Source organism: Planococcus rifietoensis (assembly GCF_001465795.2).
Taxonomy (GTDB): Bacteria; Bacillota; Bacilli; order Bacillales_A; family Planococcaceae; genus Planococcus; species Planococcus rifietoensis.
On sequence record NZ_CP013659.2, the window covers coordinates 1,049,990 to 1,280,675 of the forward strand.

The 230,686-nt window shown below is 49.5% G+C and carries 226 protein-coding genes, 1 tRNA gene, 1 other RNA gene, 2 riboswitches and 4 other annotated features (2 of these 234 cut by a window edge); of the genes, 209 read left to right on the forward strand and 19 right to left on the reverse strand.

Annotation, left to right across the window (positions count from 1 at the left end; genetic code table 11):
* From dnaE to AUC31_RS05235, 29 genes are all read left to right on the forward strand, one after another.
* Window positions 1–399 carry the final stretch of a DNA polymerase III subunit alpha gene (gene dnaE, locus AUC31_RS05095; protein WP_058381089.1) on the forward strand. The gene continues 2,655 nt to the left of window position 1, outside the view, so only the last 399 of its 3,054 coding nucleotides appear in the window; its start codon lies beyond the left edge, outside the window; it ends in the stop codon at window positions 397–399.
* 161 nt (window positions 400–560) lie between these two features.
* Entirely contained in the window at window positions 561–1,202 is a 642-nt protein-coding gene (locus AUC31_RS05100) for a FadR/GntR family transcriptional regulator (protein ID WP_157073462.1), read from the forward strand.
* Window positions 1,193–2,065 (forward strand): acetyl-CoA carboxylase, carboxyltransferase subunit beta, encoded by an 873-nt coding sequence (accD, locus tag AUC31_RS05105; RefSeq protein ID WP_058381088.1) that lies wholly within the window; start codon window positions 1,193–1,195, stop codon window positions 2,063–2,065. Before AUC31_RS05100 ends, accD begins: the two co-directional genes overlap by 10 nt.
* Complete coding sequence (accA, locus tag AUC31_RS05110; RefSeq protein ID WP_058381087.1) at window positions 2,058–3,023, forward strand: acetyl-CoA carboxylase carboxyl transferase subunit alpha; 966 nt, start codon at window positions 2,058–2,060, stop codon at window positions 3,021–3,023. The genes accD and accA overlap by 8 nt, the downstream gene beginning before the upstream one ends.
* A gap of 140 nt (window positions 3,024–3,163) precedes the next feature.
* Complete coding sequence (gene pfkA, locus AUC31_RS05115) at window positions 3,164–4,123, forward strand: 6-phosphofructokinase (RefSeq protein ID WP_058381086.1); 960 nt, start codon at window positions 3,164–3,166, stop codon at window positions 4,121–4,123.
* 22 nt (window positions 4,124–4,145) lie between these two features.
* Window positions 4,146–5,903 (forward strand): pyruvate kinase, encoded by a 1,758-nt coding sequence (gene pyk / locus AUC31_RS05120; RefSeq protein WP_058381085.1) that lies wholly within the window; start codon window positions 4,146–4,148, stop codon window positions 5,901–5,903.
* Between the two features lie 28 nt (window positions 5,904–5,931).
* A complete protein-coding gene (locus tag AUC31_RS05125) occupies window positions 5,932–6,318 on the forward strand; it encodes an FxsA family protein (protein WP_058381084.1) in 387 nt (128 codons plus the stop codon).
* 187 nt (window positions 6,319–6,505) lie between these two features.
* Window positions 6,506–7,621, forward strand: a complete 1,116-nt coding sequence (gene citZ, locus AUC31_RS05130) for a citrate synthase (RefSeq protein WP_058381083.1) — start codon at window positions 6,506–6,508, stop codon at window positions 7,619–7,621.
* 78 nt (window positions 7,622–7,699) lie between these two features.
* Window positions 7,700–8,968, forward strand: coding sequence for an NADP-dependent isocitrate dehydrogenase (gene icd, locus AUC31_RS05135; RefSeq protein ID WP_058381082.1), 1,269 nt, complete (start codon window positions 7,700–7,702; stop codon window positions 8,966–8,968).
* 62 nt (window positions 8,969–9,030) lie between these two features.
* A complete protein-coding gene (mdh, locus tag AUC31_RS05140) occupies window positions 9,031–9,969 on the forward strand; it encodes a malate dehydrogenase (RefSeq protein WP_058381081.1) in 939 nt (312 codons plus the stop codon).
* A gap of 161 nt (window positions 9,970–10,130) precedes the next feature.
* The gene (locus AUC31_RS05145; RefSeq protein WP_058381080.1) at window positions 10,131–10,607 is read left to right on the forward strand and encodes a MaoC family dehydratase; all 477 of its coding nucleotides are present in this window, start codon (window positions 10,131–10,133) and stop codon (window positions 10,605–10,607) included.
* A gap of 45 nt (window positions 10,608–10,652) precedes the next feature.
* A complete protein-coding gene (locus AUC31_RS05150) occupies window positions 10,653–11,360 on the forward strand; it encodes a response regulator transcription factor (protein ID WP_058381079.1) in 708 nt (235 codons plus the stop codon).
* Entirely contained in the window at window positions 11,357–12,757 is a 1,401-nt protein-coding gene (pnpS, locus tag AUC31_RS05155; protein ID WP_058381078.1) for a two-component system histidine kinase PnpS, read from the forward strand. Before AUC31_RS05150 ends, pnpS begins: the two co-directional genes overlap by 4 nt.
* Before the next feature lie 9 nt (window positions 12,758–12,766).
* A complete protein-coding gene (locus AUC31_RS05160) occupies window positions 12,767–13,987 on the forward strand; it encodes a carboxylate--amine ligase (protein ID WP_058381077.1) in 1,221 nt (406 codons plus the stop codon).
* Window positions 13,988–14,158: 171 nt separating this feature from the next.
* A complete protein-coding gene (hflK, locus tag AUC31_RS05165) occupies window positions 14,159–15,130 on the forward strand; it encodes an FtsH protease activity modulator HflK (protein ID WP_058381076.1) in 972 nt (323 codons plus the stop codon).
* Window positions 15,130–16,110, forward strand: coding sequence for a protease modulator HflC (gene hflC / locus AUC31_RS05170; protein ID WP_058381075.1), 981 nt, complete (start codon window positions 15,130–15,132; stop codon window positions 16,108–16,110). Before hflK ends, hflC begins: the two co-directional genes overlap by 1 nt.
* 66 nt (window positions 16,111–16,176) lie before the next feature.
* Window positions 16,177–18,813, forward strand: a complete 2,637-nt coding sequence (gene polA / locus AUC31_RS05175) for a DNA polymerase I (RefSeq protein ID WP_174519994.1) — start codon at window positions 16,177–16,179, stop codon at window positions 18,811–18,813.
* A 13-nt stretch (window positions 18,814–18,826) separates the two neighbouring features.
* Window positions 18,827–19,696: a bifunctional DNA-formamidopyrimidine glycosylase/DNA-(apurinic or apyrimidinic site) lyase gene (gene mutM, locus AUC31_RS05180; protein ID WP_058381073.1), complete on the forward strand. Its 870-nt coding sequence runs from the start codon at window positions 18,827–18,829 to the stop codon at window positions 19,694–19,696.
* Window positions 19,697–19,705: 9 nt separating this feature from the next.
* Window positions 19,706–20,302: a dephospho-CoA kinase gene (gene coaE / locus AUC31_RS05185; protein ID WP_058381072.1), complete on the forward strand. Its 597-nt coding sequence runs from the start codon at window positions 19,706–19,708 to the stop codon at window positions 20,300–20,302.
* A 109-nt stretch (window positions 20,303–20,411) separates the two neighbouring features.
* On the forward strand, window positions 20,412–21,431 hold the full coding sequence (locus tag AUC31_RS05190; protein WP_058381071.1) for a glyceraldehyde-3-phosphate dehydrogenase: 1,020 nt from the start codon (window positions 20,412–20,414) through the stop codon (window positions 21,429–21,431).
* A gap of 311 nt (window positions 21,432–21,742) precedes the next feature.
* Window positions 21,743–22,126, forward strand: coding sequence for an adenosylmethionine decarboxylase (gene speD / locus AUC31_RS05195; RefSeq protein ID WP_058381070.1), 384 nt, complete (start codon window positions 21,743–21,745; stop codon window positions 22,124–22,126).
* A gap of 121 nt (window positions 22,127–22,247) precedes the next feature.
* Window positions 22,248–22,724, forward strand: a complete 477-nt coding sequence (gene nrdR, locus AUC31_RS05200) for a transcriptional regulator NrdR (protein WP_058381069.1) — start codon at window positions 22,248–22,250, stop codon at window positions 22,722–22,724.
* A gap of 12 nt (window positions 22,725–22,736) precedes the next feature.
* Window positions 22,737–24,107: a replication initiation and membrane attachment family protein gene (locus AUC31_RS05205; RefSeq protein ID WP_058381068.1), complete on the forward strand. Its 1,371-nt coding sequence runs from the start codon at window positions 22,737–22,739 to the stop codon at window positions 24,105–24,107.
* Window positions 24,108–25,046, forward strand: coding sequence for a primosomal protein DnaI (gene dnaI, locus AUC31_RS05210; protein ID WP_058381067.1), 939 nt, complete (start codon window positions 24,108–24,110; stop codon window positions 25,044–25,046). It abuts the gene before it with no gap.
* Window positions 25,047–25,691: 645 nt separating this feature from the next.
* The gene (gene thrS, locus AUC31_RS05215) at window positions 25,692–27,620 is read left to right on the forward strand and encodes a threonine--tRNA ligase (protein ID WP_058381066.1); all 1,929 of its coding nucleotides are present in this window, start codon (window positions 25,692–25,694) and stop codon (window positions 27,618–27,620) included.
* A gap of 262 nt (window positions 27,621–27,882) precedes the next feature.
* Window positions 27,883–28,401: a translation initiation factor IF-3 gene (gene infC / locus AUC31_RS05220; RefSeq protein WP_083509123.1), complete on the forward strand. Its 519-nt coding sequence runs from the start codon at window positions 27,883–27,885 to the stop codon at window positions 28,399–28,401.
* A 28-nt stretch (window positions 28,402–28,429) separates the two neighbouring features.
* Window positions 28,430–28,630, forward strand: a complete 201-nt coding sequence (gene rpmI, locus AUC31_RS05225; RefSeq protein ID WP_058381064.1) for a 50S ribosomal protein L35 — start codon at window positions 28,430–28,432, stop codon at window positions 28,628–28,630.
* Between the two features lie 177 nt (window positions 28,631–28,807).
* Entirely contained in the window at window positions 28,808–29,167 is a 360-nt protein-coding gene (gene rplT / locus AUC31_RS05230; protein ID WP_058381063.1) for a 50S ribosomal protein L20, read from the forward strand.
* Window positions 29,168–29,256: 89 nt separating this feature from the next.
* Entirely contained in the window at window positions 29,257–29,520 is a 264-nt protein-coding gene (locus AUC31_RS05235; protein ID WP_058381062.1) for a DUF1294 domain-containing protein, read from the forward strand.
* A 16-nt stretch (window positions 29,521–29,536) separates the two neighbouring features.
* Here the strand turns inward: AUC31_RS05235 and AUC31_RS05240 are convergent, their stop codons facing one another.
* Window positions 29,537–29,929: a hypothetical protein gene (locus AUC31_RS05240; protein WP_058381061.1), complete on the reverse strand. Its 393-nt coding sequence runs from the start codon at window positions 29,927–29,929 to the stop codon at window positions 29,537–29,539.
* 90 nt (window positions 29,930–30,019) lie between these two features.
* Between AUC31_RS05240 and AUC31_RS05245 the strand changes: the two genes are divergently transcribed.
* The 8 genes from AUC31_RS05245 (at window position 30,020) to pheT (ending at window position 38,529) form a co-directional block, all read left to right on the forward strand.
* Entirely contained in the window at window positions 30,020–30,505 is a 486-nt protein-coding gene (locus AUC31_RS05245) for a dUTP diphosphatase (protein ID WP_058381060.1), read from the forward strand.
* Window positions 30,506–30,576: 71 nt separating this feature from the next.
* On the forward strand, window positions 30,577–31,665 hold the full coding sequence (locus AUC31_RS05250; RefSeq protein WP_058381059.1) for a M42 family metallopeptidase: 1,089 nt from the start codon (window positions 30,577–30,579) through the stop codon (window positions 31,663–31,665).
* Between the two features lie 1,149 nt (window positions 31,666–32,814).
* Window positions 32,815–33,015 carry a helix-turn-helix transcriptional regulator gene (locus AUC31_RS05255; protein WP_058383657.1) on the forward strand — a complete coding sequence of 67 codons (201 nt, stop codon included), beginning with the start codon at window positions 32,815–32,817 and terminating at the stop codon, window positions 33,013–33,015.
* Window positions 33,016–33,017: 2 nt separating this feature from the next.
* On the forward strand, window positions 33,018–33,512 hold the full coding sequence (locus AUC31_RS05260) for a hypothetical protein (protein WP_058381058.1): 495 nt from the start codon (window positions 33,018–33,020) through the stop codon (window positions 33,510–33,512).
* Window positions 33,509–33,952, forward strand: a complete 444-nt coding sequence (locus AUC31_RS05265) for a small multi-drug export protein (RefSeq protein ID WP_058381057.1) — start codon at window positions 33,509–33,511, stop codon at window positions 33,950–33,952. Before AUC31_RS05260 ends, AUC31_RS05265 begins: the two co-directional genes overlap by 4 nt.
* Window positions 33,953–34,004: 52 nt before the next feature.
* Window positions 34,005–34,778 carry a TrmH family RNA methyltransferase gene (locus AUC31_RS05270; RefSeq protein WP_058381056.1) on the forward strand — a complete coding sequence of 258 codons (774 nt, stop codon included), beginning with the start codon at window positions 34,005–34,007 and terminating at the stop codon, window positions 34,776–34,778.
* A 36-nt stretch (window positions 34,779–34,814) separates the two neighbouring features.
* Window positions 34,815–35,041, forward strand: a binding site (T-box leader).
* A 38-nt stretch (window positions 35,042–35,079) separates the two neighbouring features.
* Window positions 35,080–36,117: a phenylalanine--tRNA ligase subunit alpha gene (pheS, locus tag AUC31_RS05275; RefSeq protein ID WP_058381055.1), complete on the forward strand. Its 1,038-nt coding sequence runs from the start codon at window positions 35,080–35,082 to the stop codon at window positions 36,115–36,117.
* 12 nt (window positions 36,118–36,129) lie between these two features.
* Window positions 36,130–38,529 (forward strand): phenylalanine--tRNA ligase subunit beta, encoded by a 2,400-nt coding sequence (gene pheT / locus AUC31_RS05280; RefSeq protein ID WP_058381054.1) that lies wholly within the window; start codon window positions 36,130–36,132, stop codon window positions 38,527–38,529.
* 45 nt (window positions 38,530–38,574) lie between these two features.
* On the opposite strand, the gene rnhC is transcribed toward pheT, so the two are convergent.
* The gene (rnhC, locus tag AUC31_RS05285) at window positions 38,575–39,510 is read right to left on the reverse strand and encodes a ribonuclease HIII (RefSeq protein ID WP_058381053.1); all 936 of its coding nucleotides are present in this window, start codon (window positions 39,508–39,510) and stop codon (window positions 38,575–38,577) included.
* A gap of 82 nt (window positions 39,511–39,592) precedes the next feature.
* On the opposite strand from rnhC, the gene zapA reads away from it, so the two are divergent.
* The 37 genes from zapA (at window position 39,593) to AUC31_RS05470 (ending at window position 81,143) form a co-directional block, all read left to right on the forward strand.
* A complete protein-coding gene (gene zapA, locus AUC31_RS05290) occupies window positions 39,593–39,853 on the forward strand; it encodes a cell division protein ZapA (protein WP_058381052.1) in 261 nt (86 codons plus the stop codon).
* Window positions 39,854–39,858: 5 nt separating this feature from the next.
* Window positions 39,859–40,395 carry a CvpA family protein gene (locus AUC31_RS05295; RefSeq protein ID WP_058381051.1) on the forward strand — a complete coding sequence of 179 codons (537 nt, stop codon included), beginning with the start codon at window positions 39,859–39,861 and terminating at the stop codon, window positions 40,393–40,395.
* A 61-nt stretch (window positions 40,396–40,456) separates the two neighbouring features.
* Window positions 40,457–42,160 (forward strand): DNA polymerase/3'-5' exonuclease PolX, encoded by a 1,704-nt coding sequence (polX, locus tag AUC31_RS05300; RefSeq protein WP_058381050.1) that lies wholly within the window; start codon window positions 40,457–40,459, stop codon window positions 42,158–42,160.
* Between the two features lie 13 nt (window positions 42,161–42,173).
* On the forward strand, window positions 42,174–44,534 hold the full coding sequence (locus AUC31_RS05305) for an endonuclease MutS2 (protein WP_058381049.1): 2,361 nt from the start codon (window positions 42,174–42,176) through the stop codon (window positions 44,532–44,534).
* 21 nt (window positions 44,535–44,555) lie between these two features.
* A complete protein-coding gene (locus tag AUC31_RS05310; protein WP_058381048.1) occupies window positions 44,556–44,969 on the forward strand; it encodes a DUF350 domain-containing protein in 414 nt (137 codons plus the stop codon).
* Window positions 44,970–45,195: 226 nt separating this feature from the next.
* Window positions 45,196–46,887: an AMP-binding protein gene (locus AUC31_RS05315; protein ID WP_058381047.1), complete on the forward strand. Its 1,692-nt coding sequence runs from the start codon at window positions 45,196–45,198 to the stop codon at window positions 46,885–46,887.
* Window positions 46,888–46,984: 97 nt separating this feature from the next.
* Window positions 46,985–47,569 (forward strand): fatty acid metabolism transcriptional regulator FadR, encoded by a 585-nt coding sequence (locus AUC31_RS05320; RefSeq protein WP_058381046.1) that lies wholly within the window; start codon window positions 46,985–46,987, stop codon window positions 47,567–47,569.
* A 17-nt stretch (window positions 47,570–47,586) separates the two neighbouring features.
* Complete coding sequence (locus tag AUC31_RS05325) at window positions 47,587–48,360, forward strand: enoyl-CoA hydratase (RefSeq protein WP_058381045.1); 774 nt, start codon at window positions 47,587–47,589, stop codon at window positions 48,358–48,360.
* A 20-nt stretch (window positions 48,361–48,380) separates the two neighbouring features.
* On the forward strand, window positions 48,381–49,154 hold the full coding sequence (locus AUC31_RS05330; protein ID WP_058381044.1) for an electron transfer flavoprotein subunit beta/FixA family protein: 774 nt from the start codon (window positions 48,381–48,383) through the stop codon (window positions 49,152–49,154).
* Window positions 49,155–49,203: 49 nt separating this feature from the next.
* Entirely contained in the window at window positions 49,204–50,172 is a 969-nt protein-coding gene (locus tag AUC31_RS05335; RefSeq protein ID WP_058381043.1) for an electron transfer flavoprotein subunit alpha/FixB family protein, read from the forward strand.
* 257 nt (window positions 50,173–50,429) lie between these two features.
* Window positions 50,430–50,744 (forward strand): thioredoxin, encoded by a 315-nt coding sequence (trxA, locus tag AUC31_RS05340; RefSeq protein WP_058381042.1) that lies wholly within the window; start codon window positions 50,430–50,432, stop codon window positions 50,742–50,744.
* A gap of 53 nt (window positions 50,745–50,797) precedes the next feature.
* The gene (uvrC, locus tag AUC31_RS05345) at window positions 50,798–52,591 is read left to right on the forward strand and encodes an excinuclease ABC subunit UvrC (protein WP_058381041.1); all 1,794 of its coding nucleotides are present in this window, start codon (window positions 50,798–50,800) and stop codon (window positions 52,589–52,591) included.
* 41 nt (window positions 52,592–52,632) lie between these two features.
* A riboswitch (Lysine riboswitch) is annotated at window positions 52,633–52,806 on the forward strand.
* A 103-nt stretch (window positions 52,807–52,909) separates the two neighbouring features.
* Complete coding sequence (locus AUC31_RS05350; RefSeq protein ID WP_058381040.1) at window positions 52,910–54,136, forward strand: aspartate kinase; 1,227 nt, start codon at window positions 52,910–52,912, stop codon at window positions 54,134–54,136.
* A 381-nt stretch (window positions 54,137–54,517) separates the two neighbouring features.
* The gene (locus AUC31_RS05355; RefSeq protein WP_058381039.1) at window positions 54,518–55,129 is read left to right on the forward strand and encodes a succinate dehydrogenase cytochrome b558 subunit; all 612 of its coding nucleotides are present in this window, start codon (window positions 54,518–54,520) and stop codon (window positions 55,127–55,129) included.
* Window positions 55,130–55,174: 45 nt separating this feature from the next.
* Window positions 55,175–56,923 carry a succinate dehydrogenase flavoprotein subunit gene (gene sdhA, locus AUC31_RS05360; protein ID WP_058381038.1) on the forward strand — a complete coding sequence of 583 codons (1,749 nt, stop codon included), beginning with the start codon at window positions 55,175–55,177 and terminating at the stop codon, window positions 56,921–56,923.
* A 24-nt stretch (window positions 56,924–56,947) separates the two neighbouring features.
* The gene (gene sdhB, locus AUC31_RS05365) at window positions 56,948–57,718 is read left to right on the forward strand and encodes a succinate dehydrogenase iron-sulfur subunit (RefSeq protein ID WP_058381037.1); all 771 of its coding nucleotides are present in this window, start codon (window positions 56,948–56,950) and stop codon (window positions 57,716–57,718) included.
* Window positions 57,719–57,852: 134 nt separating this feature from the next.
* Window positions 57,853–58,320, forward strand: a complete 468-nt coding sequence (locus AUC31_RS05370) for an acyl-CoA thioesterase (protein ID WP_058381036.1) — start codon at window positions 57,853–57,855, stop codon at window positions 58,318–58,320.
* Between the two features lie 74 nt (window positions 58,321–58,394).
* On the forward strand, window positions 58,395–58,847 hold the full coding sequence (locus tag AUC31_RS05375) for a MarR family winged helix-turn-helix transcriptional regulator (protein WP_058381035.1): 453 nt from the start codon (window positions 58,395–58,397) through the stop codon (window positions 58,845–58,847).
* A 16-nt stretch (window positions 58,848–58,863) separates the two neighbouring features.
* On the forward strand, window positions 58,864–59,667 hold the full coding sequence (gene racE, locus AUC31_RS05380; RefSeq protein WP_058383656.1) for a glutamate racemase: 804 nt from the start codon (window positions 58,864–58,866) through the stop codon (window positions 59,665–59,667).
* 76 nt (window positions 59,668–59,743) lie between these two features.
* Window positions 59,744–60,493, forward strand: coding sequence for a ribonuclease PH (rph, locus tag AUC31_RS05385; RefSeq protein WP_058381034.1), 750 nt, complete (start codon window positions 59,744–59,746; stop codon window positions 60,491–60,493).
* A complete protein-coding gene (locus AUC31_RS05390) occupies window positions 60,490–61,086 on the forward strand; it encodes an XTP/dITP diphosphatase (RefSeq protein WP_058381033.1) in 597 nt (198 codons plus the stop codon). The genes rph and AUC31_RS05390 overlap by 4 nt, the downstream gene beginning before the upstream one ends.
* 84 nt (window positions 61,087–61,170) lie before the next feature.
* Window positions 61,171–61,244: transfer RNA gene (locus AUC31_RS05395), tRNA-Arg, on the forward strand.
* 165 nt (window positions 61,245–61,409) lie between these two features.
* A complete protein-coding gene (locus tag AUC31_RS05400; RefSeq protein WP_058381032.1) occupies window positions 61,410–62,006 on the forward strand; it encodes a YdcF family protein in 597 nt (198 codons plus the stop codon).
* A 102-nt stretch (window positions 62,007–62,108) separates the two neighbouring features.
* Window positions 62,109–62,543: an OsmC family protein gene (locus AUC31_RS05405; RefSeq protein WP_058381031.1), complete on the forward strand. Its 435-nt coding sequence runs from the start codon at window positions 62,109–62,111 to the stop codon at window positions 62,541–62,543.
* Window positions 62,544–62,607: 64 nt separating this feature from the next.
* A complete protein-coding gene (locus AUC31_RS05410; RefSeq protein WP_058381030.1) occupies window positions 62,608–63,588 on the forward strand; it encodes a tetratricopeptide repeat protein in 981 nt (326 codons plus the stop codon).
* Between the two features lie 103 nt (window positions 63,589–63,691).
* Window positions 63,692–64,993 (forward strand): trigger factor, encoded by a 1,302-nt coding sequence (tig, locus tag AUC31_RS05415; RefSeq protein WP_058381029.1) that lies wholly within the window; start codon window positions 63,692–63,694, stop codon window positions 64,991–64,993.
* Window positions 64,994–65,165: 172 nt separating this feature from the next.
* A complete protein-coding gene (clpX, locus tag AUC31_RS05420) occupies window positions 65,166–66,437 on the forward strand; it encodes an ATP-dependent protease ATP-binding subunit ClpX (protein WP_058381028.1) in 1,272 nt (423 codons plus the stop codon).
* A 162-nt stretch (window positions 66,438–66,599) separates the two neighbouring features.
* Window positions 66,600–68,927, forward strand: coding sequence for an endopeptidase La (lon, locus tag AUC31_RS05425; protein ID WP_058381027.1), 2,328 nt, complete (start codon window positions 66,600–66,602; stop codon window positions 68,925–68,927).
* On the forward strand, window positions 68,924–69,505 hold the full coding sequence (gene yihA / locus AUC31_RS05430) for a ribosome biogenesis GTP-binding protein YihA/YsxC (protein WP_058381026.1): 582 nt from the start codon (window positions 68,924–68,926) through the stop codon (window positions 69,503–69,505). The genes lon and yihA overlap by 4 nt, the downstream gene beginning before the upstream one ends.
* Before the next feature lie 1,125 nt (window positions 69,506–70,630).
* The gene (gene hemA / locus AUC31_RS05435; RefSeq protein WP_058381025.1) at window positions 70,631–72,013 is read left to right on the forward strand and encodes a glutamyl-tRNA reductase; all 1,383 of its coding nucleotides are present in this window, start codon (window positions 70,631–70,633) and stop codon (window positions 72,011–72,013) included.
* Window positions 72,014–72,174: 161 nt separating this feature from the next.
* Window positions 72,175–73,005 carry a cytochrome c biogenesis protein CcsA gene (ccsA, locus tag AUC31_RS05440; RefSeq protein ID WP_058381024.1) on the forward strand — a complete coding sequence of 277 codons (831 nt, stop codon included), beginning with the start codon at window positions 72,175–72,177 and terminating at the stop codon, window positions 73,003–73,005.
* 18 nt (window positions 73,006–73,023) lie between these two features.
* Window positions 73,024–73,953: a hydroxymethylbilane synthase gene (gene hemC, locus AUC31_RS05445; protein ID WP_058381023.1), complete on the forward strand. Its 930-nt coding sequence runs from the start codon at window positions 73,024–73,026 to the stop codon at window positions 73,951–73,953.
* Window positions 73,928–74,632, forward strand: coding sequence for a uroporphyrinogen-III synthase (locus AUC31_RS05450; RefSeq protein ID WP_058381022.1), 705 nt, complete (start codon window positions 73,928–73,930; stop codon window positions 74,630–74,632). The genes hemC and AUC31_RS05450 overlap by 26 nt, the downstream gene beginning before the upstream one ends.
* Window positions 74,629–75,609 (forward strand): porphobilinogen synthase, encoded by a 981-nt coding sequence (gene hemB, locus AUC31_RS05455; protein ID WP_058381021.1) that lies wholly within the window; start codon window positions 74,629–74,631, stop codon window positions 75,607–75,609. Before AUC31_RS05450 ends, hemB begins: the two co-directional genes overlap by 4 nt.
* A 1-nt stretch (window position 75,610) precedes the next feature.
* The gene (gene hemL / locus AUC31_RS05460; RefSeq protein ID WP_058381020.1) at window positions 75,611–76,897 is read left to right on the forward strand and encodes a glutamate-1-semialdehyde 2,1-aminomutase; all 1,287 of its coding nucleotides are present in this window, start codon (window positions 75,611–75,613) and stop codon (window positions 76,895–76,897) included.
* A gap of 241 nt (window positions 76,898–77,138) precedes the next feature.
* Entirely contained in the window at window positions 77,139–78,188 is a 1,050-nt protein-coding gene (locus tag AUC31_RS05465) for an AbrB family transcriptional regulator (protein WP_058383655.1), read from the forward strand.
* A gap of 21 nt (window positions 78,189–78,209) precedes the next feature.
* Window positions 78,210–78,428, forward strand: a binding site (T-box leader).
* 81 nt (window positions 78,429–78,509) lie between these two features.
* Complete coding sequence (locus AUC31_RS05470; protein ID WP_058381019.1) at window positions 78,510–81,143, forward strand: valine--tRNA ligase; 2,634 nt, start codon at window positions 78,510–78,512, stop codon at window positions 81,141–81,143.
* Window positions 81,144–81,481: 338 nt separating this feature from the next.
* Here AUC31_RS05470 and AUC31_RS05475 read toward each other — a convergent pair whose 3' ends face one another.
* Together AUC31_RS05475 and AUC31_RS05480 are read right to left on the reverse strand one after the other, a co-directional pair.
* Window positions 81,482–82,276, reverse strand: a complete 795-nt coding sequence (locus AUC31_RS05475) for an ATP-grasp domain-containing protein (protein WP_058381018.1) — start codon at window positions 82,274–82,276, stop codon at window positions 81,482–81,484.
* The gene (locus AUC31_RS05480; protein ID WP_058381017.1) at window positions 82,273–83,136 is read right to left on the reverse strand and encodes an ATP-grasp domain-containing protein; all 864 of its coding nucleotides are present in this window, start codon (window positions 83,134–83,136) and stop codon (window positions 82,273–82,275) included. The genes AUC31_RS05475 and AUC31_RS05480 overlap by 4 nt, the downstream gene beginning before the upstream one ends.
* On the opposite strand from AUC31_RS05480, the gene AUC31_RS05485 reads away from it, so the two are divergent.
* From AUC31_RS05485 to AUC31_RS05555, 15 genes are all read left to right on the forward strand, one after another.
* On the forward strand, window positions 83,083–84,399 hold the full coding sequence (locus tag AUC31_RS05485) for a bifunctional folylpolyglutamate synthase/dihydrofolate synthase (protein WP_237150709.1): 1,317 nt from the start codon (window positions 83,083–83,085) through the stop codon (window positions 84,397–84,399). The two genes, AUC31_RS05480 and AUC31_RS05485, sit on opposite strands and share 54 nt — an antisense overlap.
* 46 nt (window positions 84,400–84,445) lie before the next feature.
* Window positions 84,446–86,149: a sensor domain-containing diguanylate cyclase gene (locus AUC31_RS05490; protein WP_058381015.1), complete on the forward strand. Its 1,704-nt coding sequence runs from the start codon at window positions 84,446–84,448 to the stop codon at window positions 86,147–86,149.
* A 222-nt stretch (window positions 86,150–86,371) separates the two neighbouring features.
* Entirely contained in the window at window positions 86,372–86,890 is a 519-nt protein-coding gene (locus AUC31_RS05495) for a type IV pilus modification PilV family protein (protein WP_058381014.1), read from the forward strand.
* Window positions 86,890–87,348 (forward strand): prepilin-type N-terminal cleavage/methylation domain-containing protein, encoded by a 459-nt coding sequence (locus AUC31_RS05500; protein WP_058381013.1) that lies wholly within the window; start codon window positions 86,890–86,892, stop codon window positions 87,346–87,348. Before AUC31_RS05495 ends, AUC31_RS05500 begins: the two co-directional genes overlap by 1 nt.
* A 10-nt stretch (window positions 87,349–87,358) precedes the next feature.
* The gene (locus tag AUC31_RS05505) at window positions 87,359–88,867 is read left to right on the forward strand and encodes a hypothetical protein (protein ID WP_058381012.1); all 1,509 of its coding nucleotides are present in this window, start codon (window positions 87,359–87,361) and stop codon (window positions 88,865–88,867) included.
* A gap of 33 nt (window positions 88,868–88,900) precedes the next feature.
* Entirely contained in the window at window positions 88,901–89,314 is a 414-nt protein-coding gene (locus AUC31_RS05510) for a hypothetical protein (RefSeq protein ID WP_058381011.1), read from the forward strand.
* A gap of 1 nt (window position 89,315) precedes the next feature.
* Window positions 89,316–90,785 (forward strand): VanW family protein, encoded by a 1,470-nt coding sequence (locus tag AUC31_RS05515; protein WP_058381010.1) that lies wholly within the window; start codon window positions 89,316–89,318, stop codon window positions 90,783–90,785.
* 22 nt (window positions 90,786–90,807) lie between these two features.
* Entirely contained in the window at window positions 90,808–92,466 is a 1,659-nt protein-coding gene (locus AUC31_RS05520; RefSeq protein WP_174519997.1) for a GspE/PulE family protein, read from the forward strand.
* A gap of 1 nt (window position 92,467) precedes the next feature.
* Window positions 92,468–93,520 (forward strand): type IV pilus twitching motility protein PilT, encoded by a 1,053-nt coding sequence (locus AUC31_RS05525; RefSeq protein WP_058381009.1) that lies wholly within the window; start codon window positions 92,468–92,470, stop codon window positions 93,518–93,520.
* A complete protein-coding gene (locus AUC31_RS05530) occupies window positions 93,521–94,732 on the forward strand; it encodes a type II secretion system F family protein (RefSeq protein WP_058381008.1) in 1,212 nt (403 codons plus the stop codon). It begins immediately after the preceding gene.
* A gap of 135 nt (window positions 94,733–94,867) precedes the next feature.
* Window positions 94,868–95,323, forward strand: a complete 456-nt coding sequence (locus AUC31_RS05535) for a prepilin-type N-terminal cleavage/methylation domain-containing protein (RefSeq protein WP_058381007.1) — start codon at window positions 94,868–94,870, stop codon at window positions 95,321–95,323.
* 40 nt (window positions 95,324–95,363) lie between these two features.
* A complete protein-coding gene (gene pilM / locus AUC31_RS05540; protein WP_058381006.1) occupies window positions 95,364–96,299 on the forward strand; it encodes a type IV pilus biogenesis protein PilM in 936 nt (311 codons plus the stop codon).
* A gap of 2 nt (window positions 96,300–96,301) precedes the next feature.
* A complete protein-coding gene (locus tag AUC31_RS05545) occupies window positions 96,302–97,051 on the forward strand; it encodes a PilN domain-containing protein (RefSeq protein WP_058381005.1) in 750 nt (249 codons plus the stop codon).
* Window positions 97,048–97,803 (forward strand): pilus assembly protein PilO, encoded by a 756-nt coding sequence (locus AUC31_RS05550; protein WP_058381004.1) that lies wholly within the window; start codon window positions 97,048–97,050, stop codon window positions 97,801–97,803. The genes AUC31_RS05545 and AUC31_RS05550 overlap by 4 nt, the downstream gene beginning before the upstream one ends.
* A 222-nt stretch (window positions 97,804–98,025) precedes the next feature.
* The gene (locus tag AUC31_RS05555) at window positions 98,026–98,781 is read left to right on the forward strand and encodes a prepilin peptidase (protein ID WP_058381003.1); all 756 of its coding nucleotides are present in this window, start codon (window positions 98,026–98,028) and stop codon (window positions 98,779–98,781) included.
* A 143-nt stretch (window positions 98,782–98,924) separates the two neighbouring features.
* On the opposite strand, the gene AUC31_RS05560 is transcribed toward AUC31_RS05555, so the two are convergent.
* Window positions 98,925–100,451 carry an AbgT family transporter gene (locus tag AUC31_RS05560; RefSeq protein WP_058381002.1) on the reverse strand — a complete coding sequence of 509 codons (1,527 nt, stop codon included), beginning with the start codon at window positions 100,449–100,451 and terminating at the stop codon, window positions 98,925–98,927.
* Between the two features lie 377 nt (window positions 100,452–100,828).
* Here AUC31_RS05560 and AUC31_RS05565 point away from each other — a divergent pair, with 377 nt between their 5' ends.
* The 14 genes from AUC31_RS05565 (at window position 100,829) to pheA (ending at window position 111,488) form a co-directional block, all read left to right on the forward strand.
* Complete coding sequence (locus AUC31_RS05565) at window positions 100,829–101,440, forward strand: Maf family protein (protein WP_058381001.1); 612 nt, start codon at window positions 100,829–100,831, stop codon at window positions 101,438–101,440.
* The gene (gene radC, locus AUC31_RS05570) at window positions 101,430–102,122 is read left to right on the forward strand and encodes a RadC family protein (RefSeq protein WP_101190166.1); all 693 of its coding nucleotides are present in this window, start codon (window positions 101,430–101,432) and stop codon (window positions 102,120–102,122) included. Before AUC31_RS05565 ends, radC begins: the two co-directional genes overlap by 11 nt.
* Before the next feature lie 94 nt (window positions 102,123–102,216).
* A complete protein-coding gene (locus AUC31_RS05575) occupies window positions 102,217–103,245 on the forward strand; it encodes a rod shape-determining protein (protein ID WP_058383653.1) in 1,029 nt (342 codons plus the stop codon).
* Between the two features lie 46 nt (window positions 103,246–103,291).
* Window positions 103,292–104,179, forward strand: a complete 888-nt coding sequence (gene mreC / locus AUC31_RS05580; protein WP_058380999.1) for a rod shape-determining protein MreC — start codon at window positions 103,292–103,294, stop codon at window positions 104,177–104,179.
* Window positions 104,176–104,706, forward strand: coding sequence for a rod shape-determining protein MreD (gene mreD, locus AUC31_RS05585; protein WP_058380998.1), 531 nt, complete (start codon window positions 104,176–104,178; stop codon window positions 104,704–104,706). The genes mreC and mreD overlap by 4 nt, the downstream gene beginning before the upstream one ends.
* On the forward strand, window positions 104,706–105,395 hold the full coding sequence (gene minC / locus AUC31_RS05590) for a septum site-determining protein MinC (protein WP_058380997.1): 690 nt from the start codon (window positions 104,706–104,708) through the stop codon (window positions 105,393–105,395). The genes mreD and minC overlap by 1 nt, the downstream gene beginning before the upstream one ends.
* A 1-nt stretch (window position 105,396) precedes the next feature.
* Window positions 105,397–106,200 (forward strand): septum site-determining protein MinD, encoded by an 804-nt coding sequence (gene minD, locus AUC31_RS05595; protein WP_058380996.1) that lies wholly within the window; start codon window positions 105,397–105,399, stop codon window positions 106,198–106,200.
* 974 nt (window positions 106,201–107,174) lie between these two features.
* Window positions 107,175–107,248 (forward strand) — a sequence feature (ribosomal protein L21 leader region).
* Between the two features lie 14 nt (window positions 107,249–107,262).
* Window positions 107,263–107,571 carry a 50S ribosomal protein L21 gene (rplU, locus tag AUC31_RS05600; RefSeq protein WP_058380995.1) on the forward strand — a complete coding sequence of 103 codons (309 nt, stop codon included), beginning with the start codon at window positions 107,263–107,265 and terminating at the stop codon, window positions 107,569–107,571.
* Window positions 107,572–107,573: 2 nt separating this feature from the next.
* Window positions 107,574–107,903 carry a ribosomal-processing cysteine protease Prp gene (locus AUC31_RS05605; protein ID WP_058380994.1) on the forward strand — a complete coding sequence of 110 codons (330 nt, stop codon included), beginning with the start codon at window positions 107,574–107,576 and terminating at the stop codon, window positions 107,901–107,903.
* Between the two features lie 12 nt (window positions 107,904–107,915).
* Entirely contained in the window at window positions 107,916–108,206 is a 291-nt protein-coding gene (gene rpmA, locus AUC31_RS05610) for a 50S ribosomal protein L27 (RefSeq protein WP_058380993.1), read from the forward strand.
* Window positions 108,207–108,335: 129 nt separating this feature from the next.
* Entirely contained in the window at window positions 108,336–108,848 is a 513-nt protein-coding gene (locus AUC31_RS05615; protein ID WP_058380992.1) for a Spo0B domain-containing protein, read from the forward strand.
* Window position 108,849: 1 nt separating this feature from the next.
* On the forward strand, window positions 108,850–110,139 hold the full coding sequence (gene obgE, locus AUC31_RS05620) for a GTPase ObgE (RefSeq protein WP_058380991.1): 1,290 nt from the start codon (window positions 108,850–108,852) through the stop codon (window positions 110,137–110,139).
* A gap of 16 nt (window positions 110,140–110,155) precedes the next feature.
* The gene (locus tag AUC31_RS05625) at window positions 110,156–110,608 is read left to right on the forward strand and encodes an ACT domain-containing protein (RefSeq protein ID WP_058380990.1); all 453 of its coding nucleotides are present in this window, start codon (window positions 110,156–110,158) and stop codon (window positions 110,606–110,608) included.
* 19 nt (window positions 110,609–110,627) lie between these two features.
* Window positions 110,628–111,488 (forward strand): prephenate dehydratase, encoded by an 861-nt coding sequence (gene pheA / locus AUC31_RS05630; RefSeq protein ID WP_058380989.1) that lies wholly within the window; start codon window positions 110,628–110,630, stop codon window positions 111,486–111,488.
* A gap of 49 nt (window positions 111,489–111,537) precedes the next feature.
* Here pheA and AUC31_RS05635 read toward each other — a convergent pair whose 3' ends face one another.
* Entirely contained in the window at window positions 111,538–112,071 is a 534-nt protein-coding gene (locus tag AUC31_RS05635) for a transcription repressor NadR (protein WP_083509124.1), read from the reverse strand.
* Window positions 112,072–112,373: 302 nt separating this feature from the next.
* On the opposite strand from AUC31_RS05635, the gene ruvA reads away from it, so the two are divergent.
* From ruvA to dtd, 13 genes are all read left to right on the forward strand, one after another.
* On the forward strand, window positions 112,374–112,970 hold the full coding sequence (gene ruvA / locus AUC31_RS05640; RefSeq protein ID WP_058380987.1) for a Holliday junction branch migration protein RuvA: 597 nt from the start codon (window positions 112,374–112,376) through the stop codon (window positions 112,968–112,970).
* Between the two features lie 16 nt (window positions 112,971–112,986).
* The gene (gene ruvB, locus AUC31_RS05645; RefSeq protein ID WP_058380986.1) at window positions 112,987–113,985 is read left to right on the forward strand and encodes a Holliday junction branch migration DNA helicase RuvB; all 999 of its coding nucleotides are present in this window, start codon (window positions 112,987–112,989) and stop codon (window positions 113,983–113,985) included.
* 23 nt (window positions 113,986–114,008) lie between these two features.
* Window positions 114,009–115,061 (forward strand): tRNA preQ1(34) S-adenosylmethionine ribosyltransferase-isomerase QueA, encoded by a 1,053-nt coding sequence (gene queA, locus AUC31_RS05650; protein ID WP_058383652.1) that lies wholly within the window; start codon window positions 114,009–114,011, stop codon window positions 115,059–115,061.
* The gene (tgt, locus tag AUC31_RS05655) at window positions 115,058–116,200 is read left to right on the forward strand and encodes a tRNA guanosine(34) transglycosylase Tgt (RefSeq protein WP_058380985.1); all 1,143 of its coding nucleotides are present in this window, start codon (window positions 115,058–115,060) and stop codon (window positions 116,198–116,200) included. Before queA ends, tgt begins: the two co-directional genes overlap by 4 nt.
* 40 nt (window positions 116,201–116,240) lie before the next feature.
* On the forward strand, window positions 116,241–116,498 hold the full coding sequence (yajC, locus tag AUC31_RS05660) for a preprotein translocase subunit YajC (RefSeq protein ID WP_058380984.1): 258 nt from the start codon (window positions 116,241–116,243) through the stop codon (window positions 116,496–116,498).
* A gap of 526 nt (window positions 116,499–117,024) precedes the next feature.
* Complete coding sequence (locus AUC31_RS05665; RefSeq protein ID WP_058380983.1) at window positions 117,025–117,345, forward strand: post-transcriptional regulator; 321 nt, start codon at window positions 117,025–117,027, stop codon at window positions 117,343–117,345.
* A 63-nt stretch (window positions 117,346–117,408) separates the two neighbouring features.
* The gene (gene secDF, locus AUC31_RS05670) at window positions 117,409–119,685 is read left to right on the forward strand and encodes a protein translocase subunit SecDF (protein WP_058380982.1); all 2,277 of its coding nucleotides are present in this window, start codon (window positions 117,409–117,411) and stop codon (window positions 119,683–119,685) included.
* Between the two features lie 107 nt (window positions 119,686–119,792).
* Entirely contained in the window at window positions 119,793–120,233 is a 441-nt protein-coding gene (locus tag AUC31_RS05675; RefSeq protein WP_083509230.1) for a LapA family protein, read from the forward strand.
* 85 nt (window positions 120,234–120,318) lie between these two features.
* On the forward strand, window positions 120,319–122,661 hold the full coding sequence (recJ, locus tag AUC31_RS05680; protein ID WP_058380981.1) for a single-stranded-DNA-specific exonuclease RecJ: 2,343 nt from the start codon (window positions 120,319–120,321) through the stop codon (window positions 122,659–122,661).
* Window positions 122,652–123,164: an adenine phosphoribosyltransferase gene (locus AUC31_RS05685; protein WP_058380980.1), complete on the forward strand. Its 513-nt coding sequence runs from the start codon at window positions 122,652–122,654 to the stop codon at window positions 123,162–123,164. Before recJ ends, AUC31_RS05685 begins: the two co-directional genes overlap by 10 nt.
* Window positions 123,165–123,253: 89 nt before the next feature.
* A complete protein-coding gene (locus tag AUC31_RS05690; protein ID WP_058380979.1) occupies window positions 123,254–124,807 on the forward strand; it encodes a glycosyl hydrolase family 28-related protein in 1,554 nt (517 codons plus the stop codon).
* A gap of 117 nt (window positions 124,808–124,924) precedes the next feature.
* Window positions 124,925–127,117, forward strand: coding sequence for a RelA/SpoT family protein (locus tag AUC31_RS05695; RefSeq protein WP_058380978.1), 2,193 nt, complete (start codon window positions 124,925–124,927; stop codon window positions 127,115–127,117).
* 9 nt (window positions 127,118–127,126) lie between these two features.
* A complete protein-coding gene (gene dtd / locus AUC31_RS05700) occupies window positions 127,127–127,579 on the forward strand; it encodes a D-aminoacyl-tRNA deacylase (protein WP_058380977.1) in 453 nt (150 codons plus the stop codon).
* Window positions 127,580–127,725: 146 nt separating this feature from the next.
* Here dtd and AUC31_RS05705 read toward each other — a convergent pair whose 3' ends face one another.
* A complete protein-coding gene (locus tag AUC31_RS05705; RefSeq protein ID WP_058380976.1) occupies window positions 127,726–129,294 on the reverse strand; it encodes an N-acetylmuramoyl-L-alanine amidase family protein in 1,569 nt (522 codons plus the stop codon).
* Window positions 129,295–129,411: 117 nt separating this feature from the next.
* Window positions 129,412–129,652 (forward strand) — a binding site (T-box leader).
* A 47-nt stretch (window positions 129,653–129,699) separates the two neighbouring features.
* On the opposite strand from AUC31_RS05705, the gene hisS reads away from it, so the two are divergent.
* From hisS to AUC31_RS05725, 4 genes are all read left to right on the forward strand, one after another.
* Entirely contained in the window at window positions 129,700–130,983 is a 1,284-nt protein-coding gene (gene hisS / locus AUC31_RS05710) for a histidine--tRNA ligase (RefSeq protein ID WP_058380975.1), read from the forward strand.
* A 2-nt stretch (window positions 130,984–130,985) separates the two neighbouring features.
* Window positions 130,986–132,770, forward strand: coding sequence for an aspartate--tRNA ligase (gene aspS, locus AUC31_RS05715; protein ID WP_058380974.1), 1,785 nt, complete (start codon window positions 130,986–130,988; stop codon window positions 132,768–132,770).
* Between the two features lie 44 nt (window positions 132,771–132,814).
* Window positions 132,815–132,998: non-coding RNA, 6S RNA (gene ssrS, locus AUC31_RS05720), on the forward strand.
* 105 nt (window positions 132,999–133,103) lie between these two features.
* Window positions 133,104–133,865, forward strand: coding sequence for a tRNA threonylcarbamoyladenosine dehydratase (locus AUC31_RS05725; RefSeq protein WP_058380973.1), 762 nt, complete (start codon window positions 133,104–133,106; stop codon window positions 133,863–133,865).
* A gap of 52 nt (window positions 133,866–133,917) precedes the next feature.
* On the opposite strand, the gene AUC31_RS05730 is transcribed toward AUC31_RS05725, so the two are convergent.
* Window positions 133,918–135,201: a replication-associated recombination protein A gene (locus tag AUC31_RS05730; protein WP_058380972.1), complete on the reverse strand. Its 1,284-nt coding sequence runs from the start codon at window positions 135,199–135,201 to the stop codon at window positions 133,918–133,920.
* Between the two features lie 137 nt (window positions 135,202–135,338).
* Here AUC31_RS05730 and cymR point away from each other — a divergent pair, with 137 nt between their 5' ends.
* The 15 genes from cymR to mtnN all read left to right on the forward strand — a co-directional run bounded on the left by cymR (window position 135,339) and on the right by mtnN (window position 149,905).
* Window positions 135,339–135,755, forward strand: coding sequence for a cysteine metabolism transcriptional regulator CymR (cymR, locus tag AUC31_RS05735; protein WP_058380971.1), 417 nt, complete (start codon window positions 135,339–135,341; stop codon window positions 135,753–135,755).
* 14 nt (window positions 135,756–135,769) lie between these two features.
* Entirely contained in the window at window positions 135,770–136,903 is a 1,134-nt protein-coding gene (locus AUC31_RS05740; protein WP_058380970.1) for a cysteine desulfurase family protein, read from the forward strand.
* Between the two features lie 15 nt (window positions 136,904–136,918).
* Entirely contained in the window at window positions 136,919–138,037 is a 1,119-nt protein-coding gene (gene mnmA, locus AUC31_RS05745) for a tRNA 2-thiouridine(34) synthase MnmA (protein WP_058380969.1), read from the forward strand.
* A 14-nt stretch (window positions 138,038–138,051) separates the two neighbouring features.
* Window positions 138,052–138,711 carry a tetratricopeptide repeat protein gene (locus AUC31_RS05750; RefSeq protein ID WP_058380968.1) on the forward strand — a complete coding sequence of 220 codons (660 nt, stop codon included), beginning with the start codon at window positions 138,052–138,054 and terminating at the stop codon, window positions 138,709–138,711.
* A gap of 26 nt (window positions 138,712–138,737) precedes the next feature.
* On the forward strand, window positions 138,738–141,176 hold the full coding sequence (gene recD2, locus AUC31_RS05755; protein ID WP_058380967.1) for an SF1B family DNA helicase RecD2: 2,439 nt from the start codon (window positions 138,738–138,740) through the stop codon (window positions 141,174–141,176).
* Between the two features lie 306 nt (window positions 141,177–141,482).
* Window positions 141,483–144,107: an alanine--tRNA ligase gene (gene alaS, locus AUC31_RS05760; protein WP_058380966.1), complete on the forward strand. Its 2,625-nt coding sequence runs from the start codon at window positions 141,483–141,485 to the stop codon at window positions 144,105–144,107.
* An 87-nt stretch (window positions 144,108–144,194) separates the two neighbouring features.
* Complete coding sequence (locus AUC31_RS05765) at window positions 144,195–144,461, forward strand: IreB family regulatory phosphoprotein (RefSeq protein WP_058383651.1); 267 nt, start codon at window positions 144,195–144,197, stop codon at window positions 144,459–144,461.
* 2 nt (window positions 144,462–144,463) lie between these two features.
* Complete coding sequence (gene ruvX, locus AUC31_RS05770; RefSeq protein ID WP_058380965.1) at window positions 144,464–144,880, forward strand: Holliday junction resolvase RuvX; 417 nt, start codon at window positions 144,464–144,466, stop codon at window positions 144,878–144,880.
* A gap of 13 nt (window positions 144,881–144,893) precedes the next feature.
* On the forward strand, window positions 144,894–145,202 hold the full coding sequence (locus tag AUC31_RS05775) for a DUF1292 domain-containing protein (RefSeq protein ID WP_058380964.1): 309 nt from the start codon (window positions 144,894–144,896) through the stop codon (window positions 145,200–145,202).
* A 92-nt stretch (window positions 145,203–145,294) separates the two neighbouring features.
* Window positions 145,295–146,419 (forward strand): endolytic transglycosylase MltG, encoded by a 1,125-nt coding sequence (gene mltG, locus AUC31_RS05780; RefSeq protein WP_157073464.1) that lies wholly within the window; start codon window positions 145,295–145,297, stop codon window positions 146,417–146,419.
* A gap of 84 nt (window positions 146,420–146,503) precedes the next feature.
* The gene (locus tag AUC31_RS05785; protein ID WP_058380963.1) at window positions 146,504–147,109 is read left to right on the forward strand and encodes an O-methyltransferase; all 606 of its coding nucleotides are present in this window, start codon (window positions 146,504–146,506) and stop codon (window positions 147,107–147,109) included.
* A gap of 27 nt (window positions 147,110–147,136) precedes the next feature.
* Window positions 147,137–147,760, forward strand: a complete 624-nt coding sequence (udk, locus tag AUC31_RS05790) for a uridine kinase (protein WP_058380962.1) — start codon at window positions 147,137–147,139, stop codon at window positions 147,758–147,760.
* Window positions 147,761–147,841: 81 nt separating this feature from the next.
* On the forward strand, window positions 147,842–148,318 hold the full coding sequence (gene greA / locus AUC31_RS05795; RefSeq protein WP_058380961.1) for a transcription elongation factor GreA: 477 nt from the start codon (window positions 147,842–147,844) through the stop codon (window positions 148,316–148,318).
* Window positions 148,319–148,438: 120 nt separating this feature from the next.
* Window positions 148,439–149,152 (forward strand): YrrS family protein, encoded by a 714-nt coding sequence (locus tag AUC31_RS05800; protein ID WP_058380960.1) that lies wholly within the window; start codon window positions 148,439–148,441, stop codon window positions 149,150–149,152.
* A gap of 48 nt (window positions 149,153–149,200) precedes the next feature.
* Window positions 149,201–149,905 carry a 5'-methylthioadenosine/S-adenosylhomocysteine nucleosidase gene (gene mtnN / locus AUC31_RS05805; RefSeq protein ID WP_058380959.1) on the forward strand — a complete coding sequence of 235 codons (705 nt, stop codon included), beginning with the start codon at window positions 149,201–149,203 and terminating at the stop codon, window positions 149,903–149,905.
* Between the two features lie 55 nt (window positions 149,906–149,960).
* On the opposite strand, the gene pssA is transcribed toward mtnN, so the two are convergent.
* Window positions 149,961–150,482, reverse strand: coding sequence for a CDP-diacylglycerol--serine O-phosphatidyltransferase (gene pssA / locus AUC31_RS05810; protein ID WP_418054983.1), 522 nt, complete (start codon window positions 150,480–150,482; stop codon window positions 149,961–149,963).
* Between the two features lie 109 nt (window positions 150,483–150,591).
* On the opposite strand from pssA, the gene AUC31_RS05815 reads away from it, so the two are divergent.
* The 12 genes from AUC31_RS05815 to AUC31_RS05870 all read left to right on the forward strand — a co-directional run bounded on the left by AUC31_RS05815 (window position 150,592) and on the right by AUC31_RS05870 (window position 160,245).
* The gene (locus AUC31_RS05815; RefSeq protein ID WP_058380957.1) at window positions 150,592–151,365 is read left to right on the forward strand and encodes a phosphatidylserine decarboxylase; all 774 of its coding nucleotides are present in this window, start codon (window positions 150,592–150,594) and stop codon (window positions 151,363–151,365) included.
* Window positions 151,366–151,395: 30 nt separating this feature from the next.
* Complete coding sequence (locus AUC31_RS05820; RefSeq protein ID WP_418054976.1) at window positions 151,396–151,926, forward strand: YqeG family HAD IIIA-type phosphatase; 531 nt, start codon at window positions 151,396–151,398, stop codon at window positions 151,924–151,926.
* On the forward strand, window positions 151,923–153,026 hold the full coding sequence (gene yqeH / locus AUC31_RS05825) for a ribosome biogenesis GTPase YqeH (protein WP_058380955.1): 1,104 nt from the start codon (window positions 151,923–151,925) through the stop codon (window positions 153,024–153,026). Before AUC31_RS05820 ends, yqeH begins: the two co-directional genes overlap by 4 nt.
* A gap of 12 nt (window positions 153,027–153,038) precedes the next feature.
* Window positions 153,039–153,863: a shikimate dehydrogenase gene (gene aroE / locus AUC31_RS05830; protein WP_058380954.1), complete on the forward strand. Its 825-nt coding sequence runs from the start codon at window positions 153,039–153,041 to the stop codon at window positions 153,861–153,863.
* Window positions 153,850–154,140, forward strand: coding sequence for a ribosome assembly RNA-binding protein YhbY (gene yhbY, locus AUC31_RS05835; RefSeq protein ID WP_058380953.1), 291 nt, complete (start codon window positions 153,850–153,852; stop codon window positions 154,138–154,140). The genes aroE and yhbY overlap by 14 nt, the downstream gene beginning before the upstream one ends.
* The gene (locus tag AUC31_RS05840; protein ID WP_083509127.1) at window positions 154,137–154,745 is read left to right on the forward strand and encodes a nicotinate-nucleotide adenylyltransferase; all 609 of its coding nucleotides are present in this window, start codon (window positions 154,137–154,139) and stop codon (window positions 154,743–154,745) included. The genes yhbY and AUC31_RS05840 overlap by 4 nt, the downstream gene beginning before the upstream one ends.
* Window positions 154,699–155,277, forward strand: coding sequence for a bis(5'-nucleosyl)-tetraphosphatase (symmetrical) YqeK (gene yqeK / locus AUC31_RS05845; protein WP_058380952.1), 579 nt, complete (start codon window positions 154,699–154,701; stop codon window positions 155,275–155,277). Before AUC31_RS05840 ends, yqeK begins: the two co-directional genes overlap by 47 nt.
* Entirely contained in the window at window positions 155,270–155,608 is a 339-nt protein-coding gene (gene rsfS, locus AUC31_RS05850; protein WP_058380951.1) for a ribosome silencing factor, read from the forward strand. The genes yqeK and rsfS overlap by 8 nt, the downstream gene beginning before the upstream one ends.
* Window positions 155,605–156,327 (forward strand): class I SAM-dependent DNA methyltransferase, encoded by a 723-nt coding sequence (locus AUC31_RS05855; RefSeq protein ID WP_058380950.1) that lies wholly within the window; start codon window positions 155,605–155,607, stop codon window positions 156,325–156,327. Before rsfS ends, AUC31_RS05855 begins: the two co-directional genes overlap by 4 nt.
* Before the next feature lie 455 nt (window positions 156,328–156,782).
* Complete coding sequence (locus AUC31_RS05860; RefSeq protein WP_237150711.1) at window positions 156,783–157,331, forward strand: helix-hairpin-helix domain-containing protein; 549 nt, start codon at window positions 156,783–156,785, stop codon at window positions 157,329–157,331.
* Between the two features lie 71 nt (window positions 157,332–157,402).
* Window positions 157,403–157,975, forward strand: coding sequence for a ComE operon protein 2 (locus AUC31_RS05865; protein ID WP_058380948.1), 573 nt, complete (start codon window positions 157,403–157,405; stop codon window positions 157,973–157,975).
* A gap of 149 nt (window positions 157,976–158,124) precedes the next feature.
* On the forward strand, window positions 158,125–160,245 hold the full coding sequence (locus tag AUC31_RS05870) for a DNA internalization-related competence protein ComEC/Rec2 (RefSeq protein WP_237150713.1): 2,121 nt from the start codon (window positions 158,125–158,127) through the stop codon (window positions 160,243–160,245).
* A 36-nt stretch (window positions 160,246–160,281) separates the two neighbouring features.
* On the opposite strand, the gene AUC31_RS17555 is transcribed toward AUC31_RS05870, so the two are convergent.
* A complete protein-coding gene (locus AUC31_RS17555; RefSeq protein ID WP_082799234.1) occupies window positions 160,282–160,416 on the reverse strand; it encodes a YqzM family protein in 135 nt (44 codons plus the stop codon).
* Between the two features lie 178 nt (window positions 160,417–160,594).
* Between AUC31_RS17555 and holA the strand changes: the two genes are divergently transcribed.
* Window positions 160,595–161,629 (forward strand): DNA polymerase III subunit delta, encoded by a 1,035-nt coding sequence (holA, locus tag AUC31_RS05875; protein WP_058380946.1) that lies wholly within the window; start codon window positions 160,595–160,597, stop codon window positions 161,627–161,629.
* A gap of 111 nt (window positions 161,630–161,740) precedes the next feature.
* Here holA and rpsT read toward each other — a convergent pair whose 3' ends face one another.
* Window positions 161,741–161,989 carry a 30S ribosomal protein S20 gene (gene rpsT, locus AUC31_RS05880; protein WP_058380945.1) on the reverse strand — a complete coding sequence of 83 codons (249 nt, stop codon included), beginning with the start codon at window positions 161,987–161,989 and terminating at the stop codon, window positions 161,741–161,743.
* 215 nt (window positions 161,990–162,204) lie between these two features.
* Between rpsT and lepA the strand changes: the two genes are divergently transcribed.
* The 21 genes from lepA to recO all read left to right on the forward strand — a co-directional run bounded on the left by lepA (window position 162,205) and on the right by recO (window position 183,748).
* A complete protein-coding gene (gene lepA / locus AUC31_RS05885; protein WP_058380944.1) occupies window positions 162,205–164,034 on the forward strand; it encodes a translation elongation factor 4 in 1,830 nt (609 codons plus the stop codon).
* A 58-nt stretch (window positions 164,035–164,092) separates the two neighbouring features.
* The gene (gene hemW / locus AUC31_RS05890) at window positions 164,093–165,232 is read left to right on the forward strand and encodes a radical SAM family heme chaperone HemW (RefSeq protein WP_058380943.1); all 1,140 of its coding nucleotides are present in this window, start codon (window positions 164,093–164,095) and stop codon (window positions 165,230–165,232) included.
* A 91-nt stretch (window positions 165,233–165,323) separates the two neighbouring features.
* Window positions 165,324–166,355: a heat-inducible transcriptional repressor HrcA gene (gene hrcA / locus AUC31_RS05895; protein WP_058380942.1), complete on the forward strand. Its 1,032-nt coding sequence runs from the start codon at window positions 165,324–165,326 to the stop codon at window positions 166,353–166,355.
* Window positions 166,356–166,374: 19 nt separating this feature from the next.
* A complete protein-coding gene (grpE, locus tag AUC31_RS05900) occupies window positions 166,375–166,980 on the forward strand; it encodes a nucleotide exchange factor GrpE (RefSeq protein ID WP_058380941.1) in 606 nt (201 codons plus the stop codon).
* Window positions 166,981–167,019: 39 nt separating this feature from the next.
* Window positions 167,020–168,849, forward strand: a complete 1,830-nt coding sequence (gene dnaK / locus AUC31_RS05905) for a molecular chaperone DnaK (protein ID WP_058380940.1) — start codon at window positions 167,020–167,022, stop codon at window positions 168,847–168,849.
* A 116-nt stretch (window positions 168,850–168,965) separates the two neighbouring features.
* Entirely contained in the window at window positions 168,966–170,087 is a 1,122-nt protein-coding gene (gene dnaJ / locus AUC31_RS05910; RefSeq protein ID WP_058380939.1) for a molecular chaperone DnaJ, read from the forward strand.
* A 93-nt stretch (window positions 170,088–170,180) separates the two neighbouring features.
* The gene (gene prmA / locus AUC31_RS05915) at window positions 170,181–171,122 is read left to right on the forward strand and encodes a 50S ribosomal protein L11 methyltransferase (protein ID WP_058380938.1); all 942 of its coding nucleotides are present in this window, start codon (window positions 170,181–170,183) and stop codon (window positions 171,120–171,122) included.
* 12 nt (window positions 171,123–171,134) lie between these two features.
* Window positions 171,135–171,872 (forward strand): 16S rRNA (uracil(1498)-N(3))-methyltransferase, encoded by a 738-nt coding sequence (locus AUC31_RS05920; protein ID WP_058380937.1) that lies wholly within the window; start codon window positions 171,135–171,137, stop codon window positions 171,870–171,872.
* 15 nt (window positions 171,873–171,887) lie between these two features.
* Window positions 171,888–173,222, forward strand: coding sequence for a tRNA (N(6)-L-threonylcarbamoyladenosine(37)-C(2))-methylthiotransferase MtaB (mtaB, locus tag AUC31_RS05925; RefSeq protein ID WP_058380936.1), 1,335 nt, complete (start codon window positions 171,888–171,890; stop codon window positions 173,220–173,222).
* Window positions 173,223–173,256: 34 nt separating this feature from the next.
* Complete coding sequence (gene deoC, locus AUC31_RS05930) at window positions 173,257–173,925, forward strand: deoxyribose-phosphate aldolase (protein ID WP_058380935.1); 669 nt, start codon at window positions 173,257–173,259, stop codon at window positions 173,923–173,925.
* A gap of 95 nt (window positions 173,926–174,020) precedes the next feature.
* Window positions 174,021–174,194: a 30S ribosomal protein S21 gene (gene rpsU / locus AUC31_RS05935; RefSeq protein WP_006828698.1), complete on the forward strand. Its 174-nt coding sequence runs from the start codon at window positions 174,021–174,023 to the stop codon at window positions 174,192–174,194.
* Window positions 174,195–174,482: 288 nt separating this feature from the next.
* Entirely contained in the window at window positions 174,483–175,769 is a 1,287-nt protein-coding gene (locus tag AUC31_RS05940; protein WP_058383648.1) for an NfeD family protein, read from the forward strand.
* On the forward strand, window positions 175,770–176,759 hold the full coding sequence (floA, locus tag AUC31_RS05945; protein WP_058380934.1) for a flotillin-like protein FloA: 990 nt from the start codon (window positions 175,770–175,772) through the stop codon (window positions 176,757–176,759).
* 33 nt (window positions 176,760–176,792) lie between these two features.
* Window positions 176,793–177,344, forward strand: a complete 552-nt coding sequence (locus AUC31_RS05950) for a hypothetical protein (protein ID WP_058380933.1) — start codon at window positions 176,793–176,795, stop codon at window positions 177,342–177,344.
* A gap of 137 nt (window positions 177,345–177,481) precedes the next feature.
* Window positions 177,482–178,441, forward strand: coding sequence for a PhoH family protein (locus tag AUC31_RS05955; protein ID WP_058380932.1), 960 nt, complete (start codon window positions 177,482–177,484; stop codon window positions 178,439–178,441).
* A 170-nt stretch (window positions 178,442–178,611) separates the two neighbouring features.
* Window positions 178,612–180,741, forward strand: a complete 2,130-nt coding sequence (locus AUC31_RS05960; protein ID WP_058380931.1) for an HD family phosphohydrolase — start codon at window positions 178,612–178,614, stop codon at window positions 180,739–180,741.
* A 21-nt stretch (window positions 180,742–180,762) separates the two neighbouring features.
* The gene (gene ybeY / locus AUC31_RS05965) at window positions 180,763–181,245 is read left to right on the forward strand and encodes an rRNA maturation RNase YbeY (RefSeq protein WP_058380930.1); all 483 of its coding nucleotides are present in this window, start codon (window positions 180,763–180,765) and stop codon (window positions 181,243–181,245) included.
* On the forward strand, window positions 181,232–181,585 hold the full coding sequence (locus tag AUC31_RS05970) for a diacylglycerol kinase family protein (protein WP_058383647.1): 354 nt from the start codon (window positions 181,232–181,234) through the stop codon (window positions 181,583–181,585). Before ybeY ends, AUC31_RS05970 begins: the two co-directional genes overlap by 14 nt.
* A gap of 53 nt (window positions 181,586–181,638) precedes the next feature.
* On the forward strand, window positions 181,639–182,049 hold the full coding sequence (locus AUC31_RS05975; RefSeq protein ID WP_058383646.1) for a cytidine deaminase: 411 nt from the start codon (window positions 181,639–181,641) through the stop codon (window positions 182,047–182,049).
* A complete protein-coding gene (gene era / locus AUC31_RS05980; protein WP_058380929.1) occupies window positions 182,033–182,950 on the forward strand; it encodes a GTPase Era in 918 nt (305 codons plus the stop codon). The genes AUC31_RS05975 and era overlap by 17 nt, the downstream gene beginning before the upstream one ends.
* Before the next feature lie 12 nt (window positions 182,951–182,962).
* A complete protein-coding gene (gene recO, locus AUC31_RS05985) occupies window positions 182,963–183,748 on the forward strand; it encodes a DNA repair protein RecO (protein ID WP_058380928.1) in 786 nt (261 codons plus the stop codon).
* Between the two features lie 18 nt (window positions 183,749–183,766).
* On the opposite strand, the gene AUC31_RS05990 is transcribed toward recO, so the two are convergent.
* Window positions 183,767–185,143: a glycine--tRNA ligase gene (locus AUC31_RS05990; protein ID WP_174519998.1), complete on the reverse strand. Its 1,377-nt coding sequence runs from the start codon at window positions 185,141–185,143 to the stop codon at window positions 183,767–183,769.
* Window positions 185,144–185,454: 311 nt separating this feature from the next.
* Between AUC31_RS05990 and AUC31_RS05995 the strand changes: the two genes are divergently transcribed.
* The 8 genes from AUC31_RS05995 (at window position 185,455) to AUC31_RS06030 (ending at window position 193,934) form a co-directional block, all read left to right on the forward strand.
* Complete coding sequence (locus AUC31_RS05995) at window positions 185,455–186,093, forward strand: transcriptional regulator CcpN (protein ID WP_058380926.1); 639 nt, start codon at window positions 185,455–185,457, stop codon at window positions 186,091–186,093.
* 10 nt (window positions 186,094–186,103) lie between these two features.
* Complete coding sequence (locus AUC31_RS06000) at window positions 186,104–186,913, forward strand: pyruvate, water dikinase regulatory protein (protein ID WP_058380925.1); 810 nt, start codon at window positions 186,104–186,106, stop codon at window positions 186,911–186,913.
* 224 nt (window positions 186,914–187,137) lie between these two features.
* The gene (gene dnaG / locus AUC31_RS06005; RefSeq protein WP_058380924.1) at window positions 187,138–188,943 is read left to right on the forward strand and encodes a DNA primase; all 1,806 of its coding nucleotides are present in this window, start codon (window positions 187,138–187,140) and stop codon (window positions 188,941–188,943) included.
* Between the two features lie 33 nt (window positions 188,944–188,976).
* Window positions 188,977–190,131 (forward strand): RNA polymerase sigma factor RpoD, encoded by a 1,155-nt coding sequence (gene rpoD / locus AUC31_RS06010; RefSeq protein WP_058380923.1) that lies wholly within the window; start codon window positions 188,977–188,979, stop codon window positions 190,129–190,131.
* Window positions 190,132–190,341: 210 nt separating this feature from the next.
* Window positions 190,342–191,481 carry an acyl-CoA dehydrogenase gene (locus tag AUC31_RS06015; protein ID WP_058380922.1) on the forward strand — a complete coding sequence of 380 codons (1,140 nt, stop codon included), beginning with the start codon at window positions 190,342–190,344 and terminating at the stop codon, window positions 191,479–191,481.
* 191 nt (window positions 191,482–191,672) lie between these two features.
* Window positions 191,673–192,062 (forward strand): cytochrome c550, encoded by a 390-nt coding sequence (cccA, locus tag AUC31_RS06020; protein WP_058380921.1) that lies wholly within the window; start codon window positions 191,673–191,675, stop codon window positions 192,060–192,062.
* A 59-nt stretch (window positions 192,063–192,121) separates the two neighbouring features.
* A complete protein-coding gene (locus tag AUC31_RS06025) occupies window positions 192,122–192,835 on the forward strand; it encodes a tRNA (adenine(22)-N(1))-methyltransferase (protein ID WP_058380920.1) in 714 nt (237 codons plus the stop codon).
* Entirely contained in the window at window positions 192,822–193,934 is a 1,113-nt protein-coding gene (locus AUC31_RS06030) for a Nif3-like dinuclear metal center hexameric protein (protein WP_058380919.1), read from the forward strand. Before AUC31_RS06025 ends, AUC31_RS06030 begins: the two co-directional genes overlap by 14 nt.
* 46 nt (window positions 193,935–193,980) lie before the next feature.
* Here the strand turns inward: AUC31_RS06030 and AUC31_RS06035 are convergent, their stop codons facing one another.
* Window positions 193,981–194,961 carry a 4-hydroxy-3-methylbut-2-enyl diphosphate reductase gene (locus tag AUC31_RS06035; protein WP_058380918.1) on the reverse strand — a complete coding sequence of 327 codons (981 nt, stop codon included), beginning with the start codon at window positions 194,959–194,961 and terminating at the stop codon, window positions 193,981–193,983.
* A gap of 131 nt (window positions 194,962–195,092) precedes the next feature.
* Here AUC31_RS06035 and AUC31_RS06040 point away from each other — a divergent pair, with 131 nt between their 5' ends.
* The 5 genes from AUC31_RS06040 (at window position 195,093) to AUC31_RS06060 (ending at window position 199,585) form a co-directional block, all read left to right on the forward strand.
* Entirely contained in the window at window positions 195,093–196,388 is a 1,296-nt protein-coding gene (locus AUC31_RS06040) for a DEAD/DEAH box helicase (RefSeq protein ID WP_058380917.1), read from the forward strand.
* Between the two features lie 12 nt (window positions 196,389–196,400).
* The gene (locus AUC31_RS06045; RefSeq protein WP_058380916.1) at window positions 196,401–197,303 is read left to right on the forward strand and encodes a deoxyribonuclease IV; all 903 of its coding nucleotides are present in this window, start codon (window positions 196,401–196,403) and stop codon (window positions 197,301–197,303) included.
* 254 nt (window positions 197,304–197,557) lie between these two features.
* Window positions 197,558–198,331 carry a metal ABC transporter ATP-binding protein gene (locus AUC31_RS06050; protein ID WP_058380915.1) on the forward strand — a complete coding sequence of 258 codons (774 nt, stop codon included), beginning with the start codon at window positions 197,558–197,560 and terminating at the stop codon, window positions 198,329–198,331.
* Window positions 198,324–199,178, forward strand: coding sequence for a metal ABC transporter permease (locus tag AUC31_RS06055; protein ID WP_058380914.1), 855 nt, complete (start codon window positions 198,324–198,326; stop codon window positions 199,176–199,178). The genes AUC31_RS06050 and AUC31_RS06055 overlap by 8 nt, the downstream gene beginning before the upstream one ends.
* Window positions 199,175–199,585, forward strand: a complete 411-nt coding sequence (locus AUC31_RS06060) for a Fur family transcriptional regulator (RefSeq protein WP_058380913.1) — start codon at window positions 199,175–199,177, stop codon at window positions 199,583–199,585. Before AUC31_RS06055 ends, AUC31_RS06060 begins: the two co-directional genes overlap by 4 nt.
* A gap of 109 nt (window positions 199,586–199,694) precedes the next feature.
* Here AUC31_RS06060 and AUC31_RS06065 read toward each other — a convergent pair whose 3' ends face one another.
* The 3 genes from AUC31_RS06065 to AUC31_RS06075 all read right to left on the reverse strand — a co-directional run bounded on the left by AUC31_RS06065 (window position 199,695) and on the right by AUC31_RS06075 (window position 202,114).
* Window positions 199,695–200,282, reverse strand: coding sequence for a hypothetical protein (locus tag AUC31_RS06065; protein ID WP_058380912.1), 588 nt, complete (start codon window positions 200,280–200,282; stop codon window positions 199,695–199,697).
* Between the two features lie 12 nt (window positions 200,283–200,294).
* Window positions 200,295–201,422: a flavodoxin-dependent (E)-4-hydroxy-3-methylbut-2-enyl-diphosphate synthase gene (gene ispG, locus AUC31_RS06070; RefSeq protein ID WP_058380911.1), complete on the reverse strand. Its 1,128-nt coding sequence runs from the start codon at window positions 201,420–201,422 to the stop codon at window positions 200,295–200,297.
* Window positions 201,423–201,598: 176 nt separating this feature from the next.
* Entirely contained in the window at window positions 201,599–202,114 is a 516-nt protein-coding gene (locus AUC31_RS06075; RefSeq protein ID WP_058380910.1) for a DUF1189 family protein, read from the reverse strand.
* A gap of 170 nt (window positions 202,115–202,284) precedes the next feature.
* Here AUC31_RS06075 and AUC31_RS06080 point away from each other — a divergent pair, with 170 nt between their 5' ends.
* The 13 genes from AUC31_RS06080 to AUC31_RS06135 all read left to right on the forward strand — a co-directional run bounded on the left by AUC31_RS06080 (window position 202,285) and on the right by AUC31_RS06135 (window position 215,356).
* Window positions 202,285–203,916 (forward strand): Na/Pi cotransporter family protein, encoded by a 1,632-nt coding sequence (locus tag AUC31_RS06080; RefSeq protein ID WP_058380909.1) that lies wholly within the window; start codon window positions 202,285–202,287, stop codon window positions 203,914–203,916.
* Window positions 203,917–204,001: 85 nt separating this feature from the next.
* Window positions 204,002–204,484: a DUF456 domain-containing protein gene (locus AUC31_RS06085; RefSeq protein WP_058380908.1), complete on the forward strand. Its 483-nt coding sequence runs from the start codon at window positions 204,002–204,004 to the stop codon at window positions 204,482–204,484.
* Between the two features lie 117 nt (window positions 204,485–204,601).
* Window positions 204,602–205,210: a superoxide dismutase SodA gene (sodA, locus tag AUC31_RS06090; protein WP_058380907.1), complete on the forward strand. Its 609-nt coding sequence runs from the start codon at window positions 204,602–204,604 to the stop codon at window positions 205,208–205,210.
* A 112-nt stretch (window positions 205,211–205,322) separates the two neighbouring features.
* Complete coding sequence (locus tag AUC31_RS06095; protein WP_058380906.1) at window positions 205,323–207,491, forward strand: peptidoglycan D,D-transpeptidase FtsI family protein; 2,169 nt, start codon at window positions 205,323–205,325, stop codon at window positions 207,489–207,491.
* Between the two features lie 194 nt (window positions 207,492–207,685).
* A complete protein-coding gene (locus tag AUC31_RS06100) occupies window positions 207,686–208,642 on the forward strand; it encodes a PstS family phosphate ABC transporter substrate-binding protein (protein ID WP_058380905.1) in 957 nt (318 codons plus the stop codon).
* A 70-nt stretch (window positions 208,643–208,712) separates the two neighbouring features.
* Window positions 208,713–209,639, forward strand: a complete 927-nt coding sequence (gene pstC / locus AUC31_RS06105; protein ID WP_058380904.1) for a phosphate ABC transporter permease subunit PstC — start codon at window positions 208,713–208,715, stop codon at window positions 209,637–209,639.
* Between the two features lies 1 nt (window position 209,640).
* Window positions 209,641–210,519: a phosphate ABC transporter permease PstA gene (gene pstA / locus AUC31_RS06110; RefSeq protein WP_058380903.1), complete on the forward strand. Its 879-nt coding sequence runs from the start codon at window positions 209,641–209,643 to the stop codon at window positions 210,517–210,519.
* Window positions 210,520–210,545: 26 nt separating this feature from the next.
* Complete coding sequence (gene pstB, locus AUC31_RS06115; protein ID WP_058380902.1) at window positions 210,546–211,367, forward strand: phosphate ABC transporter ATP-binding protein PstB; 822 nt, start codon at window positions 210,546–210,548, stop codon at window positions 211,365–211,367.
* Window positions 211,368–211,435: 68 nt separating this feature from the next.
* A complete protein-coding gene (gene phoU / locus AUC31_RS06120; RefSeq protein WP_058380901.1) occupies window positions 211,436–212,095 on the forward strand; it encodes a phosphate signaling complex protein PhoU in 660 nt (219 codons plus the stop codon).
* Window positions 212,096–212,255: 160 nt separating this feature from the next.
* Entirely contained in the window at window positions 212,256–212,405 is a 150-nt protein-coding gene (gene rpmG / locus AUC31_RS17560) for a 50S ribosomal protein L33 (RefSeq protein ID WP_082799233.1), read from the forward strand.
* 115 nt (window positions 212,406–212,520) lie between these two features.
* A complete protein-coding gene (locus AUC31_RS06125; RefSeq protein ID WP_058380900.1) occupies window positions 212,521–213,096 on the forward strand; it encodes a 5-formyltetrahydrofolate cyclo-ligase in 576 nt (191 codons plus the stop codon).
* Window positions 213,093–213,299 carry a YqgQ family protein gene (locus AUC31_RS06130; RefSeq protein ID WP_058380899.1) on the forward strand — a complete coding sequence of 69 codons (207 nt, stop codon included), beginning with the start codon at window positions 213,093–213,095 and terminating at the stop codon, window positions 213,297–213,299. Before AUC31_RS06125 ends, AUC31_RS06130 begins: the two co-directional genes overlap by 4 nt.
* 155 nt (window positions 213,300–213,454) lie before the next feature.
* Window positions 213,455–215,356: an LTA synthase family protein gene (locus tag AUC31_RS06135; RefSeq protein ID WP_058380898.1), complete on the forward strand. Its 1,902-nt coding sequence runs from the start codon at window positions 213,455–213,457 to the stop codon at window positions 215,354–215,356.
* A gap of 94 nt (window positions 215,357–215,450) precedes the next feature.
* Here the strand turns inward: AUC31_RS06135 and AUC31_RS06140 are convergent, their stop codons facing one another.
* The gene (locus tag AUC31_RS06140) at window positions 215,451–215,633 is read right to left on the reverse strand and encodes a DUF2759 domain-containing protein (protein ID WP_058380897.1); all 183 of its coding nucleotides are present in this window, start codon (window positions 215,631–215,633) and stop codon (window positions 215,451–215,453) included.
* A gap of 153 nt (window positions 215,634–215,786) precedes the next feature.
* Here AUC31_RS06140 and AUC31_RS06145 point away from each other — a divergent pair, with 153 nt between their 5' ends.
* The gene (locus tag AUC31_RS06145; protein WP_058380896.1) at window positions 215,787–216,422 is read left to right on the forward strand and encodes an MBL fold metallo-hydrolase; all 636 of its coding nucleotides are present in this window, start codon (window positions 215,787–215,789) and stop codon (window positions 216,420–216,422) included.
* A 56-nt stretch (window positions 216,423–216,478) separates the two neighbouring features.
* Here AUC31_RS06145 and AUC31_RS06150 read toward each other — a convergent pair whose 3' ends face one another.
* Window positions 216,479–216,721, reverse strand: a complete 243-nt coding sequence (locus AUC31_RS06150) for a DUF2626 domain-containing protein (protein ID WP_058380895.1) — start codon at window positions 216,719–216,721, stop codon at window positions 216,479–216,481.
* 286 nt (window positions 216,722–217,007) lie between these two features.
* Here AUC31_RS06150 and comGA point away from each other — a divergent pair, with 286 nt between their 5' ends.
* The 10 genes from comGA (at window position 217,008) to gcvPB (ending at window position 225,574) form a co-directional block, all read left to right on the forward strand.
* On the forward strand, window positions 217,008–218,033 hold the full coding sequence (comGA, locus tag AUC31_RS06155; protein ID WP_058380894.1) for a competence type IV pilus ATPase ComGA: 1,026 nt from the start codon (window positions 217,008–217,010) through the stop codon (window positions 218,031–218,033).
* Window positions 218,005–219,048 carry a competence type IV pilus assembly protein ComGB gene (comGB, locus tag AUC31_RS06160; RefSeq protein ID WP_058380893.1) on the forward strand — a complete coding sequence of 348 codons (1,044 nt, stop codon included), beginning with the start codon at window positions 218,005–218,007 and terminating at the stop codon, window positions 219,046–219,048. Before comGA ends, comGB begins: the two co-directional genes overlap by 29 nt.
* A gap of 11 nt (window positions 219,049–219,059) precedes the next feature.
* Window positions 219,060–219,377, forward strand: a complete 318-nt coding sequence (comGC, locus tag AUC31_RS06165; RefSeq protein WP_058380892.1) for a competence type IV pilus major pilin ComGC — start codon at window positions 219,060–219,062, stop codon at window positions 219,375–219,377.
* Window positions 219,378–219,421: 44 nt separating this feature from the next.
* The gene (locus AUC31_RS06170) at window positions 219,422–219,805 is read left to right on the forward strand and encodes a GspH/FimT family protein (protein WP_237150715.1); all 384 of its coding nucleotides are present in this window, start codon (window positions 219,422–219,424) and stop codon (window positions 219,803–219,805) included.
* A 13-nt stretch (window positions 219,806–219,818) separates the two neighbouring features.
* Window positions 219,819–220,091 (forward strand): hypothetical protein, encoded by a 273-nt coding sequence (locus AUC31_RS06175; protein WP_237150717.1) that lies wholly within the window; start codon window positions 219,819–219,821, stop codon window positions 220,089–220,091.
* Window positions 220,079–220,519: a ComGF family competence protein gene (locus AUC31_RS06180; protein WP_058380890.1), complete on the forward strand. Its 441-nt coding sequence runs from the start codon at window positions 220,079–220,081 to the stop codon at window positions 220,517–220,519. Before AUC31_RS06175 ends, AUC31_RS06180 begins: the two co-directional genes overlap by 13 nt.
* A 200-nt stretch (window positions 220,520–220,719) precedes the next feature.
* A complete protein-coding gene (locus tag AUC31_RS06190; protein WP_058380888.1) occupies window positions 220,720–221,244 on the forward strand; it encodes a shikimate kinase in 525 nt (174 codons plus the stop codon).
* Between the two features lie 130 nt (window positions 221,245–221,374).
* A riboswitch (glycine riboswitch) is annotated at window positions 221,375–221,465 on the forward strand.
* A 148-nt stretch (window positions 221,466–221,613) separates the two neighbouring features.
* Complete coding sequence (gene gcvT, locus AUC31_RS06195; protein WP_058380887.1) at window positions 221,614–222,714, forward strand: glycine cleavage system aminomethyltransferase GcvT; 1,101 nt, start codon at window positions 221,614–221,616, stop codon at window positions 222,712–222,714.
* A 27-nt stretch (window positions 222,715–222,741) separates the two neighbouring features.
* The gene (gene gcvPA / locus AUC31_RS06200) at window positions 222,742–224,109 is read left to right on the forward strand and encodes an aminomethyl-transferring glycine dehydrogenase subunit GcvPA (protein WP_058380886.1); all 1,368 of its coding nucleotides are present in this window, start codon (window positions 222,742–222,744) and stop codon (window positions 224,107–224,109) included.
* Window positions 224,102–225,574, forward strand: a complete 1,473-nt coding sequence (gene gcvPB / locus AUC31_RS06205; protein ID WP_058380885.1) for an aminomethyl-transferring glycine dehydrogenase subunit GcvPB — start codon at window positions 224,102–224,104, stop codon at window positions 225,572–225,574. The genes gcvPA and gcvPB overlap by 8 nt, the downstream gene beginning before the upstream one ends.
* A gap of 40 nt (window positions 225,575–225,614) precedes the next feature.
* On the opposite strand, the gene AUC31_RS06210 is transcribed toward gcvPB, so the two are convergent.
* Window positions 225,615–225,995 carry a rhodanese-like domain-containing protein gene (locus tag AUC31_RS06210; RefSeq protein WP_058380884.1) on the reverse strand — a complete coding sequence of 127 codons (381 nt, stop codon included), beginning with the start codon at window positions 225,993–225,995 and terminating at the stop codon, window positions 225,615–225,617.
* 388 nt (window positions 225,996–226,383) lie between these two features.
* On the opposite strand from AUC31_RS06210, the gene AUC31_RS06215 reads away from it, so the two are divergent.
* The 3 genes from AUC31_RS06215 to AUC31_RS06225 form a co-directional block, all read left to right on the forward strand.
* Window positions 226,384–228,942 (forward strand): vitamin B12-dependent ribonucleotide reductase, encoded by a 2,559-nt coding sequence (locus AUC31_RS06215; RefSeq protein WP_058380883.1) that lies wholly within the window; start codon window positions 226,384–226,386, stop codon window positions 228,940–228,942.
* Between the two features lie 437 nt (window positions 228,943–229,379).
* A complete protein-coding gene (aroQ, locus tag AUC31_RS06220) occupies window positions 229,380–229,820 on the forward strand; it encodes a type II 3-dehydroquinate dehydratase (RefSeq protein WP_058380882.1) in 441 nt (146 codons plus the stop codon).
* A 5-nt stretch (window positions 229,821–229,825) separates the two neighbouring features.
* A protein-coding gene (locus tag AUC31_RS06225) for a M24 family metallopeptidase (protein ID WP_058380881.1) crosses the window boundary here: on the forward strand, window positions 229,826–230,686 show its 5' portion. 198 nt of this gene lie beyond the right edge of the window; 861 of the gene's 1,059 nt are visible here — the first part of the coding sequence; it begins with the start codon at window positions 229,826–229,828; its stop codon lies off the right edge, out of view.

A 230,686-nucleotide genomic window follows, 5' to 3' on the forward strand; every position in this document is an offset into this window, starting at 1 on the left:
CCGAAATACACCAAAGCCGAACCGATGCCGGATGGGCTCAAGCTCGACTTCGAAAAAGAAGCACTCGGCTTTTATTTGAGTACGCATCCCGTGGAACGGGAAAAAGAGCAGCGCAACAAAGCCTACACTGCGCTCAATGACCTGCCGAAGAAAAAAGACCGCGAGCGTGTTGAAGTGCTCGGGATGGTGGAAGACGTACGGCGCATCCGCACGAAAAAAGGCGATGCGATGGCGTTTGTCACCTTGCAGGATGAAACCGGCGTGGCAGCGGTTACGCTGTTCCCGAAAGAGTATGCGCAATACAACGAAATGCTCGATAAAGATGCCTTGCTCGAAATCCAGGGAACAGCTGAAACCCGCCAAGGCAAGACGACCATCATCTGCAAAACCATCTTGTAAAGCAACGGAACGAGCCACATTCATATAAATGAATCGACAAGGAACTGCATTTCTTAAAAAGAAATGCAGTTTTTTCTTTACGGCAGCCGAAATTTTTTGTAAGGTATAGAAAGATTAGTGGTCAGACCACTTTCAAAAAAATGGAAACAAAAGGAGTTTTCATGAATCAGCCTAAACGCTATTTAAATATTGTAAGTGAAATGCGGGACATGATTCGGGAACAGAACATTCGGCCGGGCGACCGGATCCCTTCCGAACGGGAATTGGCTGAAAAGTTGGCGGTTGGCCGGTCGACGATCCGCGAGGCGCTTCGGAGCCTGGAGTTATTAGGGCTTATCGAAACCCGACGAGGGGAAGGGACATTTTTAGCAGACCCAAGAAAACACCGGCTCGTCGAATTGCTGGCGACCTTCATATTGCAGGACACAAAAACCCTGGAAGATGTGCGGGAGACAATGTGTATACACGAAACGGCAGCTATCCAGGCAATCTGCGCAAGCGACGCCTCCAAACTTCCGGTATGGGAAAGTTTACGCGAGCGGCTGGATGGGCATGAATTCATAAGGGAAGACTTTGTCCGCGAATTGATGGTGCTGTCAGGCAACCGCCTTTCGCTGAAAATTTGGTTCTTATTAAAGCAATACGGGGGCAACCCTTATGACGGCGAAGTAATGCCGGAAGAGAGACCCTTGCTGAAAAACATCCTGCAGGCGATTGAGCAGCAGGATGCCGAAACGGCTATCCGGGATTTTAAAGCCTGGAGCAGCGTCTTAATCAAAGGAGAGAATGCACAATGGCAATGATACGCGATATATTCAAGCGAAAACGAGATGAAAAAGAAGCGACCATCCCTTCAAAAGCGGCGAAAGATGTGCCGGAAGGCTTGATGACGAAATGCCCGAACTGCAAGCACATCACCTTAACGAAGGAATTGGAGAATTTGGGCAAAGTATGCCCGAAATGCGACCATCATTTCAAGATGACGGCCCACGAGCGAATCGTCCATCTATTGGACGATTCAAGCTTCGATTCGGTAGACGATCATTTGAAATCTGAAAACCCGCTGAATTTCCCAGGTTACAGCGAGAAAGTCCAAGCTGATAGCGAAAAAACCGGTTTGAATGAAGCGGTGCTTACAGGGACCGGTTCGATCAAAGGCCAGCAAGTGGTCGTGGCCGTAATGGATTCGCATTTCCGCATGGGCTCGATGGGCTCGGTGGTCGGCGAGAAAATCACGCGCGCTGTTGAGTTGGCAACTAAATTGAAAGTGCCGTTTTTGATCTTCACAGCAAGCGGTGGAGCGCGCATGCAAGAAGGCGTATTGTCGCTCATGCAAATGGCAAAAACAAGTGTCGCGTTAAAACGCCATTCGAATGAAGGCTTGTTGTTTGTATCGATCTTGACACATCCGACGACTGGCGGCGTATCTGCCAGCTTTGCTTCTGTCGGTGACATCAATCTGGCGGAACCGAAAGCTTTGATCGGCTTTGCGGGGCGTCGTGTCATCGAGCAGACCGTGCGTGAGAAATTGCCGGAAGACTTCCAGACGGCAGAGTTTTTGCTTGACCATGGCCAGCTCGATGCGGTCGTGCATCGCTCTAAAATGCGCGAGACGCTGTCGACCATTGTGCAATTGCACGTGAAAGGAGCTGGATCCGATGCCTAAAAAGAAAATGAAAACAATGGCGTTTGAAGAACCTTTGATTGAGTTGAGAAAAAAGATTTCCGAGTTGAAGGAATACACAAAAACGGCGGATGTCGATCTTAGTTCCGAAATTACTTCTTTGGAAGATCGTTTTGCCAAACTCGAGGAAGAAATCTATGAGAACATGAAACCTTGGGACCGTGTTCAAGTGGCGCGCCATCCGGAACGCCCGACGACTTTGGATTATTTGCCGCTTGTCTTCAAGGATTTCATCGAACTGCACGGAGACCGTGTCTACGGCGATGATGAGGCGATCATCGGCGGAATCGGTAGTTTCGAAGGGCAACCGGTGACGATCATCGGCCATCAGCGGGGCAAGGACACAAAAGAAAACGTGCGCCGCAACTTCGGCATGCCGCATCCTGAAGGTTACCGGAAAGCGTTGCGTTTGATGAAACAGGCGGAAAAATTCGGCCGCCCGGTCATTTGCCTGATCGATACGAAAGGCGCTTATCCGGGAAGAGCTGCAGAAGAACGCGGGCAAAGCGAAGCGATCGCCCGCAACCTCGTAGAGATGGCCGGTCTTGAAGTGCCGGTGCTGTCGATCGTGATCGGCGAAGGCGGAAGCGGCGGGGCGCTCGCGCTTGGCGTCGGCAACCAGATCCTGATGCTTGAAAACTCGACGTTCTCGGTCATTTCGCCTGAAGGGGCGGCATCGATCCTGTGGAAAGATGCGGCACTTGCGAAAACTGCAGCGGAAGCCATGAAAATCACGGCACCTGACCTGTTGGAGATGGGCATCATCGAGCATATGATTCCCGAAGTACGTGGCGGCGCGCATCACGACACCGCTCGCCAGGCACAATTGATCAGCGGCGCCATCCGCTATTCCTTGAAGGAATTGGAAGGCTTGAGCCCAGATCAATTGATTTCGCAGCGCTATGAGAAATTCAGGGCAATCGGTGTTTTCACGGAATAAAAATCAGGCCGCGTAAAGCGGTCTTTTTATTTTTTGGAATTCAATAAAAAACGCATGCTAAACAGGAGTTATGGACTGACAGCACAGGCCCTGCGTGGTAAGGTGAATAAAGTAAAAAGGAAGTGCAGGAGGCGGTTTTGGTGAAGAAAATTGGAGTGTTGACAAGTGGCGGCGATTCGCCGGGGATGAATGCAGCGGTACGCGCAGTCGTCCGGAAAGGCATTTACCATGGCATCGAAGTGGCTGGCGTCTATTATGGCTACCAAGGATTGATTGAAGGCAACATCAAAGACCTGCAAGCAGGTGATGTCGGGGATATTATCCAGCGTGGCGGCACGAAGCTCTATTCTGCCCGCTGTGACGAATTCCGGACAGAAGAAGGTCAATGGAAAGCCATCGAGCAGATGAAGAAAAATGACCTTGAAGGCTTGGTTGTCATCGGCGGAGATGGTTCGTACCGTGGGGCGATGGCTTTGACGAAAAAAGGATTCCCGAGCATCGGAGTGCCTGGAACAATCGATAACGATATTCCCGGGACGGATTACACGATCGGTTTTGATACGGCATTGAATACCGTCATCGAAGCAATCGATAAAATCCGCGATACGGCGACAAGCCACGAACGGACATTCATCATTGAGGTGATGGGCAGAGACGCAGGCGATCTTGCTTTATGGGCCGGTCTTGCCGGCGGTGCCGAAACAATCCTCATCCCTGAAGACCCGTTTGATATCGATGATATGCTTGAACGTCTCGAAAGCGGGCGCAAGCGCGGCAAGAAACACAGCATCATCATCGTCGCAGAAGGCGTCATGAGCGGCGGGGAGCTGGCTGAGATGATTTCAGGCAAGACGAATGTAGAAACGCGCGTGTCGGTTCTTGGGCATATCCAGCGCGGTGGCACGCCGACTGCACGCGATCGTGTGCTCGGCAGCTTGTTTGGCGCACGTGCAGTAGAAGTACTGCTCGAAGGAAAAGGCGGCCTGGCAATTGGCATGAAAAATCATCAGGTGGTAGACTATGATATGACAACGGCGTTCGAAAAAGAGCACGATGCCGATATGAGTTTGTACAAGCTTTCTAAAGAATTATCAATTTAAACAGTTAATTGGAGTGAGTCTATTGAGAAAAACGAAAATCGTCTGCACAATCGGGCCGGCAAGTGAATCACCGGAAGTACTAGAACAATTGATGAAAGCGGGCATGAACGTTGCCCGGCTGAACTTCTCGCACGGCGATCACGATGAGCATGCCTTGCGCATCAAGCGCATCCGTGAAGCTTCAGAGAAGACCGGCATCACAGTTGGGATTCTATTGGATACAAAAGGCCCTGAAATCAGAACCCATAAAATGGAAAATGATTCCATTGAACTTGAAACCAACCAGGAAATCACGATTTCGATGACAGAGGTACTGGGTACGAAAGAAATGTTTTCAATCACATATGACAAGTTGATTGAAGATGTACACGAAGGCTCTACGATTTTGCTGGATGATGGCTTGATCGAATTGCGCGTTACAAGCATTGACAAAGAACGCGGCCAGATCCATACAATCGTTGAAAATGCCGGTACATTGAAAACCAAAAAAGGCGTTAACGTTCCAGGCGTATCCGTACAATTGCCAGGAATCACTGAAAAAGACGCGGCCGATCTTCTATTCGGCATTGAACAGGATGTCGACTTTGTCGCTGCATCATTTGTCCGCAGACGTTCGGATGTTATGGAAATTCGTAGCTTGCTGGAGAAAAATGGCGGATCGCATATCCAGATCATTCCGAAGATTGAAAACCAGGAAGGCGTCGATAACTTGGATGAAATCATCATGGTTTCAGACGGCCTGATGGTTGCACGTGGAGATCTTGGTGTAGAAATTCCTGCAGAAGAAGTGCCGATTGTTCAAAAATCGATGATAAACAAATGCAATAGTGCAGGGAAGCCGGTAATTACGGCGACTCAAATGCTGGATTCCATGCAGCGCAACCCGCGACCGACTCGCGCAGAAGCGAGCGATGTCGCGAATGCTATCTTTGATGGCACGGACGCCATCATGCTATCAGGCGAAACGGCAGCAGGGCTTTATCCGGTAGAATCAGTCGAAACGATGCACCGCATTGCAGAGACAACGGAAGCTGCACTTGACCATAAACAAATCGTTTCCAACCGCCGCAAAGAAAAAGAATCGAATATGACCGAAGCGATCGGCCAAGCGGTTGCATACACAGCGCTTAACTTGCGCGTGCAGGCAATTTTGGCGCCGACCGAGAGCGGCCATACGGCTAAAATGATTTCCAAATACCGTCCAGGTTCGCCGGTCATTGCAGTGACATCAACTGCACGGACTGCGCGCAAACTGACTTTGATCTGGGGCGTCCAGCCGATTGTCGGAACACGCGTTGAATCGACAGATGAAATGCTCGATGTCGCAGTGGTAGAAGCGCTTAAGCACGGCTTGATTAAGCACGGCGACCTTGTCATCATTACAGCGGGCGTTCCTGTGGGTGAAGCAGGAACAACGAACTTGATGAAACTGCGCGTCATCGGCGACATCTTGGCGAAAGGGCAAGGTATCGGCAAGAGCGTCGGCTTCGGCGAAGCAGTTGTTGTGCGCAATGCTGAAGAAGCATTGGCAATGGACACCGAAGGCAAAATCATCGTCACTTACGGTACTGACCGCGACATGATGGACGCCATCAATAATTGTGCAGGCATCGTGACCGAAGAAGGCGGTTTGACAAGCCACGCAGCAGTAGTGGGGTTAAGCCTTGGGATTCCGGTAATCGTCGGCGTTAAAGATGCAGTGACGAAAGTCGAATCAGGCCAGGATATCACGATCGATGCAGATGCAGGCGTCATTTATCACGGTCATGCAAGCGTATAAGTAAAGAAAGTTTGGAGGTCGATTGACTATGATGAAGTGGATTTTTCTGGCATTGGTGATCGTACCGACTCTTGAGCTTGCGATTTTAATCTGGGCAGGCGGGCAGATTGGATTTTTCTGGACACTCGCTTTGATTGTGGCAACCGGATTGCTTGGGGCTTTCTTGGCAAAACGCCAAGGGCTAAAAGCGATCCGCGATATCCAATCGAGCATGAACCAGATGCAGCCGCCGGGCGACCGCCTGATTGGCGCAGCCTTTATCCTAGTCGGCGGCACATTGCTGCTGACGCCTGGATTTATTTCAGATGCAGTCGGGTTCAGCTTATTGTTCACGCCGACGCAGAAGCTATACAAGCCTCTTGTTTATCGGATGCTTCAGAAGAAGATGAAAAATACCCGGATTATCGTTGGATAATTCCGGGTTCATTCATCATTAGGCAATCGTTTTTAAATTTTACCAAGCGTTTTCATTCACAAATTATACAAAGTTGATTATAATGACTAGGTAAGTCCATTTACGGAAAAGTGCATGAAAGCAGATGGCTCATTATTCTGTCTTTTTTTTTGGAATGATGAAGTAGAATGTAGAAGGAGAGATTTACATGACATCATCAAAAGGTTTAGAAGGTGTAGTCGCAACACAATCGGCGATCAGTTCGATCATCGATGATACCCTTACATACGTCGGCTACAATATCGACGATCTGGCGGACAACGCCAGCTTCGAAGAAGTAATCTACCTCTTGTGGCACCAGCGTTTGCCGAAGGCAGACGAACTCGCGGAGCTGAAACAGCAGCTCGCGGACAACATGGCGGTACCGCAAGCGGTGCTCGACCACTTCAAGACATACGACATCAAGCACGTCCATCCAATGGCGGCACTGCGCACAGCGGTCTCCATGCTCGGCCTCTTCGACGAAGAAGCGGAAGTGATGGAAGATGCGGCGAACTACCGCAAAGCGATCAAAATCCAGGCGAAGATCTCGACGCTCGTGACGGCCTTCGGCCGCATCCGCGCCGGCAAAGAACCGATCCAGCCGAAAACGGATTACAGCTTCGCAGCGAACTTCCTGTACATGCTGTCTGGCGAAGAGCCAAAAGACATCGAAGTCGAAGCGTTCAATAAAGCGCTTGTGCTTCACGCAGACCACGAACTGAACGCTTCGACGTTCACGGCGCGTGTCGCAGTGGCTACTTTGTCGGATGTCTATTCCGGCGTGACAGCAGCGATCGGCGCTTTGAAAGGCCCACTTCATGGCGGCGCCAACGAGCAAGTGATGAAGATGCTCACAGAAATCGGATCGGTCGACAACGTCGAGCCGGTCATCAAAGAAAAACTGGCGAACAAAGAGAAAATCATGGGCTTCGGCCACCGTGTCTACCAAAAAGGCGACCCGCGTGCGAAGCATTTGCGCGAAATGTCGCAAAAGCTCACTGAGCTTCGCGGCGAATCGAAATGGTATGACATGTCCGTGAAAATCGAAGAATTGGTAACGAGCGAAAAACCGCTTCCGCCAAACGTCGATTTCTACTCGGCTTCGGTCTATCACTCGTTGAACATCGAGCATGATTTGTTCACGCCGATCTTCGCGGTCTCCCGTGCGTCGGGCTGGCTCGCGCACATCCTGGAGCAATACTCGAACAACCGCCTGATCCGCCCGCGTGCGGAATACATCGGGCCTGGCATGCAAACTTACGTGCCGGTTGAAGAACGTTAATTCAGGCAATACAATAAAATTTGATGGGGCTGACACAATGTGCAGCCCTATGACTTTGAACTCAGGAGGAACTTACACATGACGAACGGCGAAAAAATCTCAGTAGAAAACGGCGTCTTGAACGTCCCTAATAACGCAGTCATCCCATTCATTATCGGTGACGGAACTGGACCAGATATCTGGAATGCAGCTTCTCGCGTACTTGAAGAAGCGGTAAACAAAGCTTATAACGGCGAAAAATCAATCGTCTGGAAAGAAGTTTTGGCTGGTCAAAAAGCGTTCGACGAAACTGGCGAATGGCTTCCAGCTGAAACTCTTGACGTAATCCGTGAATACTTGATCGCAATCAAAGGCCCGCTTACTACGCCAATCGGCGGCGGTATCCGTTCATTGAACGTGGCACTTCGCCAAGAGCTTGACCTTTACACTTGCTTGCGCCCTGTCCGTTATTTCGAAGGCGTGCCTTCACCGGTTAAACGCCCTGAAGATACAGATATGGTCATCTTCCGTGAAAACACTGAAGATATCTACGCTGGTATCGAATACGCTAACGGCAGCGACGAAGTGAAAAAATTGATCTCATTCCTTACTGATGAAATGGGCGTCAAAAACATCCGCTTCCCAGAATCATCAGGTATCGGCATCAAACCGATCTCTGAAGAAGGAACAAAACGCCTTGTGCGTTCTGCGATCAACTATGCGTTGACTGAAGGCCGCGACTCCGTAACGCTTGTCCATAAAGGGAACATCATGAAGTTCACTGAAGGAGCTTTCAAAAACTGGGGCTATGAAGTGGCTGAGCAAGAGTTTGGCGACAAAGTCTTCACATGGAACGAATACGATGCAATCAAAGACGAAAAAGGAACAGATGCTGCGAACAAAGCACAAGAAGACGCTTTGGCTTCAGGCAAGATCCTTGTTAAAGATTCCATCGCTGATATCTTCCTTCAGCAAATCCTTACACGCCCAAGCGAGTTCGACGTTGTTGCAACAATGAACTTGAACGGCGACTATATTTCCGATGCACTTGCTGCGCAAGTCGGCGGTATCGGTATCGCACCAGGCGCAAACATCAACTACGATACAGGACATGCAATTTTCGAAGCGACTCACGGTACTGCTCCGAAATACGCTGGCCTTGATAAAGTCAACCCATCTTCTGTTATCTTGTCAGGCGTCTTGATGCTTGAGCACCTTGGCTGGTCAGAAGCTGCGAAATTGATCACATCATCTATGGAAAAAACCATTGCGTCTAAAGTTGTCACTTATGACTTCGCTCGTCTAATGGACGGCGCGACAGAAGTGAAAACATCTGCATTCGCTGATGAACTAATTAAAAACATGTAAAATGAAAGAGGAGGCTTTTGCCTCCTCTTTGTTGTATCATCTGACGGAAAGGGGAGTTTCATATGACATTCAAACGAAAAAAGATTTCGGTAATCGGTTCTGGTTTCACTGGTGCGACGACAGCATTTTTGTTGGCGCAGAAAGAATTGGGGGATGTCGTCATCGTTGATATTCCGGCAATGGAAGATCCGGCGAAAGGCAAAGCGCTGGATATGGCGGAAGCGGCACCTGTACTGAATTTTGATGCGCATATTACAGGAACTTCGGATTACGGAGATACGAAAGATTCCGATCTCGTCATCATTACGGCCGGCGTCGCCAGAAAACCGGGCATGAGCCGCGATGATCTGGTGCAGACCAACCAGAAAGTCATGAAATCCGTTACAAAAGAAATCGTTGCCCACTCGCCAAATGCAACAATATTGGTGTTGACCAATCCAGTGGATGCGATGACGTACACTGTCTTCAAAGAATCCGGCTTGCCGAAAGAGCGTGTCATCGGCCAGTCCGGCGTGCTTGATTCGGCTCGCTTCCGCAGCTTTGTGGCTGAAGAGCTCAATCTGTCGGTCAAAGATATTACCGGATTTGTGCTCGGCGGCCACGGAGATGATATGGTGCCGCTCGTCCGCTACTCGTTCGCTGGCGGCATCCCGCTCGAAACCCTTATCCCGAAAGACCGGCTCGAGCAAATCGTCGAGCGGACGCGAAAAGGCGGCGCGGAAATCGTCAATCTTCTCGGCAATGGTTCAGCGTATTATGCGCCTGCCGCCTCGTTGGTGGAAATGGCTGAAGCAATTTTACTGGACCAAAAACGTGTCTTGCCGTCAATCGCTTATCTTCAAGGAGAATACGGCATGGACGGTATTTATCTTGGAGTACCGGCAGTGCTCGGTGCATCCGGAATCGAAAAAATCATCGAAATCGAGTTGAACGAAGAAGAAAAACAAGCGCTCGACAAGTCCGCTGCATCGGTTAAAGCAGTGATGGATGTATTAGCGTAAAGCACAGAGCCGGGCAGTGAGTTACTGCCCGGCTTTTTATATACATATATATAAGCGGCATTCGGGCAGTTATTGACAGTGTGTCAAAGCGAGCGAGCTTGCACTTGTACTCATGAAATTGATACTATAAGGATATGAACCACTTAGGGGAGGGAACGCCCGTGTTGCTCGGGAAAAAACGCAAGCTAGGCAGAAAGATTGAAGACATTACAGTCGGAGAGAAGTTGAAGCTGACCGAAAAGGTCGAAGACAAGGATTTGCTCTTGTATCTTGGCTTGACAAATGATGGAAATCCTTTGTATATCCAGCATGATTTTGCATCAACGACCAGTTTTGAAAAACCGGTCGTGCCGAACATCATGTTGACGGGAATCGTCACATCAGCGGTCTCCAAGTATATGCCAGGCCCGGGTTCGTATATTTGCGAACAGCATTTGGTTTTCAAAAAACCGGTCTATCATTATGCGACAGTCGATTTCCTATTGGAAGTGGCCGATGTAGACCTGAGAGGCAATTTGGTGACCATCCGTGTCGAAGGTACAGATGAAGAAGGCGCCATTTGCATAGAAGGAAAAATCGTGGCACAACCACCAAAGACTTCAAACAAATTGACAACGCAGGCGATGGAAAATTTCTAAAGCGGTTTGGGATGGGGGTTCCAAATTGAGTGTGGAGGATGCAAAATGCCGAAGAAACTTTTGATCATTGAAGACGAACATTCGATTGCAACGTTGTTATCGTATAATTTGGTGCAGGCGGGGTATGAAACGATTATCGCGAATGACGGGAAACAAGGGTACGATCTTGCGCTAAGCGAAAAGCCGGATTTGATCGTGCTGGATTTGATGTTGCCGTCTATGGATGGCGTGGAAGTGTGCAAATCACTGCGCCAGCAGAAAGTGAACACACCAATCATCATGTTGACGGCAAAAGGCGACGAATTCGACAAAGTACTCGGCCTCGAACTAGGTGCAGATGATTATATGACCAAGCCGTTCAGCCCGCGTGAAGTGGTTGCCCGTATCAAGGCAGTATTGCGCCGGGCAGAAACAAGCCCTGTCATCCAGCAGGATGGGTCTACGCCTTATGTGTTCGGCAAGTTGCAAATTTTCCCAGATAGATTCGAAGTGTTTTTGGATGAAAAGCAATTGGAATTCACGCCAAAAGAGTTCGAACTGCTCGTCTATTTGGCTGAAAACAAAAATAGAGTGTTGACACGCGATCAATTATTGAGCGCCGTGTGGAAATACGATTTTGCGGGCGATACACGGATTGTCGATGTTCACGTCAGCCATTTGCGTGAAAAGATCGAAGTGAATACGCGCAAGCCGACTTACATTAAAACAATTCGGGGCTTGGGCTATAAATTCGAGGAGCCGAAAAGTTCATGACTTTCCGGCGCCGCTTGCTGATCTCCTTATTGCTATGGATCGGCACGCTGCTCATAGGGCTTTATTTGATCGTGCTCCAGTTTCTTCCTTTATATGAGGAGGCGGCCAATAAATCCGCCGTGTGGTTGGCGCTCGGGCTTATTTTCCTTGTAGGGCTCGGGGCCTCCGCCGTCATTGGAAACCGCATCATCCGTTTGCAAGTGGAGCCGGTGGAAAATGCTACAGCGACCGCAGTGGAACTGGTGAAAGGGAATTACCGTGCACGTGCTTATGAATCCGATGCCCAGGGCAGCTTGGAGTTGAATAAGACAATCAATGTACTGGCACGCAATCTGCAGGAAGTCGCGACTGTCCGCTTGATGGAGCAGGAACGGCTGAAAACCTTGATTGAGAATATGGGCAGTGCACTGATCATGATTGACCGGCAGGGGACGATTTCCCTGGTCAACAGGGCTTTTCTCGAAGAAACGGGTTTGAGCAGTGACGCGGTTCTTGGTAGTTTGTACCGTGAAATCAGTATTGCGCCCGAGCTGAAATCCTTCATTGAAACAGTATTCATGACTGAGACGCGCTCGCGCGATCAAATCGAGTTCGCCGAAGGGCTGAAAATGAAGAACTTGGATGTCTACGGCGCACCGGTCATCGGCGAACACGAGCGCTGGCTGGGTGTGGTCATCGTTTTCCATGATATTACCGAGTTGAAAAAATTGGAGCAAGTGCGCAAGGATTTCGTGGCGAATGTTTCTCATGAATTGCGTACGCCTGTCACTTCTATTAAAGGGTTCTCGGAAACTTTGCTGGATGGGGCCTATCAGGATACAGATACGTTATTGTCCTTTTTGGAAATTATCCAGACGGAAAGCAATCGCTTGGAAATGCTTATCAATGATTTGCTCAACTTGTCCAATATGGAGCGTTCCGCTTTCCACATTGAGCTGGAGCCGACAGATATGAAAGCCGTCATTGAACGGGCCGTCGAGACGGTGCACCCAAAACTGGCAGAAAAGAATATTAGCCTTGAATTGGATTTGGCACCGGTTATTGTGAACGGCGACGGGAACCGGCTCATCCAAGTCATCGTCAATTTATTGATCAATGCTTGCACTTATTCACAGGAAAACACCAAAGTGTCGCTGAAGCTTTACGCTGAAGGGGATCAGGCCATTGTAGAAGTGGAAGATCAAGGCATCGGCATCGAAGCATCCGAAATCGGCCGCTTGTTTGAGCGTTTTTACCGAGTCGACCGGGCCCGCAGCCGGAATTCTGGAGGTACCGGGCTTGGGCTTTCGATCGTCAAACACATCATCGAAGCGCATCATGGCAATGTCGAAGTGGAAAGCGAAGTCGGCGTCGGGACAACCTTTACCGTTCATTTGCCGCTTGCGGAAGAAATTTAGGAGGAACATATGGAAACCAAACACCCATTTTTGCCGATTATCGTCGGCACCGATATGAATGCTTATAATATGGCGATTTCATTTCACGAAGCATACGGCATCAAGCCGATCTTGATTGGCAAAGAGCCATTGTCCTTTACGGAAATGAGCTCGATCACTGAAACCATCGAATTCGATAAGAAATTGTCCGAACCGGAACATTTCGCGGATATTTTAATCGGCATGGCAGACAAATACAGAGCTCCTGGCAAAACCTTATTGCTAGTTGGCACGAACGATTTATACGTGCGCTTGATCATTGAGAATGCTAAAGTACTGCGCGAGCATTATGTATTCAATTATCCGAACGAAGCATTGATGAACCAGCTGCAAATGAAAGCGAATTTCTACGAATTGTGCAAAGAGCACGGCATCGATACACCGACGACTTATTTTTACGACTGCAGCCAGGATATGCCGTTTGATGATAGCGATATGATGTATCCGGTTGTCGTCAAGCCAAGCAATGGCATCGAATACAGCCGCAATAATTTCGAAGGCCAGGAAAAAGTCTATAAAGTGGACAGTCCGAAAGAATTGTTTGAAGTTGTCCAGAAAATCAAGGCAAGCGGCTACCGTGATGAATTAATCATTCAGGATTTCATTCCAGGCGATGATACATATATGTGGGATTCCGTCATCTATGCCAATTCCAAAGGGCAGACACAATTGGTGACGTTCGCGCAAGTTGTCTTGCAGGAGCACACAGTGACAGCCATCGGCAATTACACGGCGCTCATCACGCGCTTCGATAAGGAAATGATGCAAAAGCTCCAGCACTTCCTCGAAGCGGTCGGCTATACCGGCTTCGCCAATTTCGATTTGAAGTACGATTCGCGCGACAAGAAGTTCAAGGTCTTCGAAGTGAATATTCGCCAAGGGCGCTCAAGCTATTACGTGACGGCGCTTGGCCATAACATGGCGGAGTACTTGGTCGATGATTTGATCTATAAAACAGACAAGCCGATCACGTATTTGAATGAAGATTTCCTGTTCACGGTCGTCCCCAAAGCGGTATTGCGCAACTTCGTCCAAAACCAGGCGGTCCAAAAAGACATCAAACGCTTGATCAAGGAAAAGAAATGGGGCAATCCGCTATTCTATAAAAAAGATACCCACATGAAGCGCAAACTGTATCTTTTTGCGCGCCAAGTGAATTATTATAAAAAATACAAAAACAATCAATGGTAAGTTTACAAAGGCTTAACACCAGCTTCACAATCAGGTGCTATTCTTTAATAGAACCCCCTTCAACCGCATGACTTGAAAAAGAGCCCTTCCCCGGGCTCTTTTTCTATTTTCCTGAAACTATTTCACAATCATTCCGTATACATAGTTATAAAGATAAAAGGGGGAAACACCATGACTACGAAACGAGTGCTGTCGATTATCGGCTTATCGATTGCGGGCATACTGTTATTGGTCGCTGTTTTTACTTCCTGGTATACGGTTGATGAATCGGAGCAGGCAGTCATTATCACATTCGGTGAAGCAGGAGAGCCGGTTACGGAATCGGGGCTTCATTTCAAGATGCCTTGGCCAATCCAAAAAGCGGAAGTGATGTCAAAAGAAACGTACAGCCTTCAATTCGGCTATGACCAAAACGAGGATGGCGAAGTCACTGCATACGACAAAGAAACCAAGATGATCACAGGAGATGAAAACATCGTCCTGACAGATCTTGTCGTCCAGTGGAAAATTACCGACCCTAAAAAATTCCTCTTCAATGCGGAAAATCCGCGGGAAATGCTTCACGATGCCACTTCAGCTTCCATCCGCTCGATCATCGGAAGTTCCTTGATCGATGACGCCTTGACTTCAGGGAAAGCGGAAATCGAAGCAGAGACACGCGACTTGCTATCATCACTAATCGAAGAATACGATATCGGCATTTCTGTCTTGGCGGTCAAGCTTCAGGATGTGGAGCTGCCGAACGAAGAAGTCCGCGCAGCGTTCACGAACGTGACGGACGCCAGGGAAACGATGAACACAAAGATCAATGAAGCGAATAAATACGAAAATCAAAAACGCAACGAAGCCTTGGGTGAGAAATCAGCCATTAATTCACGGGCAGAAGCTCAGAAAGTCGAACGAGTGGAGCAGGCGACAGGAGACGTTGCGGTATTCGATAAACTGTATGCCGAATACGAAGGCAATCCGGAAGTGACCAGGCAGCGCTTGATCATGGAAACTTTGGAGTCGGTGCTACCGGACGCCAAATTGTATATCATGAACGACGATGAAGGAACGATGAAGTATTTGCCGCTCGGCGAAATGCAAACTGCGGTACCGCCGGCAGCAGAAGAACAAACCGAAGAAGGGGGCGGCAACTGATGGATCCGAAACAGCCATTCGGCAATTCCAACACAACGGATATCTTCGGCAATAAAAATCGGGCCAAAAAACCGAGAGAACCGAGAGAACCGATCAATTACCGGAAATACTGGAAACCGATCCTCATCTCGACGCTTGTCTTTTTCGCATTGTTGATCGTGCTGACCAATACCTATGTCGTGAAGGAAAACGAATACCGCGTTGTCCGGCAGTTCGGCGAAGTCGTCAAAGTCCAGGAAGACCCGGGCATCAAGATGAAGATCCCGTTCATCCAAAGCATCACGACGATCCCGAAATACCAGATGACTTATGATGTATCGGAAGCGGAAATCAACACGAAAGACAAAAAGCGCATCTTGATCGATAATTACGCCGTCTGGCGAGTGACCGACCCGTTAAGCATGATTTCGAACGCCGGCACGATCGTCAATGCCGAATCGCGCATGGAGGAGTTTATTTATTCCGTCGTGCGCACCGAGCTTGGCCAGCTGGATTATGATGAAATCATCAACGACGAAAATTCCTCACGCGGCAGTTTGAATGACACGGTGACGGAAAGAGTCAATGAATTGCTCAACACAGATCAATACGGCATTGAAGTCGTCGATGTCCGCATGAAACGCACCGATTTACCGGCAGAAAACGAACAAGCCGTCTTTACACGGATGATCTCTGAGCGGGATTCGACTGCGCAGGATTACTTGTCGCAAGGCGATGCACGCAAGCGTGAAATCGAAGCGCAAGCGGACCGCGAAGCACAGGAAGTCATTGCGACCGCCAAAAAAGAAGCGGCTTTGATCGAAGCAGACGGGGAAGCGGAAGCTGCTCAGATCTACAACGAATCATTCTCGAAAGACCCTGAGTTTTATGAACTATACCGTTCACTCGAATCATATTCGAAAACGGTCGGTGAAGACACGGTCATCATCATGCCGTCGGATTCACCTTATGCAAGATTGTTATCCGGAAATCTGGAATAATGTCTGGAGCCGTCATTTCTCTTCTATTTGCCTGCGTGGTAAAATAAAGGGAATGACGGCTTTTTTATGGAAAGGGGTAATTTTGTGTCAAAGAAAATCTTATTGCTCGATGGCAACAGCCTGGCATACCGCGCATTTTTCGCGCTGCCATTATTGACGAACGACAACGGAGTGCACACGAATGCAGTGTACGGCTTCACGACGATGCTGCAAAAGCTATTGGAGGAAGAAAAGCCGACCCATATGATGGTGGCATTCGATGCCGGGAAAACAACTTTCCGCAACGAAGCCTATAAAGAATATAAAGGCGGACGGCAAAAGACTCCGCCGGAACTGTCCGAACAATTCCCGTATTTACGCAAGCTGCTTACGGCATACCAAATCAAACAATACGAACTCGATAATTACGAGGCGGACGATATTATCGGAACGTTGAGCCTTCAAGCCGAACAGGCGGGCGACCAGGTCGTCGTCGTTTCCGGTGATAAGGACTTGACGCAGCTTGCATCAGATTCGACGGTCGTCTACATCACACGAAAAGGCATCACCGATATCGAGAAATACACAGTGGACCATATCCAAGAAAAATACGGCCTGACGCCGCTGCAGATTATCGACATGAAAGGCTTGATGGGCGATTCTTCCGATAACATTCCGGGCGTTCCAGGCGTCGGGGAAAAGACAGCCTTGAAGCTGCTCGCCAAACACGGGTCAGTGGAAGGCGTCTATGAAACGATCGAGGAACAAAAAGGCAAAATGAAGGAAAAGCTTGTGGAAAATGAAGAGCTTGCTTATTTGTCCAAAAAACTCGCGACGATTGAACGCCAAGCGCCCGTAGAAGTGTCGATCGATGAACTCGATTATGCAGGACCCGACCAGGATGAATTGGTGCGCATCTGGAATGAGCTCGCATTTAAATCATTATTGGAAAAGCTGGACTATACGGCAGAGGAAACCGACAAGGAAGAATTGCATTTCGAAGTGCTCGAAACGGTCGATCAGAGCCTGCTCGAAGACGGCATGGCAGTCCACCTGGAACTATACGACGAACATTACCATAGCTGCGATTTGCTGGGAGTTTCCTTGGCATCCGAAAAAGCCACCTACGTCATCCCGATGGAAGTAGCGGAACAATCGGAAGCGCTGAAGGAGTGGCTTGAAGATGAGGCGGCCAACAAATACATGTCCGATTCAAAAGCGGCGACTGCGGCATTTCTCAGAAAAGGTATTAAAATCGACGGGGTCGACTTTGATTTGATGCTCGGGGCCTATATTGTCAATCCTTCGCTCAAGTATACGGACCTGGCTGATATTGTTCGTGAATACGGCTATTCGGATGTCTCGACCAACGAACAGGTGTATGGCAAAGGGGCAAAGAAAAAAGTTCCTGAAGCGGCTGACTTGAATGAGCATATGGCGAGAAAAGCGAGAGCAATCTATAACGTGCGCCCCGTGGTGGTCAAAAAACTGGAAGAAAATGAACAATTTGACTTATACGATAAATTGGAACTGCCGCTTGCAAAAGTGCTCGGCCAAATGGAGTCGCTCGGCGTCAAAGTGGACCGCGGCCAATTGGCTGACATGGGCGTGGAATTGAAACGCAAGCTTGGCATGATCGAACAGGAAATCTATGCGCTTGCCGGACAGGAATTCAATATTAACTCGCCGAAGCAGCTTGGGGTTATCTTATTCGAGCAATTGGGCTTGCCGGCAATCAAAAAGACTAAAACCGGTTACTCGACTGCAGCGGATGTGCTTGAGAAATTGGAAGGCAAACACGAAATCATCCATCATATCCTGATGTACCGCCAGCTCGGTAAATTGCTGTCGACGTATATTGAAGGATTATTGAAAGAGATTCACGAGGACGGCAAAGTCCATACGCGTTTCCAGCAAGCCCTGACGACAACCGGCAGGCTTAGTTCCACGAACCCGAACTTGCAGAACATCCCAGTGCGCCTGGAAGAAGGGCGCAAGATCCGCAAAGCGTTCGTTCCGTCACAACCTGGGTGGGTAATGGTCGCAGCGGATTATTCACAGATCGAATTGCGCGTACTTGCCCATATGTCGAAAGACGAGAGCTTGATCGAAGCGTTCCAGTCGGATCTGGATATCCACACGAAAACAGCCAGTGACGTCTTTAGTGTATCGCTCGAAGAAGTGACTTCCGACATGCGCCGCGCGGCCAAAGCGGTCAATTTCGGCATCGTCTATGGCATCAGCGACTACGGCTTGTCGCAAAACTTGAACATCACCCGTAAAGATGCGGCTGACTTTATCGAACGCTATTTGGCGAGTTTCCCGGGCGTACAAGGCTATATGACATCCATTGTGGAACAGGCGAAAAAAGACGGCTTTGTCACGACCTTGATGAACCGCCGCCGCTATTTGCCGGACATCAATAGCTCGAACTTCAATTTGCGCAGTTTTGCGGAACGTACCGCGATGAATACGCCGATTCAGGGAAGTGCGGCCGATGTCATCAAGCAGGCGATGATCGAAATGGATATCGCGCTTGAACGCGAAGGGCTGCAGTCGAAGATGATCTTGCAAGTGCATGATGAACTGATCTTTGAAGCGCCTGCCGAAGAACTAGAAAAACTCATGGAATTGGTTCCTGAAGTGATGGAGTCGGCCGTGAAACTCAATGTGCCATTGAAAGTCGATATCGCATCAGGCGATACTTGGTACGATACAAAGTAAGGAGGAATGTGCGATGCCGGAACTTCCGGAAGTAGAAGGGGTGGTCCGGCAAATCCGCCCCGTGTCGATCGGCAAACGCATCGTCTCGGTCGATGTGTCCGATACGATCCGAAAATCAAAACAATCGGGCAAAGAAGCGATCTTGAAGCGCATCGAAGCGGATGACTTTCAAGAGCGCCTCACTGGTGCCCAAATTCTCGCTGTCGAACGGCGCAGCAAATATATTTACATGACCATGAAAAACGAGCAGGAATTTCTGCTCGTCAACCATCTGGGCATGTCGGGTGCATGGTTTTTTGTCGATAGCCTGCTGGCGATCCCAGAAGACAAGTTCAGGCGCCACGTCCATGTGGTGCTGACGCTCGATGATGGCAACTTATTGGCGTTCTCAGATATCCGCCGTTTCGGGGAAATGCGAGTGCTTGGGACTGAAGCGGATTTTCCGCCGCTTTTATTGATGGCGCCGGAGCCTTTTGCCGACGAAGCCCTGGAATGGTTTTTGCAGCAATCGGAAAGCCCGAAATTCCGCAACAAACCGATCAAGGAAGTCATTATGGACGGCACCGTCATTTCGGGATGCGGCAATATATATGCCACTGAAGCGCTGTTCCGCATGAAGATCCATCCCAAACGCGCAGCAAGCCGCATCAGCCGCAAACGCAAAATTGAATTGTTCCAGGCTATTGCCGCTATTTTGCTCGAGAGCATCGAAGCAGGCGGCAGCACGATTTCCGATTACCGCAATATCAACGGGGAATCAGGTAGCATGCAGAATCGTTTTGGCATGTACGGCAAGAAGACGTGCACGGTTTGTGGAACGGAAACTAAAACAGTGAAAATCGCGAGCCGGGCGTCTGTTTACTGCCCGTCTTGCCAGAAATGAGGAAACTACATGATCATCGGATTGACCGGCAGCATCGCGAGCGGCAAAAGCACCGTCTCGCAAATGCTCAAGGAACTGGGTTATCCGGTCGTTGACGCAGATCTGGTCGCCAGACAAGTTGTCGAGCCGGGAACGGAAACATTGAATAGCATCAAGCAAGCTTTTGGCGCGGAAGTGATACGCGCTGACGGGTCGATGGACCGCGAAAAAGTCGGATCAATCATCTTCAACGACCCGGCGAGCAGAAAAAAATTGAATGACATCATCCACCCGGCAATACGCCGGGAAATGCTTAGGCAGCGCCAAGCATTTTTGGATGATGGATATGAAACCGTTATCATGGACATTCCACTGTTATTCGAAAGCAAACTCCAACACATGGTCGACAAGATCCTAGTCGTTAGCGTGTCGGAGCAGGAGCAATTAAAACGGCTCATGGAGCGCAATGGATTGGCCGAACAACAGGCAAAAGCGCGTATTGCGTCACAGCTGCCGATCAGCGTCAAAGAACAAGGAGCCGACGAAGTGCTCGATAACAACGGTTCTCTTGAACACACCAAGCACCAATTAATGCGCATATTAGCCAATTGGCAGACACATCCGTAAAAAAGTATGCGCTTTCTTTCGTTTTCAGGTTCTCTAAACCGAATAATGTGTTATACTATATATCGAATTGAAAATATGAGTATGACTTATTTAATTGGGGGACAAATACATGACAGTTTCGATTGCAATTAACGGGTTTGGCCGCATCGGCCGTATGGTTTTCAGACAAGCAGTTTTGATGGATGACGTGACAATTTCGGCGGTCAACGCCGGTTATCCGGCAGAAACACTTGCTCACTTGATTAAGTATGACACAAATCACGGTACCTTCTCCGGTGAAGTGAAAGCGGAAGAAAATGCGTTGGTTGTAAACGGAAAGCGTATTCAATTGGTTAACGAGCGCGACCCATTGGAACTCCCATGGGGCGAATTGGGCGTCGATATCGTCATCGAAGCGACGGGCAAGTTCAACTCGCGTGAAAAAGCTGCGCTTCATTTGGATGCGGGAGCAAAGAAAGTCATCTTGACTGCTCCTGGAAAAAACGAAGACATCACCATTGTGATGGGCGTCAATGATGACAAATTGGATGTCGAAAAACACCACATCATCTCAAATGCCAGCTGCACGACGAATTGCCTGGCGCCTGTCGCTAAAGTGCTGAATGATGCATTCGGCATCGAAAACGGATTGATGACAACTGTCCATGCGTACACCAATGACCAAAAGAACTTGGACAACCCGCATAAGGATCTTCGCCGCGCACGCGCTTGTGGACAGTCGATTATCCCGACTTCGACAGGAGCTGCAAAAGCTTTGTCCTTGGTTCTTCCTGAACTGGAAGGGAAAGTGCATGGTTTGGCGCTTCGTGTCCCGACGCCGAATGTGTCGCTTGTCGACCTTGTCGTCGATGTCCAACAGGACGTGACGGTAGAAGACGTCAACCGTGCCTTCACGGAAGCATCAGAAGGGGCGCTAGCGGGCATCCTCGATTTGACGATGGAGCCACTTGTGTCGATCGACTTCAATACGAACCCGAGTTCTGCAATCGTTGACGGCTTGACTACCATTGTCATGGGCGACCGCAAAGTGAAAGTGCTCGCTTGGTACGATAACGAATGGGGCTACTCGGCCCGCGTTGTCGACTTAATGAAAAAGGTAGCCAATTCTATGGCTGTCGCTTCAAAATAATGCAAAAAGATTCCGCTTTTCTTCTTATTAGAATAGCGGAATCTTTTTTGTTGTTGTATTAAAAAAAATGTCCGTTGGAGCATTTATTTATTGCATTTCGAAAACATTCATCATATACTATGAATCGTAGCCAAAAACGGCTGCCACTTCTCAATTCTATTTATTATGTAGAGCAAGGAATTAGGAGCGTATATTATTATTCTTATGACTGCTTAAAGGGTTAGGACCTCTCTGGACTAACTTTCCCCCGTGGTAGTCAACTTTGAATATTTTGCGCAAAACCAAAATGTTATCAAAGGGGGAAACGAACCATGGAAACTATGGGACGTCACGTAATCGCAGAACTTTGGCAGTGTGATTTTGACAAATTAAACGATATGGACTATATCGAAAAGACTTTTGTTGATGCAGCACTCAAATCAGGTGCGGAAATCCGCGAAGTCGCTTTTCATAAATTTGCACCACAGGGTGTTAGCGGCGTAGTCATCATTTCGGAATCACACCTGACTATCCACAGCTTCCCGGAACACGGGTACGCGAGTGTCGATGTGTACACTTGCGGAGATCTTGATCCAACAATTGCAGCAGATTACATTGCACAAGCTTTGGATTCAAAGCAAAGCGAAGTAACTGAATTGCCACGCGGCATGGGACCAGTCGGCGCCGGAGCGACAAAAGTATCACTAACGGTGTAACTGACCGCTAATAACGCAAAACACAAGCAGAGGAGAAAATCCTCTGCTTTTTCTAATGTATGGGGAATTTTTTTGTTATACTGTTACTACCAGATAGAGAATTTTCGGGGAGATGTCTACCATGAAATGTCCAGCTTGCCAGCATAACGGCACCCGCGTTGTAGATTCGCGGCCAATAGATGAAATGAAATCAATCCGCAGGCGTCGTGAATGTGAAGCATGCGGTTACCGGTTCACCACATTCGAAAAAGTAGAAGAGATGCCGCTGATCGTCGTGAAAAAAGATGGTTCCCGTGAAGAATTCAGCCGCGAGAAAGTGTTGCGCGGCTTGATCCGCGCGTGTGAAAAACGGCCAGTGTCACTTGATATGCTTGAAGCAGTTGTTTTCGATATCGAAAAAGAATTGCGCCGGAGCGGCAATCCTGAAGTGAAATCGGAAGAAGTCGGTGAATTGGTCATGAACCGGTTGGCGGATATCGATGAAGTGGCCTATGTCCGCTTTGCTTCGGTCTATCGCCAGTTCAAAGACATTACGGTCTTTATCGATGAACTGAAAGATCTGCTTGACCGCAATCCCGGTGACAAGGACAGCAAATAAGGCGGTGACCACATGACAATGTACAAAGAACTTCAGCCCGCCGACTTGTACCGGATCCGCATGCCATATCCATTTTCCAATTACGACCGCCAGTTGCTGACGCTCCTTTATCAGCCGATGGTCGGGTCAGATGCCATTTCCCTCTACTTGACACTTTGGGCAGATGGCGAAATGCGGTCTGAGGATTCGACGCATTATACATTGATGAACACGCTCGGAAAACCGGTCAAAGCGATTTTCGAATCCCGCATTCAACTCGAAGCAATCGGTTTATTGAAGACTTTTCGAAAAGACGGGGAAAACCGTTCGTTCGTATACGAACTGTGCCCGCCGCTCGATCCGAAAACCTTTTTTGCCGACCCGCTATTGTCGATGTTCCTGTTCAGTAAAATTGGTGAATCGTCGTATCGCCGTGTCCGCGATCGTTTTGTCATCCAGGCGCCGCTTGCTGAAGGATATGCAGAAGTCTCCAGGACTTTCACAGATATCTTCCAGCCGGTACACGCGAAGTCGGGTTATCCGGCAGACGAAAAAGAGCTTGAATCACGGACGGACGGGGAATATGAAATAGATCAAGACTTTGATTTTGCGTTGCTGCGCCAAGGCCTGTCTGAACAACTCGTGCCAAAGCGCGTATTGACCCCGTCCATCCGCAACTTTATCGTAAAGCTGTCGTTCCTCTACGGTTTCGGCCCGCTTGAAATGCAAAAAGTCGTATTGCTGGCGATCGAAGATGATTACCGGATAGATGAAGAAGGATTGCGCAAAGCAGCTTCCGATTATTATAAAATGACCGTCACGACGACTGCGCCTAAACTCGAGCCTGTCAAAACGGCAGAACCGAAAACGCCGCAACCAGATGCACAACAAGCGCCTGCAAATAAAGAAGACGAATTGATCGCATATTTGGAGTCGGCATCGCCGCTTCAAGTGCTGCGCGATATCGCAGACGGCAAAGAACCACTGCCGGCTGACGTACAGTTGGCGAATCAATTGGTGACGCAGCATGGCATGGAACCGGCTGTCGTCAACGTATTGCTTCAATATGTTTTATTGCGCACCGATATGAAACTAACAAAAGCGTATGTAGAAAAAATAGCATCGCATTGGCTGAGAAAAAATGTCACGACAGCCAAGCAGGCAATGGAATTTGCACGCATCGAACATACGCAGTATATGAAATGGAAAAATGAATCAAGCGCCGCACCGAAACGCGCAGCATCTTCCGGACGCAAGCCGATCCGCGAAGAAAAGTTGCCTGAATGGTTCAATAAGAAAGACGAAGTGGAAACACCTGGACAAGGAGCTTCAAGTGAACAGCTCGAACAGGAAAAACAGAAATTGCTTGCGAAGCTTGCGTTGAAGAAAAGAAAGGGTGATTAGATGGAACCGATTCGTGAAACGATGAAGCGAGTGGTCAATGCGCCCTCATTTTCCGAGCGCTATGATGCAATGAAGAAAGAAGTAATGGAACATCCCGGCGTCCTAAAATTCCTTAAAGAACACGAAGAGGAAATCGACGGGCCGACAGTGGATAAAGGCATGGGCAAGCTATACGAATATATCGACCAATCGCATGACTGCAATAAATGCCCGAACCTCGGTGGCTGCATCAATCATCTGAAAGGATTCGAACCGAATCTTGTATTGGAGCGGGGCAATATCGGCATCTCGTACACTAAATGCCGGTTGAAAACCGCTGAAGATAATAAACGCCATGCTTCTTCCTTGATCCACAGCATGTATATGCCAAAAGAAGTGATGGCGGCGAGAATCGAAAACTTCGAGCTCGATGACCGGAGGCTGCCAGCTTTCCGCGCAGTTGATGATTTTCTAGAGAAAGCGACAGGCCCGGATTCGCTTCCGGAAAAAGGCTTGTATTTATACGGCAAGTTCGGAACTGGCAAATCCTATTTGTTGAGCGCGGTCGCGAATGAACTCGCGGAGATCAATGTGAAAACGGTTCTTGTGTTCGTACCGGAATTCATGCGCGAAATGAAACAAGCGATTGGTGACCATACGCTGCAGGAAAAAATAGAATACGTCAAAAAAGCCGATGTGCTCATGCTCGATGATATCGGAGCTGAAGCGATGTCGAGCTGGACACGCGATGAAGTGCTCGGTACGATCCTTCATTACCGGATGGCGGAGAAATTGCCGACCTTCATGAGTTCGAACTTTAGCTACTCCGAACTTGCGCACCATTTGACTTATTCACAGCGCGGCGAAAAAGAAGACTTAAAAGCAGCGCGCATCATGGAACGGATTCAGGCATTGACCGTCCCAGTCAAACTTGAAGGCGAAAACCGCCGCAACAAGTAAGAGAAACTATTGCCTTTTGATTTTTTTCATCGTATAGTAAGAATCATCAATAATGATTTACATGCAATGACAAGGACATGAGCGATCACGCATGGCACACAGAGAGGGAAGACACGGCTGAAAGCTTCCCGGCACAGCGTTTTTGTTTACCCCCTTTGAGCAGCGCCTGCGAACTCCAGTAGCAGGCGACGGTACCGGCCCGTTAGCCGATGCAGAGCTTCGTTCCGTGCGTAAAGATTGTGCGGAAGAGAAGAAGGGTGGAACCACGAACAGAGCTTCGTCCCTTTTGGGATGGGGCTTTTTGTGTGGAAAAAAAGAAAAGCTGAATCGCCTGTTCAGCTCCGACAGGCTTAAGGCACACTGGCGAAGCGGCGCTTTCTGCCGCACAGCCAGGGTGACTTAAGACCCCGAGGAGCTAGGCGCTGAAGCTAGACATCAAGAAAAGCTGAAGCTGCCTAGCGGAGGAAGCTAAGCTAAGAACGCGACGTCCTGTCGCAACGCTTAGCTGACCCACATCCTGTGGCCCTCTGACTGGCTTACGACCCGAGAGGCAGTCAGCTGAAGCTAGACACAAAAAACCCTGAAGAGCTGAACCAGACCCTGTGGTTCGCGATTCACCCGATATCATTCAAAGGAGAGATTCATATGGCAGACATGATTCAATTAACATTCCCGGACGGCGCAGTAAAAGAGTTCGCCAAAGGAACATCTACAGAGGAAATCGCTCAGTCCATCAGCCCGGGCCTTCGCAAAAAAGCGGTGGCAGGCAAGCTTTCCGGCAACTTGGTCGATTTGAAAGCACCTCTTGAAGCGGATGGCGAGATCGCGATCATCACGCCGGAATCCGAAGAAGCATTGGAAGTACTACGCCACAGCTCAGCGCATTTGATGGCTCAAGCAGTCAAGCGCCTGTATCCGGATGCCAAGCTTGGGGTGGGGCCGGTCATCGAAAACGGCTTCTACTATGATATCGATACAGAGTCGGCGATTACAGCTGAAGATCTGCCGGTCATCGAAAAAGAAATGAAGAAAATCATCAATGAAAACTTAGACATCGTCCGCGTGGAAGTATCGAGAAACGAAGCGCAGCAACGCTTTGAAGCGATCAACGATCCATACAAGCTGGAGCTTCTAGAAGCGATCCCAGAAGATGAGCAAGTGTCGATCTACGAACAAGGCGAATTTTTCGATTTGTGCCGCGGCATCCACGTGCCATCAACTGGAAAATTGAAAGAATTTAAATTATTGAGCGTCGCTGGAGCTTACTGGCGTGGCGATAGCGACAATAAAATGCTTCAGCGTATCTACGGAACTGCCTTTTTCAAAAAAGAAGAATTGAAAGCTCATCTTGAAATGCTCGAAGAAGCAAAAGAGCGCGACCACCGCAAAATCGGCAAAGAGCTCAATTTGTTCATGAACTCCCAAAAAGTCGGCCAAGGCCTGCCGATGTGGCTGCCGAAGGGTGCAACAATTCGTCGCATCATCGAACGCTATATCGTCGACAAAGAAGAGCGCATGGGCTATGACCACGTCTACACGCCGGTTATGGGCAGTGTCGAATTGTATAAAACAAGCGGCCACTGGGACCATTATCAGGAAAACATGTTCCCGGTCATGCAAATGGACAACGAAGATTTGGTGCTGCGCCCGATGAACTGCCCGCATCACATGATGATCTACAAGCAAGGCATTCATTCCTACCGCCAATTGCCGATCCGCATCGCAGAACTTGGCTTGATGCACCGCTATGAAATGTCAGGTGCCTTGTCTGGCCTGCAGCGCGTGCGCGGAATGACATTGAACGATGCCCACCTATTCGTGCGTCCGGATCAAATCAAAGAAGAATTCAAACGCGTCGTCAATCTCGTCATTGAAGTGTATAAAGACTTCGATTTAAAAGATTATTCGTTCCGCGTATCTTACCGCGACCCGGCTGATAAAGAAAAATACTATGACGATGACGCCATGTGGGACCGTGCGCAATCGATGCTGAAAGAGGCAATGGATGAACTTGGCCTCGATTATTTTGAAGCAGAAGGTGAAGCAGCATTCTACGGGCCAAAACTCGACGTTCAAGTGAAAACAGCACTTGGCAAAGAAGAAACTTTGTCGACTGTCCAGCTCGACTTCCTGTTGCCGGAAAAATTCGATTTGACGTATATCGGCGAAGACGGCAAACAGCACCGTCCGGTCGTCATTCACCGCGGCGTCGTTTCGACAATGGAGCGTTTTGTTGCCTTCCTAATCGAAGAATACAAAGGTGCATTTCCGACATGGCTCGCGCCGGTGCAAGTGGAAATCATCCCGGTATCGCTCGATGTGCACAGTGAATACGCAAAAGAGCTTCAGGAGAAAATGCAGCAGCATAAATTGCGCGTCGACATCGATGAGCGTGACGAAAAACTGGGCTATAAAATCCGCGAAGCACAAATGCAGAAAGTTCCATACATGCTCGTTATCGGCGATAAGGAGCTCGAAAGCGGCTCGGTCAACGTACGCAAATACGGCGAGCAGAACTCTGAGAGCATGCCGTTCGAAGACTTCCTTAAACTCGTCCAATCCGAACTTCGCTAAAGTGCTTGACAGTAAAAGCGCTGCGTGATATTCTTATTTAGGTTATTGAATACTTATATGTGCAAGCAGGAGCGCCCGCTTCTCACCTGATCGACCGATTGTTGGCAGGTAGACACGATTGACTTTTACATGCATCTAGCATGTGTCATATTATGGCGGGCGAACTCCTCGGGGTTCGCCCGCTTTTTGTTTGCGCCTGTGAACCGGATCGTCCGGTTTACACATTTAAGCTATTCGCGACACTACCCGGAGGTGGATCATTATTAGCAGAGACAACAATGTAAACGAAGGCATTCGTGCACGTGAATTACGGGTTATTGACCAAAATGGTGAACAGCTCGGAATCAAATCACGCAACGAGGCGCTCGAGATTGCAGCTCGTGTCAACTTGGATCTAGTACTAGTGGCTCCTCAAGCTAAGCCGCCGGTCGCACGGATCATGGACCACGGCAAGTTCAAATTTGAACAGCAAAAGAAAGAGCGCGAAATTCGTAAAAACCAAAAGATCATCAACGTCAAAGAGGTTCGTTTGAGCCCTGGCATCGATGACCACGATTTTAACACGAAGCTCCGCAATGCCATCAAGTTCCTTGAAAAAGGCGACAAAGTGAAAGCTTCAATCCGTTTCAAAGGCCGTGCAATCACGCACAAAGAAATCGGACAACGCGTCCTTGAGCGCTTCGCAGAAGAGTGCAAGGAAGTCGCGACGGTTGAACAGCGCCCGAAAATGGAAGGCCGCAGCATGTTCTTGATGCTGAACCCGGTCAACGAGAAGGAATAATAGCATAATTGTTTAGGAGGAACCCGAAATGCCGAAAATGAAAAGCCACAGTGGAGCGTCTAAACGCTTCAAGAAAACTGGAACTGGTAAAGTAAAACGCAACCGTTCCCACACAAGCCACTTGTTCGCAAACAAGTCAACTAAGCAAAAACGTAAGCTCCGTAAGGGCTCATTGGTTTCTGCAGGCGACTTGAAACGCATCAAATCATTGATCTACAACATGAAGTAAAACTAGAAAAGCGTAAGTGCCCGGTTAGATTCGACGGGCATAAGACGAAGGGGCGAAGCGGCGCTTTTTGCCGCACAGCCACTTTGACTTATGACCCTGAGAATCTGGGCGCTGCAGTCTAGACACCAACAACTACAAAAATCGAATTTTTCATATTCAAGCAGGAGGTAATTCAATATGCCACGCGTAAAAGGCGGAACAGTGACGCGCAAGCGTCGTAAAAGAGTATTAAAATTAGCTAAAGGTTATTACGGTTCGAAACACTTACTATTTAAAGTAGCGAACCAACAAGTCATGAAGTCAGGTAACTATGCTTACCGTGACCGTCGCAACAAAAAACGTGATTTCCGCAAATTGTGGATCACACGCATCAACGCAGCAGCTCGTTTGAACGATATTTCTTACAGCCGCTTGATGCACGGATTGAAACTTGCTGGCATCGACATCAACCGCAAAATGCTAGCTGAAATCGCTGTATCTGATGCAGCTGCTTTCACAGCTTTGGTTGACCAAGCGAAAAAAGCATCTAACAACTAATTCATACTAGGCCTAGCGCCTGGTTCGATAGAAAGGAGGCCGGCTAATTGCCGGCCTTTTTTTGTTGAAGCCGTTCGGGAGGGAAGACAATGATCATTTTGGCAGCTTATTTAGCCGTCATGTCGAGTTTTGCTTTTATCATGATGTGGGCAGACAAAAGGCAGGCGCAAGCACGAGGGCCGCGCATCCCGGAAAAACGCCTGTGGCTTGTCGCAGTCATTGGCGGGGGAATCGGCGCATACCTGGGAATGATGCTGTTCAGGCATAAAACGAAGCATACGAATTTCCGCATCGGATTCTTTGCCCTAGCCTTGATTCAAGCCAGCTTGCTAGTTTGGATAGCGTCTCAATAACAAAAGAGGAAGAAGCTCAGGCTTCTTCCTCTTTTTTCATCAATTGTTCGATTGGGCTTTTCCAGGAAATGTCCGCATCCGGATAATTCATGCGGATCTCCTTCTCCAGGAAATGAAAATCCTCTTTCGAGAAGCCGATCAATTTGTCAGGCGTTTCGGTCCAGATGAAAATGGAGACGACATCAAATGCCTCTTTCGTGGTCCCTAAATATTTCTCGCCTTCAAACAGAACACCGCGCATGGCAATGAAAAAATTCTTGCGGACGTTCCCCACATCGTCGTGAAAATAATAAGTGCCGGATTCCAGCGCGGCATCGAGCTTGCGCTTGGGGTCAAAAATGAATTTGAGGAGACGGTAAAACAAGTAAATAATCAAGGCGATGATGATCAAGCGGATCAAAAATGCCATCGGATTGCCCCCCTTATCAGGATAGTCTTGTGTATAATACGTAACAGAAGCTTGGAAGTTTCACAATTTTGATCAAAAAGGAGAAAGTCTATGAACCTTCAGGAATTATTTCACATGCAACGGGAGCTCGACCGCTATATCCAATCGAATAGAAACGTCGAGGAATCGGTGTTCCGCAAGAAAGTGCTAGCCCTTCAAGTGGAATTGTCGGAGCTTGCGAATGAAACGAGATGTTTCAAGTTCTGGAGCACGAAAGGCCCTTCGGATAAAAGCGTTTTGCTGGAGGAGTATGTTGACTGCATTCATTTCATCCTGTCGCTTGGCATTGAAAAGGGCTTTGATTCACTGGAACAATGGCCAGCAGCGACCAATGAACAAGACCTGACGGAACTGTTCCTCTCTGCCCATCAAGGCGTCGGCCGGTTTGCAGAACAAGCAACGCACGAAGAGTATTTAAGCTTATGGCAGACCTTCGGGGCACTAGCAAAAGCACTCGGTTTCAGCTATGAAGAAGTACTGACAGCTTATGTAGAAAAGAATGAAACCAATTACAAGCGTCAGCAGCAAGGGTATTGAATGAATCTTTTGATAACGTAACCGCTTTCCTATATACTGAAAAAGCAATGACTATTTAGGAGGTCGAAATAATGTCGAAATTAGATGAAACACAACAAATGTTAAAAGATTTGACAGACGCGAATGGCATTCCCGGCAACGAACGCCAATCCCGAGAGGTTATGAAGAAATACATAGAGCCGTTTGCCGATACGATCGAGACGGATAATCTAGGCAGCTTGATCGCCAAAAAAGAAGGGCTTGCAGATGGGCCGAAAATTATGGTCGCCGGACATTTGGATGAAGTCGGCTTCATGATTTCACAGATTGACGACAAAGGATTCTTGAAATTCCAAACGGTCGGCGGCTGGTGGAACCAGGTCATGCTTGCTCAGCGCGTGACAATTACAACGCGCAGCGGAAAAGAAATCACAGGGGTTATCGGATCCAAACCGCCGCATATCCTGTCTCCGGAAGCACGCAAAAAACCGGTGGAAATCAAGGATATGTTTATCGACATCGGCGCATCTTCACGTGAAGAAGCAAAAGAATGGGGCGTAACACCAGGCGATATGGTCACTCCTTATTTCGAGTTCACGGTCATGAACAACGATAAACTGTTGATGGCAAAAGCTTGGGACAACCGCATTGGCTGCGCCATCGCCATCGATGTCTTGAAAGGCTTGAAAGGCGTCGACCACCCGAACGTCGTGTATGGCGTCGGAACGGTCCAGGAAGAAGTCGGCCTGCGCGGCGCGAAAACGGCGACTTCATTCATCCAGCCGGACATCGGTTTTGCAGTGGATGTCGGCATCGCAGGAGACACGCCAGGCGTCACATCAAAAGAATCCAACAGCAAAATGGGCGATGGCCCGCAAATTCTTTTGTTCGACGCCTCGATGGTGTCACACCGCGGCTTACGTGAGTTGGTCGTCGATACTGCGGAAGAATCAGGAATCCCGTTCCAGTTCGAAACGATTGCAGGCGGCGGAACAGACGCCGGCTCTATCCATTTGACGGCAAACGGCGTACCGGCCTTGTCGATCGGTGTAGCGACGCGCTACATCCACTCACACGCAGGCATCTTGCACCGCGACGATTACGAAAATGCTGTAAAATTAATCATTGAAGTGATCAAGAAGCTCGACCGCGACACAGTAACGAAAATTACATTCGATTGATTTTGAAGCCCGGCAGATGCCGGGCTTTTTTTATTGACTCCAGCAGCTTTCAGGACAGTAGCTTCTCATTGTGGCTGCAGGAAATTGGTTGGGGAATTACTGCGAAAATGACCTGCGAATCTTATGTAAAAAGATTGGAATAGCTAACGCCACTCGACTGCGCGGAAGATGCTGCTTGCCGTGGGGCGGGTGTTGAGCCAAGGCGGAAGGGCACCGCCTTTGTCTCGCCAGCCCGCGCGGTCCCGCAGGCGTCAGCCCCTTCCGCTCCGTCTTTAAGTTGAGAGGGCAATGGTACATTTCACCACTTTCTCATTAGGAAGTATGAGAAAAGTATCTGCCTTGCCTAAGCAGGTCGGCTGATGGAATTAATTTTTGTAAAGTAAGTAGAATTGCTTTTTCGATTCTGCTTATCTTCTCAAAAAAGTCGCGTATTAACCAGTTAATGCCATCTTCAAAATTGTCATAAATACATTTGCTTCTGTCAATCTAATAAAAAAGCAGCCACGCGGTGCAGTACTAGATGAAAAATCAACAGTGGGATTGAAAAGATTCCACAAGACAACTCCAGCTATTTTGGTCTATGCAAGAAGCGAGAAGCGATTCCCCCACTAGCCGGCAACTGACTATAGAAGCAGAACGATTTGATCAAGCTATATACAAAGAAATCTCTCAGCCGCCCAGCGTCAAGGGTAAGCCGAAGCAATGAGACAGATGTTCTTTCTGGCTCATTGTGAAAGGCCAACCCAAAGCCGGGCGGCGACTAGCCAAATGAAAAATCCTCTGAGACACAAAAACTATTCTACAAATAAACTCTAGCTAATTTTGTCTAAGCGAAAAGTGGGAAGCGATTCCTCCACTAGCCGGTAACTAACTATAGAAGCAGAACCGTTTGAACAAGTTATAAACAAAGAAATCTCTCAGCCGCCGAAGCGTCAAGGGTAAGGCAAAGCAATGAGACAGATGTTCTTTCTTGCTCATTGTGAAAGGCCAACCCAAAGCCGCCCAGCGACTTCTAATTAGACGTTCGAAGAAAGTTGATACACTTTCACACTTAACCATCAGGAAAAATATATGTTAGGTAAACTTGACTTAATGTTAATTATACATTACATTATGTTATATAAACTATACATGAAACGAGGGCTGCGGATGCTGAAAAACCGTGTGAAAGAGCTGAGGGCGCGCTATGGGTTTACACAAAGCGAGCTGGGTAAGCAAGTGGATGTGACGCGACAGACGATCGCGTTTATCGAGAAAGGCGAATTTTCACCGTCAATTACATTGTCTTTGAAGCTCGCTAAGGTCTTGCAAGTGGAAGTAGGCGACTTATTTTGGTTGGAGGAGGAGTAAAAATGAAACAGGATTTTCGCATGACATACCCGCTTTGGAATATGGCATTTATCTTGATTTTGGCAGTGATGGCGGTTGGGTTCACTTCAAGCTTCGTCAATGTCACGAAGACTGATTCGAGCTTGAGCATCGAAACGCAAGCGGTGGAAGGGTTCTTACTGTTCGCGGCATTGATCGCGTATTTAGTATTAATCACCATCTATTTGATTGCTTTGCAAGCGTACAACCGAAAAAATCCAGGCAAGAAAATTTCTCCATTTTCAATGCGCCCTCCTGAATACATGGAACAAGACGAGGGGATGACATTCATCACAAGAAAAGCGGTGCAGAAAGTGTATACATTCATCACCTGGATATTGCCGTTCTTTGCATTGATCGTGATGCTTTTCCCGATCCCGAGACTTTTCATTGTCTGGGGAATCCTCGCGGTCGCATTCGGGCAGAACCTGATTTATTATATGGAAATGCGCAGGCATCTGAAGGAGGCGGCTGAATGATTTATGAATACGCATTAATATTTATCGGGGCAGCGATTCCGTGGTTTGAAATCGCGCTCGTCATCCCGCTCGGCATTGTCTGGGGCTTGTCGCCGGTATGGGTCATGATCACGGCGTTTGTTGGGAATATGCTGACAGTGATGCTGCTTATTATCGGCTTCGACAAATTCCGCATCTGGTATGATAAGCGCCAGGCAGCAAAAGGCAAGGAGCCATCGAAGAAAAATGAACGCGCTGTGCGTATTTGGAATAAATACGGGCTGCCGGGGCTGTCGCTTTTAGGGCCAATCTTGATCGGCACGCATATCGCGGCATTCATCGGCATGACGCTAGGTGCGACGAAGCGCAATACGACCGTCTGGATGATTATCAGCATCGGGGTCTGGACGCTCGCGTTCGGGATTTTGACAGCACTTGGCTTTGATTTCTTTACTGCGTAAAACGGCCCTATGCTATACTGGAGCTATTCTTTGAAAAAGTGGTGAACGTATTATGAAACGAATTGAATCATTGCAGAACTCGCTCGTCAAACATTGGAAGAAACTGAGCACCACCCGTAAAGAGCGCGACAAATTCGGGGAATTTCTCATCGAAGGCTTTCATTTGACCGAAGAGGCGTTGAATAAGAAAGACGGAATCAAAGGCTTGATCGTCCGCGAAGGCACGGAGATTCCAGATGCTTGGGATATCGAGGGCCTCACGCTTTACGTGGTAACGGCACAGATTGCGAAAGAGATTGCGGAAACTGAGCATACGCAAGGCATTTTCGCCCATTGCGCACAGCCGGAGTATAGCGACTCTGTGCAAGAGCAGTGGCAGACGCTGCTATTGATCGACGCCGTGCAAGACCCAGGCAATGTCGGGACGATGATTCGCACCGCGGCAGCTGCCGGAATTGATGCTGTCGTTCTCGGAAAAGGTTCGGCGGATGCGTACAATCCGAAAACGGTGCGTTCTGCGCAAGGTGCGCATTTCCAAGTGCCAATCGTCAAAGGCGATTTGTTCGACTGGGTTGAACGCTTGAAAGGGCGAGACATTCCGGTTTACGGGACGGCGCTTTATCAATCGGTGCCAATGTACGAGGCGGAATCGAAAGAGCGGTTTGCGCTGATTGTTGGAAATGAAGGAAGCGGCGTGGAGCCGCAGCTGCTCGAGCAGACCGACCAGAATCTCATGGTGCCGCTTTACGGCCCGGCAGAATCATTGAACGTAGCCGTAGCCACTGGAATTCTATTGTATAGCCTCGTTCCCAAAACTGGTGTTTGATTAACCGGCGAAAGTTCATTATAATAGAAGAGAAATAAACAAGCGTTGACCGGGAAAAGTACGCAGTCCCCTGCATCCAAGGAAGTCCGCCCTCGACTGAAAGCGCGGATATGCAGGAACTCCGGAAGTTCACCCCGCGAGCTGCTAGACGGGGACCGGCCGAGTGCCGTAAAGTCTAGCCGGTGATGAGCCGTTATTCAATGGAGTGATCGCCTACGCGCGATAACTAGGGTGGTACCGCGAATCAATGCCTCGTCCCTTTTTGGGGGCGGGGCTTTTTTATGTTCAAGGAGGAGAGAAAATGGAAGCAAGATTGCAGGAATTGAAAAATGAAGCATTGGAGAAAATCCAGGCAGCGCAAACAGTCAAGGAATTGACGGACGTGCGCGTAGCGTATTTAGGGAAAAAGGGGCCGATCACCGATGTCCTGAAAGGCATGGGCAAATTGCCGGCGGAAGAGCGTCCAAAGATGGGCGCGCTTGTAAACGAAGTGCGTGCAGAAGTAACTGAGTCGCTCGAAGCGCGCATGGTCCTGTTGGAAGAACAGGCGATCAATGAAAAGCTGCAAAGCGAAACGATCGATATTTCTTTGCCAGGGCGTCCGGCAAAAACGGGCAATCCCCATCCATTGACGCGTGTAGTCGAGGAAATCGAAGATCTTTTCTTGTCGATGGGATACGAAATCGCTGAAGGCCCGGAAGTCGAGAAGGATTATTATAATTTCGAAGCGCTCAACTTGCCAAAAGGGCATCCAGCGCGCGATATGCAGGATTCCTTCTATATAACAGAAGACATTTTGCTGCGCACGCATACCTCACCGGTGCAGGCGCGCACGATGGAAGCAAAAGGCGGAGAACCGATCAAGATCATTTGTCCGGGCAAAGTCTATCGCCGCGACAATGACGATGCGACGCATTCGCATCAATTCACCCAAATCGAAGGGCTTGTTGTTGGTGAAGACATCCGCATGAGCGATTTGAAAGGGACTTTGTCCATCTTTGCCAAGAAGATGTTCGGCGAAGACCGTGAAATCCGCCTGCGCCCGAGCTTCTTCCCGTTCACGGAGCCTTCCGTTGAAATGGACATTTCCTGTTTCAAATGCGGCGGGTCTGGCTGCAATGTCTGCAAAAAGACCGGCTGGATCGAAATTCTCGGTGCCGGCATGGTGCATCCGAACGTTCTGGAAATGGCCGGCTATGATTCGAAGCGCCTGACAGGATTTGCATTCGGCATGGGGCCAGAGCGCATCGCGATGCTGAAATACGGCATCGAGGATATCCGCCATTTCTACACGAACGATGTGCGTTTCTTGACGCAATTTCAACGGACGGAACTTTAAGGAGGAACTTTCATGTTAGTATCGACAAAATGGTTGAAAGAATATGTAAATACACAAGACTTGCCCCCAGCAGAACTCGGGGAAAAAATTACGCGCGCAGGAATCGAAGTTGACGCCGTAATCGACCGTTCAGAAGGACTGGCGAATTTGGTCGTCGGTTATGTGACGGAGTGCGTGAAACATCCGGAAGCCGATAAACTGTCAATCTGCCAAGTGGATGTCGGCGGCGGGGAAATCGACCAGATCATCTGTGGCGCACCAAATATCGCTCAGGGCCAGTCGGTCATCGTGGCACGTCCGGGCGCGAAGCTTCCAGGCGGCATGAAAATCAAAAAAGCGAAGCTGCGCGGGGAAGTATCGAACGGCATGATTTGCTCGCTTCAAGAGCTGGGCATTGAAACGAAACTTGTGCCAAAAAGCTATGCAGAAGGCATTTATGTCCTACCTGAAAAAGCAGAGCCTGGCACAGATGTGTTGTCTTACCTGGACTTGGACGATACGGTCCTTGAACTTGGCCTCACGCCGAACCGAGCGGATGCGATGAGCATGCTTGGTGTCGCTTATGAAGTCGGCGCCATTTTGGGAGAAGAGGTTAGCTTGCCGGAAATTGAGTACACAGAAGCTGCGGACAGTGCAAAAAGCATGCTGTCGCTCGAAGTGGATGCACCAGAAGCGAATCCTCTTTATGTAGCGAAAGTCGTGCGCAACGTTAAAGTGAAGGAATCTCCACTTTGGCTGCAACAGCGTTTGATGGCAGCTGGCGTGCGCCCGCATAATAATGTCGTGGACGTGACCAACTATATTTTGATGGAATACGGCCAGCCGCTTCATGCGTTTGACTATGATTCTCTTGGTTCCGGTAATATCACCGTGCGCCAGGCAAAAGAAGGCGAAAAAATTACAACGCTTGATGACACAGAACGCATCTTATCTGCGCATCAATTAGTCATCACCAACGGCACGGACCCTGTCGCACTTGCCGGCGTCATGGGCGGTGCAAATTCGGAAGTGAGCGATGAGACGACAACGGTCGTCATCGAGTCCGCTTATTTTGCTTCCGATTCGATTCGCCGTACGTCGAAAGACCATAATTTGAGAAGCGACGCGAGCTCACGCTATGAAAAAGGCGTCGACCCGAACCGCGTCATCCCGGCTGCCGAACGTGCTGCCCAATTATTGGCTGAACTGGCGGAAGGCGAAGTGCTTGCCGGATCGCTCATCTTCGACCAGCTCGATAAACAAGAGCGCGTTGTCAAAGTTTCTCCGGACTTCATCAATAGCCGCCTCGGCATGAAGATCCGCCTTGAGGACATGCTTGATATCCTCAGCCGTTTGAAGTTCAACACAGAAGCGGTGAACAACCAATTGATTATTGAAGTGCCGACGCGCCGACAAGATATCCAGATCGAAGAAGATGTCGTGGAGGAAATCGCACGTCTTTACGGCTACGACGAGATTCCGGCAACGTTGCCGCGTACCGATGCCACACCTGGCGGATTGAGCCCTTACCAGGCGAAACGCCGCATTGCACGCCATTTCCTTGAAGGCGCTGGCCTGCTTCAAGCTACGACCTATTCCTTGACCTCGGAAGCGGCTGCGACGCAATTTGCGCTGGAGCCGACGGAAACGACCCGTCTATTGATGCCGATGAGCGAAGAGCGCAGCATTTTGCGCCAAAGTTTATTGCCTCATTTGCTTGAGTCACTTTCATACAATACGGCGCGCCGCATTGATTCGGCAGCTTTGTATGAAACGGGTTCGGTGTTCTTGAAAGGCCAGGATGAATTGCTCGATGAACAAGAACATTTGGCGATTGTCATGACAGGACTGTGGATCGACCATAGCTGGCAGGGCGAAAAGAAAGCTGTCGACTTTTTCGTGGCAAAAGGCATCGTGGAAGGGCTTGCTGAAAAGTTGGGCCTAGAATTGTCATTCGAACGCGGCGAAATGGACGGCTTGCATCCAGGCAGAACCGCATTCATCCTGCTCGATGGCAAGCGCATCGGCGTTATTGGCGCCTTGCACCCGTCCGAGCAGAAAACGCGCGATTTGAAAGAAACGATCGTGGTGGAGTTGAACTTGGCGACGTTGCTGACACGCGAAACGGAAGCACTTGTCTATACCCAAGTATCCCGCTACCCGACGATTTCACGCGACGTGGCGTTGGTCTTGTCGAATATCGTGGAAGCGCAGACGATTGAAGGAGTCATCCGCAAAGCGGGCGGCAAGTTGTTGAAAGATGTCCGCGTCTTCGATCTGTACGAAGGCGACCGCATGGATGAAGGCAAGAAATCCTTGGCGTTCTCGTTAAGATATTTCGACCCGGAGAAAACACTGACCGATGAAGAAGTGAACGCAGTGCATGAGAAAATCATCAAAGCGCTCACGGAATCAGGAGCGGAACTCCGCTAAAATCAAAAACAGTCTTGGGCTCATGGTGAGTCCAAGACTGTTTTTTTATGTGCGTTTTTTCTTCGCTGCCAAGGCTTGCGCTTTTTTCGTATTGGCAAAATGGGCTTTCGTAATGCTTTTCAGGAAGGCTTCTCCGCGCGACAACAAGATCTTGGCCGCGGCTTCATCGACAATCGCGCCAGCCCCTTTTGGCAAAGAGACGCCTGCAACTGTGCTGAGACGGTCCATTTCCTCTAAGAAAGCGACACGCGCAATGATCGATGCGCAGGCGACCGATACATGGAGATTTTCCGCTTTCGTGGAAAACAAAACATTCTCGCGGATGATGTCCGATTCTTGTGCGATGTGCCGATAATAGATGCCGCGCTCTGCGAATTGGTCGATCAAAATCGCTTCGGGTTTTTCCGGCGCCATTTTTCGCAAGACATGCTTCAGCGCTTGGTTATGGAGCAATGCTTTGATCTTGCCTTGCGACCAGCCTTGCGCCTGTACTTGATTGTATTTCTCGTTGTCTAAGGTTAGCACGCTATAGGTGAATGCTGCTTTTAAGTCAGGCGCGATTTTCCGCATATAATCATCCGTCAATTGCTTGGAATCCTTAACACCGAGTTCTTTTGCGAGCTCGACTTGGTGTGCGGGCACAAAGCAGGCGGCGACGGTGATTGGGCCGAAGAAATCGCCCGTGCCGGTTTCATCGGAGCCGAGCACAGAGCGGTTGGCGAAATCGGGCGGCAATTGATCGCCTTTGGCTGACGCTGTTTTCTCTTTGATGCTGTCGGCAGCGCCCCATTTAGCCGTTTCACGCTCGGCACCTGCGCCCTGGAACATGACTTTGCCGGATGTGTAGACGGTAATCATCGCATCCGGCAGTTTAGCGGCAAAGCGGGCATGGGGATTCTTGGTTTTTATTTCCTTATTTTGGTAGTGTGAGATTAGCCGTTTCAAGGCTTCTTCCGGCAGTTTCAAGACGCTATTGGTCATTGGGAGTCCCCTTTCTTATGATTCACAATCCGCTTGTGTTCGTGTTATGATGGTCTATAGAATTCCAAAGGGGGAACGCGCATTGCAAGAGCAGCATAAAATTCGCACTGTCGTTGATATATATGGCCATACATATAAGATGCTCGGTACTGAGACATCCGGCCATATGAGGCTTGTCGCTTCCATGGTCGACAGCAAGATGCGGGAGATCAACGCCGCCAATCCATCGCTTGACCAAGCGAAACTAGCCGTATTGACCGCGGTAAATGCGACACATGAATATCTTAAACTGAAAGAGCAGCTAGAACAAATGGAAATTGAATTGAATAACTTGAAGGGCTGACGGATATGCTTGATTTAATCTTATTAGTATTGCTTCTGGCGGGGATTTTGGTCGGCTTCAAGCGAGGGCTGGTGCTGCAGTTTCTGCACATGGTCGGCTTTGTCGTCGCGCTCATTGTCGCCTATACGTATTATAAACCGCTATCGGAAAACTTTGTGTTATGGGTTCCATACCCGACGGTCGACGAAACCTCGCGCTTTGCGATGGCTTTCGAACAATTGAATCTGGACCAAACTTTTTATCAGCTCTTGGCATTCGCACTCATTTTCTTTGTCGTGAAATTTTTGCTGACGCTGATTGCATCGATGTTCGATTTCATCAAATACATACCTGTGCTTGGCTTCTTGAGCCGTATTTTCGGTGCAGTCCTTGGGCTCATCGAAGCGCACATCCTGTTGTTCATCGGTTTGTATGTATTTGCGCTATTGCCAGTCGATGTCATTCAAAACCAAATCGACAACTCCGGAATTGCACGCGCGATCCTGGAGCATACGCCTTATTTCTCTGAGAAAGTGAAGGAATGGTGGTATATTTATATGTAGTAGGAACTTCTCTCTTACGAGGGAAGTTTTTTTATGAACCGATTAGGGAGGTTTGTTTGGCATGAATAAAAAAATCATTATCCGTACATTGGAAAATATTGCGTTATATATGGAATTAAAAGGGGACAACCCGTTTAAAGTATCGGCTTTTCGTAAAGCTGCCCAAGCACTTGAACTCGACCAGCGCAGCTTGGATGAGATTGAAGATGTTACGAAGCTAAAAGGCATCGGTAAAGGCACGGGCGATGTTATTACGGAATTGCTGACCGATGGCAAATCGTCTGTTCTCGAAGAACTGCAGGAAGAAGTGCCGAAAGGGCTTGTGCCAATGCTGAAACTGCAAGGGCTTGGCGGCAAGAAAATTGCCAAACTCTACAAAGAACTCGGCGTGGATTCAATGGAATCTTTGAAGCAGGCGTGCATCGATGGGCGTGTCCAAGCGCTTCCGGGATTTGGCGCAAAATCCGAAGAGAAAATCCTGCTTGAGCTGGAAAACTTCGAAACCGACCCGGGACGCCACCCAATCTGGAAAACGGAAGAAACGGTGGCATTCATCGAAAACTTGTTGACGACGATTTCCGATGTTGCGGAATTTTCAGTTGCCGGAAGCTTCCGCCGCACGAAAGAGACGAGCAAAGACCTCGACTTTATCGTAGCGACCGCTAAACCGGCAAAAGTGAAAGAACAGCTGCTCGCCGGCTTGCCAGTGAAAGAAACCATTGCTTCAGGTGACACGAAAGTCTCTGTTGCGGTGGAAGTGGTCGAGCCGATCGATGTCGATTTCCGCCTCGTTGCACCAGAAGAATTTGCGACAGCGCTGCACCATTTTACCGGATCCAAAGACCATAATGTCCGCATGCGCCAATTGGCTAAAGCGAAAAAAGAGAAAATCAGCGAATATGGCGTGGAACAGGAAGACGGTTCCGTGTTGACATTCGAATCAGAAGAGGCATTTTTCGCCCATTTCGATTTGCCGTTCATCCCGCCGACCGTGCGCGAAGATGGCCGTGAAATCGACCGCATTGCGGAATTGCCGGCACTTGTCGCGGTTGATGATATCCGCGGCGATTTGCATATGCACACAACCTGGTCGGACGGAGCGCATTCCATCGATGAAATGATCAATGCCTGCCACGAGCGAGGGTACGAATACATGGTCATCACCGACCATTCCCAATACCTGAAAGTCGCGAATGGATTGACGCCTGAGCGCTTGATAGAGCAGAACGGGAAATTGCGTGAGGCCAATAAACGCCATGACGGGATCGAAGTATTGTCCGGAACGGAAATGGACATCTTGCCGGATGGCAGTTTGGATTTTGACGACGAAGTGCTCGCGCAATTGGATTTTGTCATTGCGAGCATCCACTCGAGTTTCCAGCAGCCGCAAGAACAGATCATGGCACGTATTTTGACAGCGATGAAAAACCCATATGTCCATATGATCGCGCATCCGACCGGCCGTATCGTCGGAAAACGCGACGGCTATAATCCGGACGTTGAACAAATTCTCGATTGGGCCAAAGAATATGGCAAAATCGTCGAGTTGAACGCGAGCCCGTATCGACTTGACCTGGCTGTCGAATGGCTTGTCATGGCACAGGACAAAGGCGTGCCGGTCGCTATCAATACCGATGCCCATGCAATCGAAGGGCTAGAGGTCATGGCAACAGGCGTCCGCCACGCACAGAAAGCATGGCTCAAAAAAGACAATGTGGTCAATACATGGCCGCTTGAGAAGTTAAGAGATTTCTTGAAACGATAAAGGAGGAGTTTATATGATCGCAGAGCGCGCATTACGAACTCTCGAATTTTATAAAATCCGTGAAGAAGTGGCTGCATTTTGTACTTCATCACTTGGAAAAGGGTTAGTGAAAGAATTGCTGCCGTCTACTGACATCGCGGAAGTAAACCGTTTGCTCGAAGAAATGGACGAAGCGGCGCAATTATTGCGCATCAAGAATAATGTGCCGATGGGCGGGATTTCCGATATCCGTCCCCATGCGAAACGCGCACAGATCGGCGGCAGTTTAAGCCCGGTGGAGTTGATGGAAGTTTCCTCAACGATCCGCGCAAGCCGGATCTTACGCCATTTCCTTGAAGCCATCGACGCGGAAGAAGATATCGACATTCCCCATTTCATGGAGAAAAAAGAAAGTATGCCAATTTTGACGCAGCTCGAGCACGATATTAACGCTTGCATCGATGATAACGGCACTGTGGTCGACAGCGCGAGCTCGGAACTTCGCAGCATCCGCCAGTCACTGCGTGCGCAGGAAAGCCGCGTGCGTGAAAAACTCGAGAGCCTGATACGCGGACGCAATGCGTCGAAAATGCTGTCAGACTCCATTGTCACCATTCGCAACGACCGCTTCGTTATCCCGGTCAAACAGGAATACAGAAGCCATTACGGCGGCATTGTTCATGACCAATCATCGTCAGGTCAGACGCTGTTCATCGAACCGGATGCCGTCGTGCAGGCGAACAATGAAGTGCGTAGGCTGAAGTTGAAAGAACGAGAAGAAATCGACCGCATCCTGCTGATGTTGTCTATGAAAGTGCAGGAAGTCGCTCATGAATTGTTCACTTTGGTCGGTGTATTGGCGGAAGTCGATCTGATCTTGGCCAAAGCGAAATACGGGCAAGCGCATAAATGCTCAAAACCCGACATGAACACAGAAGGCTATATCAATTTAAAAAAAGCCCGCCACCCGCTCATTCCTCAAGATGAAGTGGTGCCGAACGATATCGAGTTTGGCCGGGACATTACGGCGATCGTCATCACCGGACCGAACACAGGAGGCAAGACGGTCACCTTGAAAACGGTTGGCTTGTCGACTTTGATGGCACAGGCAGGACTTCCAGTGCCGGCACTTGAAGGATCGGAACTGGCTGTATTCGACCAGATCTTTGCCGATATCGGCGATGAGCAGTCGATTGAGCAAAGCTTAAGTACGTTTTCTTCCCATATGGTTAATATTGTCGACATCTTGGAGAAGTTCGATGAAAACTCATTGGTCATTTTCGATGAGCTTGGTGCCGGCACCGACCCGCAAGAAGGGGCGGCACTTGCCATTTCCTTGCTCGATGAAGTTCACGGCAGAGGCGCGCGCGTTATCGCGACGACCCATTACCCGGAACTAAAAGCTTATGGCTATAACCGGGAAGGCGTTGCCAATGCAAGTGTCGAGTTCGATGTCGAAACATTGAGCCCGACCTACCGTTTGCTGATCGGCGTGCCGGGACGCAGCAACGCGTTTGAAATCTCCAAGCGGCTCGGTTTGCCGGAGCATATCATTTCCCATGCGAAGAGCTTTACAGGAACCGATCGCAAGGAAGTCGACTCGATGATTGCTTCGCTGGAGAAAAGCCGTCGCGAAGCGGAACGGGATGCAGAAGAAACCCGTTCTGTGCTTGAAGAATCCGAGACGCTAAAAGAAGACTTGGCGAAACGACTCGCGGAATACGACAGCCGCAAAGAGCTGCTTGAAGACAAAGCAAAAGAAAAAGCGCGCAAAATCGTCGATCAGGCGCGCGCGGAAGCGGAAACGGTCATCAAGGAACTGCGCCAAATGCAGCTGACCCAGCAGACCGGCGTCAAAGAACACCAGCTGATCGATGCCAAAAAACGGCTGGAAAATGCCATGCCGGAAAACCGCGTCCTGAAAAAAGCGAAAAAGAAAAACGAACCGGTCGCCCTGAAACCGAACGACGAAGTAAAAGTGCTATCCTACGGGCAAAAGGGGACATTGGTCGAAAAAGTTTCCGACACGGAATGGGTCGTACAGGTCGGCATCTTGAAAATGAAGCTGCCTGAATCCGACCTCAGCTACACAAAACCGGAAAAGCAAAAAGAAACACGTACAATGACCAGCTTGAAAGGCCGGGAAGGCTACACGAAAATGGAGTTGGACCTTCGCGGTGAGCGCTACGAGGATGCCCTTTCGCGCGTGGAGAAATATTTGGACGATGCCTTATTGGCGAATTATCACCAAGTTTCCATTATTCACGGCAAGGGGACCGGCGCGCTACGACAAGGCGTGCAGCAATACTTGAAGAAACATCCGCGCGTCAAAAGCTATCGCTTTGGCGAACCGGGTGAAGGCGGCTCGGGCGTAACGGTCGCTGAATTGAAGTAAGGGCGGAGGGGGAGTTTGCAAATGTTCGAAGAAGGATTTTGGACCCATCCGCTCGTCGAGACAGCTGGCTATTTCAGTGTAGTAGTCTTATGCTTGATCGTAGCGATGGTTATTTTTGAAGTCGTAACAAAATACAAGAACTGGGAAGAAATCAAAAGCGGCAATTTGGCCGTGGCGATGGCGACTGGCGGAAAGATTTTTGGCGTCACAAATATTTTCCGCTTTTCGATTGAACAGCACACAACACTGTTTGAGATGATCGGCTGGGGGCTGTTTGGATTCGTGTTGTTGATTTTTGCTTACATCCTTTTTGAGTTTCTGACGCCGAAATTCAAAGTGGACGAAGAAATCGCCCGCGATAACCGTTCGGTCGGCTTGATTTCGATGACCATCTCAGTCGGCTTGTCGTATGTTATCGGAGCCAGTATTTCATAGGAGTTGGAACGAATGGAGAACCTAATCAAAATCTTAATCGTTTTTTGCATCTTGTTTGTGCTTGTAGGAATCGTCTTCCTATTCGTGTTTTAAAAACGGCCTATGCGCCGTTTTTTTTATGGATTCATTTCGAAGGAAAATAATGTTTGAAAGCGTTATCATAATTCTTTATACTTAAAGTAGGAATATTCTCACGATTCCGATAAAAGAGGGGGAGGTAGAAAGTATGTCCGAAAAACCGTGGTTAGCTCATTATCCGGCGGAAGTACCGCACACGCTAACGTATCCGAGCATGCCGGTCCAGGAATATTTGACGAAAGCCTATGAAGACTTTCCGCAAAAGACCGCAATTCATTTCCTGGGCAAGGACCTTAGCTACGAAGAGTTGTACCAATCTGCCATGAAGATGGCCAATTACCTTCAAAAGCTAGGCATCCAAAAAGGCGACCGGGTATCCATCATGCTGCCGAACTGTCCACAAGCGGTCATCAGCTTTTATGGAATTCTTTACGCTGGGGGCGTCGTCGTCATGACAAATCCGCTTTATACGGAGCGGGAAATTTCCTACCAGATGAAAGATTCCGGTGCCAAGGCAATCATCGCACTTGATATTTTGTTCCCGCGGATCAATAAAGTGATCAAAGAAACGGATCTTGAGAACGTCGTCGTCACGGGTATCAAGGATTACCTGACATTCCCAAAAAACCTGGTGTACCCGTTCATCCAGAAAAAGCAATACGGCATGACGGTGAAAGTCGAGCACCGGGGAATCAATCACCTCTTCACGGAAATCATGAAAACAGCTTCGCCGCAAATTACCAAGCCGCCATTTGATTTCGAGGAAGATTTGGCGCTGCTGCAATACACTGGCGGAACGACCGGATCGCCAAAAGGCGTTATGCTGACGCACCGTAACTTAATCTCGAATGCGACGATGTGTGACGCTTGGCTCTATAAATCAAAGCGTGGCGAAGAGACGATCATGGGCATCATTCCCTTGTTCCACGTGTACGGTTTGACGACTGTCTTGATCTTGTCTGTCATGCAGGGCAATAAGATGGTACTATTGCCGAAATTCGACCCAGAGCAGGCCTTAAAGACCATCAACAAGCAAAAGCCAACTTTGTTCCCTGGCGCACCGACGCTTTATATCGGTTTATTAAACCATCCGGACATCAAGAAATACGATCTGTCTTCCATTGAAGCATGCTTGAGCGGATCCGCGCCGCTGCCGATAGAAGTGCAGGAGAAATTCGAACGCATCACGGGAGGCAAACTGGTCGAAGGCTATGGCCTAACTGAAACCTCGCCGGTTACCCACTCGAATCTCGTGTGGGGAGAACGGACGAAAGGCTCGATCGGCATGCCGTATCCGGACACGGATTGTGAAATCTTCCTTCCGGGAACGACTGACCCTGTACCGAACGGGCAGATCGGTGAAATCGCCATTCAAGGGCCGCAGGTGATGAAAGGCTATTGGAACCGTCCGGATGCTACGGCAGCAACGATTGTCGATGGCTGGCTATTGACTGGGGATCTTGGCTATATGGACGACGAAGGACAATTCTTTATCGTCGACCGCAAAAAAGACATGATTATCGCCGGAGGCTTCAATATCTATCCGAGGGAAATCGAAGAAGTTCTGTATGAACATGAAGCGATCCAGGAATGTGTCGTTGCCGGAATCCCGGACCCATACCGTGGCGAAACAGTAAAGGCATACATCGTGCTGAAAGAAGGGTATACTGTTACAGAAGAACAATTGGATAAACATTGCCGCGAACATCTCGCTGCGTTTAAAGTGCCGCGCATCTATGAGTTCCGTAAAGAACTTCCGAAGACGGCAGTCGGTAAAATATTGCGCAGATCGCTGGTGGATGAAGAAATCGCCAAACGCAATGAAGCAGTTCCTTCTTAACTAAGGCAAAAGCTTGACACAATTTAAACAAAACGATAATATGAAAATATGAATGAATCGCCATTCATATTTTCATATTTTTTTGGGTGGTGACAGGATGGTAAAGAAGGATAAACCGAAATACAAGCAAATCATCGACGCTGCGGTCATCGTTATCGCAGAAAATGGTTACCACCAAGCGCAAGTTTCAAAAATTGCCAAGCAAGCCGGTGTAGCGGACGGTACGATTTATTTGTATTTCAAGAATAAAGAAGACATTCTCATTTCCGTCTTCCAGGAGAAGATGGGCGTGTTCGTCAGTGAATTGGAAAAGATCATCGCGAAAGACGCAAGCGCTGCCGACCAGCTCGGCATGATGATTAACAGCCATTTCAGCTTGCTAGCGAGCGATCTGCACTTGGCGATCGTGACACAGCTAGAACTCCGGCAGTCCAATCATGACATCCGCATGAAAATCAATAATGTCCTGCGGGGGTATTTGAAATTGATGGACCGGATTCTGATCAGCGGCATCGAGTCAGGAGAATTTGATCAAAATATGGATATTCGTTTAGCCCGCCAGATGGTTTTTGGTACAATGGATGAGACCATTACTACCTGGGTGATGAACGATCACAAGTATGATTTGGTCGAACTCGCACCGAAAGTGCAACGCTTATTGCTGAAAGGCATGCAAGCGTAAAGGGAGGGGATGAGCAGGTGGAATTTATCAGCTGGAAAAAAGAAGATGGGGTAGCGATCGCGACAATCAACCGGCCGCCGGCAAATGCATTGTCTCGCGCGCTGATCTTGGAAGTCGATGCACTTCTGGATGAAGTAAAAAACGACTCGGATGTCCGTGCGATTGTCTTGCACGGCGAAGGACGTTTCTTCTCGGCAGGTGCTGACATCAAGGAGTTCACAGAAGTGACTTCAGGGGAAGAATTCTCGAAACTGTCAGCGAGCGGCCAAGCGGTATTCGAACGCGTGGAAACCTTCCACAAGCCGGTCATTGCCGCGATTCACGGCGCAGCGCTAGGCGGAGGTTTGGAGCTTGCCATGAGCTGCCATATGCGTTTTGTCACGGAAAATGCTAAACTGGGATTGCCGGAACTTCAGTTGGGCTTGATTCCTGGATTTGCAGGAACACAGCGTTTGCCTCGTTATGTCGGAGTGGCCAAGGCCGCTGAAATGCTTTTGACGAGCGATCCGATTACGGGCGAAGAAGCAGTGCAGCTCGGTCTTGCCAACCGTTCTTTCGGCGAAGAAGACCTTCTTCCGCAAACGCTTTCAATTGCGAAGAAAATTGCGAAAAAGAGCCCGGTGTCCGTCAAGGCAGCCATCGATATGCTTCAATATTCGAAGCGCGGGGCATTTGAAGAAGGGGTCAAAGCAGAAGCGGATTCGTTCGGTACGGTTTTTGTATCGGAAGACGCGAAGGAAGGCATTGGCGCTTTCCTGGAAAAACGCGAAGCACAATTTAAAGGGAAATAATACTTGGGAGGTTTACGTTCATGAACATTTATGTATTGGTAAAACGTACGTTTGACACAGAAGAAAAGCTGGTTGTCTCCGGTGGCCAAATTCAAGAAGATGGCGCTGAATTCATCATCAACCCATATGACGAGTATGCGATCGAAGAGGCCATCACGGTCCGCGACGCTCACGGCGGCGAAGTGACAGTGGTCACAATCGGCGACGAGGAAGCTGAAAAGCAATTGCGTACAGCACTTGCCATGGGCGCTGACAAAGCGGTCTTGATCAATACAGAAGACGATGTGGAGGAAATGGACCAGTTTACGGCAGCTTACATACTGGCAGAGTACTTGAAAGATAAAGAAGCGGACTTGATCCTTGCAGGTAATGTAGCGATCGACGGCGGATCCGGCCAAGTTGGACCGCGCGTAGCCGATTTGCTTGATATCAACTACGTAACGACGATCACAAGCCTTGAAATCGAAGGCGAAACAGTGAAAATTGTTCGTGATATCGAAGGGGATGCAGAAGAGCTTGAAACTTCATTGCCTTTATTGGTCACAGCCCAGCAAGGCTTAAACGAGCCGCGCTATCCATCTCTTCCAGGAATCATGAAAGCGAAGAAAAAGCCGCTTGAAGAGCTCGAGCTCGATGATTTGGATATTGACGAGGAAGATGTAGAAGCGAAAACAGAAACAATCGAAGTTTACTTGCCGCCGAAAAAACAAGCCGGCCGCATTTTGGAAGGCGAAATTCCAAGCCAAGTTTCTGAACTGGTCAGCTTGCTTCGCTCTGAAGCGAAAGTTATATAAACGTACGCCAATCATTTATTTTCACATCTACTTAGGGGGTTAACGGACTATGTCGAAAAAAGTATTAGTATTGGGCGAAACGCGTGAAGGCGCTTTGCGCAACGTATCATTTGAAGCAATTGCCGCAGCCAAGAAAATTTCAGGCGACGGGGAAGTCGTTGCTGTCTTGCTCGGGGAAGCGGTGAGCGAGTTCGGAAACGAATTGGTCGCTTACGGCGCTGACCGTGTCATCACAGTTGAGCACCCACACTTGAAATCTTATACATCTGACGGCTACGGCCAAGCATTCATGGCAGTTGTTGACCAGGAACAGCCTGAAGCAATTGTCTTCGGCCACACTGCGGTTGGCAAGGACTTGTCGCCAAAAATCGCATCGAAATTGCAGACCGGCTTGATTTCCGATGTGACGGATATCGAAGGGGAAGGCGCAGACGCAGTCTTCATCCGCCCAATCTATTCCGGTAAAGCATTTGAAAAAGTGAAATTGAAAGAAGACGGAGTTGTCTTCATTACAGTACGCCCGAACAACATCACGCCGCTTGAGCGTGAAGAACGTTCTGGCGATGTATCGAGCTTGTCAGTCGATATTACAAACTTGCGCACGATCATCAAAAACGTCGTCCGCAAATCTGCAGAAGGCGTCGACCTTTCGGAAGCGAAAGTCATCATCGCCGGCGGACGCGGCGTCAAGAGCAAGGAAGGTTTTGAACCATTGCAGGAACTGGCTGACCTTCTCGGCGGCGCTGTCGGAGCATCACGCGGCGCATGCGATGCGGATTACTGCGATTATTCCTTGCAAATCGGACAGACAGGGAAAGTTGTTACACCTGATCTTTACATCGCAGCAGGAATTTCCGGCGCGATCCAGCACATGGCAGGAATGTCCAACTCCAAAGTCATCGTTGCGATCAATAAAGACCCGGAAGCGAATATCTTCAAAGTGGCAGACTACGGAATCGTCGGAGATCTATTCGACGTCATCCCGTTGCTCACGGAAGAATTCAAGAAAGTCATGTAATCACCACAGCCTGCATTTATGCGGGCTGTTTTTTTCTGCAACTAGAGATGAAGCGAAAGAGGCCGACTCCTACGAGCCTGAAGCGTGCCCCTGTAGCGGAATCTCCTGAACTTTAAATACATTGACGACATCAAATCCAGGCAGTTTAACGCCAACAACAGCCGGGTATGGAAGGACTAGGCAAATAAATAGCTAGCGTAAATCACGTCTGCTATAATCGAAATATAGTTTGGTTATCACTTAAGGAGGAATTATACATGGCAATCGTTAAAGGAACAGATCAGAATTTCAAACAGGAAGTTTCAGAAGGACTCGTATTGGTCGACTTTTGGGCAGCATGGTGTGGGCCTTGTAAAATGATCGCGCCAGTTCTTGAAGAACTTGATGCAGATATGGACGACAAAGTGAAAATCGTGAAATTGGATGTTGATGAAAACCAACAGACAGCTAGCGAATACGGCATCATGTCCATCCCGACACTTCTTTTGATGAAAAACGGCGAAACAGTCGATAAAGTCGTCGGCTTCCGTCCAAAAGAAGCTTTGGCTGAATTGGTTGAAAAACACGCATAATTCCAAAACCGGGTCCCATTCGTGGAACCCGGTTTTTTAAATAGGGTGATAAAATGAAAAGTCAAATGATGCAACACAAACTCGCGGTTTTACCTGACCAACCGGGCTGCTATTTGATGAAAGACCGGCAAGGGACGATTATCTATGTCGGCAAAGCGAAAGTGTTGAAAAATCGTGTGCGTTCATATTTTACAGGCAGCCACGATACGAAAACACAAAGGCTTGTCAACGAGATCGAAGACTTTGAATACATCGTCACCTCCTCGGACAAGGAAGCGCTTATCCTTGAGTTGACGCTCATCAAGAAACATGATCCAAAATACAATATCCGCCTGAAAGACAATAAGACCTATCCGTATTTGAAAATTACAGGGGAACGCCACCCGAAATTGGTCATCACGAGACAGGTCAAAAAAGATAAAGGGAAATACTTCGGCCCTTATCCGAATGCCTATGCAGCGAGCGAGACGAAAAAACTGCTGGATCGTTTATATCCGCTCCGCAAATGCCATACGATGCCGGACCGCGTTTGCCTGTATTACCATCTTGGGCAATGCCTCGCGCCTTGCGTCAAGCCGGTAGAGAAGGATACGTACCGTGAAATGATCGACGGCATCAGCCGCTTCTTAAATGGCGGCTTCCGCGAAGTGAAGCAGGAGCTGACCGAGAAGATGAGTGAAGCGGCGGAGAATCTGGAGTTCGAACGGGCGAAAGAATACCGCGACCAAATCAGCCACATCGAATCGGTAATGGAAAAACAGAAAATGGCCATGAACGATTTCACCAACCGTGACGTCTTTGCTTACGCTGTCGACAAGGGCTGGATGTGCGTGCAAGTATTTTTCGTGCGCCAAGGAAAGCTGATCGAGCGCGAAGTGTCGATGTTCCCGTTATATCGCGACCCGGAAGAAGAGTTTTTAACTTTCCTTGGCCAGTTCTATGAAAAGCCGGACCATATCAAACCGAATGAGATCCTGCTGCAAGAAGCGGAAGACGAGGAATTTCTGAAAGAATGGCTCGGCGCGAAAGTGCTTGTCCCTCAGCGCGGCAAGAAGAAAGATTTGGTGCTGCTTGCGCGCAAGAATGCGGAAATTGCCATCAAGGAGAAATTCCAATTGCTCGAGCGCCAGGAAGAACGGACGGTTGGCGCTTGCAACGAATTGGGTGAAGCGATGAACATTCACACGCCGCTACGCATTGAAGCATTCGATAACTCCCATATCCAAGGGGCGGATGCCGTGTCTGCGATGGTCGTCTTTATTGACGGCAAACCATCGAAGAAAGATTACCGGAAATACAAAACCCGCTCTGCGCAAAAGCCCGATGATTATGCGGCAATGCGTGAAGTGGTCCGCAGACGCTACAGCCGCGTGCTGAAGGATGGCTTGCCGCTGCCCGACTTGATCATCATCGATGGGGGCAAAGGCCAAATCGAATCGGCGCGCGAAATCGTTGAAGACGAACTCGGCCTCGATATCCCGATTGCTGGCCTTGCAAAAGATGCCAAGCACCAAACGTCCCAGTTGTTGTATGGCAATCCGGTTGAAATGGTGGAACTGAAGCGCACAAGTGAAGCGTTTTATTTATTGCAGCGCATTCAAGACGAAGTCCATCGCTTCGTCATCACGTTCCACCGCCAATTGCGCGGCAAGAATTCGATTCAATCTGCGCTCGACGGTTTGCAAGGCGTCGGCCCGAAACGCAAGCAGCAATTGCTCAAGCATTTCGGCTCCGTCCGGAAAATCAAGGAAGCGAACGCCGGCGAGATCCAGCAGGCCGGCATTCCTGAGAAGCTGGCCATGGAAATCGAACGGCATTTCAAAGAACAGCCGTTGCAACAAGAATAACTTCGTGGTATTGTAATAACACAATTGAATCACTTGTAAAAAGTGATGATAGAGGAGCGGACGTCAATAGTATGCATTCCGAGATTTGCAGAATCTGTGAAGGATGCCGAAAGGGACGCCCGCCGAAGTTTATGCGCACTGCTTGCGTGTATGCTGGTCCTGCATTTAAGAAATGCAGGGCTGTCAGAGTTTGACTCTGGAGGGCTATCTCACATGGACGTTTGAAATCGTACATGAGAAGAGAGGTAGCTTGCCGGGCAATCGGCGAGTTGCCTCTTTTTTGTTGAGGGCCACTTATCTTAAGTGGGAGTGGAGAGAATGACAACAATCGTAATGAAATTCGGCGGGACGTCCGTGGCGTCCCCGGAGAAAATCGTAGGCGTGGCAAGACGCGCTATCCGGGAAAAACAACAAGGCAAACGCGTCGTCATCGTCGTCTCGGCGATGGGCAAAACGACAGACACGCTGCTTGGCCTTGCGGGAGAGATTTCCGCAGAGCCGCCAAAGCGTGAAATGGACATGCTGCTCGCGACTGGTGAACAAGTGACCATTTCGCTGTTGGCGATGGCATTCAAAAAACTCGGCCATGATGCTTTGAGCTTCACAGGCTGGCAGGCAGGAATCGAAACGGAATCCGTTCCGCGGAATGCACGCATCGAAACGATCCATACGCAGCGTTTAGAGGAAGCGCTTGAACTCGGCTTGTTCTGCGTGGTCGCAGGATTCCAAGGCGTCGACAAGAACGGCAACATCACGACGCTTGGCCGCGGTGGATCCGATACGACTGCTGTGGCGCTGGCGGCTGCTTTAGGCGCTGAAAAATGCGAAATCTATACGGATGTTGACGGTGTCTACACTTCCGATCCGCGTTATGTCACAGGCGCCCGCAAACTTGAACAGATTTCATACGACGAAATGCTCGAATTAGCCAATCTCGGGGCGGGGGTTCTTCATCCGCGCGCCGTGGAATTCGCCAAGAACAACCAAGTGCCCCTTTCTGTACGGGCCAGCTACTCGGATGAACCGGGGACTATCATTCAAGAGGTGATCACTGTGGAAAAAAATCTAATTGTGCGCGGTGTGGCATTTGAAAAAGACATCGCCCGCATCACGGTCAGCTATACAAAGCCGTTCAACGGCTCGCTTGCCAATATCTTCACGACTCTGGCGGATCACTTGATCGATGTCGATATCATCGTGCAAAGCATCAGTGAGGAGTTTCCGCCGTCTGTCTCCTTCTCGATCAAAGAAGACAGCCTGGTAGAAGCCCAGCGCGTATTGTCGGAAGCACAGGAAAAAATCGGCTACAACACTATCGATATCGAAACCGGCTTGGCGAAAGTGTCGATCGTCGGATCCGGCATGGTGTCGAATCCCGGCGTCGCAGCAAAAATGTTCGATATTCTTCGCACGCAGGATGTGCCTGTGAAAATGGTCAGCACTTCCGAAATTAAAGTCTCTGTCGTCGTGCCGGCGAGTGAAATGGAACGCTCAGCAAATGCGCTTCACGATGCATATGGACTGACGCCAGCGTCTGTCAGATAAGCAAAAAGCCCAGCCAAGCTGGGCTTTTTTGCGTTCCCAAGATTTTGTGTAAAAATTCACATTTTGTTCAAATTTGAAATCATGCCATTGCAGTCCTATATAAGCTTATAAAACAGTGAAACGGATGCCTATATCTCGCCTGTTTCGAAATAAAAATATAGCTTTTCATGAATTCTTTCCTATTTAATATCCGTAAAAACCTTTACAAACCCTAGACTGGATGCGCCTAAAAAGGGTTCCTTGCCTTGACGCTCCTAGAGGGGGGGAGTACAATAAATATGTCATATTCTTGTACATGATGCTTATAGCAACGCAGAGATATTTTCCTGATATAGGAAAAATTTGCGCTGCCAACTAATGTTTTTGAGGGGGGTAAAATTTTTGGATAACAATCGTGAATTTTTAATGCGCAGGCTGCATTCTTTACTCGGGGTCATTCCAATCGGATTGTTCTTGACGCAGCATTTGATCGTCAACCATTTCGCTACGCAAGGCGTGGAAGCGTTTAACCAAGCTGCCCACTTCATGGCAAATCTTCCATTCGTCATCTTCCTGGAGATTTTCGTCATCTACTTGCCGCTCATGTATCATGCTTTCTACGGATTATACATAGCGTTCACAGCGAAAAACAACCCGGGGCATTACAGCTACATGCGCAACATCTTATTTGTTGCACAGCGTTACACCGGGATTTTCCTTGTGGTCTTTATCGCATGGCACGTGTTTGAGACAAGATTCCAAGTTGCGATTGGTGCAGCAGAGGCAGATTTCAACATGATGGAAAACATCCTGTCGAATCCGTTTATGTTCGCCTTTTACGTATTGGGTGTCCTGTCCGCAACGTTCCACTTAGCGAACGGATTGTGGTCTTTCTTTGTAACGTGGGGAATCACGGTTTCAGAGAAAGCACAGCGCTACTCAACTTACTTCACACTTCTAGTCTTTATTGTATTATCGATCATTGGTATCAGAGCATTGTTTGCATTCGTTTAAGGATGTCCCAAACATTGGTGAATTAAAAGAGGAGTGAACACTACAATGGCGAAAGGCAAAATTTCTATCGTCGGTGGGGGCCTAGCTGGCCTAATGGCAGCGATCAAAGTTGCCGAAGCAGGAGCACCTGCCGATCTATTTTCCATCGTTCCAGTTAAACGGTCTCACTCTGTGTGCGCACAGGGCGGCATTAACGGAGCGGTGAATACAAAAGGTGAAGGGGATTCCCCAGCAATTCACCTAGATGACACCGTTTACGGCGGTGACTTCCTAGCTAACCAAAAGCCGGTTAAAGCAATGGCTGATGCAGCACCTGGCATCATCCGCCTGCTTGACCGCATGGGCGTCATGTTCAACCGTACGCCTGAAGGGCTTCTTGACTTCCGCCGTTTCGGCGGCACGATGCACCACAGAACGGCATTTGCCGGCGCGACAACGGGCCAACAATTGCTATATGCATTAGATGAGCAAGTCCGCCGCTACGAAGTCGCAGGCTTGATCACAAAATATGAAGGCTGGGAATTCCTGGGCCTCGTCATCGACGACGAAGGCGTTTCGCGAGGAATCACTGCACAGAACTTGACGACAATGGAGATTAAATCGTTCCGTTCGGATGCTGTCATCATGGCAACCGGCGGACCGGGGATTATCTTCGGAAAATCCACAAACTCTGTCATCAACACAGGTTCTGCTGCATCGATCGTGTACCAGCAAGGCGCTTACTATGCGAACGGCGAATTCATCCAAATCCACCCGACAGCAATTCCTGGCGACGACAAGCTCCGCTTGATGTCAGAATCTGCGCGCGGTGAAGGCGGACGGATCTGGACGTATAAAGACGGCAAGCCTTGGTACTTCCTGGAAGAAAAATACCCAGCATACGGAAACCTGGTCCCACGTGATATCGCGACACGCGAAATCTTCGATGTGTGCGTTAACCAAAAACTCGGCATCAACGGCGAGAACATGGTGTACTTGGACCTTTCCCATAAAGATTCGAAAGAACTCGACATCAAACTGGGCGGCATCATCGAAATCTATGAGAAATTCACAGGCGACGATCCGCGTAAAGTTCCGATGAAGATTTTCCCAGCAGTCCATTATTCCATGGGCGGGTTATGGGTCGACGATCATCAGATGACGAACATCCCTGGCGTTTTGGCAGCCGGCGAATGCGATTATTCCCAGCACGGTGCGAACCGTCTCGGCGCTAACTCGCTCTTGTCAGCCATCTATGGCGGCATGGTCGCTGGACCGAATGCCCTTGAGTATGTCAAGGGCTTGGAAGTATTGGCCGAAGACTTGCCAAACGATATTTACGCGAAGCATGAAGCTGAAGAGCAGCGTAAATGGGATGAAATCTTAGCGCTTGACGGAACTGAAAATGCTTACGTCTTGCACAAAGAACTGGGCGAATGGATGACGGACAATGTGACGGTCGTTCGCTATAATGACCGCCTTGAAGAAACAGACCGTAAAATCCAGGAGCTTCTTGAACGCTTTAACCACATCAGCATGACGGATACGCAACTTTGGAGCAACCAAGGCGCAATGTTTACTCGCCAGCTGAAAAATATGCTACATTTAGCACGTGTCATCACTATCGGTGCGTTGAAACGCAACGAAAGCCGCGGCGCTCATTACAAGCCGGAATTCCCGGAACGTAATGACGAGGAGTTCTTGAAGACGACTATGGCGAAATTCAACGGTTACGATGCGCCGATCTTCCATTATGAAGAAGTCGACACTGGCTTGATCCCGCCACGCAAACGCGATTATTCCGCGAAAGCATAGCAATAAGAAGGGAGCTAATTTACCATGGGTGAAGCAGCAAAAACGGTTATTTTCGAAATCGAACGCCAGAACTCTACTGACGAAAGTTCGTACTGGGAAAAGTTCGAATTACCATATCGCGCCAACATGAACGTCATTTCCGCATTGATGGAAATTCGGCGCAACCCGGTCAACATGGACGGGAAGAAAACAACTCCAGTCAACTGGGACATGAACTGCCTTGAGGAAGTTTGTGGCGCATGTTCAATGGTCATCAACGGCAAAGCACGCCAGTCGTGTACAGCTCTTGTCGATCAGCTGGAACAGCCGATCCGCCTTCAGCCGATGAGAACATTCCCGGTCGTCCGCGACTTGATCGTAGACCGCAGCCGCATGTTCGACTCACTGAAGAAAGTCAAAGCGTGGGTGCCGATCGACGGTACGCATGATCTTGGCGAAGGTCCGCGTATGCCTGAGCGCAAACGCCAATGGGCTTATGAATTATCTAAATGTATGACGTGCGGCGTATGCCTCGAGGCTTGCCCGAACGTTAACGATAAATCCGACTTTATCGGTGCGGCTCCGCTTTCTCAAGTTCGCTTGATGAACGCGCATCCAACAGGCTCCATGAACCGTGATGAGCGTTTGAACGCAATCATGGGCGAAGGCGGCCTTGCGGATTGCGGTAACTCCCAAAACTGCGTGGAATCTTGCCCGAAAGGCATTCCATTAACAACGTCAATCGCAGCTTTGAACCGCGACGTGAGCATCCAAATGTTCCGTAACTTCTTCGGAAGCGATCACATGGTCGACTAATCTACACTCCGCCTTTATGGCGGAGTTTTTTTGTTTCATCTGAAAATGCGCCTGTGCTTGGTTGAAACAGATGTCCTTTGCGCCAGTTTTTGCTATACTAACAAAATGAGAACTGATTTACAGGGGGAACTGGAATGAGAGCGGCATACATAGAGGATTTCACTAAATGGCAGCAAGGCTTTACTTTTTACGCGCCGGTGCACGTGCGCTTTTCGGAAACGGACATGTTCGGGCATGTCAACAACACGGTGCCGATCGCTTATTTTGAATACGCCAGAATCGAATTCATGAAAGAAATCGGCTTGATGCAGGCTTGGCTTTCAAATGACAGCGACTTGATCCCAGTGGTAGCGGACATGCAGGTCGATTTCGTCCGCCAAGTATTTTTCGATGAACAATTGAAGATTTACGTGAAAGTGGAATCGATCGGAAACTCTTCGGCAGACATCCATTATTGGGCAGTGAACGACAAGCAGGAAACCTGTTTTACGGGCAGGGGCGCCGTAGTCCAAATCTCCAAAACGAGTGGCAAAGGCCATCCGTGGAGCGACGCGGACAAGGCGATGCTGCGCAGTGGAAGTCTGACTTCTTCCGGCAAATAATGCGGCTCTTGCCTTATGGGAGCGAAAGCGTCACTATGGAACAAATACCAGTAGCTAGGGAGTGAACCAAGTCCATGACTGAAGACAACTTAAACCGCCGCCACGACTTGGAGCGTGTGGCATTTATGGAAAAGGAATTGCGTTATATATCCGGGATCATCAAACAAAAAGGCCGTGAAATCCTGAATTCGTATACCATCACGCCGCCGCAGTTCGTGGCGCTTCAATGGCTGTTCGAACATGGCGACATGACCATCGGCGATTTGTCGAATAAAATGTTTTTGGCCTTCAGCACGACGACCGATCTGGTCGACCGGATGGAGAAAAACGATCTGGTCGTCCGCATCCGCGAAGAGCAGGACCGCCGGGTGGTGCGCATTAAATTATTGAAAGAAGGCGAACGGATCATTGAAGAAGTGATCAAGAAGCGCCAGGATTATTTGGAAGCAGTACTCGAGGACTTCAGTGAAGAGGAAGTCGAGCAATTTTCAAGCTTGTTGGAGAAAATGCATATCAACATGAAATAGGAGCGGGGCTATGACATTGAATGCGCCAATCGGAGTCATTGATTCAGGCGTCGGCGGATTGACCGTCGCCAAAGAAATCATGAAACTTTTGCCTAATGAAAAAATCTGTTATATCGGCGACAATGCCCGCTGCCCGTACGGCCCCCGTCCGCTTGCGGAAGTTCGGCGCTATACGTGGCAGATGGCAGAAGCGCTCATGAAAATGAATATCAAAATGCTGGTCATTGCCTGCAATACGGCAACGGCGGCAGCGCTCAATTCCTTACAGAAGAAATTGCCGATCCCAGTCATCGGCGTTATTTTCCCTGGAGCCCGCGCTGCCATCAAGTCCTCTTCGACGAAGAAGATTGCCGTCCTTGGCACGTCCGGAACCGTCAAGAGCGGTGCTTATGAAAAAGCCATCAAATCACTTGTTTCGGCTTCAGACGTCATTCAATTGGCGTGTCCGCGCTTTGTCCCGCTCGTGGAAAGTGATGAGTATGAAGGGGAGTTCGCGCGCCGCATGGTAGCGGAGACCTTATCGGCGATCAAATCGAAAGAATTCGACACCGCCATCCTCGGATGCACCCATTATCCATTATTGCAGGGCTTTATCGAGCAAGAGCTCGGCGACACCGTGACGGTTCTATCGTCAGCTCAGGAGACGGCCAAAGATGTTTCGCGCCACTTGAGCTATCAGGACAAATTTGCGGACCGCCGCAAACCGCCCGTCCATCAATTCTATACATCCGGTTCGACGGAGATATTCCGCACGATCATCAAAAAATGGCTCGCCATCGACGATCCGTGCATCCGTTCGATTCAGTTCCCGAAAACCTGACGGCATAGCCGCCGGGTTTTTGTCGTCCAGGCAGAATTATGGTAAGATTTTTTGAGTACATGAGGAGGATTCAATGATGACAAGAATTGATAATAGACAAGCAAATGAACTGCGCCCGGTGGAAGTAGAAACGGATTATTTGATCCATCCAGAAGGATCGGTCCTGATTACGGTCGGCCAGACGAAAGTGATTTGCACAGCGACAATCGAGTCGCGTGTTCCGGGTTTCTTGAGAGGCCAAGGCAAAGGCTGGGTAACGGCTGAATATTCCATGCTGCCACGCGCAACAGGAAGCCGCAACCAGCGCGAAGCGACGCGCGGCAAGCTCGGCGGGCGTACAATGGAAATTCAGCGCCTGATCGGCCGCTCCTTGCGCGCTGTCGTCGATCTCGAGAAGATCGGCGAACGCACACTGTGGATTGATTGCGACGTCATCCAGGCGGACGGGGGAACGCGTACAGCGTCTATCACGGGTGCTTTCATCGCCATGACCATCGCACTCGGCAAATTAGACGTGCCGGTATTTCCAGTGACGGATTATTTGGCCGCTACAAGCGTCGGCATCAACAGCAGTAAGCAAGCCATCCTGGACTTGAACTATGAAGAGGATTCCACAGCAGCGGTCGATATGAACCTGGTCATGACAGGATCCGGTGAGTTTGTGGAAATGCAAGGCACGGGCGAAGAAGCGACATTCAGCCGCAAGGAATTGAACGAAATGCTCGACCTCGGTGAAGCAGGGATCCAGCAATTGATCAAAATCCAACAACAAGCGATCGGCGAATTGTCGTCGCGGATCGGCGAAAAGGTGGAATCCGCCCTATGAAAAAAATCGTCATTGCCACACAGAACAAAGGAAAAGCCAAAGACTTTGAAACCTTGCTGTCCCCTCTAGGCTATGAAGTATTAACTTTAAGAGATGTCGCACAAGACCTCGACATCGAAGAAACTGGCACAACGTTCGAAGCCAATGCGATCCTGAAAGCGGAAGGCGTCGCGAAAGAACTCGGCATTCCGGTGATCGCCGACGACAGCGGCCTCGAAATCGATGCATTGGACGGAGAACCGGGCGTCTATTCTGCCCGCTATGCGGGAGGCGAAAAGAGCGACGACGCCAATATCGAAAAAGTGCTGGAGAAGTTGTCTGGCGTACCGGACGGAGAACGCACCGCGCGGTTCCGCTGCGTCTTGGCAGTTGCCGCACCGGGTGAACAAACGCAAACCTTCTCGGGGTCATGCGAAGGTGAAATTTTGCGCTTGCGCAGAGGCGACCACGGCTTCGGCTACGACCCAATCTTTTACGTGCCTGCCCAGGAGCGTGCCATGGCGGAACTTGAACCCGAAGAAAAAGCCGCCATCTCTCACCGCGGCCAAGCATTGCGCGAGCTCAGTGAAGCGATGCCAGAGTGGCTGAAATAAGAAAAAAGATATTTTTTTGAAATAGCATTGACTTTTCCTCGGATGATTTCTATAATTAAAATTGTCTTTCGTGAGGAAAGTCATGTCTCAGTAGCTCAGCTGGATAGAGCAACGCCCTTCTAAGGCGTCGGTCGGGGGTTCGAATCCCTCCTGGGACGTCTCAAAACCTTGTTTTCCCTTATCGGGAAAGCAAGGTTTTTTCATTTTGTGAAAAACGCTTGTGAAGAAATGATGGACATTTGATTTTTAGCTGTTTATTTGTGAGGTATATCGTATAATGGAAAAAGATAGAGAATAAACAGACCAAAAGGTGGAAACGAGACGTGTTCAGAAACAAATGGAAACGGATTTTGATTGTGCTTTCCCTTGTACAAACGATTTTAATTGCAGCGACAGCGACGAGCATTTGGACTTTTGCCGGTGAATCCGAGTTGATGGAAGTTGATGCAGCGATCGTGCTCGGCACGAAAGTTATCGGCGGGGAACCTTCGCCGGTGCTCGAGCAGCGCATTCGCCACGCCATCGATCTTTACGAAGCGGGCTATGTCGAGAAAATCATCTTCACAGGCGGCACTACGGACGGAGCGGACCTCGCCGAGTCGGTCGTAAGCCGGGATTTCGCGATCCGCAACCATGTGCCTGAAGAAGACATTCTGATCGAGACCCAATCGCTCATCACGGAAGAGAATTTCCGTTTCGCCGGTGAACTGGCGGATGAAAACGGCTTGTCGAGCTTTCTCGTCGTCAGCGATCCCTTACATATGAAACGTGCGCTGCTTATGGCAGAACACGCTGGAATTGACGCCCATTCTTCTCCGACGCCTTCGACCGAATTCAAGGGCTTTGCGAACATCGCACCGTTTTTTGCGCGTGAAGTCGTTTGCTATATGGCTTATGTCGCGATGCATGCCGTCATTTGATGAAACTGTCCCGCTCATGCGTGGACAGTTTTTTAATTTAACAGATGAACACAGCGGCCTTGAGTGATACACTATTTAAAAGCTGTGAGGAGTGTGTTGTCTATGGAAACTGATGGACTGAAACTCAGCACGAAATGGCAAGGGGATTTTGTATTCGAAGCTATAGGGCAAGGCGGCCACAGGCTCCGGATGGATGCCCATCCAGGAGTCGGGAACGACCAAGGCTTGCTTCCGATGCAAGCGCTGCTCGGTTCGCTTGCTGGATGTGTCGGCATGGACGTCGTGATGATTCTGCGTGCCAGAATGAAAGATGTTCGCTCTATTGAAATCGTCACGGAAGGAGACAAGCGCCGCAACCCGCCGAAGGAATTTCTGGCGATTACGGTGACCTTTATCGTAGAAGGCGATATCGATAAAGAGAAGGTCTGGCATGCCATCGAAGTAAGCGAGGAGAAATATTGCCCGGTCGCCCATTCCTTAAAAGCGGACGTCACGTACAAACTGGTTTTGAATGGCGAAGAGGCTGGCGCAAAATAGCGCCGGCTTTCGTTTTCACAGTGTATTTTCCTATGGTATGATGAATGGATAAAGAGGTGGTAGGATGCGGAAGAAATTTGGGGATTTGAAGCGCAAGGGCAACGTCATCGTCTTTCCGACAACGGTCACTCGGCTGCTCTCGGAAGGGATGACCAGTTTAAAAAATGAACAATACGCCGATGCTCGCGATAAACTGTACCAAGTGCTCGTCTACGAGCCGGACCATGCGGCGGCGCTCGGCGGATATGCCTACAGCTTGTACGAGCTGGGGGAATTCGAGGAAGCGCTCGAAGTCGTTCAGGAATTGCTGCGTGTCGGACCGATCCATTATTTGGAGACAATGGAGCTATACATAAGCATTTTAATGCAAGTAAAGGAATTCGAAGAAGCCGAGAAGATGATCGAAGTGCTCATCGAGGAAAACGTCCTGCCAAAAGAGCGTTTGGAGCAATTCCATCAATTGCGCGATCTTAATGAACGCATCGCCGAAAGCGCAGCCTCTGCCAAACGGGAAACGGGCCAATTCAGCCTCGAGCAATTTTTGCCGCTTAGCGCAGCCGAACAGGAGCAGCGGGTGACCGAATTGCCTAAAGAGGCGTATGGTGCCATGAAAAAGCAGCTGATCGACTTGATCAAGCATCCGGAAGTGGATTGGGTGGCGAAATCCTATCTGCTGCTCATGCTCCGTGAACAGCAGATTAGCGGAACGGTGAATGTTGAGAAGTTCCATTACACAAATGAGCTGGCGATCGACGAACTGCCGGATCCATTGAAAGATGCACGTCTGCTCGGAATCCGCAAGCGCTTGGAAGAGGCTTTGGAAAAAGAGCCAGCCAAGCTGCAGATGGCGATGGAACTGGTTGACCGGCATATCTACCTGCTGTATCCGTTTTTCTGGGAAGAGTTTGAGGAAGCGGAGATCGCTGAAGCCTACCACGCATATCTCGATAGTTTGTTCAGCGGGGAAGCGGAAGTGAAAGCTGATCCGAAACTGCTGGAAATGCTCATGCAAGCCGAGGCATACATAGAATTGCGCAATGGTTAGAAATAGTTGAACCTGCTCGTATGTGTGATATAATGTGGAGGTTGTCAAAAATCGTACAAAAATCGTACATGACTTTGTAAAAAATTGTTTGGAGGGCTTATACATGTCAGCAAAATGGGAAAAGCAAGAAGGTAATGTCGGAGTTCTTACAGTAGAAGTGCCGGCTGAAGAAGTAAACGGCGCGCTAGATAAAGCGTTTAAAAAAGTCGTTAAAGAAATTAACGTACCAGGATTCCGCAAAGGGAAAATGCCACGCCAAATGTTCGAAAAACGTTTCGGTGTAGAATCTCTTTACCAGGATGCACTTGATTTCATCCTGCCTGACGCTTACGCGAATGCAGTCGAAGAAGCAGGCATCAACCCGGTTGACCGCCCTGAAATCGACATCGAAAAATTGGAAAAGAACGAGCCATTGGTATTCACTGCTAAAGTAACAGTGAAGCCTGAAGTGGAACTCGGCGAATACAAAGGCCTTGAAGTTTCCAAAGAAGACACGAACGTGACGGATGAGGAAATTGAAGAGCAATTGAAAGAAAGCCAAGAACGCATGGCTGAATTGACTGTCAAAGAAGACGGGCAAGTTGAAAACGGCGACACAGCTGTGATCGATTTCGAAGGATTCGTAGACGGAGAAGCGTTTGAAGGCGGAGCAGGCAACGACTACTCCCTAGAAATCGGTTCTAACTCATTCATCCCAGGCTTCGAAGAGCAATTGGTCGGCGCTAAAACAGGCGAACAAAAAGACGTTGAAGTCACTTTCCCTGAAGAATACCACGCTGAAGAGCTTGCTGGAAAATCGGCAACGTTCAAAGTGACGGTAAACGAAGTGAAAGCGAAAGAACTTCCTGAACTTAACGACGAGTTCGCTAAAGAACTTGACGAAGAAGTAGAAGGTCTTGACGCACTTCGCACGAAAATGAAAGAAAACTTGAAAGCGGAGAAAGACAACGCTTCTGAAACACAAATGCGCGATCAACTTGTACAAAAAGCGGCAGAAAACGCTACAGTTGAAATCCCGCAAGCGATGATCGATTCTGAAATCGACCGCATGATGCAAGACTTCGAACAACGCCTAAGCCAGCAAGGCATGAACAAGGAATTGTACTTCCAGTTCTCAGGCCAAGACGAAGACGCTCTTCGCGAGCAAATGAAAGCCGACGCTGAAACACGCGTACGCGTATCATTGACGCTTGAAGCAATCGCGAAAGCGGAAAACATGGAAGTTACTTCTGAAGACATCGACAAAGAGCTTGAGAAAATGGCTGGCCAATTCAACATGGACGCTGAACAAATCAAAACAGCTCTAGGCGGCACTGAAATGCTAGAAAACGACATCCGTATGCAGAACACGGTTGAGTTCCTAGTGGAGAACGCTAAAATCTCTGACGCAAAAGCTGCTGAATAACACATAAGATTCTCAATAGGACAAGGTGCGGCAACCGCACCTTGTTTTCTATACATAATGGCAAACAAATTCAAGTTCCTACATATAAAGGCAGTTTCTTTGGAATAGTTCTAATTAGTTGATACAATCATATTAATCTTGTAAGATAATGGCTTGAATAGGGGTGACTACATTGTTCAAATTCAATGATGAAAAAGAACATTTGAAATGTTCGTTTTGCGGTAAACCGCAAGAACAAGTTCGTAAACTGGTCGCAGGGCCAGGTGTATATATTTGCGACGAGTGCATCGAGCTTTGCACGGAAATCGTAGAAGAGGAACTCGGAACAGAAGAAGAAACTGAGTTCAAAGAAGTACCAAAACCGAAAGAAATCATGGATATTCTAGGTGGCTATGTAATCGGTCAAGACAAGGCGAAAAAATCCTTGGCAGTAGCGGTTTACAACCATTACAAACGCGTCAATTCCCAAAGCAAGATCGACGATGTCGAACTTTCGAAATCGAATATCGTCTTGATTGGGCCAACAGGAAGCGGGAAAACTTTGCTCGCGCAAACACTCGCGCGCATCCTGAACGTGCCGTTTGCAATTGCGGATGCCACATCGCTTACTGAAGCTGGTTATGTCGGGGAAGATGTCGAAAACATCTTGCTCAAATTGATTCAAGCGGCAGACTACGATGTTGACCGTGCAGAAAAAGGCATTATCTACATCGATGAAATCGATAAAGTGGCGCGTAAATCCGAGAACCCGTCGATTACACGCGACGTTTCCGGCGAAGGCGTACAACAAGCTTTGCTAAAAATCCTGGAAGGCACAACAGCAAGCGTTCCCCCACAAGGCGGACGCAAGCATCCTCATCAGGAATTCATCCAAATCGATACGACGAACGTCCTGTTCATCGTAGGCGGTGCGTTTGACGGCGTTGACCAAATCATCAAACGCCGCCTCGGCAATAAAATCATTGGCTTCGGTGCAGATCCAAACAAAGAAGAAATGGACGAAAAATCCCTTCTTAGCCAATTAATTCCAGAGGACTTGTTGAAATTCGGCTTGATCCCTGAATTTATCGGCCGCCTGCCAGTGCTCGCAAGCCTTGAGCAATTGGACGAAAATGCACTTGTGCAGATTCTGACAGAGCCGAAAAACGCACTTATCAAGCAATATCAGAAGATGATGGAGCTTGATGGCGTTACCCTGACATTTGAACACGACGCACTGATTGAAATTTCCCGCCTCGCAATCGAGCGGAAAACAGGCGCACGTGGATTGCGCTCAATCATCGAGAACATCATGCTTGATGTGATGTATGATTTGCCATCCCGTGAAGATATCGTCGAATGCATCATCACGAAAGAAACAGTGACCGAGAATTCGCAGCCGAAATTGATGCTGGAAGACGGCACTGAGTTCGATAACGGCAATAACGAAAAAACATCCGCTTAAAATTTGGCTGATGCACAAGAATAGGATGATACGGGCTGACTCTGAATCGTGCACATCCGCGCGTATGGGGGTCAGCCCTTTTTCCACGAAAAAACAACAGTCTTCGAGATAATTGGCGCAGACTGACAGAGAGAAAGAGAAATGACGGAGGTGCACTTAGTTATGGCGAAGAAAAAAGTGACAAAACAAGTCCCGCTCTTGCCGCTTCGCGGACTGCTCGTCTTCCCGTCGATGGTCTTGCATATTGATGTCGGCCGGGAGCGTTCAGTAGCAGCGCTCGAGCAAGCAATGATGGATGACCAGATCGTCTTTTTGGCGACTCAGAAAGATATGGCAGTGGAGCAACCGGACAAAGATGATTTGCATAAAATCGGTACCTTGGCTTACGTAAAGCAAATGCTGAAATTGCCGAACGGCACAATCCGTGTGTTGGTGGAAGGCCTTGAACGCGGCCAGTGGAACCAATACGAGGATGGCGAAAAATTCACGCAAGTGGAAGTGACGTCGTTCCCGGATGAACCGGAGCGCGATGCAGAGCAAGATGCGTTGATGCGTATTTTGCTGGAACAATTTGAAATCTTCGGCAAAGGCTCGAAAAAAGTGACGACCGAAACTTTCAATACTGTGGCAGATATCGAAGAGCCTGGCCGTTTGGCGGACATGATTGCTTCCCATCTATCGCTGAAATTGCAAGGGAAGCAGGAAGTGCTTGAAACTTTCGATATCACGAAACGCCTTGAACTATTGATTAGCCGCCTGCATAACGAGCAGGAAGTGGCAGATATCGAGAAACGCATCAACGACCGCGTGAAAAAAGCAATGGAACAAACGCAAAAAGAGTTTTATCTTCGCGAACAGATGAAAGCAATCCAAACCGAACTTGGTGACAAGGACGGCAAAGGCGCAGAAGTGGCTGACCTGAAAAAACGCATCGAAGAAGCCGGGATGCCGGAATCGACCGCAAAGACGGCATTCAAAGAATTGGACCGCTACGAAAAATTGCCATCCGCTGCGGCGGAAAGCGGCATTATCCGCAATTACATCGAATGGCTCGTAACGATTCCTTGGTCTGAAACGACTGAAGACCGACTGGATATCAATTACGCGGAAGAAGTGTTAAACCGCGACCATGACGGCCTTGAAACGGTAAAAGAACGCGTACTTGAGTATTTGGCTGTCCAGCAGATGACCAAATCGCTGCGTGGGCCGATTCTTTGCCTTGTCGGACCACCAGGTGTCGGGAAGACGTCTCTTGCCCGTTCGATCGCCGATTCACTTGATCGCAATTTCGTCCGCATCTCGCTCGGCGGCGTACGCGATGAATCCGAGATCCGCGGCCACCGCCGCACCTATGTTGGCGCAATGCCGGGACGCATCATTCAAGGTATGAAAAAAGCAGGTACCGTCAATCCGGTATTTTTGCTTGATGAAATCGATAAAATGTCCAATGACTTCCGTGGCGACCCGTCGTCAGCGATGCTTGAAGTATTGGACCCTGAACAAAACAATTCCTTTAGCGACCATTACATCGAAGAAAGCTATGACCTATCGAATGTGCTATTTATCGCGACTGCCAATGACCTAGGATCGATTCCTGGGCCGCTGCGCGACCGCATGGAAGTCATTTCGATTGCAGGCTATACAGAACTTGAGAAGAAATTGATCGCCAAAAACCATTTGGCACCGAAACAATTGAAAGAGCACGGTTTGACGCCAGAGCAGTTGGACTTCCAAGAAGACGCATTCGTTTCCATGATCCGCTATTATACGCGGGAAGCCGGCGTGCGCGGTCTGGAACGCCAAATCGCTTCCGTCTGCCGGAAAGTAACGAAGCAAATTGTTTCGAGAGAAAAAGAACAGGTGACAGTCGGCGCGGAAGAAGTCGAGAGCTATCTTGGCAAGAAGAAATTCCGCTACGGCGTGGCTGAAAGTGAAAACCAAGTGGGCGTTGCGACTGGTCTCGCCTATACTGCAGTTGGGGGAGACACTTTGCAGATCGAAGTGTCGCTATCTGCAGGCAAAGGCAAGCTGCAATTGACCGGTAAATTAGGCGATGTCATGAAAGAGTCGGCACAGACGGCGCTATCGTTTGTTCGTGCACAGGCAGAATCGCTTGGCATCGACCCGAATTTCCAGGAAGCACACGATATCCATATCCACGTGCCGGAAGGAGCCGTTCCAAAAGACGGCCCATCCGCCGGTGTGACAATTGCGACAGCGCTCGTTTCAGCACTCACGAAGCGGCCAGTGCGCCGCGACGTCGGCATGACAGGGGAAATTACGCTTCGCGGACGCGTCTTGCCGATTGGCGGACTGAAGGAAAAAACTTTGAGCGCCCATCGTGCAGGATTGAAGACGATCATCGTCCCTGCAGAAAATGAACGCGACCTCGACGATATTCCGGAAACCATCCGTGAAGAATTGGAATTCCATCTCGTCAGCCAAGCGGAACAAGCGCTTGAAATTGCGCTGGAAGGAGTAAAAGAATGAAGGTCCATAACGTAGAACTGGTGATTAGCGCGGTTCGTCCAGCGCAATACCCCGAAACCGAGCTTCCCGAGTTTGCACTCGCCGGACGCTCGAACGTCGGAAAATCGTCTTTTATCAATAAACTGATTGGCCGCAAAAGCATGGCTCGTATTTCGTCCAAACCTGGCAAAACGCAAACTTTGAACTTTTACAAGATCGAAGAAGACTTATTTTTCGTCGACGTTCCAGGTTACGGGTACGCAAAAGTATCCAAAAGCGAACGTGAAGCATGGGGCAAGATGATCGAGACCTATATTACAAGCCGCGAGCAATTGCGTGCAGTGGTTCAAATCGTCGATCTGCGCCATCCGCCGAGCAAAGATGACCAAATGATGTATGATTTCATGAAACATTACAACATCCCGTGCATCATCATCGCGACAAAAGCCGACAAGATCCCGAAAGGCAAATGGGACAAGCATAAGAAAATCGTCCGTGAAGGGCTTGACATGGAGAAAGGCGATCCATTAATCGTCTTTTCTTCCGAAACTGGGCTCGGGCAAGAAGCCGCCTGGCAGGAAATCGAAAAACGCATGTAAGCAAGCAGGCAGTTCACCTGACTGGCTTGAAATAAAACAGGACCCGGAAAATCATTGATTTTCCGGGTCCTGTTTTTTGTTTTGTATAGTAATCAGCTGAAATAGATGAACGAGATAATTAAACGAGTGAGCGAGATGAATGGCTCATCGGTTATTTCTTCATAAAGTAGTCGCCTCCCGCTTGGGGCATGCCTCCCACAATAAGCCAAGAAGAACACTTGTCTTATTGCTCCGGCTTGCCCATGTGCGCGGTTCGGCTTTTAGATTTCATTGGATATTGCGTGCGAAAACGTGTCATTATTAGTTGGTTTCATCCGCTGGTAGGGACACCTAGCTGGACTTGATAGTGAGATAAATCGGCCGATGATTATTTCATCGTAAAGCTAGCCGCCTCCCGCTTGGGGCATGCCTCCCGCAATAAGCCAAGAAGAACACTTGTCTTATCGCTTCGGCTCGCCCGTATGCGCGGTTCGGCTTTTAGATTTCATTGGATGTTGGATGCGAAGAAGTGTCACTGTTAATTGTTTTTATCCGCTCTTGGCGACGCTTAGCTGGACTTGATAATTATAGAGAAGTTCTGTGATCAGTTCAATTTGAATTTACGAAGATGATTAAAGTGTTTCACACTTGCTTAAGTGTATGATGAATTATATTTCCCCTCTAAAATTAGAGATGAAGCGGAAGGGAGGCGACGCCGGAGGGACCGCGCGGGCTGGCGAGACAAATGTGCCGCGTACTTTGGCACATTGGCTCAACACCCGCCCCTCGGCAAGCGTCCTCCCTGAAGCGCAATCTCCACCCAATACACCTCCTACTTAATTTTGATAATATACATATCTTTTTCCTAATTCAACACCATGAAAATTGCCATCTATTGTGCACAAGTTCACAGTCAATTCCGACTACAAGCGTTATACTTGTGACACCATAATCGCTTTGCTAGAATTGTAATTAGGTTAAGTTTAGAATGATTATAAAGTGGAGTTTCCGTAGCGGAAACCCTTGTACGATAAAGCAAAGTTCAAGCAGGTTCATGCCTTGTTCACAAAATTGCAGGCATAACCTGATGAAAAAGTGGTATACTTAGGGAAATGAAATATTGAACGCGAAAGGTGTTTTAAGCCCATGCATACACTCGTAGTCGGGGTCAACTACCGTTCAGCGCCTGTATCGATCCGTGAGAAGCTGTCGTTCATCGAAAGCGAGCTTCCACAAGCGATGCAAGCCCTGCAACAACAAAAAAGCATATTGGAGAACGTCATCGTATCGACATGCAACCGGACGGAGATCTATGCCGTCGTGGACCAGCTGCATACCGGCCGTTTTTACGTGAAGCAATTTTTGGCTTCCTATTTCGACATTCCGATGGAGCAGTTCTCCCAGTATTTATTCCTTCATGAACAGGACGAAGCGATTGATCATTTGTTCCGTGTCACTGCCGGAATCGATTCGATGGTGCTTGGCGAGACGCAGATCCTCGGGCAAGTGAAATCGAGTTTCCTCGCAGGCCAAGAAATCGGCACGACGGGAACCGTGTTCAATCAATTGTTCAAGCAAGCGGTGACGCTGGCGAAACGTGCGCATAGCGAAACAGCGATTGGCGAGAACGCCGTATCGGTTTCCTACGCAGCGGTCGAGCTTGGCAAGAAGATCTTCGGTTCATTGAAGAACAAGCATGTCGTCATTCTCGGAGCAGGGAAGATGGGCGAACTCGCCATCAAGAACCTGCAAGGCAGCGGAGCAGACCGCATTACGGTCATCAACCGCACATTCGAGAAAGCGGAAGTGCTCGCTGATAAATTCGGCGGAATGGCAAAACCATTGAATCAATTACAATGTGCCTTATTGGAAGCGGACATCCTGATTTCGTCCACCGGGTCGACGGATTTCGTCATCGATCTTGAGTTGATGCAGTTTGTCGAAAAGCTGAGAAAAGGCAAGCCGTTGTTCATGGTCGATATCGCGGTACCGCGTGATATGGATCCGCGCATCGGCGATCTTCAAAACGTTTTCTTATATGACATTGATGATATGCAAGGCATCGTTGAAGCGAACCTCGCTGAACGTGAACGCGCGGCGAAACAAATCGCCGGCATGATCGAACAAGAAGCAGAGCAGTTCAACGACTGGCTTGGTACGCTCGGCGTCGTTCCGGTCATTTCTGCACTGCGTGAAAAAGCGCTTGGCATCCAAGCGGAAACGATGGAAAGCATCGAGAACAAAATGCCGGATTTGACGGATCGCGAGAAGAAGATCCTCAACAAGCACACGAAATCGATCATCAACCAGTTATTGAAAGAGCCGATTTTGCAGGCGAAGGAAATGGGCACGGCGAAGAAATCACGCGAACAGCTAGAGTTGTTCATGCAGATTTTCGGCATTGAAGAAGAAGTCGAAGAGCAGCGTGAAAAACAAGCGCTTGCGACGCGCCAAAAAGCGGAGCGTGCACGCCTTGAAAAACAGCAAGAAGCACTGCAAGGGCAAGAAAATCCAGGCTATACTGTATAAAAGCATTTCCGATTGGCGTGGGTTTTCATCTCCATCGCCGTAAATGACCCAACCGGGCCGCGATTGCGGGATAGAGCTATCTTATAATGAGGCGTTTTCGAATCTATATGTTAAAATGTAGAGGCGAAACGCCTTTAATTATGGAAACGAAGGGGAATAGGATGGCTGATATAACAATGGCAAGGCTGCATGAAGCTATGGTTATACTATATGCTATCAGCCTTGTCTTTTATTTTGTCGATTATTTATATACTACGAAAAAAGCCATCCGGATCGCCATGTCACTTCTTGGGGCCGTGTGGTTATTGCAGACCGTGTTCCTGGTGCTCTATATCGTAGAGACGCAGCGATTCCCGGTACTGACTTTGTTTGAAGGCATTTATTTTTATGCGTGGCTACTCGTTACGCTATCGCTCGTCTTGCGGATTTTTTACCGCTTCGACTTTGCGGTATTTTTGATCAATATCATCGGATTCATCTTTATGGTTATCCATACATTTGCGCCGGTCCAGATCGAACGGTCGCCGGTTGGGGAAGCTTTGGTGTCGGAGTTGTTGTTCATCCACATCACGTTCGCGATTCTGTCCTATGCGGCATTTTCACTGTCGTTTGTCTTTTCCGCGCTTCACTTACTGCTATACAGGCTGTTGAAGCAGAAGAAATGGACGAAGCAATGGAGCAGCTTGCCGTCACTCGGGCAGACCGAACAAGGCATGACCATTTCCATCCTGGTCGGGATTCCGATGCTGTTCGTCTCGCTCGTTCTCGGCTTCCAATGGGCAGTCGTATCGTTGGAGGAATTTTCCATTTTAGATGTAAAAATTGTGGGTTCGTTCATCCTGCTGATTGTCTATAGCTTTATTCTATGGCGTCACCGGCGAGGCAACTTGAATGGCATGAACTATGCCTGGGCTCATTTGTATGCGTTTTTGTTATTGCTGATTAATTTCTTTTTCGGCAGTCGTTTATCGGAATTTCATTTTTGGTATTAATAGAAAGGTAGGATTCAGTTGAGAAAAATCATTGTAGGGTCAAGAAGAAGCAAGCTTGCGTTGACGCAAACCAACCAATTCATCGAGAAAATGAAAGCGGCAGGTGCGCCGTTTGAATTCGAGATTAAGGAGATTGTCACTAAAGGCGACCGCATCCTGGATGTTCAATTGTCAAAAGTGGGGGGCAAAGGGCTTTTCGTTAAGGAAATCGAAGAGGCGCTATATGCCAAGGAAATCGATTTCGCCGTCCACAGCATGAAAGACATGCCAGCTGTACTTCCTGAAGGTTTTGTCATCGGTTGTATCCCGGACCGGGAAGACCCGCGTGACGCCTTTATTGCGAATGACCATGTGAAATTGATGGATTTGCCAGTCGGCGCTGTCGTCGGCACTAGCAGCTTGCGCCGGAGCTCGCAGTTACTTTTGCTGCGCCCGGACCTCGATGTCCAGTGGATCCGCGGGAATATCGATACACGCCTCGCGAAGCTCCATGCAGGGGATTTCGATGCCATCATCCTGGCAGCTGCTGGTTTGAAACGCATGGGCTGGAGCGATGACATCGTCACTGAATTCATGAATACAGAAGACTGCCTGCCAGCGATCGGCCAAGGCGCACTCGCCATTGAATGCCGTGAAGACGACGAAGAGCTTCTTGTGGAACTGGCGAAAGTGAACGATAAAGAAACTGAACTGGCCGTTACGGCGGAGCGTAAATTCCTGAAAGACATGAACGGCAGCTGCCAAGTGCCGATTGCAGGATACGCGACGGTTTCAGGTGATGAAATTTCCTTCACAGGATTGATTTCAGCTCCAGAAGGCGACCAAGTGTATAAAGAATCAGCGGCCGGCAAAGACCCGATTGAAGCAGGCCGTATCGTAGCTGAAAAAATCAGTGCACAAGGCGGATATGATTTGATCCAGCGTGTCATCGCCGAAAGCAATGTGTAAGAAAAAACCGGTCATTATTTTCACCGGCAGCCGGCTGCCGAAAGAAGCGGCAGAGCTGGCACTGCAGAACGGGGCACAGGTGGAATATTTTCCGTTGATTGAAACGGTGCTTAGAAACACCGATGTGCCTGATTTCGGGCGCTATGGCTGGCTGATTTTCACGAGCCGCAATAGCGCCGAAGCTTTTTGCAAACTGCATCCCGAAACGAATGCGAAAATAGCGGCTGTCGGCGACAAGACCGCTGAAATGCTGGAAGAACACGGCTATACGGTCGACTTCATCCCATCAACGTTCAGTGCCGATGTCTTTGTCCAGGAATTTCCGGACATCGCCGGCAAGGAACGCTGTTTGTTTGTCCGGGGGGCGCTCGCCAAAGACACGATTTTGTCGATGCCTCTTGCGATCGATGAATGGACCGTCTACGACACCGTCAAAAAGCGCAGCAACGCGCAAGCGCTCGCAGAAATGTCCAATGTCACGATTATTTTCGCCAGCCCTTCAGCAGTTTCCGCTTACACGGATGCGGGCGGAAATTTCAAAAACATTCAGACTGCCGCGATTGGGCACATCACCGAACGAGCGATTAAAGAAGCGGGGGGCGAAGTTCATTTCCGCCCTGAAACTTATACGTATCTTGAAATCATCCAGACAATAGCGAAAGGAAGTTGCAACTTATGAAAGATTTGAAATTCGATCGCCACCGCCGCCTGCGCGGTTCAGCGAATCTTCGTGCAATGGTCCGTGAAACCTCCATCCAGAAAGAGGATTTCATTTATCCGATTTTCGTTGTGGAAGGCGAAGACTATAAAAAAGAAATCTCCTCAATGCCAGGCGTTTATCATTTTTCAATCGACCGCCTTGGCGAAGAATTGGATGAAGTGGTCGAACTCGGCATTCCGTCCGTCATTCTTTTCGGTGTTCCGAAAGATAAAGACCCGGTCGGCTCGCAAGCTTATCACGACCACGCGATCACACAAGAAGCGATTCGTTTTGCCAAACAGCGCCATCCAGAACTCGTTGTCATCGCCGATACGTGCTTATGCCAATACACTGACCATGGCCATTGCGGCGTTATCGAAGACGGCGTCATCTTGAATGACGAGTCGCTCGACTTGTTGGCGCGTACAGCGGTATCTCAAGCGAAAGCCGGAGCAGACATCATCGCGCCATCGAACATGATGGACGGATTTGTCGCGGCGATTCGCTACGGTCTCGACGAAGCCGGATTCTCAAATATTCCAATCATGTCATACGGCGTGAAATATGCTTCCGCTTATTACGGGCCATTCCGCGAAGCGGCGCATTCAACGCCTCAATTCGGCGACCGCAAAACCTACCAAATGGATCCGGCAAACCGCATGGAAGCACTTCGCGAAGCGTCATCCGATGTCAATGAAGGTGCCGATTTCATGATCGTCAAACCGGCATTGTCTTATCTTGATATCATCCGCGAAGTCCGCGATAACTTCGACATTCCGATTGTGGCTTATAATGTGTCCGGCGAATACGCAATGGTTAAAGCAGCCGCACAAAACGGCTGGGTCGATGAAGAGAAAATCGTCCTTGAAACTTTGCTCAGCATGAAACGTGCGGGCGCAGATATTCTGATGTCGTACCACGCAAAAGACGCGGTACGCTGGCTGGAGGGGAAATAACATGGGATACGAAAACTCTAAACAAGCATTCGAAGAAGCGAAACCATTGATGCCAGGCGGCGTTAACAGCCCGGTGCGAGCCTTTAAATCGGTCAATATGGACCCGATTTTCATGCAATCCGGCAGCGGCGCGACCATTACGGACATCGACGGCAATACGTATATCGATTACGTCTTGTCTTGGGGCCCGCTGATTCTGGGCCATGCCCATCCTGAAGTGGTGAAAGCCATCCAGGAACAGGCAACACTTGGCACTTCATTTGGCACACCAACGACCCTTGAAAACGATATGGCAAAACTCGTCCAAGAGCGCGTGCCGTCAATTGAAATGGTCCGTATGGTATCATCCGGTACAGAAGCGACGATGAGCGCATTGCGCGTGGCACGTGGCTATACCGGACGCAACAAAATCTTGAAATTCGAAGGCTGCTACCACGGCCATGGCGATAGCTTGTTGATTAAAGCAGGATCTGGCGTTGCGACACTCGGCTTGCCGGATTCACCAGGCGTTCCTGAATCTGTGGCAAAAAACACGATCACGGTTCCTTATAACGATTTGGAAAGCGTGCGTTTAGCATTCCAGGAATTCGGCGATGACTTGGCGGCTGTGATCGTCGAGCCGGTTGCCGGCAATATGGGTGTCGTCCCGCCAGCTGAAGGATTCCTTCAAGAGCTGCGCAACTTGACGCATGAAAACGGCACCGTTTTGATCTTTGATGAAGTCATGACCGGCTTCCGCGTCGGCTATAATTGTGCCCAAGGCCATTACAGCGTCACGCCGGACATGACATGCCTTGGCAAAGTCATCGGCGGCGGGTTGCCTGTCGGCGCATTCGGCGGCAAACGCGAAATCATGGAACAAGTCGCACCAAGCGGCTCGATCTACCAGGCAGGCACACTGTCCGGAAACCCGCTCGCGATGCGTGCAGGCTTTGAGACATTGTCGCGTTTGAATGAAGCAAGCTACGAAACATTCGTCGAACGTGGTGACCAGCTCGAAAAAGGTTTCCGCGAAGCGGCTGAAAAATACAATATCCCGCATACGGTCAACCGTGCAGGCTCGATGATCGGCTTCTTCTTCACGAATGAGGAAGTGACGAACTTTGAAACAGCTTCGAGTTCCGATCTGGAGTTGTTTGCGGAGTACTATCGTTTGATGGCGGAAGAAGGCATTTATTTGCCACCATCCCAGTTTGAAGGCATGTTCCTTTCGACTGCCCATACACCTGAACATATCGAACGCACAGTGCAAGCATTCCATAATGTGTTTGCGAAACTAGCGAAATAATTTAGATAAACCGTCCTTGAAGGCCAGAACCGCTGGCTTTTGGGGGCGGTTTTTTTCACAAATTAATTGTGCTCGTTTCTTTTATTATCAGGATAGGTGAAGGGAGAGGATTATATTTGCCATAAGAGTGACGAAACTTATTAGTTGAGAAATCGATTTGTAGAGGGAAGTGCATTTTCTGTCTAATAGTCTGGTAATATAAAACTAATGGTAATTTTAATTAGTGAAAGTTGGTAACGCATTGAAACGTTTTCTTGTAACTTTAGCCATTGCGCTTGGCGCTGGCTTTTTGTTTAGCTTGACCGGCTTGTTCCTGCCTTGGCTGCTGGGTCCGATGGCGGCTTTTCTTATTTTGCGTCAAGTGACCGATATGAAGTTCCACTGGCCGAAAGTGTTCCGGACGCTCGGGCTATTGCTGCTCGGTGTTCAGATCGGCGCAGCTTTTACGCAGGAGTCGGTATTGTTGATGGCGACAGATCTGCCGTATATGTTCATCATGACGATCGCGGTCGTCGCGTTTTCCTTAGTGCTCGGATGGTTGTTCCAGCGTATGACGCGCGTCACGATGTCGACGGCGTTGCTCGGTTCAATGCCGGGCGGCTTGTCGCAGATGGTGCTAATTTCAGAAGAAGTGAAATCCGCTAATGTGACGATCGTGTCGGTCATGCAGACCTTCCGCATCCTGCTCATCGTCTTCACCGTGCCGCTCGCTGCAGGACTCTTGTCGGGACGAGCGCCGGGTGACATCACAGAGACGGCCTTCCGGTTCTCGCCGTATGCATTCGGCATCGCACTCGTCTTCGGTTACGTCTTGTACTGGATCATGAAGCGCATTTCTTTTCCAGCGCGCGAATTGATGGCGCCGGTTCTTGCGATGGCTGTCGTCCAGACCTTGACCGGCAGCGATTTAATCGATTTACCGGGACTCGTCATCATCATCGCGCAAGTGTTGATCGGAACGCATCTCGGCTTGTCGATGGAGAAGCTTGGCGATTCCTTGGATGGGCGGATTGCAGGGGCAGTATTGCTCAATACCGTATTGCTCATTGTGTTTTCAGCAGGTCTTGCCTACGGATTGGAACTGCTATTGCCGGAGTATCTATTCCTCGACTTTTTCTTGAGTGCAGCCCCGGGCGGCATGGCGGAGATGACGATTACCGCGCTCGAGGCGGGAGCCGATGTGCCGCTGGTGACGAGCTTCCATCTGTTCCGGCTGTTCTTTATCCTGCTCGTTGCGGCGCCGCTCGTGTCTCACTACGTGAAAAAGCTTGACGCTAAATCAGGCTATTGAGTACAATAAGCTTAACAGGATATTGATGCGTTGATGAGGATAGTAAAGTGTCCGGGACATTTCAGAGAGGGAGCCGAGTGGTGAGAGGCTTTCATGTTCCGCATTTGAATGTCACCTCGGAGCAGTTGCCGTGAAATGAGTAGCGGGAACCGGATGCGAATCCGTTATCGAACTTGAGAGCCAGGCGCAATTCTGCCTGTGTATAAAGGTGGTACCGCGAAAAACTCCTTCGTCCTTTACGAGACGACAGGAGTTTTTTTGTATTCATTTTTAAGTTCGACAGTAAACAGAGCCGAATATTGGCCAAGAGGAGGAATTTGGATGAGCAAGCAATTATCAACGAAATACGAACCGCAAGCAATCGAACAAGGGCGTTACGACTGGTGGGTGGACAATAAATTCTTCGAAGCGAAACCGGAAAGCGGCAAAACGCCGTATACGATCGTTATCCCGCCGCCAAACGTCACGGGCAAACTTCACTTAGGGCATGCGTGGGATACGACTTTACAAGACATCATGACGCGCATGAAGCGCATGCAGGGCTATGACGCCTTGTGGCTTCCTGGTATGGACCATGCCGGCATCGCGACACAGGCGAAAGTCGAAGGCAAGCTGAAAGAAGAAGGCCGTTCACGCCACGATATGGGCCGCGAAGCGTTTCTTGAAGAGTCATGGAAATGGAAAGAAGAATACGCAGGCCATATCCGCCAGCAATGGTCGAAGCTTGGGCTTGGACTCGACTATTCACGCGAGCGTTTCACCTTGGACGAAGGCTTGTCAAAAGCGGTGCGCGAAGTATTCGTGAAATTGTACGAGAAAAAATTGATTTACCGCGGCAAATACATCATCAACTGGGACCCGGCGACCAAAACGGCGATCTCGGATATCGAAGTTATCTATAAAGACGTACAAGGTGCGTTCTATCATATGCGCTATCCGCTGGCTGATGGTTCTGGCCATATCGAAATCGCGACGACTCGCCCTGAGACGATGCTCGGCGATACGGCAGTAGCGGTTCACCCGAGAGACGAACGCTATCAGCATTTGATCGGCAAAAAGGTCATCTTGCCAATCATCGGACGTGAAATTGAAATTGTTGCTGACGATTACGTAGATCGCGAATTTGGAAGCGGCGCTGTGAAAATCACGCCTGCGCATGACCCGAACGACTTTGAGATCGGCAATCGCCATAATTTAGAGCGCGTCCTTATCATGCATGAAGACGGCTCGATGAATGAAAATGCCGGCAAATATGAAGGCATGGACCGCTTCGAATGCCGCAAAGCGATCATTAAAGATTTGCAGGACATGGACGTGCTGTTTAAAATTGAAGATCACCTTCACTCGGTCGGGCATTCCGAGCGCAGCGGTGCGGTCGTCGAACCGTATCTGTCGACGCAATGGTTCGTCGACATGCAGCCACTTGCCAAAAAAGCGGTCGATAGCCAAAAGAGCGACGACGGCGTCAATTTTGTGCCGGACCGTTTCGAAAAAACCTATTTGCACTGGATGGAAAACATCCGCGATTGGTGCATCTCGCGTCAATTATGGTGGGGACATCAGATCCCGGCTTGGTATCATAACGAAACCGGTGAAATCTATGTCGGCCACGAGGCACCGGCTGATGCGGAAAACTGGACGCAAGATGAAGATGTTCTCGATACGTGGTTCTCATCCGCCCTATGGCCATTTTCGACACTCGGCTGGCCGGAAGAAAACGATGAATTGAGCCGTTATTACCCGACCGATGCACTCGTGACGGGCTATGACATCATCAATTTCTGGGTATCGCGCATGATTTTCCAGGCGCTCGAATTCACTGGCGAAAAACCGTTCAAAGACGTGCTCATCCACGGCCTTGTTCGGGATGCGGAAGGCCGCAAAATGTCGAAATCACTCGGCAACGGCGTCGACCCGATGGACGTTATTGCGGAATACGGCGCGGATTCCTTGCGCTACTTCCTGGCAACGGCATCATCTCCAGGACAGGACTTGCGCTATTCGAATGACAAAGTCGAGTCGGTATGGAACTTTGCCAATAAAATCTGGAACGCATCGCGTTTTGCAATGATGAACATGGAAGGCATGGAGCACACAGACATCGATCTGTCCGGCGAGAAATCCGTGGCTGATACATGGATCTTGACGCGCCTCAACGAAACGATCGAGCAAGTGACAGACCTTGCGGAACGCTACGAGTTCGGGGAAGTCGGGCGCCTGCTTTACAACTTCATCTGGGATGATTTCTGTGACTGGTATATTGAGATGGCGAAATTGCCATTATACGGAGAAGACGAACAGGCAAAAGCGATGACGCGTTCCGTACTCGCATACGTGCTCGATAACACAATGCGCTTGCTTCACCCATTCATGCCGTTCATCACAGAAGAAATCTGGCAGAACTTGCCGACTGAAGGCGAATCGATCACGATTGCCGCTTGGCCGACAGCCGACCCGGCACTGAGCGATGCGAAAAAAGCCGACAGCATGAAGCTATTGATGGACGTTATCCGTTCGGTCCGCACGATCCGTGCCGAAGTCCAGACGCCGATGAGCAAGAAAGTGCCGATGACGATCAGTGCGAAAGACGAGACGACGTTGTCGGTGCTCGAAGAAAACGCAGCGTACATCGAACGTTTCTGCAACCCGGAGACTTTGACGATTGGCCACAACATCGAAGCACCTGAGAAATCGATGTCAGCGGTCGTGTCCGGAGCGGAATTGTTCATGCCGCTTGAAGGCTTGATCGACATCGAAGAAGAATTGAAACGCCTGCAAAAAGAACTCGACAAATGGGCGAAAGAAGTCAAGCTCGTCCAAGGCAAATTGTCGAACGAACGCTTCGTGTCGAAAGCACCGGAAGCGGTAGTGGCAGAGGAACGCAAGAAAGAAGCGGATTACCTTGAGAAGCACGCAACTGTTGAAAAACGCATGGAAGAATTGAAGAACCTGTAATAGGAAAAAGCGATTCCCTTTAAATGGGAATCGCTTTTTTCAGCTTGTCAAGAAAGCTAGGAAGCCGTGTTTTCCGAAGCTTATCGCTCGCTGTACGTGGACTCGCGCCCAAGCCTCCTCAGACGCCACTGCGGCCTGCGGGGTCTCGGTCGTCTCGCTGATCCACAGGAAAGATAAGGTCGACCAACGGGAGACATTATCTTTGCGAAAGTAATGCGCAGCATTATTGAGCAGAAGGGTTTACGAGCGAACGCTTCTTCAAATCCTTAGACAGGTCATTGATTTTGAATGTCGGAAAAATGATTCTATTTCAATTCGTAACTGAGTAATAACCTCATTTAGTTCCGGTCGCTGTCACGGAACGGATAGTTTTGTTCCAAGTTTGTAAAATGCTGTGCCAAGAGCTCGGCGATATTATCATCGTGTGTTTGGTAAAAAGAGCGTGCGCCGACTGGGTCTTCAAGTTCATTGAACACATGGCGGCCGTCTTCCAATAGCAAAAAGTCGATGCCGATGTAATCGCTGTTCAAGGCTGTGGCGATTTTTTCGACGTCGTTTCGCTGTGCAGCCGTCAGCTCGAATCGTTCAACGGAAGCACCGAGCGAATAATTCGCTTTGAATGAACTAGTGGCGCTGCGTTTGACCGCACCGACGATATTCTTGCCGATAACGTACGCCCGGACATCGGCAATATGCGGAACCACGGGCTGATAGAGGAGCAGGGATTCAACAGCAGGCACATCCTCCGGCGATTCGACAGGCCACACTTCCGCGCCGCCGTGGCCATCCGCGCTTTTGGCGATATACGGATACGGCAGAGCCGACCGATACGTCGGGATCGCGGGGAGGCCAAGAACTTGGAAAAATTGATAGCTTTGCCATTTATCGTTGGCGATGCGGTTCACTTCCGCACGGTTGATGAGCCGTACTCCGCGATCTTCCAAAAAACGGGCAGCATGCGGCTGCCGTACGCGGTAAAACACCGATTGGCCATGGACGCGCTGGATTAATTGTTCCACCCCATCCTCGCTCCAGTCATCCCAGGTGAGCAACTCAATTGAACAATAGCGCTTCAATTCATCGATAAATCCCTGGTTATGCTGTGCAGCCGCGGATTCATACAAAACGATCATGCCAAATCCTCCTGAATATAGCGGATCATCGCATCTGCGACGTTGACGCCTGTGACATTGAGGATATTGCGGATGTGTGCAGCGGCGTTGACTTCACAGACGAGCGTCTGGCCGTCGGGTCCGTATAGCAAGTCGACGCCGGCAAATACGGCACCGACCGCTTGCGCTGCATCCAGTGCGAGTTGCTGTTGCTGTTCGCTCAGTTCAACTGGGAAGGCACGCCCGCCATTTGTGATGTTCGCTCGGAAATCGGTGTCGGACTGCCGTTTCATCGCCGCGACGATTTTTTCGCCGACGATATTGACGCGGATGTCGCGCCCGCGGCTTTCTGCGATGAATTCCTGGAATACGTAATCGATGCCGGACAGGCTTTCGACTTTTTCGTAAAACTGCTCTTCGGTTTCGATCAGGTACACTTTCATGCCGAACGATCCGTGGCCTTCTTTGATAATCATCGGCAAGCCGAGTTGATCCAAGATGCCTTCGTAATAACCGGAACCTTGGATTGTGAAGTTCGGATAGACTTTCGGTGCAACGATCGTCTTCGGCATCGGGATCTTTCGTTCGGCTAGCCGGATGTACTGCGTGGCTTTGTTATCGCATAAATCGATGATCGCCGGATCGTTGTAAACGGGAACGCCGCGGCTTTTCAGGAAATATCCGAGCAGGATGTCTTTATCGAGCAGCACTGCAAAATCGGGAAACGGCTGCTGTTCAGACAGCGACATTTGGATTTCATAGTTTTTCTTAATGGATACTTGGATCCCTTGGCGCTCGGCGGCTTCTGCCATCAATTGCGCTTGGTCTTGAAATTTATCGGAAACGAGGCTTCCGTTATAGATCACCCAACAACTCAGCATTTCCATTCCACCTTCATGATATACTCATACGTAAAAAGTGTATCATGTTTACTTACGGAAAGAGGTTTTTTTATGATTACAGGACTCGATCACTATAAAGATAAATGGGGTGTCCAGTCGGACGCTTCGATTCAACCTGGACTAGAAGCAATGGAATCCGCGTTAGCTGAATTGAGAAATCCCCACCACGGGCTGCCATTTATCTACATTGCGGGAACCAATGGCAAAGGCTCCACGGCGGCTTTCGTTTCATCCATTCTTATGGCACACGGAAAACGTGTCGGGAATTTCTTTTCGCCTGCGATCGAAGATATCCATGACCAAATCCAGATTGATCGTTTGCCGGTCGCAGCCGCAGACTTCGACCAGGCAATGGAGCAGCTGGCGACAGTGAAAACGCCATTGACGGATTTTGAATTGCTGACGGTGCTTGCATTTCTCATTTTTAAAGACAAAAAGCCCGATTTTATCATCATCGAAGCGGGCATGGGCGGCAGGTTCGACAGCACCAATGTGATTGATCCGCTCATTGCGATCATCACGAGCATTTCAAAAGAACATACGGTCTTTCTTGGCGACACTATCAAAGAAATCGCTTGGCACAAAGCGGGAATCATTAAACAGGATAAGCCCGTCGTTATTGGCCCTCTGCCTGAGCTAGCTTTCGAGCAAGTCGACGCAATCGCAAAAGAAAAAAATGCTCCTGTGTCCAAGGTGCTAGAAGCGTACAAAGGTCCATTGAAGTTGAAAGGGAAACATCAAAAAATCAACGCGTCATTGGCATGGACGGCCACTGAACAAGTGCTGGGACGATTTTTTGAAGAGCAAAAAGCCGTTTCGGGCTTGGCTCAAGCAGCCATTTCCTTTCGCTTTGAAGAAGTGTTCCCGCAAGTCATTTTTGACGGGGCGCATAACGAAGCAAGCATTGATGCACTGGTGAAAACCGTACAGGAAAATTACCCAAATCAAAAAATCCATATTGTAATGGGGTTAATTCAAGGAAAGGACTATTTATCCATTTTAAAGTCGCTGGAAAATATTGCTGCACGTTTTACATTCATTAATTTTGAAGACGAGCGCGCAATGTCGGCGCAGATTTTATTTTCAGAAAATATAAGTAAAATAAAGACAATTCAAAATGATTATGATATATTACCTGTATACGAAGATATAGAAGTGACAATAGTCACAGGTTCTCTTTACCTACTTAGTATCTTAAAACAACAAAATTATGAAATGTTCCGGCTATACAAAAACCGCTGATCAGCAAAACGGGGGCGCTGTGTGAACATAGTAAGGGAGAAGTGCGATGGATCCATTAACAAAAAGAAGGCGAATCCTGTGGACAGCATGGTTATTGATTGTGCCGCCAGGGCTTTACCTCATCTATCAATATTACCCTCCGCCTTCCATGGAACTGGCCGATGTTCTAGCCTATCTGGCCTTTTTCGTGCTGGCTTGCTTGTTCCCGATGAACATCAGCGGCGTGCCCACCTATCTCGTACAATGGCTAACGGTAGCTGTATTTTTGAAATACGGATTGTTTGTCGAAGTCATCCTGTCCCAGATTACGATGATCATCGTCATTTTAAGGCTTCGAACTTCTGAAGGCATATCGGTGCGCATCCCGTTCAACTCAATGATGTTCTTTGCCGTTTCAGCGATTGCGGGTTTGACATTCCTGTTTGCAGGCGGTGAGATTGGTTCTTTAAATCTCGGAGATGTGATCGTGTTCGGTTTATTGTTCCAGACCGTCTCTTTTGTCGCCAATCAATTGATTCTCTACGGATATGCAAGAATCCTTGGCGAGCATAAAGACTTTTTCTCGCTCGATACCATCTGGGATTTCACCATTACGTTTTTGGTGTTTCCGTTCTCGATTGCCCTTTATATGTCAGAAGCCTATTTTGGCTTGGCGGCTCTATTATTGCTCGGCATCCCGTTCTTTACGATGACTGCGATTATTCACATGTACACCAATTCTGAAAAGGTGAACAACGATTTGAAAAAAGCGGGCGTGATCGGCCACCAACTAGCGGCCCGTTTATCAACAGACGAAGTGCTCGATCAATTTGTCATTCAAGTTGCCAATTTATTTAAAGTGGATTTTGCGTATGTCATTGATTTCCGCGATGGGCAGCTGCTGATGTTGAGGAAGTTCGAAGAAAGCCAATTGCAGCCGCTTGACAAGAAGCCGATTGAATACGACGAAGGAATTGCAGGACAAGCGATTGTAAAAGACAGTTCATACATGTTCAGCAGCAAAGCACAGTGGAAAAACATGCCCACGGAATACATTCATGCGGATTCAGAGAGCCTCATGGCCATGCCCATTTCACGAAACAATAAAATCGAAGGTGTTTTAGTTCTCACTGCCCGCAGGAAGCATGCATTTCTTCCCCATCAGCTGCAAATTCTCGATATTTTAAGCACGTATTTTGCCGTATCCTTGGAAAAAGCGGTCCTCGTCCAAAAAGCGATTGCCAAGAGCGAACGCTGCGGGCTGACGAAATTGTATAATTACCGCTACTTGGACGAAGCGATCGGCAAATGCATGGAACAAGTGAATAGCAAAGAGCTTGATCATCTGTCCGTAGTGATGATGGACATCGATTACTTCAAAGCGATCAACGACAAATACGGCCACCAAAGTGGCAACGAAATCCTTATTGCGCTGGCCAATCTATTGACGAAAATGGTCGGCAATGAAGGAACCGTCGCCCGCTACGGAGGCGAAGAGTTTGTCATCTTGCTGCCGGGCTACAGCAAGGAAGTGTCCATGCTGTTCGCTGAGAATATCCGCAAAGAAATAGAAAAGCACGAATTTACCATCCACAGTGACCTAGACGACAAACGCGGTACGGTGGGCATCAAAATCACCATGAGCATCGGCGTCTCTTCAGCACCAGAAGACAGCGATGACGCCATGGCCATGATCCGCAACGCAGACCGGGCGTTGTATATTGGGGCGAAGCAAGCAGGGCGCAATAAAGTCGCTGCCTACACAAAATAAGACTACAGAACGGCTTTTGCCGATTCTGTAGTCTTTTTCTCTCAGGAAAGATGGGAATAAAAGCTAAAGTTTTATTAAAAAGTATAGATTATCCTGTAAAAATACCGTGTCAAATACAAGTAAACATGCAATAATATAGGCGTAGCTTGATTTAGATAGAAAGGCTTCACTAAAAGGAAATTACTTACATTAATTAATGATAAATTAGGGGGAATACTGGAAATGAATCAGCTGAAATCGCAACTAGGCTTAACCCTTGTCGAAGTGTTGGCGGCACTTGTCATCCTCGGCATCGTCTTCGTCGGCATCATGACAGTATTTCCCCAAATGACCCTCTTCAACAATAAGACCGAAGCGAAACTCGACACGATGAACTTGGCCAGGCAGGAGATGGCTGAAATCACCAATGCGGACTGGCTGGGGGATCGCAGCGAAATAGATCCTGTCATTTACGAGAAGTTCATCGATAAATATGAAGATACGATGACAAGCTTAAGCTATACAAAAATTTCTGAGCAAAACGGCTATGCACGATTTGAAAAGCAGGATGGCTATCGGTATGAGGTCGAGCTTGCACTCGACTGTACACCGTTTTTGACGGAAACAGAAACTAGTCTCCTTAAATGCGATGATCCAACACTTGCCCAGTTGCATAAAATGCATTTAAAGATTTACGAAGACGGGCAAGTCAGTAGTGAAACGTATGGTTATCTCCAGTACCGCGTGGAGGAGCAAAATTGATGAAGGGCCTCGATGAAAAAGGCATAAGCCTCGTTGAAGTGCTCGCGGCACTGCTCCTTGTATCCATCATTGCGACTGCGGCATGGACGGCTCTGTCAATTGGCATGAAGCACACCACTGCAGAAACGAGCAAAACCGAAATCCAACAAGACGCTAATATCATTATCACGAAACTATCGGCTGCACATCGTCAAAATGAAGCGTATTCGCTTAAGTTTGAAGGTGGCCAATTAATGTTGAAAATTCCTGATGCTACTGGAGCGGGTGTTTTTGAGCGAGTGCTCGACAAAGAATATGACTATACAGGCACCATCATAGCCGGGAATGCAGATTTAACTGCCGAAACCTTAATCGAACCAAAGAAAAATCATGCAAATATCCAATTGAATTTAACAAAAAACGGCCGAAACTTAAGCATCCAGACGACCTTGACACGCATCCGCACGGACCGGCCATAGGAGGCGCAATATGAAAAAGCTGAATAACGAAAAAGGCTATGCGCTTGTCATCGTCCTGCTCATTATCGTCTTGTTTATGGGGCTGGCAGCAACCTTCATGGCGGGGTCATTGAATCACGCCAAACAAGAGAAAGTTGTGGATACAGGAAATCAAGCGGTAGCGGCTGCGGAAATGGGCACCATCTATTACAGTTCAGATTTCGAGCGTGAATTGAAATTGTTAAAAGAAGAAATGCAGCAGGAAACTCAACTCAAATTAAATGAGCTCATTGCCTGCATCGAATTGCCATTGGGTGCAACTTGCGATAGCGAATTGGAACGCACTGCATGGGAAGAAAAAATTGATAGAGAAATGAAAGAGTTATACGTCCAAAAAATTCTCGAAAAAAGCAATGAGTTGGATGCGTTGAAATTAGCTGGCGAAGAAAATCCATTTGATGGTGAACAAGTAAAATATCACGTCAAATCAGCAACCGCCAAGAAAATGAATGCGGCACAAAATGATGTGGAAGATTTGCTTGTCATCGACAAAGAAGTGAAATGGGTAGAGATTGTCTTAAATGTTGAAGGAAAAGCAATCGACAACCAAAAAGAACTAAACGCGATTTTTCAAGTAGAAATTCCAGATAGTTTTCTAGACAGTACAGAAACACGAAAGATCAACACCATAGTCATCACTGAAGATGAAGATTTGACTTACGATAAAGTCTTTTCACTGACACCGCCTACAATCTCTTGTGCAGACTTAGTGACTGCCGTTAAAAACAAGACAGCGGAAGCGCCTTATGAATGTAAAGCAAAGGCCGATGAAACATTAAAAGAGTTTCTAGCATCACTTGATGATGATATGGATCCGAAAGATTTCCGTGTTTTTACAGATGATTATGCGGATTTCGTTTGCGAGAACAGCTGCAACAACACTGACTTTCAAGGTATCAATATTGTCGTGAACGAAAATGATGCAGGGGCACCTAATAATATGAATAATCTAGTCAATGCCAATTTATTCATTTCGGGCAAGCTCTCAATCGGAAATAACATTATAAACCTTGGCAAGAACGGAGAAAAACAGACAATTGTTGTAAAAGAGCTGGATGTCGACGTAAACCTGAAAAATATGTACAACACAAATTTCCTCGTACTGGGTTATCAAGACAAAACGAGAAAAGCGCAAATAGATTGGAAAAACCATATTGAAGTCTCGAATCACTCCAACTTTTGCATAGATATTGACCGAATTGATCCGGATGATTTGTCGCGTTTGGAGAGGGAGATCGCGTTCTCGGACAGCGGCCATTTGATCTACTATACGGAAGTGGCAGAGAAGAATTTTGTTTTAAGGGATAAACACGGAACGATCAACCAAGAGCTGACCAGTATCTATGTAACGAGAGCCAGCGATTATTCAACGTTTTTGGAAAACTGCGGCATCTCAATGAAAGAAAGCAAGATTGTCCCGATCGATGTCTCGGTTCCAGAACCGATCGGATCTGGTTTCGGTTTAGAAGTTGAATATTAATAAAGAAATGCGCAAGGGGTAGGGGGAATAAGGGTGGTTAAATTATTGATATGGGTCATAATTGCTGCGGCAGTTATGGCAGGAGTGGTCTTTTTAAAAAAAATAGAGAATAAGAAAAAGACCTATATTATTGCAGTCGGCAGCCTTTTAGCGGCAGCTGTGGCGCTATGGATGCAAGGAAGTTTCGCTTGGCACATGAGCCTGCTCGCGATTCTCGGGCTGTCGCTCGTCACAGCATTGCTCTTCATGAAAATAGAAGAACGCGAACAACAGGAGAAAGTGAAGCTGAAAGAGGAGCGATTGAAACGCAAAAAACAGTCCGTTGCAATCCCACAAGAACCGAAAGCAATCAGAGAAGAGCCTGTAAAGAAACAGGAAGCCACCATAGAGAAATCCGAGAAGGTATTTGGCATGGAGTCCATCGGCCCGGTCGGAAAGGGGAATTAAGATGGACAATAAGCAATTCGGAAAAGTGTTCGGCGGCGTATTCGGAGCCGCCCTTCTGGTGTTTGGCACAGCCAATGCCGGTGCGTATGCGGTCGATGAATGGGTGTTCCCATCGGCTGAATACGGTGATTATACATATATCGGCACGACCGATGTCTCGAATATGGCGGTCACGGATGCCAAAAATTTGTTCTTGAGCCAGGCTTCCGCAGTTCGTGAATCATCGGAACTGCACGTCACGTATTTGGATGCGACAGCGAAATATCCATTGAAAGATGTTGAGATTTCATTGGATGAAACTTTGGAAAGAGCACAGAGCGGCGCACAGAACGACTTTGTGTTCGATTTATCTGAATCAACGACGCGTTCGTTCTTGAAAAAGCAATTTACCGATGTCCCATTTACAGAAGCGGATATCGCGAATATCCATCAGCAACTTGAGACTGCGCTTGAAGGCGGCCAGTCCGTGACACGTGTCGACATCAGCAGCGACTCGCTCGAAATGCAGCCGGAAGAAGTAGCACAATCGAGTTTCTCCCATAGTATCAGCAGCATCGGCGCAGACGAATTGATCGAAGCGCTCGATGGTACAGTGATCGGCCCGAATGAGTCGTTCGCATTTTTGCCGATGCTGGAAGAATTGACTTTGCTGGAAGCGACAGATGGCGAACTGACAGAAATCACTTCGGCCATTTACGGGGCCGTGTTGCGGACGAATTTCTTCATTGAACAGCGCAGCATCGGTGAACAAGTGCCCGAAAACGTGCCGGCTGGTGAAGAAGCAGCGATCAACCGTACATTGGGCGTTGATTTTGCATTTTCCAATCCAAATGCAAGTTCATTCACTTTGAACGTCTATTTGGAAAGCGATGTACTGACGGCATCCATCCACGGACAGCCGTTCGTCCACACGTATTACATTTCCGCTGCAAATGATAAAGAAGTCGAGCCGCGGCTCATCAAGCAATACAGCGCGTTCGTTTCAAGCGGTAAAAAAGTGCGCGAAGAAGGCCGGGATGGTAAACGCATTGAAGTGGTGAGAAGCATCTTAGAAGGGGATAAAGAAGTGCGCGTCGAACCCGTGTCGAGCGATTTCTATCCGCCGGTCCACCGCGTCGAAGTGTATCCGCTCACTGTACCTGAAGCGCCAGCGACCGATGCGGACGGGGAACCGGTTCCACAGCCTGGAGATGAAGGCTTTGTCGATGAAAATGATAATGGCATCCACGACCCAGCAGAACAAAGTGCTGAAGACGGCACAGTTGCCGGTGATGAGGGCGGAACAGGCACTGGACCTGATGAATCGATAGAAGGATCCAGTGAAGCAGGTAGCGATTCAACTGAGGATTCCGGAACCGATAAAGATAGTGAAAATGAAGATGAAAACGAAAACGATGAAAACGATGAAAACGATCCACCGGCAGATGAAGATCCGGTTTATGACAAAGCAGGAAAACCAGTCGACGAGTAACGACAGGGCAAGGGGGATTTGAATGGTAATTAAACGGAAACGCATTGGCGACATTCTTGTCGAGCAAGGCTTATTGACACAGGAAGAACTGCAAGGAGCGCTCGATTCGAAACAGAACGACCAGAAACTCGGAGACGCGTTATTGTCACGCGGGCTCATCACTGAGCAGCAATTGATCGAAACGCTCGAAGTGCAACTCGGCATCCCGCATGTCTCGCTGTTCCGCTATCCTTTCGACCCGCTGTTGTTCAATGTCGTGCCGAAAGATTTCGCAAAGCGCAAATTGCTTGTGCCATTGAAGACAGAAGGCGACCGCTTGTTCATCGCGATGACCGACCCGACGGATTTCATCGCGATTGATGATTTGCGATTGTCGACAGGCTTTCAAATCGAACCGACGATCGCCTCAAAAGAAGACATCATGAAAACGATCGCCAAGTATTACGAAGAAGAATCGTACGATGAATTGCTTGAAGAAATGCCGGATGTCAAAGAAGACAAGACCGACGAGTTGACTGATTTGGATGCGCCGATCGTACGCCTCGTCAATCAATTGCTGTCGAATGCGGTGGCAATGAAAGCGTCTGATGTTCATTTGGATCCGCATGAAGCCAAACTATTGGTGCGTTACCGGATTGACGGCACGCTTCGGACCGAGCGGATTTTGCCAAAATCGATGCAGCAGATGGTGACGGCACGCATTAAAATTCTTGCCAATCTCGACATTACCGAAAACCGCATTCCGCAAGATGGGCGTATCAAGACGACCGTCGACTTCCGGGCAATCGATTTGCGCGTATCGTCTTTGCCGACGGTATTCGGCGAGAAAATCGTTATGCGGATTTTGGATTTGAGCCAGAACTTGACCGATATTTCGAAGCTTGGCTTCAACGAAACGAATATGGCACGCTTTATGCGCGAAATCGACAAGCCGAACGGCATCGTTTTGATTTCCGGCCCGACCGGCTCCGGGAAATCATCTACTTTATACGCAGCGCTCAATAAATTGAATTCTGAAGAAGTGAATATCATTACCGTCGAAGATCCGGTGGAATATCAATTGGAAGGCATCAACCAGATCCAAGTGAACGCCAATGTCGGCTTGAGTTTTGCAGCGGGGTTGCGGTCGATTTTGCGCCAGGATCCCGACATCGTGATGGTCGGGGAAATCCGCGACAAAGAAACAGCGGACATTTCCATCCGCGCTTCGCTCACAGGGCATTTAGTGTTAAGCACGATCCACACGAACGACTCGATCGCATCGATCACACGTCTCATGGACATGGGGATTGAACCGTTTCTTGTCACCGCTTCACTGAATGCGGTCATCGCGCAGCGTTTGATCCGCCGCGTGTGCAGAGATTGCCGTGACATTCAGCCGGCCACCGTGCGCGAGAAAGAGATTTTCGCGAGAAGGGGCTTGTCGATCGACACCATTTCCCGTGGTGCCGGATGCCCGCAATGCAATATGAGCGGCTATAAAGGGCGCATGGCGATCCACGAGGTGCTCGTTGTCGACGATGCCATTAAAGATGTCATTAACAGAGGTGGCACAGCTGCTGAGATCCGCAAAATCGCTGTCGCCAATGAAACGATTTTTTTGATTGATGACGGCTTATTAAAAGTAAAGGAGGGCATGACGACGACGGAAGAAGTGCTCCGCGTTGCCATGAGTGACTAATATGAATGAAACCGCTATTGATTTTATCGATAAAGTATTGACCGCAGCGCGGGAACTTGATGTTTCCGATATCCATATGACGACCGGCATCCCGCCCGTCTTTCGCATGCACGGCTCACTCAAGCGCTACGGGGAAGAGCGGCTGTTACCGGACGATACCGAAGCGATCGCGAAAGCATTGATGCCGGAAAGTTTATGGGAGACGTTCCTGCAAAAAGGCGAGATGGACTATTCCTACGCGATTCCCGGAGTGTCCCGCTTCCGTGTCAATTCGTTCCACCAGCGCGGCTCCATTTCACACGCGTTCCGGACAATCCCGACAGTTATACCGTCAATCGACGATTTGAAAATGCCGGATACTTTGAAAAAATTAGCCGATACGCATCAAGGCTTGATCCTCGTCACCGGCCCGACCGGTTCCGGGAAATCGACAACTTTGGCTGCGATGATTCGCCATATGAATGAAAATATGTCGAAACATATCATCACGCTCGAAGACCCAATCGAGTATATGCATAAGCACGGCTCATCGGTCATCGACCAACGTGAAGTCGGCTTTGATACGAAATCATTCGCCAACGGTTTGCGCGCCGCACTCCGTCAAGACCCGGACGTCATCTTGGTCGGCGAGATGCGTGACCTTGAGACGATCACGACCGCGATCACTGCGGCTGAAACTGGCCACTTGGTCATGGGCACGCTTCATACATCAAGCGCCGCGTCTACCGTCGAACGGATTATCGATGTGTTCCCGCCCGAGCAGCATGCACAAATCCGCACGCAGCTTGGCGGCATCTTGAAAGCGGTTATCTCACAGCGCCTGCTTCCAACAGCGGACGGCAAAGGGCGCGTCGCTGCGACTGAGATCATGATCCACAACACGGCGATCGCCAACTTGATCCGTACCGAAAAAGTCCACCAAATCCCGAACGTCATCTTGACGAACCGCGCGGCAGGCATGCATCTCATGCAGACATCCGTCCAGGAGCTATTGAATAAAGGCCGCATCACGAAACAGATCGCGGCGCCTTATTTGATCGGAGGCGAAGAGTAAGTGGCGCGCTTTAAATACGAAGGCCGTGACCGGAAGAAAATCCGCGCCGGCTACGTCACATCCGGAAATCGCCATGAAGCGGTTCAAAAATTGCGCGAAGAAGGAATCCGTGTTATTGATATTCGCGAAGTGCCGGTCGGCGCCTTGCAAAAAGACATTTCGTTCGGCAGTCCGGTCAAACGCGACCAGTTCATCATGTTTTTGCGTCAGTTCTCGACGTTGATGCGCGCCGGTGTCACCATCGTCGATTCGGTGAAAATTTTGTCCCAGCAAGTCGAATCCAAGCAGCTGCGCAAGACGCTCGCTGAAATCGATGAAGAACTGAGAAAGGGAAATTCCTTATCCGATTCGCTCGCCAAGTACCCGAAAATCTTCGAACCGCTCACTGTTAACTTGGTGCGCGCTGGGGAACTGTCCGGGAATATCGACGACTCGCTCGACCGTCTCGCGACGCATTACGACAAAGCGTACCAGACGAGGCAAAAAGTCATCTCGGCTATGAGCTATCCGGTCGTCGTCGGCATTCTTGCGATCGGCGTCGTCATATTCTTGTTATCGACGATTGTCCCGATGTTCGTCGATATGTTCCAAGGCTTTGGCGGCGATTTGCCGATTGTGACGCAAATCGTCATGGGGGCGAGTCGATTCACGGTTCAGTATTGGTATTTGCTTGTGCTGTTCGCGTTGATTTTTGCCGGGACAATCTGGCTTATGAAACGCAGTGAGCAAGGGCGCATGATACTCGATACGCTCGTGTTGAAAATCCCAATCTTCGGGAAGCTTCTGCAAAAATCTGCACTCGCCAGGCTTACCCGCACGCTCAGTTCGCTGTTCACCAGTTCGGTGCCGATCTTGCAGGCCATGACAATGACCGAAAAGGTCGTCGGCAATGCGGTCATGTCGAAAGTGCTGTTAGCGTCGCGTGATTCACTCGAACGCGGTGGATCTCTGACTGCGCCGATGAAACAGCACTGGGCATTTCCACCGCTCATTCCGCATATGATCGCAATCGGTGAACAGACCGGATCGCTCGATCATATGCTTGCTAAAGTAGCGGAATTTTACGAGAAAGAGGTGGAAGCCGAAACCGACAGACTTAAAGCCTTAATTGAACCTTTAATGATTGTCGTGCTTGCAGCTCTCGTCGGGACTATCGTCTTAGCTATTATGATGCCGATGTTTGAGATGTTTAATAATGTGGATAATTTGTAGGTAATTTAGCAATATTAACAAGAAAAAATTTCTAAAAAAATATTAAAAAGATATTGTTTAATCTGCGACCATTGATATAATTAAGCTGTACTGAAAGTGGTACTTACTTAACAAAATAATAAGGGGGAAAAGAGAATGAAAAAATTCTTGCAAAAGAAATTAAAAGATCAAAAAGGGATGACGCTGATCGAGCTTTTGGCGGTTATTGTTATCATCGCGATCATCGCGGCAATTGCTATTCCGGCGATTAGTAACCTGATTCAGAACTCACGTGAGGATGCACTTGTAGCTGATGCACAAAATGTATTGTCTGCTGCAAATTTGTATTTCGCTGAAAACAGTGATGAACCAACGGCAGAACTTGCAGCCGCAAGTGAGGATGGGACTGTAGCTGCTAGTGATGATCTCGACGGTTATTTGGAAAGTTACGGGAATATAACCTCGTTTACGGTAACAAAAGAAAATACTGATGGTAACACTGTAATTGAGTTTGAAGGTACAGCTGGCAGTGAAACATACACAGTCGATGCTAAAACTAAAGCTCAATTAGATGCGGGTAGAGAAGCATTAGGAACTCCAAATTCGAATTAATTATATTAGAAAAAGTTAAGATTTAAAGGAGCTGATCAAAATGGCTTTACCGTTTTTCCAGAAAAAAGCGCGCGTAGCGACGATTACGATAGAAGAAGATGCAATCCGCTATGTTGAGCTGAAGTCTGCGGAACCGGTTTCCTTGATCCAGGCGGAAGAATTATTTCTTCCAAAAGGCATCATGGACAGCGGCAAAATCGTAGATCCAGAAGCGCTCGCTGTGGAACTCGGTAAGGCGGTCGATCAGTGGGGTCTCTCCAAAAAGTCAGTCCGATTCCTCGCCCCTGACGAATTTGTTATCATCCGCAAAGTCCCTTACCCCGAAGAAGTCGAAGCCGACGAATTAAAAGGGCATTTCTTTATCGAAATCGGATCCACTTTGTATTTGCCTTTTGAAGACCCGGTATTCGATGTGGTGCCATACCACTTGGATTCCGACGAACCGGAAGCGATTATCATCGCCTCAAAAGAATCGGTTATCAAAGATTACGAAGATCTATTCGACGGTGCCAAACTAAAACCTCTTGTCGCTGATATTACGCCGCTTGCGCTTTACCGCTTGGCGTATCTCGAACACGATTTCCTGGAAGACGAACACATCATGCTCATCGATATGCAAGGCAAGAAAATGACAGTATCGATTTTCCATGAACATTTCCCGATGTTTATGCGGCCGGTCGATCTCACTGTGCTCGTTGCAGACCCGGAAGATCCGTCGCAATTGCTTGAGGCTGTCGAAGAAGAAGCTGAAAAGCTCGGCAATTTCTACCGTTACAATATGAACGAAGGCGAACAGGGCATCACGAAAGTCATCTGCAACGGAGAGTTCGGCGATTGGCATGCATTTTGCGGCCGTTTGTCCGACCGGTTCCTGATAGACGTCGAGCCGCTCGTCAAAGACGGCATCGAAGCGGACGGCAAAATGGTGCCACCGCGCTTTAACCGGGCAATCGGCCTGGCGTTGAAAGAGGTGTAGGCATGTTAGTCGATATTAATTTACTCCCACAAAAAGAACGCGACCGGCCAGCTGTTTTAATCGCGGCGGTCGCGATTTTATTATTGGCGATCATCATCTGGGCAGTTTTTGCCATGATGTCAAGAGCCGAAGCGAATGAACAACAGGCTTTGCAAGTCCAGGCGCAGGGCGTCATGGCTGAACAGGCACAAATCCGCAGTGAACTCGAAGCGCGCCAAGGCATGAACGAAGAACAGCAATTGCAGGCGACGGTCGAATGGGCCGAAAGCTATCAATTCGATACGATTCCGCTATTGGAAGAACTGGTCTCCTTGCTTCCGGCACGCGGCTTTTTCCAAACTTTCTCCTACACAGGGCTAGACCAAGCGCAGCTCGTGGTCCAGTTCGACTCATCCCGTGAATCAGCTTATTATTTGGCTCAGCTGAAAGCGTCCGAACTTCTGTCGTCCGCGACACTCGATAATGTCGCGACGGAAATTTTGGAAGAACAGACAGAAGGCGAAGAAAGTGAAGAAAATGAAGCTGTAACGAATGCGCCGCGTTATTTGGCAACTTATACATTATTGTTCCAAGACGAACGCATCCCGGTTGAAGGCGGCGAAGAAGCAGAAGGGGAAGTTGTGGAAGAAACAGCTGAAACCGAAACAACTGCCGAAGAACCAGCGGAGACAACAGAAACGGAAGACACGGATGTCGAAGTGGATGTTGAAGTCGACGCGGACGATGCAGAAGCAGGGGGTGAAGCCGCATGAGCAGTATGACAAAAAGCCAAAAAGAAAAAGCGCTCATCGCACTTGCTGTTTTATTCCTGTTAGCTCTCGGATTGTATTCTTACTTCTTGATGTATGTACCGGCGAAAGAAGCGCGCGAACAAGCCCAGCAAACGCTGCGTTCTGAACGCGACGTTTTGATGGCGTTGCAGACGCAAGTAAAGGAATTACCGGAAGGCGAGACTGTCAGTGCACTTGAACTGCAGAAGAAAGTGTCGATCGATCCGCTGTCTGAGTTGATGGTGTTACAGATTGAAGAAGCAGAGCTCATCTCCGGAACACGCGTCGAAGCGATTCAGCTCGCAGAAGCGGATGTCGCACTCCCGGTTCCAGTCGAAGGACTCGAGAATTTAAAAGAAGTGGAAACAACTGTCGCGTTTACGGCAGAAAATTATAACGAAATTACCGACTTTATTTCTGAAATCGAGGAAATGGAACGCATTCTGGTCATTGAGTCGATCAATTTTGGCGCCAATCCCGAAGTGCGGGAAGTGGTTGAAGAAACCGAACGCTTGCAAGTAACGCTGTCGTTTGCGGCGTATTATCGCCCAGACCTCATTGCTTTGGAAGACACTGTGCCGAAAATCGATGCACCGGCGCCTGCCGATAAGCAAGACCCGCTGCCGGCGAACGATGGCACAGAATACGCCGATGACGACGAAGAAGAAACAGATCCCGACGTGGATGTCGACGTCGACGTCACGGTCGAAGAAAGTGCATCGGAGGAAGAGTAAAGGAAATCATTGCGATTTCCTTTTCTTCTTTTATCAGGCAATGCTTCGTTTATAGGTTCGCTATAATTACAAACCATCCTGAATTACAAAATGAAATTTACTCTATATAGCAAAACTGCTGAGACTCCCGCGGGAAAGCGAAGTAGCTTTGCGGAACATTAAAAGCTGGAAATTTAAATTGTACTGATGGCTAACAAATTCTACTAGTAAAAGAGGGACCTTATGATTGCTGTATATTCCGTTTTTGCTTCTGTCTTCGGGTTAGTGTTCGGCTCGTTCTATAATGTCGTCGGCTTGCGTGTACCGAAAAATGAATCGATCGCCTATCCGCCGTCACATTGCACGACCTGCGACCGGCGCTTGACGGCGCTTGATCTCGTGCCAGTGTTTTCTTATTTGTTGCTGCGCGGCAAATGCCGGAAATGCGGTTCAAGCATCCATTGGGTTTATCCTTTAATGGAGGCGATCACCGCTGTGTTGTTCACAGCCGTCTTCTTAAAATTCGGCTTTACGCCAGAACTCATCGTTGGTTTATTGTTCGTGTCGATGCTTGTCATTATTACCGTATCTGACATCGCCTATATGCTCATCCCCGATAAAGTACTATTGCCGTTCGCGGCGGTGCTACTCGTGTTGCGCTTTATCATTCCGCTCGATCCGTGGTGGGATTCATTGCTTGGCGCGGCAGTCGGATTTTCAGTGTTGTTGTTGATTGCGACAATATCAAAAGGCGGCATGGGCGGGGGCGATATCAAACTGTTTTTCGTCATCGGGCTCGTGCTCGGAACGGCCGGGGCTTTGCTGACCTTATTCTTCGCCTCGTTCATCGGTGCGGTCGCCGGCATCATTTTGCTGAGAGTGAGAAAGCAAGGTAGAAAAACACCGATTCCGTTCGGCCCGTCAATTGCTCTATCTGCTGTACTCGTCTATTTATGGGGAGAGCAATTCATCGGCTGGTATATCAATTTATTTATGTAGATTATAACTTTATTATGTAAACTTTAAGTTAATCAAAAGAAATGAGAGTAGAGCAAGCTTTTCCAAAAGGTGTACTAGAGAATATCACTCTAAACTTATAAAAAAACGACAGCGCCGAAAATCGGTGCTGTCGTTTTTTCTTATTATCCGTTATAGCGGATCGGTGAAGCTGGTCCAAGATCAAGACCGAACAACATCCAAACGATCAACATCAATGTCCAGAAAATCATGAAGAAAATCGAGTATGGGAACATGACCGAAATCAAAGTACCGATGCCCATTTTCTTGTCGTATTTCTGTGCGAATGCAATGACGATTGCGAAATACGTCATAAGCGGCGTGATGATGTTCGTTGATGAATCGGCAATGCGGTAAGCCATTTGAGTCAATTCTGGTGAATAGCCAAGCTGCATCATGATCGGCACGAAGACCGGTGCAAGCATTGCCCATTTCGCAGAAGCGGAGCCGATAAACAGATTGATGATCCCGACGACGATGACGAAGCCGATGATCAACGGTATGCCCGTCAAACTCATGGATTCCAGTGCTTGTGCACCGTAGACACCGAGCACCATGCCCATATTCGATTCAGCAAAGTAAGCGACGAATTGTCCGGCAGTGAATGCCAGGACGATGAAGACGCCCATTGATGCCATCGTATCAGACATTTGCGCAGCGACGTCTTTGTCGCTCTTGATGTTCTTCGTTGCGATGCCATAAGCAAGCCCTGGCAAGAAGAACAGGATGGTAATGATTGGAACGAGTGAGCTCATGAACGGAGATTGCACGATGCCGCCATCTTCTCCGCGCAATACGCCGTTTTCCGGAACGATGAGAAGAGCTGTCAGGATGACGCCGACTAGTGTCGTGATTCCAGCCCATAGCAAGCCTTTTTTCTCAAGCGATGTCAAGCTCGTCATTTCTTCGCGGAACTCGCCTTTGTATTCGCCAAGGCGTGGTTCGACGACTTTTTCCGTCACCACAGCGCCGACGATTGTCAACAAGAACACGGAAACGATGATGAAGTAATAGTTCATCGCGATGTTCATGCCTTCAGCATAGCCCGGGTCGATGATCGAAGCGGCTGCGATGGTCAATTCCCCAAGCATCGCGTCCGTTGCCGATAATAGCAAGTTGGCTGAGAATCCGGCAGAAACACCGGCAAACGCTGCGGCAAGGCCGGCAAGCGGATGGCGCCCGAGTGCGATAAAGATCACCGCGCCGAGTGGAGGCAAGACGACATATCCAGCATCCGATGCGACACTCGACATGATACCGGCAAAAACCAGTCCGCCAGTGATGAGGAATTTCGGAATCGACAAGACGAATCCGCGCAATACTGCGGAGATGAGGCCTGTGCGTTCCGCAACCCCAATACCGAGCATCGTCACGAGCACGACGCCGAGCGGAGCGAAGCCGATAAAGTTATCGACCATGCTCGCGAAGATGTATTGAATGCCTTCTGCGTTCAATAAGTTCTTCACTTCCACGATTTCGCCTTCTTGGCCTGGGTGTTCGACAGAGATGCCGAGATTCGCCAGCAAAGCGGAAACCGCGAGGACGATGATTGCGAGAACCGCAAACAAAGTCACCGGATGCGGCAGTTTATTACCGATCGTTTCGATGCGGTCGAGGGATTTTTGGAACAATCCTCGTTTTTGTTTTTTCAAAATAGACAAACTCCCTTCCAACATAAATATGAAAACGACTATCAAATTATTTTGTAATAGTAATTTTCAAAAAATTAAAGACTTCACCCATTATAAAACCTAGAGAAACATAAGAAAAGCAATTTAAGGAAGTGCCAATTGCGCTAATTTTGGATAATGTTTGACAAGTCTTGAGAATGTACTTAGGACGCGGGATAGAGAAGTGTGCAATAACATTAACAAAAAAATAAAAAATTTGAAATGTCCTCGTATTATGTGAAAGCGCTATCTTAAAAAACGATATTTATAAGCTCGTTTAGGATGGAATTCAGTATTTCACCATTTTGCCACGGCTTTTTGATAATGGTATGATGTCTCGAAAAAGGAGGTTTCTTTCCATGAAATTCACATCAAAACATCCACTGATTTTGGCCTCGCAATCGCCGCGCCGCCAAGAGCTGCTCGGCCTGCTTGGAATTCCGTTCGACATCGTGCCGAGCGAAATCCCGGAACCCGATCCGCAAGATTTCCAGTCAGCGGTCGACTATGTCCGCGCATGCGCTGTCCAAAAAGCGAAAGATATCGCAGCGAACCACCCCGAAGCGCTCGTCATCGGCTCGGATACCGTCGTCGTATTGGACGGGGAGATTTTATTGAAGCCCAAAGACAAACAACAAGCATCCGCGTATTTGCACAAGTTGTCTGGGGCGACTCACGAAGTCATCACCGCCGTCTGCGTACGCCAAGGCGATGAGGAAGCAACGTTTCACGAACAAGTACGGGTACGTTTTTACGAATTGCCTGCGTCATGGATCGATGCCTATACCGACACAGAGGACCCTTACGACAAGGCAGGGGCGTACGGCATCCAAACGGTGTCGGGCTTGTTTGTGGAAAAAATCGAAGGCGATTACAACGCAGTCGTCGGCTTGCCTATCGCGAAGCTGCTCCAGCACTTGACGCAGGCAGGCTACGTAAAAGTCGAAGGAGCGCATGATTATGCCAAATGACCAAGCGATGATGATCCGCGATGTCCATATTGCCGACCGGCCGCGCGAACGGCTCATTAAACAAGGAGCGGTGAGCTTATCCAATCAAGAGCTCATCGCGATCCTGTTGCGGACCGGCACACGCGAGGAATCGGTTTTGCATCTCGCGAACCGTGTCCTCAAGCAATTCGAACATCTCCACGAACTGAAGCATGCCGCCATTGAAGAAATGACGGCAATCAACGGCATCGGCGAAGCGAAAGCCGTCCAGCTGCTCGCTGCTATCGAACTGGGTCGCAGGCTCGCTTCCAAGCAAACCGATGAACGCTTCACGATCCGTTCCCCGAAAGACGCCGCCACTTATTTGATGGATGACATGACCTCGCTCAAGCAAGAGCATTTCGTCTGTTTATTCCTCAACATCAAAAACCAAGTGATGCACCGCCAAACCATCTTTGTCGGAAGCCTCAATGCCTCCATCGTCCATCCCCGCGAAATTTTCCGCGAAGCCGTCAGACGCTCGACCGCCTCCATCGTCTGTGCACACAACCATCCTTCTGGCAATCCCGCACCGTCACCTGAAGACATCGATGTCACCAAGCGTCTCATGGAAGCCGGCTCGATCATCGGCATCGAACTGCTCGACCACATCATCATCGGCGATCATCAATTCACTTCATTAAAAGAAAAGGGGTTCATGTAGCACTGTATATTTTTTTCCGGATGTTCTATAATGGGTGGTATTGCGCAAAGCTGTTGCCGGTACCCCCGGTTTACATAAGAAAGGACCGATTCATGTGTTTGGATTTGCTTCAAAAGATATCGGCATCGACCTCGGAACGGCGAATACGCTCGTCTATTTAAAAGGGCGCGGCATCGTGCTCCGGGAACCATCGATTGTCATCAAGAACACCCGCACGAACGAAATCGTCGCTGTCGGCAAACGCGCGCGCGATATGATGGGCAGAACGCCTGCCAATATCGTCGCATTGCGGCCGATGCGCGATGGCGTCATCTCCGACTACGACACGACGCTCGCGATGATCAAGCATTGCATCAGTGAGGCGACCGGCAAAGCGCCTGGCAAATGGCGCGGCGGCAAAGTGATGATTTGCGTGCCATACGGCGTCACTTCAATTGAACAGCGCGCCGTTATGGATGCTGCGCGTGCAGTCGGGGCAGCGGAAGCTTATACGATCGAAGAGCCCTTCGCTGCAGCAATTGGCGCAGGGCTTCCGGTATGGGAACCTGTCGGCAGCATGGTCGTCGATATAGGAGGCGGAACGGCGGAAGTCGCCATCATCTCGCTCGGCGGCATCGTATCGAGTGAATCGATCCGCGTCGGCGGGGACGAGATGGACGAGGCGATCAAGCATTACGTCCGCAAGCGCTATAATGTCGTCATCGGTGAACGAACGGCTGAAAACCTGAAAATGGGCATCGGCACCGCCGCTGTCTTGAATGAGGAAGAGGCCGAGCTGGATATGGAAATCCGCGGCCGCGACCTCGTGACCGGCTTCCCGAAAACCTTGACGATTACCGCAAAAGAAATGGAACAAGCCTTGAAAGAACCCGTCACGCGCATCGTCGAAGGCCTAGGCACCACGCTTGAGAAGACGCCGCCTGAACTGGCGTCTGATATCATGGACCGCGGCATCGTCTTGACGGGCGGCGGGGCGTTGTTGAAGAACCTCGACAAAGTGATTGCGGATGCGGTCGGCATGCCGGTGTTTACGGCGGACCATCCGCTTGATTGTGTCGCGCTCGGAACCGGGCGCGCACTTGAAGACTTCGACCGTTACCGCACGGCGATCGAAAGACGCTAAGTTTTACTGCTCTACACGAGCCAATCAATAAGGAGGATGGCCTCATATGCCACAATTTTTATCGAATAAGCGGCTTATCCTGTTGTTGATCGGCGTCATCCTGCTCGTCGCCTTGATTTCCTTGACGCTCCGGGACCGTGGCCAAGTGTCGCTGCCCGAACAGATTGTCAAGGAAGCGGTAGGCGCCGGGCAATCGGTATTTTCACGGCCCGCACATTTTGTGACCGGTGTTTTTGATAATATCGACTCGCTGATCAATACATTTGAAGAAAACCGCCTGCTGAAAGCGCGCCTTGAGGAATTTGCGGGCGTGCAGGCAGAAGTGACCGACCTTCGTTCCGAAAACGAGGAACTGAAAGAACTCGTCGGCAAAGAAGAAGATTTACGTGAATACAACCCAATCCAGGCAGTCGTCATTGCCCGCAACCCGGATCAATGGGAAGAGAAAATCATCTTAAACCGCGGCACCAATCATGGCGTCAAAGAAAACATGGCCGTCATGACCGCTGGTGGCTTGATCGGCAAAGTAACGATCGTCACACCGACCACGTCGACCGTAGAACTGGTGACGACGCAAAACCCGAACTACCGCGTATCGGCGATGGTGCTCGGCGAGGATGACGTGTTCGGTTTGATCGAGGGCTATGACGCTGAGCGCCGCGAGCTGCTGCTCAAGCGCATCGATTTCTCGGTTGACTTGAAAGAAGGCGACAAAGTCGTCTCAAGCGGGCTTGGCGGCATTTTCCCGAAAGGCATTGTCATCGGGGAAATTACGGAAGTGACGATTGATGAATTCGGCTTGACGAAACTGGCATATGTCAAACCGGCAGCTGACTTCTCGATGCTCAATCACGTCGTTATCGCAGACCGCCTCGCGCCGGAAGTGGACGGCGAAGACAACGGAATGACAGAAGAAGAGGAAGAGGAATCATGATCCGCTTCCTCGTTCCCATCGTCTGCCTCGTGCTGTTTTTCGTCGAACCGATCTTCGGGTTGTTTTCGCCCTTGTCGATTGGCGGATCGCTGTATTACGTCGTCCCGCGTTTCCTCATTTTATTCCTGATCTTTTTGACCGTTTTCTATGAACTGCGCCATGCGTTGTTTTACGGTTTGTTCTTCGGCCTCTTGTATGATGTCTTTTACATTGATATTATTGGATTATATTCTTTTCTGTATCCGGCCGTCTGCCTGATCGCCGCGTACTTTTTCAAAAAGATTCCACAAAATCTGCTGTCAGCGACGCTGCTGGCACTCGGTCTTCTGCTCGCAATGGAAGTGGCACTTTACTTGTTCTTCCAATTGATCGGCTTGACCGATGCGCCAGCCGGGACGTTCCTGACATCCAGACTGTGGCCGACCTTAATCGCCAACGCCCTGTACTTAGGATTGCTTGGCTGGGTGTTCAGGTCGATGATGGTCACGCAAGATCCACAGCGTGGCACTAAGTTCGGGTTATATTAATGAAAGCGCAGGTGACAGGTTTTTTGAAAAATATCGTGAATATCAAAGGAACGAACAAAGGGCTTCTCATCCAGCTCAATGATATGGCCTCCTATACGGAAATCCTCGATGAGCTGAAGAAGAAAGTATCCGACCCTGCGCTCGAAGGGGACGCGGAAGTACAGGTCCAATTGGCGAATCGCCATTACAGCAAAGCCCAGTTGGAAGAAATCAAGAAAGTCATCCATGACAATTCGAAGATGAAAGTGATCGGCACGAAATGCGATGTCGTCACCGTCGAAGAATGCAACCGGATGATCGCTGAGCGCCAGTCGGAAACTTACGTTGGCATCGTCCGTTCCGGGCAAGTCATCAAAGCTAAAGGCGACCTCGTCGTCATCGGCGACGTCAACCAGAACGGCCGCATCGAAGCGGGCGGCAACGTCTATGTGCTCGGGCGCCTTAAAGGTTTTGCCCATGCAGGAGCTAGCGGCAATAAGGAAGCAGTCATTGCCGCATCGTGGCTTGAAGCAACGCACCTGAAGATTGCCGATGAACTCGAGACGATGACCGATGAACTCGACAGCTTGTCGGAGCAGCCTGAAATGGAATGCGCATATTTACATACCAGCGGCAAAATCATCATCGACCGTTTGCAGGAACTGAGATTCCTGCGGCCGCAAATTTCTACGTTTAAAGGAGGAAGCTAGTGTGGGAGAAGCTATCGTAATTACATCAGGCAAAGGAGGCGTCGGCAAAACGACGTCTACTGCGAACCTCGGCACTGCATTGGCTCTTCAAGGCAAAAAAGTGTGCTTGATCGATACCGATATCGGGCTTCGCAACCTCGATGTTATTTTAGGCCTCGAGAACCGCATCATCTACGATTTGATCGATGTGCTCGAAGGCCGTTGCAAAATCCATCAGGCGCTTGTGAAAGACAAGCGTTTTGAAGACAAATTATTCTTGCTTCCGGCGGCACAGACGGCCGACAAGAACGACGTCAACCCGGAGCAGATGAAAGAATTGATCGAAGGGATGAAAGCGGACTACGACTTCATCATCATCGATTGCCCGGCCGGCATCGAACAAGGCTACAAAAATGCCGTTGCCGGCGCTGACCGCGCGATTGTCATCACGACTCCGGAAATCTCCGCAGTGCGCGATGCTGACCGCATCATCGGTTTGCTGGAGTTGGAAGAAAACCTGGAAGCGCCGAAACTCATCATCAACCGCATCCGCCCGCATTTGATGGAAGCGGGTGACGCACTCGATGTCAACGAGATCACGACGCATTTGTCGATCGATTTGCTCGGCATCGTGCCGGATGACGAACGCGTCATTTCGAGCTCGAACAAAGGCGAACCGGTCGTCATGGACCCATCGAACCCTGCAGCACTCGGCTACCGCAACATTGCGCGCCGCCTGCTAGGTGAATCGGTTCCGCTCATGACCATGGACAAGCCAAAACCCGGCATGTTCGGCAAACTGAAATCCATTTTCTCAAGCAAATAATATTCAATAGTAGAAACGCCACTGCATTTGCGGTGGCGTTTTTGTGTTGAAAGATTTTTCTGAATGAAATGTAGGAGGAGGGACAAGGGGATACAAGACATTCTGCTGATATGATATTACATTACGAATTCAAAAGAATAATAAAAATGAGTGTAATGGAGATTGCGCTTCAAGGGGCACGCTTGCCGAGGGGCGGGTGTTGAGCCAATGTGCCACAAAGAGCGCGGCACATTTGTCTCGCCAGCCCGCGCGGTCCCTCAGGCGTCGGCCCCTTTCCGCTTCATCTCTACATTTAAAGTGGAAATTATTTTCATTTGTCACTGACATTAGCTTCGATAATTTGTTTCGGCGCTTGAAGGGGAAGTGATTCCCCCACTAGCCGGCAACTAACTATAGAAACAGATCTGCTTAAGCAAGCAAGAACCAATGAAATCTTTAAGCAGACCAGCGCCCAGGGTGAGCCGATGCCGTAAGACAGGTGTTCTTCCTGGCTTATGGCAAGAGGCCAACCCAAAGCAGGGAGGCGATACTCCAAAATGAAATAAACTCGAACACGTGGAACCTCTCCACATATTTCATTCTTCAACTCACACAAACCGATAGGGAAGCGATTTCCCCACTAGCCGGCAACTAACTATAGAAGCAAATCTGCTTCAGCAAGCAAGAACCAATGAAATCTCTAAGCCGACCAGCGCCCAGGGTGAGCCGATGCCGTAAGACAAGCGTTCTTCTTGGCTTATGGCAAGAGGCCAACCCCAAGCAGGGAGGCGCCCTTCCATAATGACGAAGATATGAAAACAAGCAACATTACCACACACTTCATTCAATAATTCACAAGCCAGTAAAGAAGCGATATTTCATTACTTTAACCACAATCCCAAAAATGAAAAGCACACATCACCAACTCTTTTCAGTTCTCTGTTGACGCGGGTCTCTCCCGCATGATATTATTCTAATGTTATGTTTGTAGCGCACCCGTGCTACAACCGCTCGAACCAGGTCTTAAAGCATCGCGAGATCACCTGGATAGGCGAGTCTTAGTCTAAGAGGAGGTGCAAGGATATGTACGCAATTATTGAAACTGGTGGAAAACAAATCAAAGTGGAAGCTGGCCAAGAGATCTACGTTGAGAAAGTGAACGCAGAAGCTGGTGACACGGTAACATTTGACAGAGTTCTATTTGTAGGTGGAGACGATACTAAAGTGGGTGTTCCTTTCGTAGAAGGAGCAACTGTTACAGCGAAAGTTGAAAAACAGGGCCGCGGCAAGAAAATCACTGTCTTCAAATACAAAGCGAAAAAGAACTACCACAAAAAACAAGGTCATCGTCAGCCATTCACGAAATTGACTGTTGATGCAATCAACCTGTAAAAATGATCCGGGTGACTATTCATCAAACCGACAGCTATATTAAAGGCTTTGAAATGTCGGGGCATGCGGATTTTGCCGAACACGGCAAGGATCTGGTATGTGCCGGTGCTTCAGCTGTTTCCTTCGGGGCAGTGAACGCCATTATGGAGCTGACGGGAATTGAGCCGGACATCGAACAGGCAGATAGCGGTTTTTTGAAAATCGACTTTCCGGAGAACATGGATAAAAAGACGGATGAGCAGGTTCAACTGCTTGTACGCGCTATGGTCATTTCTCTGGAAACGATTGAACATGAATATGCAGACTTTATAAAAATAACCTTCACAGCTTAGGAGGTGGGACATATGTTGAAATTAAATCTTCAGTTTTTTGCATCCAAAAAAGGTGTTGGTTCAACGAAGAACGGTCGTGATTCGGAATCAAAACGCCTTGGCGCAAAACGCGCTGACGGACAAGTCGTAACTGGCGGATCTATTCTTTACCGTCAACGCGGTACGAAAATCTATCCAGGCGAGAACGTTGGACGCGGCGGAGATGACACACTTTTCGCGAAAATCGACGGAACAGTACGCTTCGAGCGCTACGGCCGCGATAAGAAAAAAGTGAGCGTCTACCCGGTTGCTCAGGAAGCTTAATAAAAAACGAAAAGGGCTGCTTTCGCAGTCCTTTTTCTTTTGAAACAAGGTAATAGCCAAAACCCGCGCCGGGAAATCCGGCCGGAAACTTGGTATACTGGTTAAAAGTGCGTGAAAAGGAAGTGCATTATGGACGACAGGCTAACGGTGGCACAATCGCTTCGGCATGCGCGCCATGATTTTTTGAATGAGCTGCAGATGATCAAATTGAATCTGGATTTGGGGCGCACAGACAGAGCCCAGGCGCTCATTCGTACGTATGCCGAAGCGGCTATGCACCAAAGCCGGCTGTCGGCTCTCTCTATGCCTGAAACGGAAGAGTGGCTATTGACGGCTGGCTGGCGTTTTCCGGAATTGCGCCTAGTGATGTCCTGCGAAGCCAAGCGGGCGCCGCGCGAATTGGATGCGGTGCTCTGCAGCTGGCTCGAGGCATTTGCGGAAAATGCAAAAGAAGCGTTTTCCGATGCTTGGCCATATCCGGTAGAGCTGCACATAATGGAAGCGGACGGCCGGTTTTCACTGGAACTGTCAGGACCAGGCGACTGGTCGTCATTGATTTTGGATTCATCGCAATTAGCAATTGGTAAAGCGTGCGGATCGGATCGCTCGAAAGTTGAGATCCACGCACAGATGGAGGGATAATATGTTTGTCGATCACGTAAAAGTATATGTAAAAGGTGGCGACGGCGGGGATGGCATGGTAGCATTCCGCCGCGAAAAATATGTACCGAACGGCGGGCCAGCCGGAGGCGACGGAGGGAAAGGCGCTGATATCGTCTTCCAAGTCGATGAAGGCTTGCGCACGCTGATGGATTTCCGGTTCAAACGGATCTTTAAAGCTGAGCGCGGGACGCACGGCATGAGCAAAAACCAGCACGGCGCCAAAGCGCATGACACGATCATCAAAGTTCCACCGGGCACTGTCGTCAAAGACGCAGAAACTGGCGAAACGATTGCCGATTTGGTCGAAGAGGGCCAATCCGCTGTCATCGCACGCGGTGGGCGCGGCGGACGCGGCAACTCCCGTTTTGCGACGCCTCAAAACCCGGCTCCCGAACTTTCGGAAAAAGGCGAACCGGGCTTAGAGCGCAACGTCGTCTTGGAATTGAAAGTATTGGCGGATGTCGGCCTGGTTGGCTTCCCGAGTGTCGGGAAATCGACGTTATTGTCGGTCGTTACTGCGGCTAAACCGAAAATCGGCGCGTATCATTTCACGACGATCGTCCCGAATCTCGGAATGGTCCAAACAGAAGACCAGCGCAGCTTCGTCATGGCGGATTTGCCAGGATTGATCGAAGGCGCACACGAAGGAATCGGCCTAGGCCATCAATTTCTGCGCCATATCGAACGGACACGCGTCATTGTCCACATCATCGATATGTCGGGTATGGAAGGCCGCGATCCTTATGAGGATTACGTGACCATCAACGAAGAATTGAAGCAATATAATATGCGCTTGACTGAACGCCCGCAACTGATTGTGGCGAACAAGATGGACATGCCGGATGCGGAAGAAAACTTGGAAGAGTTCCGCAAAAAATTGCCGGAAGACGCAAAAGTGTTCCCGATTTCCGCATTGTCGCGAAAAGGTTTGAACAACCTGATGTTTGCAGTAGCCGACTTGCTCGAAGTGACGCCTGAATTCCCGATGGAAGACGAGGCAGATCCGGATGCAGCGGATACGGTTCTTTACAAGCACGAATTGCAAGGCGACGGATTCGATATCTCACGCGACCCGGACGGTGCTTTTGTCCTTTCCGGCTATGCAATCGAGCGGATGTTCAAGATGACCGACTTCTCTCGTGAAGATTCGATTCGCCGATTCGCCCGCCAAATGCGCGGCATGGGCATTGATGATGCTCTTCGCGAGCGCGGGGCAGAAAACGGCGACACGGTCCGTTTGCTTGAATTTGAGTTCGAATTCACCGACTGATGCGGAGGGTACTTGAATGAAGGATATTTCGGAACAACGCTATTACCTGGTGCGGGAAGATGTACTGACGGAAGCGATGGTCAAGACGCTGGAAGTGAAAAAATTGCTTCAGCGCGACCGCATGTCCATTCTGGATGCGGTCGCACAGACTGGATTGTCGCGCTCGGCATTCTATAAATACCGTGACGCGGTTTTTCCGTTTCATTCCATCGTCAAAGAGCGGATCTTGACGGTTTTCCTGCAATTGGAAGATCGTTCTGGCACGCTTGCGACTTTGCTTCAATCCGTTGCGGAAATGGGCTGCAATATTTTGACCATTCACCAGACCATTCCGATCCAAGGACGTGCGAACGTCACCTTGTCACTGGATGTGACGGCGATGGACGTCGACTTGGACATGTTCTTGCAGCAATTGAAAAAACTCGACTTTGTTGAGTCGGCCGATGTGGTATCAAGCGGTTCGTCATAAATGTAGGGGGAATGAGTCCATGACTAGAGAGAAAAAGAGAATTTCGTTTTTAGGTCCGGAAGCGTCGTTTACGCATTTGGCCACTTCTAAAGTATTTCCAACAGAACAGCTGATGCCGTATACGACCATTCCCGAATGCATTGAAGCGGTCGCGGATGGCACGGTCGATTATGCAGTCGTGCCGCTCGAGAACGCGCTCGAGGGATCGGTTCCGCTGACGGTGGATTATTTGTTCCACGAAGCGGAGCTTTATGTGACAGCGGAAGTGCTGTCGCCGATTGAGCAGCATTTGCTGGTCCATCCGGAAAACCGCGGCGCGGAATCATTCGAAGCGATCTATTCGCATCCACACGCTTTGGCGCAATGCCATAAGTTCCTGTACTACACTTACAAGCACACGCCGCTTGAGCAATACAGCTCGACAGCGGCGGCCGCTAAAATGGTAGCGGAATTGCCGGAGCGTAATATTGCGGCGATCGCTAATGACTACGCAGCGGAAAAATACGGTTTGGACATCGTACAGCGCGACATCCATGATTTTCATTTCAACCACACGCGCTTTTTCGTCCTGTCGAGAAGCAACCATAAATTGACTGACCCGGGCCACGAAGCGCAGATTAAGACGACTTTGATGATCACGCCGCCAAAAGACGACCGGTCTGGTGTTTTGCACCAGGTGCTGTCGGTATTCGCGTGGCGCCAATTGAACTTGTCGAAGATCGAATCGCGTCCTTTGAAGACAGGGCTCGGCAATTATTTCTTTATCGCCGATGTACTGGAAGACGAGAATGCGGCGATGATGCGCGGTGCGTTCGAAGAGCTCACAGCTCTCGGCTGCGGTGTTAAAACGCTCGGTTCCTACTATACGTACAATTCATAACAAGCACGAAAAAATCCCCGGACGCCTCATTGGCATTCGGGGATTTTTCTTATTCCGCTTCTTCGAGCAGATAGCCGTGCTGTTTCATCGCGTCAACTGCTTTCGCAAGCGTTTCAGGAAGATCGGCCGTGATGGTGTGGATATGCGTGCCTTCGGTCAGTTCGAGCAAGTAACTCGCACCGGTATCGCGTATGCGCTGCATGAACAAATCGACATCAAGCGGCGTCGAGACGTGGATCCCAGCCGTCAGTTCACCATAAACAGGGTGTTCGATCGAGACATCCTTGACCGTGACGCCACAGTCAACGAGCAGCCGCAATTCCGCTTCCGTGTCTTCCGGTTTATGATTGCAGGCGATGCGCCGGCTCACTTGTTTATTGCCGCTCGGGTCCAAGTACAGGTAGCCTTGGCTCGTCGCGATGATCGGTTCGCCTTTCGCCTTCAATAAGGTCATGTCGCCGACGACTACTTGGCGTGACACTTGTGCGAGTTTTGCCAGTTCGCTGCCGGTCATCGGCCGACCCGCTTGCTTCAGCTCATCCAATAATACATTGCGGCGTTCTTCACCGTATAACTTTTTCATGAAAACCCTCCGTTGCTCCATATTGCTATACTTTATTTTAACATAAAGAGAAACTTCAATCAGCGGGGAGCTCTTTCATCCCCGCTGATTGTTAGTTGATCCAATCGGACTTTTACGGCCTGTGGGATTTCGCTTGGTAAAGCGAAAGCCTTACAGACCGTTAAAGCGGGATAAAGAGAAACTTCAATCAGCGGGGAGCTCTTTTAGCGCTTCACAATGTCTAGCCGAACCGGATAGCTTTCTTCGTAGGAGCGGGCGGAATATGGTATAATCAATAGGTTGAAAATGAAAGGGCGAGTGCAATGTACGATTACATAAAAGGCCAAGTCACGCGTGTGACGCCTGAATATTTAGTAGTGGAACAGCAGGGAGTCGGCTGGCAGATTTTTGCGCCGAACCCGTATTCATTCGGATCCGATGAACTGCAGATCTTTGTGCATCATCACGTGCGGGAAGACGCACAATTCCTGTTCGGCTTTCCGACGCTTGAGCAGCGGGAATTGTTCCGCAAACTCATCAGCGTTTCGGGCATCGGCCCTAAAGGCGCGCTTGCGATTTTGGCATCCGGACAGCCGCAATTCGTCATCGAGGCAATCGAGCAAGAAGACGAAAAGTATTTGGTGAAATTCCCTGGCGTCGGCAAGAAAACCGCCCGCCAGATGATCTTGGATCTTAAAGGCAAGCTGACGGATTTCTTCGGGGAATCCTATGCAGAAGCCGGTCAGCCGGACTTGTTCGGCGGCGACGAATCAGAGCTGGAAGAAGCGATGCTCGCACTTGGGGCGCTCGGTTACTCCGAACGCGAGATCACGAAAGTGAAGCCACAACTCAAGGGCCTGGAACTCGACACGGAAGGCTATATGAAAAAAGCGCTTCAATTATTATTGAAACAAACTTAACGAGGAGGCGAACGCCATGGAAGAACGCATTATCGACGGCGAAATTTCGGAATTCGATGAGCGCTTTGAACAATCGTTACGTCCACAGCGTTTGTCGCAATATATCGGCCAGCAGAAAGTAAAGCACAATCTGGAGATTTTCATCGAAGCGGCGAAAATGCGCAACGAATCGCTTGACCATGTGCTGCTTTACGGTCCGCCGGGTCTCGGGAAAACGACGCTGGCGACTGTCATCGCCAATGAAATGGAAGTCGGCGTGAAGATGACCTCAGGACCTGCGATCGAACGCCCCGGTGATTTGGCGGCGATCGTTTCGTCACTCGAGCCGGGAGATGTATTGTTCATCGACGAGATCCACCGCTTGAACCGTTCGATCGAAGAAGTGCTTTATCCGGCGATGGAGGATTTCTGCCTTGATATCGTCGTTGGCAAAGGCCCGACTGCGCGTTCTGTGCGGCTTGATTTACCGCCGTTCACGTTGATCGGGGCGACGACGCGTGCGGGCGCATTATCAGCACCGCTGCGCGACCGTTTCGGTGTGTTGTCACGGCTCGAGTATTACGACACGGAAGCCTTGACGGATATCGTCGAACGCAGTGCCGCTTTATTCGAAGCGGACATCGACCCGCATGCCGCCATTGAAATCGCACGCCGTTCCCGTGGGACCCCGCGTATTGCGAACCGCTTGCTAAAACGCGTGCGCGATTACGCGATGGTGCGCGGCAATGGCTCGATCACCACTGAGATGGCCGAGCAAGCTTTGGAGATGCTGCAAGTCGACCCGCTCGGCCTTGACCATATCGACCACAAGCTATTGACCGGCATGATCAGCCGTTTCCGTGGCGGGCCAGTCGGCGTGGACACGATCGCTGCAAGCATCGGCGAGGAATCGACGACGATCGAAGACGTCTACGAACCGTATCTATTGCAAATCGGCTTTATTCAACGGACACCGAGAGGGCGCACGGTGACGCCTCTTGCATACGAACACTTTAAAATGGAGATGCCTGAATGACTAAACTAACAAATGAACAACAATTGAATGTAAATGATTTTGATTTTGAACTGCCGGAAGAATTGATCGCACAAACGCCGCTCTTAGACCGGACATCGAGCCGCCTACTGGTGATGGACAAAGAGACAGGTGCGGTCGAACACAAGCATTTCCGCGATATCCTCGGCCATCTGCACACTGGTGACACCCTTGTGCTGAACGATACCCGCGTGCTTCCGGCGCGCCTCATGGGCACGAAAGAAGAGACCGGTGCGAACATTGAAGTGCTGCTGTTGAAGCAGACGGAAGAAGATGTGTGGGAAACGCTCGTCAAGCCGGCCAAGAAAGTGAAAATCGGCACGGTCGTGTCGTTCGGCGACGGTTTATTGCGCGCTGAATGCACAGGCGTCTTGGACCATGGAGGCCGCCATTTCAAATTTATCTATGATGGTATTTTCTACGAGATCCTCGACCAATTGGGAGAAATGCCGTTGCCGCCATATATTCGCGAAAAGCTGGAAGACCAGGACCGTTACCAGACGGTGTTCGCGAAAGAGCGGGGCAGTGCCGCGGCGCCAACCGCAGGGCTTCATTTTACCGATGAATTATTGGAAGAAATCCGCAACAAAGGCGTCAATATCGCATTCATTACCTTGCACGTCGGGCTCGGGACGTTCCGGCCGGTGTCAGTGGAATCGATTGAAGACCACGAAATGCACGCAGAATTCTACCGCATCACGCAAGAAACCGCGGATATGATCAATGAAACTAAACAACAAGGCGGCCGCGTCATTTCCGTCGGCACGACGTCAACGCGTACACTCGAGTCGGTCGCGAAGAAATTCGGCGGCAACTTGCAGGAAGATAACGGCTGGACGGATATTTTCATCTATCCTGGATATGAGTTCGAAGCGGTAGACGGATTGATCACCAACTTCCATTTGCCGAAATCGACGCTCGTCATGCTCGTCAGCGCCATGTCGAACCGCGATGCCATTCTAAATGCATACAATGAAGCCGTGAAAGAGCGCTATCGCTTTTTCAGCTTTGGCGACGCGATGTTTATTGAACCGCAGAAAAAGGAGACCGAATCATGACCCATGCAGTAACATACGAACACATCAAAACTTGTAAACAAACAGGCGCACGCCTTGGCATCGTCCACACGCCTCACGGCTCGTTCGAAACGCCTGCCTTCATGCCGGTCGGCACACAAGCGACCGTCAAGACAATGAGCCCGGAAGAATTGAAGGCGATGAACGCCGGCATTATCCTGAGCAATACGTATCACCTGTGGCTGCGCCCAGGGAATGACGTCATCAAGGAAGCGGGCGGCCTTCATAAATTTATGAACTGGGACCGTCCGATCCTCACCGATTCCGGCGGTTTCCAGGTGTTCTCACTCAGTGAGTTCCGCAACATCAAAGAAGAAGGCGTCCATTTCCGCAACCATATGAACGGCGATAAACTGTTCTTGAGCCCGGAAAAAGCGATGCAAATCCAGAATGACCTTGGTTCTGACATCATGATGGCGTTTGACGAATGCCCGCCATACCCGGCGACGCATGAATACATGAAATCCAGTGTCGAACGCACATCGCGCTGGGCGGAGCGCTGCTTGGCAGCACACGAACGCCCGCAGGACCAAGGCTTGTTCGGCATCATCCAAGGCGGCGAGTACGAAGATTTGCGCAGACAAAGCGCGGAAGACTTGGTCGCGCTCGACTTCCCGGGCTATGCGATCGGCGGATTGTCGGTCGGTGAACCGAAAGATGTCATGAACCGTGCGCTCGAATTCACGACGCCTTTCATGCCGTTTGATAAGCCGCGTTATTTGATGGGCGTCGGCTCGCCTGATTCCTTGATCGACGGCGCGATCCGCGGCATCGATATGTTCGACTGCGTATTGCCGACGCGCATCGCCCGCAACGGGACATTGATGACGAGTGAAGGCCGATTGAACTTGAAAAATGCCAAGTTCAAGCGCGATTTCACGCCGATTGATGAGAAATGCACATGCTATACATGCACCAATTACACGCGTGCTTATGTGCACCACTTATTGCGTGCAGATGAAACCTTCGGAATTCGCCTTACGAGTTATCATAACCTGCATTTTCTGTTAAACTTAATGGAACAGGTGCGTCAAGCGATCCGCGAAGACCGCCTGGGAGATTTCCGCGAAGAATTTTTTGAAGCGTACGGATTTAATAAGCCGAATGCAAAAAACTTCTGAGTTCGAAACGATAGAGAACACGAAAGGGGGAAATTGAACAATGGAAACATTAATTGCGTTATCACCTTTACTATTGATGTTCTTGCTGATGTGGCTCTTCATCATCCGCCCGGCGCAAAAACGCCAAAAAACGACAGCCAACATGCAGTCGGAATTGAAGCGTGGGGACCGCATCGTCACGATCGGCGGCTTGCATGGCCAAGTCGACGCAGTAGACGATTCAACCATCTACATCACGGTAGCTGACGGCACGCGTATGCAATTCGAGCGCCAAGCAATCGCCCGCATCGTTGAATAAGTAACCGCAAAAACCGTCTTCCTTTCGGGAGGCGTTTTTTTCGTCCATTGGGAAATCCACTATACTCTAACTGAACAAAGCTATTTATAGCCTTTATAAGAACAATATTATGTAAAATAAATGAAGCTGTAGATTAAGTAGCCTATTTTGGTTAGTTTCTTATCTAATGTATATACTCAAATTAAAGAGCGGAAGGCGGCGACTAATGAATAAGCGAAAGGCACTTGAGCTTGTTCATTTGCGACGCATCCGCTTTGCGGATGTGGGAGCAGCTGCGTTTTGAACTGAATTCTTAGTGAAAAAGAAGCGGCTGAGGCCATGCCCTGGCAGCTGGCATCGCGACGTCCTGTCGCGCCAGCTGCATGACCCACATCCTGTGGGCCCGAAAGCGTCCGCCTGGAGCGATTTCATTAACTTATTTTAACCAAAATAAATTAAACAATTTTCCAAAAATTTTCATACATTTGTTCTAAAATTTCCATCTGAGAGTTACAATGGAAACAGAACTGCAGAAAGGAGAACCGACATGATGAGCTATCCGGAAAAGTACGAGCAAGTGCTGCCGGCATTGGAGAGCAAATGCAGCGAATTCACGTATTTGCAATATGAAACATTTACCCCGGAAGCATTATGGGATTATTGCCTGAAAAAAGCGTGGAAAAAGAAAAAAATCGAAGACATGCGTTTGCATGAAATGGTGTCGGATATCATGGATCTGACAGCTTCCGATTTTGTCGCTTACCATCAGGTGGAAGCCTTTAAAACCGCGAACTTTTTCACGGAAGACAGCATGGAGGACCTGCAGCAGCTTCTTCGTCCGGCGCGCCAGAAACCGCGTGGGATTTGACACCTTTTGGCACGTCACCGATAATGTAAGTGCTGTGTTCTATATTGAGGAGGAACTATACATATGAAAGCAAGATCTCGCATCATCGCCTTTTTCCTGCTGGTATTCATGCTCATTGGCCTGATTGGCACGACCAGCCTGCCGATCGCCAAAGACATCAATCTCGGGCTTGATCTGCAGGGCGGATTTGAAGTTCTTTATCAAGTCGAACCGCTCGAAGAAGGACAGGAAATTACAGAAGAAGTCGTCTCTGATACGACAGATGCGCTGAGAAGCCGCATCGATGTGCTCGGCGTAAGTGAGCCGAGCATCCAAATCGAAAGCGGCAACCGCATACGCGTTCAATTGGCGGGTATTGAAGACCAATCGTCTGCCCGTGAGCTGCTTTCAACAGAAGCGAATTTATCGTTCCGCGATGCAGATGATAATGTCATGCTATCGGGGAATGACCTCGCGCAAGGCGGTGCGACGGCTACTTTCAACCAGGAAGGCCAGCCAATCGTCACACTTGAACTGAACGAACCGGGCAAATTCGCTGAAGTGACGGGCGAAATCGCTCAAAAGCCGGCACCGGACAATGTCTTGGTCATCTGGCTCGATTTTGAAGAAGGCGTCGATTCCTATCAGGAAGAACGCCTGGAAGCGGATCCGAAATTCGTTTCCGACCCGCGTGTATCACAGCGCATCAATTCACCAAGCGTTGAAATCTCCGGTTCCTTTACAGTTGAGGAAACGCAGAATTTGGCCGGTATTTTGAACGCCGGGGCGCTTCCGGTAAAACTCGAAGAAGTGTATTCGACTTCTGTCGGGGCGCAATTTGGTGAACAGGCGCTTGACCAGACGACTTTCGCTGCTGGAATCGGCATCGCGGCAGTTCTCATCTTCATGCTGTTGTTCTACCGTTTCCCAGGCGCGATCGCAGTCGTCACGCTATCCGCTTACGTCTATTTGATCCTTGTGATCTTCCAGTGGATTGGCGGGGTGCTGACCTTGCCAGGTATCGCAGCTATCATGCTCGGTGTCGGGATGGCAGTCGATGCCAATATCATCACCTATGAGCGCATACGCGAAGAATTGCGGACAGGCGAATCCGTTCGGGATGCGTTTCGTACAGGCGCAAGATCTTCATTTTCTGCGATCATCGACGCGAATATCACGACACTTTTAGCTGCCGCCGTCTTGTTCTATTTCGGCACAAGCTCCGTTAAAGGTTTTGCGACGATGCTGATTATTTCCATTCTTGCCAGCTTCCTGACTGCTGTATGGGGTTCTCGTCTTCTGCTTGGTTTGTGGGTATGGAGCGGATTCCTGGATGATAAACCGGGATGGTTCGGCTTATCGAAAAACAAGATTCACTCAAAAGAAGAAAATCTTCACATCACGGATTTGACGACGCCTTACGACCGCTTTGATTTTGCCGGCAACCGCCGCAAATTCTTCGCTGCCTCGCTTGCGCTCATTTTAGCAGGCATGGTCGTGCTGTCGATTTTCCAATTGAACTTAGGAATCGATTTCTCCAGCGGTACACGCGTCGAAGTCACTTCTGAATCTTCATTGACAAAAGATGAAGTGGAGAGCTTCGTGGAAAGTGCAGGCTACCCGTCTGACGACATCGTCATGGCAGGGGAAGGTTCTTCAATCGGCGTCGTTCGATACAGCGAAGAATTCAGCCAAACGGAAATTGACGAATTGAAATCTGCGGCAATAGACGAATACGGCATCGAGCCGAACGTCTCGACCGTATCGCCGACTGTCGGCATTGAACTGGCACAAAATGCCTTGTACGCGCTTGCCATTGCGGCAGTCGGCATTATCATCTATGTGGCATTCCGCTTTGAATGGCGCATGGGTGTGGCCTCGGTCGTCGCGCTTCTGCACGATGCGTTCTTCATCGTCGCGGCATTCAGTTTACTGCGGCTTGAAGTGGACATTACGTTCATCGCTGCCGTGCTGACGATCATCGGATATTCGATCAACGACACAATCGTAACCTTTGACCGGATCCGCGAGAACATGCGCCGCGTCAAAAAGGTGGAAACGGTGGAGCAATTGGAGAAAATCGTCAATACTTCACTGCGCCAGACCTTGACGCGTTCGGTCAATACCGTCATGACGGTATTCCTCGTTGTGCTTGCGCTTCTGATCTTTGGCGCTGCTTCGATCACGAATTTCTCGATCGCTTTGTTGATCGGCTTGGTCGCAGGGACGTACTCATCGATCTTTATCGCTGCTCAACTATGGCTCGTCATGAAAAAAGGCGAGTTGAAAAAGAAAGGCCCGATCGATATCGAGAAGAAAGAACAAGAGTCCAAATGGGGCTCTGACGAACCGGTCGTTTAAGTTTAATAGGATAAAGGGACAGGGTATAGAGTATTGATACCTTGTCCCTTTTTTTGTGCAAAAAGCGGAAAGGTGTACACAGTTTGAAAAAAGAAGGGATGGTTCACATGAAATTGCAATGGCTCTTATTGCTTGGTCTAGTTTTTGCTATCATCATCGCGGTATTTGCAGTATTTAATGTCGATAATGTGCCGGTCAATTATGTGTTCGGCGAATCACAATGGCCATTGATCCTGGTCATTCTCGTGTCCGCGTTACTCGGCTTCCTGTTGTCGAGCATTCTCGCCATGACACGCACGTACCAATTGAAGCGCAAAGTGAAAACGCTCCAGAAAGAAGTGGCAGTCAAGGAATCGCTTATCGCCACGCAGCAGAACGAAATCGCAGAGTACCAACGCGCAGGCGTCACGCCTGATGCAATGGTCGTCACCGGGGAAGAACGGACGTACGATGCCGACGATTCGCTCCGGTCGCAGCCAAAACGCGACGAGTTCGGCGTCAACGATACAGAAGACCGCCGTCCGGACACGCGCCGCGACGGATTGTAAAAAAATGAACCTTTCGGCGCTTAGCCGAAAGGTTTTTGTCTGCCCGCTGATGTTGTATAATGTACGGGTGAGGAAGTGAGATCCAATGATTGAATCGAAAAAAAGATGGCAATTGACAAGCCCGGATGAACAAGCCGTCCAGAACTTGCAAGAAGCGCTATCCTTGTCGTCTGTGCTGGCGAAGATCCTTGTCACGCGCGGCATTGACACAGTGGAAAAAGCGCAGGAATTTCTGGATGTCGAATTATCCGGCATACATAATCCGTTTCTGATGAAGGATATGGACGTCGCAGTGGCGCGTATCCAACAGGCGATTGAAGCGGAAGAGAAGATTCTCGTCTACGGCGATTACGACGCAGACGGAGTGACGAGCACGACGGTCATGATGACGGTTCTGCAGGATTTGGGGGCAGATGTATCCTTCAAGATCCCAAACCGCTTCGACCATGGCTACGGCCCGAATGCAGAGCTGTTCAAGGAAGCCCATGCAGAAGGCATCAACTTAATTGTCACGGTCGATAACGGCGTGTCAGGAATCGAGCCGGTGCGCTTGGCGAACGAACTCGGGATGGACGTCATCATCAGCGACCACCACGACATCGGCGATGAACTCCCCGACGCACTCGCGGTCATTCATCCACGGCATCCGGAAGGCCAGTACCCGTTCGGCGAACTGGCCGGTGTCGGCGTCGCGTTCAAAATGGCGCAAGCGCTCTACGGAGACATTCCGGACCATTTGACAGAACTTGTTGCGATCGGAACGATTGCCGACTTGGTGCCATTGCACGGCGAGAACCGCGTGCTCGTCAAAGAAGGCTTGCGCGCCTTGCAGGATTCACCGATGCCCGCGATTGTGGCGCTCGCGGATGTTGCAGGCGTTAAGCAGCGCGATATCACAGAAGAGACGATCGGCTTCATGTTCGGCCCGCGCATCAATGCGATTGGCCGTCTGCAATCAGCAGACCCGGCTGTGCGGATGTTCATGACTGACGATCCATCGGAAGCGAGATCACTTGCGGACGGTTTGGACGTTTTGAATAAAGAACGCCAGGCGATCGTCAAAGCAATCTCCGAGCAAGCGATCGAGCAAGTGGAAGCGCGCTACGGGGAACAGCTGCCGCACGTCATCGTCGTTTCACAAGAAGGGTGGAATCCCGGTGTTGTCGGCATCGTCGCATCGAAATTGACCGAAAAATTCTATCGTCCGTCGATTGTGCTGTCGCTCGACTTGGCAAACGGCAAAGCGAAGGGGTCGGCGCGCAGCATCGAAGGCTTCCATCTATACAACGAACTCGCCAAAAACCGCGACATCCTGCCGCATTTCGGCGGCCACCCGATGGCAGCAGGCATGACGCTTGCTGCGGGAGACGTCGATGAGTTGCGCGAACGTTTGAACGAACAAGCGAAAGCATCATTAACTGCAGAAGATTTGGTGCCGGTCGTGTCGATTGATATTCCCGTAACGCTCGATGAAGTGGATACGGATACGATTGAAGGCATGCGCCGCTTAGCGCCGTTTGGCATGGGCTTTGCCAAGCCGAAGTTTTATTTGAATGGCGTGAAAGTGGCGGGCATCCGCAAAATCGGCGCCAGCCAAGCGCATCTGAAGATGGAGCTGGCACAAAATGGCTCCACCTTGGATGCAGTCGGCTTCGGCATCGGGGAACTCGGCGATGAACTGACGCCCGATGTGAAAATCGATGTCATCGGCGACCTGCAGATCAACGAATGGAACGGCCGCAAAAAACCGCAGCTATTGGTAGAGGATATCCGCACGGACGAATGGCAGTTATTCGATATCCGCGGAATCCGTCAAGTCAGCCGCTGGTCGAAGCTCATCCCGAAACAAAACCAGGTGTTCGTCGCTTTCCAGAAAGAGACGGAAGCGGTATTCAGTTCGCTGTTAGAAGGGCCGATCGTTGCTGCACAAGCCCTTGCTGAATCGGATTCTGGGAAAGACCATCTTGTGCTGCTGGATCTGCCGGATTCAGAAGAACAATTGTCGGCCGTTCTCAAACAACTGCGTCCAAAGCGTGTCTATGCCCATTTCTATGCGCAGGAATCCCAGTATTTCGAGCGCATCCCGGACCGCGACCAATTCAAATGGCTGTTCGGTTTCGTCAAGAAGCGCGGCACCTTCGATTTCAAAAAGAACGGCGAAGAGCTCGCCAAACATAAAGGCTGGAGCCGGGAAACATTATTTTTCATGCTTCAGGTGTTTTTTGAACTCGGTTTTGTTACACTTAACAATGGAATTACCGAGATTGCACAGGCTCCGGGAAAACGCGATCTTTCAGAAGCGCCGGCTTACAAAAAGCGCGAGCGGCAGATTGCATTGGAACAAAAGCTCTTGTATGCATCCTATCGGGATCTAAAAGACTGGTTTGACGCCCAAGTGTCAGCCAAGGAGGAAGAATTATGGATTTAAAGCAATATATAACCATCGTAGAAGATTGGCCGAAGCCAGGAATCAAATTCAAGGACATTACATCTTTGATGGACAGCGGCGAAGCCTATAAATACGCAACGGACCAAATCGTCGCATACGCGAAGACGGTCGATGCAGAACTTATCGTCGGGCCGGAAGCTCGCGGCTTCATCATTGGCTGTCCAGTTGCTTACGCTCTTGGAATCGGCTTTGCGCCAGTCCGCAAAGAAGGCAAATTGCCGCGTGAAGTGATTCGCGCACAATATGGCCTCGAGTACGGGACAGACGTATTGACGATGCATAAAGACGCCATCAAACCGGGGCAGCGCGTCTTGATCACGGACGATCTTTTGGCTACCGGCGGAACGATCAACGCAACGATCAACCTGGTCGAACAGCTTGGCGGCGTTGTTGTCGGCTGCGCATTTTTAATCGAATTGACTTATCTGGATGGCCGCAAGAACCTCGACGGCTACGATGTCACAACTTTGATGCAATATTAAGAAAATCACTTTGCCTTTTTGGGCAAGGTGATTTTTTTTCTGACGGTAGGGTATGGTAGAGAAAGAAACTAGCGAGAGAGGTGATTTCCATGATCGAATTGGACAGACGGTATGACCCTGTGCAAAACAATGAATTGATCGGGCAGCTGCTAAACGATGCGACTCCTCTAGAACAAACTACCAGGGAGACCGAAGCGCTGTTCAATGACATCAAGAAAGATCTTCCCCGCGTACGGATCAAACGGCCAGTCCATTTTTTCGAGAAGCTCTGGTCCATATTTGCCGATGAGTATGAAGTGGCGGATGATAACGGCTATGGCACTATCGTCTTCGGCCAGGACCTATTTCCGGAATGGAAAGGCAAACTGGACCGTGAATACAAAAAGCTCGATTCGACGATCAACCGGCGCGTCAACATACGCGATTACGGCGCAGTGGGCGATGGCATCACCGATTGCACCGAAGCGTTCAAAAAAGCGATCGGCAACGGCCGCGTGGAAGTGACGGTTCCGCCTGGCGTCTACATCGTCAAAGGCATACGCGTTCCGTCATGGAGCCGGATCGTCGGAGCGGGCAAGACCGCCTCCGTCATCAAGCTGCATCCGAAAGCACCGAAGCGTTCGCGTTTATTGACGAACTCCAATTACGTCACCGGCAACCGCAATATCTCGATCGAAAGCTTAAGTCTCGACTGGAACGTGGAACGCCTCGGCCAGACCGAACGCACCAATGCCTGGGGCAATTATTCGAGTTGCGTTACTTTTGCCGGCGTCACGTACGGCTGGGTGCGGGATGTCGAAGCGATTAATCCCGGACTGCATTGCGTCGACATCACATCGCCGCTTTATAATTACGCGGGCGACGGCATGCGCGGGCGGGGCGGCAGCAAATACATCTGGGTGGATAAAGTGAACGGCTTCGGTTTCGGGGACGACGGCTTAACGACCCATCACAGCGATTATGTTTTTGTCTCGAACTGCCATTTCTCCGATCCGAGCGGAAGAGCGCATAAAAAAGGCTACTCCAATTCCAATGGCATTGAAATCGATGACGGCTCGAGGCACGTCTGGCTGTTCAATAATTCGACCTCTCGCTGCTTCGGGGGCATCGAAATCAAAGCGCACGCCAACTCGTCGGCAGCGTCCGGCGTTTTCATTTCCGGCCATTTGTCGGTCAATGACAACCGCTCATTTAACTTTCGCCATATCGGCCATCACCTGCGGGAAGATCCCGAATCCTTGTCGGCCTATAATATCAAGGCGCAGCGGCTTGTTTCATTGGCGCCTGTGGAAACGCGGCTTTATAAAGATTCGTCTCCACGCTCGCTGGTCATTTCCGGTTACCGCAACGTTGCGATTAACCGCTTCCTGTTCGAAGGGGACCCGCTCTATGATTACAAAGGACGGCCCGCTTCCGCCGTACAATACCGTGCCGAGCACATTTCACTGTCAAATGGCGTCGTGCGCGGATTCCGCACAGCGGGGTCGGACATCTCGATCATGGGCGGCCAGCAGAGCGCGCGCAACGTCCGCGTCAAAAACATCATGAGCGTCGACTCATCGAACAAGACCGTCGCAGTGGGCGACGACAGCAAATGGATCATGGTCGACGGCATCCGCAAACAGAAAGCAGACCGCCTGTAGCCCCTGGGGTATTTCTGGAAGATAGATGAAAACACGCAAAAGCTTTACTTTTTAGCGGAAAGTTATCTATAATAAAGAAATACTCTTCTGGAAATAAATAAAGCAAGGTGGGCAATTATGGCGAAAGATCAAGTGAGAACAGTTGAAGATGTATTCGAAATGGTTGCGTCCTATATGAATGCAGAGCACGTAGAAACGATTAAGAAGGCGTACCAGCTTGCCTATGAAGCCCATGATGGCCAATTCCGGAAATCCGGCGAACCGTATATTGTGCATCCGGTGCAAGTGGCCGGGATCCTCGCAGAATTGCAGATGGATCCGGCCACAGTCGCAGCGGGTTTTTTGCATGACGTCGTAGAAGATACAGACGTCAGCCGCGAAGACATCGTCCGCGAATTCGATGAGGAAGTCGCATTATTGGTCGATGGCGTGACGAAACTGAGCAAGATCAAGTATATGTCGAAAGAAGAACAACAGGCAGAAAACCACCGCAAAATGTTTGTCGCGATGGCGCAGGATATTCGCGTCATCCTCATCAAATTGGCTGACCGCTTGCATAATTTGAGAACCTTGAAATACCAATCGGTCGAAAAGCAGCGCATCAAAGCGAATGAGACGCTGGAGATTTTTGCGCCGATTGCACACCGCTTAGGGATCAATACGATCAAATGGGAGCTCGAAGACACGGCTCTCCGTTATTTAAATCCCCAGCAATATTACCGCATCGTCAATTTAATGAAGAAAAAACGCACGGAGCGGGAAGATTATTTGAATAACGTCATGGGCGAAATCCGCGTCCAGCTTGATGAGGTCGGCATTGAAGCCGATCTATTCGGCCGTCCAAAGCATATTTACAGCATTTACAAGAAAATGGCGATGCAAAACAAGCAATTCAATGAAATCTATGATTTGCTCGCTGTGCGCATCACTGTCGACAGCATCAAAGACTGTTACGCGGTGCTTGGCATCATCCACTCCACATGGAAGCCGATGCCGGGGCGCTTCAAGGATTACATCGCCATGCCGAAACAGAATTTATACCAATCGCTCCATACGACGGTCATCGGGCCGCAGGGCGATCCTTTGGAAGTGCAGATCCGCACCGAAGAAATGCACCGCATCGCCGAATACGGGGTCGCGGCGCACTGGGCTTACAAAGAAGGCAAGACTTCTGACAAGCCGCTCAGCTCCGTGGATTCCCGCCTGTCGTGGTTCCGCGAAATCCTTGATTTCCAGAACGAATCCGACAATGCAGAAGAATTCATGGAATCGCTGAAGTTCGACTTGTTTTCGGATATGGTCTACGTGTTCTCGCCAAAAGGCGACGTTATCGAAATGCCAGACGGCTCTTGCCCGATCGATTTTGCCTACCGCGTCCATAGCGAAATAGGCAATAAGACGATTGGCGCCAAAGTCAACGGCAAAATGGTGCCGCTTGATCACGAGCTGCATACCGGGGACATCGTCGAAATCTTGACGTCCAAGCAATCGGTCGGCCCGAGCCGCGATTGGCTGAATATCGCCAAATCGACGCAGGCGAAAAACAAGATCAAGCAATTCTTTAAAAAGCAAGTGCGTGAGGATAATGTCCATAAAGGGCGCGACCTCGTTGAAAAAGAGATCAAAGCACAGGAATTCACCCAAAAAGAAGTGCTGACTGCGGAGAACATTAAACGCGTCATCGAGAAATACAATTTCGCCAGTGAAGATGATATGTATGCGGCTGTCGGGTTCAACGGCATCACCGCCCAGCAAGTCGTCAACCGTTTGGCGGAGCGCCAGCGCAAAAAGCGCGAGCAAGAAGAAGCCATCGAAAAAATCACCGTGGAAATGAAATCCAACCAGCCGAAAAAACAGACGGAATCCGGCGTCATCGTGCGCGGCATCGACAATATGATGATTCGTTTATCGAAATGCTGCAACCCGGTGCCGGGCGATGCCATCCTTGGTTTTATCACCAAAGGCCGAGGGGTTTCGGTCCACCGCGCAGATTGCCCGAATATCCACGCAGATGAATCCGACCGGCTGATCCCGGTCGAATGGGAAAATGCGGGATCGCCTGAAAACAAATCGTATCAAATCGATATCGAAGTGCAGGCATACGACCGCACCGGCTTGATCAATGAAGTGATGCACATGGTCAGCGAGACGAAGACGACGATTACCGCCGTCAGCGGACGTGCCGACAAAGACAAGATCGCGACGATCAATTTGTCGATCATGATTCCACATATCTCCCACCTGAACCGTGTCGTGGAACGTATCAAGCAAATTCCGGACGTTTATTCGGTTACACGCGTGACGAACTAAGGAGGAGCCATGAAAGTCGTATTGCAGCGTTCAAAAAAAGCGTCCGTCACCGTTGACGGGCAAATTACCGGGGCAATCGATTCCGGCTATGTTTTATTGGTCGGCATTACCCATAGCGATAGTGAAGCGGATGCAATATACGCCGCCAAGAAAATTGCAGGACTTCGCCTGTTCGAAGACGAAGACGGCAAGATGAACCGCTCGATCGAGGAAGCCGGGGGCAGCGTGCTGTCGATTTCCCAGTTCACCTTGTACGGAGACGTGAAAAAAGGGCGGCGCCCGAGCTTTGTCGAAGCGGCGCGCCCCGAACAAGCGGAACCGTTATGGCTGAAATTCAACGAGGAATTGACAAGCCATGGCCTCCAGGTCGAAACCGGTGTATTCGGCGCAATGATGGATGTCCAGCTCGTCAACGACGGGCCGGTTACCATCATCGTCGATTCGGATGGGGCTAAGAAATAACGAGAAAAGGAGGTAAGCATGCGCTTGCCTCTTTTTTGATGGATAAAGCGCATGGAAATGGTTCGTTGAAGCTTTTAATTTCTAGTTAAAATCCGCTGTTAACAAAAAATGCCCCGCTTCTCTTTTGAGAAGCGGGGCATTCGATTTTATTCGCTTAATTCAGAATCGAAATAGCTGATGATGCCATTGTAAAGGCCAAGTGCTGCTTGCTCGCGGAATTGGTCGCTGGAGACGATGCGTTCTTCGTTGAAGTTGCTGAGGAAGCCAAGTTCGACGAGCACCGCAGCTTGGCGGTTGTCCCGCAAGACGAGGTAATTGCCTTTTCTCGCGCCGCGGTCATCGAGCGTCAATTTCCCAGCCAACCCACCGTTGATGTGCTCGGCCAATTTTTGCTGGTATGGATGCTGGTAATACGAAGTGAAGCCGGAAACGCTGCTGTCTTCCGTAGCATCGTAGTGGATGCTGATGAAGGCATCCGCTGCCACTTGATGGCTTTCGGAAACACGGTGGCGAAGATCGACGTAAACATCTGATTGTCTTGTCATGACGACTTCCGCCCCTGCTGAGCGCAGGTGATGGGACAAGATTTCAGCTGTTTTCAAAGTCAGGTCTTTTTCATTCGTTTTCCGGACGCCGACCGTGCCGCCATCATTGCCCCCATGGCCCGGGTCCAAGACGATCGTCAAGCCGTTCAATGTGCCGGCTTTTCTGGCCGGTTGTTCTTTTTCGGCCTCAGCCGGTTCAGCGGACGTTCCTGTGCGCACGACCCAGTCGGCAATATAAGCTTGGCGGCCGTCTTCAAGCGCCACTAAATACCATTGGCCTTCTTTGCCTTCGACTGATAGCTGCATGCCGGCATCCGCCCGCGTGACCACTTCTGATGAGGTGTTCGCTTGTGCGCGCAGATTCGTGCCATCGGTAAGGACGGTCACTTGTTCATCGATAGAGCTCGCTTGTTGTGCCGGCTGGTCGGACAATTCGCCGTAGAAGGCGTAGACCCAGCCGGTTTCACCTTCTGCAAGTTCAAGTTGGACCCAATTGCCGTCCATTCCTTTTACGTTGAATACTTGGCCTTCTTTAACGGAGGCCTGGATTTCCGCGTTTAAACTCGGTTCGGCACGGACATTCAGTGCGTCGACCGCGATGCGGAATGAAGACAATTTTTCAAGAGCTTGAGTCGTTTCTGCCTGTTCTTCGGAAGGCGAGTCTTCCAGTGACGAAACTTGTTGCTCCGTTAAGCTTATGTACTGTGTCGAGACGAAGCCGCGGACATTGCGGAATTGTACTTCTGTCCATTCGCCGTGGCTCGCGATGACTTGTGCTTGTTCACCGGCATTCATTTTCGACAGCACTGCGGAAGATAACTCTGCCTGCGCGCGGATGTTCAAGCTGTCGACGGACGATACGGCGGTTTGGGCTGCTGTCTCTTGCGCTTGTTCTGTGCTCACGAGCCAGGAAGCGACCCAGCCTTCTGTATTGCCGTGGCGGATCTCGATCCAATCGCCGCTGCGTGAAACCTGTTGTGCTTTGTCGCCTTGTTTCATCGAGCCGATCACTTCATAACTCAAACCCGGCCCGGTCCGGATATTGACCGTTGAGCCGGTCGCGGACACCTCGCCGTTATCTGCGTGGGCAGAATTCGAAACGGCTAATGGGATTGTGCCAGATAAGGCCAAAATGAAAACCAGCAAGGTGAGTAATAATCGTCGTTGCATAGCGGCCCTCCTAAAATAAGTTCATCTCCATCATAATATCAAAAAAATCAGGCAATGTATGCAAAAGCTTGACAAGATTTCTTCAGCTGATTAAGATTGATTTATTCTACTTATATAATTTTGCTGAAGACGGAGAAAGTAATTGCTGGCATCGACTGAAAAGAGAGGGAAAGCCCTGGGCTGAAAGCTTTCCTGCAGAGAACTGCAATGAACAACACTCCTGAGGTTCTTTACTGAACGGCGCAATGCGCTTATTAGGCTAAGACGGTTCCGGCCGTTATCCGGACAGAGAGGGCGCAGAAACTTGCGTCAACTAGGGTGGAACCGCGGAAGCTAATTTTTAGCTCTCGTCCCTTGCGCAAGCAAGGGGCGGGGGCTTTTTTGTATGGAAAAGGAGAGATGACAATGGGCAATATCCAAGCACCGCGCGGCACATACGACGTGCTGCCGCAAGAATCTGCCAAATGGCAGGAAATCGAACGGACGATCAATGAATTATGCAACCTGTATCAGTACAAGGAAATCCGCACGCCGGTTTTCGAACACACAGAATTGTTCCAGCGCGGCGTCGGCGACACGACCGATATCGTCCAAAAGGAAATGTATACATTCCAGGACCGTGGAGACCGTTCCTTGACGTTGCGCCCGGAAGGAACCGCATCCGTCGTGCGTTCGTATGTCGAACACAAACTCTTCGGCCAACCTGACCAGCCGGTGAAACTGTATTATACAGGCCCGATGTTCCGCTATGAACGTCCGCAAGCGGGGCGCATGCGCCAGTTCGTGCAGTTCGGCGTGGAAGCGATCGGCTCAAAAGATCCTGCGATCGATGCGGAAGTCATCGCGCTCGCCATGGACGTCTATAAATCGAGCGGGCTGAAAAGTTTGCGGCTCGTTTTAAATTCACTTGGCGATACCGAGAGCCGCTTGGCGCATAAGCAAGCGTTGATTGAACATTTCGCACCGTCGATCGATGAATTTTGCGGCGATTGCCAAAATCGCCTGGAGAAGAACCCGCTGCGCATTCTCGATTGCAAAGTGGACCGAGAGCATCCATTGATGGCGACGGCTCCTTCTCTTGCTGATTATTTGAATGAAGAATCGGCCGCTTATTTCACTCAGGTCAAGGATTATTTGGACGAACTCGGCATCAGCTATGTCGTCGATCCGAACCTGGTGAGAGGGCTTGATTATTATAACCACACCGCTTTTGAAATCATGAGCGAGGCAGAAGGCTTTGGGGCGATCACGACGCTTGCAGGCGGCGGCCGCTACAACGGGCTAGTCGAAGACCTCGGCGGCCCGGAATCGCCGGGAATCGGCTTTGCGATGAGCATCGAACGCTTGCTGCTCGCACTGGAAATGGAAAAAGTGGAAATCGGGCAAGACCAATCGCTTGATGCATACGTCATCGCAATGGATGCGGCATCGAAAAAGAAAGCCGTGTCGATTGTCCGCGACTTGCGCGCAAATGGCATCTCGGCGGATATGGATTTCACTGACCGCAAGATGAAAGCGCAGATGAAATCTGCCGACCGCAAAAAAGCACGTTTTGTCATCGTTATCGGTGAATCGGAGCTCGAGAGCGGCAAAGCGGCCGTCAAAGAAATGGCGACGCGTGACCAGCAGGAAGTGCCATTCGGCGAATTGGCTGAAAGCATCCAGAAAAAGAAATCATTGGAGGAATAAATATGTCGAGAACACATTATTGTGGAGAAGTGAACGAAACGGCAATCGGTCAGCGCGTATCATTGAAAGGGTGGGTCCGCAAACGCCGCGACCTCGGCGGATTGATTTTCGTCGATGTGCGCGACCGTTCAGGAATCGTCCAAGTGGTCTTCAACCCGGAAATTTCGGAAACAGCTTCAAAAATCGGCGAATCATTGCGCAATGAATTCGTCGTCCATATCGACGGGTTGGTTGTCGAACGGGCGGAAGGCCAAGTGAACGCAGCGATGAAAACCGGTAAAATCGAAGTGCAGGTGGATAATGTGGAAATTATCAATGCCGCGAAAAATCCGCCATTTGCGATCGAAGACCAAACGGATGTCAGCGAAGACCTGCGTTTGAAATACCGTTATTTGGACTTGCGCCGTCCCGCGATGTTCGAAACCTTGAAAATGCGTTCGGACGTTACGAAAACGATCCGCAATTTCCTCGACAGTGAAGGATTCTTGGATGTGGAAACACCGATTTTGACAAAATCCACTCCGGAAGGCGCACGCGACTATTTGGTGCCAAGCCGCGTCCACGACGGCGAATTCTATGCCTTGCCGCAATCACCGCAATTGTTCAAGCAAATGCTGATGGTTTCAGGAGTAGACAAATATTATCAAATCGCACGCTGTTTCCGCGATGAAGATTTGCGCGCTGACCGCCAGCCGGAATTCACGCAAATCGATATGGAAATGAGCTTCCAGACAATGGAAGACATCATTGAATTGAACGAACGCTTGATGATCCAAGTAATGAAGGATGTCAAAGGCATCGACATCGATGCAGGATTCGAGCGCATGGGCTACCAGGATGCCATGGAACGTTTCGGTTCAGATAAGCCTGATGTCCGCTTTGGCATGGAATTGACCGATGTTTCGGAACTGGTGAAAGACTCCGCATTTAAAGTCTTTACAGGAGCCGTTGAATCTGGCGGTCAAGTCAAACTGATCAATGCCAAAGGGCAAGCCGCCAACTATTCGCGTAAAGACATCGATGCACTCGGCGAATTCGCTGCGCGATACGGCGCGAAAGGCTTGGCGTGGCTGAAAGTGGAAGAAGGCGGCGTCAAAGGGCCGATTGCCAAATTCTTCGAAGGCGAGATGGCTGACAGCATGATCACAGCAGCTGAAGCGGAAGCAGGAGACTTGCTATTGTTTGTCGCCGACTCGAAAACGGTCGTGGCGGACGCTCTTGGTGCCTTGCGTATGAAGCTCGGCAAAGACTTGGACTTGATCGACCAATCGGTCTTCAAATTCCTATGGATCACCGACTGGCCGCTGCTTGAATACGACGATAAAGACGGCCGTTATTACGCAGCACATCATCCGTTCACGATGCCGTTTGAAGAAGACCTCGACAAACTGTCGACGGAACCGCAAAACGTCCGCGCACAAGCGTATGACTTAGTGTTGAATGGCTACGAACTCGGCGGGGGATCGGCGCGTATTTACAAACGCGACATCCAGGAGAAAATGTTTGAAGTACTCGGCTTCTCAAAAGAAGAAGCGACAGAGCAATTCGGCTTCTTGCTTGAAGCATTCGAGTACGGGACGCCTCCGCACGGCGGCATTGCGTTCGGACTTGACCGTTTGGTGATGCTATTGGCAGGGCGCACCAACTTGCGCGACACAATCGCATTTCCAAAGACCGCTTCCGCAAGCGATATGCTGACGGAAGCGCCGAGTCCAGTATCATCGGCCCAATTGGAAGAATTAAGCCTAGCGGTAACTATTCAGAATAGTGAAAAAGATTCAGAGTAAAAGGCTTGAACATCTTTTTCGGGTATGCTACTATACTTGTAGAGAGAATCCTGATGTGTTCGTTTTTAGCAATTCGATTTTGACCCAACATTTTGTCGTCGGGAGACCTACATATCGCCATGGCTAACATGCCTTAACGGGAAGTTATAAGTGGTGATGCGGTCACCCACCTGCTATAAGCGGGTTCAAACGATGCGCAACACAAAGGACGGCACGATCGGGATTCTTCCTACATAAGCAATCCAAATCCCTCCGGCATTTGCCGGAGGGATTTTCTATGTGTATAATCCCTAGTATCCCTATTTAATATTGAAACTGAAAGGCAGTGTGAATATGTTACATCAATTCTCAAGAAATGAACTCGCCATCGGCAAAGAAGGGATGGACCTGGTCAAAGGCTCGACGGTCGCCATTCTCGGAGTCGGCGGAGTCGGTTCATTTGCAGCCGAAGCTTGCGCAAGAAGCGGAGTCGGAAAAATCATCCTCGTCGATAAAGACGATGTCGACATCACCAACATCAACCGCCAATTGGTGGCGAATCTTTCCACGGTTGGCCAGTCCAAAGTTGAGGTCATGAAAAAGCGCATTCTGGATGTCAACGCGGACTGTGAAGTGGTAACGCTTCATATGTTCTATACAGAAGAGACCTATGAAGAATTTTTCAGCCACAAACCCGACTATGTTATCGATGCTTCGGATACGCTGATCTATAAAGTGCACCTGATCAAAGAATGCTACAGCCGCCGCATTCCGATCATCTCGAGCATGGGCGCCGCCAACAAGACGGACCCGACGCGCTTTAAAATTGCGGACATCTCGAAGACCCATACCGATCCGTTGGCCAAAATGATCCGCAAGAAACTCAAGCAAGCGGGCATCCGCAAAGGCGTACCGGTCATCTTCTCTGACGAAAGCCCGATTGTGGTGCGTGAAGATGTCGTCGAAACCGTTGGCAAAAAAGACGCAGCGATCCGCAAAGCGCAGATGCCGCCATCTTCCAACGCGTTCACCCCATCGACTGTCGGCTTGATCGCCGCGAGCTGGGTTGTCAACCAGATCACCAAATCAATCCATATCCAGCGCGTCAATCAATAGACAATAGAAAAAAGGCCGGAGAATGATCACATTCTCCGGCCTTTTTTGTGTATTATTTTTTGCGGAAGCCTTTCAGCTTTTCGTAGATGCCGGCGAATTTCTTTTCTTCTCCGGCGACGACGGGCTTGTAGAATTCCGCTTTTTTCAATTCTTTCGGCAAGTAGTCCTGGTCGGCCCAGCCGCCGAACGAGCCGATCGGTGTATCATGGGGATATTTATAGCCGCCATGACCGAGTTCGGCGCTGCCTGCATAATGGGTATCGCGCAGGTGCGGCGGGATGTCCCCAACCTGGCCTTTATTGATGGCGGCGGTGGCTGCATCGATGGCGCGGTAAGCAGAGTTGGATTTTTCCGATAGGCACATCTCCGCGACCGCTTGGGCGAGCGGGATGCGCGCTTCCGGTAACCCGAGCCGGTCCGCTGCCTGGCAAGCCGCGAGCACATGGCCGCCGACCGCCGGATTGGCAAGTCCGATGTCTTCGTAAGCCATGACGAGCAGGCGTCTCGTCACAGCGGTCAAGTCGCCATTTTCAAGCAAATGGGCGAGGTAATACATCGCCGCATTGACGTCGCTTCCGCGTACGGATTTCTGCAAAGCTGATAACAGGTTGAAGAAGTGGGAACCTTTTTTGTCACCGAATACGCCGACGCGTTTGATCATCTGCTCGATGATTCCGTCATCGACGAGGTATTCGCCGTCTTCTTCATCTGACGCGATGACGATCGATTCGAGCATCGTCAAAGCTTTTCTCGCGTCACCGTTCGTCCCTTCGGCGATGCGGGTGACTTGTTCTTTGGAAATCCGGATTTTTTCGCGGCCGAGCCCGCGCTTTTCATCCGCCAATGCGCTGTTCAATAGCTCGACAATATCGTCTTGTGTCAGCCGCTTGAGCTGCTTGATTTCGCCGCAGCGTGAGCGGATTGCTGGATTGACGTCGTGGAACGGATTTTCGGTCGTCGCGCCGATCAGCACGATCGAGCCGGATTCGACGTGCGGCAATAGCGCATCTTGTTGTAATTTATTAAAGCGGTGGATTTCATCCAAAAATAGCAATACTTTTCCGGTCATGCGCGCCTCTTGAACGACCGATTCGACATCTTTTTTGCCGGAAGTCGTCGCATTGAGCGCGATGAACGGCAAATCGGACGTGCCGGCGATGGCGTGGGCGATAGAAGTCTTGCCGATGCCGGGGTCTCCATATAAGAGCATGGACGGCACGTGGCCGCTTTTGATCATTTTATACAATGCAGTGGAGGGGCCGATGACGTCTTTTTGGCCGACGACTTCGTCAATCGTCCGCGGACGCATACGGAACGCGAGTGGTTCATTTTGCACGAGGAAAACTCCTTCCGTCTATTCATTCCATCAGTATAGCGAATCGTGCGCTGAAAGTCATTGAAAGCCTATGTACAGTAAGATATGCTATACTTATTTGAAGAATTGACGATTAGGTTCCAGAGGAGTAGTTTTAGATGAAAATATCAACGAAAGGCCGTTACGGCTTAACAATTATGATTGCATTAGGAAAACAATATGGGGCAGGCCCAGTTCCACTGCGCAAGATTGCCGCGGACAATGAATTGTCGGAAGCTTACCTTGAACAGCTCGTGGCACCGCTGCGCAATTCGGGGCTCGTGAAAAGTGTACGCGGCGCATACGGCGGCTATATGCTGACACGCCATCCGAAAGAGATTTCAGCAGGAGACGTCATCCGTGTGCTCGAGGGGCCGATCCAGCCGGTCGAAGGCATCGAAGACGAAAAGCAGCCACAGCGTGAATTATGGGGACGCATACGCGATGCCGTGAAGAACGTCTTGGACACAACGACAATCGAGGATTTGGCACAGACAGAAGAAGGCGACACCGAACATTATATGTTCTATATATAAGGAGTTAATCGATCATGAAACAAATCTATTTGGACCATGCGGCGACTTCGCCGATGCATCCGCAAGCAGCTGAAGTGTTTGCCAAAGCCTTAAGTGAGCATTACGGCAACCCATCAAGCATCCACCAGACCGGCCGCGATGCGCGGCGCGTTTTAGACGAAGCGCGGCACACGCTCGCTGTGAGCATCCACGCAGACGATAACGAAATCATCTTCACATCCGGCGGCACGGAGGCGGATAATTTGGCGATCTTCGGAACAGCCAGCGCTAAGGAAGGCCGCCATATCATCACCACTCAAGCTGAGCATCACGCCGTTCTTCACGCTTGTGAAGAATTGGCCAAACAGGGCTATGACGTGACGTATTTGCCGGTGGACGAAACTGGCCGCGTCAAGCCAGAAGACGTGAAACAAGCGCTGCGGGATGATACGATTCTCGTGACGGTCATGCTCGCCAATAATGAAATTGGCACGATTCAGCCCATTGCTGAAATCGGAGAGCTGTTGAAAGGGACGAATGTCACTTTCCATACCGATGCGGTACAGGCGTATGGCTTATTGCCAATCGATGTGGATGAGTTGAACGTCGACTTGCTTTCGGTCTCTGCCCATAAAGTGAATGGCCCGAAAGGCATCGGATTTTTATACCAGCGCAAAAACACGGCGCTCAAGCCCTTGATGTATGGCGGCGAGCAGGAGCGCAAACGCCGTGCCGGAACGGAAAACGTGCCGGCCATCCAGGCGTTTGCCAGCGCAGTGAAAATCGCGCAGGAAACAATGGAAGATAAACGCCAAGCGTTCACGGAATTCAAAGAGATTTTCCGTGCCGAATTCAAGGAAAATGGCATCGACTTTAAAGAAAACGGCACCGATCAATTGCCGCATATTTTCAATGTCTCCTTGGACGGCATCGACATTGAATCGTTCTTGGTCAATTTGGACCTGTCCGGCATCTCCGCATCAAGCGGGTCGGCGTGCACGGCCGGTTCGATCGACCCATCGCACGTCCTTGTTGCGATGTACGGGCAAAATGCCGCAGAACTGCGCAATTCGATCCGTTTCAGTTTTGGCATCGGCTTGACCGCCACGGATATTACACAAGCAGCCGGAAAAACGGCTCAAATCACGAAGCGCCTGGCGCAAAAATAGAAAAGGTGAATAAAAATGGAAACAAAAGCTCCACAAGATACACGCGTAGTCGTCGGCATGTCCGGAGGGGTCGACTCTTCGGTTGCCGCTTATTTATTGAAGCAGCAAGGTTATGATGTCATTGGCATCTTCATGAAAAACTGGGACGATACCGACGAAAACGGCGTCTGCACCGCGACGGAAGATTACGAAGACGTCATCCGCGTCTGCAACCAGATCGGCATCCCGTATTATGCGGTCAATTTTGAAAAACAGTATTGGGATAAAGTGTTCACGTATTTCCTCGAGGAATACAAAGCAGGACGCACGCCGAATCCAGACGTTATGTGCAATAAGGAAATCAAGTTCAAGGCATTTCTTGAACATGCCTTGAGCCTCGGTGCGGATTATCTCGCAACCGGCCATTACGCACGCGTCGAAACGGACGAAAGCGGCATCACACACATGCTCCGCGGCATCGACAACAATAAAGACCAAACGTATTTCTTGAACCAGCTGAACCAGGAACAATTGTCGAAAGTCATGTTCCCACTTGGTGCGATCGAGAAGAAGGAAGTTCGTGAAATTGCCCTTGAAGCAGGACTTGCGACAGCGACGAAAAAAGATTCGACGGGCATTTGCTTTATCGGCGAACGCAACTTTAAGGAATTCCTCAGCCAATATCTTCCAGCTCAACCGGGTTCTATGGAAACCTTGGAAGGCATCAAAAAAGGATCGCATGATGGATTGATGTATTACACGATCGGGCAACGCCAAGGCCTCGGCATCGGCGGAGCAGGCGACCCTTGGTTCGTTATCGGAAAAGACTTGGAGAAAAACGTCTTGTATGTCGGGCAGAACATTCACCACGACGCACTGTTTTCCGATAGCTTGACAGCGGTCAATTTAAGCTTCACGACAGGCGATGCGCCGTCCGCGAGTTTCCAGTGTACAGCGAAATTCCGCTACCGCCAGCAGGATGTCGGCGTCACAGTCGACATGAAAGACGGCGAAGCGGTCGTTACATTCGACGAGCCGGTCCGTGCGATTACACCGGGCCAAGCAGTCGTTTTTTACAACGGTGACGAATGCCTCGGCGGCGGCACAATCGACCGTGTCTTCAAAAACGGTTCACAGCTTGACTATGTAGGATAATGGGGGAATCGGCGATGAATTATAACGAAATTGGCATCAAAGCCTTGCAAGAAGGGCGTGCGGAAGAAGCTATCCAGGCGTTCACGAACGCCATTGAACAACAGCCGGAAGACGCACTGGGCTATATCAACTTCGGGCATGTATTGGCGTCGATGAACGAAATGGAGCGCGCTGAGCGGTTTTTTCAGAAAGCATTGACGCTCGATGAAACGTCCGCGACCGCTTATTATGGATTGGCGAATTTGTATTTCAACGCAGAACGTTACGAAGAAGCGCTGAAACTATACGAAAAAGCGGTTCAAAACGGCATTGAAGGATCCGATGCCCATTACATGATCGGCAAATGTTTCGAACGCATCGACCAGCCGAAGCTCGCCTTGCCTTATTTGCAGCGCGCTGTTGAACTGGACCCGAACGATTTGCAATCGCGGCTCAGCTATGGCATTGCCTTGGCTTCGATGGAATTATTCGACCTCGCGGAAGAGCAATTTGTTTATGCGCTTGAAATCGATGTGGACAATTCAGATGTCCATTACAACCTGGGCGTTTTGTATGCCGTATCGAGTGACCGTACGGAAGATGCCATGTACCATTTACAGCGTGCGTACACATTGGATGATAAAAACGAAATGGCGCGCTACGCCTACGATATGATCAACGAACGATTGAATTAAAGCAATGAAAGAGAGGAGACGGCCGCATGTCCGGACAGATCGATTTATTCCAAAAAGAAAGTGAATTTGTGCTGGGGCGTCCGGTCGTCTCGATTTTTCACAATCCCCAAAACCTCTTCTCCATCATCAAAGTGAAAATCCAGCAAACCAACACCCCGTATACCGAAAAGGAAATCATCGTCTCCGGTTATTTCCCGAAGCTGTCGCTAGAAGAGCAATACAAATTCACCGGCAGCGTCAAGAACCACCCGAAATACGGCGTGCAGTTCCAGGCCGAAACATTTAAGAAAGAAGTCCCTGAAACGGAACAAGGCGTCGTGCACTACCTGTCGAGTGATTTGTTTAACGGCATCGGTCGTAAAACCGCAGAGACGATTGTCAAGAAACTTGGCAGCGACGCCATCAAGAAAATCCTGGAAGACCCGGATGCGCTAGATGGCGTTCCACGCCTGTCCGATGAGAAAAAAGACACGATCCGCTCGACATTGCAGATGAACTTAGGCCTTGAACGCGTGATGATCCAATTGAACGATTGGGGATTCGGCCCGCAAATCGGCATGAGGATCTATCAGGCTTACAGAGAGGAAACAATTGATATCCTGACGAAAAACCCATTCCAGCTTATCGAGGAAATCGAAGGCATCGGCTTCCACCGGGCGGACGAGCTCGGATCGAAACTCGGCATCACCGGCAGCCACCCTGACCGCATCAAAGCGGCGATCCTTCATGTCTTGAACCAGGCGTCATTGTCAGAAGGGCATGTGTTCGTCGATGCGAAGAATTTGATTCCGCTTGTTAAGCAAATGCTTGAAGCGAGCCAGCGCGAAGACATTCCGGTCGACTCGATTTCCAAGGCGGCGATTGAGTTGAATGAAGAAGGCAAAGTGGCGGGGGAAGAGACCCGCCTTTATTTGCCGTCGCTGTATTATTCGGAAGTCGGCATTGCGACGAAGCTGGAAACCTTGATTGCCGAGCAAGAGACGCGGGACGGGTTCCCGTCATCCGAGATCCGCAAAGCGCTTGGCGAAGCGGAAGAGCGGCTCGGCGTGAATTATGCAGAGACACAAATCGATGCCATCGAGAAAAGCTTGAATTCGAGCGTCATGATCCTCACCGGCGGCCCGGGAACCGGTAAGACGACCGTCGTCCGGGGATTGGTCGAAGTTTACGCAGAGCTGCATGGCCTGTCGCTCGACCCGAAAGACTACGCCAAGAAAAAAGAGCCGTTCCCGATCATTTTGGCAGCTCCCACAGGACGTGCGGCAAAACGCTTGAGTGAGTCGACCGATTTGCCGGCGATGACGATTCATCGTTTGCTCGGCTTTAACGGGCAGGAACGGGAAGAGGAAACGGAAAAAGACATCGAAGGCAAATTAATCATCATCGATGAAATGTCGATGGTCGACACGTGGCTTGCCCATCAATTATTAAAAGCGGTCCCTGTCGACGCCCAGCTGATCTTTGTCGGCGACCAGGACCAATTGCCGCCGGTCGGCCCCGGGCAAGTACTGCGGGACATGCTGGCGTCCGGCCGCATTCCGACGGTCGAGCTGACGGAAATCTACCGCCAAAGCTCTGGCTCGTCGATCATCGAACTCGCCCACCAAATGAAAGCCGGAAAACTGCCGGATAATATCGAAGCGAAGACATCCGACCGATCGTTCATCCGCGCAGGCGCCGACCAGATTCCGATGGTCGTCGAAAAAGTAGTCAAAAGCGCATTGTCAAAAGGCCATACCATCAAAGACATCCAAGTGCTCGCGCCGATGTATAAAGGGCCAGCCGGAATCGATGCGTTAAATCAGATGATCCAGCAAATGGTCAACCCAAACGATGACGGGTCCCGCAAAGAGCTGGTGTTCGGCGATATCACTTACCGCATCAATGACAAAGTGCTGCAGCTGGTCAACCAGCCCGAGAGTAATGTCTTCAACGGCGATATGGGCGAAGTGGTCGCCATCATGAAAGCGAAAGAGACGGTGGAAAAGCAGGATCTGCTCGTCGTGTCGTTCGATGGCATTGAAGTGACCTATCAGCGCAGCGACTTGAACCAGCTGACGCTCGCCTATTGCTGTTCGATCCATAAAGCGCAAGGATCGGAATTCCCGACGGTCATAATGCCGGTCGTCCGCGGCTATATGAAAATGCTGCGGCGCAACCTGCTCTACACCGGCATCACGAGAAGCCGCGACTTCCTCATCCTGTGTGGTGACCCGGGTGTGTTCCGCTACGGGGTCGAGCGTACCGATGATTCGAGCCGCCTGACCACCTTGGCAGACCGGCTGGGCATAGCGGCTGTTCCGGACGAAGGAGCGGCCTCGGATGCACTAGAAGCATCGACCGAAAAGCCGGAGCCAGAAGCGGAAGCTGCAGGGCCGAAAAGCCTGACGCAGCAAAACGCCCACCGCATCCATCCGATGATCGGCATGGAAGGCATCACGCCGCGCGACTTTCAAGAAGCGTGAGCGTGCTTGACAAGGCCCGCGTGGTTTTCTATAATTCAATTTATAACAGATAGACAACACCTAGACGGAGACAGTAAAGAGATTCCGGCTGCTTAGAAAAAGGCTCCCCTTGGCTGAAAGGGCCTTCTGCCGCATCTTTTGAACGCTACTCCCGAGTGCAGCTAATCACTGCCGTCCCGCCGCGTTAAGGCGCTTGAGAGACACAGGATATTTTTCCTGTGTAACCAGGGTGGTACCGCGAATCGAGCCTTCGTCCCTTTTTATTAGGGGATGAAGGCTTTTTATTATGCAGAAGGAGGAATTTTGATGAAGAATTTGAAAGCTGAAGAAATCAGAAAGCTCTATCTCGACTTTTTTAAAGAAAAAAACCACGACGTGGAACCGAGCGCGCCGCTTGTGCCGTTTGAAGACCCGTCTTTATTGTGGATCAACAGCGGTGTCGCGACTTTGAAGAAATATTTTGACGGGCGCGTCATCCCGGAAAATCCGCGCATCGTCAACGCGCAAAAATCGATCCGCACGAACGATATCGAGAACGTCGGCAAGACGGCACGCCATCATACATTCTTCGAAATGCTCGGCAACTTCTCTATCGGTGAATACTTTAAAACAGAAGCGATCCACTGGGCATGGGAATTCCTGACGGACGACAAATGGATCGGATTCGATGCCGACAAGTTGTCGGTGACGATCCATCCGGAAGACGAGGAAGCTTATGCCATCTGGCTCAACGAAGTCGGCGTACCGGCTGAACGCATCATCCGCTTAGAAGGAAACTTCTGGGATATCGGCGAAGGCCCGAGCGGACCGAACTCCGAAATCTTCTACGACCGCGGCGAGAGCTACGGCAATGACCCTGAAGACCCTGAATTGTACCCGGGTGGGGAGAATGAGCGCTACTTAGAAATCTGGAACTTGGTGTTCTCCCAGTTCAACCACAATCCGGACCATACGTACACGCCGCTTCCGAAACAGAACATCGATACGGGAATGGGCTTGGAACGCATGGCTTCGGTCGTGCAAGATGTGCCAACTAACTACGATACGGACCTATTCGTGCCGATCATTGAGAAGACAGCAGAAATTTCCGGGAAATCCTACGGCGAAAGCCAGGAACAGGACATGGCATTCAAAGTCATCGCCGACCATGTGCGCACAGTCGCATTTGCCATTGGAGACGGCGCTTTGCCATCAAACGAAGGCCGCGGCTATGTGCTGCGCCGCCTGTTGCGCCGCGCTGTCCGCTACTCGAAGAAACTCGGCATCGAAAAACCGTTCATGTACCAGCTTGTGCCGGTTGTCGGCGACATCATGCAGAGCTTCTACCCAGAAGTCAAAGACAAGGAAGATTTCATTGTCCGCGTCATGAAACTCGAAGAAGAACGTTTCCTTGAAACCTTGCATGACGGTTTGGAAATCCTGTCCACGGTTGCCGAAAAGCAAAAGCAAGCCGGCCATAGCGAAATCCCTGGCGAAGATGTGTTCCGTCTGTATGATACGTACGGATTCCCAGTGGAGTTGACGGAAGAATACGCAGAAGATGTCGAAATGACTGTCGACCATGCAGGATTTGAGCGTGCGATGAACGAGCAGCGCGAACGTGCAAGAAACGCGCGCCAAAACGTCAATTCCATGCAGACACAATCCGAGGTGCTCGGCAATATAAAAGAAGAAAGCGAATTTATCGGCTATACGCACACAGTCGCGGACGCTGAAATCGTCGCTATCGTCAAAGACGGGGAATTGGTCGACAGCGCACAAGAAGGCGAAGAAGTGCAGCTTGTGCTGGACCGCACGCCATTCTATGCGGAAAGCGGCGGACAGATCGCCGACAAAGGAATTTTGTCGAATGATTTGGTGTCAGCTTCTGTACTCGATGTGAAAAAAGCGCCGAACGGACAGAACTTGCATAATGTGCGGGTTGATTCCGGCGAATTGACGAAAACGGCTGTCAAAGCGAAAGTCGATGCATCCGAGCGCCGCCATACAATCAAGAACCATACGGCGACCCACCTCTTGCACCAGGCATTGAAAGATGTACTCGGCACGCACGTCAACCAGGCAGGATCGTACGTCGGTCCAGACCGGCTGCGTTTTGACTTCTCTCACTTCGGGCAAGTGACGAAAGAGGAACTCTCGACGATCGAGCAGGCAGTCAATGAAAAGATCTGGGAAGGCATCGAAGTCGAATCCGGCTACCACAATCTGCAGGAAGCAAAAGATATGGGCGCGATGGCTTTGTTCGGTGAAAAATACGGCGATGTCGTCCGTGTCGTTGCGATCAGCGACTACTCGCTTGAGCTATGCGGCGGAATCCACGTGGCGAACACGTCCGAAATCGGCGTCTTCAAAATCGTCTCAGAAGGAGGCATCGGTGCTGGCGTACGCCGCATCGAAGCATTGACCGGAAAAGGCGCTTATGTGAGCATGAAGCAAAGCGAGAAGACTTTGGATGAAGCAGCTTCCTTGTTGAAAGCCAACCCGCGCGACCTCGTGCAAAAAGTCGAATCCACGCAAGCCGACATCAAAGCGTTGCAGCGCGAAAATGAATCACTGCTGCAGAAAATTGCCAATGCACAGTCCGGTGAATTGCTGGAGTCGGCAAGAAAAGTCGGCAATGTGACAGTATTGTCCGCAAAAGTTCAAGCAAAAGACAATAATCAGCTGCGCCAGATGGTCGATGACCTGAAAGCGAAATTCGAGCAGGCGGTCATCGTTCTCGGTGCGAGCGACGGAGACAAGGTTATGCTAGCAGCGGGCGTATCGAAAAACATTGCCGGTAAGGATTACCACGCCGGCAATATCGTCAAAGCGGTCGCAGAACAATGCGGTGGCAAAGGCGGCGGGCGTCCGGACATGGCGATGGCCGGGGCGAAAAATCCAGAGCAATTGGATGCGGCGCTCGAATCGGTCTACACTTTGGTCAAATAGGTTTAACAAATCTGTGCTTTCAGTTATAATGGGATTCAGCAAGAGGAACGAATTGCCAATACACATTCCGAAAGTGAGGTGCTTGTCGTGAGCTCATTTGATCGCACGATGAAATTCGATTCATCCGATGAATCGATGGAGCAGGACGTAAAGCAGGTAATGCTGCAAGTCCATGCTGCTCTAGAGGAAAAAGGCTACAACCCGATCAATCAGATCGTCGGGTATCTACTTTCAGGTGATCCGGCTTATATCCCTCGCCACCAGGATGCCCGGAACATGATCCGGAAACTGGAGCGGGATGAAATTTTGGAAGAACTGGTGAAGTTCTACATCAAAAAGAATAACGAGGAATAATTATGCGAACAATGGGATTGGATGTCGGCTCCAAAACGATCGGAGTGGCGATCAGCGATGCATTGGGCTGGACGGCACAAGGCATCGAAACCGTCAAAATCGACGAGGCGAACGGCCAGTTCGGGCTTGAACGCCTTGGCGAATTGATCAAGGAATACAAAGTAACGGAAGCGGTCGTGGGCTACCCGAAGAACATGAACAACTCCATCGGGCCACGGGCAGAAGCTTCCGAAAGATTTGCAGCATTGCTAAAAGAAGGATATGATATACCGGTAGTGCTTTGGGATGAAAGGCTGACGACGATGGCAGCAGAGAAAATGCTGATTTCTGCCGATGTCAGCCGGAAAAACCGCAAAAAAGTAATCGACAAGATGGCCGCAGTGATGATTTTGCAAGGCTATCTTGATTCAAAAAAATGATGAGGTGACACAAATGGAACATGGTCAAGAGCATATTACAGTAGTGGACGAGCACGGGAACGAGCAATTATTCGAAGTGTTGTTCACATTTGAATCGGAAGATTTCGGAAAATCATACGTCTTGTACTTCCCAGTAGGGGCAGATGAGGACGAAGAAGGTGAGATCGAAATCCACGCATCTTCTTTCACTGAAAACCTGGATTCTGATGAGAAAGTTTCCGGCGGCGAACTTCGCCCGGTAGAAACAGAAGAAGAATGGGACATGATCGAAGAAATGCTCAATACTTTCCTTGAGGAAGAAGAAGAAAACGAAGAGCAATAACCATAAGGGGGACGGAATTGAACCTTGATTCCGTCCCTTTCGTTTGAATCGCCTTCTGTTTTGGAGAGATGAATAGCTGAGGGGGAACACCCGTGGAAAAGCAGTCAAAAAAAGATGTCATGTTCGACAGGATGAAGGAAAAGAAAAAAGAAGTGAGAGTCGTTCGGCGCATCGTGCTGATCGTGGCGCTCGTCCTTCTTGTAGTCGTCGCAGTGGCCGGCTGGCAAGCTTATAGCTATGTCACGGACGCACTCGAACCTGTCGATCCGGATTCCCAGGAAGTCATCGATGTTGAAGTGCCGATCGGTTCCAACCTGGACAGCATTGCCGCCTTGCTTGAAGAGAACGGCGTCATTAAAGATGCCAGAATCTACAAGTATTACGTCAAGTTCAAAAATGAATCGGAATTTCAGGCAGGCAGCTATGGCTTGACTCAATCGATGACATTGGACGAAATAACGGAAAGTTTGAAAACTGGAAAAGTTTACCATGAACCGTTGTACACGATCAACGTTCCTGAGGGCTTGACCTTAGAAGAAATTGCCGAGCGCGTAATTGCGGAAAATACGGAATACACCGCCGAGCAGTTTATGGATCAAGTGCAGGACGAAGCCTATATCGACGAATTGATGGTCAAATACCCTGATTTGCTGACAGAGGAAATCAAAGGCGAGGACGTCAAATTTGCGCTCGAAGGCTATCTGTTCCCGGCCACTTATCCGATCTATGAGGAAAATCCTTCGCTTACCGTATTGATCGAGCAAATGCTTGATGCTACGAAAGCGAATATCGAACCGTACCAAAGCGTATTGCAGGAAGAGGAGAAATCGCCTCATTGGCTGCTGACTTTCGCTTCGCTATTAGAGGAAGAAGCGACTGCGAAATCAGATCGCCAAACCATCGCAAGCGTGTTCTACAACCGCATAGATCAAGACATGCCGCTGCAGACAGACCCGACCGTCATTTATGCAATGGGAGAGCATAAGGACCGCTTGTTCAACTCGGATTACGAGTTCGAAGATCCTTACAGCACCTATACGAATAAAGGCTTGCCGCCAGGACCGATCGCCGCTGCTGGCGCATCATCCATCGAAGCGGTGCTCGACCCGAACCAAACGGATTATCTATACTTCCTGGCTGACTCAGAAGGCAATAACTACTTCTCGACCAGCTACGAACAGCATCTAGAATACCGCGATGAACATATCGGAAATTGATCTAAGAAGGAAGGGAGCGTCCGTTTCCCTTCTTCTTTTCTGTTCAATTGAAGGATTAGAGCATGAAAGGAGCGGACATCCACAATGCCCGGTACAACAATAGAAGCTTTATTCGAAACAATGCGCTCTTACGCCGCAGAACATCATGTGCCGATCATGGAAGAGCAGGGCATCGGGGAGCTGTTGGAATTATTGCAGCAGCAAAAGCCGCAGCGTTTGCTTGAACTGGGAACGGCTATCGGTTATTCAGCACTTCGGATGGCCGATGACTTGCCTGGCGTCAGCATCGACACACTTGAACGGGATGAAGGGCGCCACAGCAAGGCGCTTGGGTTCATCCATGAATCGGGCCTGGAAGGGCGTGTGCAGGCTATTTGTGCCGATGCGCTCGAACTGGATATTGCCGAATTGACCCCGTTTTACGATGCCATATTCATCGACGCAGCTAAAGGGCAGTATGAGCGTTTCTTCAATAAATACGAAAGTTTACTGTCTCCAGGCGGCATCATTTATTGCGATAATATGTCGATGCACGGCATGGCAGAACAGCCGATCAAAGAAGTGCCGAGACGCAAACGCACCATGATCCGCAACATCCGCTCGTTCCGTGAAACCATGGACGGGCATCCCGGCTTCGACTGCAAGCTTTTGCCAGTCGGTGACGGGCTTCTCGTCTGCAAGAAAAAATGAAAATCGAAACACAAGGAGTTAACGTATATGTCTAAAAACAGACCGGTCGTCATCGGCATCGCTGGCGGTTCAGGATCAGGCAAGACCAGTGTCACCAATTCCATTTACGAAGTCTTCAAAGAACATTCCGTGGTGGTCATCGAGCAGGATTACTATTATAAAGACCAAAGCCACCTCGAGTTTGAAGAGCGCCTCGAGACCAATTATGACCATCCGCTCGCTTTCGATACAGATCTATTGATCAAGCATGTCAACGAACTGCTCGAACGGCGTGCGATTGAAAAGCCGATCTATAATTACGCGTTGCATACCCGTGCAGAAGAAAGTATTGTGATCGACCCGAAAGATGTTATCATTCTTGAAGGCATCCTGGTCTTGGAAGATGAGCGTTTGCGTGAGTTGATGGACATTAAGCTATTTGTCGATACCGATGCGGACCTCCGCATCATCCGCCGCTTGATGCGCGACATCAATGAGCGCGGCCGCACGATCGACTCGGTCATTGAGCAATATTTGACGGTCGTCCGTCCAATGCACAATCAATTCATCGAGCCGACAAAGCGCTATGCAGACGTCATTATCCCGGAAGGCGGCCAAAACGAAGTCGCAATTGATCTAATGGTTACAAAAATTAAAACAATTCTTGAATAGATTGGTAATTTATAATAGAATGATACGAGACTGACGGGTGTTAGCGCATCCATAGTCAGCAGTTGAAGGAGTGGGAAGAGTATGGCAAATGATAAACAATTTCCGATGACAGCTGCCGGAAAGCAGAAGTTGGAAGATGAACTGGATTATTTGAAAACGGTCAAACGCAAAGAAGTGGTGGAACGCATTAAAGTAGCAAGAAGCTTCGGGGACTTGTCCGAGAACTCCGAATATGATTCCGCCAAGGAAGACCAAGCCTTTGTCGAAGGGCGCATTTCTACATTGGAATCCATGATCCGCAATGCGGTAATTATAAATGAAGAGGAAGCCGGCAACGATGTCGTGCGCCTCGGGAAAACAGTTACGTTTATGGAAATTCCAGACGGCGAAGAAGAAGCCTACACAATCGTCGGTTCTGCAGAAGCAGACCCGTTGGAAGGGCGTATTTCGAACGACTCGCCAATCGCCAAAAGCATGCTTGGCCGCACTGTTGGCGACCGTGTGAAAGTATTGACGCCAGGCGGGGAAATGGAAGTCAAGATCGTTTCGATCAATTGATGCACCCAGCCATTCCTATGGGAGTGGCTGTTTTTTTGATGGATGAAACAAAACTTTAGTTGAAACGTCAAATTTGTCATGGGCTAAATATGATAAAATATGTGTAAAGGGGGGCTTTCCATGGCTAACGAAGAAAAATCTTATCCCTCTCGTTTGAATAAGAATAAGAACAATAAAAATCGTTCGAATTCCATCCTGAATATCATGATCGCTTTAGTATTTACTTTGGTGGTTATCATCGGGGCGACATTGCTATTCGGAGGCGGCGACGATTCAGCAGATCCTGAATCAACAGAAACAACGCCGGAAACAGAGAGCCAAACGAGCGGCGATGACGATACGCAAGTGACAGCAGAAGAGAATGACCTCGAGGCTGAAGAGAAAGCTGAAGAGGAAGCCAAGGCTGAAGAAGAAGCTGCAGCCAAAAAAGAAGCTGAAGAAAAAGAAAAAGAAAAAGAAGAAGAGGAAGAAGAAACCAAAGGCGGTACCATTACACGTGAAGAGTCCAACGACCCGATCGTCAGTGAAACCATCGTCAACACCAGCTGGGAGCCTGTCGGCACTAGCCAAAGCGGCGACCATGTTTCTTCATACCAGAAAAACTCGGTTGATTGGAACGAAAAAATTGAAGCGGTCACTTATGCTACCGGTTTGTCCCAGAATGATATGTATGTCATGATGGTCCAAAATGGCGGCGGGCCGCAAAAATCCATTGCGACAGTCCAGTCGAAAGACCAATCCGAGAAGTACCGCGTCTACCATGAATGGGTAGACGGTGAAGGTTGGAAACCTGAGAAAATGGATGTACTCAAAACGCTGGACGGCGCCTACTAACAGGGCGCCGTTTTTCCGGCGTAATCATGGATGCAAGGAGCGGATACAATGAGAATCGGCGTAATCGGCGCAATGGAAGAAGAGGTAGAATTGTTGCGCAATCAATTAGCGAACACATCTGTTCGTGAAATCGCCAATAGCGAATTCACGACAGGTACATACAAAGGCCAGGAACTCATCCTATTGAAAAGCGGCATTGGCAAAGTCAACGCGGCGATGACGACTACGATTCTGATGCAGGAGTTCAAGCCTGACCTGGTCTTGAACATCGGTTCTGCTGGTGGCTTTGATGAGGAGCTGGAAGTCGGGGCAGTGGTCATTTCGGATGAAGTGCGCCACCACGATGTGGACGCAACCGTTTTTGGCTATGAACTGGGGCAAGTGCCGCAAATGCCGGCTGCCTATATCGCCAATAAGGAATTGATTGAACTGGCAGTCCAGGCGGTCGATGAAATTGGTGAACACCAGCATGCCGTCGGGCTGATCGCAACAGGCGATTCGTTTATGAGCGATCCCGATCGCGTGGCATTGGTGAAACAGCAGTTTCCAGAAATGAAAGCAGCGGAAATGGAAGCGGCTGCCGTCGCGCAAGTTTGTTTCCAATACGATACGGCGTTTGTCGTCATCCGCGCCTTGTCGGATATCGCCGGCAAGGAATCCTCGGTCTCGTTCGATGAATTTCTTCCGGTTGCGGCCAAGCATTCGACTGAAATCGTCCTGCGTGTTATCGAAAAGATGCTCCAGCGTATATAAAAGAAACTTCATCCCAAAACAAGCAAAAAAGCTGAGGGCATCAAGCCCTCAGCTTTTATACTTTTCGTAATGAAAATGTACTGATCATCAATAGTGAAGAGATCAATAGGATGAACATATAGACAGCAGGCGACCAATGGCCGAACCCGAAATATGACAAAGTTAGCACAGTTCCGGCTGCGGTGATCGGCAAGCCGGTGAAATAACCATTTGATTCGGTAATATTAAAGCGTGCGAGGCGGAATGCGCCGCATGAAATATAGATAACGGTGAACACCATGCCGGCCAGTCCAAAATCCTGCAAAGCGAGCTGATGGATCAGCAATGCCGGCGCCACGCCGAACGAAATGATATCCCCCATGGAATCCAATTGTTTGCCGAGTTCGGATTCCTGATTGTATTTTCTCGCGACCATGCCGTCAAAACGGTCCAAAAATGCAGCGATAAAAATAAACAGCACACTATAACTGTAGTATTCGTTCAAAGTCGCCATTAATGAGGCGCCACCGAACACCATATTACCGATTGTCAATGTGTTGGCTGCCTGGCTTTTCAGCCTTTTAATGGTGTGGTCCATTTTGTCGATCAATATCAATGCAAGCGCTCCTTTTTTTCGATAGGCTTTCGACAATTATACTGCGAATCGACAAAAAATGGTAGACTATTTTAACGACGGAGGTGCAAGCATGAAAAAACGCCTATACCAATCGATGATCGAATTGGGCAATGGAAAAACAAGTTCTGCTGCGCTGAAACGCTTTGCCCAATCAGCTATCAGCCGAAAGGCCATCCCCGGTTTCATCAATGCTTATAAAATTGAACTCGGCGATATCGAGCGGCCGAGCGGACAATACACGAGCTTACATGACTTTTTTACGCGCAGTTTAAAAGCAGATGCACGGCCTGTTGCAGATGCCGAACTGGTTTCTCCAGTCGACGGGCGCCTCGAGATCCACGGCGCTATCCAACGCGACAGCCAGTTCATGGTCAAAGGCATCGATTATTCTCTAACCGAACTGCTCGGAAGTGGGCAAATGGCGAAGCGCTATGCAAACGGCCAATATGCAATCCTTTATTTGTCGCCCGCCGATTACCACCGCATCCATAGCCCGATAGACGGCGAAGTGGTGAAGCAATACATGCTCGGCGAAAGATCCTACCCGGTCAATCGGCTTGGGCTAACATACGGAAAGTCGCCGATCAGCGGCAACCGCCGGCTCATCACTGAACTCGACACGCCGCATGGCCGTGTATTGGTCGTGAAAGTCGGTGCGATGTATGTCAACTCCATCGAATTGACGGAGTTCGGAAATGAATGGCAAAAAGGCCAGGAAGTGGCTTATTTCAGCTTCGGTTCGACAGTCGCTTTATTCTTTGAAGGCGGACATCTTCAATTTGATTCAAAAATCCATGACGGCGACCGGGTCAAGGTGGGAGAACCCCTTGCATATATGGTATAATCAATGAACTTAAGTCCCTAGAAACAGGAGTTGTTATGTGTGTATCGATATTTTATTCCAAGGCAATACGTTAAAGAAGTTTTTGACATCACGCCCGAGTCATTGAAAGAAAAAGGGGTGCTCGGCATCATTACCGATCTGGACAACACATTGGTCGAGTGGGACCGTCCTGAAGCGACGCCGCGCCTTATCGAATGGTTGAAATCGATGAAAGATGCCGGAATTCAAGTAGTCATTGTGTCCAATAATAATGAAATGCGCGTGAAATCGTTCGCAGACCCGCTTGGCATTCCATTTATTTACCAGGCGAGAAAACCGATGGGCAAAGCGTTCCGCAAAGCGCTGAAAATCATGAGCGTCAAGCGCGAACAAGTCGTCGTGATCGGCGACCAGATGCTGACCGATATTTTCGGCGGCAATCGCAATAAGCTTCATACGATCCTGGTGTTGCCGGTCGCGCAATCGGACGGCTTCTTTACGCGTTTCAATCGGATGGTTGAGCGCCGGATCATGAAGAGATTGAAGGAAAAAGGACAATTGATGTGGGAGGAAGAAAATTGACAGAAATGCCATATTGCATCGGTTGCGGTGTACAGATCCAAACAGAGCGGAAAGACGACATCGGCTATGCGCCGCCGTCTTCGCTTGATAAAGAAGAAATCATCTGCCAGCGCTGCTTCCGGTTGAAAAATTACAACGAATTGCAGCCGGTTTCCTTAACGGATGACGATTTCCTGCGTATTTTGAACGGCCTTGGGGAACGCAAAGGGCTGATCGTAAAAATCGTCGACATTTTTGACTTTAACGGCAGCTGGCTTCCGGGCTTGCACCGCTTTGTCGGAAACAACCCGATTTTGCTAATCGCCAACAAAGCGGACTTGCTTCCGAAATCAGTTAAAGAGAAGAAACTGATCAATTGGATGAAACAGGAGTCGCGTAAACTGGGCTTGAATCCGATCGACATTTTAGCCGTTTCCGCCCATAAAGGAACAGGCGTCGCAGAAGCGATGGATGCGATTGAACAATACCGTGACGGCGGTGATGTGTATGTCGTTGGCTGTACGAATGTCGGGAAATCGACATTCATCAACCGTGTCATCAAACAGGCAACAGGTGAAGGGGATGTCATCACGACATCTCATTTCCCTGGAACGACGCTTGACATGATCGGCATTCCGCTTGATGATGAGCGATCGCTATTCGATACGCCAGGCATCATCAATCACCACCAGCTGGCGCATCATCTGCACACAGAAGACCTGAAGGCGATCATGCCGAAAAAGGAAATCAAGCCGCGTGTGTTCCAACTGAATCCGGAACAGACTTTATTCATCGGTGGGTTGGCACGTTTCGATTTTATCAGCGGCAAACGTTCATCGTTCACAGTGCATGCCGCCAATTCACTGAATATCCACCGGACCAAATTGGATAACGCAGATGATTTATATGAACAGCATCTGGGCGGCATGCTTGCTCCGCCATCTGCAGAATATAAAGAAGATTTCCCTGAATTGGTGCGCCATGAATTCCGCATCAAAGAAGGCAAGACAGACATCGTCTTTTCCGGGCTCGGCTGGATCACGGTCCAGCATGATGACGTGACGATTGCGGCCCACGCACCTAAAGGGGTAGAAGTTATCGTCCGCCCGTCGCTTATATAGGAGGTTTTCTCAATGAAGAAATGGTATGTGGTCATCGGAGATCCGATCTCCCATTCATTATCGCCTTTTATGCACGATCATTGGTTCGAAAAGCACGGCATCGATGCTTCTTATATTCCAGTGCATGTCGAACCCAAACAGCTGGAACAAGCATTTCACTCGATGAAATTGCTTGGCATCAGCGGATTTAATATCACCTTACCCCACAAGCAGGCGGCGATTCCGTTATTGGATGAGCTGGACGAAACGGCCCGTGATATGAATGCGGTCAATACAGTCGCAAATGAAAACGGGCGTTTAAAAGGATTTAATACAGATGGCGACGGGTTTGTCCGTTCGCTATTGAGTTACCCTGTCGATAAAGATCGTGCATTGCTGGTGATCGGTGCGGGCGGTGCAGCCAGAGGCATCAGTTTTGCGCTCTCGCGCGCCGGATTCAGTAATATCACCATCACCAACCGAACGTTTCGCAGGGCCCAGGAACTGGCGGATGAAACCGGCAGCAAGGCGATGGTGCTGGCTGATGCCGAAGCGAATCTGAGCGAATTCGCCACGATCGTCCAGACGACTTCTGTCGGATTGACCGAAGAAGCGTTGCCGCTGTCAATGACACATCTCGGAAGCGGCTCAGTCGTTGCGGACATCATTTACAACCCGCTCGAAACGCCATTTCTGAAAGAAGCCAAAGCGAAAGGCTGCCTGGTGCTGAACGGCGTCGGCATGTTCGTCAACCAAGGCGCCATCGCATTCGAAAAATGGACAGGCATCCGTCCGGATACAGAAGAAATGATTCAATTGATTACGGAAAAATTAGGAGGAAATCATGTTAACAGGTAAACAAAAACGTTTTTTAAGAAGTGAAGCGCATCATTTAGACCCGATTTTCCAAGTCGGAAAAGGCGGCGTCAATGAAGCGATGCTCGTACAGATCGGGGAAGCCCTTGAAAAACGTGAACTCGTAAAAATCAGCATTCTGCAAAACAATGAAGACGGCAAGCACGAAGTGGCCAAGCATCTGGCAGACGGAACAAAAGCGGAATTGGTGCAATTGATCGGCCATACAGTCGTTTTGTACAAAGCGTCCGTCAACAATAAACGGATTGAGCTTCCGTGAATAAACGCAAAATCGGCATTCTCGGCGGGACGTTCAACCCGCCGCATTTCGGCCATTTGATCATGGCGAATGAAGCCTATTACGCACTGGGCTTGGACGAAGTGCGTTTCATGCCGAATGCCATCGCTCCTCATAAGGAATCGAGCGGCATCGATACAGAAACGCGTGTCGAGATGACGCGACTGGCCATCGAGGGACAGGCGCATTTCCGCCTTGAAGACATAGAAGTGTCAGGCGGCGGTGTCTCGTATACGTACGAGACGATGGTCAAGCTCCTCGAACGGGAGCCGGAATGCGATTTTTATTTCATTATCGGCGGCGATATGGTCGAAAGCTTGCACACTTGGCACCGCATCGGCGAGCTGGCTGAATTGGTCCAGTTTGTCGGCATCGGGCGGCCGGGTTATATCGCCGAAACGGATTACCCGGTGATGATGATCGATTCCCCTGAAATGCACTTGTCCTCGACGATGCTGCGGGAGCGCGTCTTGGCTGGCAAGCCATTGACTTTTTTCGTTCCCGAACAAGTGGAAACTTTTATCCGGAAGGAGCGATTATATGGACCCGAGCCTGATGCTCCAAAAAGTCAAAGAACGCCTTCCTGAAAAACGCTTCAACCATGTGTTGGGCGTCATGAATACAGCGGTCGCACTCGCCAAGCATTACGGTGTGCCGGAGGATCAAGCGCGCATTGCAGCCATTCTCCATGACGTGGTGAAATTCGCCGACCGTGAATGGATGCGCGGCATTATCGAAAAAGAAAGCATGGATCCGTTATTGCTCGACTATCATCACGAATTATGGCACGCTCCGGTCGGCGCTTATGTGGCCAAGTATGAATTCGGAGTCGAAGATGAAGAAATACTCGACGCGATCCGCTACCATACGACAGGGCGCGCAGGCATGTCGGATCTTGAAAAAATCATCTACATTGCAGACATGATCGAACCGAGCCGCAAGTTTCCGGAAGTCGAGCAGTTGAGAGCCATGAAACATGATGGCCTTGACCGCTTGATGGAAGCGTCGATTCGGCAATCGATCGAGTTTCTCGCATCAAAAAATCAGCCGGTTTATCCGGATTCCTTAAAATGCCTAGAGCATTTTGAGCAACAGAAAGGGAACGTGAAGAATGACTAAAGATACATTATTGCAAGTGGCGTACCAAGCCGCAGAGGATAAAAAAGCAGAGGATATCGTTGTATTGAATATGGAAGGCATTTCGCTATTGGCGGATTACTTCCTGATCTGCAGCGCGAATTCAGATCGCCAAGTACAGTCGATCGCCCGTGAATTGATGGAGAAAGCTGGAGAAGCCGGCTATGAAGTCAAAAGTATTGAAGGCTTCGACGCAGCGCGCTGGGTCTTGGTTGACCTTGGCGATGTCGTGGCACATGTTTTCCATCGCGATGAGCGCTCGTATTACAACCTAGAGCGTCTATGGCGCGACGCCCCGCAGCTCGAAGTATGAACTACGGACGATTTGCGGCGGTTTACGACGACTTGATGGAAGATATTCCATACGAGCAATATGTCGAGTGGATTGCAGAAACGATGCGTTCTGGGTCGGTACTCGATCTTGCATGCGGCACCGGCGTGCTGTCTGAACTGATGGCTGAGCTCGGCTATGACGTGACGGCCAGTGATTTGTCTGCCGACATGCTCACCGTTGCACAGAAACGCTTTAAAGAATCCGGGCTGGATATTCCAGTGCTTCAATTGTCGATGGACAACCTGGAAGGTTTGGAAGGTTTCGATGCCGTAACGATTGCGATTGATTCGTTGAATTATTTAGCGAAAGAAGAGCAGGTCAAAAAGACATTCGAACAGGTTTATTCGGCATTGAAGCCCGGCGGATTTTTCTTTTTCGATGTCCATTCGGTGTTCAAGGTCGACGAGATCTTCATGCACAGCCCCTTCGTTTACGACGGGGAAGACCTTGCCTATATGTGGCATACGGAAAAAGGCTCCGCCCCTCACAGCGTTATCCACGATTTGACGTTTTTTGTGCGTGAAGGCTGGATGTTTGAACGTTTTGAAGAAACGCATGAACAACGGACTTTCCCAGTTGATGTTTACAAAGAATGGCTCACAGAAGCCGGATTTACGGTGGAATCAGTGACTGCCGATTTTACTGGGGATGCACCTAGTGCCGAAAGCGAACGGATCTTTTTCCGCGCGAAAAAATAATCAGCAACTCCAAACCCGCATATTTTTATATGCGGGTTTTTAAAATATTGAAAAGTCTATAGTTTGCTGTATATCGAAAAGGAATCGCCTTTTCTACTATGAAAAATCAATGATTTCTCTAAGTGTTTGGAGAAGCGTTCGCTTGACTCCAGTGGATCAGCGAGACGACCGAGACCCCGCAAGGCGCAAAGCGACTGAGGAGGCTTGGGCGCGAACCCACGGAAAGAGAGCGATAAGCTTCGGAAAATACGCCTTTTTACCTTTCTCGACAAGCTGCAAACCTGCATATTTTTATATGCGGGTTTTTTCACGGAAAGATAGACTTCCGATTGAATGTTATTATATAATTCAGACAGCTTCAGCTGTTTGCTTTCTGCGGAAACGAGGGATGCCCACTGAATATTTCTCCGCACATCACCAAATACGGCCGCCTTGCTGTACCGATCGTCGCGGTTTTGGCGCTTCTCTACTTCTTTCTCCTGCACGAACCCCCTGAGGCCACGAGCCTCGACGAACTCACTTCAGAAACCACCGAACAACCGCTGCCAGCAGAAACCGAGGCGTCGGTCCCGACAAGTGTCATGATCGACGTAAAAGGCGCTGTCCAAAATGCGGGCCTGTATGAATTGCCTGCCGGTTCGCGTATCAACGATGCCATCGAAGCTGCCGGCGGCTTTTTGCCAGAAGCAGACAGCCGCTCGATCAATCTGGCAGTCATCGTGCTCGATGAATCAGCGGTCTATGTGCCGAAACAAGGTGAAGAAAGCGTTGAGCTGGCAGCTGCAACGCCTGGCGGCAACGCTGAGCCGGGCCTTATTAATTTGAATACGGCAACCGAAGCTGAGTTGACCGAACTTCCTGGGATCGGTCCGGCTAAGGCAGCGGCCATCGTGGCACATCGGACTGAAAACGGCCCCTTCAAAAGCACAGAGCAATTGATGGACGTGACAGGCATCGGCGAAAAGAGCTTTGAACAATTGAAGGAACTGGTCCGTGTCAGATAAGGACGGACGGCCCTTGACGAAACAACTGCCTCTGCTACACTTGATTTAACGAAACAGCAGGAGGCAATCAGATGAAGCGAATAACGTGGGATCAATTTTTTATGGCTCAAAGCCATCTTTTAGCGCTAAGAAGCACTTGCACAAGGCTGGCCGTCGGAGCGACGATTGTCCGAGACCGGCGCATCATGGCTGGGGGCTATAATGGTTCGATTTCCGGTGGGGACCATTGCATCGATAAAGGCTGCTATGTCGTCGATAACCATTGCGTGCGGACCATTCATGCGGAAATGAATGCACTATTGCAATGCGCCAAATACGGTGTCAGCGTCAGCGGCGCCGATATGTATGTCAGCCATTTTCCTTGCCTCCAATGCACGAAATCCATTATCCAGGCAGGCATTTCACGCCTCTATTATGCAGCAGATTACAAAAATCACGAATACGCCATCGAACTATTGGAACAGGCAAATGTCGAAGTGATCCAAGTGATGTTTGATGAGCGGACAATCGATTTTCTCAGCGTAGAGAAAACGGCGTTGTATATGGAATTGATTGAACAGCTTGGCGCAAAAGGGGCGAGCGAAGAAGAGTTGTCCCATTATAAAGAACGGGTGAAGGAATTATTTGGAGAACTTCTCGTTTAACGGAAGCGTTATTTCTCTATGCAGCAATTGCGACGGCAATCGCCGCGCAAGCAGCACATGGCTCAGCTGATAAGCTTTTGCTCATGGTGCTGCTTTTTTGCTGGATGATATACCGAAAAGAGCCAAGCGCTTGGCTGGTGGCCGTTTTCATGGTGTCGTTGATTTCTTTCATTATTATGGATGCCCGTCTGGCGGAAGCGCCCTTATTGACTGGGAGCTTTCATGGGGCGCTTATTTTTGATGAAATGGCACTCGATGGCGACCGCCTGTCAGGGTTTGCGACTGCCAGTTCTGGCCGAGCGATTTATGCGAGCTATCGAATCCGCTCGATTGAAGAACAGCAGCGACTGCAGGAGCTCGGCCCATCTGCGACGCTGCAAGTGGTGGGAACATTTACAGAGCCGAGGCCGCCTGCCCATCGATACGCGTTTGATATGGCGGGCTATCTGCAGCGCCATAATGCAACTGGCATGCTTGAAATCGAAACGCTCGATTCGGCGACACCAGGCACAGGGCTCCGTGCGCATTTGGCCAGGCAGCGCAGCGAGTTGATCGAACATATCGAGTCGTCCTTTCCCGAATCGTTGACAACAGAAGCCCAAGCGCTGTTGCTCGGGGATCGCAGCGGCATGGATGCAGAGCAAGCCAGGATCCAGCGGACGCTTGGCATCACGCATCTTTTTGCGATCTCGGGTTTGCATGTGGGGATCGTCAGCGGCATGATTTATTTTGTATTGCTGCGTTTACGGATCAGGAAAGAAAGCGCAACGGTGCTATTGCTGATTGTGCTGCCTTTGTATGCCGTGATGGCAGGGGCTGCCCCATCGGTCCTAAGAGCCTGCGCCATGGTGGTTTTCGTTTTGGCGGCTCGGCTTTTTGGGCTGCATGTGTCGGCCATTCAAGCCTTATCGGCGAGCTTTATCTTATTTTTATGGATCGACCCCGGCCTGCTGCAGGATATCGGCTTTCAATTGTCTTATGGGGCAAGTTTCGGGATCATCGCCTCGCTGAAACTGATGGAAGGGGCTTCTTTTATAAAAAGCGGCTTGATTGTCACGGCCGTTTCCCAGCTATGTTTGTATCCTCTTTTGCTATTCCACTTTTTTGAAATCTCCCTATCTTCCTTTTTGGTAAATGCCATCTATGTCCCGTTGTTCACGCTGGTGATTTTGCCGGCGAATTTTATTTTATTGGCTGTGAGCTTTTTGCCGCTGGGCGTCGATGCCATCCTCTTTGCGATGTATGAGCCGCTGCGCAGCTGGATTGAAGGGCTGACTGCGTCTTTAGCGGGCTTGCCCCGTCAAGTATGGACGCCGGGCAGGCCGTCTGCTGGTTGGTTGTGGTTGATGGCTGTCAGCGTGCTGCTGTTTTTTGTCCAGGCGGAAAAGCGTTTCCGCTTGAAGTTCTTGCTCATCCTGCTCGTTCCGCCATTGCTGTTGACGGTGAAGCCTTATCTCGATCCGAGGCTCCACGTCAGTTTTATCGATGTTGGGCAAGGCGACAGTGCATTGATTGAGCTGCCTTACCGCAAGGCGCTGTATTTAATAGATGCCGGGGGCGTCTTGCGCTTTGATCGTGAGCCGTTCCAGGAAAAAAGCCGCCCGTTTGAAGTGGGGCGGCAAACAGTGGTGCCGTATTTGAAAGCGCGGGGCATCTCAAGTATCGATCTTTTTATCTTGAGCCATCCGGATGCAGATCATGCGGAAGGGGCGGATGAAGTCTTTGAAGAACTGGCTGTAGAGCGTCTGCATATTACGCCCGGTTCAGAGGCAAATGCTTTGATGACAGCACTCGCGCCGTCAGCTCGTGAAGCGCGTGTGGAATTGCCGAAGAACGGTGCAGGCTGGCGAGTGGGCGAAACGCAATTTTCGTATTTATCGCCGGTAGATGATTTATATGAAGGCAACGACGATTCACTGGTGTTGCTGATGGAGCATCAGGGGCAGCGATTCCTCTTTACGGGAGATCTGGAAAGCGAAGGAGAATCTGGTGTGGTGGAGCGCTATGGTGAACAACTTGCCGACATGACGGTCTTGAAAGTCGGGCATCACGGAAGCAAGACTTCGAGCTCACAAGCTTTTTTGGAAGCCTTGCGTCCGCAAATTTCGGTCGTTTCAGCAGGGATCGACAACCGCTACGGGCATCCAAGCCCAGAAGTGACGGCGCGTTTTGGTGAATTGGGTTTGCGGCTCTTGTCGACGGCCGAAAACGGGACCATCCGCATGACGATTGAAGATGGGCGTATGACAGTTGACACCAGCCGAAAATAAAAAAAGCCCCGGCTTATGCCGGAGCTTTTTTTGTAATCAGCGGGCTACGAATTGTACGACGCCAGCGATGATGAAAATAAGTGCGAAGAAACCAAAGGAAACGACGAAGCCCATCCCTGCATCGATGGCATCGTTGCGTTTGGACTGAACGTTCTGTTCAAATTCATTCATTGAAAATCCCTCCTAGTTGATTTTATTATAAGGGAACGATAACGAAAAATCCATATCGAACTAAACAATGTCCGCCGATTTTGGCCGACGTCACACAACTGTCAAAAGCGGACTTGTCCTGTGAGGCAGACCGATGAGGCGAAATCCGGTATAGTTAAGGGCAGAGGGAGTGAAACGTATGATTACATCAATTTGGAAGTCGATACGCGCGGATAAAATCGACCCGATTTACCTGATCGTCGGGACGGAGAGTTATTTCATCACCAAGACGATCGAATTGCTGAAAGCGCAAATGGCGGAAGCAGGGGAAACGGATGTCTCCAATTTTGACTTGGATGAAGTGCCGGTCGGCCATGTGCTGGAAGAGGCGGACACGATCCCGTTTTTCAGCGACCGCAAGCTGATCATCGCGCGCAATGCGTCGTTCCTGAAAGCGGCGGAACGTGGGAAAGAGAAGATCAACCATGACCTCAAATCTTTGGAAGCGTGGCTCGAAAATCCACCAGCGACGAGCGTGACGGTTTTTGTGGCACCGTATGAAAAATTGGATGAACGCAAAAAAATCGTCAAGCTGATGAAAAAGAATGTCGTGCTCATCGAAGCAAAGGCGCTGCAGCCGCATGAACTGGAAAGCTGGATTGCGCACGAAGCAAAATCCCATGGCAAGACGCTGGAGCGGCAAAGTGCGCAAAAGCTCATAGAAATGGCGGGCACCAATTTGACTTTGCTCGCATCAGAAATCGAGAAGATGTCCTTATACCTCGGCTCGGAACAAGAAGAGATCTCCCAAGCGCTGATTGAAGACATGACAGCACGGACGCTCGAGCAGGATGCCTTCAAAATGCTGCAGGCTTATCTTGACGGGGACATCCAGACGGCGCTCAGCGTCTATTACGACTTGCTGCGGCAAAAGGAAGAGCCAGTCGCACTCGCCGCGCTGCTGGCGTCGCAGATCCGCTTCATGGTGCATGTCTATTATCTGCAGAAAAAAGGCTACCATGCGCAGCAAATCTCTAAACAGCTCAAGGCGCATCCTTATCGTGTCAAGCTGTTGGTAGAAAAGCGCCGTCAGATTTCCGAGGCGCGCTTGCTTCAGGTGCTCGGCGATTTGGCGGACATCGATTTGCAATTGAAAACCGTTTCCGGGAATCGGGAGCGGGTGCTGGAATTCTTCCTCATGAAACGCGCGGGGCATGCGAAGAAATCCTCTTGAATATGAATCACCTAGTGATCAAAAGCGTTGCCTGCTCTAGCTGGCGGCGCTTTTGTTGTTTTTCGCACAGAAAAAAGCCGACCCAATATAGGGCCGGCTTTTTGATGCGTTTTACGCTTTTTTCATGAGGCTTGATTTTCTACGGGCAGCAGTGTTTTTGTGGATCAAACCTTTAGAAGCTGCTTTCTCAACTTGTTTGATTGCTGCTTTAAGGGAATCCCCTTTGTTTTCTTCATTATTGGCTACAGCTTTGTCAGCCTTTTTCACAGAAGAACGCATTGCAGTTTTAACAGATGAGTTCTGAGCATTTTTCGTATCGTTCGTGCGAACACGTTTGATTGCAGATTTAATGTTTGGCATATCTTTCACCTCCTAGACAATTTGAGCGGCAGGCACAAGCCCTTGCTCTTCAGTGTCTCTATACAACAAAAGTTATTTTATCAAATCGGCTGGCCGAATGCAATAGTTACGTGGAAAGAAGTTTCCCTTGACACTAAAAGCTTTATGCGGTGATTCATTGCCCATTACCCGCTTGACTGCTATAATTCAAAGTAGTTTATATGGGAGTGAAGAAAATGGACCAAGAACAGAGATTAGCGAGACAACAGAAGATCCGCAACTTTTCCATCATCGCACACATCGATCATGGAAAATCGACGCTGGCCGACCGCATTTTGGAAAGAACCAATGCGCTCACAGCACGGGAAATGAAATCCCAATTGCTCGATTCCATGGATTTGGAGCGTGAGCGGGGAATCACCATCAAATTGAATGCCGTCCAACTCAATTATACAGCAAAAGATGGAGAAACATACATTATGCACTTGATCGACACGCCAGGCCATGTCGATTTCACCTACGAAGTATCAAGAAGCCTAGCAGCTTGTGAAGGTGCTGTTTTGGTCGTCGATGCGGCACAAGGCATTGAAGCGCAGACGCTTGCCAATGTCTATTTAGCGCTCGATAACGATCTCGAGATTCTTCCGGTCATCAATAAAATCGATTTGCCTGCAGCTGACCCTGAGCGCGTGCGCCAGGAAGTCGAGGACGTCATCGGACTGGATGCGTCTGAAGCAGTGCTGGCTTCTGCCAAGGCGGGAATCGGCATCGAAGAGATTCTTGAACAGATTGTCGAAAAAGTTCCGCCGCCGACAGGCGACCCGTCAGCACCGCTCAAAGCGATGATCTTCGATTCCTTGTACGATCCCTACCGCGGCGTTGTCGCTTACATCCGGATCATGGAAGGCACCGTCAAGCCAGGCGACAAAATCAAGATGATGGCGAGCGGCAAAGAGTTCGATGTCGTTGAAGCTGGCGTCTTCACACCGAAAGTGACATTGCGCGACGAATTGACCGTCGGCGATGTTGGCTTCCTGACCGCTTCCATTAAGAACGTCGCGGATTCCCGCGTCGGGGATACGATCACACTTGCGGAAAACCCGGCACAAGAAGCGCTGCCTGGCTACCGCCGCTTGAACCCGATGGTTTACTGCGGGATGTACCCGATCGATACATCGAAATACAACGACTTGCGCGATGCACTCGAAAAATTGGAACTGAACGATGCGGCATTGCAATTTGAGCCTGAATCTTCTCAAGCGCTTGGCTTCGGCTACCGTTGCGGATTCCTTGGCCTGTTGCATATGGAGATTATCCAGGAACGCATCGAACGTGAATTTAATATCGACTTGATCACGACGGCACCAAGTGTTATCTACCACGTCCACATGACGGACGGGGAAGTGCTTAACATCGATAACCCGGCGATGATGCCGGACCCGCAAAAGATCGAATACGTTGAAGAGCCATACGTCAAAGCGACAGTCATGGTCCCGAACGATTACGTCGGCGCCGTCATGGAAATCTGCCAGCAGAAGCGCGGCAATTTCCTGACGATGGATTACCTCGACAACTCACGCGTCAGCATCATTTACGAATTGCCGCTTGCGGAAATCGTCTATGATTTCTTCGATCAATTGAAATCGGGCACGAAAGGCTACGCCTCGTTCGATTATGAATTGATCGGCTATAAAGATTCCAAATTGGTGAAAATGGACATTCTCCTGAATGCAGAGAAAGTCGATGCCTTGAGCTTTATCGTCCATAGAGATTTTGCGTACGAACGCGGGAAAATCATTGTTGACAAATTGAAGACATTGATTCCGCGCCAACAGTTTGAAGTGCCGATCCAAGCCGCCATCGGCCAGAAGATCGTGGCCCGCCAAACCATCAGCGCCATCCGGAAAAACGTCCTCGCGAAATGCTACGGCGGCGATATCTCCCGTAAGCGTAAATTATTGGACAAGCAGAAAGAAGGGAAAAAGCGGATGAAGCAAGTAGGTTCCGTGGAAGTCCCGCAAGAAGCATTTATGGCTGTTCTCAAAATGGATGACCAATCCAAATAAACGAAAAAAAGGAGGCGGTTTTTCTGCCTCCTTTTCCTATTAGAAAGAAGGATTTTTTATGGTAAAAGGCATGTATATCCATATCCCATTCTGCCACCAGATTTGTTTTTACTGTGATTTCAATAAAGTGTTCTTCAAAGACCAGCCGGTGGACGCCTATATCGAATCGATCGGCAAGGAATTGGCGCTGTGGAAGCAAGAAGGCGCGCTGGACCATCCGCTTGAGACGGTTTTTCTCGGCGGCGGGACACCGACTGCCTTGACCCCTCAGCAACTCGAGCGCTTGCTTGAGTTGATCCATCAATACGTTCCGATGGCTGAAAGCGTCGAATGGAGCTCTGAGGCGAATCCGGATGAATTGACGCGCGAAAAGATGGAAGTGCTCTATAAAGGCGGCGTCAACCGGCTGAGCATGGGCGTCCAGACCTTCGACCAGGATTTGTTGAAGCGGCTCGGGCGCACACACGCCAATGACGATGTGCTGCGTGCCGTTGAAACTGCACGCGAAGTCGGCTTTACAAATATCAGCTTTGACTTGATGTACGGGCTGCCCGGCCAGACGATGGCGCAGTGGGACGAAACGCTTGCGCGCGCATTCGCATTCGGCATGCCGCATTTCTCGGCATATTCATTGATCATCGAACCGAAAACGGTGTTCTACAACTTGATGGTCAAGGGCAAGCTCAATACGGTCACGGAAGATTTAGAAGGCGATATGTACGAGCGCCTCATGGATGAAATGGAAAAGCATGGCTTGCATCAATATGAAATTTCCAATTTCGCGAAACCTGGCCATGAATCCCGCCACAATCTGCTGTACTGGGACAATGAAGAATACATCGGTGTCGGCGCCGGTGCCCACGGTTATGTGAAAGGCGTCCGCTATTCCAATCACGGGCCTTTGAAAAAATACATGGAGCCGCTGGAGTCGGGAGAACGGCCGGTGCTGGATGCGACACAAGTGAGTGTCAAGGCGCAGATGGAAGAAGAAATGTTCCTCGGCCTGCGTAAGACGGCCGGTGTCGACATCGCCCATTTCGAAGAAAAGTTCGGAGCGCCGCTGGAAAAAGTGTACGGCGAGATTCTCCGCAGCGAAACGGCAAAAGGCAATCTAGCGATCGAACAGGGCCGTGTAAAATTGACGCATAAAGGCCGATTCGTCGGCAATGAAGTTTTCGAGCAATTTTTGCTGTCCTAAAAGCGCATCCGTTGACAAGCAAAAAAAGATTTGGTAATTTTAGTGTAGTCTTAGCACTCGAACTCATAGAGTGCTAACAGAGGTGATGATCATGTTAACAGAACGGCAGCTGCTCATTTTGAAAGTGACAGTCGATGATTATATCCAATCAGCGCAGCCGGTAGGATCGAACCAACTAGCTAAAAAGCCGGGCATTACTTCCAGTTCGGCGACCATTCGCAATGAATTGGCTGAGCTCGAAGGCCAGGGCTACCTCGAAAAGACTCACACATCCTCGGGCCGGATTCCGTCTCAAAAAGGCTACCGCTATTATGTGGACCATTTGCTGACGCCGAATCCAGTACCGCAACAGGATATTGTCCAGCTTCGTTCGGTTTTCGAGGAAAAAGTGACCGAAACCGAGGAAATCATCAAACGCTCGGCTGGCATCCTGTCTGAATTGACGAATTATACGTCGATTCTGCTCGGGCCGGATATCCGCAAACACGTCGTCAAGAAATTGTCGATCGTGCCCTTGTCCCCGGGAATGGCAGTGGCGATCATCGTCACCGACTCGGGCCATGTGGAAAATCGGGTATTCTCCATCCCGCCGGATCTGGATCCATCCGACATCGAAAAGATGGTCAATATCTTGAATGAGCGGCTCATTGGCGTCTCGCTGCACGATCTGCACAATCGCCTCGAGCAGGAAACACTCGCTCTCTTGCGCCAGCATATCGAGCGCTACGGTGAATTGTTCCGAACGTTCAAGCAAGCATTGCTGCTTCCTCGAGCGGATAATGTGTATTATGGCGGCAAGCTGAATATTTTGAAGCAGCCGGATTTCCATGATATTCAGAAAATCCGTGAGTTGATGGATGTGATGGAAGAAGGGAAGCACATTCCTGAAATCCTGCCGATCGGCGCTCAAGGGCTGCAGATCCGCATCGGTTCGGAAAACGCGCTTGCGGCCATGGAAGATTGCTCGGTCATCACGGTATCTTATGATATCGGGGATGAGCAAATGGGCTCTATCGCGATTGTCGGGCCGAAAAGAATGGATTACCGCCGGATCGTCTCGCTATTGGATTATGTAAGCGGCGATCTATCGAAAGAGCTGACACGGCTGTTTCAAGGAAAGTGAACCAAAGGAGGCACATATTTTGTCGAATGAAAAAGAAACACTCAAACAACAAGATTTAGAACAGGAAGCTGCACAACAACAGACACAAGACGCTGTGGTTGAAACAGCAGAAACCGCTGAAGGAACAGAGTCTGGAACTGTCGAATCATCCGATCAGCCACAAGCAGAAGAGCCTGTAGATGAGAAAGCTGAACTTCAAGCACAGCTTGAAGAAGAGCAGAACAAATACTTGCGCCTTTTGGCAGATTATGACAATTTCAAGCGCCGCACCAAAAAAGACCAGGAATTGGCAAAGCAATTCCGTTCCCAATCATTGTTGACGGATCTTTTGCCGGTCATGGATAATTTTGACCGCGCGCTTGCTGTTGAAGCGAAAAGCGAAGAATCCGCCTCTCTTTTGAAAGGCCTTGAAATGGTCAAGAAATCCTTGGCTGACGCTGTAGCGGCGGAAGGTTTGGAAGAGATCAAAGCGGTCGGCGAACCGTTCGATCCTCATTTCCATCAGGCAGTCATGCAGGAAAGCGATGCAGACAGCGAACCCGGAACGGTGTTACAGGAGCTTCAAAAGGGGTATACCCTGAATGGCAGAGTGCTCCGCCCGGCAATGGTAAAAGTGAACGAATAACTAGAATTCAAGAATCTAATGTTAATGGAGGAATTTTAAATGAGCAAAATTATCGGAATTGACTTAGGTACAACAAACTCAGCGGTCGCAGTACTAGAAGGCGGCGAGCCAAAAATCATCCCAAACCCTGAAGGCAACCGCACAACACCATCGGTCGTATCGTTCAAAAACGGCGAACGCCAAGTCGGTGAAGTAGCAAAACGCCAATCCATCACGAACCCGAACACGATCCAATCCGTCAAACGCTTGATGGGAACACAGGAAAAAGTAACGGCTGAAGGCAAAGAATATACGCCGCAAGAAGTTTCAGCGATGATCCTTCAATACATCAAGGGCTATGCTGAAGATTATCTTGGCGAGAAAGTAACAAAAGCCGTCATTACGGTACCGGCATATTTCAACGATGCAGAACGCCAGGCGACTAAAGACGCTGGGCGCATCGCTGGCCTTGAAGTGGAACGCATCATCAATGAGCCGACAGCGGCAGCGCTTGCTTACGGCCTCGATAAAATGGAAAAAGACGAAACGGTCTTGGTTTATGACCTTGGCGGCGGTACATTCGACGTATCGATCCTTGAACTGGGCGACGGCGTTTTCGAAGTAAAATCGACTGCCGGCGATAACCGTCTGGGCGGCGATGATTTCGATAAATTGATCATCGACTATTTGGTCCAGGAATTCAAAAAAGAAAACGGCATCGACTTGTCGAAAGACAAAATGGCGACACAGCGCTTGAAAGATGCTGCTGAAAAAGCGAAAAAAGATTTGTCTGGCGTAACAACAACTCAAATTTCCTTGCCATTCATCACAGCTGGCGAAGCAGGACCGCTTCATATGGAAATGAGCCTCTCCCGCGCGAAATTCGACGAGTTGACTTCTTCTCTAGTCGAACGCACAATGGGGCCGACTCGCCAAGCATTGAAAGATGCAGGCATTTCTGCTTCTGAACTTGACCGCGTCATCCTGGTCGGCGGATCGACACGTATCCCGTCCGTACAGGAAGCGGTTAAAAAAGAAACAGGCAAAGACCCGCATAAAGGCGTTAACCCGGATGAAGTTGTTGCAATGGGCGCAGCTGTACAAGGCGGCGTATTGACTGGCGACGTTCAAGACGTTGTATTGCTTGACGTAACTCCACTGTCTCTTGGTATCGAAACAATGGGCGGCGTGTTCACGAAATTGATCGAGCGCAACACGACGATCCCGACATCTAAATCGCAGACATTCTCTACTGCAGCGGACAACCAGCCGGCAGTTGACATTCATGTCATGCAAGGTGAACGCCCGATGGCAGCGGACAACAAAACACTCGGACGCTTCCAATTGGCTGATATCCCGCCTGCACCACGCGGCGTGCCGCAAATCGAAGTCAGCTTCGATATCGACAAAAACGGCATTGTCAGCGTAAAAGCGAAAGACCTCGGTACGCAAAAAGAACAGACGATCACGATCCAATCAAGCACAACGCTTACAGACGATGAGATCGACCGCATGGTGAAAGAAGCGGAAGAAAATGCAGAAGCAGATGCGAAGCGCAAAGAAGAAGTAGAACTTCGCAACGAAGCAGACCAAGCAGTCTTCACAACAGATAAAACGATCGAAGACCTTGGCGAAGCAGTTTCTGAAGAAGAAAAGAAACAAGCTGAAGAAGCGCGCGATGAATTGAAAACAGCGCTAGAAGGCACGGACATCGAAGACATCCGTACGAAGAAAGACAAACTGCAGGAGCTTCTTCAAGGCTTTGCCATGAAGGCTTACGAGCAGGCAGCCCAGAACCAACAAGGTGCTGAAGGCGAAGCCCAGCAAGGAAATGACGACGGCGTTGTCGATGCTGACTTTGAAGAAGTAAACGACGATAAAAACAAGTAAGATATGCAAGGCCGAAAAAGTCAAAGCAAAGCAACTGCTTTGGCTTTTTCAATGTCTTTGCAAGCGCAATTTAAACCGTGTACAATTACAGTTGACTGCAAGAGGGAGAGTGACCTATGAATAAGCGAGACTATTACGAAGTCCTTGGCGTTTCTAAGGATGCTTCAAAAGAGGAAATCAAGAAAGCGTATCGAAAGCTTTCCAAACAATACCACCCGGACATTAACAAAGAAGCGGATGCTTCCGAGAAGTTCCAGGAAGTCAAAGAAGCCTACGAAGTGTTGAGCGATGAGCAAAAACGCGCCCAATACGACCAATTCGGCCACCAAGATCCAAACCAAGGCTTCGGCGGCGGTGGATTTGGCGGTGCGGAAGGATTCGGCTTTGATGACATTTTCAGCACTTTCTTCGGCGGCGGTTCGCGCCGGCGCGACCCGAATGCACCAAGAAAAGGCGATGATCTTCAATATTCCATGACCATTGATTTTCTGGATGCGGTATTCGGGCAGGAAACGGAAATTGAAATCCCGAAAGATGAAACATGCGAAACATGCGACGGGTCAGGGGCGAAGCCTGGGACGAGCAAGAAAACTTGTTCGTATTGTGAAGGCACAGGCCAGCTGAATGTAGCGCAAGACACGCCATTCGGCCGTATGGTCAACCGCCGTGCTTGCCATCACTGCGAAGGCACAGGCCAGATCATCGAAGAAAAATGCACGACTTGCCGTGGTGCAGGCAAAGTGAGAAAACTGAAGAAAATCAAAGTAACGGTTCCAGCCGGTGTCGATGATGGGCAGCAATTGCGCGTATCAGGACAAGGCGGGCCAGGATTCAATGGTGGGCCAGCCGGAGACCTTTATGTACTGTTCCGCGTCAAACCCCATGCGCAATTTGAACGCGACGGGGATGACATTCATTTGGAATTGCCAATCACATACCCACAAGCAGCGCTTGGTGACGAGATCGAGGTCCCGACTGTTTCCGGAAAAGTGAAACTGAAGATTCCAGCCGGAACGCAAAATGGCGCCCGTTTCCGTTTGCGTGGAAAAGGCGTACAAAACGTCCACGGATATGGCGTGGGCGATCAGCACATCACCATCAAAGTGAAAGTGCCGACCAAGTTGAGCGAAAAACAGAAACAATTACTGCGTGAGTTTGCCGAAATTTCCGGGGATATCCCGGAAGAGCAAAGCAGTTCACTGTTCGATAAGATCAAAAGAACCATCAAAGGTGATTAATAGGCAGATAGAGCCTTGGACAAATGGAAACTCCCGTGCAATAGGGAGTTTTCTGTCTGTTACATAATTGTTCGATAAAGGAGCTGGTCGTAAGTGAAATGGTCTGAGCTGTCGATTCATACAACGAATGAAGCGATTGAATCAATTTCTAACATTCTGCACGAAGCCGGGGCGAGCGGAGTCGTCATCGAGGATTCCGAAGATCTGACGAAAGACCGCGAAGATGTATTCGGTGAAATTTACTCACTCGATCCTGAAGACTTTCCGACAGAGGGCGTCATTCTGAAAGCATATCTGCCGGTCAATAGTTTTCTCGGGGAAGCTGTCGAAGGCATCAAACTGGCCATCAACAACCTGGCGGAATTCAATATCAATGTCGGGCGCAATGTCGTCACGATCAGTGAAGTGAATGAAGAAGATTGGGCGACTTCCTGGAAGAAGTATTACCATCCGGTAAAAATTTCCAAGAGATTCACCATTGTACCGACATGGGAAACCTATCATCCAGTCTCAAGCGACGAATTGATCATCGAACTCGATCCGGGCATGGCATTTGGAACAGGAACGCATCCGACTACTGTCATGAGCCTGCAGGCACTTGAAAAGCATGTCGAGCCAGGCAATACGGTCATTGATGTCGGGACTGGTTCAGGCGTACTCGCAATCGGTGCCGCCTTGCTTGAAGCAGCTTCAGTCAGAGCGCTGGACCTCGATGAAATCGCGGTCAAAGCGGCAGGGTTGAATGTAAAATTGAACAAAGTACAAAACCGCGTCAATGTATTTCATGGCAATTTGCTCGAAGCGATCGACGACCCGGCAGACGTTGTCGTGGCGAACATACTCGCTGAGATCATCATGTCGTTTACAGACGACGCTTACCAGGCCGTCAAGCCGGGCGGTATCTATATCACGTCCGGAATCATTGCCCAGAAGAAAAACGATGTGAAACAAGCGCTTGAAGCTTCAGGCTTTGTCATTGAAGATATTATGATGATGGAAGACTGGGTAACGATCATCTCAAAAAAACCGCTATAACGGGGTGCGACCATGCAACGATATTTTATAGAGGATAAAAAGTCCGCAGATGGCTACTTGACGATTATAGGAGACGACGCTAAGCATATTGCTAAAGTGATGCGCCAATCAGTGGGTGAACAGCTGATCGCCGTCGTTTCGGGTAAACCCCATTTGGCAGAAATCACGCAAATTGCCTCAGACGTCCGCGTCAAGCTCATTCGTGAGCTCGAGGACCGAAGCGAATTGCCGAAACGAGTGACGATCGCATGTGGCCTGCCAAAAGGTGATAAGCTCGAACTCATCACCCAAAAGGCGACAGAGTTAGGGATGCATGCATTATTGCCCTATTCAGCGGAGCGATCGATCGTCAAATGGGACGGCGTAAAAAGCGAGAAGAAGATCGAGCGGTTGAAAAAAATCGCCAAGGAAGCGGCTGAACAATCGCATCGCAGCCGCATTCCTGCCATACATACGGTACACAGCTTTAAAGAGCTGGCGAATGCTGCAAAAGATTACGATGCGGTAATCGTCGCCTATGAAGAAGAGGCGAAAAAGAGTGGCGGAAGGCGGTTTGCCGAAATTCTGGAATCATTGTATGATAAAGACTCAATCTTGCTTGTTTTCGGGCCAGAAGGCGGCATTTCGGAAACAGAAGCGGCCGCACTCAAGGAAGCTGGCGCATTGTTCACCGCGCTTGGCCCGCGTATTTTGCGCACGGAGACGGCTCCGCTTTATGCATTGTCTGCAATATCCTATGAATTTGAATGAAAGAGGTGGCCACCGATGTCAACTGTCGCATTTCATACTCTTGGTTGCAAAGTGAACCATTATGAAACGGAAGCGATTTGGCAGTTATTCAAAGAACAGGGTTATGAGCGCACTGAGTTTGAACGTCTTTCCGATGTTTATGTCATCAACACATGCACAGTTACCAACACAGGGGATAAAAAGAGCCGGCAAGTGATACGCCGTGCCGTACGTTCCAATCCGGATGCAGTCATTTGCGTTACAGGCTGCTATGCACAGACTTCGCCTGCTGAAATCATGGCAATTCCCGGCGTCGATATCGTTGTCGGTACACAAGACCGGACAAAGCTCCTGGGATACATTGAACAATACCGCGCAGAGCGAAAACCGATCAATGCCGTGGGCAATATCATGAAAAACCGCATCTATGAAGAATTGGATGTTCCTGCCTTCACGGACCGTACGCGCGCGTCGTTGAAAATCCAGGAAGGCTGCAATAATTTTTGCACGTTTTGCATCATTCCGTGGGCGCGTGGATTGATGCGCTCGCGAGATCCGCAGGAAGTCATCCGCCAAGCACAGCAATTGGTCGATGCGGGGTATCAGGAAATCGTTTTGACCGGCATCCATACCGGGGGCTACGGAGAAGATTTGAAAGATTATAATTTGGCGCAGCTATTGCGCGAGTTGGAACAAGAAGTGAAAGGCTTAAAACGCCTGCGCATCTCATCAATTGAGGCGAGCCAGCTGACAGATGAAGTGATTGCGGTCTTGAAACAATCCAATATCGTCGTGCGCCATCTCCATATCCCGATCCAATCTGGTTCCGATACGGTCCTGAAACGGATGCGCAGGAAGTACACAATGGCATTCTTCGCAAATCGCCTGGAGCGTTTGCGCGATGCCTTGCCGGATCTGGCGATAACTTCTGACGTCATTGTCGGGTTCCCCGGAGAAACGGAACAAGAATTCATGGACACCTTCAATTTCATTCGCGACCACCGGTTCTCGGAGCTTCATGTATTTCCGTACTCGATGCGCACCGGCACGCCAGCCGCGCGCATGGATGGCCAGATCGATGAAGCGGTCAAAAATGAACGCGTCCACCGCCTGATCGAATTGAACGATCAGTTAGCGAAGGAATATGCCAGCCGTTATGAAGGCAAGCTTCTGGAGATCATCCCTGAAGAAGAGGCGACAGATCATCTAACAGGCGGCATGCTTGTCGGCTACACGGATAATTACTTGAAAGTCGCCATTTCCGGTGATGAATCGCTGATCGGGAAAATTGTTAAAGTGAAAATCACCAAAGCGGGATACCCAATGAGTGAAGGGAAGTTTGTCCGCGTGATGGACAGCTTGCCCGTCTGAAAGAAAACCTACTAGTAGAATGGAGAACTGAATCATGACGAATATTGCATCTTTAATCGACCATACATTATTGAAAGCGGAAGCTACAGCCCCGCAAATCGAACAGCTTTGCAAAGAAGCGGCAGAATACAAATTTGCATCCGTTTGCGTCAACCCGGCATGGGTCGCGCTTGCAGCTAAACAACTCGACCAGAGCGAAGTGAAAGTCTGCACAGTCATCGGCTTCCCGCTCGGCGCCTCGACTTCTGAAACGAAAGCGTTCGAAACAACAGATGCCATCGAAAAAGGCGCAGGCGAAATCGATATGGTCTTGAACATCGGCGCATTGAAGAGCGGCCAGGAAGATGTCGTGAAAGCGGATGTCGAAGCGGTCGTGAACGCAGCAAAAGGAAAAGCAATCGTAAAAGTCATTCTTGAAATCTGCTTGTTGACGGATGAAGAAATCAAATTGGCCAGCCGCCTGTCGAAAGAAGCGGGAGCCGATTTTGTCAAAACATCGACTGGCTTCTCCACTGGCGGCGCAACTGTCGAAGCGGTGCGCCTGATGCGCGAAACGGTCGGTCCCGATCTTGGCGTCAAAGCTTCTGGCGGCGTCCGCAGCCTTGAAGATGTAGAGAAAATGGTCGAAGCAGGAGCGACTCGCATCGGCGCAAGTTCAGGAGTCCAAATCATGCAAGGCCTCACTTCAGACAACGATTATTAAGTATTGACGAAGGTCAAATCATGCGTTATAATTTTCTAGTATATAACACTTGTTGTTATTTGCTTCAACGTGTGTTCGGAGGGAGGGAAAAAGAGATGTCAAAAACTACAGTTCGTAAAAACGAATCAATTGAAGATGCTCTTCGCCGCTTCAAACGCACTGTTTCGAAGTCCGGAACAATGCAAGAGGTAAGAAAGCGCGAGTATTATGATAAGCCGAGCGTGAAACGTAAATTGAAATCAGAAGCTGCGCGTAAACGTAAATTTTAATTGACTTTGATCTTAAATGACTTTTAAAAATAGCAACGAACAGCTAAGACCGGAAGCACAAATGTGCTTCCGGTTTTTTTATGCCTTAAAACGGTCACTAAATGATAAAGATGTAAGCGCATTCCATCGTAACTTGGAGAAAATTGCTTTATAATGAAAAAAGAAGCCGACTTTTGAAACCGCAGCTCGACTCATCCGTATACATAATTATCCTAAAGTTTTCATGAAGGAGAGGGGGAACTTGCCGTGCGGAGAAAACAAGCTTGGATCGGCTTTTTGTTCCTGGTGATGGCATTTGCTTTAGCGATTCCGGCCATTTCGGCGGATAACGGAAAAGTTTATGTCATTCCGATTGAAGCGGAAGTGGAGCGGGGATTGCAGTCGTTTCTGGAGCGGGGCATTGATGAAGCCGAAGAAGCCGGAGCGGAAGCTATTGTCTTTGAGATCGATACACCGGGCGGTTTCGTTAATGCAGCAGATGGCATTGCGCGCCTGTTGGATGAAACCGAGACTGAAACACTCGCTTTCGTCAACCAGGATGCCCTCTCGGCCGGCGCTTTTCTGGCCTTGCATAATGATGAAATCTATATGCATCCGAATGGGCGGATGGGCGCGGCGCAAGTCATCGACCAGTCGGGCAACGCGGCTGCCGATAAGGCGAACTCTGCTTGGCTTGCTTCAATGAGAAGCGCTGCGGAATCGTCAGGCCGGGATCCACAATTTGCCTTGGCGATGGCGGATGCAAGTATCGACCTTCCGGAATACCGGGCTGCTCAAGGTGATTTATTGACTCTCGGTGCCCAGGAAGCGCTCGACGTCGGTTATTCAGAAGGGACTGTTTCATCCCTGGATGAACTGCTAGAAATGAAAGACCTCTCAGGCGCTGAGGTCGTCCAAGTAGAAGAAAACTGGTCAGAGACGCTCGCACGTTTTCTGACAAGCCCGATTGTGGTGCCGATCTTATTGTCGGTGGCAGGTCTCGGATTACTGCTTGAGCTGTTCACGCCTGGAGTCGGGATTCCTGGATTCTTCGGCTTGTTTTCGTTAATGCTGTTCTTCTACGGTCATCTGGTCGCAGGGCTTGCCGGGTATGAATCGATTTTGCTGTTGGTCTTCGGGCTTGGTTTGATTCTGCTGGAATTTTTCGTTCCAGGCGGCATACTCGGAATTCTCGGGATACTGGCTGTCATCGGAAGTGTTCTATTAGCGGGTGAAGACGTCCAGTCAACAGCGGTCGCAATTTTGATTGCATTACTTGTAGCTTCAGCAGGGATGGTGATTTTAGTGAAATTTTTCGGGAAAAAGTTGAACATGTTCAAACGCATTATCCTGACCGATGCCACCGATACGGAGCATGGCTATGTTTCGGCCGTCAATCGGCCGGAACTGATCGGCCAGATCGCCCGAACGACCAATGCCCTTAGGCCTTCTGGCACCATCCGGCTCGGTGACGAATACATCGATGCAGTATCCGAAGGCCGGTTTATCGACAGCAACAAAGATGTTAAAATTATCAAGGTAGAAGGGTCTCGCATCGTTGTGCGTGAACTCGAAAAACAAGAGGAGGAAGAATAAATGGGACTTGAAGCAATCGGCTTAGGCGCCGCGATAATTGGTATTATCGTTGTACTTGCCATCTTTTTCACATTCGTACCAGTCACATTATGGATCTCGGCTTTAGCTGCCGGCGTCCGCATCAGCATCTTCACATTGATCGGTATGAGATTGCGCCGGGTTATCCCGTCGCGAATTGTCAACCCGTTGATCAAGGCTTCAAAAGCCGGTCTTTCCGTACAGATCAACCAATTGGAAAGCCATTACCTGGCTGGCGGTAACGTCGACCGAGTGGTTAACGCATTGATCGCAGCACACCGTGCCAATATCGATTTGCCGTTCGAACGCGCAGCAGCAATCGATCTTGCCGGCCGTGACGTACTTGAAGCGGTTCAAATGTCGGTTAACCCGAAAGTCATCGAAACGCCATTCATTGCCGGTGTGGCAATGGACGGGATCGAAGTGAAAGCAAAAGCGCGGATTACCGTGCGCGCCAATATCGACCGCCTCGTCGGTGGTGCGGGTGAAGAAACAATCGTCGCCCGTGTTGGTGAAGGTATCGTTTCGACACTCGGTTCAAGCACGAACCATAAGAAAGTCCTGGAAAACCCAGACCTCATCTCTCAAACCGTACTAGGCAAAGGGTTGGATTCCGGTACAGCTTTTGAAATCCTGTCGATTGATATCGCAGACGTGGATATCGGTAAAAACATCGGTGCCGAGCTTCAGACTGAGCAAGCGGATGCCGATAAGAAAATCGCACAGGCCAAAGCGGAAGAACGCCGTGCAATGGCTGTCGCTAGCGAGCAGGAAATGAAAGCGAAAGTCGTCCAGATGCGCGCGAAAGTTGTCGAAGCCGAAGCCGAAGTGCCGATGGCGATGTCGGAAGCACTCCGTTCTGGAAACATCGGCGTGATGGATTATATCAATTACAAGAATGTCCAAGCTGATACAAGCATGCGTGAATCCATTTCGAAAAGCGGAACGGAAAAACAAGAGGACGAAAACTAAAAAATTCCGCCATAACTCAAGGGAGGTTTTGGAATGGAACCCCTCATCATGATGCTGATCATTGCGGCTGTCAGTGCATTGTTCAGTAAAAATAAAAAACCTGATGGCACAGAGCAAACCGCGCAGAAGCCGAAGCGTCAACAAGGGCCCGGCGCACCTGCGCGGTCAGCGCAGCAGCGATCACAATCACCGCAGCAACCGCAAAGAGGCGGACAGCGCAGCTTTAAGCGCATTGAAGATTACGCCAAGGAAATATACGGTGAATTTCAATCCCAGATGGAGAACGATCCAAAACGGGCAGAACAGGCGCGCCAAGTGAAGGAACAAGCGGAGCGAGCCAAGTCCCGTGCAATGGAAGAAGTGGAAAAACGGACTCCAGCCCAGGTGAAGCAAGCGGCTGAACCGAAAAACCGCCCCGGAAGATTAAGCGCTCACCAAAAAGAGCCGTTGAAACGGGCGATCACAAAAGAAAAAGAGCGGGATCTATTGCCGTTGAATGAAGAAGATGTAAAAAAAGGCATCATTATGGCGGAGATTTTACAGCCGCCCAAATCAAAACGTCAAAAGCAAGGCCGGCATATTTAATGCCGGTCTTTTTCTGTTGGATAAAAAATATTCATATTAATATTATGTAAACAAAAGTCATCTGAATTGATTTACATTTATATAAAGAAAATGATAGAGTTGAAGAGAAGTAAAAACTCGATCCAAGGAGCGTCTAAATGACAGAAAACAACCTACTCGAATTGCATGTGAAAGACCCGAACGAAGCAGTCCTGCTTCTCGGCACATCCGACAGCCATCTGTCGCTGATCGAAGAGAGTTTTGATATACACATCATCACGCGCGGCGAAGTGATTCGCCTCGAAGGGTCCGAAGAAGGCAGACAGACCGGAAAATTGTTGTTGGAGCAATTATTGAAAGTTATCCGCAAAAACATCAACATCGACCAGCGCGATATCGTGTCGGCTATCGAAATGGCGAAAAACGGGACGATTGAATATTTCGCTGAACTTTACGATGAGGAAGTGGCGCGCAGTGCGACCGGGCGTTCCATCCGCGCCAAAACGATTGGACAGCGCCATTATATCCACGCCATCAAAAAAAGCGATATGGTATTCGGGATCGGCCCAGCCGGAACCGGAAAAACCTATCTGGCTGTCGTCTTGGCAGTGCAAGCCTTGAAAAACGGCCATGTGAAGAAGATTGTCTTGACGCGTCCTGCCGTCGAAGCGGGAGAAAGCCTCGGATTCTTGCCTGGCGACTTGAAGGAAAAAGTCGATCCGTATTTGCGCCCTTTATACGACGCTTTGCATGACGTCATGGGACAGGAACAGACCAACCGCCTGATTGAACGCGGAACGATCGAAGTGGCACCGCTCGCTTATATGAGAGGCCGTACGCTCGAGGAAGCGTTCATCATCTTGGATGAAGCCCAGAACACGACAAAAGCACAGATGAAAATGTTTTTGACGCGCCTTGGCTTTAACTCGAAAATGATCGTCACTGGCGACAAAACACAGATTGACTTGCCGCGTGGAGCGGAGTCCGGATTGATCGCCGCAGAGAAGAATTTGCACGGAGTCAAAGGCATCGAATTTCAGTACCTGGAAAAAGGCGATGTCGTGCGCCATCCACTCGTCTCCAAGATTATCGAAGCTTACGAGAACCAGCCTAGTTAAGGCTGGTTCTTTTATTTGAAAGTTTTTCCAATGGATTATATTCAGGTTTATTCCCGAAATGAATAAGCAAATAGCGCATCCAGATCCATGAAATTGTTATTAATTTGTAAGGGGCGATGAAAAAAGCACGAGGTATTGGTATGATGAAAGAAGAATAGTGAGGTGGTCAAATGGCGGGATGGATCAGGCGCATTTATTTGCGGTTCGGGGCTCCTGTAGTCTTGATCGGCATCAGTTTCATGACAGCGCTGCTCATGTTTGGATTTTTATACGATACGATAGCAACCGATACATATGAAGTGGAATTATTCCAATTGTCCGAGGAAACGATACGGGCGGCAAAAACTGTTGAAGACCCGGTAAGGACTGAGCTTGAGCGCGAGCGGGCAGCAGAAGAAGTGCAGCCGAGTTACCGATATATTGAAGAGATCGCCGATAATCAGGCGGCGGTCGTCGATTCGCTGTTCGGCTATGTGCTTGAAGCAAAGCGCACCGCTGAAACAGATGGGGAGGATGAACCCGATCCCCGCAGTTCCGATGAAGTGTTAAGCAGTCTCCGTGAATCGATTCGCTTGCTTGAACAAAACGAAAACGGGCTTCGCTTGACGGATGACATGCTGTTATCACTGCTCGCTTTGGAAGAGGATGTGCTTATGCGCGTCGAACGCGAAGTGCGCAACCAAGTGTTGGCAGTTCTGCAAGATCCACTCCGCGAAGCTGGACTGACGCAAGCGCGCAATTCAGCCGAACAGGAAATACGCGGGGATGACCAAGTGCCTGCTGCTGCAATTCCGGCGGCAGCGGCCATTGCAAGGGCCAATATTGTCCCGAACGAACTCATCAATGAAGAATTGACGGAACAACAAATCGAACAAGCACGTGCAAGTGTCGAGCCAACGCGTATTTTGCAGGGGCAAGTGCTTATCCAGGAAGGCCAATTGATTGACCGCGAAGTCTATCGCCAGCTGGAACTTGCGGGAATGACCGAGCAGCAATCAAATTACCGTTCGGTGCTTGCATTGGGGTTGTTTGTGCTGATTGCTGCAGGTTTACTGCTGTTGGTGCTGCAGAGTGCAAAAGTCGAAGGCGTTAAAAAAGCCATCCGGCTGACGATTGTTTTTGTCGTTTTCGCATTGTCTCTTGCTATCATGAAGCTGCTCGAGATCATCAGCGGCAATTTTGGGGTCGTCATTGACTTTATCTACCCGACAGCATTGGCTGGCATTTTGGTGCGTCTATTGATCGATGAACGCACAGCGGTCTACGTGACGATTTTGCTCAGCGCCTGTGCAGGCATGATGCTGCAAAGCGGCTATGCCGGCGTTTTTCAGATGGATTCTGCTCTATATGTGTTGTTTGGCGGCTTGACGGGGATATACTTAATACGAAACGGGCATAGAAGCATCCGCATCTTGCCGATTAGCTTGGCAGTTGGCGGCGTCCATTTGCTGTATGTGGCGTTTTATCTGCTCATGAACCAAAGCCAGTATACGGTAGAAGAACTTGCTTTTTATGTGGCAGCGGCGCTGGCAGCCGGTCTTTTGTCCGGAACGCTTGCGACCGGTTTATTGCCGTTGTTTGAAGCGGCATTTGGCATTCTGTCGACGATGAAGCTGCTCGAACTGTCGAATCCGAACCATCCGTTGCTGAAGAAGATTTTAACCGAAACGCCAGGAACGTACCATCACAGCGTCATGGTGGCGAATCTTTCGGACGCGGCGTGCGAGGCAATCGGGGCGAACGGCTTGCTTGCACGAGTTGGCTGTTATTATCACGATATCGGCAAGACCATCACCCCCCAGTATTTTATTGAAAATCAATCCCATGGCAATCCGCATGATCAACTCAGTCCGGAACAAAGCCGCGACATCATCCTCGCACACGGCAAGGACGGGGCGGCAATTTTGCGCAAGCAGAAAATGCCGAAAGAATTGATCGATATCGCAGAGCAGCATCATGGCACGACGTTATTGAAATTCTTCTATTATAAAGCGAAAGAGCAAAACGACGAGCTCCCTGAAGAACAATACCGCTACACGGGGCCGAAACCACAGAGCCGGGAAATTGCCATCATTATGGTCGCAGATAGCTTAGAAGCGGCGGTGCGGTCGATGGAATCTCCGAGTACGGAAAAAATCCGCAAGATGGTCGATTCCATCACGGAAGATAAATTGAAAGATGGACAGTTTGACGAATGTGATATAACGTTAAAAGAACTAAAACGGGTCAAGAGCGTCATGTGCGAAACCTTGAACGGGATCTTCCATTCGAGGATCGCCTATCCCGATGATAAAAAATAATGCATTGGAGGAGGGAAAGCGATGCTGACAATCGATTTCATAGACGAAACGGAACAATTGGACGATAAGGCGCTGGCCTTTGTGAGCAAGGTATTGGAGCATGCGGCACAGCATGAAGAAACAGGGGAAGCGGAAGTATCGGTTACATTCACGGACGATGAATCGATCCGTGCGATCAACCGGGATTACCGGGAAAAAGACCAGGCAACGGATGTCATCTCCTTTTCGATGGAAGAGCAAGGAGAAGACGAAGTGGCCATCGTTGGTGAAACCGGCCCGCGCTTACTCGGCGATATCATTATCTCGGTAGAGCGCACGGAACTTCAGGCAGAGGAGTACGGGCATAGCTTCGAACGCGAACTTGGCTTTTTGGCAGTGCACGGATTTCTGCATCTGCTCGGCTACGACCATATGAATGAACAGGATGAAAAGAAAATGTTTGGCAGACAGGAAGAAATTTTAGCTTCACTTGGTGTTACGCGTGATGCGCATGAAGCTGAGTAGGTTTCTCTCCTCATTCCGTTTTGCTGCGCAAGGGATTGGCACCTCTATAAAACGGGAACAGAATATGAAAGTGCATGCAGTTTCTGCCGTGATCGTCCTGGTCGCCGCAATCTGGACTGGCCTCGACCGCACGGAGTGGATGCTGGTGATTGTATTGATCGGCGGCATGCTGGCGCTTGAACTGGTCAATTCCGCATTGGAGCGGACCGTCGACCTCGTTACGAGAGAGCGGCATCCGTTGGCGAAGCAAGCGAAAGACATGGCGGCAGGAGCCGTTTTGGTATTTGCTGTGACAAGTGCTATAATCGGTTTGCTGATCTTTTTGCCTAAATGGTTTTAAACATCGTCCGGCAGCTTGATGCTGCTGTGATCATAGAAAAGTGAGTGATGAAAATGGACAAACAACAATTAATGGAGCAAGCTATCTCGGCGCGCGGCAATGCCTACGTGCCGTATTCGAAATTCCCGGTAGGGGCGGCGCTATTATCCAAGGACGGCACAGTCTATACCGGATGCAATATCGAAAACGCCGGCTATTCTTTGACCAATTGCGCAGAACGCACTGCGGTATTCAAGGCAGTATCGGAAGGCGTCAAGCAGTTCGAGGCGTTGGCAGTGGCTGCCGATACAAAAGGACCGGTCGCGCCATGCGGGGCATGCCGGCAAGTGCTGGTGGAATTTTGTGCGCCGGATATGCCGGTTTATTTAACGAATCTAGAAGGAGCGGTGTCGGAGACGACCATCGCAGAATTGCTTCCGGGCGCCTTCACAACGGGGGATTTAGACTATGCATCAAGGAAATAACGGATATAAATCAGGATTCATTTCCATCATCGGCCGCCCGAATGTCGGAAAATCGACGTTCTTGAACCGTGTGGTCGGGCAGAAAATAGCCATCATGAGCGATAAGCCGCAGACGACGCGCAATAAAGTACAAGGGGTCGTCACCAACGAAAACAGCCAAATGGTCTTTATCGACACGCCGGGGATCAACGAGCCAAAGCATAAGCTTGGGGATTTCATGCTGAAAGTCGCAAAAAACACCTTCCGTGAAGTGGACGTGCTGCTATTTGTCGTCAGTGCAGCGGACCGCATAGGCAAACAGGACCGTTACGTACTCGACATGTTGAAAGGAATCGATGTGCCGGTATTTTTGGTGCTCAATAAAATCGACCAAGTGCATCCGGACAACCTGCCGAAAATCGTAGAATCCTACCGCAACGAATTTGATTTCGCTGAAGCGATTCCGATCTCCGCCTTGCAGGGCAATAATGTCGAGAACCTGCTAGCGAAAATCGAAGAGCGCTTGCCGGAAGGGCCGCAGTACTATCCATCCGACCAAGTGACCGACCACCCGGAGCGTTTCATCATTTCGGAATTGATCCGCGAAAAAGCCTTGCATTTGACGCGCGAGGAAATTCCGCATTCAATCGCCGTTGTCATCGATAAAATTGCCAAAGATGAAGAAAACGAAAACATGATCCGCGTCCAGGCGACGATCATGGTCGAACGCGATTCCCAAAAAGGTATCGTCATCGGCAAAAAAGGCGTGCTTTTGAAAGAAATTGGCACGCGTGCGCGCAAGGATATCGAAAACTTGCTCGGCACGAAAGTATATTTGGAGCTTTGGGTCAAAGTCCAGAAAGATTGGCGCAATAAAGCAATGCATCTCCGTGATTTCGGTTTCAGAGACGACGAATACTAAGGAGCCTGGCTCATGCAGAACCAACTCGAAGGCATTGTCATCCGAACGCGTCCCTACGGGGAAACAAATAAAATTGTCACCTTGTTCACAAAAGAAGCAGGAAAGATCACTTGCATGGCGCGCGGCGCGAAAAAGCCCGCAAGCCGCCTGGCGGCTATCACCCAGCCGTTCACACATGGCGTTTTTTCGATCTATAAAGGCCGCGGCATGGGTACTTTGCAGGCAGGCGACCAATTGGAGTCGTTGCGCCATATCCGCGAGGACATCATGGCTACCGCTTATGCGAGTTATGTCACAGAACTGATCGACCGCCTCACAGAGCAGGACGAGCCGCAGCCGGCCATTTACGATATGCTGTATCAAGCGCTCCACGCGATTGCGGACGGCTATGACCCGGAAGCGATCACATTATTTGTCGAGTGGAAAATGCTGCGCGTGGCGGGGCTGACCCCGACCTTGCACGAATGCGCCAATTGCGGGGCGACGGAAGGGGAATTTGCCTTCTCGTTCCAGGAACTCGGCTTTTTGTGCCATCGCTGCTTCCATCTCGACCGCTACATCATCCGCTTAAGCCCAGCACTCGTGAAATTGATCCGCACGTTTTATTTCGTGCCGATTGAACGGGTCGGGGCATTGACCTTGAAGAAAGAGTCGAAAACCTTGCTCAAGCAAATCGTCCGGACCATCTACGAGGAACAGGCGGGTATCCGGCTGAAGTCGCGTTCGTTTCTCGAGCAGCTCGAACGGACGCCGGAATTTTTCCCGGAACCAAAAAAAGACATCCCTGAAGGCGATTAGCCTCGGAATGTCTTTTTTTTAGAATTGGATATGCTGTTCGATATACGCCTGCACGTCTTTGATCGGCATGCGGACTTGTTCCATGGAATCGCGGTGGCGCACGGTTACTTCACCGTCTTCGACCGAATCGAAATCATAAGTGATGCAGAACGGCGTGCCGATTTCATCCTGGCGGCGGTAGCGTTTCCCGATGGACTGGGATTCGTCGTAATCGACCATGAAATGCTTCGCAAGGTCTGCGAATACTTCCGTCGCGCCTTCAGAAAGTTTTTTCGATAAAGGCAATACCGCAGCCTTGTATGGCGCAAGTGCCGGATGGAACTTCAGCACTGTGCGTGTATCGTCATTGTCCAAGCTTTCTTCCTGGAATGCATCCACTAGGAAAGCAAGTGTCACGCGGTCTGCGCCGAGGGATGGTTCGATGCAATACGGGACGTAGCGTTCGTTGGTTTGCGGGTCGATGTAATTGAAATCTTCGCCCGAATATTCCATGTGGCGTTTCAAATCGAAATCGGTGCGGTCAGCGATGCCCCACAGTTCGCCCCAGCCGAATGGGAATTTGTATTCGATGTCGACAGTGGCGTTCGAGTAATGGGACAACTCATCGGCGTCGTGCTCACGCAAGCGCATATTGTCTTCGTCCATGTTCAGCTCGAGCAGCCAGTTTTTGCAGAAATCGCGCCAGTACGCATACCACTCAAGGTCTTCGCCTGGTTTGCAGAAGAATTCCAGCTCCATTTGCTCGAATTCACGCGTGCGGAACGTGAAGTTCCCCGGTGTGATTTCGTTGCGGAAACTCTTGCCGATCTGTGCAATCCCGAACGGCATTTTCTTGCGCATCGAGCGCTGGACGTTTTTATAGTTGACGAAGATCCCTTGTGCCGTCTCCGGGCGCAAATACACTTCGTTCGTCGATGATTCAGTGACGCCTTGGAATGTCTTGAACATCAAATTGAACTGGCGGATTTCGGTGAAATCAGCTTTGCCGCAAGTCGGGCACGTGATTTCATGTTCGTCGATCAATTCTTTCATGCGCTCAAACGACAAGCCGTCGACGATGAGTTCAATGCCTTTTTCATCCAATGCGTTTTCGATCAGCTTATCGGCACGGTGACGCGATTTGCAGGCTTTGCAATCGATCATCGGGTCGTTGAAGTTGCCGAGGTGGCCGGATGCCTCCCATGTTTTCGGGTTCATCAGGATGGCAGCGTCGAGTCCGACGTTGTGAACGGATTCCTGGACGAATTTTTTCCACCATGCTTTTTTGATATTGTTTTTCAACTCGACGCCGAGTGGGCCATAATCCCACGTATTGGCGAGACCTCCATAAATCTCAGAGCCCGGAAAGACGAACCCCCGGTGTTTGGCTAATGATACTACTTTTTCCATTGACATCTTCATTACCTCCATAAAATAAAAAAATCGCACACGCCACGGACAAATGTCCGAGGACGAGTACGTTACCCGCGGTTCCACCTCGATTGGCTGAAAGACCAGCCCGCTCGCATTACCTATGGCTCCGGATTGCCGTTTCCCGCTTTGCAGGCTTTCACCATCCCTGCTCGCTTCATGCGCGGTACTTATCGATCCATCATTGCCATTATTTGATTCCCGATTATTGTATCATGGCAATCTTTTCTTCGCAATATGGCATGTAATAGTATATAATAATTGGTATTGAGTATAACATATTTGAATTTGAGGCGGTGAGTCCAATCGAACTCAATAAGCGGCAAGAGGAAATTTTACAGATCGTCAAAGGCAACGGCCCGATTACAGGCGAGCAGATCGCAGACCGTCTGAATTTGACGCGCGCCACGCTTCGGCCGGATTTGGCTATTTTGACGATGGCAGGCTTTTTAGATGCCAGGCCGCGTGTCGGTTATTTTTATTCGGGCAAGAAACCGGGCCAGGATATAACCGATACGATGAACAATATGAAAGTGAAAGATTTTCAGTCGATCCCTGTCGTAGTCAGGGATGATGTCAGCGTATACGATGCCATCAGTCAGATGTTTCTGGATGACGTCGGGACGCTTTTTGTTGTGGATAAAAAATCCTGCCTCGCAGGTGTCCTGTCGCGCAAAGATCTATTGCGCACCAGCCTCGGCAATCAGGATTTGAATGCCATTCCTGTACATATCATCATGACGCGCATGCCAAACATCACCTATTGTTTGCGCAATGATTCGCTCATACAGGCTGCAAACCGGCTGATCAACCAGCAAATCGACGCATTGCCGGTCGTCGAAGAACAACCGGAAGGGTATAAGGTCGTCGGCAGGCTGACAAAGACCAATATTACGCGGGCATTTTTGTCCCTTTCGGAAAACCACGAACTGTGAGGTGCAGAATATGAGTTTATTGCGCGTTTTTATCGTCTCCGATTCGGTAGGCGAAACCGGAGAGCTTGTCGCAAAAGCGGCCATCAGCCAATACTTGAATACAGAACAGAACGCCGTCTTGAAGCGGTTCCCGTATATCGATTCCATTGAACATTTGCAGGAAATCATCAAACTGGCAGAAGGGCAGCGGGCAGTGATCGTCTATACGCTTGTCTCGAAAGAGCTGCGCCATTTCGTTGAACGCGAAACGGCGCGAAACGGCATCAAAGCGATCGACTTGATGGGCCCATTGCTCGATGCGCTAGAAGAGGAGCTGCATTCAGCGCCGATCGGTGAAGCCGGCCTGGTGCGCAAGCTCGACGACGATTACTTCAAGAAAGTCGAAGCGATCGAATTTGCGGTCAAATACGACGATGGGCGCGACCCGCGCGGCATCTTGCTTGCGGATATCGTCTTGGTGGGGGTGTCGAGAACATCGAAAACCCCATTATCTCAGTATTTGGCCCATAAACGGCTGAAAGTGGCCAATGTGCCGCTCGTGCCTGAAGTGGATCCGCCGGATGAACTGTTCGATGTGGATCCGAAAAAATGCTTCGGCTTGGTCATTTCTCCAGAGAAGCTCAACAATATCCGCAAAGAGCGGTTGATTGCACTCGGATTGAACGATGATGCCAATTACGCGAAGTTGGACCGCATCCATGAAGAAATCGTCCATTTCCGCAAAGTGGTCGATCGCATCGGCTGTGAGACGCTAGACGTTACGAATCGCGCCGTTGAGGAAACGGCGAATTTAATTCTCGGCAAACTCCAGAAACAATAAGAGGATTCCGCCTATCAGGGCGGTTTTTCTTATGCTTGTATAATAGAAAGACCGTTTTTCTACGCCTTTCTATGGATTTTTACAAAAAAACGTTTTATAATGAAGAATTGTGGCTAAAGCTTAATAACAACATGATAAGCTTTCCCATCTTTTTGTCGAAATTTGAAGGATTTTAGCGGATTTCAACGAATAAAGTAAAGTAAGCAAATAAAGATGGTGATAAGGTGTCCAATCGAATTCCTGAAGAAGTGATCGAAGAAATCCGTTCTAAAGCGGATATTGTGGACGTCGTGGGCGAATATGTCCAATTGACGAAAAGAGGCCGCAATTGGTTTGGTCTCTGTCCCTTCCACGGGGAGAGCACACCGTCCTTTTCAGTGACGGCCGATAAGCAGATTTTCCATTGCTTCGGCTGCGGGGCTGGCGGCAACGCCATCACGTTCTTGATGGATATCGAAAACATCAGTTTCCAGGAAGCGCTGGTCAAACTCGGCGAGCGTTCAGGAATTGAAATCGATGTCCAGCCAGGAGAAGGCAAAGGGGCAGCCCAGGCAAGAAATGACGACCCGCTCATTTTGATGCATGAATTCGCTGCTGATATGTACCATCACATTTTGCTGAACACAGAAGAAGGGCAAGCAGCTCTTGATTATTTGGAGAATCGGGGATTCACCCAGGAAATCATCGAAAAATACCGGATCGGCTGGGCGCTTCCTGAATGGAACTATATGGAAGTTGCGTTACGCAGAAAAGGGTACGACGATGAACAATTGGAAGCGAGCGGGCTGGCCATCAAGCGTGAGAAATCCGATGGCTGGTTCGACCGTTTCCGTGGCAGGATCATGTTTCCGATCATGAACGAAAACGGCAAGGCCATTGCGTTTTCGGGAAGGGTGCTTGAGCAGTCGAAGCAGGAAGCGAAATACATGAACAGCCCTGAATCACCGATTTTCCAAAAAAGCCAAGTTCTCTATAATGTCCATCTGGCTCGCGGCGCTATCCGGAAAAACCGGAAAATCGTCCTGTTCGAAGGTTTTATGGATGTCATTGCTGCAGGAAAAGCTGGCATCGACAATGCGCTTGCGACGATGGGGACATCGCTGACATCGCAGCATATCCGCCAAATGAAGCGTTTTGCGCAGGAAGTGGTCGTTTGCTTTGACGGCGATGATGCCGGATGGGAAGCGGCCAAACGAGCGGCGGTGCCGCTTGAGGAAGCGAATTTCAAAGTCGGGATTGCGGTGCTGCCGAATGGCATGGACCCCGATGACTATGTCCGCCAAAACGGCGCCGATGCTTTTCGGGAGAACGTCATCGAAAAGCCGCAAACCTTTATCGCATTCGCGATGATGCATGCGCGCCGCCATAAGAACTTTCAATATGAAAACGATCTCCTTCAATATATTCAAGAGGTACTCCAGTTATTGGCCGGTAAATCCTCTCCTGTTGAAAGGGATTTGTATATTAAGCAGCTGTCGGCCGAAACTAAGCTTTCAGAAGAAGCCATATTGCAGCAGTACAGGCGCTTAGAAACACGCAGCATCGAACGCAGCCGGCCAAAAGCCGCTGAATCGGTCCAGGCAGCCCCCAAAAGGGAGCAAAAGAAAATCACGTCGCTGCACCGCGCAGAACGTTTGCTGTTCGCACACGCTCTCGCAGACCCGGCCGTGATGGACAAGCTGGCCCGTGAAGTGGAAACCATTCCGTTCATCAGTGAAGAATACCAAGCGCTTTATGTTCAGCTGCTCGGTTTTTACGAGGAATGGGAAAAAGCGGATTTCCATAAGTTCTTGGAAACCCTAACGGATCAAGAGCTCCGGAAGTTAGTGATGGAGACGGCCTTGGCCGAGAGAGATCCCGAACACCCGGAAGAAGAGATCGAAGATTGCCTGAAGCACTTGAACAAGCATCGTATCGAGCAACAAATCAATTTAAAAATCCAGCAATCAAAAGAAGCGGAAAAACAGCATGATTTGAAGCGCGCTTTGCTTCTAGCACAAGAAGTGATTGCTTTACGGAAATCATTGTAGATTATTCCGGTTTTTTCTAAAGGAGGAAGTTGTATGGCTGAGAAATCTGAACGCCAAACAGAAGTCGTAACAAACAGCATCCCGTTGCCTGCTGAAGGCCCGGAAGCAAGTGTAGAAGACGCGAAAAAGCAATTGATCGAACAAGGGAAAAAAACCGGAGAATTGAACTACGAACAGATTGCCGATAAATTGGCTATTTTTGAAATGGAATCGGACCAAGTAGAGGAATTCATCGATCAATTGGAAGGGCACGGCATCGAACTTGAACGCAAGAGCGATGATGAAGAACATTTGGATCGTCTCATGAAACCAACCGAGGAGAAGTTCGACTTGAACGACTTGAGCGTACCGCCAGGCGTCAAGATCAACGACCCGGTCCGCATGTACTTGAAAGAGATCGGCCGAGTCGACCTATTGAAGGCCGAAGAAGAAGTACGTCTTGCAAAATTGATTGAACAAGGCGACGAAGAAGCGAAAAAACGCCTCGCAGAAGCCAACTTGCGTCTTGTCGTCTCAATCGCGAAACGTTATGTAGGCCGCGGCATGCTGTTCTTGGACTTAATCCAAGAAGGGAATATGGGGCTTATCAAAGCAGTCGAGAAGTTCGACTACTCGAAAGGCTTCAAATTCAGCACTTACGCCACGTGGTGGATCCGCCAAGCCATCACGCGCGCCATCGCCGACCAGGCACGGACCATCCGCATCCCGGTCCATATGGTTGAAACGATCAACAAATTGATCCGCGTACAGCGCCAGCTATTGCAGGATCTTGGCCGCGAGCCTTCTCCGGAAGAAATCGGCGAAGAGATGGATCTATTGCCTGAAAAAGTACGTGAGATCCTGAAGATCGCCCAAGAACCGGTCTCACTCGAAACGCCGATCGGTGAAGAAGACGATTCGCATTTAGGAGATTTTATCGAAGATTCCGATGCACAATCGCCATCTGACCATGCGGCTTATGAACTGTTAAAAGAGCAATTGGAAGATGTGCTCGACACGTTGACCGACAGAGAAGAAAATGTCTTGCGCCTGCGTTTTGGCCTGGATGACGGCCGCACGCGGACGCTAGAAGAAGTTGGCAAAGTATTTGGCGTGACGCGCGAGCGCATTCGCCAAATCGAAGCGAAAGCTCTCCGCAAACTGCGCCATCCATCACGCAGCAAGCGCTTGAAAGATTTCTTGGAGTAAACGGAATAGATCCTTCCAGGCCAAAAGCCTGGAAGGATTTTTTTGCGTTCAATGGCATTGCCGAAGCCGTACAACCGTCCGGCAAAAAGCCGAACATTCCGTCTGAGTAACAACATATTGGAATAACTTTCTGTTATGCCTTGCTTGTGTCGGAATTTTAGCTATATAATGAATATTGTAAGCGTATTCATAGCAAAGGGGATGTAAGATATGAATTTCGATTTGACACAAGAACAGCAAATGATTAAGAAGACAATGCGGGAATTCGCCGATAAAGTGGTGGCACCAGGTGCCGTCGACCGCGACCGTACGAAAGAATTTCCAAAAGAGGCTTTCAAGCAGCTGTCCGACATGGGGATGATGGGCTTGCCGTTTGATGAGGCTTATGGCGGAGCCGGTGCGGATACGACGAGTTTTGCGATTGTCACTGAAGAATTGAGCCGCGTCTGTGCTTCAACAGGCATCACATATTCTGCTCATATCTCGCTTGGCGGTGCTCCGCTCAGCTTGTTTGGGACAGAAGAGCAGAAACAGAAATATTTGACGCCGATTTGTTCGGGGGAATCGTTCGGAGCGTTTGGGCTGACGGAGCCGAATGCCGGATCGGATGCCGGGGGAACGGAAACCCGTGCTGTGGAAGACGGGGACGACTGGGTCATTAATGGATCGAAAGTATATATCACTAACGCAAGCCACGCAAAGCATTTGGCGATTACCGCCATTACCGGCATGAACGATGGCAAAAAAGAAATCAGCGCTATCATCGTACCGACGGATGCTGAAGGATTTACCATCATCGACAATTACGAGAAAATGGGCTTGAATGCTTCCAATACGACTGAATTGGTGCTCGAGAACGTCCGTGTCCCGAAAGAGAACCTGCTCGGCAAGCGCGGCGAAGGCTTCAAGCAATTTCTTGTGACGCTTGATGGCGGGCGCATCGGCATTGCGGCGATGGCCGTCGGGATCGCGCAAGGCGCGTTCAATAAAGCGCTCGCCTATGCAAAAGAACGCAAGCAGTTCGGCAAAACTTTATCGGAATTCCAAGTGACGCAATTCAAGCTCGCCGATATGGCGATGAAGATTGAACTCGCACGCACGATGGTCTATAAAGCGGCATGGCTGAAAGACCAGGGGCGCCCGTTCACGAAAGAAGCGTCCATGGCCAAACTATATGCTTCCGAAATGGCGATGGAAGTGGCGGATGAAGCCATTCAAATCCATGGCGGCTACGGCTATATGAAAGAATACGAAGTCGAGCGTTATATGCGCGACGCCAAGCTGCTAGAGATCGGCGAGGGGACATCGGAAGTCCAGCGCATGGTCATTTCACGCCTTGTCGGCTGCTAATTAAATCAGCAAAACTGTGAAGCTTTGACTGCTTGTTCATTGCCGTCAACAGAATCCTTCGAATTTACCGATTTTGTCACAATACGGCAATTATTATCCGTTATGGCTTTTCGTTTACTGGATAATACAGTACAATAATGAATGATACTTATACTATCATCAAGCAGAACACAGTAGAAGGAGGGTTACGGATGCAAAAGAATGCAATTGTACCTTATATCTTAATCATGGCTTTCGGTATTGGCCTGATTTTCTTCCTGTCATTGGAAGGAGTCGGCAACGAAGCTGAAATCGCTGAAGAACAAGCGGCAGAAGAAGGCGGCGGAGAAGCAGCTGAAGGCGAAGGCGGAGAAGAAGCGGCAAGCGGCGACTTCGACCCAGAAGCTACAGCTGAAGCAAGCTGTGTTTCTTGCCACGGTTCAAGCTATGAAGGCGGAGTCGGCCCATCATTGGTGGCTACAGAGCTTGGCCAAGAAGAAATCGAAGAAATCCTGATCAACGGCAAAGGAACAATGCCTCCAGGACTTGTGCCTGAAGAGAACGTAGCAGCAATGGCTGAGTGGGTACTTTCACTCGAATAGCATCAAAAACCCTTAGTTCTTCTGGAGCTAAGGGTTTTTTGTCAATTAGGAGGAACTTTATGAACGCGCAGCAATTATCAGTTCGATTAATGAAAGTGGCAGAACATGTGCAAGCGGGAGCGGTCGTAGCAGATATCGGTTCAGATCATGCCTATTTGCCTTGCCACCTCCTCCATCACGGCATCGCAAGCCGTGCGGTTGCCGGAGAAATCGTCAAAGGCCCTTATGAATCAGCGAAAAAGCAAGTACGCGCGGAAGGGCTTGAAGACAAAATTACGGTCCGGCTCGCCCCCGGGCTTGAAGCAATCGAGCCATCAGACGGGATTACAGCGGTGACCATTGCCGGAATGGGCGGCACGCTGATCGCTTCCATCTTGGAAGAAGGAGAAGGGCGGCTTGAAGGGGTGAAGCGATTGATCCTTCAGCCGAACGTCCACGCGCAAGCGATACGGCAGTGGGCAGTCCAAAACGGCTGGCATATCGTCGCAGAAGAGATCTTGAAAGAAAAAGACAAAATCTACGAGATCCTCGTGCTGGAGCCGACTGCTGAAGAAGTGCAGTTGGATGCGAAGCAATTGTTATTCGGTCCACAGTTATTGAAACAGCAAAATGACATTTTCAAGGAAAAATGGCAGCGCGAAGCAGCGCAATGGAAAGCGATTGCCGAACGCTTGGAGAACGCACAACAAAACGAGGACATTCGTACGAAAAGAGAGCAATTGCTCGGGAAAATCGCATTGATGGAAGAGGTGTTCGTGGATGAAAATTCCTAACGGGCAACAGATCATCGAACAGTTCGAGAAATGGTCGCCGAAATATTTGGCGATGGAAGGAGATCCAATCGGTCTGCATGTTGGTACCTTGAATAAAAAAATCGAACGCGTACTAGTGACGCTGGACGTCGATGATACGGTGGTAGAAGAGGCGATTGAAAAAGGCGCTGGCCTTATCATTGCGCATCATCCGCCGATTTTCCGTCCTTTGAAAAATCTGCAGACGGATTTCCCTCAAGGCCGATTGATGGAAAAACTGATCAAAAATGATATTGCGGTATATGCAGCACATACAAACCTTGATATTGCTTGGGGCGGCGTCAATGACCTGTTGGCGGATGCGCTCGGATTGAATGACACAGAAGTATTGGTGAAGACGTACGAAGCAGAGCTTGTGAAGATTGCTGTATTCGTGCCCGAAAGCCATGAAGACCAAGTGAGAAAAGCCTTCGGCGATGCGGGCGCCGGAGCAATTGGCGATTATGAGTATTGCAGCTATACCTTGTCCGGCACAGGGCGATTCCGTCCAAATGCATCAGCCGATCCGTATATCGGGGAAGCGGGCAAAATGGAAGAAACTGCGGAATCGAAAATTGAAGTCGTTGTCAGGAAAGCCGAAAAAGACCGCGTAATCCGCGCGATGATGGCGGCCCATCCTTATGAAGAACCGGCATACGACGTGTTCACCTTGGAAAACAAAGAGCTGCCGATGGGGCTTGGCCGCATCGGGCGCTTGAAAGAAGAGATGAACTTGGATACGTTTGCGGAGCATGTGAAAACAAGTTTGGATGTGCCGTTTGTCCGTGTTGTCGGAACTGGCGATGAAACGATCAAAAAAGTAGCGGTGCTTGGCGGCGACGGCAATAAATACATCCAGCAGGCAAAACGCGCCGGAGCGGATGTCTACGTAACGGGTGACCTCTATTTCCACGTCGCACAAGATGCACAGGCAATCGGCTTGCCTGTGATTGACCCTGGGCACCATGTCGAGAAAGTGATGATTCAGGGAGTCGTGGACCATATGACAGAAAAAGGCGCTAACTGGCAATGTGAATTCCTGCCGTCTGAAGTAAATACAGAGCCGTTTCGCTTAAAGTGAAGACGTAAAAAAAAGAGGCCCCGTTCAGGGCCTCTTTTTTTAGGTTTTATTCATTCACCGGATACGGTTCGATGCGGTCCGATGGTTTCGGATGCTTGATTTTCGGCAAGATTTTATTAAGTGGTACGGAACGCTCGAGTGTGTGCGTTTCCGGATCTTCCGGATCGTATTGATCCAAGAACTTCATGACTTCTTTGACGATCGGTGTAGGTGTTGAGGCGCCAGCGGTCAAGGCGACCGTTTCGATGCCTTCGAGCCATTCCAATTTCAATTCAGACAAATCAGAGATGCGGTAAGCCGGCGTGCCTGCGATATCCTGCGATACTTGCGCCAGGCGGTTGGAGTTATTGCTCATCGGGTCGCCGATGACCAATAAAAGATCGGTATCCCCGGCTTGTTCCGCGACTGCTTCCTGTCGAACTTGTGTAGCCAAGCAGATTTCTTTATGGACTTCAGCCTGCGGGAAACGTTCTTTCAAGCGTTCCATCAAGTGGACGACATCCCATTGGCTCATCGTCGTTTGGTTAGTAATGATGATCTTATCTTCATTCAGCTCAAGGGCATTGACGTCTTCGAGCTTTTCAACCAAGTGGACGAGGTCTGGAGCGACGCCGATTGCGCCTTCCGGTTCCGGGTGGCCGCTCTTGCCGATGTAGATTATGTGGTAGCCTTCCGCCGTCTTCTCGCGGATCAAGTCATGCGTCACGGTGACATCAGGACATGTGGCATCAATCGAAACGAGCCCTTTTCTTCTGGCCAGTTCACGCACTTGCGGCGATACGCCGTGTGCTGTGAAAATGACGGTGCCCGTCTCAACTTTCTCCAAGATTTCCAGGCGGTTGGTGCCGTCAAGGGTGATGATGCCGTCTTGTTCGAATGCATCCGTCACGTGTTTATTGTGGACAATCATGCCCAATATATAAATCGGGCGCGGCAAGGTTTCATCCATGGCTGCATTTTTCGCGATAACCATGGCGTCCACTACCCCGTAACAATAGCCTCTTGGCGATATCTTTTTTACTTTCATTATCAAACCGCACTCCTTTCAACATCATGACTTCATTATAACGGAGACGCCGCTTCTTTACAAAAGATGCATCGCTCAGGAGAGCTATTTTATGCTATAATAGCTAGAGCTTAAGGAGGGAACTATATCCCATGACAAAATTCAACGAATACCGTCTCAAGCCATTTTTGCTTGAAGCGGTCGAAAAACTCGGTTTCACAGAACCGACAGCTATCCAAAAGGAAATGATTCCGCAAATCATGAGTGGAAACAGTGCCATTGGCCAGTCCCATACAGGTACAGGCAAGACCCATAGCTTTATCATCCCGATCGTCGAACGTATAGATGTGTCGAAACAGGAAGTGCAAGCGGTGATCGCTGCACCGACACGTGAACTTGGAACACAGATCTTTAACGAAATCCAGAAACTGATCGGCGATTCCGGCATCGAAGTGAAGTCGTTCATCGGAGGAACGGATAAACAGCGTTCAATCAATAAATTGAAAACGCAGCCGCATATCGTTATCGGGACACCAGGACGCTTGAAAGACCTCGTCAACGAAAATGCGTTGCTCGTCCATACCGCGAAGATCCTAGTCGTCGATGAGGCCGACCTAGCATTCGACATGGGCTTTATCGAAGAAATCGACCAAGTCGCAGGGAAAATGCGCGAGGACTTAGAAATGTACGTATTCTCCGCTACAATTCCTGAGAAACTAAAGCCGTTCCTGAAAAAATACATGGCCAACCCAGCGCATATCAAAATCGGCGACAAGCGCCCAGCTGCTGAAGGATTGGACTTTTACCTGGTACCGGTGCGCAGTAAAAAGAAAGTTGAACGCTTACAAGAAGTGATGCAAATCATCAATCCGTATCTTGCGATCATCTTTGTCAATACACGCACGAATGCCGATTACATCGCTGAAGAATTGTCGAAAAAAGGCATCCGCGTAGGGAAGATCCACGGCGATTTGGCACCGCGCGAGCGCGTCAAGATGATGAAACAAGTACGCGATCTGGAGTATCAATACATCGTAGCGACAGACCTTGCTGCTCGCGGAATCGATATCCAAGGCGTCAGCCACGTCATCAACTACGAATTGCCGGAAGACCTCGAATTCTTCATCCACCGCGTCGGGCGGACAGCGCGAGCGGGCCTTAAAGGCGTCGCGATCACTTTGTTCAGCCCGGAAGACGAGGATGCCATTGTCCGCGTCGAGAAGATGGGGATCCCGTTCCAGCAAAAAGACATCGTCAAAGGCGAATTTGTCGACATGAAAGAGCGCCACGGCCGTAAAAAACGAGTGCGTACGGAGAACGAAGCCGATACCAAGGCGAAATCGATGGTCCACAAACCGAAAAGTGTCAAACCGATGTACAAGAAGAAAATGAAATGGAAAATGGACGAAATCAAAAAAGCGGAACGACGCAAAAACCGCAAAAAGTAAGGGGTTTTGTAAATGCTATTAGGATCGCATGTCTCGATGAGCGGCAAGAAGATGCTTCTCGGCGCGAGTGAGGAAGCCGCTTCCTACGGCTCTACGACTTTTATGATCTATACGGGCGCGCCGCAAAATACGCGCCGCAAACCGATCGAAGAATTGAATATCGAAGCGGGACGGGCGCATATGGCAGAGCATGGCCTGTCGAATATCATCGTCCACGCACCTTATATCATCAATATCGCCAACACGACCAAACCGGCAACATTCGAACTAGGTGTTGAGTTCTTGCAGTCGGAAATCGAACGCACGGCAGCACTAGGGGCGGAACAAATCGTCTTGCATCCCGGTGCACATGTCGGCGCGGGAGTGGAAGCCGGCACACAGAAAATCATCGAAGGCTTGAATGAAGTGCTGACGCAGGATTTCCCGGTCAACATCGCCCTTGAGACGATGGCCGGAAAAGGCAGTGAAATCGGGCGTAATTTCGAGGAACTGGCAGCAATCATCAACGGCGTGACGCATAACGAGCGTTTGTCGGTTTGCTTCGATACATGCCATGTCCATGATGCGGGCTATAACATCAAAGAAGATTTCGACGGGGTGCTGGCGGAATTTGACCGCATCATCGGAATTGACCGCCTGCAAGTACTGCACATCAACGATAGCAAAAACGTGCGCGGGGCAGGGAAAGACCGCCACGAAAATATCGGCTTTGGGGAAATCGGTTTTGATGCACTCAATTCGATCGTCCACCATAAACAATTGATGCACGTGCCGAAAATACTTGAAACCCCATATGTCGGACTGGATGCGAAAAAGAAAAAAGCGCCATATGCATATGAGATCGAGATGTTCAAAAACGGCAACTTTGCGCCTGATGACATCGAGAAGATGAAATTGCCGATCGAATCACAATGAATAGGGGAGGAGGCTGTTCCGAAAAGTCATGAAACATGGCATTTCGAACAGCCTCTTTTTTATATGAACTTAAAGGCAGTCCGAATCGGAAAGGATCGCGCAAGATAATGCATTGAGGCCTTTACGATTTGCAAATTGCTTATTTGACTTCCCAAAGCGTTATTTTAAAGCCCAAACGGTTTACAGGAGCACACAACTGCTCTATACTTTTTATAGTAAATCGTAATCATTCTTATTGGAAAAGGGGCGTCCCTATGGCAGCGCCATTGATCAACATTAAAGAAGTCAGCTACGAATATGAACAAACAAAAGCATTGGACCACATTTCGATGACAGTAGAGGCAGGCGACTTCCTGGCGATACTCGGCCCGAACGGATCGGGAAAATCGACTTTATTGAAAATCATGCTCGGGCTCATTCGGCCTTCTGAAGGCAGCGTTGAATTGTTCGGCATTGATTCGAAGCAGTTCAAACACCGCGAATGGATCGGCTATGTGTCGCAAAAATCGAATTCGTTCAACTCGGCATTTCCCGCTACAGTCCAGGAAGTGGTGGCAGGGGGGCTAGCGAAAAAAGCCGGGCTGTTCCATAAATTGCCGAAAAATACAGCACAGCAAGTCGAGGAAGCACTCGATGCAGTGGGCATGAAATCCTTTAAAAACCGCAGCATCAGCGAACTTTCCGGCGGCCAGCAGCAGCGCGTCTTTATCGCGCGCGCACTCGTCTCAAAGCCGAAAGTGCTGATACTCGATGAGCCGACTGTCGGCATCGATGTCCAGAATGTCCAGGCATTCTACGACATGCTCGCTGCGCTCAACCGGGAGCGCAATATTACATTGGTGCTCGTGACGCATGACGTCGATACGGTGACCGACCGCATCTCGCACGTTGCGTGCTTGAACCAGACCATCCATTTCCACGGCTTTAAAGACCAATTGCATATGATGAGCGATGAGAAGCGCGAAGCGTGGTATGGCCATTCCGTCCGGAAAATCCATCATACGGAAGGAAGCCATACACATGCTTGACGCCATCCTGTCCTATGAATTTCTGCAAAACGCATTCGCATCCGGCTTGATCATCGGTGTCATCGCGCCGCTTCTCGGCGTCTTCATCGTCGTCCGGCGGCTGTCGCTGATCGCAGATGCCTTGAGCCATGTAACGCTTGCCGGCATTGCCGGAAGCCTTTATCTAAGCCAAAGTGTCGGGGCGCTTGCGCTACTGAATCCGCTGTATCTCGGGATCGCGTCGTCTGTGATGGGCTCGATGCTCATCGAGCGGCTGCGCAGCGTCTATAAGCATTACGAAGAATTGGCCATTCCGATCATCCTTTCCGCGGGCATTGGCTTCGGCGCCATTTTTATTTCTCTGGCGGAAGGGTTTTCGAGCGATTTGTTCGGCTATCTTTTTGGCACGGTTTCAGCCGTCAGCCGCCAGGATCTGTTTATTGTCGCAGGAATCGCCGTGATCGTGCTGGCGTTTATCCGCATCTTTTTCAAGGAATTGTTTGTCTTGTCCTTCGACGATGAATACGCACGGGCATCCGGTCTTCCTGCAAAATGGATCCACTTTCTGTTCATGATCGTCACGGCATTGGTCATTGCCGGTTCGATGCGCATCGTTGGCATCCTGCTCGTGTCATCACTGATGACCATTCCGGTAGCGACAGCCATGCGCGTCGCCAAAAGCTTCAAGCAAACCATCTGGCTATCGATCCTATTTGGTGAAATATCGGTCTTGACTGGCCTAGTCGCCGCGTTTTATTTTGATCTGGCGCCAGGCGGCACGATTGTCGTTACATCCATTGCTATTTTACTGGTCATTCTGGCTTATCGAAAAATCTCGTTATCTAAGAAAAGGGGGGCAGCCGCATGAATTTAACGAAAGCGTGGGGCATCCTAAAAGAAAACGGTTTTAAAGAAACGACAAAACGCAATCAGATTCTGGAAATCTTCGAAGGGGACGAACGCTATCTGACCGCCCGTGATATTTTGGATGTCATGCAAAAAGACTACCCAAGCATGAGCTACGATACGGTTTACCGAAACCTGGCGACGTTTGTGTCGCTCGACATTTTGGAAGCGACCGAGTTGTCCGGTGAAAAACATTTCCGCATGCATTGCGAAAGCGACCATCACCACCATCATTTCATCTGCATGGATTGCGGCAAGATCAAGGAAATTCCGCTATGCCCGATGGACTTGTTGGGAGCGGCGTTGCCGGCCTATGAAATCGACAACCATAAATTCGAAATCTACGGGAAATGCCCGGAATGCAAATAAACGCTAGTAATGAAAAGGGCCTGACAGCTAATGCTGCCAGGCCCTTTTATCTACTCACAATAGAAACGGGCAAATAAAAAAGAGCGCAAGTTAGACTTGCGCTCTTCGTTTACCGCTTGAGCAATTCCTGTTGGACGCCGAACTCTTTTTTCACCCATTGCTCGGCTTCGAGCCAATCATAGACGCGGACTACCTTATTCGGCACCGGCTCACGGTTGTAAGGGGTGTCGAACAAGATGACCGGAATGTCCAGTTCCTCGGAAATTTCTACCGCATTGTCGTGTTTGTCTTCGAAGAACAAATCGACATTATGCGCTTTGGCGGTGCTGATTTTTTTATGTGTGCCGATCAATTCGATATGGTCGTAAGCAATGGCATGCTGTTCGAACCAATCGAATGTAACGTTTCGAACGTTATCTCCGCGAGCGGAGATAAAATAAAGTTCGTATTGGTCTTTCCAGTTATTGATAATTTGCTTGGCGTCTTTCGAAATAGGAGAAGCCGCGTAAATTTTCGGTTCGTGCTTTTTGAACCAGGAGTAGAACTCTTTTTTATCGAGCTGCGGCAAGGCCGCTGTCAGGTCGTATTCCCGGATATCTTCGATGGTCAGCTCGCTGCCGAACGCTTCATTGATATGGGGAATCAATGAAGTGGGGCAGGTGACGGTGCCATCGATATCGATGCCAAATCGGTACATATGATCACAACCTTATGCTTGTTGTTGTTCAAGTTCCTTTTGCTTTTTCTCTTCCGCTTGTTTGGCGAAATATTCTTCTGCCAATTTATCGATCTCGATCTTCAATTCTTCGACCATTGTTTCTTCAGGCACTTTACGGACTGTTTTCCCGTGCATGAAGAGCAGGCCTTCACCGCGTGCGCCGGCGATGCCGATATCGGCTTCGCGTGCTTCACCCGGTCCGTTGACGGCACAGCCGAGCACAGCGACTTTAAGCGGTGCTTTGATGTGGGAGATGTATTCTTCCACTTCGTTCGCGATGGAAATCAAATCGATTTCGATGCGTCCGCAAGTCGGGCATGAGATGAGCGTCGCTGCGTTCGAAGACAAACCGAAGACTTTCAATAGTTCACGGGCTACTTTGACTTCTTCGACAGGGTCTGCGCTCAAGGAGACGCGGAGTGTATTGCCGATGCCTTTAGCGAGCAATGCCCCAAGACCTGCAGAACTTTTCACAGTTCCGGAGAACAATGTGCCGGATTCTGTAATCCCGAGGTGGAGCGGGTAGTCGAATGCTTTCGATGCTTTTTCATATGCTTCGACAGCAAGGCTCACATCGGATGCTTTCAACGAGACGATGATGTCATGGAAATCAAGGTCTTCTAGGATCTTGATATGGTGCAAGGCTGATTCTACCATGCCGTCCGCTGTCGGGTAGCCGTATTTCTCGAGAATTTTGCGTTCGAGCGAACCGGCGTTTACGCCGATGCGGATCGGGATGCCTTTTGCTTTCGCTGCATTGACGACCGCTTCGACTTTTTCGCGGCGGCCGATATTGCCTGGGTTGATGCGGATTTTATCGGCACCTTGCTCGATCGCGATCAAAGCCAGTTTGTAGTCGAAATGAATATCGACAACGAGCGGGATATTGATGCGTTTCTTGATTTCGCCGATGGCATAAGCTGCCCGCTCATCAGGACAAGCGACACGGACGACTTGGCATCCGGCTTCTTCGAGGCGGAGAATCTCCGCGACCGTTGCTTCTACGTCGTGTGTTTTCGTTGTGGCCATACTTTGTATGAATAGTTCATTGCTGCCGCCAATCGTTATATCGCCGACTTTGACGGGGCGTGTTTTTGAACGGTGAGTCATTTCGCTCATGTTAAAAATCTCTCCTTTTTGTGAGTTTCCGGTAATCCGGACGGTTACTCAGCTTACCCTTGCACGGAATTCACGTGCGGGCCTATTTCTCTTGCCTATAGCCATTTTAGCAGTGTCTCGTTTGAAAAGACAAGAAAGACGGCTGTTCCGTGCAGATTCTTTACAGCTATGCAACATTAGCCCTGTTTTCTAACCGGTGGGGCTTTCGGATAGAAACGCGCTGCACTATATAGAAGAAACAGCGTCCATAAACTCGTCAACAGCGAAATCCACAAGCTATTGATCCAAAAGCTCGCCGCATAGGCGGCAATGGTCGGAACGGTAACGGCGAGTGCCGCTGTGCGCCACATATGGCGGTATTCCCCGCGGCGCTTGAGCCAGGCGAGGAAGCCATAGCCGAACGCCGCAAAGACGCTGATTTTGATGAAATGGTAGAGCGTCGTCGAGACGAATAAAAAAACGAGCGCAAACGGGTAGAGCAGCCATTCGATTTCTTCTATGAATTGCAGCAGGCCTTCTAGTTCAGAGGAGCTCGAGCCGATGCCAAGTACGAACTCGGCAAATGAGATAAGTGAAAGCAATGTGATGAACAAAAAAACGAATTTCAAAATGCGGCCGATCGGCATGATACGGACCGCCGCCCGTTTTTTCGGTTCCATGAAGCTTGCTTTCAATAGTTGGTAGAGATTCACAGCGATCTTCCTTTCCGGTTGTAATGTAATATTATCACGCCTGAAAGGGAAAAAATCGGGCTTATGTTACGGGTTTGTAAATTTTCAATAAAGGTATTTACATTTACTTAGCGAAGTCTTCATAATAGGTGAGGTGTCATTACGTTATATTTAGGAGTTGAATGTGAATCGTGGAAATGAATTGGCAGGAATTGCTGTTTACCTTCTTCGGAGGACTCGGTATTTTCCTATTCTCAATCAAGTATATGGGTGACGCTTTGCAGAAAGCTGCAGGCGATAAACTACGGGACATTTTGGACCGTTTTACGACCAATCCGTTCATGGGTGTCTTGGTCGGTATCATAGTAACGATTTTGATCCAATCGAGCTCAGGGACGACCGTTATCGTCGTCGGTCTCGTAAGCGCAGGCTTCATGACGCTAAGACAAGCAATCGGCGTTATCATGGGTGCGAATATCGGGACGACCGTTACGGCATTCATCATCGGCTTGGACGTCGGAGCGTACGCGTTGCCAATCATGGCGGTCGGTGCATTCTTGATTTTCTTCATCAAGAAAAACCAAATCCAAAATATCGGCCAAGTTATTTTTGGCTTCGGTGGATTGTTCTTCGGGATGGAAACGATGAGCGGGGCAATGAAGCCGCTGCGTGAATTGCCGGCATTCATCGACATGACCGTCAACTTGAGTGAATTCCCGATCCTCGGCGTTGCAGCAGGGACAATCTTCACGTTCATCGTCCAAAGCTCCAGCGGGACGATCGCCATTCTTCAAGGGCTCTACGCAGAGAACTTGGTTACACTTGATGCCGCATTGCCGGTTCTATTCGGTGACAATATCGGGACGACCGTTACAGCTGTGCTCGCAGCACTTGGTACATCCATTGCAGCGCGCCGTGCAGCAGCTGTCCACGTCTTGTTCAATGTCATCGGCTCCATCATCTTCCTGATCCTGCTTGTGCCGTTCACGGCGTATGTCGAGTGGCTCACGGGCGTTTTGAATCTGGAAGCAAAAATGCAGATTGCTTTTGCGCACGGGACGTTCAACGTTGTCAACACCATGATTCAATTCCCGTTGATCGGCGCTTGGGCATACCTTGTGACAAAAGTGATTCCTGGCGACGAAGTGCTTATCGAATTCAAGCCGAAGCATCTCGACTTGAACTTCATCGAACAATCGCCATCGATCGCTCTTGGCCAAGCTAAAGAAGAAGTCTTGCGCATGGGTAAATATTCTGTGCAAGGGCTTGAAGAAACGTATGAGTATTTGAAAACGAAAAGCAAGAAGCATGCTGAAATGGGCTATCAATTGGAAGATGCCATCAATAACCTGGACGGCAAAATTACCGATTACTTGGTGCTCATTTCCGCAGAATCGATCTCGGCAGCGGATTCCACTCGCCACACAATGCTGATGGAAACGGTCCGTGATATCGAACGAATCGGCGACCATTTCGAGAACATCATCGAATTGATCGATTACCAGGAAGCCAATAAAGTGAAATTGACTGCAGAAGCAATGGAAGACTTGGACGAGATGTTCACATTGACCATTGCCACGGTTTCGAAATCACTCGATGCACTCGACACGACAAGCCACGAGCTTGCGCGTGAAGTGGCAGAGCAGGAAGACCTGATCGACAAAATGGAACGCAAATTCCGTAAGAAACACATTCTTCGCCTGAACGAAGGCGCATGTTCCGCACAAGCGGGAATCGTCTTCGTCGACATCGTCAGCAACTTGGAGCGGATCGGCGACCACTCCGTCAACATCGCAGAAGCCATCCTCGGCAACCGCACTTGATTCATACTCCCTTTCATCCTTTACATTTCTTGAAATGTAGGGCACGATGAAAGGGAGTTTTTATATCGGAAAAGGAGGGCTCGTGATGCTCGAAATTGTCGGCTGGGTTTTTATAATTGTATTATTCACCATCGGTTTCATCGGTCTTGTGTACCCAATCATCCCCGCGTCGCTGTTCATTTTCGGCGGATTCATCATATATGGGCTGTTTTTCAGCTTTGCTGATTTGCCGTGGTGGTTCTGGCTCATCGAAATCCTATTTGTCCTGTTATTGTTCGGTGCAGACTTTTTGGCCAATGCGGTCGGCGTGAAGAAGTTCGGCGGTTCAAAAGCCGGGTTGATAGGCAGCACGGTCGGATTGATTTTCGGCCCATTCATTATCCCGTTTGCCGGCATCCTGATCGGCCCGTTCCTCGGTGCCATCATTGCAGAGATGCTTGTCAACAAATCATCGATCAAAAAATCGATCCGCTCCGGAATCGGTTCTGTGGTCGGCTTTATCACATCAGCACTTACGAAAGGCATCATCCAAGCCATAATGGTCGGCTTGTTCTTCTGGGTGATTTGACCGCCGTCTCCGACTAAGGTCTGAAAAACATATGGCGATATGCTTTATATTTGTGTCGGTCTGAAAATTTTGATACGCTAAGAAAGTAGAACAATAGACTCAAGGAGGAATTTAATCATGGCATACGAACTACCGGAACTACCTTACGCGTACGATGCGCTAGAACCGCACATCGACAAAGAAACAATGAACATCCACCACACGAAACACCACAACACGTACGTAACAAACGTAAATGCGGCCTTGGAAGGTCATGACGATCTTTCTTCAAAATCAATCGAAGAATTGGTTTCTGACTTGAACGCAGTGCCGGAAGATATCCGCACAGCTGTCCGCAACAACGGCGGCGGCCATGCGAACCACTCGCTATTCTGGCAGCTTCTTTCCCCGAACGGCGGCGGACAGCCGACTGGCGCGGTAGCTGACGCAATCAACAGCAAATTCGGAAGCTTTGACGAGTTCAAAGAAAAATTCGAAGCTGCGGGCAAAACACGCTTCGGTTCTGGCTGGGCTTGGCTAGTCGTTTCGAACGGCGAACTCGAAGTCACGTCAACGCCAAACCAGGATTCTCCACTATCTGAAGGCAAAACGCCGATCCTTGGAGTGGACGTTTGGGAGCACGCATACTACTTGAAATACCAGAACCGCCGCCCAGACTATTTGGCAGCATTCTGGAATGTTGTTAACTGGGACGAAGTTTCTAAGCGCTACGAAGCTGCTAAATAATTGTTAAATATTGAAACCTGGACACACACTTTTTCGTCTGAAAAAGTGTGTGTTTTTTTATGTCCGTGCTATACTAACAACTGGATATTTTTTTGAAAGGAGCTACGTGCTCATGAAAACCCCTCAAAAACGTCGTGTGTCGCTGGCAAAGTCCAAACTCCAGTCCAATACGACCTTTCGGATGAACATTCTCTTTTTTGCTATTTTTCTGCTGTTTTCCATGCTCATCCTGCGCCTAGGCTATTTGCAGATCGTCAAAGGGGAAGATTACGCCCGTGCGATTGCCCGCACCGAGGAAGTGGCGGTCAATACAAGCGTGCCGCGTGGCAGGATTTTTGATTCCGCCGGACGCCTGCAAGTCGATAACGAGCCCGTCAACAGCATCACTTATACAAAGATGCAGACGACCAAGAGCAGCGAGATGATGGATGTGGCTGAAGAGCTCGCCAAATTGATCGAAAAAGATACGGATAAAGTGACTTTGCGCGATAAGCAAGACTTTTACATACAATTGAATACGGAGAGTGCAACTGAAAAAGTAACAGCTGAAGAACGCGCTGCGATTGAAGCGGAAGATGTGCCTCAAAAGGAAAAGCAACAGAAACTCGATGCCTTGGTCCGTGAGAAAATCACAGACGAAGAACTCGATAGCCTGACGGACGAACAATTAGAAGTGCTCGCGATCTACCGTGAAATGACTTCTGGTTATGCGTTGTCGCCGCAGATCATCAAAGGCGAAGGCGTCACCGACGAAGAGTTCGCCGTCGTGTCTGAGCGCTTGACCGATCCAAAATTGGAAGGCGTCAATACGGTCACTGATTGGAAGCGTGTAAAAATGACCGATTTGACGATTCTCGGAAGCACGACGACGCCTGACCAAGGGATCCCGGCCAATCGCCTCGATTATTATTTAAGCCGCGATTACTCCCGCAATGACCGCGTCGGCACGAGCTTTTTGGAGCAGCAGTATGAAGATGTGCTGCAAGGCCAAAAATCGAGCGTCAAAAACGTCACCGACGGCCGAGGCCGCGTCATCGAAACAGTGCCAGTAGATGAAGGTGAACCCGGCAAAGATTTGGTCTTGACGATTGACAGCGAACTTCAATATGAGTTGGAAGAAATCGTCGAAGAAAAATTGCTTGCATTAAAAGCAGGGCCCAACTCACAGCTCGTCAAGGATGCGTATTTGGTCATGATGAACCCGAAAACCGGAGAAGTCTTGTCGATGGTCGGTAAACGCGTCGGCGAAGATGAAAACGGCAAACGCGTCGTCAATGATTATGCGTTTGGCACATTCACAGCCGCCCATGAAATGGGTTCGACCATCAAGGGGGCTACACTTTTGACGGGATATGCACAAGATGCAGTCGAGATGGGAGAAGTACAGATCGATGAGCCGTTGAAATTTGCGGGGACTACCCAGAAAAATTCGATTTTCAATACGACCCCGTTCAATCGCATCCCGATGAACGATCTGATGGCAATTGAACGGTCATCCAACGTTTATATGTTCAAAATTGCTTTGGATATCGCCGACCGGCAATATCAATACAACCGGCCATTAAGCGTTGCCCCGGAAAGCTTTGCCTTGATGCGCAATTCATACGCCCAATTCGGGCTCGGTGTCGAAACCGGCATCGATTTGCCGAACGAAGGCACCGGCTATCTTGGCGGCGTAAGTCCAGGTACTAAGCTTTTGGACCTTGCAATCGGCCAGTACGATACGTACACTACAATGCAATTGGCACAGTATATCTCCACCATTGCGAACGACGGTTACCGTGTGCAGCCGCATGTCGTCAAGGAGATCCGCAAAGCTTCTCCAGACGGCGAGACGCTCGGACCGATCGAGACGGTCATCGAACCGAAGATCATGAACCGTATCAATAATACACAAGAAGAAATTGACCGTGTCAAAGAAGGCATGCGCAATGTGTATATCGGCAGCTCCGGCTCGGCTCGCGCCCAGTTCAGCGATACGCCGTATACAGCAGCCGGCAAGACCGGTACAGCAGAAGCTTTTTATTTCGAACGGGGCAATCCCTTCCATAACACGGTGAACGTCAATATCGCGCATGTCGGCTTCGCCCCTTATGAAGACCCGGAAATCGCCTACGCGGTCGTCATCCCCTATGTGACGACCGACCCAACCAAAGTTCCAAAAACCAATAATGAAATCGCCCGTGCTGCGGCAGACAAGTATTTTGAATTGAAAGCTAAGCACTCCGAAGACGAAGCGAATGAAATCAAGCCGCCATTTAGCGGCACGCGCATCAAATAAATAAGCGTTCCGTCCATATGAACTAAACCGCCCGACCAAAGTCCTGAACTGGACATTGGTCGGGCGTTTTTTTGTGTTTTTCAATAAGGCTTTCGTCATTTACAATTTCTTAACAATGGCTTCATATGTCCTCAACAATAGAACCGTATAGTTGGTCTTGTAAACAACAAACCATATTAGGGGGAAACATTAAAATGAGAAACTGGAAGTTCGCTATGGCATCAACAATTCTTGGATCGGCACTACTACTTGGCGCATGTGGCAGCACGGAAGAAACTGCAACAGGCAGCGAAACGGCTGATTCCGCTTCAGACGAAGCAGTTGTAGAAGGTTCGGTCACTGGTGACGGATCATCCACAGTCGCACCAATCCTTGAAGGCATTGTTGAAGAATACGCAGCAGTTCAACCTGAAGTCCAAGTAACGGTCGGTGTTTCCGGTACGGGCGGTGGATTCGAAAAATTCATCCAAGGTGAAACAGCTTTCTCGAATGCTTCTCGACCAATTAAAGAAGAAGAAGCAGCTGCTCTAGAAGAAGCAGGCATCGAATACACAGAATTCCTTCTTGCTTATGACGGGCTTTCAGTTGTCGTCAACCAAGAAAACGACTGGGTAGAAGATTTGACAGTTGAAGACCTGAAAAAACTGTGGGTAGAAGATGGCAGCACAAAAATGTGGTCAGACATCAACCCGGAATGGCCGGATGAAGAAGTCGTATTCTATGCGCCAGGAACAGCTTCTGGAACATACGATTATTTCAATGAAGTCATCCTAGAAGAAGAAGACATCGTTGAATCAGCGACATTGTCTGAAGATGACAACACACTTGTTCAAGGTATTCAAGGAGATCCAAACGCCATCGGATTCTTCGGTTATGCATACTACATCGCGAACCAAGATACATTGAAAGTCGTAACGATTGATGGCGTTGAGCCAACTCCTGAAACAATCGAATCCGGTGACTACTCGCCACTGTCACGCCCGCTCTTCACTTACGCCAACAATGCGAAAATTGCTGAAGATGAAGCGGCCTACGACTTCATGCAGTTCACTTTAGAGAACGCTGGGCAAATGGCTGAAGCTGTCGGATACGTTCCATTGGCAGTAGAGGATTACGAGCAAGGCTTGGCAGATCTTGAAGCGTTGAAATAATCAAGTTGCAAGTTCAGTCTTAGGGTGAGCAGCTGCTGCTCGCCTTTTGCGGTTGAAAGGGGATTCTATTATGCGCACATCGGTTCAAGAACTGATCGCAAAGTCGAAAGATAAGAAAAGTAAAAAAATCATTGAGAAACTCATCCCAATTTTGTTGTTCCTGATCGCTTCTGTTTCGGTTTTGACAACCATCGGGATTGTACTGACATTAATCATTGAAACTGTCACCTTCTTTACACGAGTACCGCTTTCTGATTTCATCCTTGGCACGACGTGGCTGCCGTTCGCTAATAGCGGAGCGCAATTCGGCATTTGGCCGCTAATTGTCGGCACACTGAAAATTACCGGCATCGCGATTATCGTAGCTGTGCCGATCGGCATTTCGGCTGCCATTTACTTGAGCGAATACGCTTCTGACAACGTAAGACGCGTCGTCAAGCCGGTTCTTGAAGTCTTGGCAGGAGTCCCAACTATCGTCTACGGCTTTTTCGCCTTGACGTTCGTGACGCCTGTATTGCAAAGCTTCTTTCCGGAAATCAAGATTTTCAATGCGATTTCACCCGGTATCGTCGTCGGCATCATGATCATCCCGATGATCGCTTCGCTGTCGGAAGACGCCATGTCGTCTGTCCCGAAAAGCATCCGCGACGGGGCGCTTGCCATGGGTTCGACAAAATTTGAAGTCGCCTGGAAAATCACCGTTCCAGCAGCATTGTCCGGCATCATTGCGTCTGTTGTGCTCGGCTTGTCCCGCGCAATCGGCGAGACGATGATCGTTTCGCTTGCGGCAGGGTCAACGCCGAAGTTCGATGGCGATTTCACGGGTTCGATCCAGACAATGACCGCCTACATCGTGCAAGTATCCAAAGGCGATGCCGGTTATGGAACGACGATCTACTATTCCATCTATGCGGTCGGGTTTACATTATTCCTCTTCACGATGGCAATGAATATCCTGGCTGGGTATATGTCAAAACGTTTCCGGGAGGAATATTAAGATGAGATACATTGAACAGGAAAAAGTTGTCCGTCGCATGAACGGCCGGATGGTCGTCAACCGTGTCTTCCAAGGGCTCTTCATGTTTGCGACGGCGCTCGCACTGCTGGCGCTGGTCATCTTGCTGTACCGCATCGTCAGTCAAGGTGCGGGGCATCTATCGCTCGACTTCCTTACCAATTTCGCTTCACGGTTCCCAGACCAAGCGGGGATTAAAGCGGCGCTCGTCGGCTCGATCTGGCTAATGGCTGTAGTTGCCCCAACGTCCATTTTGCTGGGTGTGGGATCAGCGATTTATTTAGAAGAATACGCCAAAAAAGGGCGCATCACGACGTTTATCCAAATGAATATTTCCAATTTGGCGGGGGTTCCGTCAGTGGTCTTCGGACTTTTGGGATTGACGATTTTTGTCCGCGCATTAGCGCTCGGCAACAGCATCCTTGCAGCAGGATTTACAATGAGCTTGCTCATCCTGCCGGTCATTATCGTAGCGGCACAGGAAGCAATTCGTTCGGTTCCGGGCGAATTGCGTGATGCATCTTACGGAATGGGTGCAACCAAATGGCAGACCATCGTGCGCATCATCTTGCCGGCAGCAATTCCCGGCATCCTGACAGGCAGCATCTTGGCCTTGTCGCGTGCCATCGGCGAAACAGCACCGCTGATCGTGGTCGGCATCCCGGTTATCATCCAGTTTTTGCCCGAAGGCGTCATGGACACATTCACCGCCTTGCCGATGCAAATCTACGATTGGTCGAGCCGCCCGCAAGCTGAGTTCCAAACGGTCGCAGCTGCCGGGATTATCGTCTTGATGGTCGTGTTGTTATTCATGAATTCAATAGCAGTCTTCATTCGGAACAAATTCGATAAATCCTATTAAAGTGTCATGCGGAAGGGGAGTTCATTATGAACACAGCAACGATCAAAACGAAAATCAATACAGCACAGCCTACTTCAGTAGAACAAGCTGAAAAAGAAAGTGTCTATAGCACGCGCCAGTTGAATTTGTGGTATGGCAATAACCATGCCTTGAAAAACATTGACTTGGAAATCGGGGAAAATGAAGTCACGGCGATTATCGGGCCATCAGGGTGCGGGAAATCGACTTATTTGAAAACATTGAACCGCATGGTGGAACTGGTGCCTTCTGTGAAGACTTCAGGGGAAATCCAATACCGCGGACGCAATATTTTCGAATCCAGTTACGGTGTTGAAGAATTGCGCACACGCGTCGGCATGGTGTTCCAAAAGCCGAATCCGTTCCCGAAATCGATTTACGACAATATCGCTTACGGCCCGCGCATCCATGGCATCAAAAACAAGAAAATTCTGGATGAAATCGTCGAAAAAAGTTTGCGCGGCGCAGCCATCTGGGACGAAGTGAAAGACCGCCTGAATGAAAATGCATACGGCATCTCGGGCGGCCAGCAGCAGCGGATCTGCATCGCGCGAACATTGGCGATCGAACCGGACGTCATCTTGATGGATGAGCCGACCTCTGCACTTGACCCAATTTCGACTTTGAAAATTGAGGAATTGGTGCAGGAATTAAAAGAGCAATACAGCATTATCATCGTGACGCATAATATGCAGCAGGCTGCGCGGATTTCCGATAAAACTGCCTTCTTCCTGAATGGGGAAGTCATCGAATATGACCGCACGGATACCATTTTCTCTAACCCAGCAGATAAACGGACAGAGGATTATATTTCAGGTCGATTCGGCTGACCCGCATTAATCAGCGGGAACGAGTTTCCTGCTGGCCATAAGAAATGGACGAATGGGAGGAACAAGAAATGGCAGTACGCGAAAAATTTGAATACGAACTACATTCAGCACAAGAACAATTGATTACACTAAGTACGATGGCCATCGATGCACTCGACAAATCGATGAAGGCGCTTATCGCCCATGACATCGACAAGGCGCTACAAGTGATCGACGATGACGCTAATATCAACCGCCTCGAAGAAGAGCTGAACGACCAGGTAATCCTCTTGATCGCCAAGCAATCGCCCGTTGCGACTGACCTTCGACGCTTGATTGTCACGATTAAAGTAGCCTCGGACATGGAGCGTGTCGGCGATTACGCCGTCAATATCGCAAAAGAAACGATCCGCATCGGGCAGCAGGACTTGCTTGAGCCAATCAGCAAGATCCAACGCATGCACGAACTCGCAACTTCCATGCTGCGCCAGGGCATTGATGCCTTGATTGAGGAAGACGTGGAAAAAGCCAAGGAAATCGCCGACCTTGATGATGAAGTCGATGATTTGTACGGCGAAGCGATCCGCCTTTTGTTCCAGCACAGCGCAAAAGAGCCGGAACAGCTTAGCCAAGTGACGCAGCTGGCATTTATCTGCCGCTATATGGAACGATCTGCGGATTATGCGACCAATATCGCCGAGCAATTATTCTACCTCGTCCGCGGCCGCCATTACGATCTGAACAAATGACAAAAAACCACAGCAGCGGCTGTGGTTTTTTATTTAGGGAAATGATGGGGAAGCATCATTTTTCAGTGGACAATCACTGAAGGTATGCTATAATAATTAAGTCGTATAGATCACGCTTATTAATGAAATGGATTTTTTGAAAGAATTGGGAGGGATATCGATGCGTGTAAACATTACACTAGCTTGCACAGACTGTGGCGAAAGAAACTACAGCACTGTTAAAAATAAGCGCAACAACCCTGAGCGTCTTGAATTGAAAAAATATTGCTCACGTGAAAAGAAAATGACAACACACCGTGAAACGAAGTAAGTAATTGACTGCCAAAACCTTTCGGGGTTTTGGCTTTTTCTTTTGTTATCCGCAGTTTACGATAGACACTATACATAAAGACAATCCACAGTTCAGCAGAAGGGGCGTTTGCGTAATGGAAAAAGCAGTGTTGAGGAAATCGGTCATCGGCCAAATGAGTGAACTTGCAGAATCACAACATGCTCAAATGTCATCGGCAATTTTGGAGAAACTTCTGGAAGACCCCGTTTTTCAAAAAGCCGAAACCATTGGAGTAACTATCTCGCGCTGGCCTGAAGTCGATACGATTCCGCTCATCAAAGCGTGCTGGCGGCTAGGGAAAAAAGTCGCCGCGCCGAAATGTTTTGCAAGAGACCGGACGATGGATTTCCGGCTGTTCCACAGGCTCGGCCAGTTGGAAGTGGTGTACATGGACCTGCAGGAACCGATCGAAGGCGAAACGGAAGCGATCGACTCCGAAAGCATCGATTTATTGATTGTACCGGGTGTTGTCTTTACGGAAAGCGGCTACCGCATCGGCTTTGGCGGAGGTTATTATGATCGCTATTTAAGCGGCTTTAACGGCAATACCCTGTCGCTTGCATTTGATTTCCAACTGACTGGCGAATTGCCTATCGAAAGCCACGACATCCCTGTCGATGGCATCATCACGGAAAAACGAACAATCGATTCGAAGGCGGTGAGAGCATGAAAGACCTTTACGATGTAATGCAATTGCTGAAAAGGTATGGAACGATCGTCTACACGGCAGATTTTATTTCGGATCTCGATTTGATGGAATCCGACATCCGCGAGCTGTACGACCACGATTTCATCACACCGCGTGAATTCGCGTCTGCTTTGATGATTTTGCGGCAAAAACGCACAGAATATGAGAAAAAAGGAAAATCATGAAACCGAAAGCGTTTTGGTGCGTCAATTAAGGGTAATTGCTTTCGCTCGAGGGTGATTTGTTCTATACTATAAGGTATTGAATTTCCATTTTACTTGAAACTGAAATTCGCACGAACCGGACAAACGCTCCGGTAAGACGAGGAGGATGTGCGGCAATGAAAAACAAAGAATGCCCTAAGCATTCGGTCCTGGCCATCGCAGTCATCGCGACATGGCTGACGACATATGTCGTCTACAAAACGGCCTTTTCCATTACAATCGACAATGCATTACAGGAATTCATCCTGTTCTTGAACCCCTTAAGCTTACTATTATTCGCCTATGGAGGCGCGCTCTTCTTCAAGAGCAAGAAAGCAAGAAATCGCTATATCCTAGCCATCGCCGTTGTGACTTCGGTCATTTTATACGGCAATGTGGCGTTCTACCGCTTTTTTACGGATTTCATCACACTGCCAGTCCTGTTCCAAACGGATAATTTCGGCGATCTCGGAAACAGTGCTGCCGCGAGCATCTACTGGACCGATATTCTCTATTTTGCCGATATCATCATCATTCTTTTGGCAATGCGCTTTGTGAAGGAGAAGCAGTCCGCAGTCAAATCAGCGGCGACACACCGCAAAGCATATTTTGTCCTGTCGGCAGCAGTCCTGTTCTTCAACCTTGGCCTTGCTGAAGCGGAACGCCCGCAGCTATTGACGAGAAGTTTTGACCGCGAAATGCTCGTCAAGAACCTAGGGATGTACAATTACCACCTATATGATGTCTACATTCAATCGAAATCCCAAGCACAGCGAGCGCTTGCGGACGGCTCGGAATTGACGGAAGTGACTAACTACGTCCGTTCGAATCAGGCAGAACCATCTGAAGAGATGTACGGCGCAGCGGAAGGACGCAATTTAATCGTCGTCACGCTCGAATCGTTGCAGACCTTTGTCTTGAACAATGAAATGAACGGCGAGACCATCACGCCGTTCATGAACGAATTGACGCAAGACGAAGATACGATTTATTTCCCAAACTTTTACCACCAGACCGGTCTTGGGAAAACTTCCGACTCTGAGTTCTTGCTCGAGACCGGCATGTACCCGCTGAGCGGTGGCGCCGTGTTCTTTACGCACAGCGGCAATACCTTCAATTCCATGGCGGAAAAGATGGGCAACGAAGGGTATACGACCAATGTCCAACACGCCAATACGAAAAGCTTCTGGAACCGTGACATGATGTACGAATCACTTGGCATCGACAAATTCTACGATATCCAGAGCTACACAGTAGGTGAAGGCCAGGCGGTCAACTGGGGCATGAAGGACATTCCGTTCTTTGAGCAATCTGTTGACCATATGACGGAAATGCAACAGCCGTTCTACACACGCCTGTTGTCGCTTACGAATCACCATCCGTTCACATTGGACGAAGAAGACAAGTTCATTGAGGAATTCGATTCCAATTCAGGCACTTTGAACCGTTATTTCCAGACGGTGCGTTATTTGGATGAAGCGGTCAAAACCTTGTTCGACGATTTGAAGGAACAAGGCTTGTACGAAAACTCGATCATCGTCATGTACGGCGACCATTACGGCATCTCCGATAACCACAACGAAGCGATGGCGCAGTATCTAGGCAAGGAAATTACACCGTATGAATCGGCACAATTGCAAAAGGTGCCATTTTTCGTCCATATCCCGGGCTATGAAAAAGGATATGTCGATGAAGAAATCGGCGGCCAAGTGGATATGCGTTCGACCATCCTTCACTTGATGGGCATGGAGACTGAAAAAGACATTCAATTCGGGGGCGATTTATTCTCTGAAGAACACGAGGAATTCGTCATTTTCCGTGATGGACGCTTTGTCACCGATGAATATGTCTATGCAGCAAATGTCTGCTACGATATCGAAACGGGGGAACCGGTAGAAGACCAAAGCGTATGCGACCCATATGCTGAACGTGCCCTTGAGGAATTGCAGTACTCCGAATCGATCATCAACGGCGATTTGCTGAGGTTCTATGAAGAAGAAAATGGCCAATTGAAAACATTGGATGAACAACAACCATAATCCAGAAAGAGCTGCCAAACGATCTCGTTTTGGCAGCTCTTTTCTTTATGGGCAATAAAAAAACCGGCGCAATGAATGCGCCGGTTTCTTTTTCTTAATGAAGGCCAGGTGGGTAACCGTGTGTAATGAGAGTTGCAACGGTGAAACCGCCGAAAATAACAAAGGTCCCAAAATTAAATAAGAATCCTAAAACTTCTTTGTTTCTTAGGGTTTGAACTGTACCGATTGCAGCAAGAACTGCTGTGAGGCCGAAAATAACCATCAAAATCCAACTCATCTTATGACACTCCCTTCAACTTTAACAGCCAGTGCCGTCTTCTACTCTTTATATTGTAAAGAAATTCTGCAAGTTTGTCGAGGCGTAAAAATGTCATTCTATTGAACAAGCAAAAGAATGTGTTCATGATATACTGCTAATGAGGTGAAAGACATGTTGAAAATCGACCGGCTGGAACTAGGACCAGTGCAAACAAATTGCTACATCATATCAGGGGAAGGCAAGCAATGCATCATTTTCGACCCCGGCGAGGAAGCGGGAAAAATCCAAGACTTATTGAAACGCAAGCAATTGACGCCGCTTGCGATCCTTCTGACACACGCCCATTTCGACCATATCGGCGCGGTCGATGAATTGAGGGAGAAATATAAAATCCCTGTTTACCTTCACCATAAAGAACGCGATTTCCTTGGACGACCGAATTTGAACGGCTCTGGCAAATACGCGGCATTGCCAGACTACCGCGTAGCGGATGCAGACGAGTGGATCACCGATGAACCATCGCTTGAAATCGGCCCGTTCAATATGGAGTTGTTCCATACGCCCGGGCATTCGCCAGGCAGCGTAAGCTTCTATTTTCCGGAAGACCGTTTCGCGATTGTCGGCGATACTTTGTTTTCAGGAAGCATCGGACGCACCGATTTAGCGGAAGGCTCAGAACAGCTATTGCTAAAATCGATCCGCGAATCGCTATTGACGCTGCCGGAAGAAACCTTCCTGTTCCCAGGTCACGGGCCGGAAACGACCCCAAAACAGGAACAACAGCATAACCCTTTCCTGCGCATGTAAAGGACAGAAAAAAACGGCCGAGATGGCCGTTTTTTTGTGTTCACATTCAGTTACTATTAATGACCTGCTCCTGGGACGTGGATGAACGTAGAGTAGTAAGTAAAGCCAACGAAAAAGACTGTTAGATAGGCTCCAAAAATATACATGTACATGCGTTCAGAAATGTTTAAGTATCCAAGAAGAACGAAGAAGCCGGTATTGGCAACCATCAACAATGATACTTCTACCATATCGCCGACATAAAATAAAATTGCAAAGATTCCAGTCCACCATCCCATTAATTTAAACATATTATCCATGGGTAATCCCTCCTTTGCCACAATACAATAATCTCCTATTCATTATATAGGAAGACGAGTCTATGTGTAAACAAGGACTTCGGGCTAGTTTGTGACAAAGCGGTGTAGGCTTATCCATTAAGCGTTCTCAAGCGATGGGCACATGCCCTGAAAACCTGGATTTCAGGCCATTGAGGGGGTGAAATAATTATTTTGGTATTTTCGATATTCAATGGCCCTCCATGTGCTTATACTAATGGGGAGCGGAGAGGCAGCCTCCGCTCGCAGACCCGGACAGGAGGTGAATATGCAAGATATCATTGAACGGCGATGCTTCGACCTATTGCATTCTGCCGTAGAAGAAAAAACCACCGATATCCACATCAGGCCAGAACCCCACGATTACAGCATCACCTACCGGACGTATAACCAATTCAAGCCGGTGGCGAAAATCCCCTTCGATTTAGGCGATCGCATGATTGCTTACTTCAAATACCTCTCCCTTTTGGACATGAGCGAAAAACGAAAACCCCAAACCGGCTCATTTCATCTTCAGATGAATGACCATACTCACCATTTCCGAATTTCAACATTGCCATCTGTGATGACGAAAGAAAGCATCGTCATCCGCGTCATTCCAGACAGCACCGCGTTATTTCTTGATGAATTGGCGGCATTCCGCGATTCAGCCAGGCTGCTCGAGAAGCTTGCGGGCGAAAGACAAGGGCTAATGCTTTTAACAGGACCGACTGGCTGCGGCAAATCCACCACGTTATATTCTCTTTTGCGTCATTGCTCCGAACGGCTCCACCGCAATGTCATTACCCTGGAAGATCCTGTCGAGCGTCAAAATCCGGCCTTTCTCCAAATCCAGGTAAACGAAAAGTCGGGAATGAATTATGCGACCGGCTTGAAAGCCATTTTACGGCACGATCCCGACATTATCATGATCGGCGAAATCCGTGACGCCGAAACCGCTGAAATAGCTGTCCGGGCTGCATTGACAGGGCATTTGGTGTTTTCGACGATTCATGCCAGGCATTCGGTCGGCTGCCTCCACAGGCTCCATGACCTTGGGATTCCTTATGAAGACATGCTTCAGACGCTCATCGGCATCGCTGCCCAGAAAATTGTGCCGATGTACGAGGATTTGGACCAGCTCGAAACGAAGCATCGCGCGTTATATGAAATTCTGTGCGATGCAAGTTTGGCCGATGCCATCCGTTCGGCGAGACAACAGCAGGATTATCAACTGCCCGAGCATTTATCGTTCGGCGGACAGATCCGGGAAGGGGTGAGGATCGGTGCGCTTCATTCCGGTTTCGAGTTCTAGGCGCTTGCCGTTTCGTGAGCGCGCCCAGTTTTTGACGAGGCTTTCGGTGTTGATGTCGGAAGGCTATTTGTTTCCCGTCGCCATGACGCTTCTTTTGCCGATGCACACAGAACGTGTAGATGAAGCACTTGCAGGCATGGACCGAATCTTGAAGGGCGGCGGCAATGCTGCTGAAGTCCTGAAATTTCTTGGCTTCCGTGAGCGCGTGTTGTTCCCGGTCGAGATTGCCGAGTTCCATGGCAGGCTTGGTGAGGCGATTCATGGCATCGCTGCTGGGTTCAAGCGGACCGAAGAAGTGCAGAAGAAACTGCGCAACATCCTCGTTTATCCTGTCTCGCTATTGATTCTTACCGCCGCCTTGTTCATGTTTTTCAGGACCAATTATGTGCCGAATCTGACTGCCTTAATGTCTTCGCTGCAGCACGGCGAAGACGGCGAAGGGGTCCCGGTGTATTTGCTGCGCATCCCGGACATGGCGATCGCCGTTTTCACGGCTGCAGCGGTGATCATTATTGGCTTTCGCGGATATATCAAGCGGCTGCCTGCCGAGCGCCAAATTGCGCTATTGATCAAGCTGCCGGTCGTTGGGCCTGCTATGCGGCTGTATTGGTCACAGCTCGCTTCTAGGGAGCTTGGCACGCTGTTGCATAGCGGAATTTCCTTGCAGGAAGCGCTGAAGCTTCTGCGCATGCAGCGGCATCACCCTGTCATCAGCCAGATTGCGGAATCGCTCCACGACGAAGTCAAGACCGGCATTGCCCTGTCTGTTGCTGTTGGGCGCCACGACTTTGCGGCGAATGATATGGCGGCATTCATCCGCCACGGGGAAGCGACCGGCATGCTCGGGAAAGAATTGATGCTCTATAGCGATGTGTTGCTCGACCGAATCGAACTGCAAGCCCAGCGTTCATTGAAAATCATCCAGCCCAGTTTCTTTGTGCTGATTGCCGTTTGTATCGTCGCCGCTTATTTGGCGATTCTCTTGCCGATGTACAATCTCGTCCATACGATATAAGGAGGAATACGATGAAACGATTAAAAAACCAACGGGGCTTTACACTTATTGAAATGTTGATCGTCATGTTGATCATTACGGTATTGATTGCTATCGCCATCCCGAATGTCTCGAAACAGACATCGGCGGTCGATGAAAAAGGCTGCAAGGCATTTGTGCAGATGGTCCAGGGCCAAGTGGAATCCTATCGAATGGATAAAAAAGCCGTGCCAGTCATGGCGGATTTGGTATCCGAAGGCTATTTGAAAACAGGCGAAACGAGCTGCCCGAACGGGGAAGTGATCAATATTTCCGTTGACGGCGTGGTGAGCTCATCAAAAGCATCTTAAAAAGCTGTTCAGGCTTTACCTTAATTGAAATGCTGCTCGTATTGATGGCAGTCGGAATGAGCGCTTCGCTTGTTGTGGCATCTGTGGCGCCGCTCGAAAAAAAGCGCGAAGAAGACCGGTTTTTTGCGTTGCTGGAACAAGATATCCATTATGCCCAAAGCCAGAGCTATTCACTCAGCACGTCGGTAATTTTGGTTTTCAGGGACCACAAGCCAGGTTATGAAGTGATGTATGGCGTGACCCGCGCTGGGTATGCCAGGCCCATGCCGGAGTCGATTACCTTAAACGCATCCAGCAATCTGCGCGAAGTATACTTCACACCGAATGGGTCGATCCGCCAGCCAGGCACCATGCGCTTTTCGACCAGCAGCGGGGAAAGGACGGTGACGGTCCACCTTGGAAAAGGGCGCGTGGTGGTTTCAAAATAGCAAGGGCATCTCCGTGGCGGAAACGATGCTCAGCCTGTTTATGGTATTTCTGGTGTTCGGTTCGCTGTTGCCGCTCGTCCATGATATGCAAGTCAGGCTCGAACTGAAAAAAGAGCGCCTCGCGGCTTATGAGACCTTGCATGAAGCGGCAAAAACCATTGCCGCTACAGGCAGTATTGAAGGCCAGCGCTCAGTGAACGGTACGCTGTATTCTTGGCAAGCGGATGGCCATTGTGTTGACTACGTAGATTTTCAAGGAAAGCAGGTACGCTTATGCATCGAGTGAATATCCGATCGTCAAACGGATTTACGTTTCTCGACAGCTTGCTGGAGTTATTGGCATTATCGATCATGCTGCCGCTTGCCGCGATGTTTTATTTGTTCAGTTCGCATATGCTGGTGGATTTGGATTCCGGCGCGACAGAGTTCCGTCTGTTTGCGCTGGAGCTGCAGCAGTATCTGGATGGCAGCGAACAAATTTACATTATGCGCGATGGAAAAGGCGTTCGCATTATTCGTGAAGGGGTTGTTTACGATATCGAATTGTATGGCAGCGTTGTCCGCAAGCGAAAAGACCAGCTAGGCCATGAAATCATGCTGACCGATGTGAAAAACAGTTTTTTTCAGCTAGAAGGCAAGCGGTTGACCATCCTGCTGGAGTTCCAAAGCGGCGCAAAAGAGGAGGCCGATTATGCGCTTTCGCTTTCTGACTAGCCAATCCGGAGCAGTCTATCCACTGTCACTGGTGTTTTTTCTGTCGGCACTGTCGCTGTTATCCCATATGGTGCTGCTTTATGCGATTGAATATCAAACTTATGATAGTTTGGAAAATGTTCATAGAAATGCTACTATACAACTACTGATGGAAATTGGGCAAAATAAAATCCCTGAGTAGGGTAGTACGGGTGGGAACAATGAACAGAATATATTTGATCGGTTTTATGGGCTGCGGAAAAAGTGCGGTCGGCAGGAGGCTAAGTTTTTTATTGAAGATGCCCTATTATGACATGGACAAAGAAATCGTCCGTCAAATGGGCATGACGATACCGGAAATCTTCGAGCGTTTTGGCGAAGAATATTTCAGGAATCTCGAAACGGAATTTTTGCAAAATTTGCAACAGGATCATTGCATCATCTCTACCGGCGGCGGTGTTACGATGCGTAAAGTAAACCAGCGCCTCATGCGCCAGACAGGGCTCGTGTTGTTCCTGGATGCGCCTTTTAAGGAAATCTGGCGGCGTATCCACAAAGACCCGAACCGCCCGATTGTCAGGCGCTCGACGCGCGAGGAAATCGAATCGCTCCATAAATCGCGTTACCGTGATTACAAACGGACGGCGCATATTACCATCCGGACCGAACACCGGACGCTGCGGCAGATTACCCAATACGCTGCATTTCAAGTTAAACGCCTGAAAACGAATGATCAGAACGTATAATACTAAAATATTCGTGTTTGAGTCGTTAAGGTAAAAAAGATTGCGCTTTCGTCGATTCAATGTTAGGATGTAGTCGAAGTTATACTATTCTGTATAGCGGGATGGACCAATTCAACATTGATTTGGGCGGATGATTGTACGGGGAGAGAACGCATTGGCGTCGCCGAAGGAGCAAATGATTACATCATGAATCTCTCAGGCAAAAAGACTCGTACAGGACGCATCTCTGGAGAACGCTGACGATGTGCAGCTACCGATGAGGAAAGCCGTTACGGTAAACTTTCAGGTGCCAGGACAGAGAATTCCCTTTTCTTATAAAGGGGATTTTCTGTCCTTTTTTGTGTGCTTTGAAAACAGGAGGGAAAGAGATTGGGACAATTGAAGCGAACACCTTTGTTTGACTCGTATGCCCGCTACGGCGGCAAGACGATTGATTTCGGCGGATGGGAATTGCCGGTGCAATTTTCTTCCATCAAGGACGAGCATGAAGCAGTCCGCACTAAAGCGGGATTGTTTGATGTTTCCCATATGGGCGAGATATTCGTCTCGGGCCCGGACAGCCTGTCTTATTTACAGAAATTGCTGACCAATGATGTATCAAAGCTTCAGGACGGCCAGGCGCAATACACGGCGATGTGTTATGAAGATGGTGGCACGATCGATGATTTGCTCGTCTACAAACTCGAAGATGAGCGCTACCTGCTGGTGGTCAATGCATCGAATATCGACAAGGATTTCGAATGGATGCAAAAACATCGCGAAGGCGAAGTCGAACTTGATAATGCCTCAGAACGTTTTGGCCTGCTTGCGCTGCAAGGGCCGCTGGCTGAAAAAGTATTGGCTGCGTTGACGAAAGAAGATTTATCGGCGATCCGCCCATTCCGCTTCAAGGACCAAGTAGAAGTCGCTGGGCAGCAAGTGTTGGTTTCACGCACCGGCTACACAGGTGAAGATGGGTTCGAAATCTACGGCAGCCCAGAAGCCGTCACGGCTCTATGGGACCGTATCTTAGAAACAGGTGAATCGGAAGGCCTCGTGCCGGCAGGACTCGGTGCACGCGATACGCTGCGTTTTGAGGCAGGGCTTGCGCTATACGGTCAAGAATTGTCAAAAGACATCACACCGCTTGAGGCCGGCATTGGTTTTGCCGTCAAATTGAAAAAAGAATCCGACTTTATTGGGAAACAGGCTTTAGTGGATCAAAAAGAAGCCGGGGTACCCCGCAAATCCGTCGGCATCGAAATGATCGACAAGGGCATCCCGCGCCATGGCTATGCAGTTTACAAGGGCGATGAGAAAATCGGCGAAGTCACGACCGGTACACAGTCGCCGACATTGAAAAAGAATATCGGGCTGGCTTTGCTGGATGCTAAGCATAACGAGCTGGGCACGGAAGTGGATGTTGAAATCCGCAATAAGCGGCTTAAAGCAAAAATTATCGCAGCGCCATTTTATAAACGCTCTAAATAATCCGAATAAAGAAGGGGACTGCACACGATGAAACATCGCTATCTACCAATGACTTCCCAAGATGAAAAAGACATGCTCAAGACGATCGGCGTCCAATCGATCGATGAATTGTTTTCGGACATTCCTGAAAAAGTACGCTTTAAAGGCGAATACAACATCAAGCCTGCAAAATCCGAATCGGCCTTGACGAAAGAACTGGCACAGCTTGCCGGCAAGAATGCGGATTCTGTCCGTTACGCATCGTTCCTCGGCGCAGGTGTTTATGATCATTACAAACCGATCGTTGTCGATCACGTCATTTCCCGTTCTGAATTTTATACAGCCTATACGCCTTACCAGCCGGAAATCTCGCAAGGGGAATTGCAGGCGATCTTTGAATTCCAGACGATGATCGCTGAACTGACCGGCATGGATATCGCGAACTCATCCATGTACGACGGGGGGACAGCGCTCGCAGAAGCGGGCATGCTCGCAGCCGGCCAGACGCGCCGCAAGAAAATCCTAGTTTCCCGTGCTGTCCATCCGGAGTCGAGAGACGTTGTCCGCACGTATGCACTCGGCCAGTCAATTGATGTTGTAGAGGTTCCGCTCAAAGATGGCCGCACGGATATCGACGCCTTAAAAGAAATGGTCGATGAGAACACGGCAACTGTCATGATTCAATATCCGAACTTTTTCGGTCAAGTGGAAAACTTGAAGGAAATCGAAACGATAGTCCATGGAGCGGGTGCTCTTTTCACCGTATCCTCCAATCCGCTGGCACTTGGGGCGTTAACGCCTCCAGGTAAATTCGGCGCAGATATTACCGTCGGCGATGCACAGCCTTTCGGCATTCCGGAAGCATTCGGCGGGCCTCATTGCGGTTATTTCGCCGTAACGCAAAAATTGATGCGCAAAGTTCCGGGACGCCTTGTCGGCGAAACGACAGACGATGAAGGCAGACGTGGATTCGTCTTGACTTTGCAAGCGCGGGAACAGCATATCCGCCGCGACAAAGCGACATCGAATATCTGCTCGAACCAAGCCTTGAATGCTTTGGCAGCGTCTGTTGCCATGACGGCGCTCGGCAAAGAAGGCGCGAAGGAAATTGCGGTGCAAAATATCACCAAAACGCATTATATGAAGCAGCAGCTGAAGAAATCCGGTTTCGAGATCGCATTCGATGGCGCCCATTTCAATGAAATTGCCGTCAAAGTCGGCTCATCGGTCAAGGAGTTGAATGCCGCTTTGTTTGAGAAAGACATGATCGGCGGCTACGATCTCGGCTTGAGCTATGACGAGTTGCAAGGGCATATGTTGATTGCGGTCACTGAGCAGCGTTCTAAAGAAGAAATCGACGCGTTTGTACAAGAAATAGATGCATTCGTGCGAGAAACGGAGGCTTCCCATGCATAAAGACAACCAGCCACTCATTTTTGAAATGACCAAACAAGGCCGTGTCGGCTACAGCTTGCCGGAACTTGATGTGCCGGTAGTGGATTTGACTGAATTGCTCGGCCAAGAGCTAGTTCGCGAAGAATTTGCCGAATTGCCGGAAGTCTCGGAACTCGACATCATGCGTCATTACACGGCGCTATCAAAACGCAACCACGGTGTCGATTCCGGATTCTATCCGCTTGGCTCGTGCACGATGAAATATAATCCGAAAATCAATGAATCCGTTGCCCGTTACTCCGGATTCGCGAACATCCACCCGCTGCAGGAAGAATCGACTGTTCAAGGTGCGATGGAATTGATGTATGACCTTCAGGAACATTTGAAGGAAATTACCGGCATGGATGAAGTGACGCTTCAGCCGGCCGCGGGTGCCCACGGCGAATGGACAGGCCTCATGATGATCCGCGCTTTCCACGAAGCGAACGGTGATTTTAACCGCACGAAAGTCATCGTGCCGGATTCTGCCCACGGAACGAACCCAGCTTCTGCGACAGTTGCTGGATTCGAGACAGTGACTGTTAAATCGAACGAGCACGGCCTTGTCGACCTGGAAGACTTGAAGCGCGTGGTCGGCGACGACACAGCGGCTCTCATGCTGACAAATCCGAACACGCTCGGCCTTTTTGAAGAAGATATCCTTGAAATGGCTTCGATCATCCACAAAGTCGGCGGCAAGCTGTACTACGACGGAGCGAATTTGAACGCCGTCATGTCAAAAGCACGCCCTGGCGACATGGGCTTTGACGTTGTCCATTTAAACTTGCACAAAACCTTCACAGGCCCGCACGGCGGCGGGGGCCCAGGATCTGGCCCGGTCGGCGTTCAAGCTGACCTGATTCCGTATTTGCCGAAGCCGATCCTCATCAAGACCGATGAAGGCTTTACATTTGATTACGACCGCCCGGAATCTATCGGACGCGTCAAGCCGTTCTATGGCAACTTCGGCATCAATGTGCGCGCCTATACGTATATCCGTACAATGGGGCCGGACGGTTTGAAAAAAGTAACCGAATACGCCGTCTTGAATGCCAACTACATGATGAGAAGGCTCTCGCCACATTTCGATTTGCCGTACGACCGCCACTGCAAGCATGAATTTGTCTTGAGCGGCCGACGCCAGAAGAAGCTTGGTGTCAGAACGCTTGACATGGCAAAACGCCTGCTTGACTTTGGTTACCATCCGCCGACAATTTACTTCCCGCTCAATGTGGAAGAAGGCATGATGATCGAGCCGACGGAAACAGAATCGAAAGAAACATTGGATGACTTTATCGATGCAATGATCCAGATTGCCCGTGAAGTGGAAGAAAATCCGGAGATCGTCCAAAATGCGCCGCATACGACGGTCATCAACCGACTGGATGAAACGAAAGCAGCCCGCAAGCCGGTGCTTCGTTACCAAAAACCGACAGACAGTGAATGACCTAAAAAACCCCGGAAGCAAATGCTTCCGGGGTTTTTGATTATTTAGATTTGATTTTGCCTGTCCATTTTTTGAAGCCGCCTTGCAATTGGAACAATTGCTCATAGCCTTTTTTCTTCAGGAACAACGCGACGCGTCCACTTCTTGCCCCGTTCTGGTCATATAGGTAGACCGGTTTGTCGGCGCGGATTTCCTTGTAGCGCTGGCGCAATTGCGATTGCGGGATGTTGCGCGCCCCGAGAATATGGCCGGCTGCGAAATCTTTTGGTTCCCGGACATCGATGAGCTGCGCTTTTCGGTAGCCTTGGATGAATTCTTCCTGGTTCAGATCGGTGACCGCTTTGCGGATGCGGAGGAAGGAGACGACCGCAAAAATGAGGATGGCGATGACGACACCCAATGTGATATACAATAATTCCACTGTTCTTGCCCCTTTCTATACTTACTCATTATAAGAGATAAGGTGACGGATATTCAATGGCTATGTTACAGTAATCTGGGCAAATCAGAGGCAATCCTGTGAAGCTAGCGGGCGGAAAGCGCGTGGCGTCTGGACTTTCAGTTGTCAAGTGCTCTCCACAGGAAATTAAATCGATTTTTGTGCTGAATAATGCGAACATACGTGTCTTTCGTCTCATTTTGACGAAAGGGAAAACGCAGAACCCTTGCCATTGCTCGATTATCCAGTCGCGAAAATTTTCCATCAGAAAAATGTTATTGCGAGTAAGTTTCAATATATAGTATCATGGGAAATGTAATAATACTATATATAGTGTTAACCACATATAATATAAAGGAGGATTTGTCAAATGGTTTCCGCCACACAATCCGAATATACATTAAACGTCGAGTCCCTGAACAAAGACATCGAAGCTTTCCCGCAAGTCCACGCGGTAACGAAAGACATGAAGAAAACGCATAAAGGCGTATCCCGCCTGGTCATGATCGACCGCTATTCCTTCAAGGATACGAGCAAAAGCACGTTGAAGCCGGGCGATTTCGTCGTGTTGACGGTCAAAGAAGACCCGAAATTTCCAGCGCGCGGCCTCGGTTACATCGTCTCGATCGACCAAGACGCGAACAAAGCACGTGTGTGGATCGAAGAAGATTACCGTAGCGCCATCGACAACCCTGAAGAAGTAGAACAAGGCATCGTTAATCGGCCGATCGATGTCATCGAAAAACCGCTCGAAGTATTTTACGAGCAAATCGCCAAACGCAATGCCACTGGGCTTTCTGCAGTCGAGAAAACCCCTGAAAAGCAAAGCGAGTGGTTCACGAAATTCTACGAGCAGCTCGTTAACCTGAATTTCGTTCCTGCCGGCCGTGTGCTTTACGGGGCAGGCGCTGACACCGACGTCACGTATTTCAACTGCTACGTCATGCCATTTGTCGCCGATTCGCGCGAAGGCATCTCAGACCACCGCAAGCAAGTGATGGAAATCATGAGCCGCGGAGGCGGTGTCGGGACGAATGGATCGACACTTCGCCCGCGCAATACACTCGCTCGTGGCGTCAACGGCAAATCATCCGGTTCTGTTTCATGGCTTGACGATATCGCGAAACTGACGCATCTGGTCGAACAAGGTGGTTCACGCCGCGGCGCCCAGATGATCATGCTTGCTGACTGGCATCCAGATATCGCGGAATTCATCATTTCCAAAATGCAAAACCCGCGTATTTTGCGCTATTTGATCGAAAACACCGAAGACGAAACGATCAAACGCCTGGCGAACGATAAATTGAAATTCAAGCCTTTAACTGAACAGGAAGAAGCGATGTACCAAGGCTTGCTCAACTACCGGACCATTCCGGGCATGGGCGGATTCAACGAAAAAATCATGCGCGATGCAGAAACGAAACTGCGCGACGGCGGCACATTCTCCGTTCATAACGAAGAATTCCTCACCGGCGCCAATATTTCCGTCACTTTGACGAAAGACTTCATGGAAGCAGTCGAAAAAGACGAAGATTTCGAATTGCGCTTCCCGGCAGTTGAATCGTATTCAAAAGAAGAAATGGCGGTCTATAACGAAGAATGGCATAAGATTGGCGATGTCCGCGATTGGGAAAAAATGGGCCATAAAGTCCGCACATACCGCGTCATCAAAGCACGCGAACTATGGAACTTGATCAATGTATGCGCAACTTATTCCGCAGAGCCCGGCATCTTCTTCATCGATAATGCCAATGAAAAAACAAATGCCACTGCCTACGGCCAAAAAGTCGTGGCGACAAACCCATGTGGTGAACAGCCGCTTGCGCCTTACTCCGTATGCAACTTGGCAGCCGTCAACTTGGCACGCTTCGCAGATCCGAAAACGAAGCAAGTTGATTTTGAAGCACTTAAAGAAACCGTGCGTGTCGGCGTCCGTATGCAAGACAACGTCATCGATGCAACGCCTTATTTCCTGGAAGACAACCGTATCCAGGCGCTCGGCGAACGCCGTGTAGGCCTTGGCGTCATGGGCCTTGCCGATTTGCTCATCTATTCGGACCGTGAATACGGATCCCCGGAAGGCAACGAGCTAGTCGATGAGATTTTCAAAACGATTGCAGTTGCAGCGTACGAAGCATCTACAGAACTCGCTGAAGAACGCGGCAGCTTCCCGTTCCTTGTCGGCGAAACAGATGCAGAAACAGAGAACTTGCGCCGCGCATTTACCGAAACCGGCTTTATGCAAGGGATGCCAGAAGAAATCCGCCAAGCGGTGCTCGACAAAGGGATCCGCAACTCTCATCTATTGACGGTTGCGCCGACAGGCTCGACGGGTACGATGGTTGGCGTATCGACAGGACTCGAACCGTACTATTCATTTACCTACTACCGCAGCGGGCGCCTTGGGAAATTCATCGAAGTAAAAGCGGACATTGTCCGTGAATACTTGAAGAACAATCCGGATGCAGACGAAGACAATTTGCCGGAAGCGTTCGTCACGTCGATGGACCTTGCGCCTGAAGCGCATGCCGATGTCCAGTGCATCATCCAGCGCTGGATCGATTCCTCAATCTCGAAAACGGTCAACGCGCCAAAAGGCTATACCGTCGAACAGGTTGAAGGTGTCTATGAGCGTCTCTACAAAGGCGGTGCCAAAGGCGGCACAGTCTACGTCGACGGCAGCCGTGATTCGCAAGTATTGACTTTGAAGGCTGAAGACAACACGTTCGAAGAAGACCATACCGAAGAAGATACCGGCAAACGTCCGGTCGTCTTGATCGACACGATCCAAGACTTGCGCTCGACCAATGTTACGATCGGATCGGAAGTAGGCAATACCTGCCCTGTCTGCCGTAAAGGGACAGTGGAAGAAATGGGCGGATGCAATACATGCACGAACTGTGCAGCCCAATTGAAATGCGGACTGTAACAAAAAACTTCAAATAGCCGGAGCCATATCCTCCAGTGACAAAAAGCGGAAGCCAAAATAGGCTTCCGCTTTTTCAGAGTGTTGAAGAAGTCTATTAATCCATTACGAATTAGAATGGAGTCAATTTTTCTACATTCAATAATCAATGATCTTTCTAAGTATTTGGAGAAGTGTTCGCTCGACTCCTGTGGACCAGCGAGACGACCGAGACCCCGCAAGGCGCACAGCGACTGAGGAGGCTTGGGTGCGAGCCCACGGAAAGCGAGCGATAAGCTTCGGAAAATACGGTTTCCTGAGTTTCTCGACAGCCTGAAAAAGCGGAACCCATAATAGGCTTCCGCTTTTTTTATGTCCGCTCTTAAGCCCGTCTTCTGGCTTGCCGCGAATTGATCGTATGCTAAAATGGAAAAGGAAAGCCAAGAAAGGGGTGCAAGGGCATGAGAGTCCTGGTGTTGAACGGTCCCAATTTAAACCGTCTCGGCAAACGCGAAAAACAAGCGTACGGAAGTTTTACATTGCAGGAGCTGGAGCAGGAACTGGCGGAATTCGCGGAAAGTGAAGGCTTTGAGCTGATCTGCCGGCAGTCCAATCATGAAGGGGAACTGATCGATTGGATCCACGGTGCGGATGATGATGCCGTTTCGGGCATCGTGTTGAATGCCGGCGCCTATACGCATACGAGCATCGCGATACGCGACGCCATCGCATCGGTCCAAGTACCGGTCGTTGAAGTACATATTTCCAATATCCACGCACGTGAAGAATTCCGCCATCATTCCCACATCGCGCCGGTAGCCATCGGGCAAATCGCCGGCTTCGGCAAAGATGTCTACCGGCTGGGGCTCCAGTCGCTCTTGCTTCGACAACAGAAAGGATGAAACTGATGAAATTGATGAAACTGCGCGAACAAATGCAAAAGCGGGAACTGGATTCCTTGCTGGTGACAAATCCGTATAATCTTCGTTTTATTACAGGCTTCACCGGAACGGCTGGGCTTGCGCTCATCACGCCGAATGATGCTTGGTTCATTACCGATTTCCGCTACACGGAACAAGCAGGAGAGCAAGTCAAAGAATTCAAAGTGGTCCAAGCGCAAAAAGGCTTGATTGACGAAGTGGCACGCATTGCACAGGAAGCGGCAGTCGAGCGCTTGGCGTTCGAACAGGATTATATGACCTTTGCGACCTATTCGCAGTATCAGGAAAAATTGTCGGCTACGCTCGAACCGGTTAGCGGCTTGATTGAAAAGCTGCGCATGGTGAAATCGCCAGAAGAACTAGAAGTGCTAAAAGCGGCAGCCAAGATCGCTGACGATGCGTTTGAGCATATTTGCACTTATATCAAAGCCGGCATGACAGAACTGCAAGTCTCAAACGAATTGGAATTCTTCATGCGTTCGCAAGGCGCAACTTCTTCTTCGTTCGACATCATCGTCGCATCGGGCTTGCGTTCGGCGCTGCCTCATGGCGTTGCCTCCGATAAGAAAATCGAACAAGGCGACTTGATCACGCTTGATTTCGGCGCCTTATACAATGGCTATGTCTCGGACATCACGCGCACGGTGGCAGTCGGCGAACCGTCCGATAAGCTCAAGGAAATTTATCAAGTGGTCTTGGATTCACAAGTGCTGGCGCTTGAGAACATCAAACCGGGCATGACAGGAATTGAAGCGGATGCCATCGCACGCGATTACATCAAGTCAAAAGGCTACGGGGAAGCGTTTGGGCATTCAACCGGCCACGGC

Coding starts and splice junctions, on each gene's coding strand:
- AUC31_RS05100 (WP_157073462.1), top strand. CDS start 561: ATGAATCAGCCTAAACGCTATTTAAATATTGTAAGTGAAATGCGGGAC.
- accD (WP_058381088.1), top strand. CDS start 1,193: ATGGCAATGATACGCGATATATTCAAGCGAAAACGAGATGAAAAAGAA.
- accA (WP_058381087.1), top strand. CDS start 2,058: ATGCCTAAAAAGAAAATGAAAACAATGGCGTTTGAAGAACCTTTGATT.
- AUC31_RS05125 (WP_058381084.1), top strand. CDS start 5,932: ATGATGAAGTGGATTTTTCTGGCATTGGTGATCGTACCGACTCTTGAG.
- citZ (WP_058381083.1), top strand. CDS start 6,506: ATGACATCATCAAAAGGTTTAGAAGGTGTAGTCGCAACACAATCGGCG.
- icd (WP_058381082.1), top strand. CDS start 7,700: ATGACGAACGGCGAAAAAATCTCAGTAGAAAACGGCGTCTTGAACGTC.
- mdh (WP_058381081.1), top strand. CDS start 9,031: ATGACATTCAAACGAAAAAAGATTTCGGTAATCGGTTCTGGTTTCACT.
- AUC31_RS05150 (WP_058381079.1), top strand. CDS start 10,653: ATGCCGAAGAAACTTTTGATCATTGAAGACGAACATTCGATTGCAACG.
- pnpS (WP_058381078.1), top strand. CDS start 11,357: ATGACTTTCCGGCGCCGCTTGCTGATCTCCTTATTGCTATGGATCGGC.
- AUC31_RS05160 (WP_058381077.1), top strand. CDS start 12,767: ATGGAAACCAAACACCCATTTTTGCCGATTATCGTCGGCACCGATATG.
- hflK (WP_058381076.1), top strand. CDS start 14,159: ATGACTACGAAACGAGTGCTGTCGATTATCGGCTTATCGATTGCGGGC.
- hflC (WP_058381075.1), top strand. CDS start 15,130: ATGGATCCGAAACAGCCATTCGGCAATTCCAACACAACGGATATCTTC.
- polA (WP_174519994.1), top strand. CDS start 16,177: ATGGAAAGGGGTAATTTTGTGTCAAAGAAAATCTTATTGCTCGATGGC.
- mutM (WP_058381073.1), top strand. CDS start 18,827: ATGCCGGAACTTCCGGAAGTAGAAGGGGTGGTCCGGCAAATCCGCCCC.
- coaE (WP_058381072.1), top strand. CDS start 19,706: ATGATCATCGGATTGACCGGCAGCATCGCGAGCGGCAAAAGCACCGTC.
- AUC31_RS05190 (WP_058381071.1), top strand. CDS start 20,412: ATGACAGTTTCGATTGCAATTAACGGGTTTGGCCGCATCGGCCGTATG.
- speD (WP_058381070.1), top strand. CDS start 21,743: ATGGAAACTATGGGACGTCACGTAATCGCAGAACTTTGGCAGTGTGAT.
- nrdR (WP_058381069.1), top strand. CDS start 22,248: ATGAAATGTCCAGCTTGCCAGCATAACGGCACCCGCGTTGTAGATTCG.
- AUC31_RS05205 (WP_058381068.1), top strand. CDS start 22,737: ATGACAATGTACAAAGAACTTCAGCCCGCCGACTTGTACCGGATCCGC.
- dnaI (WP_058381067.1), top strand. CDS start 24,108: ATGGAACCGATTCGTGAAACGATGAAGCGAGTGGTCAATGCGCCCTCA.
- thrS (WP_058381066.1), top strand. CDS start 25,692: ATGGCAGACATGATTCAATTAACATTCCCGGACGGCGCAGTAAAAGAG.
- rpmI (WP_058381064.1), top strand. CDS start 28,430: ATGCCGAAAATGAAAAGCCACAGTGGAGCGTCTAAACGCTTCAAGAAA.
- rplT (WP_058381063.1), top strand. CDS start 28,808: ATGCCACGCGTAAAAGGCGGAACAGTGACGCGCAAGCGTCGTAAAAGA.
- AUC31_RS05235 (WP_058381062.1), top strand. CDS start 29,257: ATGATCATTTTGGCAGCTTATTTAGCCGTCATGTCGAGTTTTGCTTTT.
- AUC31_RS05240 (WP_058381061.1), bottom strand. CDS start 29,929: ATGGCATTTTTGATCCGCTTGATCATCATCGCCTTGATTATTTACTTG.
- AUC31_RS05245 (WP_058381060.1), top strand. CDS start 30,020: ATGAACCTTCAGGAATTATTTCACATGCAACGGGAGCTCGACCGCTAT.
- AUC31_RS05250 (WP_058381059.1), top strand. CDS start 30,577: ATGTCGAAATTAGATGAAACACAACAAATGTTAAAAGATTTGACAGAC.
- AUC31_RS05255 (WP_058383657.1), top strand. CDS start 32,815: ATGCTGAAAAACCGTGTGAAAGAGCTGAGGGCGCGCTATGGGTTTACA.
- AUC31_RS05260 (WP_058381058.1), top strand. CDS start 33,018: ATGAAACAGGATTTTCGCATGACATACCCGCTTTGGAATATGGCATTT.
- AUC31_RS05265 (WP_058381057.1), top strand. CDS start 33,509: ATGATTTATGAATACGCATTAATATTTATCGGGGCAGCGATTCCGTGG.
- AUC31_RS05270 (WP_058381056.1), top strand. CDS start 34,005: ATGAAACGAATTGAATCATTGCAGAACTCGCTCGTCAAACATTGGAAG.
- pheS (WP_058381055.1), top strand. CDS start 35,080: ATGGAAGCAAGATTGCAGGAATTGAAAAATGAAGCATTGGAGAAAATC.
- pheT (WP_058381054.1), top strand. CDS start 36,130: ATGTTAGTATCGACAAAATGGTTGAAAGAATATGTAAATACACAAGAC.
- rnhC (WP_058381053.1), bottom strand. CDS start 39,510: ATGACCAATAGCGTCTTGAAACTGCCGGAAGAAGCCTTGAAACGGCTA.
- AUC31_RS05295 (WP_058381051.1), top strand. CDS start 39,859: ATGCTTGATTTAATCTTATTAGTATTGCTTCTGGCGGGGATTTTGGTC.
- polX (WP_058381050.1), top strand. CDS start 40,457: ATGAATAAAAAAATCATTATCCGTACATTGGAAAATATTGCGTTATAT.
- AUC31_RS05305 (WP_058381049.1), top strand. CDS start 42,174: ATGATCGCAGAGCGCGCATTACGAACTCTCGAATTTTATAAAATCCGT.
- AUC31_RS05310 (WP_058381048.1), top strand. CDS start 44,556: ATGTTCGAAGAAGGATTTTGGACCCATCCGCTCGTCGAGACAGCTGGC.
- AUC31_RS05315 (WP_058381047.1), top strand. CDS start 45,196: ATGTCCGAAAAACCGTGGTTAGCTCATTATCCGGCGGAAGTACCGCAC.
- AUC31_RS05320 (WP_058381046.1), top strand. CDS start 46,985: ATGGTAAAGAAGGATAAACCGAAATACAAGCAAATCATCGACGCTGCG.
- AUC31_RS05330 (WP_058381044.1), top strand. CDS start 48,381: ATGAACATTTATGTATTGGTAAAACGTACGTTTGACACAGAAGAAAAG.
- AUC31_RS05335 (WP_058381043.1), top strand. CDS start 49,204: ATGTCGAAAAAAGTATTAGTATTGGGCGAAACGCGTGAAGGCGCTTTG.
- trxA (WP_058381042.1), top strand. CDS start 50,430: ATGGCAATCGTTAAAGGAACAGATCAGAATTTCAAACAGGAAGTTTCA.
- uvrC (WP_058381041.1), top strand. CDS start 50,798: ATGAAAAGTCAAATGATGCAACACAAACTCGCGGTTTTACCTGACCAA.
- AUC31_RS05350 (WP_058381040.1), top strand. CDS start 52,910: ATGACAACAATCGTAATGAAATTCGGCGGGACGTCCGTGGCGTCCCCG.
- sdhA (WP_058381038.1), top strand. CDS start 55,175: ATGGCGAAAGGCAAAATTTCTATCGTCGGTGGGGGCCTAGCTGGCCTA.
- sdhB (WP_058381037.1), top strand. CDS start 56,948: ATGGGTGAAGCAGCAAAAACGGTTATTTTCGAAATCGAACGCCAGAAC.
- AUC31_RS05370 (WP_058381036.1), top strand. CDS start 57,853: ATGAGAGCGGCATACATAGAGGATTTCACTAAATGGCAGCAAGGCTTT.
- AUC31_RS05375 (WP_058381035.1), top strand. CDS start 58,395: ATGACTGAAGACAACTTAAACCGCCGCCACGACTTGGAGCGTGTGGCA.
- rph (WP_058381034.1), top strand. CDS start 59,744: ATGACAAGAATTGATAATAGACAAGCAAATGAACTGCGCCCGGTGGAA.
- AUC31_RS05390 (WP_058381033.1), top strand. CDS start 60,490: ATGAAAAAAATCGTCATTGCCACACAGAACAAAGGAAAAGCCAAAGAC.
- AUC31_RS05405 (WP_058381031.1), top strand. CDS start 62,109: ATGGAAACTGATGGACTGAAACTCAGCACGAAATGGCAAGGGGATTTT.
- AUC31_RS05410 (WP_058381030.1), top strand. CDS start 62,608: ATGCGGAAGAAATTTGGGGATTTGAAGCGCAAGGGCAACGTCATCGTC.
- tig (WP_058381029.1), top strand. CDS start 63,692: ATGTCAGCAAAATGGGAAAAGCAAGAAGGTAATGTCGGAGTTCTTACA.
- lon (WP_058381027.1), top strand. CDS start 66,600: ATGGCGAAGAAAAAAGTGACAAAACAAGTCCCGCTCTTGCCGCTTCGC.
- yihA (WP_058381026.1), top strand. CDS start 68,924: ATGAAGGTCCATAACGTAGAACTGGTGATTAGCGCGGTTCGTCCAGCG.
- hemA (WP_058381025.1), top strand. CDS start 70,631: ATGCATACACTCGTAGTCGGGGTCAACTACCGTTCAGCGCCTGTATCG.
- ccsA (WP_058381024.1), top strand. CDS start 72,175: ATGGCTGATATAACAATGGCAAGGCTGCATGAAGCTATGGTTATACTA.
- hemB (WP_058381021.1), top strand. CDS start 74,629: ATGAAAGATTTGAAATTCGATCGCCACCGCCGCCTGCGCGGTTCAGCG.
- hemL (WP_058381020.1), top strand. CDS start 75,611: ATGGGATACGAAAACTCTAAACAAGCATTCGAAGAAGCGAAACCATTG.
- AUC31_RS05470 (WP_058381019.1), top strand. CDS start 78,510: ATGAGCAAGCAATTATCAACGAAATACGAACCGCAAGCAATCGAACAA.
- AUC31_RS05475 (WP_058381018.1), bottom strand. CDS start 82,276: ATGATCGTTTTGTATGAATCCGCGGCTGCACAGCATAACCAGGGATTT.
- AUC31_RS05480 (WP_058381017.1), bottom strand. CDS start 83,136: ATGCTGAGTTGTTGGGTGATCTATAACGGAAGCCTCGTTTCCGATAAA.
- AUC31_RS05490 (WP_058381015.1), top strand. CDS start 84,446: ATGGATCCATTAACAAAAAGAAGGCGAATCCTGTGGACAGCATGGTTA.
- AUC31_RS05495 (WP_058381014.1), top strand. CDS start 86,372: ATGAATCAGCTGAAATCGCAACTAGGCTTAACCCTTGTCGAAGTGTTG.
- AUC31_RS05500 (WP_058381013.1), top strand. CDS start 86,890: ATGAAGGGCCTCGATGAAAAAGGCATAAGCCTCGTTGAAGTGCTCGCG.
- AUC31_RS05505 (WP_058381012.1), top strand. CDS start 87,359: ATGAAAAAGCTGAATAACGAAAAAGGCTATGCGCTTGTCATCGTCCTG.
- AUC31_RS05515 (WP_058381010.1), top strand. CDS start 89,316: ATGGACAATAAGCAATTCGGAAAAGTGTTCGGCGGCGTATTCGGAGCC.
- AUC31_RS05520 (WP_174519997.1), top strand. CDS start 90,808: ATGGTAATTAAACGGAAACGCATTGGCGACATTCTTGTCGAGCAAGGC.
- AUC31_RS05525 (WP_058381009.1), top strand. CDS start 92,468: ATGAATGAAACCGCTATTGATTTTATCGATAAAGTATTGACCGCAGCG.
- AUC31_RS05535 (WP_058381007.1), top strand. CDS start 94,868: ATGAAAAAATTCTTGCAAAAGAAATTAAAAGATCAAAAAGGGATGACG.
- pilM (WP_058381006.1), top strand. CDS start 95,364: ATGGCTTTACCGTTTTTCCAGAAAAAAGCGCGCGTAGCGACGATTACG.
- AUC31_RS05545 (WP_058381005.1), top strand. CDS start 96,302: ATGTTAGTCGATATTAATTTACTCCCACAAAAAGAACGCGACCGGCCA.
- AUC31_RS05550 (WP_058381004.1), top strand. CDS start 97,048: ATGAGCAGTATGACAAAAAGCCAAAAAGAAAAAGCGCTCATCGCACTT.
- AUC31_RS05555 (WP_058381003.1), top strand. CDS start 98,026: ATGATTGCTGTATATTCCGTTTTTGCTTCTGTCTTCGGGTTAGTGTTC.
- AUC31_RS05565 (WP_058381001.1), top strand. CDS start 100,829: ATGAAATTCACATCAAAACATCCACTGATTTTGGCCTCGCAATCGCCG.
- radC (WP_101190166.1), top strand. CDS start 101,430: ATGCCAAATGACCAAGCGATGATGATCCGCGATGTCCATATTGCCGAC.
- mreC (WP_058380999.1), top strand. CDS start 103,292: ATGCCACAATTTTTATCGAATAAGCGGCTTATCCTGTTGTTGATCGGC.
- mreD (WP_058380998.1), top strand. CDS start 104,176: ATGATCCGCTTCCTCGTTCCCATCGTCTGCCTCGTGCTGTTTTTCGTC.
- minC (WP_058380997.1), top strand. CDS start 104,706: ATGAAAGCGCAGGTGACAGGTTTTTTGAAAAATATCGTGAATATCAAA.
- rplU (WP_058380995.1), top strand. CDS start 107,263: ATGTACGCAATTATTGAAACTGGTGGAAAACAAATCAAAGTGGAAGCT.
- AUC31_RS05605 (WP_058380994.1), top strand. CDS start 107,574: ATGATCCGGGTGACTATTCATCAAACCGACAGCTATATTAAAGGCTTT.
- rpmA (WP_058380993.1), top strand. CDS start 107,916: ATGTTGAAATTAAATCTTCAGTTTTTTGCATCCAAAAAAGGTGTTGGT.
- AUC31_RS05615 (WP_058380992.1), top strand. CDS start 108,336: ATGGACGACAGGCTAACGGTGGCACAATCGCTTCGGCATGCGCGCCAT.
- obgE (WP_058380991.1), top strand. CDS start 108,850: ATGTTTGTCGATCACGTAAAAGTATATGTAAAAGGTGGCGACGGCGGG.
- AUC31_RS05625 (WP_058380990.1), top strand. CDS start 110,156: ATGAAGGATATTTCGGAACAACGCTATTACCTGGTGCGGGAAGATGTA.
- pheA (WP_058380989.1), top strand. CDS start 110,628: ATGACTAGAGAGAAAAAGAGAATTTCGTTTTTAGGTCCGGAAGCGTCG.
- AUC31_RS05635 (WP_083509124.1), bottom strand. CDS start 112,071: ATGAAAAAGTTATACGGTGAAGAACGCCGCAATGTATTATTGGATGAG.
- ruvA (WP_058380987.1), top strand. CDS start 112,374: ATGTACGATTACATAAAAGGCCAAGTCACGCGTGTGACGCCTGAATAT.
- ruvB (WP_058380986.1), top strand. CDS start 112,987: ATGGAAGAACGCATTATCGACGGCGAAATTTCGGAATTCGATGAGCGC.
- tgt (WP_058380985.1), top strand. CDS start 115,058: ATGACCCATGCAGTAACATACGAACACATCAAAACTTGTAAACAAACA.
- yajC (WP_058380984.1), top strand. CDS start 116,241: ATGGAAACATTAATTGCGTTATCACCTTTACTATTGATGTTCTTGCTG.
- AUC31_RS05665 (WP_058380983.1), top strand. CDS start 117,025: ATGATGAGCTATCCGGAAAAGTACGAGCAAGTGCTGCCGGCATTGGAG.
- secDF (WP_058380982.1), top strand. CDS start 117,409: ATGAAAGCAAGATCTCGCATCATCGCCTTTTTCCTGCTGGTATTCATG.
- AUC31_RS05675 (WP_083509230.1), top strand. CDS start 119,793: ATGAAATTGCAATGGCTCTTATTGCTTGGTCTAGTTTTTGCTATCATC.
- recJ (WP_058380981.1), top strand. CDS start 120,319: ATGATTGAATCGAAAAAAAGATGGCAATTGACAAGCCCGGATGAACAA.
- AUC31_RS05685 (WP_058380980.1), top strand. CDS start 122,652: ATGGATTTAAAGCAATATATAACCATCGTAGAAGATTGGCCGAAGCCA.
- AUC31_RS05690 (WP_058380979.1), top strand. CDS start 123,254: ATGATCGAATTGGACAGACGGTATGACCCTGTGCAAAACAATGAATTG.
- AUC31_RS05695 (WP_058380978.1), top strand. CDS start 124,925: ATGGCGAAAGATCAAGTGAGAACAGTTGAAGATGTATTCGAAATGGTT.
- dtd (WP_058380977.1), top strand. CDS start 127,127: ATGAAAGTCGTATTGCAGCGTTCAAAAAAAGCGTCCGTCACCGTTGAC.
- AUC31_RS05705 (WP_058380976.1), bottom strand. CDS start 129,294: ATGCAACGACGATTATTACTCACCTTGCTGGTTTTCATTTTGGCCTTA.
- hisS (WP_058380975.1), top strand. CDS start 129,700: ATGGGCAATATCCAAGCACCGCGCGGCACATACGACGTGCTGCCGCAA.
- aspS (WP_058380974.1), top strand. CDS start 130,986: ATGTCGAGAACACATTATTGTGGAGAAGTGAACGAAACGGCAATCGGT.
- AUC31_RS05725 (WP_058380973.1), top strand. CDS start 133,104: ATGTTACATCAATTCTCAAGAAATGAACTCGCCATCGGCAAAGAAGGG.
- cymR (WP_058380971.1), top strand. CDS start 135,339: ATGAAAATATCAACGAAAGGCCGTTACGGCTTAACAATTATGATTGCA.
- AUC31_RS05740 (WP_058380970.1), top strand. CDS start 135,770: ATGAAACAAATCTATTTGGACCATGCGGCGACTTCGCCGATGCATCCG.
- mnmA (WP_058380969.1), top strand. CDS start 136,919: ATGGAAACAAAAGCTCCACAAGATACACGCGTAGTCGTCGGCATGTCC.
- AUC31_RS05750 (WP_058380968.1), top strand. CDS start 138,052: ATGAATTATAACGAAATTGGCATCAAAGCCTTGCAAGAAGGGCGTGCG.
- recD2 (WP_058380967.1), top strand. CDS start 138,738: ATGTCCGGACAGATCGATTTATTCCAAAAAGAAAGTGAATTTGTGCTG.
- alaS (WP_058380966.1), top strand. CDS start 141,483: ATGAAGAATTTGAAAGCTGAAGAAATCAGAAAGCTCTATCTCGACTTT.
- ruvX (WP_058380965.1), top strand. CDS start 144,464: ATGCGAACAATGGGATTGGATGTCGGCTCCAAAACGATCGGAGTGGCG.
- AUC31_RS05775 (WP_058380964.1), top strand. CDS start 144,894: ATGGAACATGGTCAAGAGCATATTACAGTAGTGGACGAGCACGGGAAC.
- AUC31_RS05785 (WP_058380963.1), top strand. CDS start 146,504: ATGCCCGGTACAACAATAGAAGCTTTATTCGAAACAATGCGCTCTTAC.
- udk (WP_058380962.1), top strand. CDS start 147,137: ATGTCTAAAAACAGACCGGTCGTCATCGGCATCGCTGGCGGTTCAGGA.
- greA (WP_058380961.1), top strand. CDS start 147,842: ATGGCAAATGATAAACAATTTCCGATGACAGCTGCCGGAAAGCAGAAG.
- AUC31_RS05800 (WP_058380960.1), top strand. CDS start 148,439: ATGGCTAACGAAGAAAAATCTTATCCCTCTCGTTTGAATAAGAATAAG.
- mtnN (WP_058380959.1), top strand. CDS start 149,201: ATGAGAATCGGCGTAATCGGCGCAATGGAAGAAGAGGTAGAATTGTTG.
- pssA (WP_418054983.1), bottom strand. CDS start 150,482: ATGGACCACACCATTAAAAGGCTGAAAAGCCAGGCAGCCAACACATTG.
- AUC31_RS05815 (WP_058380957.1), top strand. CDS start 150,592: ATGAAAAAACGCCTATACCAATCGATGATCGAATTGGGCAATGGAAAA.
- aroE (WP_058380954.1), top strand. CDS start 153,039: ATGAAGAAATGGTATGTGGTCATCGGAGATCCGATCTCCCATTCATTA.
- yhbY (WP_058380953.1), top strand. CDS start 153,850: ATGTTAACAGGTAAACAAAAACGTTTTTTAAGAAGTGAAGCGCATCAT.
- yqeK (WP_058380952.1), top strand. CDS start 154,699: ATGGACCCGAGCCTGATGCTCCAAAAAGTCAAAGAACGCCTTCCTGAA.
- rsfS (WP_058380951.1), top strand. CDS start 155,270: ATGACTAAAGATACATTATTGCAAGTGGCGTACCAAGCCGCAGAGGAT.
- AUC31_RS05855 (WP_058380950.1), top strand. CDS start 155,605: ATGAACTACGGACGATTTGCGGCGGTTTACGACGACTTGATGGAAGAT.
- AUC31_RS05865 (WP_058380948.1), top strand. CDS start 157,403: ATGAAGCGAATAACGTGGGATCAATTTTTTATGGCTCAAAGCCATCTT.
- AUC31_RS05870 (WP_237150713.1), top strand. CDS start 158,125: ATGGTGTCGTTGATTTCTTTCATTATTATGGATGCCCGTCTGGCGGAA.
- AUC31_RS17555 (WP_082799234.1), bottom strand. CDS start 160,416: ATGAATGAATTTGAACAGAACGTTCAGTCCAAACGCAACGATGCCATC.
- holA (WP_058380946.1), top strand. CDS start 160,595: ATGATTACATCAATTTGGAAGTCGATACGCGCGGATAAAATCGACCCG.
- rpsT (WP_058380945.1), bottom strand. CDS start 161,989: ATGCCAAACATTAAATCTGCAATCAAACGTGTTCGCACGAACGATACG.
- lepA (WP_058380944.1), top strand. CDS start 162,205: ATGGACCAAGAACAGAGATTAGCGAGACAACAGAAGATCCGCAACTTT.
- hemW (WP_058380943.1), top strand. CDS start 164,093: ATGGTAAAAGGCATGTATATCCATATCCCATTCTGCCACCAGATTTGT.
- hrcA (WP_058380942.1), top strand. CDS start 165,324: ATGTTAACAGAACGGCAGCTGCTCATTTTGAAAGTGACAGTCGATGAT.
- dnaK (WP_058380940.1), top strand. CDS start 167,020: ATGAGCAAAATTATCGGAATTGACTTAGGTACAACAAACTCAGCGGTC.
- dnaJ (WP_058380939.1), top strand. CDS start 168,966: ATGAATAAGCGAGACTATTACGAAGTCCTTGGCGTTTCTAAGGATGCT.
- AUC31_RS05920 (WP_058380937.1), top strand. CDS start 171,135: ATGCAACGATATTTTATAGAGGATAAAAAGTCCGCAGATGGCTACTTG.
- mtaB (WP_058380936.1), top strand. CDS start 171,888: ATGTCAACTGTCGCATTTCATACTCTTGGTTGCAAAGTGAACCATTAT.
- deoC (WP_058380935.1), top strand. CDS start 173,257: ATGACGAATATTGCATCTTTAATCGACCATACATTATTGAAAGCGGAA.
- rpsU (WP_006828698.1), top strand. CDS start 174,021: ATGTCAAAAACTACAGTTCGTAAAAACGAATCAATTGAAGATGCTCTT.
- AUC31_RS05940 (WP_058383648.1), top strand. CDS start 174,483: ATGGCATTTGCTTTAGCGATTCCGGCCATTTCGGCGGATAACGGAAAA.
- floA (WP_058380934.1), top strand. CDS start 175,770: ATGGGACTTGAAGCAATCGGCTTAGGCGCCGCGATAATTGGTATTATC.
- AUC31_RS05950 (WP_058380933.1), top strand. CDS start 176,793: ATGGAACCCCTCATCATGATGCTGATCATTGCGGCTGTCAGTGCATTG.
- AUC31_RS05955 (WP_058380932.1), top strand. CDS start 177,482: ATGACAGAAAACAACCTACTCGAATTGCATGTGAAAGACCCGAACGAA.
- AUC31_RS05960 (WP_058380931.1), top strand. CDS start 178,612: ATGGCGGGATGGATCAGGCGCATTTATTTGCGGTTCGGGGCTCCTGTA.
- ybeY (WP_058380930.1), top strand. CDS start 180,763: ATGCTGACAATCGATTTCATAGACGAAACGGAACAATTGGACGATAAG.
- AUC31_RS05970 (WP_058383647.1), top strand. CDS start 181,232: ATGAAGCTGAGTAGGTTTCTCTCCTCATTCCGTTTTGCTGCGCAAGGG.
- AUC31_RS05975 (WP_058383646.1), top strand. CDS start 181,639: ATGGACAAACAACAATTAATGGAGCAAGCTATCTCGGCGCGCGGCAAT.
- era (WP_058380929.1), top strand. CDS start 182,033: ATGCATCAAGGAAATAACGGATATAAATCAGGATTCATTTCCATCATC.
- recO (WP_058380928.1), top strand. CDS start 182,963: ATGCAGAACCAACTCGAAGGCATTGTCATCCGAACGCGTCCCTACGGG.
- AUC31_RS05990 (WP_174519998.1), bottom strand. CDS start 185,143: ATGTCAATGGAAAAAGTAGTATCATTAGCCAAACACCGGGGGTTCGTC.
- AUC31_RS06000 (WP_058380925.1), top strand. CDS start 186,104: ATGAGTTTATTGCGCGTTTTTATCGTCTCCGATTCGGTAGGCGAAACC.
- rpoD (WP_058380923.1), top strand. CDS start 188,977: ATGGCTGAGAAATCTGAACGCCAAACAGAAGTCGTAACAAACAGCATC.
- AUC31_RS06015 (WP_058380922.1), top strand. CDS start 190,342: ATGAATTTCGATTTGACACAAGAACAGCAAATGATTAAGAAGACAATG.
- cccA (WP_058380921.1), top strand. CDS start 191,673: ATGCAAAAGAATGCAATTGTACCTTATATCTTAATCATGGCTTTCGGT.
- AUC31_RS06025 (WP_058380920.1), top strand. CDS start 192,122: ATGAACGCGCAGCAATTATCAGTTCGATTAATGAAAGTGGCAGAACAT.
- AUC31_RS06030 (WP_058380919.1), top strand. CDS start 192,822: ATGAAAATTCCTAACGGGCAACAGATCATCGAACAGTTCGAGAAATGG.
- AUC31_RS06035 (WP_058380918.1), bottom strand. CDS start 194,961: ATGAAAGTAAAAAAGATATCGCCAAGAGGCTATTGTTACGGGGTAGTG.
- AUC31_RS06040 (WP_058380917.1), top strand. CDS start 195,093: ATGACAAAATTCAACGAATACCGTCTCAAGCCATTTTTGCTTGAAGCG.
- AUC31_RS06045 (WP_058380916.1), top strand. CDS start 196,401: ATGCTATTAGGATCGCATGTCTCGATGAGCGGCAAGAAGATGCTTCTC.
- AUC31_RS06050 (WP_058380915.1), top strand. CDS start 197,558: ATGGCAGCGCCATTGATCAACATTAAAGAAGTCAGCTACGAATATGAA.
- AUC31_RS06055 (WP_058380914.1), top strand. CDS start 198,324: ATGCTTGACGCCATCCTGTCCTATGAATTTCTGCAAAACGCATTCGCA.
- AUC31_RS06060 (WP_058380913.1), top strand. CDS start 199,175: ATGAATTTAACGAAAGCGTGGGGCATCCTAAAAGAAAACGGTTTTAAA.
- AUC31_RS06065 (WP_058380912.1), bottom strand. CDS start 200,282: ATGTACCGATTTGGCATCGATATCGATGGCACCGTCACCTGCCCCACT.
- ispG (WP_058380911.1), bottom strand. CDS start 201,422: ATGAGCGAAATGACTCACCGTTCAAAAACACGCCCCGTCAAAGTCGGC.
- AUC31_RS06085 (WP_058380908.1), top strand. CDS start 204,002: ATGCTCGAAATTGTCGGCTGGGTTTTTATAATTGTATTATTCACCATC.
- sodA (WP_058380907.1), top strand. CDS start 204,602: ATGGCATACGAACTACCGGAACTACCTTACGCGTACGATGCGCTAGAA.
- AUC31_RS06095 (WP_058380906.1), top strand. CDS start 205,323: ATGAAAACCCCTCAAAAACGTCGTGTGTCGCTGGCAAAGTCCAAACTC.
- AUC31_RS06100 (WP_058380905.1), top strand. CDS start 207,686: ATGAGAAACTGGAAGTTCGCTATGGCATCAACAATTCTTGGATCGGCA.
- pstC (WP_058380904.1), top strand. CDS start 208,713: ATGCGCACATCGGTTCAAGAACTGATCGCAAAGTCGAAAGATAAGAAA.
- pstA (WP_058380903.1), top strand. CDS start 209,641: ATGAGATACATTGAACAGGAAAAAGTTGTCCGTCGCATGAACGGCCGG.
- pstB (WP_058380902.1), top strand. CDS start 210,546: ATGAACACAGCAACGATCAAAACGAAAATCAATACAGCACAGCCTACT.
- phoU (WP_058380901.1), top strand. CDS start 211,436: ATGGCAGTACGCGAAAAATTTGAATACGAACTACATTCAGCACAAGAA.
- rpmG (WP_082799233.1), top strand. CDS start 212,256: ATGCGTGTAAACATTACACTAGCTTGCACAGACTGTGGCGAAAGAAAC.
- AUC31_RS06125 (WP_058380900.1), top strand. CDS start 212,521: ATGGAAAAAGCAGTGTTGAGGAAATCGGTCATCGGCCAAATGAGTGAA.
- AUC31_RS06130 (WP_058380899.1), top strand. CDS start 213,093: ATGAAAGACCTTTACGATGTAATGCAATTGCTGAAAAGGTATGGAACG.
- AUC31_RS06135 (WP_058380898.1), top strand. CDS start 213,455: ATGAAAAACAAAGAATGCCCTAAGCATTCGGTCCTGGCCATCGCAGTC.
- AUC31_RS06140 (WP_058380897.1), bottom strand. CDS start 215,633: ATGAGTTGGATTTTGATGGTTATTTTCGGCCTCACAGCAGTTCTTGCT.
- AUC31_RS06145 (WP_058380896.1), top strand. CDS start 215,787: ATGTTGAAAATCGACCGGCTGGAACTAGGACCAGTGCAAACAAATTGC.
- AUC31_RS06150 (WP_058380895.1), bottom strand. CDS start 216,721: ATGGATAATATGTTTAAATTAATGGGATGGTGGACTGGAATCTTTGCA.
- comGA (WP_058380894.1), top strand. CDS start 217,008: ATGCAAGATATCATTGAACGGCGATGCTTCGACCTATTGCATTCTGCC.
- comGC (WP_058380892.1), top strand. CDS start 219,060: ATGAAACGATTAAAAAACCAACGGGGCTTTACACTTATTGAAATGTTG.
- AUC31_RS06170 (WP_237150715.1), top strand. CDS start 219,422: ATGGCAGTCGGAATGAGCGCTTCGCTTGTTGTGGCATCTGTGGCGCCG.
- AUC31_RS06180 (WP_058380890.1), top strand. CDS start 220,079: ATGCATCGAGTGAATATCCGATCGTCAAACGGATTTACGTTTCTCGAC.
- AUC31_RS06190 (WP_058380888.1), top strand. CDS start 220,720: ATGAACAGAATATATTTGATCGGTTTTATGGGCTGCGGAAAAAGTGCG.
- gcvPA (WP_058380886.1), top strand. CDS start 222,742: ATGAAACATCGCTATCTACCAATGACTTCCCAAGATGAAAAAGACATG.
- gcvPB (WP_058380885.1), top strand. CDS start 224,102: ATGCATAAAGACAACCAGCCACTCATTTTTGAAATGACCAAACAAGGC.
- AUC31_RS06215 (WP_058380883.1), top strand. CDS start 226,384: ATGGTTTCCGCCACACAATCCGAATATACATTAAACGTCGAGTCCCTG.
- aroQ (WP_058380882.1), top strand. CDS start 229,380: ATGAGAGTCCTGGTGTTGAACGGTCCCAATTTAAACCGTCTCGGCAAA.